The 226,496-nt window shown below is 60.5% G+C and carries 209 protein-coding genes, 3 tRNA genes, 1 pseudogene and 1 riboswitch (2 of these 214 running past the window's edge); of the genes and pseudogenes, 104 read left to right on the top strand and 109 right to left on the bottom strand.

Features of this window, described 5'->3' with window-relative positions; all coding sequences use genetic code 11:
• The 3 genes from AC2CGI_RS03240 to dhbA form a co-directional block, all read left to right on the top strand.
• Positions 1–632: the 3' portion of a 4'-phosphopantetheinyl transferase family protein gene (locus AC2CGI_RS03240; RefSeq protein ID WP_080497830.1), read on the top strand. Its footprint begins 61 nt before the window's first position; only the last 632 of its 693 coding nucleotides appear in the window; its start codon lies beyond the left edge, outside the window; it ends in the stop codon at positions 630–632.
• A 189-nt stretch (positions 633–821) separates the two neighbouring features.
• Positions 822–2,012 carry an isochorismate synthase gene (locus AC2CGI_RS03245; protein WP_015378432.1) on the top strand — a complete coding sequence of 397 codons (1,191 nt, stop codon included), beginning with the start codon at positions 822–824 and terminating at the stop codon, positions 2,010–2,012.
• A 100-nt stretch (positions 2,013–2,112) separates the two neighbouring features.
• Positions 2,113–2,871 (top strand): 2,3-dihydro-2,3-dihydroxybenzoate dehydrogenase, encoded by a 759-nt coding sequence (gene dhbA / locus AC2CGI_RS03250; RefSeq protein WP_031300685.1) that lies wholly within the window; start codon positions 2,113–2,115, stop codon positions 2,869–2,871.
• Between the two features lies 1 nt (position 2,872).
• Here the strand turns inward: dhbA and rarD are convergent, their stop codons facing one another.
• Positions 2,873–3,751: an EamA family transporter RarD gene (gene rarD / locus AC2CGI_RS03255; RefSeq protein WP_076740674.1), complete on the bottom strand. Its 879-nt coding sequence runs from the start codon at positions 3,749–3,751 to the stop codon at positions 2,873–2,875.
• 139 nt (positions 3,752–3,890) lie between these two features.
• Between rarD and alkB the strand changes: the two genes are divergently transcribed.
• A complete protein-coding gene (alkB, locus tag AC2CGI_RS03260; protein ID WP_076740675.1) occupies positions 3,891–4,538 on the top strand; it encodes a DNA oxidative demethylase AlkB in 648 nt (215 codons plus the stop codon).
• On the opposite strand, the gene AC2CGI_RS03265 is transcribed toward alkB, so the two are convergent.
• Positions 4,521–5,456, bottom strand: a complete 936-nt coding sequence (locus AC2CGI_RS03265) for a LysR family transcriptional regulator (protein WP_004940829.1) — start codon at positions 5,454–5,456, stop codon at positions 4,521–4,523. The two genes, alkB and AC2CGI_RS03265, sit on opposite strands and share 18 nt — an antisense overlap.
• A gap of 86 nt (positions 5,457–5,542) precedes the next feature.
• Here AC2CGI_RS03265 and AC2CGI_RS03270 point away from each other — a divergent pair, with 86 nt between their 5' ends.
• Entirely contained in the window at positions 5,543–6,175 is a 633-nt protein-coding gene (locus tag AC2CGI_RS03270) for an alanyl-tRNA editing protein (RefSeq protein ID WP_076740790.1), read from the top strand.
• Positions 6,176–6,184: 9 nt separating this feature from the next.
• Here AC2CGI_RS03270 and AC2CGI_RS03275 read toward each other — a convergent pair whose 3' ends face one another.
• Positions 6,185–6,427 (bottom strand): hypothetical protein, encoded by a 243-nt coding sequence (locus AC2CGI_RS03275; RefSeq protein WP_004940831.1) that lies wholly within the window; start codon positions 6,425–6,427, stop codon positions 6,185–6,187.
• A 241-nt stretch (positions 6,428–6,668) separates the two neighbouring features.
• Here AC2CGI_RS03275 and AC2CGI_RS03280 point away from each other — a divergent pair, with 241 nt between their 5' ends.
• The 6 genes from AC2CGI_RS03280 to AC2CGI_RS03305 are packed head-to-tail and all read left to right on the top strand — an operon-like array spanning position 6,669 to position 13,873.
• Entirely contained in the window at positions 6,669–8,228 is a 1,560-nt protein-coding gene (locus tag AC2CGI_RS03280; RefSeq protein WP_240437455.1) for a TIGR04028 family ABC transporter substrate-binding protein, read from the top strand.
• Between the two features lie 9 nt (positions 8,229–8,237).
• On the top strand, positions 8,238–9,182 hold the full coding sequence (locus AC2CGI_RS03285; RefSeq protein WP_004940833.1) for an ABC transporter permease: 945 nt from the start codon (positions 8,238–8,240) through the stop codon (positions 9,180–9,182).
• Positions 9,179–10,069 carry an ABC transporter permease gene (locus tag AC2CGI_RS03290; RefSeq protein WP_049242395.1) on the top strand — a complete coding sequence of 297 codons (891 nt, stop codon included), beginning with the start codon at positions 9,179–9,181 and terminating at the stop codon, positions 10,067–10,069. Before AC2CGI_RS03285 ends, AC2CGI_RS03290 begins: the two co-directional genes overlap by 4 nt.
• Positions 10,066–11,724, top strand: coding sequence for a dipeptide ABC transporter ATP-binding protein (locus AC2CGI_RS03295; RefSeq protein WP_049242392.1), 1,659 nt, complete (start codon positions 10,066–10,068; stop codon positions 11,722–11,724). Before AC2CGI_RS03290 ends, AC2CGI_RS03295 begins: the two co-directional genes overlap by 4 nt.
• Positions 11,721–12,764 (top strand): putative FMN-dependent luciferase-like monooxygenase, encoded by a 1,044-nt coding sequence (locus AC2CGI_RS03300; protein WP_076740677.1) that lies wholly within the window; start codon positions 11,721–11,723, stop codon positions 12,762–12,764. Before AC2CGI_RS03295 ends, AC2CGI_RS03300 begins: the two co-directional genes overlap by 4 nt.
• Positions 12,761–13,873, top strand: coding sequence for an alkylhydroperoxidase domain protein (locus tag AC2CGI_RS03305; protein WP_076740678.1), 1,113 nt, complete (start codon positions 12,761–12,763; stop codon positions 13,871–13,873). The genes AC2CGI_RS03300 and AC2CGI_RS03305 overlap by 4 nt, the downstream gene beginning before the upstream one ends.
• Before the next feature lie 84 nt (positions 13,874–13,957).
• Here AC2CGI_RS03305 and AC2CGI_RS03310 read toward each other — a convergent pair whose 3' ends face one another.
• Positions 13,958–15,877, bottom strand: coding sequence for a sigma-54-dependent Fis family transcriptional regulator (locus tag AC2CGI_RS03310; protein ID WP_076740679.1), 1,920 nt, complete (start codon positions 15,875–15,877; stop codon positions 13,958–13,960).
• Positions 15,878–16,156: 279 nt separating this feature from the next.
• Here AC2CGI_RS03310 and ssuD point away from each other — a divergent pair, with 279 nt between their 5' ends.
• From ssuD to AC2CGI_RS03350, 8 genes are all read left to right on the top strand, one after another.
• Positions 16,157–17,329, top strand: coding sequence for an FMNH2-dependent alkanesulfonate monooxygenase (gene ssuD / locus AC2CGI_RS03315; RefSeq protein WP_033632632.1), 1,173 nt, complete (start codon positions 16,157–16,159; stop codon positions 17,327–17,329).
• Positions 17,329–18,708 carry an FAD/NAD(P)-binding protein gene (locus AC2CGI_RS03320; RefSeq protein WP_076740680.1) on the top strand — a complete coding sequence of 460 codons (1,380 nt, stop codon included), beginning with the start codon at positions 17,329–17,331 and terminating at the stop codon, positions 18,706–18,708. The genes ssuD and AC2CGI_RS03320 overlap by 1 nt, the downstream gene beginning before the upstream one ends.
• Before the next feature lie 84 nt (positions 18,709–18,792).
• Positions 18,793–20,199 carry an LLM class flavin-dependent oxidoreductase gene (locus tag AC2CGI_RS03325; protein WP_076740681.1) on the top strand — a complete coding sequence of 469 codons (1,407 nt, stop codon included), beginning with the start codon at positions 18,793–18,795 and terminating at the stop codon, positions 20,197–20,199.
• Positions 20,200–20,206: 7 nt separating this feature from the next.
• A complete protein-coding gene (locus tag AC2CGI_RS03330; RefSeq protein WP_021505840.1) occupies positions 20,207–21,226 on the top strand; it encodes a methionine ABC transporter ATP-binding protein in 1,020 nt (339 codons plus the stop codon).
• Positions 21,223–21,927 (top strand): methionine ABC transporter permease, encoded by a 705-nt coding sequence (locus tag AC2CGI_RS03335; RefSeq protein WP_076740682.1) that lies wholly within the window; start codon positions 21,223–21,225, stop codon positions 21,925–21,927. Before AC2CGI_RS03330 ends, AC2CGI_RS03335 begins: the two co-directional genes overlap by 4 nt.
• Before the next feature lie 2 nt (positions 21,928–21,929).
• Positions 21,930–22,805 carry a MetQ/NlpA family ABC transporter substrate-binding protein gene (locus AC2CGI_RS03340; RefSeq protein ID WP_076740683.1) on the top strand — a complete coding sequence of 292 codons (876 nt, stop codon included), beginning with the start codon at positions 21,930–21,932 and terminating at the stop codon, positions 22,803–22,805.
• A gap of 183 nt (positions 22,806–22,988) precedes the next feature.
• Positions 22,989–24,419 (top strand): MFS transporter, encoded by a 1,431-nt coding sequence (locus AC2CGI_RS03345; RefSeq protein ID WP_021505838.1) that lies wholly within the window; start codon positions 22,989–22,991, stop codon positions 24,417–24,419.
• Positions 24,420–24,436: 17 nt separating this feature from the next.
• Positions 24,437–25,654, top strand: a complete 1,218-nt coding sequence (locus tag AC2CGI_RS03350) for an acyl-CoA dehydrogenase family protein (RefSeq protein WP_015378415.1) — start codon at positions 24,437–24,439, stop codon at positions 25,652–25,654.
• 8 nt (positions 25,655–25,662) lie between these two features.
• Here the strand turns inward: AC2CGI_RS03350 and AC2CGI_RS03355 are convergent, their stop codons facing one another.
• On the bottom strand, positions 25,663–26,298 hold the full coding sequence (locus tag AC2CGI_RS03355; protein ID WP_015378414.1) for a flavodoxin family protein: 636 nt from the start codon (positions 26,296–26,298) through the stop codon (positions 25,663–25,665).
• 115 nt (positions 26,299–26,413) lie between these two features.
• On the opposite strand from AC2CGI_RS03355, the gene AC2CGI_RS03360 reads away from it, so the two are divergent.
• The 3 genes from AC2CGI_RS03360 (at position 26,414) to AC2CGI_RS03370 (ending at position 28,391) form a co-directional block, all read left to right on the top strand.
• Positions 26,414–27,310 (top strand): LysR substrate-binding domain-containing protein, encoded by an 897-nt coding sequence (locus AC2CGI_RS03360; RefSeq protein ID WP_484593933.1) that lies wholly within the window; start codon positions 26,414–26,416, stop codon positions 27,308–27,310.
• Positions 27,311–27,379: 69 nt separating this feature from the next.
• Positions 27,380–27,967, top strand: coding sequence for a nitroreductase family protein (locus tag AC2CGI_RS03365; protein WP_015378412.1), 588 nt, complete (start codon positions 27,380–27,382; stop codon positions 27,965–27,967).
• Between the two features lie 130 nt (positions 27,968–28,097).
• Entirely contained in the window at positions 28,098–28,391 is a 294-nt protein-coding gene (locus tag AC2CGI_RS03370; RefSeq protein WP_015378411.1) for a DUF2623 family protein, read from the top strand.
• Positions 28,392–28,404: 13 nt separating this feature from the next.
• Here the strand turns inward: AC2CGI_RS03370 and AC2CGI_RS03375 are convergent, their stop codons facing one another.
• Positions 28,405–28,974: a helix-turn-helix domain-containing protein gene (locus AC2CGI_RS03375; protein WP_015378410.1), complete on the bottom strand. Its 570-nt coding sequence runs from the start codon at positions 28,972–28,974 to the stop codon at positions 28,405–28,407.
• 38 nt (positions 28,975–29,012) lie between these two features.
• On the opposite strand from AC2CGI_RS03375, the gene AC2CGI_RS03380 reads away from it, so the two are divergent.
• Together AC2CGI_RS03380 and AC2CGI_RS03385 are read left to right on the top strand one after the other, a co-directional pair.
• Complete coding sequence (locus AC2CGI_RS03380) at positions 29,013–29,531, top strand: GNAT family N-acetyltransferase (RefSeq protein ID WP_021505836.1); 519 nt, start codon at positions 29,013–29,015, stop codon at positions 29,529–29,531.
• Between the two features lie 17 nt (positions 29,532–29,548).
• The gene (locus AC2CGI_RS03385) at positions 29,549–29,989 is read left to right on the top strand and encodes a DMT family transporter (protein ID WP_015378408.1); all 441 of its coding nucleotides are present in this window, start codon (positions 29,549–29,551) and stop codon (positions 29,987–29,989) included.
• Positions 29,990–30,046: 57 nt separating this feature from the next.
• Here the strand turns inward: AC2CGI_RS03385 and AC2CGI_RS03390 are convergent.
• A tRNA-Asn gene (locus AC2CGI_RS03390) sits at positions 30,047–30,122 on the bottom strand.
• 338 nt (positions 30,123–30,460) lie between these two features.
• On the opposite strand from AC2CGI_RS03390, the gene nac reads away from it, so the two are divergent.
• Positions 30,461–31,384, top strand: a complete 924-nt coding sequence (gene nac / locus AC2CGI_RS03395) for a nitrogen assimilation transcriptional regulator NAC (RefSeq protein ID WP_015378407.1) — start codon at positions 30,461–30,463, stop codon at positions 31,382–31,384.
• 36 nt (positions 31,385–31,420) lie between these two features.
• Here nac and AC2CGI_RS03400 read toward each other — a convergent pair whose 3' ends face one another.
• Positions 31,421–32,884: an AMP nucleosidase gene (locus AC2CGI_RS03400; protein WP_015378406.1), complete on the bottom strand. Its 1,464-nt coding sequence runs from the start codon at positions 32,882–32,884 to the stop codon at positions 31,421–31,423.
• 137 nt (positions 32,885–33,021) lie between these two features.
• Positions 33,022–35,325 (bottom strand): phosphatidylglycerol--membrane-oligosaccharide glycerophosphotransferase, encoded by a 2,304-nt coding sequence (opgB, locus tag AC2CGI_RS03405; protein WP_076740684.1) that lies wholly within the window; start codon positions 35,323–35,325, stop codon positions 33,022–33,024.
• Positions 35,326–35,611: 286 nt separating this feature from the next.
• Between opgB and AC2CGI_RS03410 the strand changes: the two genes are divergently transcribed.
• Complete coding sequence (locus AC2CGI_RS03410; RefSeq protein ID WP_021505833.1) at positions 35,612–36,352, top strand: transporter substrate-binding domain-containing protein; 741 nt, start codon at positions 35,612–35,614, stop codon at positions 36,350–36,352.
• On the opposite strand, the gene AC2CGI_RS03415 is transcribed toward AC2CGI_RS03410, so the two are convergent.
• From AC2CGI_RS03415 to AC2CGI_RS03430, 4 genes are read right to left on the bottom strand one after another with little or no spacing between them, the layout of a single operon-like run.
• Positions 36,353–37,288, bottom strand: a complete 936-nt coding sequence (locus AC2CGI_RS03415; RefSeq protein WP_021505832.1) for an ABC transporter substrate-binding protein — start codon at positions 37,286–37,288, stop codon at positions 36,353–36,355.
• A 35-nt stretch (positions 37,289–37,323) separates the two neighbouring features.
• Positions 37,324–38,091, bottom strand: a complete 768-nt coding sequence (locus tag AC2CGI_RS03420; RefSeq protein ID WP_015378402.1) for an ABC transporter permease — start codon at positions 38,089–38,091, stop codon at positions 37,324–37,326.
• Positions 38,088–38,828, bottom strand: coding sequence for an ABC transporter ATP-binding protein (locus AC2CGI_RS03425; RefSeq protein WP_021505831.1), 741 nt, complete (start codon positions 38,826–38,828; stop codon positions 38,088–38,090). The genes AC2CGI_RS03420 and AC2CGI_RS03425 overlap by 4 nt, the downstream gene beginning before the upstream one ends.
• On the bottom strand, positions 38,825–39,508 hold the full coding sequence (locus AC2CGI_RS03430) for a TenA family protein (RefSeq protein WP_021505830.1): 684 nt from the start codon (positions 39,506–39,508) through the stop codon (positions 38,825–38,827). Before AC2CGI_RS03430 ends, AC2CGI_RS03425 begins: the two co-directional genes overlap by 4 nt.
• Positions 39,509–39,570: 62 nt before the next feature.
• A riboswitch (TPP riboswitch) is annotated at positions 39,571–39,673 on the bottom strand.
• A gap of 150 nt (positions 39,674–39,823) precedes the next feature.
• Here AC2CGI_RS03430 and AC2CGI_RS03435 point away from each other — a divergent pair.
• From AC2CGI_RS03435 to gap, 4 genes are all read left to right on the top strand, one after another.
• A complete protein-coding gene (locus tag AC2CGI_RS03435; protein WP_015378399.1) occupies positions 39,824–40,846 on the top strand; it encodes an LLM class flavin-dependent oxidoreductase in 1,023 nt (340 codons plus the stop codon).
• A gap of 13 nt (positions 40,847–40,859) precedes the next feature.
• Positions 40,860–41,594, top strand: coding sequence for an SDR family NAD(P)-dependent oxidoreductase (locus tag AC2CGI_RS03440; protein WP_004935444.1), 735 nt, complete (start codon positions 40,860–40,862; stop codon positions 41,592–41,594).
• Positions 41,595–41,720: 126 nt separating this feature from the next.
• Positions 41,721–42,695: a GlxA family transcriptional regulator gene (locus tag AC2CGI_RS03445; protein ID WP_004935441.1), complete on the top strand. Its 975-nt coding sequence runs from the start codon at positions 41,721–41,723 to the stop codon at positions 42,693–42,695.
• 78 nt (positions 42,696–42,773) lie between these two features.
• Entirely contained in the window at positions 42,774–43,784 is a 1,011-nt protein-coding gene (gap, locus tag AC2CGI_RS03450; protein ID WP_033632647.1) for a type I glyceraldehyde-3-phosphate dehydrogenase, read from the top strand.
• A gap of 54 nt (positions 43,785–43,838) precedes the next feature.
• Here the strand turns inward: gap and AC2CGI_RS03455 are convergent.
• Together AC2CGI_RS03455 and mtfA are read right to left on the bottom strand one after the other, a co-directional pair.
• Positions 43,839–43,914, bottom strand: a tRNA-Asn gene (locus AC2CGI_RS03455).
• 99 nt (positions 43,915–44,013) lie between these two features.
• Positions 44,014–44,814 (bottom strand): DgsA anti-repressor MtfA, encoded by an 801-nt coding sequence (gene mtfA / locus AC2CGI_RS03460; protein ID WP_004935401.1) that lies wholly within the window; start codon positions 44,812–44,814, stop codon positions 44,014–44,016.
• Positions 44,815–44,906: 92 nt separating this feature from the next.
• Here mtfA and AC2CGI_RS03465 point away from each other — a divergent pair.
• The 4 genes from AC2CGI_RS03465 to AC2CGI_RS03480 all read left to right on the top strand — a co-directional run bounded on the left by AC2CGI_RS03465 (position 44,907) and on the right by AC2CGI_RS03480 (position 48,166).
• Positions 44,907–44,996: transfer RNA gene (locus AC2CGI_RS03465), tRNA-Ser, on the top strand.
• Positions 44,997–45,466: 470 nt separating this feature from the next.
• Complete coding sequence (locus AC2CGI_RS03470) at positions 45,467–46,954, top strand: UbiD family decarboxylase (protein ID WP_076740685.1); 1,488 nt, start codon at positions 45,467–45,469, stop codon at positions 46,952–46,954.
• Positions 46,944–47,414 (top strand): MarR family winged helix-turn-helix transcriptional regulator, encoded by a 471-nt coding sequence (locus AC2CGI_RS03475; protein ID WP_015378395.1) that lies wholly within the window; start codon positions 46,944–46,946, stop codon positions 47,412–47,414. Before AC2CGI_RS03470 ends, AC2CGI_RS03475 begins: the two co-directional genes overlap by 11 nt.
• 119 nt (positions 47,415–47,533) lie before the next feature.
• Positions 47,534–48,166, top strand: coding sequence for an ECs1377 family protein (locus AC2CGI_RS03480; protein WP_015378394.1), 633 nt, complete (start codon positions 47,534–47,536; stop codon positions 48,164–48,166).
• A 57-nt stretch (positions 48,167–48,223) separates the two neighbouring features.
• On the opposite strand, the gene AC2CGI_RS03485 is transcribed toward AC2CGI_RS03480, so the two are convergent.
• Positions 48,224–48,658 (bottom strand): DoxX family protein, encoded by a 435-nt coding sequence (locus AC2CGI_RS03485; protein ID WP_076740686.1) that lies wholly within the window; start codon positions 48,656–48,658, stop codon positions 48,224–48,226.
• A gap of 1,608 nt (positions 48,659–50,266) precedes the next feature.
• Between AC2CGI_RS03485 and AC2CGI_RS03490 the strand changes: the two genes are divergently transcribed.
• The 18 genes from AC2CGI_RS03490 (at position 50,267) to AC2CGI_RS03575 (ending at position 74,062) form a co-directional block, all read left to right on the top strand.
• Positions 50,267–51,232: a type VI secretion system protein TssA gene (locus AC2CGI_RS03490; RefSeq protein WP_004935378.1), complete on the top strand. Its 966-nt coding sequence runs from the start codon at positions 50,267–50,269 to the stop codon at positions 51,230–51,232.
• Between the two features lie 24 nt (positions 51,233–51,256).
• Complete coding sequence (gene tssB, locus AC2CGI_RS03495; RefSeq protein ID WP_004935376.1) at positions 51,257–51,814, top strand: type VI secretion system contractile sheath small subunit; 558 nt, start codon at positions 51,257–51,259, stop codon at positions 51,812–51,814.
• Positions 51,811–53,337, top strand: a complete 1,527-nt coding sequence (gene tssC / locus AC2CGI_RS03500) for a type VI secretion system contractile sheath large subunit (RefSeq protein ID WP_004935371.1) — start codon at positions 51,811–51,813, stop codon at positions 53,335–53,337. The genes tssB (AC2CGI_RS03495) and tssC (AC2CGI_RS03500) overlap by 4 nt, the downstream gene beginning before the upstream one ends.
• Positions 53,338–53,568: 231 nt before the next feature.
• Positions 53,569–54,093, top strand: coding sequence for an Hcp family type VI secretion system effector (locus tag AC2CGI_RS03505; RefSeq protein ID WP_004935369.1), 525 nt, complete (start codon positions 53,569–53,571; stop codon positions 54,091–54,093).
• An 81-nt stretch (positions 54,094–54,174) separates the two neighbouring features.
• Positions 54,175–54,621: a type VI secretion system baseplate subunit TssE gene (locus tag AC2CGI_RS03510; RefSeq protein WP_015378391.1), complete on the top strand. Its 447-nt coding sequence runs from the start codon at positions 54,175–54,177 to the stop codon at positions 54,619–54,621.
• Between the two features lie 11 nt (positions 54,622–54,632).
• A complete protein-coding gene (gene tssF / locus AC2CGI_RS03515) occupies positions 54,633–56,474 on the top strand; it encodes a type VI secretion system baseplate subunit TssF (protein ID WP_015378390.1) in 1,842 nt (613 codons plus the stop codon).
• Positions 56,467–57,495, top strand: coding sequence for a type VI secretion system baseplate subunit TssG (gene tssG / locus AC2CGI_RS03520; protein ID WP_004935359.1), 1,029 nt, complete (start codon positions 56,467–56,469; stop codon positions 57,493–57,495). The genes tssF (AC2CGI_RS03515) and tssG (AC2CGI_RS03520) overlap by 8 nt, the downstream gene beginning before the upstream one ends.
• Positions 57,496–57,511: 16 nt before the next feature.
• Complete coding sequence (gene tssH, locus AC2CGI_RS03525; protein ID WP_076740687.1) at positions 57,512–60,097, top strand: type VI secretion system ATPase TssH; 2,586 nt, start codon at positions 57,512–57,514, stop codon at positions 60,095–60,097.
• Between the two features lie 64 nt (positions 60,098–60,161).
• A complete protein-coding gene (gene vgrG / locus AC2CGI_RS03530) occupies positions 60,162–62,423 on the top strand; it encodes a type VI secretion system tip protein VgrG (protein WP_076740688.1) in 2,262 nt (753 codons plus the stop codon).
• A gap of 12 nt (positions 62,424–62,435) precedes the next feature.
• Positions 62,436–64,661 carry a DUF2169 family type VI secretion system accessory protein gene (locus AC2CGI_RS03535; protein WP_015378388.1) on the top strand — a complete coding sequence of 742 codons (2,226 nt, stop codon included), beginning with the start codon at positions 62,436–62,438 and terminating at the stop codon, positions 64,659–64,661.
• The gene (locus AC2CGI_RS03540; protein WP_226882927.1) at positions 64,651–65,805 is read left to right on the top strand and encodes a pentapeptide repeat-containing protein; all 1,155 of its coding nucleotides are present in this window, start codon (positions 64,651–64,653) and stop codon (positions 65,803–65,805) included. The genes AC2CGI_RS03535 and AC2CGI_RS03540 overlap by 11 nt, the downstream gene beginning before the upstream one ends.
• Positions 65,798–66,412 carry a DUF3540 domain-containing protein gene (locus AC2CGI_RS03545; protein ID WP_021505818.1) on the top strand — a complete coding sequence of 205 codons (615 nt, stop codon included), beginning with the start codon at positions 65,798–65,800 and terminating at the stop codon, positions 66,410–66,412. Before AC2CGI_RS03540 ends, AC2CGI_RS03545 begins: the two co-directional genes overlap by 8 nt.
• Positions 66,413–66,418: 6 nt before the next feature.
• Positions 66,419–66,784 (top strand): PAAR-like domain-containing protein, encoded by a 366-nt coding sequence (locus AC2CGI_RS03550; RefSeq protein ID WP_004935338.1) that lies wholly within the window; start codon positions 66,419–66,421, stop codon positions 66,782–66,784.
• Between the two features lie 9 nt (positions 66,785–66,793).
• Positions 66,794–67,300, top strand: a complete 507-nt coding sequence (locus tag AC2CGI_RS03555; RefSeq protein WP_015378386.1) for a type VI secretion lipoprotein TssJ — start codon at positions 66,794–66,796, stop codon at positions 67,298–67,300.
• Between the two features lies 1 nt (position 67,301).
• A complete protein-coding gene (gene tssK / locus AC2CGI_RS03560) occupies positions 67,302–68,660 on the top strand; it encodes a type VI secretion system baseplate subunit TssK (protein ID WP_044030911.1) in 1,359 nt (452 codons plus the stop codon).
• Positions 68,657–70,168, top strand: a complete 1,512-nt coding sequence (gene icmH, locus AC2CGI_RS03565) for a type IVB secretion system protein IcmH/DotU (RefSeq protein WP_004935328.1) — start codon at positions 68,657–68,659, stop codon at positions 70,166–70,168. The genes tssK (AC2CGI_RS03560) and icmH overlap by 4 nt, the downstream gene beginning before the upstream one ends.
• A 35-nt stretch (positions 70,169–70,203) precedes the next feature.
• Positions 70,204–73,683 carry a type VI secretion system membrane subunit TssM gene (gene tssM / locus AC2CGI_RS03570; protein WP_031300672.1) on the top strand — a complete coding sequence of 1,160 codons (3,480 nt, stop codon included), beginning with the start codon at positions 70,204–70,206 and terminating at the stop codon, positions 73,681–73,683.
• Positions 73,684–73,708: 25 nt separating this feature from the next.
• Entirely contained in the window at positions 73,709–74,062 is a 354-nt protein-coding gene (locus AC2CGI_RS03575; protein WP_033632662.1) for a DUF6277 family protein, read from the top strand.
• A 266-nt stretch (positions 74,063–74,328) separates the two neighbouring features.
• On the opposite strand, the gene AC2CGI_RS03580 is transcribed toward AC2CGI_RS03575, so the two are convergent.
• Positions 74,329–74,556: a hypothetical protein gene (locus AC2CGI_RS03580; protein ID WP_004935320.1), complete on the bottom strand. Its 228-nt coding sequence runs from the start codon at positions 74,554–74,556 to the stop codon at positions 74,329–74,331.
• 245 nt (positions 74,557–74,801) lie between these two features.
• Here AC2CGI_RS03580 and AC2CGI_RS03585 point away from each other — a divergent pair, with 245 nt between their 5' ends.
• The 18 genes from AC2CGI_RS03585 to AC2CGI_RS03670 all read left to right on the top strand — a co-directional run bounded on the left by AC2CGI_RS03585 (position 74,802) and on the right by AC2CGI_RS03670 (position 98,275).
• Complete coding sequence (locus AC2CGI_RS03585; RefSeq protein WP_004935318.1) at positions 74,802–75,092, top strand: hypothetical protein; 291 nt, start codon at positions 74,802–74,804, stop codon at positions 75,090–75,092.
• A gap of 704 nt (positions 75,093–75,796) precedes the next feature.
• A complete protein-coding gene (locus AC2CGI_RS03590) occupies positions 75,797–76,372 on the top strand; it encodes a helix-turn-helix transcriptional regulator (protein ID WP_004935315.1) in 576 nt (191 codons plus the stop codon).
• Positions 76,373–76,480: 108 nt separating this feature from the next.
• Complete coding sequence (locus AC2CGI_RS03595; RefSeq protein ID WP_015378383.1) at positions 76,481–77,350, top strand: hypothetical protein; 870 nt, start codon at positions 76,481–76,483, stop codon at positions 77,348–77,350.
• A 34-nt stretch (positions 77,351–77,384) separates the two neighbouring features.
• Positions 77,385–83,171 carry a non-ribosomal peptide synthetase gene (locus tag AC2CGI_RS03600; protein ID WP_076740689.1) on the top strand — a complete coding sequence of 1,929 codons (5,787 nt, stop codon included), beginning with the start codon at positions 77,385–77,387 and terminating at the stop codon, positions 83,169–83,171.
• Between the two features lies 1 nt (position 83,172).
• Positions 83,173–84,000, top strand: coding sequence for a Cof-type HAD-IIB family hydrolase (locus tag AC2CGI_RS03605; RefSeq protein ID WP_004935307.1), 828 nt, complete (start codon positions 83,173–83,175; stop codon positions 83,998–84,000).
• Positions 84,001–84,131: 131 nt separating this feature from the next.
• Positions 84,132–84,365, top strand: coding sequence for a hypothetical protein (locus AC2CGI_RS03610; RefSeq protein WP_004935304.1), 234 nt, complete (start codon positions 84,132–84,134; stop codon positions 84,363–84,365).
• An 84-nt stretch (positions 84,366–84,449) separates the two neighbouring features.
• Entirely contained in the window at positions 84,450–84,848 is a 399-nt protein-coding gene (locus tag AC2CGI_RS03615) for a hypothetical protein (RefSeq protein ID WP_004935300.1), read from the top strand.
• A gap of 69 nt (positions 84,849–84,917) precedes the next feature.
• A complete protein-coding gene (locus AC2CGI_RS03620; protein WP_076740690.1) occupies positions 84,918–86,426 on the top strand; it encodes a PhoPQ-activated protein PqaA family protein in 1,509 nt (502 codons plus the stop codon).
• 626 nt (positions 86,427–87,052) lie between these two features.
• On the top strand, positions 87,053–87,592 hold the full coding sequence (locus AC2CGI_RS03625) for a fimbrial protein (RefSeq protein WP_004935293.1): 540 nt from the start codon (positions 87,053–87,055) through the stop codon (positions 87,590–87,592).
• Positions 87,593–87,648: 56 nt separating this feature from the next.
• Complete coding sequence (locus AC2CGI_RS03630; protein ID WP_076740691.1) at positions 87,649–88,332, top strand: fimbrial biogenesis chaperone; 684 nt, start codon at positions 87,649–87,651, stop codon at positions 88,330–88,332.
• A gap of 54 nt (positions 88,333–88,386) precedes the next feature.
• Positions 88,387–90,963 (top strand): fimbria/pilus outer membrane usher protein, encoded by a 2,577-nt coding sequence (locus AC2CGI_RS03635; RefSeq protein ID WP_076740692.1) that lies wholly within the window; start codon positions 88,387–88,389, stop codon positions 90,961–90,963.
• Positions 90,964–91,005: 42 nt separating this feature from the next.
• On the top strand, positions 91,006–91,947 hold the full coding sequence (locus tag AC2CGI_RS03640) for a fimbrial protein (RefSeq protein ID WP_004935283.1): 942 nt from the start codon (positions 91,006–91,008) through the stop codon (positions 91,945–91,947).
• Between the two features lie 137 nt (positions 91,948–92,084).
• Complete coding sequence (locus AC2CGI_RS03645; RefSeq protein WP_004935280.1) at positions 92,085–92,444, top strand: hypothetical protein; 360 nt, start codon at positions 92,085–92,087, stop codon at positions 92,442–92,444.
• A 73-nt stretch (positions 92,445–92,517) separates the two neighbouring features.
• Entirely contained in the window at positions 92,518–93,813 is a 1,296-nt protein-coding gene (locus AC2CGI_RS03650) for an HlyD family secretion protein (RefSeq protein ID WP_076740693.1), read from the top strand.
• Entirely contained in the window at positions 93,800–95,935 is a 2,136-nt protein-coding gene (locus tag AC2CGI_RS03655) for a peptidase domain-containing ABC transporter (RefSeq protein WP_076740694.1), read from the top strand. Before AC2CGI_RS03650 ends, AC2CGI_RS03655 begins: the two co-directional genes overlap by 14 nt.
• 115 nt (positions 95,936–96,050) lie before the next feature.
• Complete coding sequence (locus AC2CGI_RS03660) at positions 96,051–96,251, top strand: hypothetical protein (protein WP_015378375.1); 201 nt, start codon at positions 96,051–96,053, stop codon at positions 96,249–96,251.
• A gap of 77 nt (positions 96,252–96,328) precedes the next feature.
• Positions 96,329–96,727: a type II secretion system pilot lipoprotein GspS gene (gspS, locus tag AC2CGI_RS03665; RefSeq protein WP_076740695.1), complete on the top strand. Its 399-nt coding sequence runs from the start codon at positions 96,329–96,331 to the stop codon at positions 96,725–96,727.
• Between the two features lie 114 nt (positions 96,728–96,841).
• On the top strand, positions 96,842–98,275 hold the full coding sequence (locus AC2CGI_RS03670) for an EmmdR/YeeO family multidrug/toxin efflux MATE transporter (protein WP_004935263.1): 1,434 nt from the start codon (positions 96,842–96,844) through the stop codon (positions 98,273–98,275).
• A gap of 30 nt (positions 98,276–98,305) precedes the next feature.
• Here the strand turns inward: AC2CGI_RS03670 and AC2CGI_RS03675 are convergent, their stop codons facing one another.
• From AC2CGI_RS03675 to pqqU, 4 genes are all read right to left on the bottom strand, one after another.
• Entirely contained in the window at positions 98,306–98,485 is a 180-nt protein-coding gene (locus tag AC2CGI_RS03675; protein WP_076740696.1) for a hypothetical protein, read from the bottom strand.
• The gene (locus AC2CGI_RS03680) at positions 98,482–98,667 is read right to left on the bottom strand and encodes a hypothetical protein (RefSeq protein ID WP_033643635.1); all 186 of its coding nucleotides are present in this window, start codon (positions 98,665–98,667) and stop codon (positions 98,482–98,484) included. Before AC2CGI_RS03680 ends, AC2CGI_RS03675 begins: the two co-directional genes overlap by 4 nt.
• Positions 98,668–98,893: 226 nt before the next feature.
• Positions 98,894–101,266 (bottom strand): glucose/quinate/shikimate family membrane-bound PQQ-dependent dehydrogenase, encoded by a 2,373-nt coding sequence (locus AC2CGI_RS03685; RefSeq protein WP_004935255.1) that lies wholly within the window; start codon positions 101,264–101,266, stop codon positions 98,894–98,896.
• 147 nt (positions 101,267–101,413) lie between these two features.
• Positions 101,414–103,552, bottom strand: a complete 2,139-nt coding sequence (gene pqqU, locus AC2CGI_RS03690; protein ID WP_370456263.1) for a TonB-dependent receptor PqqU — start codon at positions 103,550–103,552, stop codon at positions 101,414–101,416.
• Positions 103,553–103,857: 305 nt separating this feature from the next.
• Between pqqU and AC2CGI_RS03695 the strand changes: the two genes are divergently transcribed.
• Positions 103,858–104,847 (top strand): aldo/keto reductase, encoded by a 990-nt coding sequence (locus AC2CGI_RS03695; protein WP_076740698.1) that lies wholly within the window; start codon positions 103,858–103,860, stop codon positions 104,845–104,847.
• On the opposite strand, the gene AC2CGI_RS03700 is transcribed toward AC2CGI_RS03695, so the two are convergent.
• Entirely contained in the window at positions 104,844–105,737 is an 894-nt protein-coding gene (locus AC2CGI_RS03700) for a LysR family transcriptional regulator (protein ID WP_021505801.1), read from the bottom strand. The two genes, AC2CGI_RS03695 and AC2CGI_RS03700, sit on opposite strands and share 4 nt — an antisense overlap.
• A 173-nt stretch (positions 105,738–105,910) precedes the next feature.
• On the opposite strand from AC2CGI_RS03700, the gene AC2CGI_RS03705 reads away from it, so the two are divergent.
• Positions 105,911–106,306 carry a (R)-mandelonitrile lyase gene (locus AC2CGI_RS03705; RefSeq protein WP_015378368.1) on the top strand — a complete coding sequence of 132 codons (396 nt, stop codon included), beginning with the start codon at positions 105,911–105,913 and terminating at the stop codon, positions 106,304–106,306.
• Positions 106,307–106,312: 6 nt separating this feature from the next.
• Here the strand turns inward: AC2CGI_RS03705 and AC2CGI_RS03710 are convergent, their stop codons facing one another.
• The 3 genes from AC2CGI_RS03710 to gabD form a co-directional block, all read right to left on the bottom strand.
• Complete coding sequence (locus AC2CGI_RS03710; RefSeq protein WP_025159860.1) at positions 106,313–106,681, bottom strand: glyoxalase superfamily protein; 369 nt, start codon at positions 106,679–106,681, stop codon at positions 106,313–106,315.
• Between the two features lie 22 nt (positions 106,682–106,703).
• Positions 106,704–107,117, bottom strand: coding sequence for a GyrI-like domain-containing protein (locus tag AC2CGI_RS03715; protein ID WP_021505800.1), 414 nt, complete (start codon positions 107,115–107,117; stop codon positions 106,704–106,706).
• Between the two features lie 90 nt (positions 107,118–107,207).
• Positions 107,208–108,683, bottom strand: coding sequence for an NADP-dependent succinate-semialdehyde dehydrogenase (gene gabD, locus AC2CGI_RS03720; protein WP_015378365.1), 1,476 nt, complete (start codon positions 108,681–108,683; stop codon positions 107,208–107,210).
• A gap of 211 nt (positions 108,684–108,894) precedes the next feature.
• Here gabD and AC2CGI_RS03725 point away from each other — a divergent pair, with 211 nt between their 5' ends.
• On the top strand, positions 108,895–109,110 hold the full coding sequence (locus tag AC2CGI_RS03725) for a glycogen synthase (RefSeq protein WP_004935234.1): 216 nt from the start codon (positions 108,895–108,897) through the stop codon (positions 109,108–109,110).
• A 37-nt stretch (positions 109,111–109,147) separates the two neighbouring features.
• Here AC2CGI_RS03725 and AC2CGI_RS03730 read toward each other — a convergent pair whose 3' ends face one another.
• Complete coding sequence (locus tag AC2CGI_RS03730; protein ID WP_015378363.1) at positions 109,148–110,062, bottom strand: pyridoxamine 5'-phosphate oxidase family protein; 915 nt, start codon at positions 110,060–110,062, stop codon at positions 109,148–109,150.
• 4 nt (positions 110,063–110,066) lie between these two features.
• Positions 110,067–110,684: a glutathione S-transferase family protein gene (locus tag AC2CGI_RS03735; protein ID WP_075685143.1), complete on the bottom strand. Its 618-nt coding sequence runs from the start codon at positions 110,682–110,684 to the stop codon at positions 110,067–110,069.
• 98 nt (positions 110,685–110,782) lie between these two features.
• On the opposite strand from AC2CGI_RS03735, the gene AC2CGI_RS03740 reads away from it, so the two are divergent.
• The 5 genes from AC2CGI_RS03740 (at position 110,783) to AC2CGI_RS03760 (ending at position 115,676) form a co-directional block, all read left to right on the top strand.
• Positions 110,783–111,694 (top strand): LysR family transcriptional regulator, encoded by a 912-nt coding sequence (locus tag AC2CGI_RS03740; RefSeq protein ID WP_044030928.1) that lies wholly within the window; start codon positions 110,783–110,785, stop codon positions 111,692–111,694.
• 147 nt (positions 111,695–111,841) lie between these two features.
• The gene (locus AC2CGI_RS03745; RefSeq protein WP_076740699.1) at positions 111,842–112,639 is read left to right on the top strand and encodes an alpha/beta hydrolase; all 798 of its coding nucleotides are present in this window, start codon (positions 111,842–111,844) and stop codon (positions 112,637–112,639) included.
• 1 nt (position 112,640) lies between these two features.
• Positions 112,641–113,012 carry a RidA family protein gene (locus tag AC2CGI_RS03750; protein WP_033639957.1) on the top strand — a complete coding sequence of 124 codons (372 nt, stop codon included), beginning with the start codon at positions 112,641–112,643 and terminating at the stop codon, positions 113,010–113,012.
• 58 nt (positions 113,013–113,070) lie between these two features.
• Positions 113,071–114,258 carry an amino acid aminotransferase gene (locus AC2CGI_RS03755; protein WP_076740700.1) on the top strand — a complete coding sequence of 396 codons (1,188 nt, stop codon included), beginning with the start codon at positions 113,071–113,073 and terminating at the stop codon, positions 114,256–114,258.
• 20 nt (positions 114,259–114,278) lie between these two features.
• Positions 114,279–115,676 carry an amino acid permease gene (locus tag AC2CGI_RS03760; protein ID WP_004935209.1) on the top strand — a complete coding sequence of 466 codons (1,398 nt, stop codon included), beginning with the start codon at positions 114,279–114,281 and terminating at the stop codon, positions 115,674–115,676.
• A gap of 38 nt (positions 115,677–115,714) precedes the next feature.
• Here AC2CGI_RS03760 and paaY read toward each other — a convergent pair whose 3' ends face one another.
• The 13 genes from paaY to paaA form a co-directional block, all read right to left on the bottom strand.
• A complete protein-coding gene (gene paaY, locus AC2CGI_RS03765; protein WP_004935205.1) occupies positions 115,715–116,311 on the bottom strand; it encodes a phenylacetic acid degradation protein PaaY in 597 nt (198 codons plus the stop codon).
• 12 nt (positions 116,312–116,323) lie between these two features.
• Positions 116,324–117,262, bottom strand: a complete 939-nt coding sequence (gene paaX / locus AC2CGI_RS03770) for a phenylacetic acid degradation operon negative regulatory protein PaaX (protein ID WP_076740701.1) — start codon at positions 117,260–117,262, stop codon at positions 116,324–116,326.
• A 78-nt stretch (positions 117,263–117,340) separates the two neighbouring features.
• The gene (gene paaK / locus AC2CGI_RS03775) at positions 117,341–118,648 is read right to left on the bottom strand and encodes a phenylacetate--CoA ligase PaaK (RefSeq protein WP_076740702.1); all 1,308 of its coding nucleotides are present in this window, start codon (positions 118,646–118,648) and stop codon (positions 117,341–117,343) included.
• Between the two features lie 15 nt (positions 118,649–118,663).
• The gene (gene pcaF, locus AC2CGI_RS03780; RefSeq protein ID WP_021505792.1) at positions 118,664–119,869 is read right to left on the bottom strand and encodes a 3-oxoadipyl-CoA thiolase; all 1,206 of its coding nucleotides are present in this window, start codon (positions 119,867–119,869) and stop codon (positions 118,664–118,666) included.
• Positions 119,866–120,306, bottom strand: coding sequence for a hydroxyphenylacetyl-CoA thioesterase PaaI (gene paaI, locus AC2CGI_RS03785; RefSeq protein WP_015378355.1), 441 nt, complete (start codon positions 120,304–120,306; stop codon positions 119,866–119,868). The genes pcaF (AC2CGI_RS03780) and paaI overlap by 4 nt, the downstream gene beginning before the upstream one ends.
• Entirely contained in the window at positions 120,303–121,835 is a 1,533-nt protein-coding gene (locus AC2CGI_RS03790) for a 3-hydroxyacyl-CoA dehydrogenase (RefSeq protein ID WP_076740703.1), read from the bottom strand. Before AC2CGI_RS03790 ends, paaI begins: the two co-directional genes overlap by 4 nt.
• A gap of 2 nt (positions 121,836–121,837) precedes the next feature.
• Positions 121,838–122,629 carry a 2-(1,2-epoxy-1,2-dihydrophenyl)acetyl-CoA isomerase PaaG gene (gene paaG / locus AC2CGI_RS03795; protein WP_004935188.1) on the bottom strand — a complete coding sequence of 264 codons (792 nt, stop codon included), beginning with the start codon at positions 122,627–122,629 and terminating at the stop codon, positions 121,838–121,840.
• A 3-nt stretch (positions 122,630–122,632) separates the two neighbouring features.
• Positions 122,633–123,406: a 2,3-dehydroadipyl-CoA hydratase PaaF gene (paaF, locus tag AC2CGI_RS03800; RefSeq protein ID WP_015378352.1), complete on the bottom strand. Its 774-nt coding sequence runs from the start codon at positions 123,404–123,406 to the stop codon at positions 122,633–122,635.
• Between the two features lie 8 nt (positions 123,407–123,414).
• Positions 123,415–124,473 carry a 1,2-phenylacetyl-CoA epoxidase subunit PaaE gene (paaE, locus tag AC2CGI_RS03805; protein WP_021505789.1) on the bottom strand — a complete coding sequence of 353 codons (1,059 nt, stop codon included), beginning with the start codon at positions 124,471–124,473 and terminating at the stop codon, positions 123,415–123,417.
• Positions 124,474–124,486: 13 nt separating this feature from the next.
• Positions 124,487–124,984: a 1,2-phenylacetyl-CoA epoxidase subunit PaaD gene (paaD, locus tag AC2CGI_RS03810; RefSeq protein WP_015378350.1), complete on the bottom strand. Its 498-nt coding sequence runs from the start codon at positions 124,982–124,984 to the stop codon at positions 124,487–124,489.
• Between the two features lie 9 nt (positions 124,985–124,993).
• On the bottom strand, positions 124,994–125,752 hold the full coding sequence (gene paaC, locus AC2CGI_RS03815; protein ID WP_015378349.1) for a 1,2-phenylacetyl-CoA epoxidase subunit PaaC: 759 nt from the start codon (positions 125,750–125,752) through the stop codon (positions 124,994–124,996).
• A gap of 8 nt (positions 125,753–125,760) precedes the next feature.
• Positions 125,761–126,048, bottom strand: a complete 288-nt coding sequence (paaB, locus tag AC2CGI_RS03820) for a 1,2-phenylacetyl-CoA epoxidase subunit PaaB (protein WP_004935173.1) — start codon at positions 126,046–126,048, stop codon at positions 125,761–125,763.
• A 21-nt stretch (positions 126,049–126,069) separates the two neighbouring features.
• Positions 126,070–127,008, bottom strand: a complete 939-nt coding sequence (paaA, locus tag AC2CGI_RS03825; RefSeq protein ID WP_015378348.1) for a 1,2-phenylacetyl-CoA epoxidase subunit PaaA — start codon at positions 127,006–127,008, stop codon at positions 126,070–126,072.
• Positions 127,009–127,325: 317 nt separating this feature from the next.
• Between paaA and paaZ the strand changes: the two genes are divergently transcribed.
• The gene (gene paaZ, locus AC2CGI_RS03830; RefSeq protein ID WP_075685129.1) at positions 127,326–129,392 is read left to right on the top strand and encodes a phenylacetic acid degradation bifunctional protein PaaZ; all 2,067 of its coding nucleotides are present in this window, start codon (positions 127,326–127,328) and stop codon (positions 129,390–129,392) included.
• A 43-nt stretch (positions 129,393–129,435) separates the two neighbouring features.
• Here paaZ and kdoO read toward each other — a convergent pair whose 3' ends face one another.
• Both kdoO and AC2CGI_RS03840 read right to left on the bottom strand, forming a co-directional pair.
• On the bottom strand, positions 129,436–130,329 hold the full coding sequence (kdoO, locus tag AC2CGI_RS03835) for a Kdo hydroxylase KdoO (RefSeq protein ID WP_076740704.1): 894 nt from the start codon (positions 130,327–130,329) through the stop codon (positions 129,436–129,438).
• Between the two features lie 479 nt (positions 130,330–130,808).
• On the bottom strand, positions 130,809–132,362 hold the full coding sequence (locus AC2CGI_RS03840; RefSeq protein ID WP_130054804.1) for a sensor domain-containing diguanylate cyclase: 1,554 nt from the start codon (positions 132,360–132,362) through the stop codon (positions 130,809–130,811).
• Between the two features lie 160 nt (positions 132,363–132,522).
• Between AC2CGI_RS03840 and AC2CGI_RS03845 the strand changes: the two genes are divergently transcribed.
• Positions 132,523–132,717 (top strand): hypothetical protein, encoded by a 195-nt coding sequence (locus tag AC2CGI_RS03845; protein WP_015378344.1) that lies wholly within the window; start codon positions 132,523–132,525, stop codon positions 132,715–132,717.
• Between the two features lie 15 nt (positions 132,718–132,732).
• On the opposite strand, the gene yjdN is transcribed toward AC2CGI_RS03845, so the two are convergent.
• Both yjdN and AC2CGI_RS03855 read right to left on the bottom strand, forming a co-directional pair.
• Positions 132,733–133,152 carry a VOC family metalloprotein YjdN gene (gene yjdN / locus AC2CGI_RS03850; RefSeq protein WP_015378343.1) on the bottom strand — a complete coding sequence of 140 codons (420 nt, stop codon included), beginning with the start codon at positions 133,150–133,152 and terminating at the stop codon, positions 132,733–132,735.
• Between the two features lie 176 nt (positions 133,153–133,328).
• A complete protein-coding gene (locus AC2CGI_RS03855; protein ID WP_076740706.1) occupies positions 133,329–134,249 on the bottom strand; it encodes a Kdo(2)-lipid IV(A) acyltransferase in 921 nt (306 codons plus the stop codon).
• Between the two features lie 628 nt (positions 134,250–134,877).
• Between AC2CGI_RS03855 and AC2CGI_RS03860 the strand changes: the two genes are divergently transcribed.
• The 3 genes from AC2CGI_RS03860 to AC2CGI_RS03870 all read left to right on the top strand — a co-directional run bounded on the left by AC2CGI_RS03860 (position 134,878) and on the right by AC2CGI_RS03870 (position 135,826).
• The gene (locus AC2CGI_RS03860; RefSeq protein ID WP_004935148.1) at positions 134,878–135,075 is read left to right on the top strand and encodes a glycine zipper domain-containing protein; all 198 of its coding nucleotides are present in this window, start codon (positions 134,878–134,880) and stop codon (positions 135,073–135,075) included.
• Positions 135,076–135,089: 14 nt separating this feature from the next.
• Positions 135,090–135,338 carry a GlsB/YeaQ/YmgE family stress response membrane protein gene (locus AC2CGI_RS03865; RefSeq protein ID WP_004935146.1) on the top strand — a complete coding sequence of 83 codons (249 nt, stop codon included), beginning with the start codon at positions 135,090–135,092 and terminating at the stop codon, positions 135,336–135,338.
• A gap of 95 nt (positions 135,339–135,433) precedes the next feature.
• Entirely contained in the window at positions 135,434–135,826 is a 393-nt protein-coding gene (locus tag AC2CGI_RS03870; RefSeq protein WP_076740707.1) for a YidB family protein, read from the top strand.
• A gap of 3 nt (positions 135,827–135,829) precedes the next feature.
• Here the strand turns inward: AC2CGI_RS03870 and AC2CGI_RS03875 are convergent, their stop codons facing one another.
• Positions 135,830–136,762: a LysR family transcriptional regulator gene (locus AC2CGI_RS03875; protein ID WP_076740708.1), complete on the bottom strand. Its 933-nt coding sequence runs from the start codon at positions 136,760–136,762 to the stop codon at positions 135,830–135,832.
• A gap of 110 nt (positions 136,763–136,872) precedes the next feature.
• On the opposite strand from AC2CGI_RS03875, the gene AC2CGI_RS03880 reads away from it, so the two are divergent.
• The gene (locus AC2CGI_RS03880; protein ID WP_076740709.1) at positions 136,873–137,925 is read left to right on the top strand and encodes an SDR family oxidoreductase; all 1,053 of its coding nucleotides are present in this window, start codon (positions 136,873–136,875) and stop codon (positions 137,923–137,925) included.
• Positions 137,926–137,969: 44 nt separating this feature from the next.
• On the opposite strand, the gene AC2CGI_RS03885 is transcribed toward AC2CGI_RS03880, so the two are convergent.
• From AC2CGI_RS03885 to AC2CGI_RS03895, 3 genes are all read right to left on the bottom strand, one after another.
• The gene (locus AC2CGI_RS03885) at positions 137,970–138,977 is read right to left on the bottom strand and encodes an NAD(P)H-quinone oxidoreductase (RefSeq protein WP_015378338.1); all 1,008 of its coding nucleotides are present in this window, start codon (positions 138,975–138,977) and stop codon (positions 137,970–137,972) included.
• Between the two features lie 153 nt (positions 138,978–139,130).
• Positions 139,131–139,340, bottom strand: a complete 210-nt coding sequence (locus AC2CGI_RS03890; RefSeq protein WP_004935132.1) for a hypothetical protein — start codon at positions 139,338–139,340, stop codon at positions 139,131–139,133.
• 510 nt (positions 139,341–139,850) lie between these two features.
• The gene (locus tag AC2CGI_RS03895; protein WP_015378337.1) at positions 139,851–140,228 is read right to left on the bottom strand and encodes a hypothetical protein; all 378 of its coding nucleotides are present in this window, start codon (positions 140,226–140,228) and stop codon (positions 139,851–139,853) included.
• A gap of 377 nt (positions 140,229–140,605) precedes the next feature.
• On the opposite strand from AC2CGI_RS03895, the gene cspE reads away from it, so the two are divergent.
• Positions 140,606–140,818, top strand: a complete 213-nt coding sequence (gene cspE, locus AC2CGI_RS03900) for a transcription antiterminator/RNA stability regulator CspE (RefSeq protein ID WP_004935122.1) — start codon at positions 140,606–140,608, stop codon at positions 140,816–140,818.
• 320 nt (positions 140,819–141,138) lie between these two features.
• The gene (gene dsrB / locus AC2CGI_RS03905; RefSeq protein WP_004935117.1) at positions 141,139–141,339 is read left to right on the top strand and encodes a protein DsrB; all 201 of its coding nucleotides are present in this window, start codon (positions 141,139–141,141) and stop codon (positions 141,337–141,339) included.
• A gap of 217 nt (positions 141,340–141,556) precedes the next feature.
• Here the strand turns inward: dsrB and rcsA are convergent, their stop codons facing one another.
• Positions 141,557–142,186 (bottom strand): transcriptional regulator RcsA, encoded by a 630-nt coding sequence (gene rcsA, locus AC2CGI_RS03910; protein WP_004935115.1) that lies wholly within the window; start codon positions 142,184–142,186, stop codon positions 141,557–141,559.
• Between the two features lie 796 nt (positions 142,187–142,982).
• Between rcsA and AC2CGI_RS03915 the strand changes: the two genes are divergently transcribed.
• A complete protein-coding gene (locus tag AC2CGI_RS03915) occupies positions 142,983–143,624 on the top strand; it encodes a GNAT family N-acetyltransferase (RefSeq protein WP_080497831.1) in 642 nt (213 codons plus the stop codon).
• A gap of 13 nt (positions 143,625–143,637) precedes the next feature.
• Here the strand turns inward: AC2CGI_RS03915 and AC2CGI_RS03920 are convergent, their stop codons facing one another.
• Positions 143,638–145,053 carry a pyridoxal phosphate-dependent decarboxylase family protein gene (locus AC2CGI_RS03920; protein WP_015378335.1) on the bottom strand — a complete coding sequence of 472 codons (1,416 nt, stop codon included), beginning with the start codon at positions 145,051–145,053 and terminating at the stop codon, positions 143,638–143,640.
• Between the two features lie 101 nt (positions 145,054–145,154).
• Here AC2CGI_RS03920 and AC2CGI_RS03925 point away from each other — a divergent pair, with 101 nt between their 5' ends.
• Complete coding sequence (locus tag AC2CGI_RS03925) at positions 145,155–146,030, top strand: LysR substrate-binding domain-containing protein (RefSeq protein ID WP_076740711.1); 876 nt, start codon at positions 145,155–145,157, stop codon at positions 146,028–146,030.
• Here AC2CGI_RS03925 and AC2CGI_RS03930 read toward each other — a convergent pair.
• Together AC2CGI_RS03930 and AC2CGI_RS03935 are read right to left on the bottom strand one after the other, a co-directional pair.
• On the bottom strand, positions 146,027–147,412 hold the full coding sequence (locus tag AC2CGI_RS03930; RefSeq protein WP_076740712.1) for a CoA transferase: 1,386 nt from the start codon (positions 147,410–147,412) through the stop codon (positions 146,027–146,029). The two genes, AC2CGI_RS03925 and AC2CGI_RS03930, sit on opposite strands and share 4 nt — an antisense overlap.
• 61 nt (positions 147,413–147,473) lie before the next feature.
• The gene (locus AC2CGI_RS03935; protein WP_021505778.1) at positions 147,474–147,635 is read right to left on the bottom strand and encodes a hypothetical protein; all 162 of its coding nucleotides are present in this window, start codon (positions 147,633–147,635) and stop codon (positions 147,474–147,476) included.
• Positions 147,636–148,070: 435 nt separating this feature from the next.
• On the opposite strand from AC2CGI_RS03935, the gene AC2CGI_RS03940 reads away from it, so the two are divergent.
• Together AC2CGI_RS03940 and mgtA are read left to right on the top strand one after the other, a co-directional pair.
• Entirely contained in the window at positions 148,071–148,769 is a 699-nt protein-coding gene (locus AC2CGI_RS03940) for an MgtC family protein (RefSeq protein ID WP_004935097.1), read from the top strand.
• A 244-nt stretch (positions 148,770–149,013) separates the two neighbouring features.
• Positions 149,014–151,713, top strand: coding sequence for a magnesium-translocating P-type ATPase (mgtA, locus tag AC2CGI_RS03945; RefSeq protein ID WP_015378331.1), 2,700 nt, complete (start codon positions 149,014–149,016; stop codon positions 151,711–151,713).
• A gap of 48 nt (positions 151,714–151,761) precedes the next feature.
• On the opposite strand, the gene AC2CGI_RS03950 is transcribed toward mgtA, so the two are convergent.
• The 4 genes from AC2CGI_RS03950 to AC2CGI_RS03965 form a co-directional block, all read right to left on the bottom strand.
• Complete coding sequence (locus tag AC2CGI_RS03950; protein WP_075684970.1) at positions 151,762–152,535, bottom strand: DUF3307 domain-containing protein; 774 nt, start codon at positions 152,533–152,535, stop codon at positions 151,762–151,764.
• Between the two features lie 2 nt (positions 152,536–152,537).
• Positions 152,538–153,134, bottom strand: coding sequence for a hypothetical protein (locus tag AC2CGI_RS03955; RefSeq protein WP_076740713.1), 597 nt, complete (start codon positions 153,132–153,134; stop codon positions 152,538–152,540).
• A 212-nt stretch (positions 153,135–153,346) separates the two neighbouring features.
• Positions 153,347–153,526 (bottom strand): hypothetical protein, encoded by a 180-nt coding sequence (locus AC2CGI_RS03960; RefSeq protein ID WP_004935085.1) that lies wholly within the window; start codon positions 153,524–153,526, stop codon positions 153,347–153,349.
• Between the two features lie 95 nt (positions 153,527–153,621).
• Positions 153,622–154,731 carry a YbdK family carboxylate-amine ligase gene (locus AC2CGI_RS03965; protein WP_076740714.1) on the bottom strand — a complete coding sequence of 370 codons (1,110 nt, stop codon included), beginning with the start codon at positions 154,729–154,731 and terminating at the stop codon, positions 153,622–153,624.
• A gap of 151 nt (positions 154,732–154,882) precedes the next feature.
• On the opposite strand from AC2CGI_RS03965, the gene AC2CGI_RS03970 reads away from it, so the two are divergent.
• The 3 genes from AC2CGI_RS03970 (at position 154,883) to arsC (ending at position 157,011) form a co-directional block, all read left to right on the top strand.
• The gene (locus tag AC2CGI_RS03970) at positions 154,883–155,209 is read left to right on the top strand and encodes a metalloregulator ArsR/SmtB family transcription factor (RefSeq protein ID WP_004935082.1); all 327 of its coding nucleotides are present in this window, start codon (positions 154,883–154,885) and stop codon (positions 155,207–155,209) included.
• 69 nt (positions 155,210–155,278) lie between these two features.
• On the top strand, positions 155,279–156,568 hold the full coding sequence (locus AC2CGI_RS03975) for an arsenic transporter (protein WP_004935077.1): 1,290 nt from the start codon (positions 155,279–155,281) through the stop codon (positions 156,566–156,568).
• A gap of 14 nt (positions 156,569–156,582) precedes the next feature.
• Positions 156,583–157,011, top strand: a complete 429-nt coding sequence (gene arsC / locus AC2CGI_RS03980; protein WP_076740715.1) for a glutaredoxin-dependent arsenate reductase — start codon at positions 156,583–156,585, stop codon at positions 157,009–157,011.
• A 16-nt stretch (positions 157,012–157,027) separates the two neighbouring features.
• On the opposite strand, the gene benD is transcribed toward arsC, so the two are convergent.
• The 11 genes from benD to AC2CGI_RS04035 all read right to left on the bottom strand — a co-directional run bounded on the left by benD (position 157,028) and on the right by AC2CGI_RS04035 (position 166,587).
• A complete protein-coding gene (gene benD, locus AC2CGI_RS03985; RefSeq protein WP_076740716.1) occupies positions 157,028–157,810 on the bottom strand; it encodes a benzoate diol dehydrogenase BenD in 783 nt (260 codons plus the stop codon).
• Positions 157,811–157,812: 2 nt separating this feature from the next.
• Positions 157,813–158,838 (bottom strand): benzoate 1,2-dioxygenase electron transfer component BenC, encoded by a 1,026-nt coding sequence (benC, locus tag AC2CGI_RS03990; RefSeq protein ID WP_076740717.1) that lies wholly within the window; start codon positions 158,836–158,838, stop codon positions 157,813–157,815.
• Positions 158,839–158,853: 15 nt separating this feature from the next.
• Positions 158,854–159,351, bottom strand: coding sequence for a benzoate 1,2-dioxygenase small subunit (gene benB, locus AC2CGI_RS03995; protein ID WP_033632703.1), 498 nt, complete (start codon positions 159,349–159,351; stop codon positions 158,854–158,856).
• Positions 159,348–160,724, bottom strand: a complete 1,377-nt coding sequence (locus AC2CGI_RS04000; RefSeq protein WP_076740791.1) for a Rieske 2Fe-2S domain-containing protein — start codon at positions 160,722–160,724, stop codon at positions 159,348–159,350. The genes benB and AC2CGI_RS04000 overlap by 4 nt, the downstream gene beginning before the upstream one ends.
• Positions 160,725–160,819: 95 nt before the next feature.
• Positions 160,820–161,749 (bottom strand): catechol 1,2-dioxygenase, encoded by a 930-nt coding sequence (catA, locus tag AC2CGI_RS04005; protein ID WP_021505768.1) that lies wholly within the window; start codon positions 161,747–161,749, stop codon positions 160,820–160,822.
• Positions 161,750–161,832: 83 nt separating this feature from the next.
• On the bottom strand, positions 161,833–162,123 hold the full coding sequence (gene catC / locus AC2CGI_RS04010) for a muconolactone Delta-isomerase (RefSeq protein ID WP_015378320.1): 291 nt from the start codon (positions 162,121–162,123) through the stop codon (positions 161,833–161,835).
• 17 nt (positions 162,124–162,140) lie between these two features.
• The gene (locus tag AC2CGI_RS04015; protein ID WP_015378319.1) at positions 162,141–163,256 is read right to left on the bottom strand and encodes a muconate cycloisomerase family protein; all 1,116 of its coding nucleotides are present in this window, start codon (positions 163,254–163,256) and stop codon (positions 162,141–162,143) included.
• Between the two features lie 3 nt (positions 163,257–163,259).
• The gene (gene pcaD / locus AC2CGI_RS04020; protein WP_130054803.1) at positions 163,260–164,021 is read right to left on the bottom strand and encodes a 3-oxoadipate enol-lactonase; all 762 of its coding nucleotides are present in this window, start codon (positions 164,019–164,021) and stop codon (positions 163,260–163,262) included.
• An 8-nt stretch (positions 164,022–164,029) separates the two neighbouring features.
• Positions 164,030–165,232, bottom strand: a complete 1,203-nt coding sequence (pcaF, locus tag AC2CGI_RS04025; protein ID WP_015378317.1) for a 3-oxoadipyl-CoA thiolase — start codon at positions 165,230–165,232, stop codon at positions 164,030–164,032.
• Positions 165,210–165,890, bottom strand: a complete 681-nt coding sequence (locus AC2CGI_RS04030) for a 3-oxoacid CoA-transferase subunit B (RefSeq protein ID WP_015378316.1) — start codon at positions 165,888–165,890, stop codon at positions 165,210–165,212. The genes pcaF (AC2CGI_RS04025) and AC2CGI_RS04030 overlap by 23 nt, the downstream gene beginning before the upstream one ends.
• A 10-nt stretch (positions 165,891–165,900) precedes the next feature.
• Positions 165,901–166,587, bottom strand: a complete 687-nt coding sequence (locus tag AC2CGI_RS04035; RefSeq protein WP_021505764.1) for a 3-oxoacid CoA-transferase subunit A — start codon at positions 166,585–166,587, stop codon at positions 165,901–165,903.
• A gap of 243 nt (positions 166,588–166,830) precedes the next feature.
• On the opposite strand from AC2CGI_RS04035, the gene AC2CGI_RS04040 reads away from it, so the two are divergent.
• The gene (locus AC2CGI_RS04040; RefSeq protein ID WP_015378314.1) at positions 166,831–167,664 is read left to right on the top strand and encodes an IclR family transcriptional regulator domain-containing protein; all 834 of its coding nucleotides are present in this window, start codon (positions 166,831–166,833) and stop codon (positions 167,662–167,664) included.
• 10 nt (positions 167,665–167,674) lie between these two features.
• Here the strand turns inward: AC2CGI_RS04040 and AC2CGI_RS04045 are convergent, their stop codons facing one another.
• The 4 genes from AC2CGI_RS04045 to AC2CGI_RS04060 all read right to left on the bottom strand — a co-directional run bounded on the left by AC2CGI_RS04045 (position 167,675) and on the right by AC2CGI_RS04060 (position 171,229).
• Entirely contained in the window at positions 167,675–168,637 is a 963-nt protein-coding gene (locus AC2CGI_RS04045) for a Dyp-type peroxidase (RefSeq protein ID WP_021505763.1), read from the bottom strand.
• Positions 168,638–168,671: 34 nt separating this feature from the next.
• On the bottom strand, positions 168,672–169,589 hold the full coding sequence (locus AC2CGI_RS04050; RefSeq protein ID WP_004935069.1) for a bestrophin family protein: 918 nt from the start codon (positions 169,587–169,589) through the stop codon (positions 168,672–168,674).
• Between the two features lie 58 nt (positions 169,590–169,647).
• Positions 169,648–170,490: a formate dehydrogenase accessory sulfurtransferase FdhD gene (gene fdhD / locus AC2CGI_RS04055; RefSeq protein ID WP_021505762.1), complete on the bottom strand. Its 843-nt coding sequence runs from the start codon at positions 170,488–170,490 to the stop codon at positions 169,648–169,650.
• 121 nt (positions 170,491–170,611) lie between these two features.
• Positions 170,612–171,229 carry a TetR/AcrR family transcriptional regulator gene (locus AC2CGI_RS04060; RefSeq protein ID WP_015378310.1) on the bottom strand — a complete coding sequence of 206 codons (618 nt, stop codon included), beginning with the start codon at positions 171,227–171,229 and terminating at the stop codon, positions 170,612–170,614.
• A gap of 100 nt (positions 171,230–171,329) precedes the next feature.
• On the opposite strand from AC2CGI_RS04060, the gene AC2CGI_RS04065 reads away from it, so the two are divergent.
• The 6 genes and pseudogenes from AC2CGI_RS04065 (at position 171,330) to umuC (ending at position 175,628) form a co-directional block, all read left to right on the top strand.
• On the top strand, positions 171,330–172,280 hold the full coding sequence (locus tag AC2CGI_RS04065) for an alpha/beta hydrolase (RefSeq protein WP_019453527.1): 951 nt from the start codon (positions 171,330–171,332) through the stop codon (positions 172,278–172,280).
• A gap of 223 nt (positions 172,281–172,503) precedes the next feature.
• Positions 172,504–172,833 carry a helix-turn-helix domain-containing protein gene (locus AC2CGI_RS04070; RefSeq protein WP_080497832.1) on the top strand — a complete coding sequence of 110 codons (330 nt, stop codon included), beginning with the start codon at positions 172,504–172,506 and terminating at the stop codon, positions 172,831–172,833.
• Positions 172,834–172,908: 75 nt separating this feature from the next.
• Positions 172,909–173,280: a hypothetical protein gene (locus AC2CGI_RS04075; protein ID WP_126181107.1), complete on the top strand. Its 372-nt coding sequence runs from the start codon at positions 172,909–172,911 to the stop codon at positions 173,278–173,280.
• 325 nt (positions 173,281–173,605) lie between these two features.
• A pseudogene (locus AC2CGI_RS04080) lies at positions 173,606–173,686 on the top strand (SOS response-associated peptidase family protein); the annotation flags it as partial.
• Between the two features lie 188 nt (positions 173,687–173,874).
• A complete protein-coding gene (umuD, locus tag AC2CGI_RS04085) occupies positions 173,875–174,309 on the top strand; it encodes a translesion error-prone DNA polymerase V autoproteolytic subunit (RefSeq protein WP_015378308.1) in 435 nt (144 codons plus the stop codon).
• Positions 174,310–174,311: 2 nt separating this feature from the next.
• Positions 174,312–175,628 (top strand): translesion error-prone DNA polymerase V subunit UmuC, encoded by a 1,317-nt coding sequence (gene umuC / locus AC2CGI_RS04090; RefSeq protein ID WP_021505759.1) that lies wholly within the window; start codon positions 174,312–174,314, stop codon positions 175,626–175,628.
• Between the two features lie 27 nt (positions 175,629–175,655).
• Here the strand turns inward: umuC and aceE are convergent, their stop codons facing one another.
• Positions 175,656–178,331, bottom strand: a complete 2,676-nt coding sequence (gene aceE, locus AC2CGI_RS04095) for a pyruvate dehydrogenase (acetyl-transferring), homodimeric type (RefSeq protein WP_021505758.1) — start codon at positions 178,329–178,331, stop codon at positions 175,656–175,658.
• Positions 178,332–178,485: 154 nt separating this feature from the next.
• On the opposite strand from aceE, the gene AC2CGI_RS04100 reads away from it, so the two are divergent.
• Positions 178,486–178,923, top strand: a complete 438-nt coding sequence (locus tag AC2CGI_RS04100; protein ID WP_015378305.1) for a MarR family winged helix-turn-helix transcriptional regulator — start codon at positions 178,486–178,488, stop codon at positions 178,921–178,923.
• Here the strand turns inward: AC2CGI_RS04100 and AC2CGI_RS04105 are convergent, their stop codons facing one another.
• Positions 178,924–180,003: a transketolase-like TK C-terminal-containing protein gene (locus AC2CGI_RS04105; protein ID WP_076740718.1), complete on the bottom strand. Its 1,080-nt coding sequence runs from the start codon at positions 180,001–180,003 to the stop codon at positions 178,924–178,926.
• Between the two features lie 305 nt (positions 180,004–180,308).
• Between AC2CGI_RS04105 and AC2CGI_RS04110 the strand changes: the two genes are divergently transcribed.
• Complete coding sequence (locus AC2CGI_RS04110) at positions 180,309–181,658, top strand: colicin-like pore-forming protein (protein WP_021505755.1); 1,350 nt, start codon at positions 180,309–180,311, stop codon at positions 181,656–181,658.
• Between the two features lie 52 nt (positions 181,659–181,710).
• Here AC2CGI_RS04110 and AC2CGI_RS04115 read toward each other — a convergent pair whose 3' ends face one another.
• From AC2CGI_RS04115 to AC2CGI_RS04130, 4 genes are all read right to left on the bottom strand, one after another.
• The gene (locus AC2CGI_RS04115; RefSeq protein WP_076740719.1) at positions 181,711–182,127 is read right to left on the bottom strand and encodes an RbsD/FucU domain-containing protein; all 417 of its coding nucleotides are present in this window, start codon (positions 182,125–182,127) and stop codon (positions 181,711–181,713) included.
• A gap of 49 nt (positions 182,128–182,176) precedes the next feature.
• Positions 182,177–182,941, bottom strand: a complete 765-nt coding sequence (locus AC2CGI_RS04120; protein WP_021505753.1) for an SDR family NAD(P)-dependent oxidoreductase — start codon at positions 182,939–182,941, stop codon at positions 182,177–182,179.
• A gap of 21 nt (positions 182,942–182,962) precedes the next feature.
• Entirely contained in the window at positions 182,963–184,198 is a 1,236-nt protein-coding gene (locus tag AC2CGI_RS04125; protein WP_021505752.1) for an MFS transporter, read from the bottom strand.
• A 270-nt stretch (positions 184,199–184,468) separates the two neighbouring features.
• Complete coding sequence (locus AC2CGI_RS04130) at positions 184,469–185,506, bottom strand: LacI family DNA-binding transcriptional regulator (protein ID WP_021505750.1); 1,038 nt, start codon at positions 185,504–185,506, stop codon at positions 184,469–184,471.
• Between the two features lie 296 nt (positions 185,507–185,802).
• On the opposite strand from AC2CGI_RS04130, the gene kynA reads away from it, so the two are divergent.
• Positions 185,803–186,645 (top strand): tryptophan 2,3-dioxygenase, encoded by an 843-nt coding sequence (gene kynA, locus AC2CGI_RS04135; protein WP_015378298.1) that lies wholly within the window; start codon positions 185,803–185,805, stop codon positions 186,643–186,645.
• 22 nt (positions 186,646–186,667) lie between these two features.
• Positions 186,668–187,135, top strand: coding sequence for a DNA gyrase inhibitor SbmC (sbmC, locus tag AC2CGI_RS04140; RefSeq protein ID WP_015378297.1), 468 nt, complete (start codon positions 186,668–186,670; stop codon positions 187,133–187,135).
• 188 nt (positions 187,136–187,323) lie between these two features.
• Here the strand turns inward: sbmC and AC2CGI_RS04145 are convergent, their stop codons facing one another.
• From AC2CGI_RS04145 to AC2CGI_RS04300, 32 genes are all read right to left on the bottom strand, one after another.
• Positions 187,324–189,252, bottom strand: a complete 1,929-nt coding sequence (locus tag AC2CGI_RS04145; protein ID WP_015378296.1) for a type VI secretion system Vgr family protein — start codon at positions 189,250–189,252, stop codon at positions 187,324–187,326.
• A 141-nt stretch (positions 189,253–189,393) separates the two neighbouring features.
• Entirely contained in the window at positions 189,394–190,839 is a 1,446-nt protein-coding gene (locus tag AC2CGI_RS04150) for a serine/threonine protein kinase (protein ID WP_076740720.1), read from the bottom strand.
• Positions 190,840–190,888: 49 nt separating this feature from the next.
• Positions 190,889–193,546, bottom strand: a complete 2,658-nt coding sequence (gene tssH / locus AC2CGI_RS04155; RefSeq protein WP_076740721.1) for a type VI secretion system ATPase TssH — start codon at positions 193,544–193,546, stop codon at positions 190,889–190,891.
• A gap of 56 nt (positions 193,547–193,602) precedes the next feature.
• A complete protein-coding gene (gene tssG / locus AC2CGI_RS04160) occupies positions 193,603–194,673 on the bottom strand; it encodes a type VI secretion system baseplate subunit TssG (RefSeq protein ID WP_076740722.1) in 1,071 nt (356 codons plus the stop codon).
• Entirely contained in the window at positions 194,670–196,556 is a 1,887-nt protein-coding gene (gene tssF / locus AC2CGI_RS04165; RefSeq protein ID WP_049188373.1) for a type VI secretion system baseplate subunit TssF, read from the bottom strand. The genes tssG (AC2CGI_RS04160) and tssF (AC2CGI_RS04165) overlap by 4 nt, the downstream gene beginning before the upstream one ends.
• 4 nt (positions 196,557–196,560) lie before the next feature.
• Positions 196,561–197,136 carry a type VI secretion system baseplate subunit TssE gene (locus tag AC2CGI_RS04170; RefSeq protein ID WP_004934985.1) on the bottom strand — a complete coding sequence of 192 codons (576 nt, stop codon included), beginning with the start codon at positions 197,134–197,136 and terminating at the stop codon, positions 196,561–196,563.
• A 2-nt stretch (positions 197,137–197,138) separates the two neighbouring features.
• Complete coding sequence (locus tag AC2CGI_RS04175) at positions 197,139–197,960, bottom strand: type VI secretion system accessory protein TagJ (protein ID WP_275094905.1); 822 nt, start codon at positions 197,958–197,960, stop codon at positions 197,139–197,141.
• Positions 197,961–197,975: 15 nt separating this feature from the next.
• Positions 197,976–198,962 (bottom strand): type VI secretion system-associated protein, encoded by a 987-nt coding sequence (locus tag AC2CGI_RS04180; protein ID WP_076740724.1) that lies wholly within the window; start codon positions 198,960–198,962, stop codon positions 197,976–197,978.
• Positions 198,963–198,990: 28 nt separating this feature from the next.
• Complete coding sequence (locus AC2CGI_RS04185; RefSeq protein WP_004934976.1) at positions 198,991–199,764, bottom strand: PP2C family protein-serine/threonine phosphatase; 774 nt, start codon at positions 199,762–199,764, stop codon at positions 198,991–198,993.
• Entirely contained in the window at positions 199,764–201,491 is a 1,728-nt protein-coding gene (gene tagH / locus AC2CGI_RS04190; protein ID WP_075684517.1) for a type VI secretion system-associated FHA domain protein TagH, read from the bottom strand. The genes AC2CGI_RS04185 and tagH overlap by 1 nt, the downstream gene beginning before the upstream one ends.
• A 628-nt stretch (positions 201,492–202,119) precedes the next feature.
• A complete protein-coding gene (locus tag AC2CGI_RS04195; RefSeq protein WP_235430896.1) occupies positions 202,120–202,782 on the bottom strand; it encodes a DUF4225 domain-containing protein in 663 nt (220 codons plus the stop codon).
• A gap of 62 nt (positions 202,783–202,844) precedes the next feature.
• Positions 202,845–203,219, bottom strand: a complete 375-nt coding sequence (locus tag AC2CGI_RS04200; protein WP_076740726.1) for a T6SS amidase immunity protein Tai4 family protein — start codon at positions 203,217–203,219, stop codon at positions 202,845–202,847.
• On the bottom strand, positions 203,197–203,991 hold the full coding sequence (locus AC2CGI_RS04205) for a lysozyme inhibitor LprI family protein (protein ID WP_033632728.1): 795 nt from the start codon (positions 203,989–203,991) through the stop codon (positions 203,197–203,199). Before AC2CGI_RS04205 ends, AC2CGI_RS04200 begins: the two co-directional genes overlap by 23 nt.
• Before the next feature lie 13 nt (positions 203,992–204,004).
• On the bottom strand, positions 204,005–204,835 hold the full coding sequence (locus AC2CGI_RS04210) for a pesticin C-terminus-like muramidase (protein WP_484593934.1): 831 nt from the start codon (positions 204,833–204,835) through the stop codon (positions 204,005–204,007).
• A gap of 67 nt (positions 204,836–204,902) precedes the next feature.
• The gene (locus tag AC2CGI_RS04215; protein WP_004934962.1) at positions 204,903–205,385 is read right to left on the bottom strand and encodes an Hcp family type VI secretion system effector; all 483 of its coding nucleotides are present in this window, start codon (positions 205,383–205,385) and stop codon (positions 204,903–204,905) included.
• A 304-nt stretch (positions 205,386–205,689) separates the two neighbouring features.
• A complete protein-coding gene (gene tssC, locus AC2CGI_RS04220; protein ID WP_004934958.1) occupies positions 205,690–207,195 on the bottom strand; it encodes a type VI secretion system contractile sheath large subunit in 1,506 nt (501 codons plus the stop codon).
• 3 nt (positions 207,196–207,198) lie between these two features.
• Positions 207,199–207,735 (bottom strand): type VI secretion system contractile sheath small subunit, encoded by a 537-nt coding sequence (tssB, locus tag AC2CGI_RS04225; RefSeq protein ID WP_015378282.1) that lies wholly within the window; start codon positions 207,733–207,735, stop codon positions 207,199–207,201.
• 122 nt (positions 207,736–207,857) lie between these two features.
• Complete coding sequence (tssA, locus tag AC2CGI_RS04230) at positions 207,858–208,889, bottom strand: type VI secretion system protein TssA (RefSeq protein WP_076740727.1); 1,032 nt, start codon at positions 208,887–208,889, stop codon at positions 207,858–207,860.
• 23 nt (positions 208,890–208,912) lie between these two features.
• On the bottom strand, positions 208,913–209,632 hold the full coding sequence (gene tagF / locus AC2CGI_RS04235) for a type VI secretion system-associated protein TagF (protein WP_004934950.1): 720 nt from the start codon (positions 209,630–209,632) through the stop codon (positions 208,913–208,915).
• Positions 209,633–209,650: 18 nt separating this feature from the next.
• A complete protein-coding gene (gene tssM / locus AC2CGI_RS04240; RefSeq protein ID WP_015378280.1) occupies positions 209,651–213,286 on the bottom strand; it encodes a type VI secretion system membrane subunit TssM in 3,636 nt (1,211 codons plus the stop codon).
• A complete protein-coding gene (locus AC2CGI_RS04245) occupies positions 213,286–214,488 on the bottom strand; it encodes a DotU family type VI secretion system protein (protein ID WP_004934945.1) in 1,203 nt (400 codons plus the stop codon). The genes tssM (AC2CGI_RS04240) and AC2CGI_RS04245 overlap by 1 nt, the downstream gene beginning before the upstream one ends.
• Before the next feature lie 21 nt (positions 214,489–214,509).
• Positions 214,510–215,856: a type VI secretion system baseplate subunit TssK gene (gene tssK / locus AC2CGI_RS04250; protein ID WP_031299754.1), complete on the bottom strand. Its 1,347-nt coding sequence runs from the start codon at positions 215,854–215,856 to the stop codon at positions 214,510–214,512.
• 40 nt (positions 215,857–215,896) lie between these two features.
• Complete coding sequence (gene tssJ / locus AC2CGI_RS04255) at positions 215,897–216,427, bottom strand: type VI secretion system lipoprotein TssJ (protein ID WP_015378277.1); 531 nt, start codon at positions 216,425–216,427, stop codon at positions 215,897–215,899.
• Positions 216,428–216,456: 29 nt separating this feature from the next.
• Positions 216,457–216,957: a type VI secretion system accessory protein TagV gene (gene tagV / locus AC2CGI_RS04260; RefSeq protein ID WP_015378276.1), complete on the bottom strand. Its 501-nt coding sequence runs from the start codon at positions 216,955–216,957 to the stop codon at positions 216,457–216,459.
• Between the two features lie 48 nt (positions 216,958–217,005).
• Positions 217,006–217,398, bottom strand: coding sequence for a DUF4150 domain-containing protein (locus tag AC2CGI_RS04265; RefSeq protein ID WP_004934933.1), 393 nt, complete (start codon positions 217,396–217,398; stop codon positions 217,006–217,008).
• A 15-nt stretch (positions 217,399–217,413) separates the two neighbouring features.
• Positions 217,414–218,049 (bottom strand): DUF3540 domain-containing protein, encoded by a 636-nt coding sequence (locus AC2CGI_RS04270; protein WP_015378275.1) that lies wholly within the window; start codon positions 218,047–218,049, stop codon positions 217,414–217,416.
• A 30-nt stretch (positions 218,050–218,079) separates the two neighbouring features.
• Positions 218,080–219,147 (bottom strand): pentapeptide repeat-containing protein, encoded by a 1,068-nt coding sequence (locus AC2CGI_RS04275; RefSeq protein ID WP_076740728.1) that lies wholly within the window; start codon positions 219,145–219,147, stop codon positions 218,080–218,082.
• A complete protein-coding gene (locus AC2CGI_RS04280) occupies positions 219,144–221,696 on the bottom strand; it encodes a DUF2169 family type VI secretion system accessory protein (protein ID WP_076740729.1) in 2,553 nt (850 codons plus the stop codon). The genes AC2CGI_RS04275 and AC2CGI_RS04280 overlap by 4 nt, the downstream gene beginning before the upstream one ends.
• Before the next feature lie 171 nt (positions 221,697–221,867).
• Positions 221,868–222,368, bottom strand: coding sequence for a hypothetical protein (locus AC2CGI_RS04285; protein ID WP_015378272.1), 501 nt, complete (start codon positions 222,366–222,368; stop codon positions 221,868–221,870).
• A gap of 101 nt (positions 222,369–222,469) precedes the next feature.
• Positions 222,470–222,859 carry a DUF3592 domain-containing protein gene (locus AC2CGI_RS04290; protein WP_004934914.1) on the bottom strand — a complete coding sequence of 130 codons (390 nt, stop codon included), beginning with the start codon at positions 222,857–222,859 and terminating at the stop codon, positions 222,470–222,472.
• A 10-nt stretch (positions 222,860–222,869) separates the two neighbouring features.
• A complete protein-coding gene (locus AC2CGI_RS04295) occupies positions 222,870–225,209 on the bottom strand; it encodes a type VI secretion system Vgr family protein (RefSeq protein ID WP_015378271.1) in 2,340 nt (779 codons plus the stop codon).
• A 513-nt stretch (positions 225,210–225,722) separates the two neighbouring features.
• On the bottom strand, positions 225,723–226,496 hold the 3' portion of the coding sequence (locus AC2CGI_RS04300; protein ID WP_015378270.1) for a LysR family transcriptional regulator. Its footprint extends 159 nt past the window's final position; 774 of the gene's 933 nt are visible here — the last part of the coding sequence; its start codon lies off the right edge, out of view; it ends in the stop codon at positions 225,723–225,725.

The following is a 226,496-nucleotide window of genomic DNA, read 5'->3' on the forward strand; positions in this document are numbered from 1 at the left end:
CGCGCTGCCAGTTTGCGCTGGAGGATTACCGCGACGAGAGTTATCCCGAGGCAGGTTTTACGTTGCCGGACCATCTGGCGCGCGCGGTGCCGAAACGCCGCGCGGAGTATTTGGCCGGGCGTGTTCTGGCGCGCCAGCTGCTGGCGCCACTCGGTTTCGCCGATTTCATCCTGGCGCGCGGCGAAGACCGCGCGCCGCAGTGGCCGCCGGGCATTGCCGGGGCGTTGAGCCATAATTCGCATACCGCGCTGTGCGCCGTGCACCGCGAGAGCGGGCTGGGCGGCGTTGGGCTGGACGTGGAGACGTTGCTGTCCGTGGAGCGAGCTGAGGAGCTGTGGGGGGCGATCGTTTCACCGGCGGAGCGCGAGGCGTTGCTGGGCGAACCGCTGCCGTTCAACGCGCTGCTGACGCTGACGTTTTCCGCCAAAGAGAGCCTGTTTAAGGCGCTGTATCCGCAGGTGCGTTGTTACTTCGATTTTCTTGATGCGCGCATGACGGCCGTGGATGTGCAGCGGCAGACGTTCGTATTAGAGCTGCTTAAGACATTGACGCCGCATTGCGCCGCCGGGCGCCGGTTCAGCGGGCATTTTTGGCGTGAAGGTGACGACGTCACGACCTTTATTTTTTGCTAAAATACAATAATAACAATGTGTTATTTCTTTCCGTGCCGTAACGCGGATTTGACGCAGCGGGCGGAAAGATTCATTCATCGGAGATTGACCCACGGTGGGGAACCGGTGTAATTTACCATCCCTTTACAGCTAATGATAACTATTCGCATAAACATTATCATTGGTGAGGCGCAACAAAGGAGTGGTCTTGTGGCGACACTGACGACAGAAAACCAAACCTTCCCCGGGTTTGCGTACGCCGAACAATCGACCTTTTTGTACCGGTCCGAATTCCGTTCCCTCTCCGCCAGCGGCGTGTTCGAGCGCATTGAGACGCCGGCGTTCGGCGGCGAGCAGGAAGACAGCGCGCTGGCGCAGCATATCCGCCAGGCGTTGGCGCGCGCCAAAGCCGCCGGCCAGGCGGCACCGGTGGTGGTGGGCGCCATTCCGTTCGATACGCGCCGGCCTTCCAGCCTGTACGTGCCTGAAAACTGCCAGTTTGTCGCCAACGACAGCTTTACCCGCGCCGCGCGCCCGATGCTGCAACAGCCGCATCGCCTGGTCGCCTGCACCAGCATTCCGGACGAGCCGCGCTTCAAGCACGCGGTGGCGGAAGCGGTCAGCCGCTTCAAACAAGGCAAGCTGGACAAGGCGGTGCTGTCGCGCATCCTCGACATCGAGCTGGAGCAGCCGGTGGCGGGCCACCAAATCCTCAATAACCTGATGGTGCAGAACCCGACCGGATACCACTTCTCCCTGCCGCTGGCCGATGGCGGCGTGCTGCTCGGCGCCAGCCCGGAGCTGCTGATCCGCAAGCAGGGCGGCGAGATCCACACCAATCCGCTGGCGGGGTCGGCGCGCCGTCAGGACGATGCGCGGCAGGATCGCCTCGGCAGCGAGCGCCTGATGCGCTCGACCAAAGACAAATACGAACACAAACTGGTGATCGACGACATTCGTCGGCGCCTGGCGCCGCTGTGCGCCAGCCTGAGCGTGCCGAGCGGCCCGTCGCTGCTCAGCACCGGCACCATGTGGCACCTGTCCACCCGCATTCGCGGCGAGTTGCTGAATCCGGCGCTCAACGTGATGCAGCTGGCCTGCCTGCTGCATCCGACGCCGGCGCTGTGCGGCTTCCCGACCGAGAGCGCCCGCCAGCTGATCGCCGATCTGGAGCCGCACGATCGCGGCCTGTTCAGCGGCATCGTCGGCTGGTGCGACGCCAACGGCGACGGCGAGTGGGCGATCGTCATCCGCAGCGGCCTGCTGCGCGGCAACCGGGTGCGGCTGTTCGCCGGCGCGGGGATCGTCGCCGCCTCGACGCCGCAGTCCGAGTGGATGGAAACCGCCGCCAAACTGGGCACCATGCTCAACGCTTTCGGCCTGAACAGCGGCGCGCTGTAGGGCCACTTTGCGGCGCAGCACGCCGCATCATATGCTTTTCGCAGGAGACAACGATGAACAACAACATGACCCGGCTGTGCGCCCGGATGGCGGTGCGCGCATGAGCATTCAGATGGATTTCACCGGCAAACGCGTGTGGGTGACCGGCGCGGCGCGCGGCATCGGCGAGCAGATCGCCCGGCATTTTTTGACGCAGGGCGCCGAGGTGGTGGGGTTTGACCGCGAGTTCGCCAACCCGGATCTGCCTTACCCTTGCGTGACGCTGGACATCAGCCGGCCGGAGCAGGTGGAGGCGGTGTGCCGCCAACAGCTGGCGGAGAACCCGCGACTGGACGTGTTGGTCAACGCCGCCGGCATTTTGCGCATGGGCAATACCGAAGATCTGAGCGTGGATGACTGGCACCAGTGCATCAACGTCAACGCCTCGGGGGCGTTTTACCTGTTCCGCGCCGTGCTGCCGCACTTCAAGGCGCAGCGCAGCGGGGCGATCGTCAGCATCGGCTCCAACGCCGCGCACGTGCCGCGCGCGCAGATGGCGGCCTACTGCGCCTCCAAGGCGGCGCTGACCAGCCTGAACCACTGCGTGGGGCTGGAGATGGCGCCGTTCGGCGTGCGCTGCAATCTGGTGTCGCCGGGCTCGACCGACACGCCGATGCAGCGCGGCATGTGGCAGACCGACGATGCACAGCAGCGCACCATCGCCGGCTTCCCCGAGCTGTTCAAACTGGGGATCCCGCTGGGTAAAATCGCCCGCCCGGACGAGATCGCCAACGCGGTGTTGTTCCTGGCCTCCGACTTGGCCAGCCACATCACCATGCAGGATATCGTGATCGACGGCGGCGCCACGCTGGCCGCCTGAGTCAGACCCGCTGGCGGCGCAGCAGGTGTTGCGCACCTTCCGCCGCCAGCAGCAGCACCGCCAGCCAGATCGCCAGATAGGTTGGCCACTCGCTTTGGCTGATGCTCTCGCCGAGCAGCAGCGCGACGATCACCAGCAGCACCGGTTCCACATAGCTCAGCAGGCCGAACAGGCTGAACGGCAGCAGGCGGCTGGCGAGGATGTAGCACACCAATGCCACGGCGCTGATGACGCCGAGCAGCGGAATGCGCCAATACAGCTCGGCATTGATCTGCAACGCCGCGGCGCCACCGTCGCCGAAGGCGAACCAGGCCGCAGCCGGCAGCATCAGCGCCAGCTCGCACCACAGCCCGCCGAGATTGTCGGTGCCGAAACGCCGCCGCAAAATAAAGTAGAGCGGATAACCCAGCGCCACCACCAGCGTCGGCCACGACACGCCACCCGCCTGATACAGCTCATTGCCCACCCCCACCATGGCGCATGCCACCGCCAGTTTTTGCAGCAGCGACAGCCGATCGCGGTAAATCAAACGGCCCACCAGCACCATCGTCAGCGGCAGCAGAAAATAACCGAGCGATACGTCGAGCGCCTTGCCGTGCAGCGGCGCCCACAGGAACAGCCACAGCTGCACCCCCAGCAGCGCCGAGGTGAGCAGCAGGCCCAGCAGACGCGGCGGCCGTTGGCCGATCCAGGCCAGCGTGTCGCCCACCTTGCGCCAATCGCCGGACAGCGCCATGAACAGCGTCAGGAACGGCAGCGTCAGCAGCGTGCGCCAGCCGTAGACCTGCTCGCCGTTCAGCGGGGTGAGGGTAGAGGTGAAGTAATACATCGCGCCGAACAAGATGGAGGCGACGACTGAAAGAGTGATGCCCTTAATCACACGCATTCCTGGTGAGTGATTGATTTTATGGCGGCTACTGTAGAGAAATTTGCCGCCAACAACAATGGCGCCGCCGGGCGCTGGACAATCGGCGGCGGCGGGTTACAATGGGTACTGTGTATTCATACAGGTTTTGGCGATGACAATCGATCTTTTTGAAGACGCGCTGCTGCCGCCGTGGCGCGAAGAGATCGCCCCCGGCGCGGTGGTGATGCACGGCTTCGTGCGCGATCACGGGCCGGCACTGCTGGCGGCGGTGCAGGGCGTGGTGGCGCAGGTGCCGTGGCGGCATTTGACCACCCCCGGCGGGCACGTGATGTCGGTGGCGATGAGCTGGTGCGGCAACGGCTGGACCAGCGACAGCCGGGGCTACCGCTATTCGGAACGCGACGCGCGCAGCGGCAAACGCTGGCCGGCCATTCCGCCGATCCTGATGGCGCTGGCGGACGAAGCTGCGCAGCAGGCGGGCTTCGGCCCCTTCGTGCCGGATTCCTGCCTGATGAACCGTTACGATCCGGGCAGCAAGCTGTCGCTGCATCAGGATAAAGACGAACACGACTTCGGCGCGCCGATCGTCTCGGTGTCGCTCGGGCTGCCGGCGGTGTTTCAGTTCGGTGGCCTGCAACGCAGCGACCGGGCGCGGCGCATTCCGCTGGCGCACGGCGATGTGGTGGTGTGGGGCGGCCCATCTCGGCTCTGTTTTCACGGCATCCTGCCGGTCAAGGAAGGCTACCACTCGCTGGTGGGGCCGCACCGCATCAACATCACGCTACGCAAGGCGCTTTAGCTGCGGCTCCTGCGCCAGGCAGGCGACGAGATAGTCGATAAACACCCGCAGTTTGGGCGGCAGATACTGGTTGGGCGCGTAGAGCAACCACAGGCCGCCGTGATAGCTGCTGAGAAAATCCCATTCCGGCAACACCTGCACGATCTCGCCGTCGTCGAGCGCCTGGCGGGCGGTAAAGTACGGCAGGCTGCCGATGCCGATATGGCGTTTCACCGCGTCCAGCCGCACGCCGGTGTGGTTGGCGGCGTAGCGGCCGCGCACGTTGACCGTCACCGTTTTGCCGCTGCGGCGGAATTTCCATTGTGCGTCGCTCGGCGTTTCCCCCAGATAGATGCAGCTGTGCGCCGCCAGATCGTGCGGATGCTGCGGTGTGCCGTGCTGCGCCAGGTAGTGCGGCGTGGCGCACAGCAGATGGTCTATTCTCATCAACTGGCGGCCGATCAACCCGGGCGAGGGGCGATCGGTAATGCGCAGCGCCAGATCGACCCGATCGTCTATCAAATCCATGTAGCGATCTTCCAGCCGCAGCCTCACGTCCACCTTCGGGTAGCGGCGCAGGAACTCCGGCATGTGCGGATGCAGCACGAAGCGGCCCACCGCTTTGGGTACGCTGACGCTGACCAGCCCTTCGGGCTCCGCGGCGCCGCGCCCGCCGATCGCCATGACCGCGTCGGCCGCCGCCAGCAGGGTGCGGCAATGCGCAAACACCTCTTCGCCGCTTTCGCTCAGCCGCAGTTTGCGGGTGGTGCGGTGCAGCAGCTGCAGCGTCAACGCCTGTTCGAGCTTCGCCACGCTGCGGCTGACGGCGGAAGGCGAAGCGCCCAGCTTGCGGGCGGCGGCGGAAAAGCTGCCGCTCTCTACCACCTGAACGAAAACGGCCATTTCGGCCAACAGCGCGTAAGAAAGATTTGTGCTCATGACGCAAAAGTCCATTGTGATGGCGGCGGATTATGCTCCTATTATGACATGAATATAATGGCTCTCCGAACCGAGGAGAAAAAATGATGACCGAGCGACGTTATTACTACAGCGACGATTTACAGGGCCAGGCGCGGGTGTTGAGCTGTGCGCCGGCCGAGGCGGGCGCTTACGCCGTGGAACTGGACGCCACGCTGTTCCACCCGCAGGGCGGCGGCCAACCTTCCGATGTGGGGTCGTTAGGCGACGTTACCGTGCTGCGGGTGCAGCAGCAGGGGGATACCGTGGTGCACTTTACCGCCGCGCCGCTGCCGAACGGGCCGGTGACGATGCAAATCGATGAAGCGCAGCGTCGGCTGCACGCCCGCTGGCACTCCGCTGGGCATCTGATCGGCTGGTTGGGCGAAACCCGGGGCTGGCGGCCGGTCAAGGCGCATCATTGGCCGGGGGAAGGGCGCATCACTTTCGCGCCGGGAGCGGATGCGCAGACGATAGAAGCGGACTTTTTGCAGGCGGAGCTGATGCGTTTGATCGCCGCCGATCTGCCGCGCCGCCAGCAGGCGGTGGACGGCCTGCGCCAGGTCGGCTTCGGCGAGCTGCCCGCCTACGGCTGTGGCGGCACCCATGTCGCCGCGCTGGGCGAGGTGGGCGCGATCGCGATTACCGGCCTAAAGATGAAGAAAGGGCAATTGAACGTGCAATATGAGCTGGGTGAATAAGGGGGCGGTTCAGCGCCCGGCCTGCCGCAGCTGGGTGCAGAATGCGCATTGGCATCCCGCCACCGGCACCGCCGCGCAGCTGCCGATGCTCACCGGCTGGGCGTCCATGGCGTGAAAGCCGTAAAACAGATTTTCGATGTTTTGTTCCGCCACCCGCGCCTGCTCCGGGCGCGGTTCGGGCACTTTCGACTGAAACGCTGCGGCCTTGCCGGCCAGCAGGCTGAGAAACAACAGCGACAGCTGGATTTTCATCGTCGTCTTCCTTTGGCTGAGGTTTTGATACTTTATAACAGATTGCATTCGCCGCCAAGCGACGCGTCTTGTGCGATTTACACCATTGGTTAGCGAAATTAGTTCGTTCAATTCCCCGCCGATTTGGTTTGTTATCTAACCCATAACTTTCAGAAATAATATGGGTGCGGCACTAATGTTTAAGTTTTCTTTCAAGGTATTAACCGGTGGAATAGCGGTGGCGTTAGGAGGGGCGGCGGCGATGAGCCCGGCGTTGGCGGCGGTGCAGGGCGGCACGCTGATCTACCTCGAACAACAGGCGCACACCAATCTTTATCCGCCTTCCGGCGGGTTTTACCCCAACGGCGGTATTCTCAATCAGATCACCGACAAGCTGACTTACCAGAACCCCAAGACGCTGGAGATTGAACCCTGGATCGCCGAGTCCTGGAGCAGCAACGCCGACAAAACCGAATACACTTTCAAGCTGCGCCCCGGCGTGACTTTCTCCGACGGCACGCCACTGGACGCCAACGCGGTGGCGAAGAACTTCGACACCTACGGGCTGGGCAACAAGGAGAAACGCCTGCCGGTTTCCGAGGTGATCAATAACTACCAGCGCAGTGAAGTGGTGGATCCGCTGACGGTTAAATTCCATTTCACGCGATCGTCGCCGGGTTTCCTGCAGGGCACCGCCACTATCGGCTCCGGGTTGGTATCGCTCAGCACGCTGAACCGCAGCTACGACGAACTGGGCGATGCGCGCCATATCATCGGTTCCGGTCCGTTTGTGGTCAGCGGCGAAACGCTGGGGCGTGAGGTCGAGCTTAGCGCCCGTAAGGATTATGACTGGGGGCCGGTCAAATCGCCCCAACAAGGGCGAGCCAATCTGGACGGCATCAAGGTGATCGTCACCGGCGAGGACAGCGTGCGCATCGGTGCGCTGCAGGCCGGGCAGGCGGATTTTATCCGCCAGATCCAGGCCTATGACGAGAAGCAAACGCAGGATCAGGGCTTTATCATTTATGCCGCACCGACGCGCGGCGTCAACGACAGCATCGCTTTCCGGCCGGATAACCCGCTGGTGGCCGATCTGCGCGTGCGTCAAGCGCTGCTGCATGCCACCGACAGCAAGCAGATCGTCGATACGCTGTTCTCCGCCAACTACCCGCAGGCCAAATCGGTGATCGCCTCCTCGGCCGCCGGCTTTGTCGATCTGTCCGACAAGCTGAAATTTGACCCGCAACAGGCCAACCGGCTGTTGGATGAAGCGGGTTGGAAAAAGGGCGGCGACGGGCTGCGGGAAAAGGACGGCAAGAAGCTGGTGCTGACGGTGTATGAATCGTTGCCGCAGCCGCAGAACAAGGCGGTGTTGCAGCTGGTTTCTCAGCAGTGGGGGAAAGTCGGCGCGCGGCTGAACATTCTGGCGGGCGACGCCGGCAGCCGGGTGGCGGATAATCTCGACCCACAGAAAACCCCGGCGACGGTGGTGGAGGTGGGGCGCGCCGATCCGGACGTGATTAAAAGTCAGTTTTACCCAACCAACCGCGACGGGCTGCTGCAGAAGGGCGGCACCAGCAGCAACAGCAACTTTAACGATGACAAGCTGAATGCCCTGCTGCTCGGCATTGCCTCCGAGGTTGATGCGCAACAACGCCTGCAGATCGCCGGCGAGGCGCAAAACTACCTGATTGACCAAGCCTACGTGATCCCGTTTTTTGAGGAGCCGCAGGTGTTCGCTGGTGCGCCTTATTTGAAGGGGGTGAGTTTCGAAGCGGTCGGTCGCCCGAGCTTCTACGGCGCCTGGTTAGAGAAACATTAAGGGGGCGCAATGAAGCGATATCTGGCGGGGCGCATCGGGCAGGCGGCATTGGTGCTGTGGGCGGCCTTTACCCTGTCGTTCATCCTGCTGCAGGTGCTGCCGGGCGATGCGATCCTGATCAAATTCCAGAACCCGGACATGGGGCTGAGTCCGGCGCAGATCGCCGACATGCGCGCGGCCTATGGCGCGGATGTCCCCCTGTGGCGGCAGTATCTGCATACCCTGGGCAGCGTGCTGCATGGCGATCTGGGCTTCTCAATGCAGGCCGGGGTGCCGGTTACCGCGCTGCTGGCGGCTAATCTGCCCGCCACGCTGCAGTTGGCGGTGCTGGGCTTTGCGGTGGCGTTGCTGCTGGCGCTGATTATCGCTTTTGTTTCCAACCTGACCGGCTTCGGCTGGCTGCGTTCGGCGCTGCAGATGCTGCCGTCGCTGTTCGTTTCAGTGCCCACCTTCTGGCTGGGCATTGTGCTGATTCAGCTCTTTTCGTTCCGCCTGAAGCTGATCCCGATCATTAACCCCGGCGAGTGGCAGGGGGTGATTTTGCCGATCGCGACGCTGGCGCTGCCGATCTCCGCGCCGCTGGCGCAAATTCTGATCCGCAGCATCGATGCGGTGCAAACCCAGCCGTTCGTCGCGGTGGCGCGGGCCAAGGGCGCCAGCCGCAGCGGGGTGCTGTGGCGGCATGTGGCGCGCAACGCCATGCTGCCGGCGCTGACCATCGCCGGCATGCTCTTCGGCGAACTGATCGCCGGGGCGCTGATCACCGAAACCGTGTTTGGCCGCAGCGGACTGGGGCAATTGACCCAGCAAGCGGTGGTCAATCAGGACGTGGCGGTGCTGCAGGCGATAGTGCTGATCTCGGCCGCCGCTTTCGTCATCATCAACTTGCTGGTGGATCTGCTGTTCCCGCTGCTGGATCCGCGGCTGAAAACCCAGGCAGGAGCATCCCTATGAGCAGTATCTCCTTTGAAAAAGCCACGGTTCCGGAGCGCGATCTGTCCGGCGCTGAAAGTGAAGGCGCGCTGCCCGCCAGTCGTTCGAGCCGCCGCCGTGTCCCCCTGACGCTTTTGCTGGCCTGGGCGGTCATTGCGCTGGTGGTGCTGTGGGCGTTGGCGCCGCAGCTGTTTACCGCCTACAGCGGCACCGAAGGCATTGCCGGCGCGCAGCGACTGACGCCCGGCGGTGAGCATTGGCTTGGCACCGATCAACTGGGACGCGACCTGTATGCGCGCATGGTGTACGGCGCGTCGCAAACCCTGGCCGGCGCGGTAGTGGCGGTGGCGCTGGGGTTGGTGTTCGGCACCGCGCTCGGCCTGATCGCCGGCGCGTTGGGCGGCGTGGCGGACGACGCGGTGATGCGCGTCGTCGATGTGCTGCTGTCGATCCCCGGCCTGCTGCTGTCGCTGAGCATTATCATCCTGCTTGGTTTCGGTACGGTCAACGCCGCCATCGCCGTGGGCGTCACTTCGGTTGCCAACTTTGCCCGTCTGGCACGGGCGGAAGTGGTGCGAGTGCGGCACAGCGATTACGTTGAAGCGGCTTACGGCAGCGGCGGCAGCTTTTGGGCGGTGCTGTGGCGGCATATCCTGCCGAACTCGCTGACTTCGGTGATCGCCTTCTCGGCGCTGCAGTTCGGCAGTGCGATCCTGGCGATCGCCACCCTGAGCTTCCTCGGTTACGGCACTCCGCCGCCAACCCCGGAATGGGGGCTGCTGATCGCCGAAGGGCGCAACTACATTTCCACCGCCTGGTGGCTGACCACCTTCCCGGGCATGGTGGTGGTGGCGGTGGTGTTGGCGGCTAACCGCATCAGCCGTTCGCTGGGAGGAAAAGCGCGATGAGCATGCAAGCGGCATGGCAACGGGCGGCGCGGCCGCCGGTACTGGCGCTGGACAAGGTTTCCATCGCCTATCAGGGCAACGAAGGCAGGCGAAGGGTGGTGCATGAGGTGTCGTTCACGATTGAGCCGGGGGAAGTGGTGGCGCTGGTTGGCGAATCCGGTTCCGGCAAAACCACCACGGCGCAGGCGATCATCGGCTTGCTGGCCGACAACGGCCACCTTGAACAGGGCGCCATCCGGCTGCACGGCACCGATATCGCCGGCTGGTCATCGCGGCGGCTGGATGCGGTGAGAGGGGCGCAAATCAGCCTGATCCCGCAAGATCCCGCCAGCTCGCTCAACCCGGTAAAAACCATCGGCGAGCAGGTGGCGGAGATCGTCAATATTCACCGCCGGTTGCCGCGCGGGCAGGTACAACAGCGGGTGACGGAACTGCTGACCCGCGTCGGGCTGACGCACCCGGAACTGCGGGCGCGCCAGTTTCCGCATCAACTTTCCGGCGGCATGAAGCAGCGGGTATTGATCGCCATCGCCATTGCGCTGCAGCCGGCGTTGATCATTGCCGACGAACCGAGCAGCGCGCTGGACGTGACGGTGCAAAAACGCATTCTCGATCTGATCGACGAGCTGCGGCGCGAATTCGGCACTGCAGTGCTGCTGGTGACGCACGATTTGGGCGTGGCGGCGGAACGCGCCGATCGGCTGCTGGTGTTCCGCCACGGCCGGGTGCAGGAACAGGGGGCTACCGCCGAGGTACTGCGCGCGCCTGCCAGCGCATACACCCGTAAACTGTTAGCCGATGCGCCTTCATTGAGCGGCGCCGTTGCGCCGCCGCCGAAACGCAGCGGGCAGCCGCCGGCGATCGTGGTTCAGGCGCTGGTTAAGGATTTTCGGCTGTCCGGCGGCCAGGGGTTCCGCGCGCTGGATCGCGTGTCATTCAGCGTGCCGCGCGGTACCACCCATGCGTTGGTGGGAGAGTCCGGGTCGGGCAAAAGCACGCTGGCGCGTTGCCTGCTGGGCTTCGAGCGGCCGGATGCCGGGCAGGTCCTGATCGACGGCGTCAATGTTATCGGTCTCAGGGGCGAAGCGTTGCGTCAGTTTCGGCAGCGCATTCAGCTGGTTTATCAGAATCCGTTCGGCTCGCTCGATCCCAAACAGACTCTTTATCGGGTGATTGAAGAACCGCTGCTGAATTTCGCGCCGATCGGCAAACCGGAGCGAGATCGGCGGGTGCGTGAGCTGTTCGAACGGGTCGCGCTGCCGCCCGATTTGCTGAACCGCAGGCCGCACGAACTGTCCGGCGGCCAGCGTCAGCGGGTGGCGATTGCCCGCGCGCTGGTGCTGCAACCGCAAATATTGGTATTGGATGAGGCCACGTCGGCGCTCGACGTCACGGTGCAGTCGCAGATCCTGCATTTGTTGCAAGAGTTGCAGCAGGAGCGGGACCTGACCTACCTGTTTATTTCTCACGATCTGGCGACGGTGCGGCGGATTTCGCACAGCGTTTCGGTATTGCACCGCGGTGAACGGGTAGACGGCGGCGCCACCGCCGAGTTGTTCGCCATGCCGGGGAGCGATTACACCCGCCAATTGATCGCCGCCATTCCCGGCCGCGCATCGCATGCCGGACAGCCAAAATTCGAGGAGGCGATATGAGCGGAAAAAGACTCGGTTTCTTCACCCGATTGCTGGATCAGGGCAGCGCGCAGGAGCGCTACCGGCTGGCGACCGAACAGATCGTGCACGCCGAACGAGCCGGGTTCGACACCGCCTGGGTGGCGCAGCACCACTTTCATGCCGATGAGGGCGGTCTGCCATCACCGCTGGTGTTTTTGGCGCAGGCGGCGGCACGCACCCGCCGTATCCGGCTGGGCACCGGGGTGATCACGTTGCCGATGGAGTCGGCGCTGCGGGTGGCGGAAGACACTGCGGTACTGGATCTGTTGTCCGACGGCAGACTGGAGGTGGGCGTGGCCGGCGGCGGCACGCCGTCTTCTTTCGCCGCTTTCGGTCTCGACGCCGGGCAGCGCAACACGGCATTCGCCGAGAATTTGCGCACGTTGCTGAGCGCCTGGCGCGGAGAGGCGTTGGGCGGCGAAGACAACCGGCTGTACCCGGCGGCGCCGCAGCTGGCGCAGCGCGTCTGGCAGGCCACGTTCTCGGTGGAAGGGGGCGAACGGGCCGGCCGCGCCGGTGACGGTCTGATGCTGTCGCGCACGCAGCCGCGCCCGGCGGACGCGCCTGACCTGCCGCTGGACGAACTGCAGAATCCGATCATTGACGCTTATCTGGCGGCGCTGCCGCCAGGGGTGGCGCCGCGCATCATGGGGTCGCGCACTGCGTTTGTCAGCGAGAACGGCCAGCAGGCACGCGACTTCGCCACGGCCGGGTTGAGCCGTGGGCTGGAGCGGATGCGCGCCAACGGCCACCGGTTGGCCGATACGTCGCTCGACGGCCTGATCCGCGCTTTCGACGTGCACTTGGGCACGCCAGATCAGGTAATAGCCTCGCTGCAACGGGACAGCGCGCTGGCGCGCGTCACCGATCTGGCGTTTCAGGTGCACTCCATCGACCCGCCGCACGCCCATATTCTGCGTTCTATCGATCTTATCGCCCGCCACGTGGCCCCTGAACTGGGCTGGCGGCGCGGCACGCCCGCCGTTGCTTATGAATATCACGTTGAGGAAAAGCTATGACGACATTACCGCACCAGGTCGATCTGCTGGCCGAACTGGCCGAGATTGCGCCGGATTCCACGCTGGCGCAGGCCAGAGCCACCCGGCAGGCGGCGACCGATGCCGTTCAGTCCAGCTATCTGGCGCTGTTTGCGCCTGCGGACGCCGGCGATTTCCCGCTGGCGCAGCGGCTGCGGTTGGCTCAGCGCATCAGTGAATGGCATGGCGAGCCGCGCTTGGCCGCGCATTACGCTGCTCTGCTGGAACGTCAGGGCGACGCGCCGGAAGACGAGCGGCTGCCGGCGGCGTTGGCGCATGCAGAACGTTTGGCGTTTCAACCGGCCAACGCCAACGCCCAGCACTTGCAGGCGCTGCGGCAGGCCGGCTGGTCGCTGGACGCCATCGTCACATTGTCGCAGTTAATCGCCTTTGTCAGTTTCCAAAGCCGCTTGCTGCGGGGCTACCGGTTGTTGGGCGGCAAGACGGACGACGCTGCGGCGCATCAGCCGGTAACGGCCGGCCGCTGGCGAACGGAGAGCGCGACGCGAGGCGGCCGTCACGCGCCGCCGGCGTTTACCCGGCAAGAACTGGGGTGGGAGCCGTGGATCGCCGCCAAGCCGTTGGCGGAATTCGATGACGCCGGCCGGGCGTTGCTAGAGCGGTTTGGCCACGCCGATTCCGATTACTTCCGCCTGTTGGCGCGCAACCATCCGGTGCTGGAACAACGCACGCTGGCGGACCGGGCGATTTTTTATACCCCCGGCGGGCTGTCGCGGCAGGATCGCGAGTTGGCGGCGACGGTCGCCAGCAAGGTGAACGGCTGCATCTACTGCGCCTCGGTGCATGCGCGCAAGGCGGCGCAGCTGTCGAAGCGCGAAGCCGAGATAGATCGGTTGCTGGCGGTGGCGCCGGGCGGCGCGTTGAGCCAGGGGCAGGATGACGCCTGGCAAGCGCAGATAACCTTTGCCGCCGCGCTATCCGCCACGCCGCCACAGGCTGACGCCGGGCAACTGGCGGCGTTGCGCGCTCAGGGCCTGGATGAGCTGGCGCTGTTGGATTTGGTGCAGGCGACGGCGTTTTTCGCCTGGGCCAACCGGTTGATGTTGACGCTGGGCGAACCTTATCTCTGATCTCTGCCCTCTTTCAGGCGGCGGCATTGTCGGCTGCCGCCCGGGATCCGCCGGACATCTGGCGTCGGCGCTTTTGGCAGGGGATCACAACGGCCAGACCGCCTCGCGCACGGCGATCGCTCTGGGCAGCAGCCCGAGGGCGTAGAAGCGGTCGGCGATGCTTTGCTGCTGGCGGATCACCTGCAAATCCATGGCGCGGATCTCGTGGCTGCGGCGCGACAGCGCGAGTTCCAGCGAGGCGCTCGCCAGCCCCAGTTCGTTGGAAAGGTGACGAGCGGCTTCTCTCGGCTGCGCGGTGATGTAGCGGCCGGTGTGCTGCAATGCTTGCATCAGCGGCTGCAACAGATCGCCCGAGCGCTCGGCGAAGTCGCGGCGCGCCAGGTAGAATTGCTGATTGAGCACCCGCTGGGTGCCGTCGGCGATCACGCGCAGCTCCCCGTTGCGTTGCGCGTCGCTGAGCAGCGGATCCCACATCATCCAGGCGTCCACTGCCTGCAGATCGGTCGCCGACAGCGGATACTTCGGCGGCGCGTAGACGATACGCACGTCGTTCAACGTCAATCCCTGTTCGTCCAGCATCTGCAGCAATAAATAGTGCACGTTGGAGCCTTTGTTGAGCGCGATGCGTTTGCCGCGCAGATCGGCGGCGCTGTGTATCGGGCTGTCTTGCGGCACCACCATCGCCACGCTCTGCGGCGCCGGCGGCTCAAAACCGACGTACACCAGCGCATTGCCCTGTGCCTGGGCGAAGATCGGCGGCACTTCGCCGGTGGTGCCGAAGTCTATCTCATCGCCGTCGAGCGCGTGCAGCAGCTGCGGCCCGGCGGGAAACTCGCTCCACAGCACGCTGATGCGCTGTGTGGCGAAGAGCTGTTCCAGGCTTTGCCGCGCCTTGAGCACCCCGAGGTTGCCGAACTTTTGATAGCCGATGCGCAGTTCGCGTTCGGGCAGCGGCGCTGCGCTGATGGCCGGTGAATGTGAGGGGGCGCCGGCGCTGCGGCGGCGCGGTTTGATCAGACCAAGATGCGCCAAATGGGTGCGCAGGGTATTGCGGCTGACGCCGAGCAACGACGCCGCTTGCAGCTGGTTGCCGCCGCTGCGTTCGAAGGCGTTGCGCACCAGCGCATCCAGCACCCGTTGGTAAAGCTGCGCGCTGTCGCCTTGCAACTGCTGCTGCACAAAGCGATCGATGACGTCATCGCCGCCGCCGCCGCCGTCGTTATCCGTCAGGCGATGGGTGAGCTGCAGTTGCTGCGGGGCGATCGCCCCCTCCTGGCTCAGCAAGACCGCATTATGCAGCGTGTTCTCCAGCTCGCGCACGTTGCCGGGCCAGGGGTAGTCCAACAGCACCTGCTGCGCTTCCGCCGTCAACCGCGGCAGTGGCCGTTCCAGACGGCGGGCGTACAGCGCAAGAAAATGTCTGGCCAGCACCGGAATATCGTCCGGCCGCTGGCGCAAGGGCGGTAAAGTCACCGCCGCCACGTTCAGGCGGTAATAGAGATCTTCACGGAACCGCCGTTGGCGAATCGCGCCGGCCAGATCGACGTGGGTGGCGGCGATGACCCGCACATCGATCTTCAGCGGTTTGCGCGAACCGACGCGGGTGATCTCCCGTTCCTGCAGCACGCGCAGCAGCTTGACCTGCAGCGACAGGTTCAGCTCGCCGATCTCGTCCAGCAGCAGGGTGCCGCCTTCCGCCGCTTCGAACCAGCCCTGATGAGTGCCGACGGCGCCGGTGAAGGCGCCTTTCTCATGGCCGAACAGTTCGGCTTCCGCCAGGCTTTCCGTCAGCGCGCCGCAGTTGACCGCCAGGAAAGGTTGATGGCGGCGCGCGCTGTGGTGGTGCAGATAGCGCGCCACCACTTCTTTGCCGGTGCCGGTTTCACCGACGATCAGCACGGTGGCGTCGGTGGGAGCCAGCCGATCGAGCACGCTTTGCAGAGCGAGCGACGCCGGATCGATCAGCACCGGTTTGTCGGCGGCGAACGGTTGGGGATCGTACATGGGCGTCTCCTGTCTGACGACGATGGGGAAAAAAATCTTATCCCAGCCAATGAGTCGCCGCGAGAGGATAAAAGGCGCACGGTGCTGCATTGGCAACAGCTTACCGCCGCCGCCTGCTGCCAATGCAGCAGCGTTTTGACGTCGATATCTCATCAATATATTGATATGCATTGGTTTTTTTTAATCTGCAATGTGGCACGCATCCTGCTTTTCTTTTTATAACCAAGCAAAGTTTTTCTATCGATAAATAATGAAAATAGTTATATAGGAAAGGCATAAATGACTGAGTCAGTGAAAGATCGCATCAACGTTTTCTGGTTTCTGCCGACCCACGGCGACGGTCGCTATCTGGGCACGGCGCAGGGCGGGCGCCCGGTGGACCTGCCTTATTTGCAGCAGGTGGCGCTGGCCGCCGACAACCTCGGCTATTACGGCGTGCTGATCCCAACCGGTAAAAGCTGCGAAGATTCCTGGCTGGTGGCGGCGGCGCTGGCGCCGATCACCCGCCGGTTGCGCTACCTGGTGGCGGTGCGCCCCGGCCTGCAGCCGCCGAGCCTGGCGGCGCGCATGGCCGCGACGCTGGATCGGCTGTCGGACGGACGCCTGCTGATCAACGTGGTGACCGGCGGCGATCCGGTGGAAAACAAAGGGGATGGCATCTTCCTCAGCCATGCCGAACGCTATGAGGTGACACAGGAATTTCTCACGGTGTATCAACGCCTGTTGCAAGGGGAGAAGGTGGATTTCAGCGGTAAGCATATTCGCGTCGAAGGCGCCGAATTGCTGTTCCCGCCGGTGCAGGAAAACGGCCCGCCGCTCTATTTCGGCGGCTCATCGTCGGAAGCGATCGACATCGCCGCCGGGCAGATCGACACCTACCTGACCTGGGGCGAGCCGCTGGCTCAGGTGGCGGAAAAGCTGGCGGCGGTGCGCCAGCGCGCCGAGCGGCAGGGGCGTAAACTCAGCTATGGCATTCGCCTGCACGTTATTGTGCGCGAAACTGAAGACGAAGCCTGGGCGGCGGCCGAGCGACTGATTGCGCATCTGGATGACGACACCATCGCGGCGGCGCAGCAGATCTTTGCGCGCATGGACTCTACCGGCCAGCGCCGCATGAGCGAACTGCACGGCGGCTCGCGCGAGAGTCTGCGCATCGGCCCCAACCTGTGGGCCGGCGTCGGCCTGGTGCGCGGCGGCGCCGGCACCGCATTGGTGGGCAATCCGCAGCAGGTGGCGGCGCGCATACGCGAGTATCAGGCGCTGGGCATCGACAATTTCATCCTTTCCGGCTATCCGCATCTGGAAGAGGCTCACCGCTTCGCCGAGCTGGTGATGCCGCTGCTGCCGCTGGCGCAGTCGACTCATCAGACGGCTCGCACGATCAATACCGGCCCGTTTGGCGAAACCATCGGCGGCGATCGTCGTCCTGGCCCGGCGCAGCGGGAGGGCTGATGGCGAAGCGTGCCCATATTATCGTTATCGGCGGCGGTTTCACCGGCGCGGCACTGGCGATCCAGCTGGCGCGCGGAGCGGTGGATGTCACGGTGATCGAACCGCGCGCCGCGCCGGGCTATGGCGTGGCGTATTCGACCACCGAGCCGACTCACCGCATCAACGTCCCGGCAGAAAGGATGCAGCTGGCGGATGAACCGACGGGGGATTTTGACCGCTGGTTCCGCGAGAGCGGCGGGCTGGCGGCCGATCCGCAGGCGTTGTGGCGCGACGGTAAAGCCTATCCGCAGCGCGGCGCCTTCGGCCGCTATGTCGAGGAACGTTTTCATCAGGCGGTGCAGTCGGGCCAGGCCCGCTTGCGGCACCTGCGCGATCGGGCGCAGCACCTGCAGCCGCAGGCGCAGGGCGCGTCCGTCATCACCGCCGGCGGCGAACGGCTGTGGGGCGACTATGTGGTGTTGGCGACCAGCCATCCGCCGCCCGCGCTGCTGCGGCAGATCGCCCCGGAACTGGCGCGCGACGCGCGTTTGATCGCCAATCCCTGGGCGGAGGGGGCGCTGGATGAGATTGAGCCCGATGAATCGTTGGCGATCGTCGGCAGTGGGCTGACGATGGCCGATGCGGTAGCGGCGTTGCACCGCCGCGGGCATCGCGGGCCGATTACCGCGCTCTCTCGTCACGGCTTGCTGCCGCGTGCCAATGCCGAAGGGGAGTACCCGACGTGGTCGTTTACCCCGCCATCCGGACTGCGTGACGGGGTGCGGCAGGTGCGCCTTGAGGTGGCGCGCGCCGCTCGGCAACGGGTGCCGTGGCAGGCGGTGTTGGACGCGGTGCGCGCCCAGGGCCAGCGCCTGTGGCAAGCATTGACGCCGACCGAACAGCAGCGCTTTCTGCGGCATCTGCGCGCCTATTGGGACGTGCACCGCTATCGCCTTGCGCCGCAGGTGAGCACGCTGCTGATGGAGCAACAGGCAGCGGGCACGCTGCAGGTATTGGCCGCTCGTCTGCGGCGGGCGGAACCCATGCCGCAGGGCGTGCGCTTGACGATTCTGCCGCGCCAGGGCGCAGAGCGGGCGCTGCAGACGCAGCGGTTGCTGATCGCTACGGGGCCGGCTCATGCCGGCCTGATCGCCGCCAGCCCGTTGCTCAGTTCGCTGGCGGAGCAGGGGGCGCTGCGCGCCGATCCGCTGGGATTGGGGCTGTGGGTCAATGCCGACAGCCAGGCGATCGGCGGCGACGGCCTTGCCAACCCGCGCCTGCTGGTGGCCGGCCCGGCGGCGCGCGGCCGCTTCGGCGAACTGATGGGGCTGCCGCAGGTGGCGGAACACGCCCAAAGCGTCGCGCAATACCTGCTGGCGCGATGTCCGGCTGCAAACTGATCGTCCATTCCCGTTTTTAACACCCTAAGACCCCCCATCCGGCCCGGCTCCGTCCGTGGCCGGCAGATAATTGTGGAGCTCGCTATGTCATCGCAACGTGAAATTCGTCTTAACGCTTTTGATATGAACTGCGTCGGCCATCAGTCGCCGGGGCTGTGGGCGCACCCGCGCGACCGTTCCTGGCAGTATAAGGATCTCGAATATTGGACCGATCTGGCGCGCCTGCTGGAACGCGGCAAGTTCGATGGATTGTTTATCGCCGACGTGCTGGGGATTTACGACGTGCTTAACGGCAGCGGCGACGCGGCGATCCGCCAGGCTACGCAGGTGCCGGTTAACGATCCGCTGGCGCTGGTGACGCCGATGGCGCTGGTTACCGAACATCTCGGCTTCGGGCTGACCGCCTCGCTGTCATTCGAGCACCCTTATCCTTTCGCCCGCAGATTGTCGACGCTTGATCACCTGACCAAGGGGCGCATCGGTTGGAATATCGTCACCTCTTACCTGGAGAGCGGCGCGCGCAATATTGGCCACCGGGCGCAGACCGATCACGATGCGCGCTACGACTACGCCGATGAATACCTGCAGGTGGTTTACAAGCTGCTGGAGGGCAGTTGGGAAGACGGCGCGATTTTGCGCGATCGTCAGCGGCGCATCTTCAGCGATCCGGCGAAAATTCATCCGATCAACCACAAGGGCGAGTTCTTCCAGGTGCCGGGCATTCATCTGAGCGAGCCTTCGCCGCAGCGCACGCCGGTGCTGTATCAGGCCGGCGCTTCCAGCCGCGGCAAGCAGTTTGCTGCGGAACACGCCGAATGCGTGTTTGTCGCTTCTCCTTCGAAAACATTGCTGAAAAAAACCGTAGCCGATATCCGCCGCCGCGCCGCCGAGGTCGGGCGCGATCCGCGCAGCATCCTGATCTTCAACCTGCAGACGGTGATCGTCGGTGAAACGGACCAACAGGCGCAGGAAAAATGGCGGGAATACAAATCCTATACCAGCTACGAAGGCGCGCTGGCGCTGGTGTCCGGCTGGACCGGCATCGATTTCGGCCAGTATCAGCCGGATCAGGTGCTGAAGCATCTGCACACCAATGCCATTCAGTCGGCGGTGGAAACTTTCTCCAGCGCCGATCCCAGCTGTGAATGGACAGTACAGGGCATCGCCGAATGGGTCGGCATCGGCGGTTTCGGCCCGCTGTTGGTGGGCGGCCCGCAAACCGTGGCCGACGAACTGCAGGCGTGGGTGGAGGAAACGGATGTTGACGGTTTCAATCTGGCCTACGCCGTTACCCATGAAAGCTTCACCGACGTGGTGGAACTGCTGATCCCCGAGCTGCAAAAACGCGGAGCGTACAAGCGCGACTACACGGCGGGCACTCTGCGAGAAAAATTGTTCAATCAGGGGCCGCGCCTGGCGGAGCCGCACCCGGCGGTGGGCTACCGCTGGCCGGCCGGCGCGTCCTTGGCCGATGCACTGAGCGTCAAGTGAGGATGCGATGATAGAGATTGAGGAGTTGCACAAGGCTTACCGCGCGCCGGACGGGCGCCGGATTGAGGTGCTGAAGGGCGTTTCGCTGCGGGTGCCGGCCGGATCGATTACCGCCGTGGTCGGCCCCAGCGGGGCGGGCAAATCGACGCTGGCGAAATGCATCAGCCTGCTGGAGCGGCCGAGCAGCGGCAGTATCCGGGTGAACGGCCAGGACTTGTCGCGGCTTGCGGGCGAGGCGCTGCGCAGGGAGCGGCGGGCGATAGGCACGGTGTTCCAGTCTTCCGCGCTGCTGCAGCGCAAAACCGCCTGGCAGAATGTGGCGCTGCCGTTGACCTATCTGGGCGTGGTGCCGCGCGATATCGACAAGCGGGTAAAGAGCCTGCTGGCGGCGGTGGGGCTGGCGGACAAGGCGGCGTTTTACCCGGCGCAGCTGTCCGGCGGCCAGCGCCAAAGGGTCGGCATCGCCCGCGCGCTGGCGCTGAATCCGTCGGTGCTGCTGGCGGATGAGGCCACCTCCGGGCTGGATCCGGACGCCACCGGGGCCATTCTCAGCCTGCTTAAACAGCTGCGCGATCGGTATGGCCTGTCGATCATCCTGATCACCCACGAGATGGATGCGGTGCGCGACGCCGCCGACGCGGTGGCCGAGATCCGCGACGGCGTGATTGTGCAGCAAGGGCCGGTGCGCGAGCTGTTGGCAGCGCCCGATTCCTCTCTGGGCCGCCGGCTGTTCCCGCTGAAGACGCTGGCGTCCGACGCCGCGTTGCGGCTGCAGGTAACCTACTGCGCCCGTCAGCCGGCGGCCACCGACTGGATCAGCCGCATCAGCCGCCAACTCGACCTGCAGATCGATCTGTTGGGCGGCCACGTTGAAGTGGTGGGCGGCAGCCTGGCCGGGCGGTTGGAGATTGCGGTGCGTTTTGGCGGCGGTTCGCGTTCGGTGGCTGAACTGCAGGACGAGCTGCGGCGGTTGGGCATTCTCGCCGAGGTGCTGGAACAGCCGGCGGCGTTGAAGGAGGCGGTATGAAAAATCTGTCTGACAGCGTGATGAGCCAGGACACACCCTGGCGCGAGATCCATCGGTTGATGCTGCCGGCCTACGGCGAAACCTGGCTGATGGTCGGCATCGTGATGCTGTTTGTGGTGGCGATTGGCGGCGCCGTCGGCGTGGTGCTGTTCAACACCTCATCGCGCGGCTTGTTTCCGCGCCCGGCGCTGAATCGCGCGCTGAGCTGGTTGGTGAACATGGGCCGTTCGCTGCCGTTTCTGGTGCTGATGGCGGCGATTATTCCGTTCACCTTCTGGTTGACCGGCACCACCATCGGCATTCCGGCGGCGGTGATCCCGATGATCGTCGCCGGTATTCCGTTCTTCGGCCGGCTGGTGGAGAACGCGCTGCGCGAACTGCCGCCGGAGGTGACGGCGGTGGGGCTGGTGTCCGGCGGTTCGATCTGGCAGATAGTCACCCGCGCGCAGCTCAGCGAGGCGCTGCCGGCGATCGTCGCCGCCATCACGCTGAACGTCATCTCGATGATCGAGTATTCGGCCATCGCCGGCACCATTGGCGCAGGCGGCATCGGCTATCTGGCGGTGGTGTACGGCTACCAGCGTTTCGACAATCACATCATGATCGCCACCATTGTGGTGCTGATCGCCACGATCCAACTGATTCAGTTTATTGGTGGCCGCCTGGTCGCCGCGTTGCGTCATCATCAGGAAACCCTTTAATCATGCCTAATCACGATTTTGAGATAGTGAAGAAGAAACGCTGGCCGTGGCCGGTGGGTATCGCGGCGGTGGCGATTATCGCCGTCGCGGTTTGGCACTTCAGCGCCCGCCAGCAGCAGACGGTGCAGTTCGGCAGCACGCTGAAAGTGCACTTTGAGCCGGCGATGGCCGGAGAGCAGCGGGTGATCGAGTACGTCGGCGAGCATATCGCGCCGGATTACGGCCTCAGGCTGGAGGCGGTTGGCCTGCAGGACCCGGTGCAGGCCGATCGTGCGGTGGCGCAGGGGCAGTACGCCGCCACGATCTACCAGCACCAGTGGTGGCTAAAGCAGGTGGTGGAGGCCAACGGTTTTAAGCTGACCCCGACGCTGCCGGTGTTTCAGTGGGCGTTCGGCATCTATTCCGACCGCTATACGTCGATCGCCGAGTTGCCGGACGGCGCGGAGATCGTGGTGCCCAACGACGGCGCCAATCAGGGGCAGGCGTTGTGGCTGCTGCAGCGCATTGGACTGATCGGGCTGGATCCGGCGATCGAGGCGCGCACCGCCAGGCTGAAAGACATTCGCGAGAACAAACGCCATTTTAACTTCAAGGAGCTGGATTTGCTGACCATGCCGCGCGCGCTGAATTCGGTAGATGCGGCCATTGGCTATGTGTCGCAGTTCGACGCCGGCAAAGTGCCGCGTGAGAAGGGCATCTTGTTCCCACCGGCGCCGAAGACCTTCGCCTCGCAGCTGGTGATTGGCACGCCCTATCTGCAGGACGAAAATATTCGCAAGCTGCAGCGGGCGTTTGCCGATCCCAGGTTGCAGGCGTGGCTGAAAAACACCGACGACCCGCTGGTGAAAGGCGTGCTGGTGCCGGTCTCGGCAGAATAATCCCCGCCCGAAATGGCCGTGATAAAGACCGGATTAACGCGTGTTAATCCGGCGTTTTCGTTACGCTGTAACTGTGTTTAATTTATTGATTTTAATGATATTTATAGAAATGTTTGTTGTTTGTCGGCGTAATTTTTTCACCCTATAAACGAGGTGTCACCTGCCAATTACAACGAGGAAGCTATGAGTACCTTAAATATCGATACCGCGCCGCCGTTATCTGCGCCCATCGGCTCCGCCAGCGATGTGGCGCGTTTGATTAACCAACGCAGCGAGAAAAATACCCATGCGCGCATGATCGTGCTGTTGGCGCTGGGCGGTGTTTTTCTCGATGCCTATGATCTGACCACGCTGTCTTACGGCATCGATGACGTGGTGCGTGAATTCAGCCTCAGCCCGCTGCTGACCGGGGTGGTAACTTCTTCGATCATGGTCGGGACCATTCTCGGCAACCTGGTCGGCGGCTGGTTGACCGACAAGTACGGCCGCTATCAGGTGTTTATGGCCGATATGCTGTTTTTTGTGGTTTCCGCCATCGCCGCCGGGCTGGCGCCCAACGTCTGGGTGCTGATCGGCGCGCGCTTTTTGATGGGTATTGGCGTCGGCATCGATTTGCCGGTGGCGATGGCCTATCTGGCCGAATTCTCCAAATTCTCCGGCAAGGCCAACAAGGCGTCGCGCCTGGCGGCCTGGTGCCCGATGTGGTACGCCGCTTCGTCGATGTGTTTTCTGATCATCTTTGCGCTCTATTTTCTGTTGCCGGCCGAACATGCGAACTGGCTGTGGCGCGCCTCGTTGATTTTCGGCGCGGTGCCGGCGCTGCTGATCATCATGGTGCGCAGCAAGTTTATGAACGAGTCGCCGCTGTGGGCCGCTAACCAGGGCGATTTGAAAGAGGCGGCGCGCATCCTGCGTGAGTCATACGGCATCGCCGCCCATGAGGCGGAACCTGACGCCGCCCAACCGGCGGCGGCGAAGGTCAGCTTCCGCGTGCTGTTCCGCAAGCCGTACCGCGAGCGCACTCTGGTCTCCTGCGTGATGAACGTTTGCATTTCCTTTGAATACACCGCCATCGCCTTCTTTCTGCCGTCGATTCTGGCGCAGTTTCTCGGCGCCGGGGTGTTTGAAACCCTCTCCGCCTCGCTCGGGCTGAACGTGTTGTTCGCCTTTACCGGTGGCCTGCTCGGCATGCGTCTGGCATGGAAGTATCCGTCGCGCCACGTGGCGATCGCCGGATTTGCGCTGCAGTTTATCGCGCTGATTGCCCTGGCGTTGATCGGGCATCCGCAGGCGGCGTTCGGCGTTGGGCTGGCGATCCTGATGTTGGGCCTATGGCTGTTCGCCGAAGGCTTCGGCCCCGGCGCGCAGATGATGATTTACCCGGCGCTCTCTTACCCGACGGCGATCCGCGCCACCGGCGTCGGTTTCGGCCGTTCGCTGTCCGGTATCGGCAGCGCGCTGGCGCTGTTTATTCTGCCGATTTTGCAGGCGCGCTTCGGCACCGACATGTTTTGGATTGTTTCACTGGCGGCGGCGATCCCCATCGTCTTCCTGCTGATCATTCGCTTCGAACCGACGGCGCGCGATATCGACGATCTGGCCGATCGCGCTTAACCACAGAGGACACTGACATGACGCAACACCTGTTATCCACCGGAGCAGACTACGCACAGCTGGCCGCGCGTTTTCGGCCGATCTTCGCCGAAATCGCCGCCGGGGCGGTGGAGCGCGAGCTGTCGCGCACGCTGCCGCATGAACCGATCCGTTGGCTGAAAGAGGCGGGGTTCGGCAGGGTGCGCATCCCGCGTGAAAAGGGCGGCGACGGCGCTTCGTTGCCGCAGCTGTTCGAACTGCTGGCCGAACTGGCGGAGGCGGACTCTAACCTGCCGCAGGCGCTGCGGGCGCATTTCGCCTTCGTGGAAGATCGGCTGAACGCGCCGGACGGCCCGGAGCGCGATCGCTGGTTCGAACGCTTTCTCGACGGCGAGCTGGTCGGCAGCGGTTGGACCGAGATCGGCGGCGTGAAGCTGGGGCAGGTCAATACCCGGGTAACGCCGCAGGCCGACGGCTGGTCGCTCAACGGCGAGAAATTTTACAGCACCGGCAGTCTGTTTGCCGATTGGATCGACGTGTATGCCGAGCGCAGCGACAGCGGCGGCCCGGTGATCGCTTTGGTTAACGTCGCCCAGCCGGGCGTAGAGCGCGACGACGACTGGGACGGATTTGGCCAACGCACTACCGGCAGCGGCACCACGCGTTTTATTGATGCGCAGGTCGAGCAGGCGCACGTCTATGACTTTGCCGAGCGCTTCCGCTACCAAACTGCGTTCTATCAGCATGTGTTGCTGGCGACGCTGGCGGGGATCGGCCGCGCGGTGCTGCGAGACGTCGGCGAGGGCGTGAGGCAACGTAAAAGGATCTATAGCCACGGCAACGCCGGTTGGGTGAAGGACGACGTGCAGATCCAGCAGGTGGTGGGGCAAATCAGCGCCTGGGCCTATGCGGTCGAGGCGACGGTGCTAAAAGCGACTTCCTCGCTGCAGCAGGCTTATGAGGCGCATCGATCCGGCGATGAAGCGCTGCTGCAGGCGCTTAACGTGACGGCGGAGCTGGACGCGGCCAGGGCGCAGGTCATCGCCGGGGAGTGGGTGCAGCGCGCCGCCGGTGAATTGTTCAATGCGCTCGGCGCTTCAGATACCCGTACCGGCAAGGCGTTGGATCGCCACTGGCGCAATGCGCGCACGCTCTCTTCACATAATCCGGTGATCTACAAGGCGCGCAATATCGGTGACTGGGAAATTAACCGCCATACGCCGACCTTTATCTGGCAAATCGGCAGTGGCGGTTGAGGCCGTGGCTATTCCGTCCAAACCTGCGTGCTGCGCGGGCTGTCCATCTGATAATCCGAGTAGGGGCGGGTGAAGAACTCGCGCCCCAACTCGCGGGCGGCCCGCAGCGGGTTGCGCGGATCGCGGGCGATCTCGCCGCGCTGGTTGCCGGCGCCGTGCACCAGTCCGACGAAGGCGGAATGGGTGTAGCGGCTGAACTCCTGGATCTGATGCACGATGCCCAGCGCCGCGCCGGGATAAGTTTCTTCCGACGCCACCGCCAACCCGATGCGTTTGCCGCTCATGCGTTGGTGCACCTGTTCCGCCTGAGGGTAGGCGTTGGAATAGAAGCTGAACGAGCGATCGAAAAAGGCCTTGGTTTGCGCCGACATGCCGTACCAGTAAATCGGCGTGCAAAATACCGCGCCGTCGGCCGGCAGGAAGTGCTCCAGGAACAGCTCGGCGTAGCGATCGGCCGGCGGCGGCGTATGGCGTTCATCGCTCAGGAAACCGCTCAGGTAATCGTCGAGAAAATGCAGGCTGGCGGAAGTGCCGGCTTCGGCGGCGCCCGCCATGATCGCCTGCGCCAGCGTGGCGCTGTTGCCGTCGCGGCGCGGGCTGCCGATCAGCACCACCAGGCGCTTGGATTGATGAGCTGTATTCATGTCATACTCCTTGGTGTGAAGTGAACTCAGCCTTAATCTAGAAGCGAACGTCTGCAGGCGACAAATGACGGTTTTTCTGCCAGGATGAACTCAACTCATCCCAAGAGGCTTCGCCATGTTCGCTACGCTGCCCGTCAACGCGTTACGCACCTTTGAATCCGCCGCTCGCCTGCGCAGCTTCAAGCTGGCGGCGGCCGAGCTGGCGGTGACGCCGACGGCGATTTCGCACCAGATCAAGGCGCTGGAACAGCAGCTGGGTTTTGCGCTGTTCGAGCGGGTGCCGCGCGGCGTGCGGCTGACGGCGAAGGGCGAAACGCTGTTTGCCGGCGTGCACGGCGCGCTGCTTGATGTCGCCGCCACGCTTGAGGGCCTGCGGCCGCAGCCCAGCAGCGGCTCGCTGTGCGTCTCGGTGACGCACTCGTTCGCGGCGCTGTGGCTGGTGCCGCGCCTGGGGCGTTTCTACCAGGCGCATCCGCACTATCTGGTGCGCCTGGAGGCCTGCGCCGAGGTGATCGACCTGCAGCAGGACGCCAGCGTGGATGTGGCGGTGCGCTACAGCCGCGTGCACTATCCCGCGCTGCATCAGGCGGCGCGGCTGGAGGAAAGCTTTGGCGTCTACGCCGCGCCGGGGCTGGCCGCCGCTCCGCCGGAAAATCCGGTGCTGATCACCGTCAAGTGGGGGGATTCGGCGCTGTACGACAGCGGCTGGCATGACTGGTGCCGGGCCGCCGGCGTGGACTGGTGGCAGCGCCATGCGGCGATGCGCAGCTATCACGAGGAGCATTACGCCCTGCAGGCGGCGGTGGCCGGGCAGGGATGGGTGCTCGCCAGCTCGGTGATGGTGTCCGAGATGGTGGACAACGGTCTGCTGGTGGCGTACCGGCCGGAGGTGCGCGTACCGGGCGCCGCATACAGCGTGCTGTGCGCCCCGGGGCGCGAGCGGCATCCGCCGGTCAGGGCGTTTCTGGCCTGGTTGCAGCAGGAATTGCCGCAGGACAATGGCACGAAATAAAAGTTTTACCGTCCTAAGCTGTGGGAATATCAGCGAACTTTTGTTTTTACTTCACTGCGAGAACCTATCATGAGCCAGCCAAGAATCTCCGATTACCCGATTGACGCGCAATTTATCGAGCGCTGGTCGCCGCGCGCGATGACCAACGACGCCATCGACGATCAAACGCTGCTGAGCTTCTTTGAAGCAGCGCGCTGGTCGCCTTCGGCCTACAACATTCAGCCGTGGCGCTTTGCCTACAGCAAGCACGGCTCCGACAGCTGGGAGAACTACCTGGAGTTCCTGATCGACTTCAACCGCGGCTGGGCGCAACACGCCTCGGCGCTGGTGGTGATCGTCTCCAAAACCACCAGCCTGAACGGCGAGCGCCTGGTGGACAACCCGACCCATGCGTTCGACACCGGCGCGGCCTGGGCCAACCTGGCGCATCAGGCGCATCTGAAAGGCTGGCTGACCCACTGCATGAGCGGCATTCACCACGATAAGATCAAAGCGGCGTTGCAACTGCCGGACGACTATGCGGTGCACGCTATGGTGGCGATCGGCAAGCCGGGCGACAAAGCCCGCCTGCCGGATTTCCTGCAGGAGAAAGAAGCGCCGTCGGGCCGTCTGCCGCTCGGCAAGACCGTCAGCGAAGGGCTGAATTTCACGCTGTGATTGCCCGCTTTCTCGCAGGCCCGCTTGGCGGGCCTTTTTTATGCGGCGAGTAAAACTTAGGGAGTATGTTCTCGTTCGCTCATTCGCTGTATATTTTGTTATATAACGATTGTGCGGTGAGGAGGAACCCGTGGGAGATCATTTTGGCAAAGGGTTGTTGGCGGGGTTAAAGGTAGAGAACCTGAAGCCGGAGGCGGAGCTGTCGCGCTTTTGCTCCGACTACAAGCGCGGTTTCGTGCTCGGTTATGCGCACCATTTGGCGCAGCGCTGCGGCGACGAGAACCGGGCGGCGTTCGAGGCTGGGCAGCTCAGCCGCGCCTATGGCCTCGGCCGCGAGCCGATGAGCGAGTTCTTCTCCGGCGGCGACAGCCGGTTGGCGGAGAAGTTTTTCCACGCCGGCTATAACCAGCCGACGCCGGGGTAGCGCCGGTGAGCCGTCAGGCGGCGCTCAGCACCGCCACCATATACACGCATGCCTCATCGCTTTGGTTTTCAAAGCGGCAGTCCGCCGGTGGGCCGAGCTCCAGGCAGTCGCCTTCGGCCATTTCATGGCGCGCGTCGCCCTCAAGAAAGACCAGTTCGCCGGATAAAACCCAGATCAGCTGACGCTTGAAGGCATACACCGAAGCCGGCATCGGGATCGCTGCGCCGGCCGGCAGTTCGATGCGCACCAGATCGAGCGGCAGATCGGTGCGCGGCGACACGTGGCGCCGCACGTAGCCGCTCTCCGGATCGACCCAGACCGGTTGATCTTCCCGGCGCAGCAGCCGGCCTTCCTGCGTTTCCGCGCGGGCGATCAGCTTGGACATGCTGAGGCCGAACGCCCCCGCCAGTCTGCCCAACAGCATCGCCGTCGGGCTGCTCTCGCCGCGTTCGATCTTATGCACCATCGCCCGCGATACGCCCGCCCGTTCGGCCAAATCGGACAGCGACCAGTGGCGCGCCTCGCGTTCAATGCGAATGCGCGCGCCGATCAGCTGATTTAGATTGTCTAATTTAATATTCATATCGTAGTATTATAGTGGACAATTGGCCGGGGTAAACCATGATTATACGAAATGCGACGCTCAACGATAGCGCGGCGATTGCCGCTATCTATAACGACGCGGTGTTGAACAGCACCGCCATCTGGAATGAACAAACCGTGGATGCGGCCAACCGCGCGGCGTGGATCGGCGAGCGGCAGGCGGCGGGCTACCCGGTGCTGGTGGCGGTGAACGGCGCGGACGAGGCGATCGGCTACGCGTCGTTCGGCGACTGGCGCGCCTGGGACGGCTATCGCCATACCGTGGAACATTCGGTGTATGTCCATCAGGCGCATCGTGGCGCAGGGATTGGCAAGTCGTTGCTGCTGGCGCTGATCGCACGGGCGCGGGAAATCGGCAAGCACGTGATGGTGGCCGGCATCGAATCCGGCAATCAGGCCTCGATTAAGCTGCATCTGGCGCTGGGGTTTCGCGACGTGGGGCGCATGGAACAAGTGGGCGCCAAATTCGGCCAATGGCTGGATCTGACCTTCCTGCAGCTGAGGCTCGACGAGCGGGCGACGCCGCCCGCGCGCTGATCCCGGGAGACAGGGCGATGAATATGCTGTTACTGCTGATCGCGGCGGGAATGGGGCTGGTGGTGCAGAATCTGCTGATGGTGCGCATTACCGAAAGCGTTTCGACCATCCTCATTACGCTGGTGATCAACTCCAGCGTCGGTTTGTTGTTGCTGGTGGGGTTGCTGCTGGCCAAAAACGGCCTCGGCGCGGTGGCGGAAGTGACCGGCGCCGCCAGGTGGTGGATGCTGTTGCCGGGGCTGTTGGGATCGCTGTTCGTGTTCGCCGGCATTCTGGGTTACCAGAAGCTGGGGGCGGCGGCCACCATTTCGATCCTGGTCGCCAGCCAGCTGTGCATGGGGCTGTTGGCCGATGCCTATCGCGCCGGTCCGGCGGCGCTGCGCGAGAATCTGCCGGCGCTGGTCGGCGCCTTATTGCTGGTGGCGGGCGCCTATCTGGTGGCGAAACGCAGCTTTTGACGGCGGCTGAAAGGCAAAAAGCCCGCTCGGGTTTCCCTGAGCGGGCTTCTCTAAATTTGGCTCCTCTGACTGGACTCGAACCAGTGACATACGGATTAACAGTCCGCCGTTCTACCGACTGAACTACAGAGGAATCGTTGGAACGGGGCGAATAATAGCGGGGCGGTTGCGGCTTGTAAAGCGTGAAAACGCCCGATGCGTTCGTTTGCTGCAAGATTGCCCAACCTGCTGCTTTTTCTCGCTTTTGTCGCTTATCCCGCGCGCAGCGCCGTCGAATTGCCCGTTGTGTGGCGCATTTGCCTGCCGATGGTGCAACGGTTGCCCTGCGCGGTGGCGCGCGCCGCCCGGCGAACGGCCATTTACCGCCTTGTACCCCGCTTCCACGGCCGTTTACCGACTCTGGCCTGGATCTTGCTGTGATTGCATGACCGGATTTCGGCATTCTCAATTTAGCGGCTCGCTGGAGGCACTATGAATTTCAGACGTCTGAAGTACTTCGTGAAAATCGTCGATATCGGCAGCCTGACCCAGGCAGCGGAGGTGTTGCACATCGCCCAACCGGCGCTCAGCCAGCAGTTGGCGACGCTGGAAGGGGAGCTGAAGCAGCAGCTGCTGATCCGCACCAAGCGCGGGGTGCAGCCGACCGAGGCCGGCAACATTCTGTATGCCCACGCGCAGACCATTCTGCGCCAGTGCGAACAGGCGCAGAGCGCGGTCAACAGCGCCGGGCAGGCGATGAGCGGCCAGGTGTCTCTCGGGCTGGCGTCGGGCAGCACTGCGGCGCAGCTGGCGCTGCCGCTGTTGCAGACCCTGCGCGATCAGCAGCCGGGCATCCTGCTCAGCCTGCATGAAAACGGCGGCGCGGCGTTGGCCGGGCAGGTGGCTAACCAGACGCTGGACATGGCGATGGTCTACGGCGCCAAAATGCCCGCCGGTCTGCACGCCATCGCATTGATGCGGGAAGATCTTTATCTGGTGGCGACGCGCGCGGTGCCGCATCCCGGCAACAGCGTCGAGCTGCTGGACGTGGCGCGGCTGAACCTGTTCCTGCCGCGCGAGGGCGATGCGGTGCGCAACCAGCTGGAGGAGGCGATGGCGCTGCGCAAGCTGGCTGCCAACGTGGTGGGGGAGATCGAATCCTCGGGCGCGCTGAGCGCCGCGATCGCCAGCGGGTTGGGGGCGACCGTGCTGCCGGAATCGGTGGCGCGCGCGATGATCGGCCCGGCCAAGGCCTGGATGGCGCGCATCAATGCGCCGACGATGTCGGTGCCGCTGTCACTGTGCATGTCCAGCCAACAGGGGCTGTCCGCCCCGGCGCTGCTGGTGAAAGACCTGTTGCTGTCGATCGCCGGCGGCCGCAGCCAGGAGAAGCGCGCGCTGGCGCTGGTGCGTTGAGGAAAAAACGGCCCGCCGCAGCGGGCCTGAGCACCGTTAGCGGAACGGCGGTTCGTTGAAGGTGCGCAGCTTGCGCGAGTGCAGGCGATCGCCCTCGGCGCGCAACAAATCGATGGCGCAGATGCCGATCTGCAGGTGCTCGGAGATCGCCCCTTCGTAGAAGCGGTTGGCCTGGCCCGGCAGTTTGATCTCGCCGTGCAGCGGTTTGTCGGAGACGCACAGCAGCGTGCCGTACGGCACCCGGAAGCGATAACCCTGAGCGGCGATGGTGGCGCTCTCCATGTCGACCGCCACCGCGCGGCTGAGGTTGAAGCGGCGCGCCGAAGCGGAGTAGCGCAGCTCCCAGTTGCGATCGTCGGTGGTGACGACGGTGCCGGTGCGCAAACGCTGTTTGACCTCTTCACCGGGCATGCCGCTGACCATCTTGGTGGCGTCATACAGGGCGCGCTGCACCTCGGCGATGCTCGGGATCGGGATATCCGGCGGCAGCACCGCATCCAGCACGTGATCGTCGCGCAGATAGGCGTGGGCCAGCACGTAATCGCCGATCTTCTGGCTTTCGCGCAGGCCGCCGCAGTGGCCGATCATCAGCCAGGCGCTCGGGCGCAGCACCGCCAGGTGATCGCAGATGGTCTTGGCGTTGGATGGGCCGACGCCGATGTTGATCAGCGTGATGCCCTGGCCGGTGCGCGAGATCAGGTGATAGGCCGGCATCTGGTGGTTTTTCCACGCCAGATCGGACACCGCCTGCTCCGGGGCGCTGGTTTCCGGCGTGATGTAGGTGCCGCCGGCGCTGGAGAGCGCGATGTACGGGCTGGCCGGATCGGCGATCTGGGCGCAGGCCCAGCGCACGAACTCGTCCACATAGCGGGTGTAGTTGGTGAACAGCACGAACGGTTGAAAATGTTCCACCGGCGTGCCGGTGTAGTGCCGCAGACGCGCCAGCGAGAAATCCGCGCGCAGCGCATCGAAATGCGACAGCGGGAAATGGTTGTCGGTGGCGTGGTACAGGCCGTCGGCGGTCTCGTCACCGATCTGCGCCAGCTCGGTGGTGGGGAAATGCTGCGCGATGCCGGCGCTCATTGAGCGATCGAGCGCCAGGCTGGAACCGTCGATGACATAAGGGAACGGGATCTCCTGCTGCGACGGCGCCACTTCGATATGGGCGGCGTAATCGTGTTCCAGCATCGCCAGCTGTTCGGCCAGATAGTGGCGGAACAGCTGCGGCCGGGTCACGGTGGTGCTGTAGCTGCCGGGATGGGTAAAGCGGCCGAAGGCGCGGGTTTTGCTCGGGCCGGATTGCTGCCCGTCCCAGCTGACGCGCAGTTCGGGATACACGAACAGCCCGGCGGCGCGCGCTTGTGCATCCGGCAGCGTGCCGTGGCTGATAAAGTCACTGACCGCCTGCCGCAGCGCGTCTACCGCGGCGTCATACAGGGCTTCCAGTTGATCGAGTGCCTGATCGGCGCTGAGGCCGCTGCGAGGTGGGGCATAGCTCATACTTTCTCCTTGGATGTCCCGGCTCTGTGGCGGGGTTGCGGCGTTTTACCGTCACAGGTTAGCCGAAGAAGGGCGTAAAAGCTTGGTCGAAATGACGGGCGCGGCAAAGAAAATACCGCGCCCGTGAAGGCGGGGGATCAGGAGGCGGGAGCGGCCGCTTCGACCTTCAGCGACACCAGGCCGATGCCCAGCTTCTTCGGCGTGAAGCCGCCGCTGGCGCTCTCTTTTGGCTCGGTCGGCGCCGGCGGAGTAATGCTGATCTTCTGCGCGCCGCGCGGGTTGTCGAAGCGCAGGGTGACGGTGCTGTCCTGTTCACCGAGCGACACGAAGCGCTCTTCGTCGCCGACGCGCACCGAAATCGGTTCGCCGACGTTGTTGCCGTAGGCGCGGGCGCGCAGCACCAGATCGAAGCGCTTCGGCAGCGGATCGACGTAATCGATGTCGACCGCCGGCGCCAGATTGGCGTCGGACCAGCGGCCCCATTCCTCGACGGCGGAGACGCCGGTGATGGCTTTCACCTGTTCCGGCATGCCGGGCAGCATGAACTCGATGGTGTCCGCCCGGTATTTCACCGCCGCGTCGTCCACCTGCAGGCGGGCGACGGCGTTTTGATAATCGGCGACGCTGTCCGCCGCCGGGCCGGTGAAGTTCACCTTGCCGTTGAAGCGTTCGCCGCTGGCCTGCGCGATCTGCGGCGGCGAGGCCAGGGTGCCCGAGGCCACGCAGATGTCGGTGCTCAGCGCCAGCTGCGGCGCCCAGACCCGGCCGATCTCGTAGCATTTATCGACCCAGACGAATTTCTCCCCCGCCCCCAGCCCGGCCAGCTGCTTGCGCAGCGGGGTGGAGAGGTAGACGTTGAACATCGGTTCGATGCGGTTGTCGCCCACCCGCAGGATGAACGGCACCTTGTAGGTGACGCCGGAAAAGCTGAAGCTGCGTTGGCGCGTATCCACGCTGTAGTCGCTGATGCGGTTCGGCAGGCCCCACTGATTGATCACCGCTGGTTTCCAGCCGTTGATCTTCTCTTCGATATTCAGGAACACCGTAGACAGCGACGGCGCCGACAGGCTGCTGCGGCCAAGGCCGATGTAGTTGTCGCCGCCCATCACGTCCAGCACCGTGGCGCCGTTGTCCAGCGTGCTGCGCTTCTCGTTGCGCTGTTCCGCCAGCGGCCGGGTGCCGTCGATGATGAAGAACAGGTTGCGGCGCTTCTGTTTGGTCAGGATGTCGTAGGCGGTGTTGTTCATCGCCAGATGATCGGAGGAGACCACGATCACGGTATTGCTGAAATAGGGCGAGCGTTTGATCTTGTCGATCAGCGCGGCGATGTGTTGCTGGCTGCAGGCTACCGCGCTCAGCGAGCGGTTTTCCTTGTTCTGCCAGGCGTAGCTTTTCTTGCTGCAGCCGGCGGAGATAAAGCCGTCCGGGTGATGGGTATCGACGGTCAGGGTGAACAGCGAGAACGGCTGGCGCTGTTTGGACAGCTCGACGAACTTGCCGTACACCACGTCCAGCACGCTGTCGTCGTACCAGCCCCAGTCGTTTTTGTAGCTCGGATCGGCGACCCGATCGCGCAGCTCTTTGAAGCCGTATACATGGTCGAAACCGTGGGATTTCAGGAAGGTGTCTTTACCGGCGAACGCCAGCTCGGCGCCCTGATAGAAATAGTTGCTGTAGCCGGCGGCCTTCAGCACGTCGCCCAGGCAGACGTTCTCCGGGTAGAAGGTGGAGACCGCGCTGGAGGCGTTGCCGTCGAAGGGCGCGAACAGCGGAATGCCGCACTGCGAGGCGACCATGCCGGCGATGGTGTAGCCGGTGCCCGGCAATTGCTGGGTATTGCTGAAATCGATGCTGTCCGTGCGCAGGGCGTTCAGCTCGTCGGCCAGGCCGGGAAACAACTCGGTATCGAAGTAGGTGCGCTCCAGGCTCTCGGCATAGATGTACACCAGGTTCGGCCGTTTGCCCTGTACGGTCTTTTTCGGCGCCTTGTAGTAGGTGGTGAAATCGGCGGTATCGCCGACGATCTGGCTCTTGACCAGCAGCGAGATGTCCTGAAACGCCGGGGTGGTGCCGACCGAAAACAGCGCCAGCAGCACGGCGACGACGCTGTAGGCCACGCTGCTGCCTTTGGCCTTGCGGCGCAGCAGGCTGCGGGCCAGCACGGCGAAAATCACCCCCAGCGCCGCCAGCAGGCCGATAAACGGCAGCACGTATTTGCTGATGCCCGCGCCTTTGAGGCTGCTGGTGACGGTGTAGATCACCGCATCGGTGATGCCGTCGCCGGTGAAGTAGTTGCTGGCGATCAGGATGACGTTCAGCACCAGATAGCTGCCGAGCAGCGTCAGCAGAATGGCGAACCACCAGCGGTTGGCGGCGGCCCGGGTGCGATAAATCAAAATCGACGCCAAAAAGAGAACAAACGAAACGACTGCTAAAACCATCCGCCAAACCTTGTCTGATTGAAATAAAACCGTTGCTGCCCTGGTTTGCGCCGCCGAGCGTGCCGCGGCGCGAAAAGTGAAGGGTATAGCCTATTGCCGGCGGCGGAACAACGCGCGATCTCCCGCTACGGCCGACGAGCGGCGGCTATTGTACATTTTTATGACAATAGTGTGACGTTAATCACACCGACGGCGGCCGCGGCGGCGAAAGCTTGCTGGTCGGAGGTTTCGCTCTACGCTTAATGAGCGCCACGACGGTGCATCCATCAGCCATTCAGGAGGAAGTATGCAGACAATCCCCGCAGCGGTACTCGACGATCTGGCCCCGCAAGGCGTGTTGCGCGCGGCGATCAACTACGGCAATCCGGTGCTGGCGCAGGCCGGGGCTGATGGCAAACCGCAAGGCGCTTCGGTGGAGCTGGCCGCCGCGCTGGCTCGCGAACTGGGCGTGGCGCTGGAGCTGGTGACCTATGACGCGGCCGGCAAGGTGTTCGCCGATCTGGACAGCGGCGCCTGGAACCTGGCGTTTATGGCCATCGAGCCGGTGCGCGCGGCGCAGATCGCCTTCAGCGAACCCTACGTGATCATCGAGGGGACTTATCTGGTGGCGAACGACGCGCCTTACTCTGAGGTGGCGCAGCTCGACCGGCCGGAGGTGCGCATCGCGGTCGGGCAGGGGGCGGCGTACGATCTGTTTTTATCGCGCACGCTGCAGCAGGCGCAATTGGTGCGGGCGGCAACCTCCGCCGAGGCGATCGCGCTGTTTTTCGAACGGGGGCTGGAGGCGGCGGCCGGCGTGCGTCAACCGCTGTTGGCCGCCGCGGCCGCCCATCCCGGCTACCGAGTGCTGGACGGACATTTTACCGCCATCCGCCAGGCGATGGCGGTGCCGCGGCAAAACATGCAGGGCGCCGCCTATGTGAACGCGTTTATCGAACGCTGCAAGGCCAATGGGCTGGTGAAGGCGGCCCTGCAGCGCAGCGGCCAGGGCGAAGTGACGGTGGCGCCGCCGGCCGCCTCGGCGTGATCAGTTCAGCTCCACCGCGTACTGGTCTACCGGGGTGATTTTCTTGATCAGCTTATTGTCGAACAGGAACTGTTCGTAAGCCTGGTAGCGGGCCCGATCCAACTTGGCCGGATCGCGCGCGAACAGCGGCAGGCTGGCTTGCCACGCCTGTTTGTTCAGCTCGGTATTCAGCTCCGGGTGCGCCTTGGCGAACGCCAACCAGGTGTCCTGCGGGTGCGCGTGCAGGTAGTCGCTGCCTTGCTTCAGCGCGACGAGGAATTTGCGGATTTTCGGCTCGTTCACCGCATCGCGGTTGGCGACGATGATCAGCTCGTCGTAGGCCGGCACGCCGTAATCTTCGACGTTGAACACCACCGGTTCTTTACCCTGCAGCTTGAGCTCCAGCGCTTCGATGTTGCGGTAGCCGCCGATCACCGCATCGACCTGGCCCGCCAGCAGGGCGCTGGTCAGCTGGAAGTTGACGTTGATGAGCTTGATATCCTGCGGTTTGAGATGCTCGTGTTCGACCATGGTGGCCAGCGTCGCCTGTTCGATGCCGCTGACCGAGTAACCCACCGTTTTGCCTTTGAGATCCGCCGGCGAGGTGATGTTTTTATCCAGCGCGATCACCGTATTCAGCGGCGTGTTGATCAGCGTGCCGACGCGCATCAGCGGCAGGCCCTGATCGGCGAAGAAATGCAGCTGCGGCTGATAGGTGATGGCGAGGTCGGCCTGTTTGGCGGCCACCAGTCGCGGCGGCAGCGCCGGATCGGACGGCGGCACGATCTTGACGTCCAGCCCTGCGGCCTTGAAGGCGCCGATCTGCTCGGCCACCATAATCGGCGCGTGATCGGGGTTGATGTACCAGTCGAGCACCAGCGTCAGCTTGTCGGCCGCGCCGGCCTGGCCGGTGAGGGCGGCGCCGAGCAGCAGCCCGCAAACGGTTTGTTTGATCATGGTCGTTCCTTTATCCCTGGTTATGGTTGCAATCATCAGTCGTTTTCCGGCGCCCAGGCGATCAGGCGCCGCAGCAGCGCATCCACCGCGGCCCACAGCAGCACGGTCATCAGCACCAAAATAAACAGTGCGGCGAAGCAGACGTCGGTCTGCATGCGCGCATTGGCGTTCAGCATCACATAGCCCAGCCCTTCGGCCGAGCCGACCCATTCGCCGATGATGGCGCCGATGGGCGCGACGGCGGCGGCCATGCGCAGGCCGGAGCCGAAGGCCGGCAGCGCCGCCATTAGCCGCACGTGCCGCAGCTGCGCCCAGCGCGAAGCGCGCATCGTGCGCGCCAGATCGAGGTAGTCGTTGTTGACCCGGCGCAGCCCGTCGAAAAAGGCCGACACCACCGGGAAGAAGATCACCAGCACCGCCATCGCCACCTTGGCGCTCATGCCGAAGCCGAACCACAGCACCAGCAGCGGGGCCAGGGCGAACACCGGTATCGCCTGGCTGGTGAGCACCAGCGGCATCAGCCAGCGCTGCAGGCGCGGCGAGAAAATCATGCACAGCGCCAGCGCCGCGCCGAGCAACACGCCCAGAACCAGCCCGCTGACGATTTCCGAAGCGGTGACCAGCGTGTGCCAGGCGAGATAGCCGCGCCCGTCCCACAGCGCCTGCGCCACTGCGCCCGGCGTGGGCAGCAGAAAGGCCGGAATGCCGCTTTGCGCCGCCAGCCACCACAGCAGCAGCAGGCCGACAAACACCGTCAGCCCGCGCCGCAGGCGGGTGAGTCCACGCTCTTGGGCACTATTCATTGTGCAGCCCTCACCAGCTGCTGCAGCAGCTCGGCCTGGCTTTTCAGCAGGTCGGCGTCATCCGGCGCGCGCGGCGGTAGCCCGCTGATGCGGTGAGTATCGTCGAGGCCCAGCGGCCAGGGCGACAGCACCAGCAGCCGGTGGCTCAGGCGGCAGGCTTCCATCGGATCGTGGGTGATCAACAGCACGGTATTTTGCGCCAGCAGCTCGGCGGCCAGGCTCTGGATCTCGGCGCGGGTAATGGCGTCCAGCGCGGAAAAGGGTTCGTCCATCAGCACGATCGGCTGGCGTTCGTAGAGCGTGCGGGCGATGGCGGCGCGCTGGCGCATGCCGCCGGACAGCGAGGCGGGCAGGCTGCGGCCATGCGCGGCCAGGCCCACGCGCTCCAGCAGGTGCGCCGCCCAAACCCGATCCGGCGTTTCGCCGCGCAGCCGCGAACCGAGGGCGACGTTCTCTTCGATGGTCAGCCACGGGTAAAGCAGATCTTTTTGCCCCATGTAGGCGATGCGCCCGGCGATCGGCAGGCCGTCGCTGCCGGTCACCGAACCAGAGCTGGCCTGCGCCAGGCCGGCGATGATCTTCAGCAGGCTGGTTTTGCCGGCGCCGCTGGCGCCGAGCAGGGCGACGAAGCTGCCGCCGGCGATGTCGAAGCTCAGCCGGTCGAAGACGATGTGCTGACCGAAACGCAGGCTGAGATCCCGCACCTGGATACCGGGCGGGAGAAGCGGAGAGGTCATGAGGCGTTCAGCCCCATCTGCCAAAATGCCGACTCCAGTTGGGTGGCGGTGGTGAAAATCTGCGCCAGCTCGGTGAAGCGATCCTGTGCGCCGCGCTGCCGACCAACGGTTTCCAGCAGTTCGATGGCGGCGCGTACGCCGGCCAGATAGCCCTCGTCGCCGTAGTTGCGGATCCAGGAGGCGTAAGGATTGCCCTCCATCTGGGTGGCGGGATCGTACAGCAGCCGCAGGCCGATTTCGGCATAGCCGGCCACGCAGGGCAGCAGACCGGCCAACAGATCGAGGGCGTCGCCGGCATGGCCGATATCCAGCACGTAGCGGGTGTAGTTCATGGTCTCCGCCGCTTCCGGCTGGGCGGCGATCTGCGCTTCGCTTAGCCCCCATTCGGCGCAGTAGGCCACGTGCAGCGGCAGCTCGGCGACGATGCCGTTGAGCGAGGCGGTGGCGGCGCGCATCTCCGGCAGGGTGCGCAGCTTGCTGACCAGCAGCGCGTAGGCGCGGGCGAAGTGCAGCAGGAACAGATAGTCCTGGGTCAGGTAACGGCGAAAAGCGCGTTCAGGCAAGGTGCCGGCGGCCAGCTGCTGCAGAAACGGGTGATCGACGTAGTCCTGCCAGTGGCTGCCGGCATGGTGGCGCAGCCGGCCGTAAAGACCGCTTTCGAACAGGGTGGTGATGGACATGGGACCTCCTTGAGTCAGTGGAGATCCGGGCACGCTGAGGTATGAACAGGCAACGGGTGATTGCGTTGTTGCCTAACCGTCCCTTCGCTGGCATGACCCAGATCAGGTTCAAAGGGTTCGGCTTGCGCCATCTCAGCCCGTAACAGGACACCCCTCGGAGCTGCCTGTTATACGACATTTGTTTTTTGATTACAATCGCCGGGCGGCGCGGCGGCAATCGGTTCGTTTAGTGCGATCGGGGGCGATTTTGCTGGCGCAAGGCGCGCGGTTTTTGTCACTGTAGGCCGATGATTTTGCCTTTGAGGACGATGCCCGATGAAAAAGATTGGTTTTCTCTCGTTTGGCCACTGGACGCCTTCCGCCCAGTCCGGCACCCGTTCCGCAGCGGATGCGCTGCTGCAGTCCATCGATCTGGCGGTTGCCGCCGAAGATCTGGGCGCGGACGGCGCCTATTTTCGCGTGCACCACTTCGCGCGCCAGCTGGGATCGCCGTTCCCGCTGTTGGCCGCCATCGGCGCCAAAACCCAACGTATCGAGATCGGCACTGGCGTGATCGACATGCGCTATGAAAATCCGCTGTACATGGTGGAGGACGCCGGCGCGGCGGATCTGATCGCCGGCGGGCGGCTGCAGCTCGGCATCAGCCGCGGCTCGCCGGAGCAGGTGATCGACGGCTGGCGCTATTTCGGTTACGCCCCGGCCGAGGGCGAAACCGACGCTGACATGGCCCGCCGCCATACCGAAGTCTTTCTGGAAGCGCTGCGCGGCGAAGGGTTCGCTGAACCCAATCCGCAGCCGATGTTCCCCAATCCGCCCGGGCTGTTGCGGCCGGAGCCGTTTTCCGCCGGGCTGCGCGATCGCATCTGGTGGGGCGCCGGTTCGAACGCCACCGCCGTCTGGGCGGCGAAGCTGGGCATGAACCTGCAAAGCTCGACGCTCAAGAATGACGAGACCGGCGAACCCTTCCATATCCAGCAGGCCAAGCAGATCCGCGCCTATCGCGCCGCCTGGCAAGAGGCCGGCCATGCGCGCGAGCCGCGGGTTTCCGTGAGCCGCAGCATCTTTGCGCTGGTGGATCAGCGGGATCGCAATTACTTCGGTGGCAGCGGCAAAGAGGGCGATCAGCTGGGATATATCGACGCGCAGACCCGGGCGATCTTCGGCCGCAGCTATGCCGCCGAGCCGGACGCGCTGATCGAGCAGCTGGCGCAGGACGAGGCCATCGCCGAAGCGGATACGCTGCTGCTGACCGTGCCTAACCAGCTGGGCGTGGATTATAACGCCCACGTTATCGAATCGATTTTAACCCATGTCGCGCCGGCGCTCGGCTGGCGCTAAACGGAGGAGTGGCATGTCACGCATTTTCATTACCGGTTCGGTCGACGGGCTGGGCCGCGCCGCCGCGCAAACGCTGTTGGAGGAAGGGCATCAGGTGATCCTGCATGCGCGCGCCCCCGGCCGTCTGGAGGCGGTGCGCGATCTGCTGGATCAGGGCGCGCAGGCGGTGATTGGCGATCTGTCCGAGGTGCAGCAGATCCGGCAGGTCGCCGAGCAGGTGAATCGTCTTGGCCGCCCGAATGCGGTGATCCACAACGCCGGCATGTTCACCGGGCCGCAGGTGATGCCGGTGAACGTGATGGCGCCCTATCTGCTGACGGCCCTGATCGAACGCCCCGATCGCATCGTCTACCTGAGCAGCAGCATGCACTTTGACGGCGTGGCGGAACTGAACGGCGTGGACTGGCTTGGCGGCGCAGCCGGCTCCTATTCGGACAGCAAGCTGTTCGTCACCGCGCTGGCCGCCGCCGTGGCGCGCCTGTGGCCCGGCGTCATCAGCAGCGCGGTCGATCCCGGCTGGGTGCCAACCAAAATGGGCGGCGCGGATGCGCCCGACGATCTGGCGCTGGGACACGTGACGCAGGCGTGGCTGGTGAGCAGCGATGAGCCGCAGGCACTGATTTCCGGCGGCTATTGGCATCATCAGCAGCGGTTCGAGCCTCACGCCGCGGTACACGACGAGGCGTTTCAAACGGCGCTGCTGGCGCAATTGGCACGCGCCGGCGGGGTGAACCTGCCGCAGGCTTGATGGCCGTTCCTTCCTGGCCCGTCGGTGATTATCGGCGGGCTTTTTTATACCCGCAGGGTGAACCGACGGGGCTTTTCTTATACAGTGGTCGCCTGGCCTGTTTTGATTGTTATTTATATTATCGCCATGCACTCATTCCTGATTATCGTCCCTGAAGGGGGCATGCTGTTCGAAGCGGCGGGCATCGCCGATATCCTGATGCAGGCCAATCGCCTGAGCCCTGCCGAGACGCCGCTGTATCAGATCGCGGTCGCCACCACGCAATCTCACCGGGTGGTGCACGGCCTGTCCGGGCTGAGCCTGTTGGCCGATCATCGCCTGGCGGATCTCGATCCGGCCCTGCCGCGCGATACCGTGATCGTCGCCGGCAAGGGGGCGACCGAAGAAGAGGGTGCCCTGGTCGCCGATTGGCTGCGCCGCGCGGCGCCGCAGGCGCGCCGTATCGCTTCCGTTTGCGGTGGCGCACTGCTGCTGGCCGAAGCCGGGTTGCTGGACGGGCGGCGGGCGACCACCCACTGGCGGCTGGCGGAAACGCTGCAGGCGCGCTTCCCGCGGGTGCAGGTCGAAAACGGCCCAATCTACGTGCAGGACGGGCCGATCTGGACCTCCGGCGGCGTCAGCTCCGGCTTCGATCTGACGCTGGCGCTGGTGGAGGATGATTACGGCTTCGTGCAGGCGCGCGAAGTGGCGCAGGACTTGGTGATGTTTCTGCGCCGCCCCGGCGGGCAGGCGCAGTTCAGCCGCTACCCGCTCAACCAGGCCAAATCGCCGGGGCCGATCCGTGACCTGCAATCCTGGATCCTGGAAAACCTCGCCGACGATCTCAGCGTCGATCGGTTGGCCGAGCGCGTGGCGATGAGCCCGCGCAACTTTACCCGGGTGTTCACCCGCGAGACGGGCATTTCTCCCGCCAAATTCGTCGAAGAGGGGCGGTTGCATACCGCCAGGCAGCGCCTCGAACAGAGCGCGGAAGGTATCGAGCAGATTGCCCTGGCCACCGGCTTCGGCAACGGCCTTAACCTGCGGCGGGTGTTTGAGCGCAAACTGCAGCTGACCCCGAGCGAATACCGCGAACGCTTTCATGCGCGCAATTTGGCGTAAATTGATTGGTAAACGTCATTTACGCCGCTTCTGGTCGGCGCTAGATTTTAGGCAAAGTCCACAAATGAGGAGTGCATCATGGTGAGAGTAGGCATTAACGGCTTCGGCAGGATCGGGCGCAACGTGCTGCGCGCGGCGCTGGGGCGCAGCGATTTTGAAGTGGTGGCGATCAACGATCTGACCGACAGCAAGACGCTGGCGCACCTGCTGAAATACGACACGCTTTCCGGCACGCTGGCGGCCAGGGTGGAAGCCGGCGACAACCAGCTGCTGCTGGACGGCCGGCCGATTCAGGTGTTTTCGCAGCGCGATCCCGCCGAAATCCCCTGGAGCAGCGTGGGCGTGGACGTGGTGATCGAAGCGACGGGCTTCTTTACCGATAAAGCCAAGGCGGAAGTGCACATCACGCACGGCGGCGCCAAGCGGGTGATTATCTCGGCGCCGGCCAAGAATGACGACATCACGCTGGTGATGGGGGTTAACGATCACCTCTACGATCCGGCGCTGCATAAGGTGGTCAGCAACGGCAGCTGCACCACCAACGGGCTGGCGCCCGCCGCGCAGGTATTGCATCAGGCGTTCGGCATCGAATACGGCTTGATGAATACCACGCATGCCTATACCAACAGCCAGGCGCTGCACGATCAGCCGGAAAAAGATCTGCGCGGCGCGCGGGCAGCGGCGGAATCGATCGTGCCTTATTCCAGCGGCGCGGCCAAGGCGCTCGGCAAGGTGATCCCCGAACTGGACGGCCGCCTGACCGGTTATTCGCTGCGGGTGCCGGTGCCGGTGGTTTCCATCGTCGATCTGACGGTGACGCTGAAACGCCCGGCGACGGTGGAGGAGATCAACGCCGCTTTCCGCGCGGCGGCGGCGTCCGGCCCGCTGAAAGGGATCCTGGGGTACAGCGATGAACCGCTGGTGTCGAGCGACTATCGGGGCGATGCGCGTTCGTCGATCATCGACGGCCTGTCCACGCTGGTGATCGGCGGCAACCTGGTGAAAGTGCTCGCCTGGTATGACAACGAGTGGGGCTTCTCCAACCGCTTGGTCGATCTGGCGCTGCTGATGGAACAACGCGGGCTCTAAACGCCCAACAGCAAAAAGCCCGCTTAAGTTTCCTTAAGCGGGCTTCTCTAAATATGGCTCCTCTGACTGGACTCGAACCAGTGACATACGGATTAACAGTCCGCCGTTCTACCGACTGAACTACAGAGGAATCGTGTGAACGGGGCGCATCATATCCAGCGGCTCCGGGTGTGTCAACGCTAAATTGCCCCAGGCGGTGCGACTGCTCGGTATCTGAGCAATGCGCCCGTCAATCAGCCCATTGCGCGTCGTTTTCCGCCTGGTCTCGCAGCAGGCGCGCCAGCGGATCCTGGCGGTAGAAGCGGCAAAAGTGCTGATACAGCGCCGGGAAGCGTTCGGCCAGCAGTTCGGGAGCGCTGAAGAAATACTCCGACAGCACGGCGAAGCACTCGGCCGCATCGGTGGCGGCGTAGGCATCCATGCTGGCGGCCTCTTCGCCGACCATGTCGATCTCGTCCTGCAGGCTTTCCATCGCGGCGTGCAGATCATGTTCCCAGGCGGCCACCTCGCGCAGCGGGATCGGCGGCACGCCGGTGGCGACGCCGCCGTTGCGCATATCCAGTTTGTGCACCGCTTCGTGGATCACCAGATTGAAACCGGAGAGGTCAAAAGAGTCCTGCACGTCTTGCCAGTTGAGCACGATCGGCCCCTGTTCCCAGCTTTGGCCCGACTGCACCACCGGCCCCGAGTGCACCAGACCGATCTCGTCCTGCCATTCGTCTTCCACCACGAACGGGGTGGGGTAGAGCAGAATTTCGTTGAAGCCGTCGAGGCATTCCGCGCCCAGCTCCAGCACCGGCAAGGCGAACAGCAGGGCGATGCGCGCCTGCATTTGCGAGGTGAGCTGCAGCCCCTGCAGCGGCACGATGCGCTTTTGCTGCAATATTTGCCCGGCGACGGCCACCAGCCGCTGCCGCTCCTGCTCATTCAGCGGCGAGAGCAGCGGGATCGCCAGCGCGTCCTGCCACTGGGCCTCGATGTCTGCCTGGGATTGAGAGGGTTGAGTCGCTTTCCACGGCCATTTAATCATCAGGTTGCTCGTAAACTCATCACTTGAACGTTCAGCGGTATGCTAATGCTGTAAAAATGCCGCAAAAGCGGGCATGATAGCAAGCGTTGTCAGGAGAGATGCCGGAGCGGCTGAACGGACCAGTCTCGAAAACTGGAGTAGGGGCAACTCTACCGGGGGTTCAAATCCCCCTCTCTCCGCCACTTTACCCCGCGTTATTCCCCATTGAATCAAAATCCTTTTCTTTCGCTAATGCTTGTAAACCGTTGGATATGAAACCGGTTTGCGTTGGCCGAGATCCTTTCTCGCATTATAACTCGTGCAATATCAACGAATAGCATTTTGCGATTATGTTCTTCATTTTGTGAGCCACGTTGCGCTTGGATCCGGTATGGCGCCTGCGGCAAGCCCAATGCTATGCATGCCAATCACGCTGAAGGTGTGAAACCGTCACGGCGATAATGCCTGCCGGCAGGGGCGTGCACGGTCTGAGTCCGCTATCCCTTGAAAAGTTTGCCAGACTGAAAACATGCCCAACGCCTCCAGGATAGTGTGTATTTACACGCGATTTTTTGCGCACTAATATGTGTGCACATGCACATAAATGATCAGTCTCCTGCCCGAAACGAGGGCGACAGAAGGGGCTGACCGCCTGGAGACTGGAGGACTTGCCATGAGTTTGCTCGATTGCGCACTGGATTTTCGTCAATTCATTGAGGAATTGCGTCGCCGAAACGATTTGGTCGACGTGCATCAGGAAGTTTCCGCCGACCTGGAGATAGCGGCTGTCTGCCGCCGGGTCTATGAGCAACGGCTTTCGGCTCCGCTATTTCATCACGTGGCGGGCGCGATGCCGGGAGCCCGCATCCTCGGCGCGCCGGCCGGCATGCTCGCTTCTGCGGAACATGCCTATTCTCGCCTCGCCCTCCATTTTGGGCTGCCGCCGGAGAGCGCTCCGCGGGATATCGTGGCGGCGATTCGCCGGGCGGTGAAGGCGGAGCCGTTTGCGCCGGATTATTGTTCGACCGGCCCGGTGAAAGAGAATATTTGGCGTGGCGACGAGGTTGATCTGGAACGCTTCCCGGTACCGCTGTTGCATGAACGGGATGGCGGGCGCTATTTCGGCACTTACGGGTTCCATGTCGTGCAATCCCCGGACGGAAAGTGGCATAGCTGGGGAGTCGGCAGGCTCATGATGTTCGATCGCAATCGTCTCACCGGCCCGGCGATACCCACCCAACACATCGGCATGATCCGTGAAATGTGGCGCCGAGAAGGGAAACCTACGCCGTGGGCGATGGTGCTCGGGGCGCCGCCTGCAGCGGTGGCGGTCGCGGGGATGCCGTTGCCGGCCGGCGTCAGTGAGCCTGACTATGTCGGCGCGCTGCTCGGTAAAAGCGTTACGCTCACCCAAGCGGAAACCAACGATCTCTGGGTGCCGGCCAATGCGGAAATTGTGCTGGAAGGTGAAATCAGCCTGACGGAGACGGCGCTGGAGGGGCCGATGGGGGAGTATCACGGCTATCAACACCAGCAAGGCCATGAACAGCCGGTGTTTCATGTGCGTGCGGTGACGTTTCGCGATGACCCCATTTTGCCGATTTGCGTCGCCGGCACGCCGCCGGAAGAAAATCATACGATCTGGGGCACCATGATCTCTGCTCAGTTGCTGGAAACCCTGCAGAGCGCGGCCTTGCCCGTTGACTTTGTCTGGTGTTCCTATGAGGCGGCGACCTGTTGGGCGGTGGTCTCCGTCGATATCGAAAAACTGGCCGGAATGAATACCACCGCGGCGGATTTTGCCAGCAAGGTGGCGGAGGTGGTCTTCGGCTCGCATGCGGGCTACCTGATCCCCAAACTGATCCTGGTCGGCAATGACATTGATATTGTCGATATCGATCAGGTGGTTTGGGCGTTGGCCACGCGTTCACATCCGGCGCGCGACCATTTTATCTTCCCGGACGTACGCGAGTTCCCGATGGTGCCGTACCTGACGGAAGAAGACAAGGCGCGCGGTAGCGGCGGCAAAGCCATCATCAACTGCCTGTTTCCCGAGCAGTTCAGCGGCGTAACACGTGCGGGGACCGCCTCTTTCAGGCACTCTTATCCGGAACAGGTCAGGGCAAAAGTCGAGGCTAATTGGAAACAGTATGGATTCTGAAAAAAAAGGCACGCAGAGCGGCAGACGGGGAATGGGATTGCCCAATGGTGCGCTTTACAGGATGACGGAGGTGGTGCGTCACCGCGAAAAACGGCTGTCTGCGTTACTCGCTTTGCAAGGACTCAGCCTCCATGAGTGGCGCGCGTTGCGCATTCTCTACAGTTTTCCGGGCGACGTGGCCATGAGCGAGGTGATAGCGCATTCGCAGACCGATCGCACCGCGCTAGGCCGTACGATCACCCAACTGGTTAATCGGGGGTGGGTCGCGCGCTTCCCCGATCCGGAAGATAAGCGCGCGGTATATCTGCGCGTCATGCCGGCGTCTCGTCCCATTTTTGACCAGGCGAGGCAATGGGTGGCGGATTATGACGCACAGCTGATGGCCTGTCTGGATGATGCCGGGCTCAGTGCCCTGGATGACGCACTGCAACGCATGATGCTGTTCATCGAGCCCGCGTAGTCCGTTCCGGCTAAAGCCAGCGCCGTATTTCCCGAGTGACCTCATCGCGGTGTTGTACTGTTGCCCGCGGGTAAGGTAATTTGCTGAGGGCATGATGACTGAGGCAGGGGCCAACGGACATGAATGAAAGGATCGACTACCACATCGAGAAATACCACTTCGCGCCGCTGGATGAAGCCCCGCGGCTCGCGCGCCAGTGGAGCGAGGTGTTGAACGAGTGTCGCCAGACGCAGGCCGGGGCGGAACAGCGTCTGCGCATTGCGCTGCTCAACGTGGACTATGTGACCAGTTTCGAATTGCCGTTTCGCTTATTGCTGGTGCGGGCGCCGCAGCTGATTGCCGGCCTGCGCGATGAGCTGTCGATCAGTCAAAAAAATGTGGTGTTCAACGGCAAGCGCTTTGGCTGCGTTTACAGCCTGAAAAGCGATTTAAGCGACGTGCCTGAGGCCTTCCAATATGGCCTGTCGACCCGTATTCACCGAACTTCGGCGTCGGGCGTGGACGCGCTGCCTTACCGGGAAATCGCCAAAGCGCTCAAGGCGCCGCGTGAGCGGCTTAAGCTGGCGCTGGAGCAGGGGCTGCGCGTCACGGCGCTGGACGGACTGTTCTGGTTCGGCATACAGCGCATCGCCGCCGAAGTGCGTAGGCTAAGAAAAACCGGCATGACGATCGTGACGGCGGAAACGGAGATTTTCGACACCCTGACCGGCACGACGCGCCAGGTTCCGGTATACCGGTTGGCCGATCGTTAAACGCCGCTTCCGCACAGCGGAGGTTTAAACCAAGAACCTCCTTATTAATGCTACCGCTTACCGATAGGCTTCATTCCGCGCGATGGCATACTTCCCGCTGCCCAGCAGCAGGATGGCGAGTCCGCCCATAAAGAACACCAGCTCGTTTTCAATGCCCCAGGCGCCGACGTCGGTGACGGTGAAGACCTTGCCGGTGCCCACCATCAAAAACGCCACCACCAGCGTAAAGGCGTAAACCAGCGCGGCGGGGCGGGTGAACAGCCCCAAAATGATCAGTATCGGCGCCAGGATCTCCCCCACATACACGCCATAGGCGATGAAGGCGGGTAGCCCCTGTTCCTGCAACGCCCCGGCGATCCAGCCGACGCCGTGCTGAATCTTCGCCACGCCGTGAAACAGCATCAGTCCGCCGAAGGTTAGCCTGAGCGCCAATTTGCCGGCGTCCGGGTGGTCAAAAAAGCGAGTGAATACCGCATTGAGTGACTTAACCATGGCTTTTTCTCCTGAATAGGAATGATTTTCAATCAATATATCAATCGGATGAATGCGAAAGCTGTTCTGGATCAGGAAAACGGCGGCTTGGCGTTAAATCGCCGGGCGAGGCCGGCGGTGCGGCCTGATCTTTAGGTGGAATGACCTGTGCGCACGGGCCGAACCGGGGATGAGAAAAGTCATCGGCAGGGTTGGCCCGCCGCGTAGCCCATCTCTTTTCTGTATGTGTTGGCTACCCGATTTGCGTTTTCATTAAGGATTGTCAAAGGACAGGCAACGTAAAGATTCATAAGGTTTTTTTGCAGCAATGAAAAGGTGCGCGTTTTCGCTTTAATAACCCAATAGAGTTACCTTTATTTTTATTTTGAACCGCTAAATCATTAACGCTTTTTTTCGGCCTTTTTATTGGGAATTATCTTGCTTATTTTGCCTTGCGAAAGTTGATCCTGTGGGGCGTACGGCCAGTGGCGGGTTTTATTTTTATAGATTTTCTTATTTTTTGATGACAATTCAATGCCGAAGAGAATGAGGGAGATTGACTGAGGGGGTTGTGAGGGGGGGCAAATTTCCATGAACTATTTTTCCTGGCGTAAAAGTAATCGATTCAGCACTGTTTTAAGTTATTGAATTGTTTGTTTTATGTATATTGATTTGTTATTTTTTTATTAAAAAAATAATATTTTTTCTTGATATTGGGTTTGCCTTTGCTAGTATCAAATTAGTGGTCTTATCAGTTAGGGAAACATTTCTTGTATATGGAACAGATCGCTGGTCTTAACACGGTTCCTGTCGTTGCAGCGCTTACGTGGTTATTTTGCCGTTATAGTAAATGATATCTCTAATGCCACTTTAGTCTGCGAGACTCTTTACCGCAGTGGTGCTTTTGCCGCGGTAAGCCGTATGAGAACACACATGAAGGGGAATTGAATCTTAAATTATTCTGATCATTACCCTGAGTTAACTATAAAAGAATGATGCTTTATCCACCAGGCTGTTTGTGTACCAATAGGTATTCGGTGCACCACGGCGGAATGTTAATCTGTGCTTTAGCTTTAAAATTAATAATCAAAACTCTCGCCAAATTGTTTATTTTCACACCAGGTTTCGCATGTGTAAGTACTGAGTGCTGGAAATGAAAGTCACACTGCCATCGTCTTCTATTGATCATTGCGTGCTACCCGCTTGCAAGAAACGACTGGCTGTCATGGTTTTATGAAAAAATTTCACTATTTACTGTAGTTATCATTTGCTAATTAAATTATTTGTATCCAGTGGTATTACTGGAATTATCCTACCAAGGATGAAACGTTGTTTTTAGGGCAGTTTTTGATTTTTTTCCTATTCTTAGCTTGCATAATTATCGTTTGCAATTTATTGATTTTAAAAGGAAAAAATAAATATGTAAATGTAAAATAGTTTAAACCGATCACTGTGATTCTATTGATAGGTTCAATCTATTATTGTTGTTAATATTAATACATCTAAACAATTTGCGAGCTTGGTGACGACTAACTTACGCTAAAAGGACTCTGGGAAAGACTGGCGAACGTAAAAGCCCGCTTTATTAGGCTTTATGTTTCTAGTGCTGATTGAAAAGGATATCAGGCCATGAATGAAGTCATCTCAACGGAAGTGAATGGCGTCGAATTTGATCCACGATACAGTGAAATTGAATTCACGCTTTCGGAATATGACAGCCAAACCGATCCGCTTAATGCCGTAGACAATGCGCGTGATATCAATTGGCACGCCATTCGCGAGCAGTCTGCCGCGTTGCTGGAACAGTGCTTCGATTTACATGTCGTGCTGTGGTTTATGCGCGCCAATCTTCATATCGACGGTTTTTCGGCCTTCTACCAGGGCATTAAGGATATTGACGCCAAATATGCCGAGGAGGGCGCCACCATTTTCCCTCAGGCGGACATGGAACCCTCATCGGACAGCTTTCATGCGGCCGCATTAGGGTGGCTCGCCACATCGTCCTGTCTGCACGAAATCAAGAACAGCAAGATTTTTCCCGACACGCCGTTAACTACCGACGAGCTGCTGAATATGCGGCTTGACGAGCAGGAAGGCAAAAGCCTGCATTTTTCGGAGGTGGTAAAGGTGCTGGGGCAAGCCGACAGTTATTTTGCCGGCAGAAATCTGCCTTCGCTGAAAGAGCAATTGGCGCTGGAAATCGATGCGCTGGAGCGCGTCGAGAATTACGCCAATCTGCAGGCTGAAGATTATCGTTTGGACTGCCGGCAGGTACGCGACTATTTGAAACAGTTCAGCCGCCAGCTGGCTTCACTGGAACAGCAGGAATTGCCGGCTGAACGGGATGACGCGGAGATTGACTCGCCGGATGCTGACGCGCCTGTCGCCATGCCCGGCAAATATATCCGTTCCCGGCAGGATGTCATCTTGCTGTTGGATCAGGTTTTGGACTATTTCCAAAACTATGAGCCCAGCCATCCGGCCCCCATTCTTATTCGACGTTCACAAAAAATGATCGGTATGGACTTCGCGACGATTGTTGAGGAGCTTTTGCCGGAATCTCTGGCCTCGTTAAATCAATTGTCCGGGAAGTAATTTTTATCACAAAGGAGTTTTCCAATGGCTAAGGACTCAAGCTCTCAGAAATTTATCGGTAAAAATAACGCGCCGCGCGTGCAAATTGAATATGACGTAGAGCTTTACGGTTCACAAAAGAAAGTGGAGTTGCCCTTTGTTACGGGGGTCATGTCCGATCTCTCTGGGCATCGGAAAAAGCCTTTGCTGCCGATCGAAGAGCGGAAATTCCTGACCTTTGATCAGGACAACTTCAACGATCGCATGCGCGCCATCAAGCCTCGTCTGCAATTTTACGTAGAGAACACCCTGAGCGAAGACGATGCGTTGCTGGACGTGGAATTGGAGTTTGAATCGATGGATGACTTCACGCCTGGCGCCATCGCCAAACGGGTTCCGCAGATGCAACGCCTGCTTGAAGCCCGGGAGCATCTCACGGAGCTGATCACCTATATGGATGGTAAATCCAGCGCGGAAGAAGTGGTGAAGAATCTGCTGGAGAAACCCGATTTTCTGCATCGTTTGGTGACGGATGCGCGTAAAACGGTCGCGGATGCGGAACAGGATGTGCAGGATCCCGGCAATAAAGGAGATGAGGAATGAGAGCGAGGCAACGACGCTATTCGGCTAAGCAGCAGGCTACGGCAGTCGCTGAAGTTGAAACGCAGGACACGGAAAATGAGCTTGACGGTTTGCTCAAGCGTTCATTCCGGCCCAGAACGAACGAGGCTTCGGAAGCGGTTCGTCGGGCTATCGGCACGCTGTCCGAATATGCCAACAAAGGCAAGGTCAAGGTCAGCCAGGATGTCGTATTGACCATTGAATCGTTGATTGCCCAGATCGACGAACAGCTTTCGCAACAGATGAACAATATCTTGCACCACAAGGAGTTCCAGAAGCTGGAGTCCGCCTGGCAAGGTCTGAGTTATCTGGTCGATAACACCAACGTCAGCGAAACGCTCAAGATCCGGGTGTTGAACATCAGTCAGGATGAGCTGACGCGCAATTTGCGCCGCTATCGGGGCTCCGCCTGGGATCAAAGCCCGGTGTTCAAACAGATTTACGAACAGGAATATGGTCAGTTCGGCGGCGAGCCGTTCGGTTGCATCATCGGCGATTTTGAATTCGATCACAGCCCGATGAGCGTCACGCTGCTGACCGAGTTGGCGAAAATTTCCGCGGCGTCGCACTGCCCGTTCATTTCCGCCGCGTCGCCGTCGCTGCTGCAGATGAGCAAGTGGAACGAACTGGGCAACCCGCGGGATATCGGCAAGATTTTCACCACGCCGGAATATGCGTCCTGGCGCCGCCTGCGCGAAAGCAACGACTCGCGTTACCTGGTGTTGACGATGCCGCGTTTCCTGTCGCGTTTGCCTTACGGGGCGAAAACCAACCCGATCGAAGAGTTCGCTTTCGAGGAGTCCGTCAGGCCGGATGTGGATGATGATTTTTCCTGGGCCAACTCGGCGTATGCGATGGGCGTCAACATCAACCGCGCGTTCCATGAGTACGGCTGGTGTTCGAAGATTCGCGGCATCGAATCCGGCGGCTCGGTGGAAGAACTGCCCGCCTACGCGTTTCCTTCCGATGAGGGCGGATATGAACTGACGTGCCCGACGGAAGTGGCCATTTCCGATCGGCGCGAGCAAGAGCTTTCCGACGCCGGGTTCTTGCCCCTGGTCTATCGCAAGCATTCCGATTTCGCCGCTTTTATCGGTTCTTGCACCATGCACGCGCCGGCGAAATATGAGGATCCCGACGCGACGGCCAACGCCAAGCTGTCTTCGCGCTTGCCTTATATTTTCGCCACGTGCCGATTCGCGCACTATTTGAAATGCATCGTGCGCGACAAAATCGGTTCTTTCCGTTCCAGAGACGATATGCAGCTGTGGCTGAATGACTGGCTGATGAACTACGTCGATGGCGATCCTTCCGTATCGACCGAGGCGACCAAGGCGCGTCGTCCATTAGCCGCCGCCGAGGTGCGCGTTGAGGATGTGGAAGACGATCCGGGTTATTACCGCGCGCATTTCTATTTGCGCCCGCATTACCAGTTGGAAGGCATGACCGTGTCCTTGCGACTTGTATCAAAACTTCCGTCAGCCAAAAAAGATGGGAGCAGATAAGTTACGGCTGGTCATTGGTTTGGATATTGCCGACGTTAATTATTAAATGGCGTTGGTGGGAATTGATATTTCATTGAAATTTAGTGGCGCTGTTTTTTACGCTATTGCTATTTATTAATGGCTGATGGGTTCTCATTGTCGCTATTTCAATGATCGCGTAGGCAATATAACGACTTATCTGAATAGACTTTTCAATTAACGAAGTAGACCTATCAGTCAAGGAGACAAAAAATGAGCACGAAAGCTTTAGTAGACTATTTTTTGAAAATTGAGGGTGTTGATGGTGAATCACCCGACCAAACCTACCCTGGCTGGATTCAGCTGCAAGCCTGGCAATGGGCGGAAGAAAACGCCGGCCGTTGGGGGTTCGGGAGCGGCGGCGGTTCAGGCAAAGTCGAGATGAAAGACTTTGAGTTTCGCATGGTGAGCAACAAGGCTTCGCCGAAACTGTTCCTGATGTGCGCCACCGGCGAGCATATTCCTCAGGCAAAACTTGTTTGCCGTAAATCAGGCCAGGGTCAGCAAGACTTCATTGCCGTGACCTTCAGCAACTGCCTGGTTTCCTCATTCAAGACCGTGGGTAATATGCCGCTGAATTCCACCATCGGTACTGAAATCGATACCGTGCTGCCAACCGACGTTATCAAGCTGAATTTCGCACGTATCGAAGTTGAGTACAAAGAGCAAAACAATGATGGCTCCATGGGTGCGGTAATTAAGACGGGGTATGACCTCAAGCTTAATGCCCGTATCTGATCATTGATGTCACAACACTAATTGCAGGCTGTCTGCCCGCAGCGATTGCGGGCAGACATAAGCCTTATCGCGAGGTGTTAAATGAAAGCGTCATTGCCCATGCTATTCGATAAGCTCAGCGTGAGACATCAAAGCGCCAGCGCCGATAATTGGAGGCGTGTTTTGGTGCGTGATATCGAATTTTTACTGAATGACGCATCGCGCAGCGCTGATTTGAAACTTCATGATTATGCGCACAGCGAAAGTTCGGTATTGAATTATGGCCTGCCGTCGCTGAGCCAACGCATACCGATTAATACCGATCCGTTAACGCTGGCGAGACATATACAAAGAATCATTACTTCGTTTGAGCCGCGTCTGGATCCGAAAACGATTCGTGTGGTGCCTGTAGTGAATGAACGCCAATCGTATGTGCTGGCGATTTTATTCGATATTTATGGCACCTGCTCATTACCGGGTGACGAAATGCTGGTTAATTTGCGCATCGCTCTTGATTATTCCTGTGGCGCCGTACACGTATTTGATTAATAGGGGTGACTATGTTCAGTGAGCGCTTTCTCCAATTATATAATGATGAGCTGCGTTATTTTCGCGAGGCCGGTCGTCAGTTCGCCTCTTCTCATCCCCAGGTCGCCCAGCATTTAGGCATGCATATCGACGGCGTGCTGGATCCTTTCGTTGAGCGTCTGTTGGAGGGCTCCGCGTTCCTTTGCACCCGCATCCAGGAAAAGCTGAACAATGAGCAGCCGGAATTTGCCCTGCAAATGCTCTCACGCCTGGCGCCGCTGTGGTATACGCCGGTTCCCGCGATCGCCACCGTCGCGATTAAGCCCGATCTCTCTTTTCCCCAGTGGCACAGCCAGGTTGACCTGCCGCGCGGGAGCCGCATGACCCTCAACGATATCTCGCTGAACAACAAACCCGCCACGTTCACCACGGCGCGGCATATTAAAGTGCAGCCCGTTGAGATTTCACTGGCGGAATGCGAGATTTTGCCGCCGCACCATTTGCCTGACGGCGCCGCCAGACACATGCAGGATTGCTCGGCCTACGTCAGGATATGCCTGACGACGCACGGCGTGCTTCCCGTCTCGGAGCTGGATCTCGAGCCGCTGCACCTGACGCTGGCGGAAGATACGGTGCGGGCCAATCAACTGCTGGCCGCGTTGCTTAATCGCACCTTGCGCATCGTGCTATGGGCGAAAAGCGACGACCGGCCAATCGTCAAAGTCTTGCCGCCGGGCAGCTTGCGCCTGGGCGGCGTCAGCGATGAAGAAGCCTTGTTGCCCACCGTGGTGGGGGAATTGCCCGGCAACCGGCTGATGCGTGAATACTTCGCCGCGCCAAGCCGCTTCTTCAGCCTGGAGTTGCATGGCGTGCAGGATTTTCTGCGCCAATGTGAACGCGTTCACGAGTTCGAGATCTTGTTCGCGCTGGAGCAACGCCCACTCACTCTGATCGGTCGCGTCAACGCCAGGGATTTTCATCTTTTCGCGACCCCGGTCATCAACCTGTATCGCCGCCATTGCTCGCCGGTGCTGCTGACGGATGAGCGCACGGAGCACCAGCTGGTGGTCGATCGTTTGAACACCTCGCTGTATGAGATACACAGCGTAAAACAGGTGAAAGGCATGCTGCCCGACGGCAACCCGGTGATTTTCTCTTCGCTGCAGGCCGACGTGCAGTACGACTGCGAGCGGGAGCCGGCCGGTTATACGCTGCACCGTCGTCGGGAGCCGTCGCCCTCCAAGTACAACAATCCGCACCTGCCCAACGAAGATACCTTCATCGCCATCTCGCCGGGCAAAAGTGGCATCGATATCGACGACATCACGTCGCTCAGCGTCGAGGCGCTGGTCTGCGAACGGCATCTGGTGCCGGCGCACCTTCAGCAGCCGCATTTCCAGCTGGAAACGGCGATGCCGATCCACCAGGTGGAGATCGTCCGCTACCCGAGCAACCCGGTCGCGGTACCGAACATCAGCCAGGCGTGGCAGGCGATTCAGATGCTGGCCTCCAATCCTCTGCGCCATGCGCGCCCCGACGTTCAGGATTGTTCGGCGCTGTTGCGCGACTGGCTGTCGTTGTTCTGCCATCAGGATGACTCCAGCCAGCGCAAGCGCATCGCCAGCATCAAAAACGCCTGGGTGGAGCACCACTTCGAACGCAATCAGGGGCCGGGGCCGCTGGCCTGGATCCGCGGGGCCGAGATCGCCGTCAACTTAAGCGCCAACCATCATGCCGACCACGGCGCCTATCTGTTCGGCAAAATATTGCACCACGCGTTGAGCCAATACGGCGACCTGAACCAAACGTTAAGCATGAAGCTGTTGCTGGATGGGGAAACCCACGCCGACTGGGGGGCGCTCTACTATGGCTGATATGTCGTTGATGCGTGAAACGGCGCTCTCGTTGGAACAGGCGCCAACGCCGGGGGCGCAGAGCGAAAGCGCGGGCCAGGCCGAAATCCGCGGGCTGTCCAATCGACAGGATTTTTTCGAGCTGCTGCGGCGTATCGAACGCGCGCAGCCGGATGCGCCGCGGCTCGGCGTCTCCAACGATCGCAGCCGCGAAAGGCTCTGCATTACCCAGCCGGCGGATATGGCGTTCGCTTCGCGTGAAATCGCCTCTATCGTGCAGCGCCCTAAGCAAGTGCTGATCCAGGCGCGGCATTTCGGCATGTTCGCCCCCTACGGCCCACTGCCGATCCATGTGACCGAGCACGCGCGCACCGAAGTCATCGCCAGACGCAACCAGGCGTTCCAGCAGTTCGTCGGCATCGTCAGCCAGCGCTTCGCCGTATTGCACTACCGGGCATGGGCGCAGCTGAAGGCGATGATCGGCCATGAGCATGACGATGACAAAAACCCGTTCTTGCGCCATTTGCGCCAGACGGTGGGCGTCGATACGGCGCTGACGGTGAACCCGCATATCCAGCGCCTGCGCGAGGCGTACCCCGGCACTTATCTGCCCGGTCGCCGCTCGCTGCGGCAGCTCAACAAGATGTTGGCGGCCTATTTCGCCGTTCCCATCACGATTACGCCGCGCTACGCCAAGTGGATCGACGACGGCAAGCAAAGCGGCAGCCAAAAGCTGGGCAAGTTGGGCAGCACGCGCATCGGCAGCCGCTTTTTCGATGCCCAGTACGGCGCGCATATTCAGATCGGCCCGCTGGGGGCCCCGCAGTATCAGCAGTATCAGCGCGGCAGCCGGCGGCTGCAGGCGCTGGTGAGCATCTGTCATGACTTTACGAGCCATCAGTTGATGCTGGATGTCAGCCTGCTGATCGCCACGGAGCCGGGCATGGCGGCGCAGCTGGGCGGCAAGTCGCTGAGTAAAGACAGCTGGCTGAAACCTAAGACAGGGACGTTTAGGCAGCTGGTTTATCAATCAACAACTTAATATAAGGAAATTTAAGGTGTATCAACGAGAACGTCTTTTTTCGCGATTGGGCCACTTTGCCTATCAGTCGTTCGTCGAAGCGACCAAGCTGTGCCGAACCTTCAGGCACGAATATGTGGAGCTGGAACACTGGCTGAAAGTCCTGGTGGACAAGGAGCGCGGCGACCTGCCGCTGATCCTGGCGCACTACGCCATCAACAGTCAGCGCATCAGCGATGCGTTGGATCGCATTCTTCATACCTTGCCTAACCGCACGAATGCGGTGGTGGATCTGTCGACGCAACTGGAAACGGTGGTGGAAAGAGGGCTGCTGATGAGCCAGCTCGCCGAAACGCCGTCCGGCGGGGTGCGCACCATTCATATCCTGGTCGGCATTCTGCAGGATCCCACGTTGCAGCGCAGCCTGTACCGGCTGAGCGACGAGTTCAAAAAACTGCCGATCCCGCAGCTGTTCGACGATTATCCGGCGATTCTGGCGGAGTCCGTCGAGCATGAGGAAGAGGAAGAAGAGGTCTACAGCGCCCACGGCGATGCGCCGGAGACGTCCGAGACGGTCGATATTCTCGATAAATGGTGCGCCGATCTGACCCGCCAGGCGCGCGACGGTGAAATCGATCCGGTGATTGGCCGCGAAGCGGAGCTGCGCCAGGTGATCGACATCTTGCTGCGTCGCCGGCAGAACAACCCGATTTTGGTGGGCGAAGCCGGGGTCGGCAAAACGGCGGTGGCGGAAGCGCTGGCCTGCAAGATAGCCCAGGGGCAGGTGCCGCCGCTGCTGCAGGGCGCCCGGCTGCTGTCTTTGGATCTGGGGCGCATGCAGGCCGGGGCGAGCATGAGGGGCGAATTCGAATCGCGCCTGAAAGCGCTGATCGACGCCATCGCGCATTCGGCGGTGCCGGTGATCCTGTTTTGCGACGAGGCGCATACGCTGGTGGGCGCCGGCGGGCAGGCCGGCACCGGCGACGCCGTCAACCTGTTGAAACCGATGCTGGCCAGGGGGGCGCTGCGCATGGTGGCGGCGACCACCTGGTCGGAATACAAACAGTTTATCGAGCCGGACGCCGCGCTGACGCGCCGTTTCCAGTACGTGTTGGTTTCTGAACCCGACGAAGAGAATGCGGTGAACATGATGCGCGCCATCGCCCCGCATTTTGCGCAGCACCACAGCGTCAAGATCCGCGAGTCGGCGCTGCAGGCGGCGGTGCATTTGTCGCTGCGCCATCTGCCGTCGCGGCAACTGCCGGACAAAGCCATCAGCTTGCTGGACACCGCCTGCGCGCGGGTGGCGCTGAGCCAGCATGCGCTGCCTGAAAAAATCGAGTCGCTCGAGGCCGGGTTGGCGGTGAAGCGCACCGAAATGAACGGCCTGCAGGAGGAAAGCAAATTCGACGATCTGGCGCTCAGCCGCATCACTGAATTGCAGCAGACCCTCAGCGATATGGAAGGCGAACTGGCTGCGCTGCGTCAGCGGCAGGCGCAGGAGCAACAGGCGGTCACCACCTTGCTCGACGCGGAGCGGCAGTCGCCGGAGCGCTTGCCGCAGTTGGCCTCCGAGCTGGGAGCCTTGCAAGACGACGGCCTGCCGTTGGTGTATCCGTGGGTGGATGACCGCGTCGTGGCGGAGGTGTTGTCGGATTGGACCGGCATCCCCACCGGCCGCATGCTGCAAAGCGATCTGGACAATGCGCTCAATCTCAATCAACTGCTGAGCCGCCAGATATTCGGCCAGCAGACGGCGATCGATGAAATCGCGCAGGCGGTGCGCATCTCCCGCGCCGGCATTCAGGCGCACGATCGGCCATTGGGCGTTTTCATGCTGTCCGGCCCGAGTGGCGTCGGCAAAACGGAGACCGCGTTTGCGCTGGCGGAGGCGATGTACGGCGGCGCGCACAACCTGATCGTCTTCAATATGAGCGAGTTTCAGGAATCGCATACCGTTTCCACCCTGAAAGGGGCGCCGCCGGGCTATGTCGGCTACGGCAAGGGCGGCAAGTTGACGGAGGCGGTGCGCCGCAAACCTTATTCCATCGTCTTGCTCGACGAATTCGACAAGGCGCATCCCGATATCCACGAGGCGTTTTATCAAGTCTTCGACAAGGGCGTGATGGAAGACGGTGAGGGCCGCATGATCAGCTTCCGCCAGTGTTTCATTTTAATGACGAGCAATATCGGCGCCGGCGAAATAGAAGCGACGCTGGCGGAAACGCCGGATCTGAAAACCGAAGCGCTGCGGCCGATGCTGCACGACGTGCTGGCGCGCTTCTTCCCGGCGGCGCTGTTGGCGCGCATGAACGTCATTCCCTACGTGCCGCTTTCTACCGAAGCGATAACCCATATCGCCACCAAACAGATTTCGCGTTTACAACAGCGTTTGCACAAAGAAGTGGGCGTGTCGCTGGTGCTGGAAGGCGACATTCCAGGCTGGATAGCCAAACGCATCAGCGCCCATCCTTCGCGCGGCAGAGCGGTCGAGTCGCTGCTGCAGCAGGCGATTTTGCCGCCCATCAGCAATGAAGTGCTGCAGCGCAAACGGACGGGACAGGAACTGCAGAATATCCAACTCATGGTCGAGAACGATAGTTTAAGTGTTTATTTCGACTGATTTTTAATTTGCCGCCGGCCCGTAAACGCGGGGCGGGGTTCGATATCGGATCAGAGAGGTTGTTATGCCTTTAATCGAAATTGATAACCCGGTGTTAGCCGAATTAAATGCGTTTCCACTCAGCTTCACCACCAAAGAAGGGTTGTCGAGCAACTCGCAATATACGCTCGAATTCGAATGTGAACAGGCGGACGTTGATTATGAATCTCTGCTGGGTCAAGGGATCAGCATTCAAATAGAAAGGCCGGATTTCGGCGCGCGGCCGTTTTACGCTTACGTGATCGGCGCCTCCGATTCGGGGCAGCATCAGGATAAGTTCGTTTATAAGCTGGAGCTGAGCACCTGGCTGTGGTTTTTGATGCAAAACCGCAACAGCCGCATTTTCCAGGATTTGAACGTGCTCGACATCATCGAGCAAATCTTCTCGCGCTACGGTTTTGCCGACTACCGTCTGGATATTCAAGGCACTTATCCGACGCGTGAATATTGCGTGCAGTTTTCCGAAACGGATTTCGCGTTTATCAGCCGCCTGCTGGAAGACGAAGGCATCTGGTATTACTTCGATCACGCCGAGGATAAACACACGCTGGTGATCACCGACCGGCAGAATTTCGACGATCTGGATTTCGGTTACGCCGTGTTGCCGTTCATGCCGGACAGCGAAGAAAACCGCGCCATCCGCGAAGGGATCCAGCGCATCCAGCGCTCCCGCAAAGTGCGCCCGAATGAAATCGTGCTGCGCGACTTTGACTTCCAGAACCCGCGCAAGAACCTGCAAACCAAGGTGGAAGAGAGCCGCCTCGGCCTGCAGAACACCCCGCTGGAGTGGTACGACTACGCGGCGGGTTATGTGGATACCGAACGCGGTGAAAGCCTGGCGCGGCTGCGCCTGGAAGAAATGCAAAGCGACGGCCATCTGCTGTTTGGCGAGAGCAACGCCGTCGGGCTGATGGCCGGCAAGGATTTCTCCTTGATTTTGCACCCGGACGCCAACCGCAACCGCCGCTTCAAGCTGACCCGTTGCGACTATGTGTTCGTGCAAGACGGCCCGGACAGCAGCAGCGACGGCCGCAACGTCACCTGCCGTTTCAATGCGTTGAACGACGACGTGCCGTTCCGCCCGCTGCGCGAAACGCCAAAACCGCAGATGCCGGGCATCCAGAGCGCCACCGTGGTCGGCGCGCCCAACTCCGAAGTGCATACCGACAAATTTGCGCGCATCCGCGTGCATTTCCACTGGGATCGCTACAAAACCACCGAGGAAGACAGCTCTTGCTGGATCCGCGTGGTGCAGGCCTGGGCGGGGAAAGGCTGGGGCGTGATCGCCATGCCGCGCGTCGGCCAGGAAGTGCTGGTGACCTATGTCGACGGCGATCTCGATCGTCCGATGGTGACCGGGATTGTGTATAACGGCGACAACCCGCCGCCTTATCAGTTACCTGAATACATCAACTACTCGGGCATGGTGTCGCGTTCGCTGCGCTTCGGCAAGCCGCAGCATGCCAGCCAGTTGACCTTCGATGACAACCGCAACAACGAACGCGTCATGCTGCATGCCGAACGCGATCTGCAAACCACGGTGGAGCGCAACCAGGCCACCGAGGTGGGAATGGACAAGTTCGACATCATCCGCCGCACCTTTACGGACTGGTTCACCAACCACGTCTCTTACAAGGATTACGTCTTCAGCATTACCGGGTTTGACGCCTCGATTAAAGGCGTCAGCGCGTCGATGACCGGCGTCAGCCTCACCGCCACCGGCGTGAGCACCTCGTTCACCGGCGTCAGCACCTCGTTCACCGGCGTGAGCACGTCATTTACCGGCGTGAGCACTTCGTTCACCGGGCTGAGCACCTCGTTCACCGGGCAGAGCACCAGCTGCACCGGCGTATCAAACTCGATGACCGGCGAAAGCAACTCCTTCACCAGCATCAGCAACAGCATGACCGGCGAAAGCAACAGCTACACCACGGTCAGCACCAGCCAGACCGGCAGCAGCACCAGCTTTACCGGCGTCAGCGTCAGCACCACCGGATCGTCGACCAGCACCACCGGCTGCAGCATCAGCACCACCGGATCGTCGACCAGCACCACCGGCTGCAGCATCAGCACCACCGGCAGCAGCGTGAGCACCACCGGCAGCAGCGTCGGCACCACCGGCAGCAGCGTCAGCAGCACCGGCAGCAGCGTCAGCAATACCGGCAGCAGCGTCAGCAATACCGGCAGCAGCACCAGCACGACAGGGGTGTCGATCAGCTATACCGGCGCGTCACTGTCCGAGACCGGCGTCGATTTGAAAAAAGTCGGGATGCAAAGCAAAAACTAACGAGGCGCGGCAATGAGAATCATACGGCCACAGCAATTGGTGGCGATTAAAGGAAGTTACCAGATCGGGACAGACAGCCGGCTCGGCATCAGCGTCGTGGCCGGATGCTACCTGTCCCGGCCTGAACACTTCGTGAACGAAGCCGAAATCTGGGAGGCGTGGAAGCGCGTGCCGCTCAGCCTGCCGATATTGGATGTTGCCGAGCCGAAGCCGTTCGCCGAATACCTGATCGCCGGCCATGCCGGCATCGGTCAGCCGGTGAAAACGCTGAATGTCAGCGCCGACATCGGCGGGCTGAAGCGCCGTTGGCGGGTCGAGGGCGAAGGACGGCGCGGCGCGATGGAGGTGGAACCCTTCCTCAGCGTGCCGCTGGATCACACCTCCACCTGGGGCGGCAAAGACAACAAGGAGAACCCGTTTGGCCGCGGCTGCAATGACGGGCTGCGGCCGCTGCTGATGACGCTGTCCGCCGAGGGGACCGCGCAGGAGCGCTCTCCGCTGGCGGCGCCGGCGCCGGTGCCGCACGAGTTTGCGCTGCGCAAGGCGCACATCGATAAGGTGGCGGGCCAGATCGCCGGCAAAGCCTATCTCGAGACGGTATTCCCCGGGCTGCCGGCCAATATCGATCGGCGTTATTTCCAGATGGCGCCGCCGGCGCAGTGGTTGCCGGAAGCGGCGTGGCCGGATCGGGTGCCCTTCGAGCTGCAGGGCGTCGGCGCGCAAAGCGAGGCGATTCGCGGCGAGCTGCCGGCGGTGCGCGGACGGGCGTTCATCCGCCGTCACGATAGCGACAGCCTCGAGGAAATCGAGCTGCAGCGCAAAACGCTGTGGTTCCTGCCCGACAGCGACATCGCTTTGCTTATCTTCACCGGCAATGCGCCGTTGACGCATCTGCTGGACGAGTCCATCGAGTCCGTCATGCTGGCGTTGGATCGCTGCGATGCGCCGCGCTCGTTCGACTATTTCCAACAGGTATTCCGCAAGCGCAGCGACGATGACGCCTCGCCCTTTGAGTTTCTGTTTGATCCGGATCTGATGCCGGCGGAGATGGGGTTGAACGTCATCCAGGCGGTGTCGGATCACCCCAGCGACTTGCGTTACGATCCGTCGCCCACCTCTCTGGGCGATTCCGCCGTGTTCTATCGACGCATCCGCGAGGCGATCGCCTTGCACCAGCAACAAACGTCGGCGGAGCCGGCTTCCGTGACGCTGCCCGATTTGCCGGATCTTCCCGCCGAAGACGGCAATGACGCGTTTTTCCCCGATAGCGCGACCGTGGAAGGAAAGACCTTCAGCGGTTTGCGCTGCGAGGCGCTGTCGGGCAGGCATTTTCTGCAGTGCCGCTTTGAGCGCTGCGATTTCTCGCAGGCTTCTTTTGAGAACTGCACCTTCGAAAACTGCGTTTTTGATGGGGTCAACCTGACGCAGGCGGCGCTGCGCCAGATCCGCATGATCTCGTGCACGCTGCAAAAGCCGTTGCTGGCGGAAAGCGTGTGGCAAGAGGCGGTCTTCGAACGGGTGACGCTGGCGGAGCCTCAGGGGCAAGGCCTGCGCGCCGACCACGTGAAGCTGGATAACTGCGTTTTCGAGCGGGGCGATTTCACCGCGAGCCGCTTTGAACACGCGGCGATCGGCAACGGCATGTTTAATGGCGCAACGCTGATCCGCGCGCAGTTTCTGCAAGGCGAGCTGGACGCGTGCGTGTTTAACCGCTGCCTCGCCGAAGAGGCGGTTGCGCTGGAGATGACGCTCACCAAAAACTCGTTCCTTGGCGGCAACTGGCGCGGCGTGCGGTTCGAACGCTGCCGTGTCGAGAGCCTGACGGCGGGCATGCAGGCGAACTTTTCCCACGCCGTGTTCAGCGATAGCTGTTTCACCAAAGTGGGATTGAAAGCGGCGCGTATGGAGAGGTGCCAACTGCAGTACAGCGTTTTCACTGAATGCAACTTTGACGAGGCCGATCTGACGGCCTGCGCGATCGCCGGCTGCGATCTGGCCGGCGTGCGGTTTAAAGACAGCCTGTTGACGCACTCACGTTGGCAAAACAGCAGCGCTCAGCAAGGCCTGTTTTATAACGCCGATCTGCGCGATGCGGCATTTGACCAGTGCAATCTGGCGGCGGCGCATCTGGCGATGACCTGGCAGGACGCCGGCACGCGGTTCAGCGGTTGTCTGCTGGAGCGTGCGTGTTGGGTGCCGCGCAGAATCATTCATGGGGACTATGCGCATGAAAACTGAAAGCCGCGTGATTCAACAGGCGCTGCCTGACCGAGAGGCGATCGAACTGGAGGTCGCCCAGGCGGTGGCGCAGACGCCGCCCATGCCGCGGATCTTCAAGAAACGCCGGTTCCACGATCGCGAGCTGAAAGGGTTGACGCTGAGCGACTGCTTTTTCATCGACTGTCATTTCGAACGCGTCACGTTTGAAGGCTGTGATTTGCGGGCGGTGCGCTTTGAGGGCTGCACCCTGCAGCAGGTCAACGTGGTCGGTGGCAGCCTGATGCGCCTGTCGTTCAACGAATGCCGGTTTGACAACCTGACGCTGCAACAGGGGCTGCTGTGCAATTTGGCGTGTAACGACACCGCGCTGCAGGGGTGTTACGTCGGCGATTGTCTGCTGGATGACTGCGGTTTGATCCGGTGCGAGGTCAACGGCGCGGAAATTGAACGCAGCAGCCTGGGGCATCTGGCGGTGCAGTCCAGCACCCTGACCAACCTGATGTTTCACCAGGACGTGATACAGGACGCCAACTGGTACGCCTGCCAACTCACGCAGTGCCTGTGGCAGGCGTCGACCCTGGATCGTCAGGTGATGGGCAGTTGTCAGCTGGAGACGTGCAGCTGGCAGACGATCGCGGGGCAGGCGCGCATCTGGTTCACCTGCCGCCTGTCGGGCTGCACTTTGGCGCAGCTACAGCTGCAGGGCGCCAGTTTTCACCGCAGCGAGCTGGAGGGGTGTTCGTTCGCCGACAGCGATCTGACCTCGGCGATCTTCGCCGAAGCGCAGGTACAGCGCTGCGATTTCGAACGCGCGACGCTGACCCTGGCGCAGGGGCAGAAGGCCCGGTTCAGCGAATGCGCGATGAATGGCGCCAACTGGGGGCGCGCCATCTTGCCGCAAGCGGAATTCAGGGCGTGCGATCTGGCGTTAGCCAATCTTGAGCAGGCCGAACTGCGGGAAGCGAACCTGATCGAACAGCCGTTGACCGCCGCTCAGCAACAGAGTGCTCGCCTGCATGGCGCGCAGCGTCATCGCGCCGAAAACGTGCCGCTTACCGCCGATCCGTTCTTGAGTGCGATCGACGCCTGGTATGCGCATCAACAACCGGGGCCGCGGCAACCGTCGTATCAACGGCCAACAGGAGTAAGCAGATATGTATAAATCCAGAAGAGAGCATCAGAAGGTCTATGCCAACGCCAGGGTGACGCCTTTGCAGTTGGTGCGCAGCGCTCCGCTTCCCGAACAAGGGGGGCGCAAGGTGGTGACGCTGGCGGCCGACGCCAACGGCAGTCTGTATGTCGACGGCATGCGCGCCCATTGTCTGGCGGTCGCCACCAGCTGCCTGGTTCAGCCGCTGGCGGGCGATCGCGTTTGCGTCATCGCCGACGGCGACAAGTTGGTCATTACCGAGATCTTGTCGCGGCAACAGGCGCACGCCGTCATGACGCTGGACAGCCGCTGCGCCAACTTGCGCATCGTGGCGCCGGAGATCGAGCTGCAGGGCGGCAAGCGGCTGACGCTGCGCAGCCCGCACTTCACGCTGCTGACGCGCAGCAGCCGTTGGGTGGCCGAAACGCTGCACCAAATCTCTCAACGCCTGTTTGTGCGCAGCAAGCACGCGAGCCGGCGGGTGGAGGAAACCGACGAGGTGCTGGCGAAGCACATCATTCAGGATGCGCGGCAATCCCTCGTCATCAACAGTGAAATTGGTTCTCTGAAGTCTTCGGCGGTGCTGAAGATCGACGGCGGCCAGATACATATGGGGTAAACCACCATGACTGCAGCCAATAACAACATGGCCGGGATCAGCTTTGCCGGCTGTGACCCGATGATACCGGTGCCGGGCCCGAACACCGCGCCCAACAACACCGGCATACCGAACGTGCCTAACTGTTTCCTTTGCGGCGGCAATGAACAGAACCTCGGCAGCATTCGCGCGGCCACCGTCGATTCGGGCGGGGTGATCGGCGCCGCCTCCGGGACGCATTCGGCCCAGATGCAGCCGGTGCAGGGATCGGGCAAGTATTTCACCGGCGGCATGCCGGTCACGCGGCTAGGCGATTCCAGCACGACGAACAATAACAACATGGTTGCCACTCAGGTCGCGCCCAGCCAGACCAAATGTTTCGTTAATGCATAGGAGTTTAGCATGGTGAAAACGCTCCGGGGGATGGCGACAGGGGGACTGTTGGCGGTGGGGATGCTCGGCGGATGCAGCTGGTTTTCTCATGATGAGGCTGCGGATGCGGGGCGCCGGTTGCGGTTTATCGACGTCGAGGTGACCGCCAACGACAACGTGAACCCGAATGCCGCCGGGGAGGCGCAGCCGGTCAAGGTGTGCGTGATAGAAACCAATCGCTCGGGGTGGATGCCCGAGGGGATTGGCGACGGTGCTCCTTGCCGCGAGACGGCGCCGTCGGAAGGGGCGCTGAGCCGGCACCAGAGCATTTTGCAACCGAGGGAGACGTTGCGTTATCGCTTCGAGGTGCCGGCGGGGCAAGAGCGATGGGTCGTCGTCGGGGCGGAGTTTCAGCAAATCAGCGGCGTGTTGCCGCTCGCCGAGCAAAAGTCCCCTGCGCAGGCTGATTCGCAAATGAAGGTGATGGTGGGGATGACGTCACTCAGCATAGTGACTAACGACAAAATGGATGAATGACATGTTACCTAAACAACGCGTCGCCTGGGTAGAAGGCATGTTGATGGAACCGCAGCATTTCCAGCAGCAGGAACGTTTTTTCGAGCACTTGATTGAAGCGCGCTTGCGCAGCGTCGAAACCTTCACCTGGGGGTTCCTGACGCTGGAGATCGACAACGGGCTATTGGAACAGGGCAAGTTTGCGCTGAAGAAAGCCAAGGGCGTTTTCCCCGACGGCACGGCGTTCAGCATGCCTGAGGATATTCCGCTGCCGCCGCCGCTGGTGCTGGGAGAAGGCTGCCAGGGGAAAGTGGTGTGCCTGTCCGTGCTGATGGACATCGCCGGCAACGCCCAGATCGATCTTATCCAGGATGCGCGAAAAAGCAGCCGTTTTCGCACCATGGACGCCGAGGTGCCGGATCGCAACCACGGCGTCAGCCTGGAGGGAACGCCGCGCGTGTGCACGATGCAACTGGGCAGCCTGGTGACGCGGCTAAGCCTGGAGGACGCGGTCAGCAGCGCGGAAAGCGTGCTGCCGGTCGGTTTCGTGCGCGAGCTGACCAGCGACCGTCGGGTGCTGCTGGATGAGCGCGCCTTGCCGCCGATGCTGGATTTCCGCGCCATCGGCTGGCTGCCCGCTTTCACCACCGAATTGCTTGGGCTGATCAGCCAGCGTCTGGAGTCGGTTTTTCGCCCGGACGTGCATATGACGATCGGCGGGCTTTCCGAGCTGCTGGAACTGCTGTTGCTGCAAACCTTGAGCGAGTTCAATTTGCGCATCAGCCAACTGCTGGCCAGCCCGCAGGTGCATCCTGAAACCCTGTTCGACACGTTGCTGAGCCTGCTGGGGCGGCTCAGCATCATTCCCGGCGGCGAACGCCTCTGGGATCGGGCCGATTTGGTGTATCTGCACGATGAGCCGCACAACTGCTACTTCCAGCTGTTCGCCTCGATTCGCCGCGCGCTGTCGCTGGTGATCGAAGCGCCGGCGGTGGCGTTGCCGTTTACCGATCGCGGCGACAGCATTTATCTGTGCCCGAACGACTCGCAGCTGCGCCTGGAAAAACTGGTGTTCGCCGTCAGCTGCGGTTTGTCCATCGAGCATCTGCGCTCGTATTTCCCCGCACAGGTCAAACTGGGGCCGGTCGAGAAAATCATTCAGCTGATCGATCTGCAATTGCCGGGCGCTCGCTTGTTGCCGATGGCTTCGCCGCCGCGGCACATACCGTATTACCCGAACAGCATCTATTTCGAGGTTGATCATGCCGACCCGATTTATAAGGAAATGATGGCCGGCTCGGCGATGGCGCTCAGCATCGTGGGTGATTTCCCCGACCTGCGTTTTGACGTCTGGGGATTAAGGCAAGGGAGGGTGGGATGAACGAATTCGAGAGAAAAATACGCGAGGCGATGGCGGTAACGCGCAACAACGCGACGCCGCGCCTTCCCGCGTCCGGCTCGGTGGGCAAAACGACGGCGGAGATCGCCGCGCTGTCCTTCGGCGCGCGGGCGCTGGCCGCCAAGCTGCGGCCGGGAAGCGCCGGGGTGGCGACGCCCCCCGAACCCAAGCCTTATGAAGCGGAAAGCGTTGCGCCGGAAAGCAGCGAGCCCGCGCCGGGCGAGCGCCCGGCCGAGGCGGCGCCGACCTCGAGCGGGCTGTTTGGCCGCGCCGCGCTGAGCAAGCCCGGCGTGATGATGGGCCATTGGGACAACCCGCTGATCGCCGCCGCCATCCCGGTCCTGCTGCAGGTGGAGCGGGTGCGCGATCAGAAACAGCTGAATCCGGGCGCGGTGCGCGCGCAGATCGTGCGTGAGATCCAACAATTTCAGCAGACGCTGCTGGCGGATCACATCGCGCCGAGCGATGTGGACAAACTGGCCTATCTGCTGTGCTCCTACGTGGATGAGTGCTGCATGAGCACGCTCGAATCCGGCGAACTGAATCTCAGCCTGCTGGTGGAGTTTTATCGCGACGCCTGGGGCGGGGAAAAGTGCTTCGAGCATCTGCAAGCCTATCTGGCCGCCTCGCCGCGCAACAAGGAGATCCTGGCGTTTTACGATCTGATCCTGTCGCTGGGCTTCGAAGGGCAATATCACGTGATGGAACGCGGCGCGGTGTTGTTGGCCGATGTGCGCAACCGTCTTGACGGCTATCTGTATAGCCAGAACCCGACGCAGACGCTGGCCGATGCCGAGCCGAGCAAAGTGGTGCGCAAGGCGACCCGCATCACGCCGCTGAAGCTGCTGTGCTACGGTCTGGCCATCGCGCTGCTGGCGTATGCCTCGGCCGCCTGGTATCTGCACGATCAGTCCCGCGCGCTGCGCAACGCCATTTTGGCCTGGACACCGCCGCAGCCGCGCAAAATCAACATCATGGAGACGCTGCCGCAGCCGCTGCCGCAAATCCTCAGCGAAGGGTGGCTGGAGGTGCGCGCCGATCCGCGCGGCTGGCTGTTGATCTTCACCTCCGACGGCGCATTCGCCACCGGGCAGTCGAAGCTGTCGGAAGAGTTTAAAAAGAAACGCAACATCGAGCGTTTGGGGGAAGCGCTGGCGCCGTGGCCGGGCGATCTGGAGGTCATCGGGCATACCGACAACAAACCGTATCGCAACACCTCCAACAACTCCAACCTGAAACTGTCCGAGGCGCGCGCGCAGACGGTCGCCGACAAGCTGCGCGAATCCTTGGCCAACAGTAAATACAACCGCACCGTGACCTCGGTCGGCAAGGGCGATCAGGAGCCGCTGGACGACAACGCGACGGAAGAAGGGCGCCGCCGCAACCGCCGCGTGGACATCCTTTGGAAAATCGGCGAGAGGGAGATGGCTTCACCGTCTGCAACGTTAAATCAGGCAGGGGTAGCCGCCGAGGTCCCCGAGGATAACTAAGACATCCGCCGGCGTAGAGATAATAAGGAAATTATATGATACGTAGATCATTCATATTGGTGATTGCCTTGCTGCTGTGTGCGGTGGTGTGGTGGATTGGGCCGTTGATCGCCATCGGCACCTATCGGCCGCTGCTGTCGGTCTGGGTCAGGGGCATCATCATCGCGCTGATCCTGTGCTGGGCGCTGTGGCCGTTCGTGGCGACGTTCTTATCCTGGGTGTTCCGCCACGCGCGAGCGCCGGCCCCGGCCAAACGCAAGACCGCCCAGCGAGATCGCGTGACCTCGCGCTTTTACGACGCTTTGCGCACCTTGCAGTACGTCGGCACGGCGAAGCAGCGCACCCCCTGGCAGCGCTTCAAATACCGCCTGACGCGCCGTTACGTCAGCGAAAAGCCGTGGTTTCTGGTCATCGGGCCGCCGGGCAGCGGCAAAACCTCGCTGATCGGCGAAAGCGGCGAACGCTTCTTGCTGGCCGAGCACTATGGCCTGCAGCAGACGGTGGACGTCGGGCCGACCCAGGATTGCAACTGGTGGCTGGCGGAGAATTCGGTGTATGTCGACACTTCCGGCGAATGGCTGCAGTTGAACGGTCTGGGGGAAGAGGGCGCCAGGGCGCGCGACACCCTGTTCAAACTGATCCGCCGCCATCGCCGCCATCCGGGCATCGACGGCATCATGCTGTGTCTTGATGCGCGTTGGTTGCTGCACGCCTCGCTGACGGAGAGAAAGTCGGTCGCCGACGCGCTGCGCGTGCGCCTGCTGGAGATGGCCTCGTGGTTCCGCAGCGAGCTGCCGGTCTATCTTACCATCAGCCACCTCGATCAACTGGTCGGCGGCGAGACCTTCCTGTCGATGCTGGGCGACGATCTGTTGCAAAAAGGCATGGGGTTCAGCCTGAACCGCGCCGAACAGGGAGAAACCCCCTTCGAACAGTATGAAACCCTCTACCGGGAGATGGTGGCGCGCGTCAGCCATCACGTGCTCGAACTGTTGCACGATGCGCCGGACGGCCAAAACCGCCAGCAGCTGCTGTTCTTCACCGAGTCGCTGGGGTCGCTGGGCAACCCGCTGTATTCCCTGTTAGAGCAGATCTTCCCGCAAACGCCGGTGGGCTACGCCTGCCATCTGCAGCAGGTGTGGCTGGGCAGCACCATCGCCTTGTCGCCGCAGGGGGCGATCTACAACGCGGAAGCGGCGGATATCTATGAAGCTCGCCCGACCGGGCGCATTTATCACCCGGAGCTGGATTACGCCCGGCAAGAACGCGGGGTGATGCAGCAGTCTTCGCACGCCAGGCCGCTCGGCAGCCGCATGAGCTCCCTGGGCCGCTATGTGCTGGTGCTCATTCTGTTGGCGGTCTCGTTTAATCTGCTGGCGATGCGTTACCTGTGGGAGAGCGATTACATCTCCTACATTGCGGCGCGCTTCGATGAGACAAAACGCATCGTGCGGGAAATTCCGGTGACTAACCGCGTCAGCGACGATGTCATTTCCGCCTATGAGCAGCTGGGCTACATGAACGCGCAATTGGGCGGCGAAGTGTCGCCGGTGCCGAATCCCTATTTCGAGCACAAGCTGATCAACAGCGCGGCGCAAAAAACCTACCAACGCCATTTGCTGCAGATCTTCTGGCCGGCGGTGGAAAACTATATCGCGGACGAACTCAAGAATGACGTCTCGGCGTCCAACAAGGACGTCTACGGCACCCTGAAAGTGTACCTGATGATGGGCGAACCTTCGCATCGCTCCGCCGAAGCCTTGGTCGACTGGTTCATGGCGCGCTGGGAAACCTTTATGCCGCAGGGTTACACCGACATGAACAAAGGCATCTTCGCTTACCATCTGCGGGAGATGTTCTCTTTGCCGGACGCGCCGGTCATGAAGATGAACGGCGATCTGCTGCGCCTGGCGCGGGTGAAAGCGATGAACATTCCGATGCAGGTGCGGGTGGTGCGCCGCATCGAAGAGAAACCGCTGCCGGCGGCGATCAACGATATTTCGTTGGCCGACGCCGCCGGACCGAACGTCTCCTTGATGCTGCGCCGCAAGAGCCAGGCGACGGTCACCGATACCGCCGTGCCGGGGTTCTATACCCGCGCCAGCTATCGCGACGTTTTCCTGGCGCAGCTCGATGACGCCGCCAAGGACATGATCGAAGAAGAGTCCTGGGTGCTGCGCGACAGTGGGGAAGGGAAAAACGCGGTGAACTCGCTGGCCTCGGCGCAGAAGCTGGCCGACGAGGCGAGGAAGCTTTACCTCATCGAGTATGCCGACAAATGGGATGCGTTCATGCGCGACGTGCGCGCCCGGCCGGTCAACGGGCTTGAGGATGCGGCGATCCTGGCGCGTCAACTGTCCGATCCTTCTTCTCCACTGGCCAATCTGGTGCGTTTCGCCGCGCGCGAAACCAGCATGACCGGCACCAACCAGGGCGATGCGGCAAGCTGGTTCGATCGCCAGCGCAACCGCATCGAGCAGCAGCGGCGCGACATTCTGGGCGAGATTTCCGGCGAGCGCGCGCGTTTTCGTCTCACGCCGGAGCGCGCGGTGGAAGATCGCTTCGAGCTGCTGCGCCGTCTGGGCTATCAGCTGTTGCAGACCACCAACGCCAGCAACGATCCGCTGAGCCGCAGTTTCGAAGCGCTGTACAGCCAGTTGACCACCTTGTCCACCTCGCTGCGCGGCGGCCAGGTGGTGCCCGCCGGGGGCACGCTGAAGCGCCTGCAGCTGGATGCGGCGCGCCAGCCGGAACCGGTGCGCAGCGTGATGATGGATCTGTTGCAGGTCGGGGACAGCCAGACGATTCAGCAAAGCCAGAAGAACCTGAGCAAAGGCGCTTCGTCGCTGGCCTCCGGCTTGTGCAAGAGCAGCATCAGCGGGCGTTATCCGTTCTCGCGCAACGCCAGAGCGGAGGTCGGCATCGAGGACTTCTCGCGCATGTTTGGCCAAAGCGGCGCGATGCAGCAGTTCTTCGATGAGAACCTGGCCCCTTATGTGGACGTCAACGCGCAGAAATGGAATGCCAAACCGGGTTCAGAGGGGATCGTCAATGCCAGCACGCTGGGCGCGTTTGAAAATGCCCGCCTGATCCGCGATACCTTCTTCACCGCCGGCGACAAGCTGTCTTTCTCCATGTTCATCAGGCCGTTGTCCCTGACGCCGACTATTACGGAAGCGACCCTGGATATCGATGGGCAGGTGATTAACTACAGCCATGGCTTCAGCCAGCCTACCCGTATCGATTGGCCGGGCCCGAAAGGCGGCAGCTATGTTCGACTCACCTTCCGCACCGGCACCGGCCAGATCCAGGTCGCCAGTTTCGACGGGCCCTGGGCCTTGTTCCGGATGTTCGACGCCAGCAATCCCGTGCCGCTCGCCAGCGACAGGCGAGAGCTGACGATGTCGATGTCGTCGGTGGTGGGCGTGCTCAAACTGGAATTGCGCTCGACGATGAAAGATTTCCCACTTTGGTCACGGGCGTTGCGAGGATTCTCGTGCCCGAAAGCGATGTAAACACAACCGTAAAGAGGTGATAAACATGTTAGATCCAGCCAAAATTTTAGAAACCATGAAGGCCGGCGGCAATTTGGGCACCAACTCCCAATCGTCGCTGAGTCAACCGTTTATGCAAGGCGTCAGCAATATTCAAATGTCGGGGCCGGATGCGGCCAAGTCGGTCATGAGTAATGTGACAAAATCTTGCGATGATATGTTCGGCAATATGAAGGGCATTTTTAATGGTCTGCAATCGAATGTGAACGCACACCAAAAAATGCAAACGAGCGAGCAGCCGAAAGATTTTAATGTTTCCATGGACGATCTTCGTCCGGCGATTGCGAAAGGGTTCCCGCACGAAATGGCGGACTTCTTTTCCAAAGTGCCGAAACTGTAATCAAAAACTCGATGGATAAAATACCGGGAGGTGGAAATGCCTCCTGGTATTCACAAGGAGTGTTGCGATGATCTATGACTGGATGCTCAAAAACGCCAATAAACGCATGGGTTTTTTTATCATGGTGATACCCAGCCTGTTTTTTTGGATATTGGTTTTTCTGACCTTATCTATTTTTTGATTCTTTGAAGTAAAAAAAAAGCACCCGCGAAGGTGCTTAAAATGAAGCGAATTAAAAAATAGGAAGGGATGATTATGAGTTGTTATTACAGTTTAGAGATGATCTGCAATCCGCTGGAAATCAGCGCATCGACAGCCAGACCAATACCTTTACCGATGGTGCCGACAACGGTTTTGGCATCCGGGTTAACACCGGCAATCGCGGAAATGGTATCAATACCTGTACCTACCGCACTGCCAATCAGTGTGCCTACGTCACCAAAAAAACCAGCACCGTTAACTTGTTCAATTTCTACTGCGGATAGTTCTTTCATGATTGAAACTCCTTTTTCAGTTAGCCCTTTACTTCAGGCCATTTCATTATTGCAAATCAGGTCATTTTTTCAATAAAACTCGCGCTGTTTTTTTATACTATTGTGTTTTTTGTTAGATTGATTTTGCATCGTTAGATTATATATTGCCGAAGTCTGGATTGTTATATCTCACTCGCCTTGAACGGCGGCGGTTTTATGAGGTTATTATTTTAAATCGGAATGATATATACCAGAAGGGAGACCTTATGAAGGTATTGACGACGCCGGAAAGACCTTTCCGGTATGATGAGCTTGCGGATAAAATTATCCGCGAGGCCAGGAGCCGCTTGGGGTGCGCCGTTTTGCGGTTTTTAGACTGCATGATCCTGGGTTATGGCCCGCCGGTGATAGTCTTTGATATCTATAATAATCACGGTAAGTTGCAAACGTTCAAAGTCATTCTTCCTCTTGGGAGCGACAAGCAGCTAAAAAAAGATCACCTCGGATTGGTTTCCTGCCTGGAGGCCAAAAAGCTGATGAGGATCAAAAAAATATAATTCATCCCGCTCGTCAACGATGCCGCGTTATCTCTCTGCGCTGCGCATCACTCCTGAAAAATCGTTAATCCTACCTGGCGTTTCTTGCGCGGGCGGCCGATGGGTTCGCCTTCTTCTTTTTTGTTGCCGTCTACATGAAAGGGCGGGAATCACTTACTGCCATAAAGTGTAGCTTTTTTTTATGCAATTTTTTTACAATAAAATGAATATGGTTATACTCTGTTTAATAGGGTCTGCGATGACCCCACCGCCACGGACGAAAAAAGCATTATCCTGCCTTTATCATAAGTAAATTCCTAATGCATAAACGGATTCTCTTAACAATCAATGTCGCGCAATGTTATGTTCTATATTATGTGTTTTTTCGATATTTATCTGGATATATTGCGCTCTTGGAGTAAAATTAACGTATCAGAGAAAAATCTTAGCACCGTGATGCTGATGGCAATGATGCCTTATAAATATATCTTACGATAACAATTTCCCTTGCGAAGCGCGGCAGCTTACCGCGTCTTGCTTTTGTATGCTCTCCAGGGCAGATGATTTATATAACCCTATATAAAATGCACTTTTGCGAGGCAAGGTCTTTTTTGCTTCGCCTATAACGCTTTTTTATTAAAAAGCACGTTAAAACAAAAAATAATCACAGCAATGATATTGCAGTAAGGAGAGTGAGCAAGCGTAGTCAAAAGGGAGGTTTGTTAATGGAGCGCGTCAATATCGCTATTGTGGATAAAAATCAATTCTTCAAGCTGGGGTTGAGTCTTGCCTTGCAAGAAGGTTTTCTCACGAATGGCATTAAGGCCAAGATCACGGGAGAAGAACGTGCCAACATCATATTCAGGGCGCCGGACAAGCGGGTGTCCATAAATTTTTGCCATACCCAGCTTTTGCAGGGCAACTTTTCTTCTATTCCGCTCTATTTTTCAATATTGGAGCATAAAAAGACATTCCCTAAAATTCATTGCAATTTGGAGGCCGGAAGTATTACGCGCAAAGACAGCGTGGCGGCGATCGTGGACAAGGTCATGTTCTGCTATCGCAAGAAAAATAGTTTGGTTTCAAGCTATTGCCCGCGTTGTCGTACCCAGCTGACCTTTAGCGAGGGGAAAGTGTGCCGTTTGATCCATTTGGGCTATTCACAAAACCAAACGGCGATGTTGCTCGGCATCAGCCCGAAAACGGTGAGTATTCATAAACGTTCGGCCATGAGAAAACTGAACATCGATAATAATATTGAATTTTTGCGCTGGCTAAAAATGCACAGCGACTCTTGTTAATCAGGGAAAGGAAGCGAACGGTCCGGCGCCGTATTATCAACGGCGCTGAGCGGTCATCTTTTATTGATTTCCGCCTAGCATGGAATCGGTTTTATAGGGAGATAAAACATGGCTGTCTTTGTGAGGGAAGCGGTTTCTCATAATCATTTCAAATTATTGCAGGAGCTTTATGGCAGAGATTTGGGCGGGGAGCGTTTCCTGCACTGGAAGCATTTGCTCGATCCGCATTGTGGGGCGCCGATGGAAAAAACGGGCATATTTTACAAGGATCAAGAACGTTATCTCGGGATGTTTGTATCCAGTTTTTATCCTTTTAAAATCAATAAATTGTCTTTTAATGTCAATATGCTTGGCGATCTTGGGATCCACCGTCAGGTCAAATCTTCCACCGTCTTGAAAGATTTTTTCCTGCAGGCTAAGCGTTCGGATGTGGCGGCGGATATCTGCTTTTCCGATGACAGGAAGATCAGGGTTTATGAAAAGATTTTCAGAAAGTATTTAACCACCAATACGCAAATCTATCCCTTCGTCGAATTAACCTTAAAGCCTGATAAGTTTATGGCCTTTCGTTTTACCGAGGGTGGCCAAGCGCGGCAGGCCAGTTTTATCAATAATCTGGGGCGAGAAAAAGATCATCGCGCATTTGAATATATTGAAAAACATCCTCTGTATCATAAAATTCATTATATCAATAAAGGCAATCTCTACGCTGTGATTGGCTGTTCCAGTGAGTGTGCCGAACTTTTGGATATTTCCAATCCTTCCAGGGAGTGTTTTTCCTGGGCCATCGGCGTTTGTCGGCACCTGCATAGCCGTTGCAAAGTGATGATCCCTATTGGTTTTTACAAGTCGATTTGCGCTCAGGCGGCGGAGGTCATTGCAGAAAAGCGCATCAACATGCTGATCGGTTATTACTCAGAAAAGATAAGCGAGCTGATGCCGAAAGAGGTTTGGGTATGCCGCATGGATCGCCGTTAAGCAGGGCACGTGTATTCTAAATGGAGTGTTTGTCATGGAAGAGATTCCTGTATCACCCTATTCAAAAGTTTTTATCGATGAATATGACCGCCATCCAGAAGGCTGTAATTACAACGTATTGGTGCTGCAGCGTATTGAGGGCGCGCTGGATCCCATCAGATTACAAGCTGCGCTGAATGCGCTGGTGCAAGATCATGTCCTGCTGAACAGCCATATTCATGAACAGAATGGTGAGCTGTATTGGCGTCGCAATGACGCAATCCATCCTTTGCAGCATTACACGGACCGCACGCTGCTGACCCAAGTGATTCGCCAGCCCTTCGACATTTACCGCGGGCCGCTTTATCGTTGGGCGCTTTTCGCCGAGGGGGCGGGGCGCTATACCCTGGCGCTGGTGGGCCATCATCTGGTGATCGACGGCGCGTCTTCCGACGAGTTTTTCTCATTGGTGAGACAGTACTATGGTCAACAGCGGTTATCGACACGCCTCGAGGCGGCCGAGATTGCCGCCATCAACCGGCAGCTGCAGCGCGAGGTGGAACAACTGGCCGCCGACGGAGCGCTGGCGCACTGGCAGGCCGAAGCGGCAAATTTGGGCGCGATAGACGTGCCCTTTGAGAAAAGCGGCGCCGTGCGAAGCGATGAGGCGGCCGAGCTGCGTTTCCAGGTGCCCAAAGCGCAATGGAAAGCGCTGAAGCAGGGCGCGGGAATACGGCGAATGAATGACTTTCTGGCGTTGCTGGTGCTGTGGGGCATCTTGATGGCGCGCAGCGGCAATCAGGAAACGGTCTATATCAGCTATCCGGTGGCGATAAAAAAGGGGCAAAGATTTGCGCTTGGCGGGCATGTAAACACCAGCGTGATGCCCCTCTCGCTGCGCGACGGCGAAGGCTTCGCCGCCGTTTATCAACGCGCGCTGGCGTTTATTACCGCCGCGGCGCCGCACTCGCGCCAACGGTTTAACCAACTGCCCACGCAACAGGTGGTGCAGGCGCTGGGGATCCGCGTGCTGCCGATTTCCTTTGCCCAGACCAACCTGCGCGATGCGGCCTTGGCGCTGGCCGATTGCGCCACTTCGCCGCTGTTTGAAGCCAACCACGATATGGCCAGCGCGTCGCTTTCCCTGGAATATGAGGATCGGGCCGACAGCGATGCCTTGCAGTTCCGGCTGCGTTTTCGTCAGGACATGTTTGACGAAGAAGATATGCGCGACTGCGCGGAACATTTCATGCGCTTGATGCAAGCGGCGATGCGCGCGCCTGACGCGCCTTTACGCCACCTCGCCTTTTATCCCGCCGCCGACATGCCGCCAGATGACGACGCGGCCCCCGCGTTGCCGAGAGAAACCCTCAGCGCCCGGTTTGAGGCGATCGCCCTGCGTTATCCGGATAAGATTGCGCTGGAGTTTGAGGGGCTGTATGTCAGCTACCGTGAGCTGAACGGCATGGCGAATAGCCTGGCGCGCGAAATTACGCTCCGCTACCAAGCGCTGACCGGGGGCGCTCCCCAGGCGGACACGCTGATTGCGCTGTACAGCGAGAAAAGCCTGGAAATGGTGGTGGCGCTGCTGGCGGTGCTGAAAACCGGTGCGGCCTATGTGCCGCTCTCCTGCAATTATCCTCAGGCGCGCATTCGGCATATTCTCGAAGAAACGCGCGCGCCGGTGCTCATCGCCGGGGAAAGCCTGCAGTCGGCCGCCGAGGCGCTGGCGGCGATGATACCGCACGCCGTGTCTGTCCTCGCGCTGGGCGATCTGAACCGCCTGCCGCACGAGCGGCAGAATCTGCCGGCCGTCACCGGCGCCGACCGGCTCGGCGCGGTGATCTATACCTCGGGATCGACGGGGACCCCGAAAGGCGTGATGCTCGAGCAACACGCGATGTGCGGGTTGGCGACCGCGTCCGGCATCGCTGTCACGCCCGATGACGCGTTGCTCTTCCTCTCGAGCCCGGCGTTCGATGCGGCGACGTTCGAGGTGTGGGGCGCATTGCTCAACGGCGCCAAATTGGTCGTCGTGCGCGACACGGAGGATATCGCCGGCGATGTGCCGCAGCTGGAAGCCCTGCTGCGTCGGCAGCAGGTATCGATTCTGTGGGCGACGCGCAGCCTGTTCGATCATCTTTACCTCAGTCACCCCGACCTGTTCGCCGGGCTGCGCTGTCTGCTGGTGGGCGGGGAGGCGCTGACCGCCACGCTGATGCAGCGCCTGGTGCGGCAAGCCAACCGCCCGCAGCAGGTCATCAATGGCTATGGCCCGACGGAATGCACCACGTTCACCACGATGTACGCCATCGCGGCGGACGAAACCCGCAGCAGCATCCCGATTGGGCGAGCCATTCCGGGGCGCGAACTTCATGTGCTGGATCGCTGGCTGCAGCCGTTGCCGCCAGGGCTGGCCGGCGAGCTGTATATCGGCGGAGACGCGCTGGCGCGCGGCTATCTCAACCAGCCGCAGCAGACGCAAGAGCGTTTCATTACGCTGAACGGGCGACGCTTGTATAAAAGCGGCGATCGGGTGCGAGCGTTGCGCGACGGCAATCTGGAGTATCTCGGCAGAAACGATTGCCAGGTAAAAATCCGCGGTTTCAGAATTGAACTCAGCGAAATAGAAAATACGATCAATGCGCTGGAGGGCGTCGAGAAATGCGTCGTGGTGGATGTCGTCCATCGCGATAGCAAGCGCCTTGCCGCTTATGTGCTGATGGCGCGGGGCGAGCCGCTGGATCCTGCCGATTTGCGCGCCCGGCTGGAGCGGATCCTGCCGGATTACATGGTGCCGTCCAGCTATGTCGCGCTCGACGAGATACCGCTGACGGTGAACGGCAAGCTGGATCGCACGGCGCTGCCCGCGCCGCAATTCGCGCAAGGCGAGCGATATGCCGCGCCGCAGAACGCGCTGGAGGCGTTGATTTGCGCCCTGTGGGCGGAGATCCTCGGCGTTGAACGGGTTGGGGTGGATGACGACTTCTTTCGTCTGGGCGGCGATTCGATCCAAAGCATCGTGTTCACCAGCGAATTGAGCAAGTCGGGCTATCACAGCAACTCGCGTGCGGTGTTCGAAACCCGGAATGCGCGGGCGCTGGCCAAGCGCATTTTGCAGCAACGGGAGGCGATTGCGCCGCTCAATGAACAGGGCGAGCTGCAGGGCGAATTCGAATTGCTGCCGATTCAGCGCTGGTACAACGAGCAGCCGCCGCAACATCGCGCCTTCTTCAACCAGACTTTTTTGGTGCGGGTGCCGCCGATGTCCGCCGAGCGCGTGGCCGATCTGGTGAACGGGCTGGCGTCGCGCCATGACATGCTGCGCGCGCGGTTTAGCGCCGACGATGCCGGCGCGCTGGTCGCGCAGCGCTATCTGTCGGTGGCCGACGGCGGCCCTTCATGGGGATACTATGACCTGGCGCTTTGTCGCCAAAGCCGCGCCGAACTTCTGCATCAATGGCAATCGGGGTTTGATCCGGTAGAAGGGCCGCTGTGCCGCTTCGTCTACATTTTCGACAGCAGCGCGCCCGGTTACGCGCTGATGTTCTGCGCATTCCATCATCTGATCATCGACGTGGTGTCCTGGCGCATCATCGTCAGAGACATGCGACGGTTGCATCAGGGGGAATCGCTGTCGGCGAAAGGCACCAGCTACCGGCAGTGGGGCGAGACGTTAAGGCACTACGCGGCGAGCCGGCATGACCAATGCGCTTACTGGTTGGCGATGATCGCCGGGCAACCCGATTACGCCACGCTCAGCGAGGGGGCGCAGAATCCGGCGTTTTGCCGCTTCGAGTGCGACGCGGCGTTGACGACGCTGTTGATGGACACCTGTCATCAGGCCTACCGCACCTCGATCCGCGATGTGTTGCTGGCGGCGCTGGCGCCGGTGCTGCAGGCCTGGCATGGCCGTGCGGACAGTTACCTGACGCTCGAACACCATGGCCGCGATATCAATGACGATAAGATCCAGCTCGACGACACCGTCGGCTGGTTCACCGCCTTACTGCCTTTGCGCATCACCGCCCATCAGAGCCCAAAACACACGCTGCGCGCCATCAAGGACGCATTAAGAAAGATGCCGGATCACGGCATCGGCTATTCGGCGCTGAAATACGGTTCAGCGTCGGACGACGAAGCGATAGCCTGTCTGCGGCGCCACCGCTTGCCGGCCATTTCATTCAACTATCTCGGGGTCTTTAACGAACAGACTGACGACGCCTTGTGGGCCTTGATCGACCAAACGGCGGATCTGGAAAACGGCGCGCTGCCGGCGAGTGACAATGTGCTGGATCTGGTGCTCTACGTGCACGGCGACCGGCTGAGCATCGTGATGTCGGGCTTATTGCCGCAGGCGACGCTGGCCCGGATCGGTTCGCACTATCGGGAGAGCCTGTCGGCGCTGGTCGCACACTGTTGCCACGAGGCGAGCCAGGGCGTTCGCCTCGCCAGCCCGGGGGACTTCCCCCATGCCAACGTCAGCCTCGCCGAGTTGGACCGCTGGCAGCAACGTCATCGCATCGCCGCCGTTTTCGAGGCTACGGTCACGCAGCGGGAATTGATGTATTTCAACCGGCTTAACCGCGAGTATCAGATCGATCAGGCCGTTTATGAGGTGGCCGGCCCGCTGCAGCCGGAGGTGTTGAACCAGGCCTGGTCGCTGGCGCTGCAGCGATTTGAAATGCTGCGCGCCGGGTTCGGCGATCAAACCCGCCGTGGGCGGCCTAACGTCTTCATCTGCGAGACGCTGCAGGCGCCGATCGCGATCGAGGATTGGACCGACGCGCCGCCGTCCTTGCTGGAAGAAAGGATGGAAGCGCTGTTGGCTCGGGAACGAGAAACCTCGTTTGAGCTGGATGCGCCGCCGTTGATCCGCTGGCGCCTGATCAAGTTGAACGCCGATGAGCACTATCTGGTGCAGACCTTTAACCATATCTTGTTCGACGGTTGGTCCCTCGGCGTTCTGTTCGAACACTGGTTCAACGACTACCTCACCTTGCTGGAAGGGGGCGCGCCGGCGCTGGAAATTAACCGATTTGAGCCGTTCGCCGCTTATGTGCGCGCGCACGGCGACGATCCCGAAGCGCAGGCGTTCTGGGCGGACTATTTGCGCGGGGCGCCGGTCAACCAACGTTTGCCGTTGAGCGCTGCGCCGGATGCCGCGCCGCATGGGCGACGCATGCGGCAATATGGCGCGGAATTCAGCGCGGAACAGGTGGCAAGCCTCACCGCGTTTTGCCGGCGCCAGGGGATCACGGTCAATCAACTGACGCAGCTGGCCTGGATGCTGGCGCTGGCCGAAGCGCTGGCCTGTGACGATATCGCGATCGGCACGACCATGAGCGAGCGCCCGGCGGACATTGAGCAGGTGCAGACGCTGTTTGGCCTGTGTGTCGCCAGCCCGGTGCTGCGCCTGCAGGCGATTCGCCGCCGGCCCATTTATGCATTGCTGGCCGATATCGCGGATTCCCAGACGCTGAGGCAGAAGTACGCCTTTTCCGAACTGAACCGCTACGACGAACAATGGGTGCCCACCTCGCCGTTCGGCAGCCTGTTTGTGTTTGAAAACATGCCGCAACCGCAGAAGGATCCGCGCTTGCCGTTTACGTTCCAGGTGACGGATATCGTCAGCGGCAGCAACCACCAGACGGTGCTGTGCTTGTTCCCCGAAGCGGAACGGCTCGCCATTTCACTGTTTTATGATTCTCACGAGATAGCTCAGGAGACCATCGTTGCGGTAGGACGCCGTTTTCAGGCCATTGCGCTCGCGATCGCCCACCTTCCGCCCGACAGCGAAATCCGCGCCGAAGACGGGATTATCCAGGCGGAGGAGGCGTGATATGTGGCTTGCTATCGACGGCAAAATAAAATACCGGGCGATCGTGAGCGATCTTGACGGAACCTTGCTGGATCCTGCCGGAAATCTGTCTGATCTGACGGTGGAAACGCTCAATATCTTGCATGCCCGCGGGCTGGAAATCGTCATCGCGACAGGCCGTTGCGATGCGGATGCGCGCGGGATTGTGGATGGCTTGGGGTTCTCGCCGGCGATCGTCTCCTGCAATGGCGCGATGGTCAATATCGAGGGGCGGCCGGTGGCGGATAAAAGCTATTTCCTGCCTCGCGACAGCCAAATGATGTTGATGGATTACCTCTTCGCCTGTCCGCTCCACGTGACGTTGTTCACCCAGGAAGGATGGATGATGGCCGAAGAGAATCCGCATTTTGCCGACTATATCAAAACCTCGGGCGTCGCTTGCCGCTATGTCGAGCCGGAGGCGATGAAACGGCAACCGATCCTGAAAGTGCTGCTGCAGGGGGAAGCGGCGCTGATCGAGCGGTTTTACGACGAGGTCAGTCAGGCTTTCGGAAAAACGCTGTCCATCTGTAAGTCCTCTGCGGAAACGATAGACATCATGGATAAGCATATTTCCAAGGCCAGGAGCGTGGCCGACTATCTGAGCGCCAAACAGATAGCGATGCGCGATTGCCTCTCTTTCGGCGATGCGATGAACGATTTGGACATGCTGCGCTGGGCCGGAACGGGGGTGGTGATGGGCAATGCCATGGGCGAATTGAAGCGCGCGCTACCGTTTAACCCGATTGCGTTGCCCAACAGCCGCAATGGCGTTGCCGATTATCTCTGCCGTGAGTTCGGCCTGTTCTGACATTGTCACCGCCGCGCGGGTGAACGCATTGGCAACAGGGTCTTTCGTGGGCAGATAACAAGGAGGTGAACAAACAGTGAGGGTTTCATTTTTTCATTACTAAACATGTCGATAAATACAAAGGAGACAGTATGAAAGAACTGACTGAAGCAGAAGTTATGGCGGTTTCCGGCGCAGGCATCGCTTCCGATGCCGGCAAAATCCTGGGCAATGGCATTGGCGCCATCGTAGATGCCGGTACCGGTCTATTCGGGATCCACGCGGATGCGGCGGGCGCCGGCGCCAAACTCGGTGAGGGCATTGGCGCCGTCATCGATGCCGGTATTAGCGCCTTCTCGCAGCTGTTTGGCCGTAAATCGTCATAAGCCCGGCCCTTAATGAAAAGTGCCCGCAAGGGCACTTTTACCTCGCACATGTCGGGAGCCGGAAGAACGGCAAAGGGAGAGTTCATGGCGAATAAAATCATCTTGATCATGGCCATCAATCTGTTCGTGGCGGTGGCGTTGGCGGTGTTTAACTTTATCTATATCCAAAAGAAGGTGGATATACGCGCCCCTAATGACGCCACGCCCTTTCAGGTGACCGAGAAAGCGCAGGGCAGGATCGTCTCCATGCAGCAGACCTCGGTATTTCTGAACAACAATCCGGTGGTGGCGTTTACGTTGGAAATCAACGCCAGGCGCAAACAGTTTACGATCGCTGACCATCGGGAGGTCGTGCTGTATATCGCCATGAGCCGTTATGAGGAAAACGGCGTTTACAGCCTATTGCTGGGCGAGAACGACAGGGACGTGGCGTTCGAAAAGGACAGCTTTGGCTATCCGATACGCTTTCATCAGGTGCTCTAGGCGCGCGGAAGGTTTCCTGCCGCCAGGCGGCGTACAAGGGATTTGCCACGGACAAAGGGGGGAGGAAAAATGCTAAAACGCATCGGATACATCGCGCTGATTTGCCTGGCCTTAATCGGCGGCCGGCAGGCCATGGCGGCAGAGGAAGATCGCTGCTTTGCGGACGAACATCCCGCCTTGCACACCGTTATTCCTTGTTATAACAATCAGTTGGCGATATTGCCTCTGTCATATTCGTTAAAGGGCGTGGATAACGGCCATGACGTGTCGATACGCCATTATCGGTTGATGTCGCAATCCTGGTCGCCGCAAGACGCCATCCGGCCGACGCAATGGTGGCACGATGTGGATATTTATATCCCCAACGGTGCGCTTGCCCGTAAAGCGTTGGTGCTGATGAGCGATGACTGCGCTTGCGCCGCCGCAGGGGCGAGCGGGCCAGGCAAGCAAAATGCGGCGTTTTCTGTCGCTACGCCGGCGGCCTTGGCGGCGGAAAGTCACACCATCGTGATTGTCGTCAACCGGCTGCCTTATCCGTACCTGGAATATCAAAATGAGGGGCGGCGTCGTGCGGGGGAGGACAGCCAGGCCCGAGGCTGGCGATTGTTCCTGGACGATGCGGATGAATACTTGATGATGCCGCTGGCGATCCCCATGACGGCGGCCTTGTCGCAAACCATGACGCTGGCGCAGCGCGAATTGAGCCGATGGGGGATAGATAAATTCATCGTGGCGGGCGCGGCGAGCGGCGCAACCGCGGCGTGGCTGGCGTCATTGTCGGATGAGCGCATCGATGCCGTCGTCGCCATGTTCCCGGATGGGGTCGCGGCGCGGCAGGTCTTGAAGCATACCTATCGTACGTATGGCGGCCGTTGGCCGTTGGCGTTTCATCCTTATTACCAACTCGGTATCGATCGGCGCATAGAGACGCCGGCGTTCGACAAACTGATGCAAATAGCGGATCCCACCGCTTATCCGCCGCCGACGGCGGGAGCGCGGCCAGCTGTACCGAAATATGTCATCATCGCCAGCGGCGACGAACGTTATCCGCCGGACAGCACGCGATTCTATTTCAGCGCCTCAGCGGGAGAGGCTTCGCTGCGCGCGATTGCCGACGGGGATCGCGTGGCAAGCCGGCCGGCCGCCGAACGCGCCATACTGGCGATGATCAAGCGCCGCCAGCGCGATATCGCGTTGCCGACGATCGAGGTGCAAGGCAGCGCCGCGGATGCTGCGGTGCGCACGCTGCGTTTTTCCGAACCGCCGGCCACCGTGCGGCGCTGGAGCGCGCACAACCGCACGGCCCGAGATTTTCGTTATTCGTGCGGCGTACGCTTTACCCCGGAGCCGTTGGCCGCAGCGGAGGCCGATCGCGGCGAGTTTCGTCTGGCCGTCCCGGCGCAAGGCTGGGAGGCCACCTTTATCGAGGCGGTGTTCAACGATGGGTTTATCGCGACCACGCCGGTCTTTATCACGCCGGACGATAACTATCCGTCCGCCGTTCCTGCGGGCGATGGCCTGGCGTGTGAAACCCTACCCGGCAGAGGGCTGGGTGAAGATTATCGCCATGACGATTAATTAGCGGCGCCGAAAAACAATAAGGCGGCAATGCGTTATTCTGCGCGACAGAGCGCATTGCCGCCTTATTTTCGAAATAGTGAACGGCGCCAGACAGAATATTTCTGCGTAACGCCATTTTCTCGTTGTCATATGATCGCGCCGGTTTCACGAACGGCGAATTCCTTATTCTCCCTCCTTTATCGCCATGCTTTTTCTATTCTGCTGCCCCTCTCGCTGCCGCCGCGTTGTGATGTCTTTCGTAATATAAATGTCATTTATTTCAGTGCGAGTTTTTTCGCCCGGTTTTCATTTTACGGCGATGTCACCTGATTTTTCGCCTGAGGGGGAAATGAGGAGGATCTGGCGAAAGCGCCTTCGAATAGCGCGAGAATAAATTCTCTTGCTGCCAGATGAATGAATCAAGAAACGCCGATTTGGCGGTTTTTTCAAAATAAAATTAAGAATGATGCTAATTCTATTTGGGGTAATTATCTTTTCTCATCTTTACATTGATTTTATGTATTGCTAAAGGGGGAAAGCTAAGCATAATTAACTGTGAAAGGAGCGGGGCTCCTATTCTCCCTGTCCGGGATCTCCGTGGCGGGGATATTTTGAAGTCTGTCTAATCAAAAGGAGAAGTACCCATGATGGAAAAAAAAGTGATTATGTTGGCATTTGTCGCGGCAGCGTGTTCAAGCGCTTTACCTGCTCTGGCAGCAGATGGTCAGGTTAATTTTACCGGGAATATTGTCGATGCTGCGTGCAAGGTCACGAATGACTTGAGTAATCCATTAAATGTTGTTTTGGGTGATGTGGCCCGAACGGCATTTGCGGGTGGCAAGGGATCAACGTCCAGCGCGACAAAATTCACGCTGGAAGTCACCGATTGTCCGGATACGGTAAAAAGCGCCACCGTTAAGTTTGACGGCGCGGCCGATAACGGCGACAGCAACGTATTGCAGCTGACTCAGGAAACGGATGTCGCTACCGGTGTCGGTATCCAACTGTCTGATATTTCTAACAGTGTTCTGCCGCTTTACACGGCGTCGACGGCTTATCCGTTGGCTTCCGGCAGCGGCGTGAAAAATAACCTCGATTTTACCGCCCGCTATATTTCCACGCAGGCAGATGTGACCGCCGGTAAAGCCAATAGCGTCGCCACCTTTACGCTGAATTATAACTGATAATATTTTCTTGCCCGCTGGTTCACAGCGGGCTGTATTGCCTCGGAGATAATATTATGCGTTTTAATCGCTACGGCGCCTTAGCGGCTTTCATTATTTTATTGTTTGCGTCTACGGTTCACGCCGGCGTGGTGATTGGCGGGACGCGGGTGATATTCAACGGCGAAAAAAAAGAAGCGTCAATCAGCGTGGAGAATCCGGATAAAGAACCGTATTTGGTTCAGTCCTGGCTGGAGAATCAACAAAGCGGGGTGGATAAAATCGCGTTTATCGTTACGCCGCCTTTATTTCGGCTGGACGGCAACCAGGAAAATATGCTGCGCATCGTGAAAGTGGGCGATGACTTACCGAAAGATAAAGAAAGCTTGTATTGGATGAATATTAAATCCATTCCTTCAACAACACAGACGGGTAAATCGAATACGCTGCAAATAGCGGTCAAGACCCGCATTAAATTGATTTATCGGCCGGCGCCGCTGCTCCGTCAGGTACCCGAAGAGGTGACGCAGCAGCTGAAATGGCAGCGTGTCGGTTCAGAATTAAAACTCACCAACCCAACGCCTTATTATATGAACTTCCATTATGTCCGTATCGGGGGGCGGGAAATGAAAGAGGTGGCGTATATCGCGCCGATGAGCAGCGAAATGTTTGCATTGCCCGTGGCGGGCGCAACGTCGGTAAGCTGGAAATTAATTAATGATTATGGCGGCACAGGTAAAGAACATCAGTCAGGTATTTAATCTGTAAGGGAAGGCAGAAAAAGGGATAAAACATTTCAATAATGGAGCTAATGAATGATAACTCAAAAGCGTATATTAGCGAAGCGGGATGCTTGGCTGAAACGCATAGCCTTATTCACGGTAACAACGGCGGTATGCGGCAATATGGCTAAACCCGCCTTCTCTCGTGACTATTTTAATCCGGCGTTGCTGGAAACCGGGCGCTCAGGCCAGCAGCACGTCGATCTGTCGATTTTTGAAAATGGCCAGCAGGTTCCCGGCACGTATCGGGTCGATATTTGGGTGAACGACATGCTGCTGGAAACGCGCGAGGTGTCGTTCGTTCTGCGGGCCGGCAGCGACGAGAAGGCCGATCTGCAGCCTTGTCTGACGCGGGAAGATCTGAAACGGCTTGGGGTGAAAGTTGAGCTGTTTCCCGGTTTGGCCGGCGCCGATCGCTGCGCGAATTTGGCCGCGATCCCACAGGCCTCGGCGCAATTTCAATTTAACCGCCAACGCCTGATGCTGAGTATCCCCCAGGCGGCGTTGGAAAATAAGGTGCGCGGATACGTTCCGCCGGAACAATGGGATGAAGGCCTGCCGGCGATGCTGCTGAACTACGGCTTCACCGGCAGCAACAGCAAGGGGCGCGATCGATTCACCCAGAGCGCAAGCAGTTATTACCTCAACCTGCGGCCGGGCTTCAACCTGGGCGCCTGGCGAGTGCGCAACTACACCACCTGGAGCTACAACAGCGCCGGCGGCGGGCGAGCGTCGGAGGATCGTTGGGACTCCGTCTATACCTACGCCCAGCGCAATATCATCCGCCTGAAAAGCTTGCTGACGCTCGGCGAAAGCAGCAGCCCGTCCGATGTGTTTGACAGCGTGTCGTTTCGCGGCGCGCAGCTGGCTTCCGATGACGACATGTTGCCGGAAAGCCTGCGTGGTTATGCGCCGGTGGTGCGCGGCATCGCGCGCAGCAATGCGCAAGTGGTCATTCGCCAAAACGGCTATGTCATCTACCAGAGTTACGTTGCGCCGGGCGCGTTTGAAATTTCGGACATGTACCCGACCGGCGGCAGCGGCGATTTGGAGGTGACTATCAAGGAGGCGGACGGCAGCGAACAGCACCTGACCGTTCCCTTCGCCAGCCTGCCGGTGCTGCAACGCGAAGGGCGGCTGAAATATGCGCTGACCTCGGGGCAATACCGCACTTACGATCACAGCGTGGATAAAAAGATCTTCTCGCAGGCCAGCCTGATTTATGGCTTGCCCGCCGGTTTCACCCTGTATGGCGGCGGCCAATTCGCCGGGCCGTATCAATCGCTGGCATTGGGTCTGGGCAAGAACCTGGGCGAGTTCGGCGCCCTGTCGGCCGACGTCACCCAGGCGTGGGCAAAGCAGGAGCATCAGCCGAAAAGCGATGGTCAGTCGTGGCGTGTGCGCTACAGCAAAAATATCGTCGAGACGGGGACGAACTTCGCCATCGCCGGCTACCGCTATTCGACCAGCGGCTACTATGGGCTGCAGGAAGTGCTGGACACCTATCGCAGCGGCAACCGTTACGCCCCGATAGACCGCCGCAAAAATCGCGGCGAAATCACGCTGAACCAGAATTTATGGGAAGGGGCGGGGTCGCTTTCACTCAGCGCGGTCTCCGAAGACTATTGGGGCTCCGAGCGCAATATGCAGTCGCTGAGCGCGGGTTACAACAATAGTTGGAATGGCATCAGCTACGGTTTTAACTACAGCTACAGCCGGAATTCACAGGCTATTTACGGCGATTCGAACCGCGGGCGCATTTACGATCGCGATCAGATCTTCGCTTTCAACATCAGCGTGCCATTAGAGAAATGGCTGAGCAACACCTACGCCACCTACAACCTCAACACCAGCAAAAAAGGCAATACCAGCCATACGGCGGGCCTCAACGGCACGGCGCTGGCCGGCGGCAACCTCAGTTGGAGCGTACAGGAAGGGTATGGCAGCCAGGGCCAGGGCAACAGCGGCAACGCCAACGCCGACTGGCGCGCGACGTACGGCGAACTCACGGCGGGCTACGCCTACGATCGCAGTCAACAGCGCGTCAACTACGGGGTGAAGGGCGGGGTGATCGCCCATGAAGACGGCGTGACCTTCGGTCAACCGTTCGGCGAAACCGTCGCCCTGGTGCAGGCAGCCGGCGCGAGCGATGTGGCGGTCGGCAATCAGGTCGGGGTGAAAACCGACTGGCGCGGCTACGCGATCGTTCCTTACGCCACGCCTTATCGCAACAATTCGATTCGCCTCGATGTCGACAGCTTGCCGGATGATGTCGATCTCGAGTTGACGAACCAGTCGGTCACGCCGACTCGCGGCGCGGTGAGCCGGGCGAATTTCAAAGCCAACGTCGGCAGACGGATTTTGATGCAGGTGACGGACTCGCAGGGGGCCCCCCTGCCGCTGGGCGCCAGCCTGCGTCTTGCCGAGGGGGCGACTCAGCCGTTCCTGGTCGGCGGCGACGGCGTGGTCTATCTGACCGGCATGGCGGAAAAGGGCCTGCTCATCGCGCAGTGGGGCAGGAATGGCGAGAACCAATGCCGCATCCGTTATCAGTTGCCGGCGGAGCCGCCGTCAGCGGGTCTCCAAACCCTAAACGGCGTTTGCCAATAGATCTCGCTCTATCTCCATCATGACTTTTAAGTGAGAGTGAAAATGAACGTTTTTCTCAGGATATTCGGTTACGGCGCCCTGGTGTGGCTGGCGACGCTCACGACGGCGGTTTATGCCGGCACCTGTACCACCAACGCGAAAACCGCCCGCATGGGGTTGTTGACGCTGGCCGTGGATCCGCGCATTGAAGTCGGCGAGCAGTTGGCTGTTCGAACCGAGAACAGTATGAACGGCACGACGTTTTCTTTTCTTTGTTCCGGTTCGGTCGCCTATCGCTCCATGTCGCCGCTGACGCCGAGCGCGCTGCCCGGCGTATTTGAAACCGGCATAGAGGGCGTGGGGGTGACGATTTCAGACTTATGGCAGAGCAATAAGAACGTGCCCGTCAACACGGCGATTTCGCCCAACTTGCTGACGCCGTGGATCAATCGAAACGATGTTCGGCTGACGTTTATTAAAACCGGTCCGATCAAAACCGGCGGCGATATGGGCGGGAAAATTATCGCCAGATATTATCTGGATTCGACCTCCATTTTGGATCTCAGTATTTCCGGCATGAAGGTCATTCAGAAAAGTTGCCTGGTTGATTTGAACTATAAAAATCAAACGGTGAATCTGGGCAGCCCTAAACGCAGCGAGTTTAACGGCGTCGGCAGCACGGCGGCGTCTTCCGAACGCAATTTTTCCGTGGTTCTGCAATGTCAGGAGGACAATATTCCGGTTCAGGTCACGTTCGAGGCGGCCGGAAATTCGCCAGGCGTGGGAATGATTGATATCGCCGACGGTGCCGATGCGGCGAAGGGCGTCGCCGTGGAAGTGTTGGATGAGAACCGTAATCCATTAACGTTTTCCAGACCGATCAATTACCACACCGCGGCTGAAAAAGAGATCAGGATCCCCTTGATGGCGCGCTATAAGCAAACGGGAGCCATTAGCCCCGGGCAGGCCGACGCGGTGATGACATTCACCATTACGCAGAATTAAAGAGACCCCCATTAAAAATATAATGTCGTCTGTTCGCGCGACATTATTGGTGGCATCAGGCGCTGCAGGCCGATGCCAATGCAATGACAACACGCATGTATGGCCGTGTTTGTCCGTTTAAATATGGAGATTAACCAATGAAAGAACTGTCTGTTATCGAAATGAATGAAGTGTCAGGCGCTTATTCCTGGGATATGAGCAATGGACTGTCGGGGCTGATTGGCAGCGCCGTTTCCAATGCCGCGGAAGCCGTTTCATCCATCGCTCTGGGCGCCTCCGTGGGCAGCATGGCGGGCGCCGTCATCGGCGGTAAGCACGGCGGCGACGGCGGCGGCCTGCTGGGCGTCGGCTCGATTGGCCAGGGCGTCGGTATGGTCGCCGGCGGCATTCTGGGCGGCGTAGCCAGCGGCGTGGCCGCAGCCGTTATTGGCTGGGACACCACGCTGGAATACTCCAAAAAAGGCCTCGATGGGCTGATTAACGGCACCATCAGCTAAATCCATATGCGGTCCAAAGCCGCAGCGCTCTCGCTGCGGCTGTCTCCCGGTCAGGCAAGCGCAGGTTCTTCCTATGAGTGATAATAAGAGCAGGAATATTTTCCGCCAGGAGGCGGTCAATTATCAACGTCAAAGATGGACCGGCAGGGCGCTGTTAATTTCCGGCGCGTCGAGCCATGTGATTGCCGCCACCTGTTTCACTTTTATTCTGATCCTGGCGGGCGCACTCTATTTTTGCGAGTACACGCGCCGGGTCGATGTTGAAGGCGAGGTGATCAGCATCCCGCATTCCACCAATGTGTTTTCCTCCCAATACGGCTACGTGAGCCAGGCATTTCATAAAGCCGGTGACGTCGTGGAAAAGGACGAGCCGCTGTATGCGATTGATGTCTCGAGAAGCACCACGTCCGGCAATATCAGCCATATCGCGGCCAGCGAAATAAGCAAACAGATTAGCAATCTGGATTCGATAATCAGCAAGCTGAATAAAAATAAAACCGCCATGCTGGATAATTTGCGCAAACAGATCAATAGCTATGAAAACGCCTATAAAGAAACCGAGAAACTGAACCTCAGCGCCAAAGAGGGGATGGATAAAATGCGGGATAGCCTGAAAAATTACGAACACTATTTGACGAAAGGCCTGATCACCAAAGATCAGTTAAATTATCAGCGTTCGCTTTTTCAACAACAGCAAAGCTCGTATCAGGCGCTCTACAGCCAAAAGATCCAGCAAAATATTCAGCTGTCGCAGTTGCGCAGCGATTTGCTGATTCGCGCCGCCGATTACGACAATCAGATATCGCAAAGCGAATCGCAACGCAGTGATTTACAACGCCAGCTGGCGGAGTCCAATGCCGGCGGCCAGGTCATTATCAAAGCGCCGCTCAAGGGGAAAATCGAGTCGCTGAGCGTGACCGCCGGGCAGGTGGTCGAGAGCGGCAGCAGTCTGGCGCAAATCAAGCCGATTGATAACATCAAATATTATCTGGTTTTATGGCTGCCGAATAACAGTTTGCCCTACGTGAAAATCGGCGATGGCATCAACATTCGCTATGAAGCCTTCCCGTCGGATAAATTCGGTCAGTTTCCGGGAAAAATAGAGTCCATCTCGTCGGTCCCCGCCTCCCCGCAGGAAATGTCGGAATACAGCAGCGGAAATAAAAGGGAAAGGAACGCCTACTACAAAGTGCTGGCGTCCATCAGCGACACGCAATTCAGCGATAAAGGCAAATATCTCGAAATCAGCAGCGGGCTGCAGGCCAGGGTCATCGTCTTCCTGGATAAGAAACCGCTTTATCAGTGGGCGATCGCGCCTTTGTATGACATAAAAAACAGCGTTGTGGGGCGAGTCGATGAAGGACAATAATCTCTTTGAACGGATCAACGAGAAGTTAACCTTCTCACTGCGCAAGCGGGTGCCGAGCATCTTGCAGTCGGAGTCATCGGAATGCGGCCTGGCGTGTCTCGCCATGATCGCCTCCTATTACGGGTTTAATGTGGATATGCTGAGCCTGCGGCAGCGATTCGGCATTTCCACCCAGGGTGCGACCCTGGGGACGATCTCTCAAATCGCGTCGCAAATCCAGCTGAAAACGCGCGCCTTGTCCTTGGACATCGACGAAATCAATCAGCTGAAAACGCCCTGCATACTGCACTGGAATATGAATCACTTCGTGGTGTTGGTTAAGGTGCAGCGCGCCGGTTTTGTCATTCACGATCCGGCCTTCGGGCGCCGAGTGATCGGGCTGCAGGAGATGTCGAATCATTTTACCGGCATCGCGTTGGAGCTGTGGCCCGACAGGGCCTTTCAAAAAGAGACCCTCAAGATCCGTTTGCGCCTGCTGGATTTGATGAAAAACATCGAGGGCCTGCCGGGGACGCTGCTCAAGATCTTTGCGTTATCGATAGTCATCGAGTCGGTCAACCTGCTGCTGCCGGTGGGAACCCAACTGGTGACCGACCATGTCATTCAGGCGCATGACTACAGCCTGCTGACGGTCATCTGTTTGGGGCTGATCTTCTTCACCTTGTTCCGCGCGGTGGTCAGCATCGCCAGGGCCTGGATCTCCATCGTGCTCGGGACGCTGACCGATATTCAGTGGAAGACGACGCTGTTTGAACACCTGATGAAGCTGCCGCTGGATTTTTTCGAAAAACGGCACCTGGGGGACATTCAATCGCGCTTTTCCTCGCTGGATGCGATCAGAACCACCTTTACCAATAATATCGTCAGCGGGATCATCGACGGCATCATGACGGTCGGGCTGTTCGCGATGATGATGGTCTATGGTGGCTGGCTGGTCTGGGTCGTGGCGGGCTTCACTCTGATCTACATCCTCATCAGGATGATGACTTACAGAACCTACCGTCAATTCTCGGAGGAGCAGATCGTCAAGGCGGCCAAGGCCAACTCGCATTTCATGGAGACGCTGTACGGCATTTCTACCGTCAAGGCGCTGGGCATCAAGGAAACGCGCTCCAGCTATTGGCTCAATCTGAACGTCGACGCCGCCAATACCAATATCAAAATCACCCGATTCAATATGATGTTCGGCGGGATCAATACCTTTATCACGACGCTCGATCAGGTGGCGATCCTGTGGCTTGGCGCCATGATGGTCATCGACAATTCCATGACGCTCGGCATGTTCATGGCGTTCAATGCCTATCGCGGCCAGTTCTCTCAGCGGGCCTCGAGCCTGATCGACCTGGCGATCGGCTTGCGCATGCTGTCGCTGCACAATGAGAGGATATCCGACATCGTCTTTACCGATGCGGAGACGGAGTCCGCGCCGCGACAGGTTTTCCCCTCGGGCACGGGGATTGCCATTGAGGTAAAAAATCTTACGTATCAATATGACGCGCTGTCGCGGCCGATCTTCAAAGACCTGAACATGCGCATTGCGGCCGGCGAAAGCGTGGCCGTCGTGGGCGCCTCCGGCGCGGGCAAGACCACCTTGCTGAAGGTGATGTGCGGTTTGCTCAGCCCCACTTCCGGCCAGGTTTTGGCCGACGCGATGGATATCCATAAAGTCGGGGTGAATAACTACCGTAACGCGATCGCCTGCGTGCTGCAGGACGACCGGCTGTTCTCCGGATCCATTGCGGAAAACATCAGCGGGTTTGAGGTCAATGCCAATAAAGAGCTGATCATGGCCTGCGCGATACACAGCAATATCCACGATGAAATCATGCAGATGCCGATGGGCTACGAAACCCTGATCGGCGAGTTGGGCAACGGCATCTCCGGCGGGCAAAAGCAACGTTTGTTTATCGCGCGCGCCCTCTATCGCCGCCCGAGCGTGCTGTTTATGGATGAAGCGACCAGCCATCTGGACGTTGAGAATGAGTCGGCGATCAACCGGGCGATATCTTCGCTGAATATTACGCGCGTGATCGTCGCCCACAGAAAGTCGACCATCGACTCGGCCGACAGGGTGGTGGTGCTGGGGGCCGGGAGCGGTGCGCCGGCAGGCGGCGGTGAATAAAGGGCGCTTGCCGGCGCTGGGGCGAAGCCGGCAACGCAGGCTGTCCCCGCGACCCAAATCGCGGTAAAATGCAGCAGTTGACCCTATCGCATTCCATCAGGCCGTCGAACCCGCTATGAAAACGCGCAAACCGCGCCGCCCGCCCGGGCGGTGGATCTATTACATCCTGCATGAAGACATGCTGTGGCCTTGCCCGGTTAAATGGGAGTGGGAGAGCGGCTATAACGCCTGGTTGCCGTTTTACTATTCCCCCACGTTGGAATTCGTCGCCGGCAACCCCGCCCGCGCCACCAAGGTCAGCAGCGGCCGGCGCTAAGCGTGCTGCCCGCCTTGCCGCCCGGCATCCGCTCACCTAAGATCATTGCATCACCCACAGGTTTTCCCGAAGCCCCCATGTCTACTCTGTTTCGCACGTCTCTTTGCGGCGCGGTGGCATTGCTGCTGCTCGTCGGTTGTCAGCAGACGGCGCATAAACCGGCGCCGCCGCTGCAGGCGCAATTGGATCACATCGCTTTGATGTTGGCCGGTGGGCATTTCCTGCGCGTGGACTGTGGGCGCAGCGACGTGCCGGACGACGTGAAATTGCAACGCACCGCGATGCGTGCAGCGCAGCACCGCGGCTGGGATACGCAGGCGGCAGGGTATCGGCAGTTGCCGGCGCTCACCCAGGCGCGTTACCTGACTCTGCAACAGGACAATCAGCTGCTGACGGACAAATGCGCCACGCTCAGCCGCAGCACCGCGCGCTTTATCGCGGCGGCGCAGGCCGATCAGGAAGACTACATGGAGTAGCGCTACGGTGTGCCTGTCGGGCGCTCGCCACGGGCGCCCAAAAATTCTTTGCAGGATAACGATTTATCGCTCATCATTTGAAATGATGTTTCACTTTTATCCATCGAGCCCACCTTGAACCTGTATGCCGCACTGCGTCAGCGCGTGGAAAATACGCCCTGGTACGCCAAACGGAAAAGCTACCGCGTGCTGTTCTGGCGCGAAATCACGCCGCTGGCGGTGCCGATTTTTCTGGAGAACGCCTGCGTTCTGTTGATGGGGGTGCTGAGCACCTTTCTGGTGAGTTGGCTCGGCAAAGAGGCGATGGCCGGGGTGGGGCTGGCGGACAGCTTCAACATGGTGATCATCGCCTTTTTTGCCGCGGTGGATCTCGGCACCACCGTGGTGGTGGCTTTCAGCCTCGGCAAGCGCGATCGCCGGCGGGCGCGGGCGGCGGCGCGTCAGTCGCTGGTGCTGATGACCGGCGTGGCGCTGCTGTTGGCGGCGGGCATTCACCTGGCGGGCGAACCGATCATTGATGTGATCGCCGGCGCGGCCTCGCCGGAGGTGAAAGCGCTGGCGCTCTCTTACCTGCAAACCACGGTGTGGAGCTACCCGGCGGCGGCGATTGCGCTGATCGGCAGCGGCGCTCTGCGCGGCGCAGGCAACACCAAGATCCCGCTGCTTATCAATGGCGGCATGAATATCCTCAATATCATCATCAGCAGCATCCTGATTTACGGCATGCTGGGCTGGCATGGCCTGGGCTTCGTCGGCGCCGGGCTGGGGCTGACGATTTCCCGCTATATCGGCGCCATCGCCATCCTCTATGTGCTGGCGATCGGTTTTAATCCGGCGCTGCACATCACGCTGAAAAGCTATTTCACGCCGCTGAAGATGAGCATCCTGTGGGAAGTGCTGGGGATCGGCATTCCCGCCAGCGTCGAGTCGGTGCTGTTCAACGGCGGCAAACTGTTGACGCAGATGTTCGTCGCCGGCATGGGCACCAACGTGATCGCCGGTAACTTTATCGCCTTCTCCATCGCTTCATTGATCAATTTGCCGGGCAACGCGCTGGGCTCGGCTTCGACCATCATCGTCGGCCGGCGGCTCGGCAAAGGCGAGATCGGTCAGGCGGAACGGCAGCTGCGCCATATTTTCTGGCTGTCTACCCTCGGGTTGACCGCTATCGCCTGGGGTACGGCGCCGTTGGCCGGGGTATTCGCCGCGTTTTATACCTCGCAGGATGACGTGAAAACGGTGGTGAAAACCCTGATTTGGCTCAACGCCGCCTTTATGCCGATCTGGGCCGCTTCCTGGGTGTTGCCCGCCGGGCTGAAAGGCGCGCGCGACGCCCGCTTCGCCATGTGGGTGACGATGCTTGGCATGTGGGGCTGCCGCGTGGTGGCGGGCTACGCGCTGGGTATCGAACTGGGCATGGGCGTGGTGGGTGTCTGGTTGGGGATGTTCCTTGATTGGGCGGTGCGCGGCGCCTTGTTCTACTGGCGCATGGTCAGCGGGCGCTGGCTGTGGAAATATCCGCGGGCCAAACGCCGGGAGGCCGGGTAACGTCGGCCGCGGGGCACCGGCGAGATGGCCTCAGTATAAAAGCGTCATCGCGCTGAAGAACAGCAGCGTCAACGCGATGATGATGACGTTTTGCGTGGCTTTGCGCATCAGCTTGCTGGCGCCCAGGCGGCTGTCGATGACGTAGAGCAGCGGCACCATCAGCAGCACATAGGCGAACATCAACATGGCGGTAAAGGGCTGCAGATTCATTCATGTTCCTCCTGTGCGTCATCATGGCCGATCAGGTGTATCAGCACGGCTTGCGTCTGGCGGTGCTGGCCGATAAAGGGCGACGTGGCTGGCGACGCCGGCGCGAACGTCAGGCCGGCGCGTCGCGTTTTCACCGCCGCTTGCAGGATCTTCTTTCGATGCTTCCGAGTATGGTCGACCATGCGCCTCCGAATAGGGCCGCCCGAAGGCGGCCGATCGTTGTATTGCCCATTAAGCTGGAGAGGATCGCAGCCGCTGCCGGGGCCGCAGAGGTATAATATTGCGAATGATAACCATTATCAATAATGCGAGTGAAAAAATTAAGGGTATTGCGAGGGGACAGCCGGCGGGGCGGGAAAAGAAAAAGCACGCCTTGCGGCGTGCTTTGCGGGGTACTAACGGCGGTGGTTACTTCTGATCGGGCAGAGCGTAAGCGACCACGTAGTCGCCCAGCTTGGTGCCGAAGGAACCGTGGCCGCCGGCGTAGATCAGCACGTACTGCTTGCCGTTGACCTCATAGGTCATCGGCGTCGCCTGGCCGCCAGCCGGCAAGCGCGCTTCCCACAGTTTTTCACCGTTGGTCACGCTGAAGGCGCGCAGGTAGTTGTCTGCGGTGGCGCCGATGAAGAACACGTTACCGGCGGTGGTCACCGGGCCGCCCAGCATTGGCATGCCCATTTTGAACGGCAGCGGCAGCGGTGAGCTGTCGCGCACGGTGCCGATGCGTTTTTTCCACACGATGTCGTTGGTTTTCAGATCCACGGCGGAAATGTAACCCCAGGCCGGCTGTTTGCACGGCAGACCGAACGGCGACAGGAACGGATTCAGGGTGACGCCGAACGGCACGCCATACTGCGGCTGTACGCCGGACTCGGTGCCGCTGCCGCCTTTGTCGCCTTCCGGCGGCTCAATCGGGTTGCCTGGGCCGCGCGGGATCAGTTTGGAGACGAACGGCAGCGCGATCGGGTTGGCGATGGCGATTTCGCGATCGGTATCGACGGCCAGGCCGCCCCACTCGAACATGCCCAGGTTGCCCGGGAACACCAGCGTGCCCTGCTCGGAAGGCGGAGTGAAGGTGCCTTCATAACGCAGGCTGTGGAACATCACGCGGCAGACCAGCTGATCATAGATGGTCGCGCCCCACATGTCGGCGCCGGTCAGTTTCTTCTCAGGACGGAAGGTCAACTCGGAGAACGGCTGGGTCGGCGACAGGCGATCGCCTTTGGCCGGGCCCTGCGGTACCGGTTTCTCCGGCGCCGGCACTACCAGCTCGCCGTTGGTGCGGTTCAGCACGAAGATGTTGCCGGTTTTGGTCGGCACATAGATGACCGGCACTTTTTTACCGCTCTTGTCGGTAATGTCTGCCAGGGTCGGCTGCGCCGGCACGTCCATATCCCACAGGTCATGGTGGACCGTCTGATAGAACCAGGCCAGTTTGCCGGTGGAGGCGTTCAGCGCCAGCAGGCCGCTGGCGTAGCGTTCCATTTCCGGGGTGCGATCGCCGCCCCAGATGTCCGGAGTGGAAACGCCCATCGGCAGGTAAACGATATCCAGCTTGGCGTCATAGGCGGCAGGCGCCCAGGAGTTCGGCGAGTTCGGCACGAAGTGGTGCTCGTCCGCCGGGATGGCGTTCGGATCCTTCGCGCCCGGATCGAAGGCCCACAGCAGCTTGCCGCTGTTGATGTCGAAGCCGCGGATCACGCCGGAAGGCTCGCGGTTGGAGTAGTTGTCGGTCACGGCGCCGGCGATGACGATCACTTTATCGGTGATCACCGGCGGCGAGGTCGGCTCGTAGTGGCCCGGCGTCGCATACGGCATATTGCTCTGCAGGTTCAGCTCACCGTTGTTGGCGAAGTCCGGGCAGGGTTTGCCGGTTTCGGCGTCCAGTGCGAACAGACGGCCGTCGTTGACCGGCAGAATGATGCGGCGTGCGCACATCGCCGGTGCGGCATCGCCTGTGGCGCCTGCGGCTGCGGCGGTTTCGTGGTAAGACACGCCGCGGCAGGTGATGTGCTGGAAGGTTGGGTTGTACTTCAGCTGCGGATCAAACTTCCATTTTTCTTTACCGGTGGCGGCATCCAGCGCAAACAGCTTCTGGTGCGGCGTACACATGTAAAGGGTATCGCGGATTTTGATCGGCGTGACTTCGTTGGTGATCTCACCCGGATCGTTGGCGGTCTTCAGATCGCCGGTCTGGAAACGCCAGGCTTCTTGCAGCTGGCCAACGTTTTTGTCGTTGATCTGGCTCAGCGGCGAGTAACGGGTGCCTTCCTGGGTGCGGCCATAGGCCGGCCAGTCGGCGCCGGTGGCGTCTTTCGGCTGTACCTGCGCGGCGTCGAGCGTGCCGTTGATCTCTTGCGGATCGTTGAACACGGCATAGGCCAACGCGATGACGGTGATCGCCAGCGCCGCGCTCAGCGCGCCGTAGGCGAATTTGCCGTTGGCCACCAGCTTGCGGTAGATAAACGGCAGCACCAGCCACAGGCCGAAGAAGAAGGTGACGTCCAGGCGCGGTGTCAGCGCCCAGAAGTCCGGGCCCACTTCCCACAGGGCCCAAATAGTGGTGCCCAACAGAAATACCGCGTACAGCAGCAGCGCGGTGGCGCGGCGGCGGAACAGCAGCCAGGAGGTCGCCAGCAGCACCAGCCCGGCGATGATGTAATACAGCGAACCGCCCAACTTGGCCAGCCAGATGCCGCCGCCGAGCAGATAAAGCCCGCTCAGCGCGGCAAACAGCGCCGTTATGACGATAAGCGGCGATAGTGACGCTTTATTTTGCATAGCAATACCCTTACCAAAAATGAAAGTCCCCGATTTAGAGATTAAGCCAAATCGGAAAAAACACGCGGTTTCTCCCTATTATTTCAGCGAGAAGCCGCTAGGGTGACGTAAAACCCATCCCGTTTTTTAACCTTAAGGTGCTTTGCCTTATTCAAAGCGATAAGACAAGGTGGCGCCGCCACCCCAGTTGCGCCCCGGCGCCGGCTCGAAGTAGCGGCCGTTGCCTTCGTTGACGATCACCGAACCGACGTATCGGCGATCGAAAACATTGTCCACCCGGCTGAACACGTCCAGCGCCCAGCGGTTCCAGGTAAAGCGATAACCGGCGTTTACGCCGGCCACGGTGTAAGAGGGTGCCTGCGCGCTGTTGGCGTCATTGGCCTGAATGTCGCTCATGTAGCGTAGCTCCGCGCCGGCGTGCCAGCCTTCCGGCGGGGCATAGGCCAGCGAGGCGTAGCCCATGTTGCGGGCGATGCCCGGCAGGCGATTGCCGGCGGGGGTACAGCCGGATTTACCGCACATTTCGCTGCGGTAGGTGGCGTCCAGCAGCGTCCAGGCCATATGCAGGCGCCAGTCCAGCGCGAACTCTTGATCCAGCGCCAGTTCCAGGCCGCGCCGCCGGGTTTTACCGGCGTTGGCGTAGCTGGTGCGCCCACCGCTGCTTTCCGCCACCACCAGCTCGTTGTCGGTATCGGTCTGGAACAGGGCGGCGCTCACCAGGCCGTTGCCGAGGCGCAGTTTGCTGCCCAGTTCGACGGTGTCGCTGGTGGACGGCTGCAGGCCAATATTGAGGCCCGTCTGGCCGTCGGGGCGGTAGGAGAGTTCGTTGATGGTCGGGGTTTCAAAGCCGCGGCCGGCGGAGAGATAAACGTTCCACGCCGGGTTGATTTTATAGTTGAGCGAGCCCATCGGCAGCCACTGGTGGTAACGTTTGCTGCCGCTGTCGTCGCCGTTGCGCGGCGTGATGTAATAGTCGGTCGAGTCGAAGCTGACCGTGCTGTAGCGCAGGCCGGCGTCCAGCGTCCAGTGCGGCGTCAGTTGCCAGGAGGTTTGCAGGTAAGGATCCAGGTTCCAGATGCGGTTCTTCTCGTTGCGCCGCTGGTCGCCTTTCTCGCCGTAGTCCACTGTGCCGTCTCGCAGAATAAAGTTTTCGAACCCCTGCCGGCGTTCGGTCATGGTTTCATAATCCAGACCGCCGATCAGTGTTACCGGTAACGAGGCGAGAGTATCCTCATGCTTCCAGCGAGTGTCAATGCCCTGATATTTTCTTTCCAGCACGATCACCCCGCCGGCGTGGGTAGGGTTGAGCTGCGGCCCGCGTGGAATGGATTGGTACTGCGTGGTGTGGCGCTCGCCGTGGTAGGCGGTCAGCGTCAGTTCGTCGCGCTCGCTGATCTGGCGCTGATAGCGCAGGCCGGCCTGGGTCTGATCGAGCGATTTGCGGGTGTTGAATTGATCCGCGCGCGGCGCCTGGCGCGGGTTTTCCTTCCATTCCGCTTCGGTCAGGCCGCCCGGATCGCCGGCGTCAATGGAGACGCTGTTGAACATCAGCGTCAGGGTGCTGACGTCGTCCAGCCGCACGCCGAGCTTGCCGTTGCCGAGGTTTTTCCGCGCGGCGCTGTGATCGCGATAGCCCTGAGTGGTGAAGCGGGTGCCCGAGATGGCGTAGTTGACGTCGCCGGCCTGGGTGCCGTCGCCGGTGGCGCCGGTCGCTTTCACCCCGTAGCGCCAGGTGTTGTCGCTGCCGAAATAGCTGCCGGCCTCCAGCGTTGGCGGCTGGGCGCCGGTCTGGGTGTCAACGTTGATCACCCCGCCCGAAGCGTTGCCGTACAGCGCGGAATAGGGGCCGCGCAGCACCTCGATGCGCTCGACGGAGTTGATGTCGATGTTGGAGGTTTGCCCCTGGCCGTCGGGCATGGTGGCGGGAATGCCGTCGACGTACATGCGCACCCCGCGCACGCCGAACATCGAGCGGCTGCCGAACCCGCGTATCGACAACTGCAGATCCTGCGCATAGTTTTGCCGGTTTTGAAGCTGCAGGCCCGGCACGCTGCCGAGGTTTTCCGACAGGTTAATCTGCGGGGCGGCGTTGCGCAGGTCTTGCCCGTCGATCACGCTGACGGACACCGGCGATCCCAGCTCGGTCAATCCGATGGGTTGCGCCATCACCACCAGGGTGTCGCTTTTCTCTTCATTATTTTCTGCCGCCAGCGCCTGGCTGGCAAACATGGGTTGTAGCAATAGCATTGCAGCCGGGGTAAGCACGGCGCTTTTCTTATTGGTCATGGAATAAATCTGCCACTGGTATTGAAAGGGAATCGCAGGTCGATTCAGAGTTAGCCATCTGTCGCTCCATCTACATGACGCTAAACGAAAAGGGTAAGGCATCCTGACATCAGTATAGAGTATCTCGGGCAGGAACGTTCCCGCAAAAACGCTGGTCCCAGCAACGGTTAACGGATTCATGAGCCTGGTTCATAAGCTCAAGCGTATTTTGCCCCATAGTCATGGCGGCAGCCGCCTTTTACAGTCACCACACCGGAGCGGCGCCGCGTCAGGCGGAGCCGGTATCATTCAGTGGGAGAGTGAAGATGCAAACACGCAAGTTAGGGCGAGAAGGGCTGGAAGTATCGGCGTTGGGTCTGGGCTGTATGGGGCTGAGTTTTGGCTACGGCCCGGCCACCGACAAACGGCAGGCGATCGATCTGATCCGCGCCGCGGTTGACGAGGGCGTGACGTTCTTCGATACCGCCGAGATTTATGGTCCGTTCACCAACGAGGAATTGTTGGGCGAAGCGCTGGCGCCGGTGCGCGATCGGGTCGTCATCGCCACCAAGTTCGGTTTCGATCTGCCGCAGCCGGCGGGGCAACAGGTGTTGAACAGCCGTCCGGAGCATATTCGCCGGGCGGTGGAAGGTTCGTTGAAGCGCCTGCGGGTAGAGACGATCGATTTGCTGTATCAACATCGCGTCGATCCCGAAGTGCCTATCGAGGAGGTGGCCGGTACGGTGCAGCAACTGATTCGCGAAGGGAAAGTGAAGTACTTCGGCTTGTCGGAAGCCGGAGCGCAAACCATCCGGCGATCCCATGCGGTGCAGCCGATTACGGCGCTGCAAAGCGAATATTCGCTATGGTGGCGCGAGCCGGAGCGTGAAATCTTGCCGACGCTGGCGGAACTGGGCATCGGTCTGGTGCCGTTCAGCCCGCTCGGCAAGGGCTTTCTCACCGGCGCCATCACCGAAGACACCGCCTTTGACAGCGGCGATTTTCGCAACCTGGTGCCGCGCTTCAGCGCCGAAGCGCGCCGGGCCAATCAGGCGCTGGTGAGCGTGCTGGGGCAGATAGCTCAGCGCAAGGGCGTGACGTCGGCGCAGATCGCCTTGGCCTGGCTGTTGGCGCAACAGCCGTGGATCGTGCCAATTCCGGGAACCACCAAGCGTCATCGGCTGCAAGAGAACCTCGCGGCGGCGTCGGTGGTGTTGGCGGCGGACGAACTGGGCGAGATTGAGCGCGCGCTCTCCGCTATCGACGTGATCGGCGATCGTTACCCGGCGCATCTGCAGAAAAACGTCGGGCGTTAAGCCCCGCGCCGCAACGCCTCAATCAGCAGCGCAAAGGCGGTGGTGTGTTGCCTGCGGCTTGGATAATAGAGGTAATAACCGGGAAACGGCGGGCACCAGTCGTCCAGCGTCATCTGCAACCGCCCGTCGGCCAACGGCTCGGCGACGCTGTCTTCCGGCACAAAGGCGATACCGAGGCCGAGCTGCGCAGCGTCGATCCGCTGGCGCAGGCTGTTGAAGGTCAGTTGCCCCTCCACACGTACTTTGATCTCCCGGCCATCGCGGGCAAATTCCCAGGCGTACAGCCCGCCGAGGGTGGGCAAACGCATGTTGATGCAACGGTGGTTTTGCAATGCCTGCGGCGTGGCGGGGAGGCCGTGACGGGCGAAATAGGCGGGTGAGGCGACGGCCACCATGCGCATGTCCGGCCCGATGCGCACCGCGATCATGTCCTTCGCCACCTGTTCCCCCAGCCGGATGCCGGCGTCGAAACGCCCGGCGACGATGTCGGCCAGACTATTGTCGACGGTGATTTCCACGTTGATGTCCGGGTAATCGATGAGGAAAGTGCGCAGCACCGGCCACAGCACCGCATCCACCGCATGTTCGCCGGCGGTAATGCGGATGTTGCCGGCCGGGCGATCGCGCATTTCACCCAGCGCGTTCAGCGCGTTTTCTATCTCCGCAAAGCGCGGACCGATGCTGTTGAGCAGCCGCTCACCGGCCTCTGTAGGGGCGACACTGCGGGTGGTGCGCGTGAGCAAGCGCAGCGCCAGGCGCTCTTCCAGCCCGCGTATAGCGTGGCTGAGCGCCGATTGGGAAACGCCAAGCTGCGCCGCCGCTTTGGTGAAGCTGCGTTCTCTGGCCACCATCAGGAAAGCGATCAGGTCGTTAACGTTTTCTTTCAACATATCGGCACCGAAGAGCAAGGTTAGGGCGCGGCCGCGCGTAGATTTATGAATTTAGCTCATAGCTCCTTGCGCATTTTACCCGCTAGTCGGCGGAAAAGCATGGCGCTATCTTGGCATCACTCACTTATGACTATCAGCGCCGGTTGTGAGAGCCGGCGCGGAGGATAAAACAGATGAAAATACAACGCAGCGGTTCGATCCCATCACAGCGCGGTTCGGCGGATTATTTTACCGGGCAGGTGCGCATCGACGCGCCGTTCGCTGGCGAAGCGCCGGCCAGAGTGGGCGGCGCAACCGTCACCTTTGAGCCCGGCGCCCGCACGGCCTGGCATACGCATCCGCTCGGCCAGACGCTGATCGTCACTCAGGGGCGCGGTTGGATCCAGATGTGGGGCGAGGCCACGCAGGAAATGCACCCCGGCGATATCGTCTGGATCCCGGCTGGCGTCAAACACTGGCACGGTGCGACGCCGGACTCCGCCATGACTCATATCGCCATCGCCGAAGCGCTGGACGGCACTCCGGTGACCTGGCTGGAGCCGGTCAGCGAGGCGGAGTACCGGCAATAACGGCGCTCAGGATCTGCGGTTCTGTTCGCAGAACCGCAGGCGGTTGCCGAACGGATCGGTGAGGTTCAGTTCCTTGCCCCAATCGACAATCTCCAGGCCCGGCCGTGCATAGCGGTAGTTTTTGGCCGTGAGCTCCCGGTGCAGCGCATCGATGTCCTGCATCGGAATGAAAATGGCGGCGCCGGGCGTGCTGTCGCCGTAGTGTTCGCTCAGGTGCAGCGTCAGCCCGGCGCGGGCAATCTGCATGTACAGCGGCAGGTCTTCGCTGAAACGGTGCTCCCATTCCAGCGTGAAACCGAGAAAATCCAGGTAAAACTCTTTGGCCTTGTCGACCGAAAAGATACGCAGGATCGGAATGGCGGGCGAGAAGGCGATCATCGTTGACCTCATTGTCGCGTTAGCGGCAGCCGATGTGGATATCGACCGCGTCGGGGCCGGTATAGGCTTCGAAGTCGGTCAGGAAGCGGCGTTCGATCTCAGGGTGTTGTTCGAAGTAGGCCCAGATGCGCTGCCAGCTTGCGATGACCGCCGCCGGCATCGCGCCACGGGCGGAGAAGACCAGATAGCGGCCGGGTTGGATGTGTAAACCGCTCTGTGCCTCACTGCCGGCGGTGACGTCAAACGGCCCGCTGGCGTCGGAAGCGTAATTGGAATAGACCCCGTATACCGGCAGGGCGGGTGAGGTAGCGAAAAAATCTGACCACAGCGCGGGAATCTTTGCCGTTTCGGCTTGGGTTTCGTTCTGGTTGGTGGTTCTGACTGTTTGGCCGGCGACGTAAAAGCCGGGCAGATGTACCGAGATGGGCCGCATAGAGACAATCCCTTTTAACCGCACAAAGATGCCTAACCTAAAGATAGCAAACGCCAGACAGAACCCCCGCAGGTGCGGGGGCCGAACGCATCAGGCATCCACGCCGCCAAGGCATAGGTATTTGATTTCGAGATAGTCCTCGATGCCGTACTTCGATCCTTCGCGGCCCAAACCGGAGTGTTTCATGCCGCCGAACGGCGCCACCTCGGTGGAAATCAACCCTTCGTTGATGCCGACAATGCCGTACTCCAGCGCTTCGGCCACGCGCATCACTCGGCCGATATCGCGGCTGTAGAAGTAAGCGGCCAGGCCGAACGGCGTGTCGTTGGCCAGTTCGACGGCGTCGGCCTCCTGGCTGAAGCGGATCAGGGGCGCCACCGGGCCGAACGTCTCCTCGCGGAAGATTTTCGCCGTGCGCGGCACATCGGTCAGGATAGTCGGGGTGAAGAAATTGCCGCCCAGCGCGTCAGGCTTGCCGCCCAGCAGCACCGAGGCGCCGTGCTCGACGGCGTCGGCGATATGCTCGCGCACTTTTTCCACCGCGTCCGGGTTAATCAACGGGCCGATGGTGACGCCGTCATCCAGGCCGTTGCCGACTTTCAGCTTGGCGACGGCGGCTTTCAGTTTGGCGGCGAAAGCATCGTATACGCCGTCCTGCACCAGAAAACGGTTGGTGCAGACGCAGGTCTGGCCGGCGTTGCGGTATTTCGAGGCGACCGCGCCGGCCACGGCGGCGTCCAGATCGGCGTCGTCAAACACGATAAACGGCGCGTTGCCGCCCAGCTCCATGCTGGTTTTCTTGATGGTGGGCGCACACTGGGCCAGCAGCTGCGCACCGACTTCGGTGCTGCCGGTGAAGGAGAGTTTGCGCACGTCCGGGTTGGCGGTGAGTTCGCCGCCGATGCCTTTACTGGGGCCTGTTATCACGTTGCATACCCCGGCGGGCAGCCCGGCGCGCTCCGCCAGCACGGCGATCGCCAGCGCCGAGAACGGGGTCTGGCTGGCGGGGCGGATCACCCCGGTGCAGCCTGCGGCCCAGCCGGGGCCGGCTTTGCGGGTGATCATCGCCGCCGGGAAGTTCCACGGGGTGATGGCGGCGAACACGCCGATCGGCTCTTTTTGCACGATGATGCGGCGACCGGCCTGGGGCTGTGGAATGGTGTCGCCATACACCCGCTTGCCTTCCTCGGCGAACCATTCGATAAAGGAGGCGGCATAGGCGATTTCACCGCGGCTTTCGGCCAGCGGTTTGCCCTGTTCCGCCGTCATGATGCGCGCCAGATCTTCCTGATTTTCCATCATCAATTCAAACAGCCGGCGCAGCTTGCCGGCGCGCTCTTTGGCGGTTAACGCGCGCCAGGCGGGCAGCGCTTTTTTGGCGGCGGCGATGGCGCGTGCGGTTTCTTCGGCGCCGAAGGCCGGTACGTGGCCGATCCGTTCGCCGTTGGCGGGATTATGAATGGCGATCGAACGGCCTTCCTGGGCCGGCAACCATTGCCCGTCGATGTAGTTGGCCTCGCGGAACAGCGTGGGATCCTTGAGGGTAGCGCAGATACTGGTGCTCATGAGTCTCTTCCTTTGCTGAGTTCAACAGAGTGGTCTATCCCATACGGCTACCCTTTACCCTAGCAAATTTTGCCGCCGCCGTTTGCCCACGCGGCAACAAGATGGTGGTTTTCTTTATGCGCACCTTCTGTACAAAAAATATCCTTCGCCGGGCCGATACTGAAAGAGCAGGCATATGACCCTTTTCGATGTAATTAAAAGGAGTGTGCGAATGATGAAATCAGTGGACAGACATCTCGCGGCCTACGGCAGCGAAATGGATTTTTTGGCGTCGAGCATCGCCCTGATGGAATGGCAAGGGCGGCAGATTGACGCCGGGCAGGTGGCCGGCAATATGTCGGAGCAGCAAAGCCGCCTGTTCTTTGCGCGGTTGAATTATTTTCGTCAGCTTTATCAGGCCGCATCGGCGGCCGAACACAGCCTGTAATTTCCGATCCAGCCCCGCCGCAGCGGGGCTTTTCATTTCAGCGCTGCCACACCCCGGTCGCCAGCGTCGCCGGCGAATACTCCAGATTACGCCCCCGCCACGGCAACGCCGCCGTAAAACGCCAGGCGCGGCGAACGTCAAACCGCCAATAGCGTTCTGCGCCTTCAACGCCGGGATGCCCCTCTGCTTGCCAGAGGATCTGCGTTTCCCCCTGCAGATGCAGCACGTCACCGCGTTCAAAATCGATGAACAGCAGCGCCGCCCGCGGTTCGGCCAGCAGATTGCCCAACGTGTTCATGTAGCGGTTACCGCGAAAGTCCGGCATCCACAACGTGTCACCTTCCAGGTGGATAAAGCCGGGGCGGCCGCCGCGATGGGAAATATCGACGCCGCCCTGCGCCAGTGCCAGGTGCGCGCAGCTGGCAACGAAGCTGGTATCCGCGGTGCGGATCAGCGCCTGCGCCGCCGCATCCAGCGAGGCTAAATGCTCAACCGGCTGTGGCCGGCTGTCCACCGGGTAGAGTTCGCGGCGCTGAATGTACTGCGGGCAGTTACCGAAGCTTTGCTGAACGACGATCTCCACCCGGTTTTTGTCGGTGCGGCCGACGGTGCCGTTGGCGCGGTTGCGCCGCCGGTTGCTGAAATCCAGCCCGAGCGCGCCGACCGGTTTGCCGGGCAGCAACAGCGCCTGGGCGGGATCGTCGCTGCGACGCGGTGCGCTGATACGCAGGTGCGTGTCGTCCGGCGTGCGTAAAAATCCGGGCGGGCCGGTGAACAGGGTGGCGATGGGCCAGCCTTGTTCATCCAGCGTGGCGACGAACAGGTAGGGCAGCGCGGCGAAAAACGCGCGGTGCTGATCCGGCATCGCAGGGTAGATGCCACCGCCTACGCCGCCAAACCCGGCCAGCGTCTGCGCGCGCAGCTCATCGGGATGGAACAGTTGCGGGATCATGGCGTCAGCTCCCCGCCGGTTCCGGCAGGGCCGGCATGGCAAAGAAGCCGGGCAGTGCAGCGATGCGCGCCGCCCAGCGACGTATCGCAGGGTAAGGCGACAGCGAAATGCCGCCTTCGGCCGCGACCGCCACGTAGCTGTGGCAGGCCAGATCGGCGATGGTCGGGTGTTCGCTGGCCAGGTAGTCGCGCTCGCTCAGGTGCTGTTCCATCTGCGGCAGAAAACGATCGCTGATTGCTCGCGCCGCCTGATAGTCCTCCGGCACGGCGAATTGGGCGATCAGTCGGCAAGAGGCCGGGCCGTAGCGGACTTCACCGGCGGCTTTGGAAAGCCAGGCCTGCACTCGCGCCGCCGCGGCCGGCTGTTCCGGCAGCCAGTGGCTGTCCGGCGCATAGCGTTTCACCAGATAGACCAGAATGGCGTTGCTGTCGGCCAGCGTCAGATCGCCATCCTGCAAGACCGGGATCTGGCCGAACGGGTTGAGCCGGCGGAAGGCTGCGCTCTGCCGCACCTCCGCCGAGGCTTCGACCCATGCATAGGGCAGCGCCAGCATGCGCAGCAGCAACGCCACGCGATGAACGTGGCCGGAAAGCGGGGTGCCGTAGAGTGTGATGGTGGACATGGCGTTTCTCCTCAGTGCTTTTTGTCAGCATACTCTTGCGTTGAACGAGCGAAATCCGGCAATGTGGAAATTGATAATTTCACTTTTCGGAAGAATCTATGGATCGGCTAGACGAGTTGGCCATCTTCGTGGCGGTGGTGCAGCAGGGCAGCTTGGCGGCGGCCGGGCGCAAACTGCGGCGTTCGGCGCCGGCGGTCACCCGGGCGATCGCCGCATTGGAACAGCGTTTCGGCACCCGATTGGTGGAGCGCACGACCCGGCGGCTGGCGCCTACCGAAGCGGGCGCGCGGCTGTTGGAGCGCGCGCAACAGCTGCTGCAGGATTATCAGGCGGTGGTGCAGGATACCGCAGAAGCGCAGCTGAGCGGCTTGCTGCGCGTTACTTCGCCGGTGCAGTTCGGCCGCCGCTACGTGGCGCCGGTGGTGATGGCGTTTCTCGATGATTACCCGCAGATGCAGATCGAAATGGTGTTGAACGATCGCAATCTCGATCTGATTGACGAAGGGTTGGATATCGCGGTGCGCATCGGTCATCTGCAGGACTCTTCCCGCGTGGCGCGGCGGCTGGGGCAGGTCAGCCGGGTGACGGTCGCCAGCCCGGATTACCTGGCGCGCTGCGGTGAACCGCGATCGCCGGCGCAGCTGGCGGAGCATGCCACCATCGTCGGCACCCAGCGGCCGTCGCTGCGCGAATGGCGCTTCGGCCCGCAGGAAAACGGCGAGCGCGTGCGATTGGCTCCCCGGCTGTTGCTCAACGACGTGGAAGCGCAACTGCTGGCGGTGCGCGCCGGCAAGGGCGTCGCCCGGTTGCTCTCGTATCAGGTGGCGGACGATTTGGCCGCCGGTACGCTGGTGCGGCTGTTGACGGATCATGAGCCGTTGCCGATGCCGGTACAGCTGGTGGCGCAGCAGGCGCAGCACATGCCGCTGAAGGTGCGCGCCTTTTGGGATTATGCATTTGAACGGCTCAGCGCCTTGCCGCAAATTCAGCCGGACGGGCGGGGGAAATAAGCGCAAAAAGTTTCATGGGTTAAACTTTTTCATTATTCATCAGGTTTTATTTTACCGGGCGCGCATTGCTGATGCGCCCGTCTTGACAATAATGTTGCCGGTGCTAATAGTTAATTTACATTTTAAATAATAAACGAAGTTTAATATATGAAACCACTTGCGGGGAGTTATGATAACGGCGCCACGGTGGACAATGAAGCGGCTATTTTGACTTCATTTCAAACTCGCAGCGCGGCTGTTTATAAACAGACGCGTCATGAAAATAATATTGCTTATGGCAACGGCGAGCGCGAAACATTTGATTGGCTCTATTCTGCCAAGCGGCATCAGGGGACGTTAATTTTTATTCACGGCGGTTATTGGCAATTCTGCGATAAGTCGGATTTCGCCTTTATCGCCGCCGGGCCGCTGGCGTTGGGTTTTGACGTGGTGTTGGTGGAATATGCGCTCGCGCCCGCGGTGGATCTCGACGAAATATGCCGACAGATCGGGATGGCGCTGGATGCCATTCAGCGCCGCCTGCCGCCGCACTATGCCCATCCGGTTTATCTGTGCGGCCATTCCGCCGGCGGGCAGCTGGCGGCGCTCTGGCAGCAGCATGCGTTGGTGGATGCCGTCTTTCCCATCAGCGGCCTGTTCGAGCTGGCGCCGCTGCAACAAAGCTATGTCAATCGGGCGCTGCAGCTGAGCGCGCGGCAAATTGAAACGCTCAGCCCGGCGCGCCGCCTGCCGACGCGCGGCAAGCCGCTTACGCTGTATTACGGCGCATTGGAACTGCCGGAACTGAGAGGTCAGTCGCAACACTATCATGCGGCGCTGCGCCAACGCGGGTTGCCGGCCGATCTGGTCGCGGTGCCCGGCGCCAATCATTTTACCATTCTGGATGCGTTGTTCGCCGCCGACGGCGCGCTGCTTCACCAACTTAACCACCACGGGAACCACTGACATGCGCGAGATCGTAGAGACCGGGCTGCCGGAGATCGGCCAGCCTTTTTCCTGGGCCACCCGGGGCGGCGGCATGCTGTTTACCGCTCACGGCCCGGTGCGGGCGGACGGCAGCATCGACACCGGCGCGCCGGAGCGACAGATTACGCTGACCTTCGATAATCTGGCGCAGACGCTGAAGGCGGCGGGCAGCCACAGCGATAAGGTGCTGCAGGTGATCGTGTATCTCACCGACGTCAACGACGTTAAATTACTCGATGATATTTACCGGAAATACTTTAATTATCCTTATCCCAATCGCTCCACGGTCATTGTCGAAAAATTGGTGGTGCCGGGAATGAAAATAGAAATTACCGTCAGCGCCATCGCCTGATTTAATTTCTTCTTAAGTCAGTCTTCATATTAATTCAATAACGAGTTAAGGATGCGTCATGTTTAAACAGATTGCACCTTCCGCCGCCGATCCTATTATGTCGCTGATGGAAGCCTATTTGCAGGATCCCAATCCGAAAAAAGTGAATTTAGGCATTGGGCTGTATTACGATCGGCAGGGGAATATTCCGCTGATGCAGGCGGTTGAGGCCGCCGAGCAGCGGCTGCTGGCGCTGCGTCGCCCGCACGGTTATCCGCCGATCGAAGGTTCGCCGCAGTTCGCTCGCCAGGTGCAGTCGCTGCTGTTCGGTGAGCAACAGGCGGCCGAGATCGCCACGGTGCAGACCGTCGGCGGTTCCGGCGCGTTGAAGCTGGCGGCGGATTTTCTGCGCCACTTTCTGACGCGCGGTGAAATTTGGGTGTCCGATCCCACCTGGGCCAATCACTGGGCGATTTTCGAAGGGGCGGGGCTGCGGGTGAAAACCTATCCCTACTTTGACGAAGCGGCGGGCGGCCTGCGTTTCGCCGCCATGCTCGATGCGCTGGACAGCCTGCCGCCGGGCAGCGTGGTCTTGCTGCACCCTTGTTGCCATAACCCGACCGGCACCGATCTGACGCCGGAGCAATGGCGCGCCACGCTCGCCGTGCTGCAGCGGCGTAACCTGCTGCCGCTGTTCGACATCGCCTATCAGGGCTTCGGCGACGGGCTGGAGGAGGACTGCTTTGCATTGCGCCAAGCGCTGAAAACCGATCTGCCGTTTTTGGTCTGCAATTCGTTTTCCAAAAACGTCGCGCTGTACGGCCAGCGTCTGGGCGCGCTGTCGGTGCGCTGCGCCGACGCGGAAAATGCCGCCAACGTCAAAGGGGCGTTAAAAACGCTGATCCGCCGCAGCTACTCCTGCCCGCCGACGCACGGCAGCCAGATCGTGGAAACCCTGCTCGGCGACGCCGAACTCGGCGAGCTTTGGCGCAATGAGCTGGCGGAAATGCGCTCGCGCATCAAGCAAATGCGTGAACAGCTGGCCGCCGGGCTGGCGCAGGGCGGCTCTTCGCTGGATCACCGGCGCATTCTCGAGCAGCGCGGCATGTTCAGCTATACCGGCCTGAACGAAGCGCAGCTGCAGACCCTGCGGCAGCGCTACGCCATCTATCTGGTCTCGCCCGGCCGCATGTGTCTGCCGGGGCTTAACCCCGGCAACATCGACTATGTGACCGCCGCGATCCTCGACGTCACTCGCACCCCCTAACTCCGCTCGGGAACCCAGCCATGCCACAGATGAATGATTTTGAGCATATCGCCCGCCGTCAGGGTGGGTTGAACAAGCATCTTACCGCCGGGCAGATGTCGATGCTGGCGATTGGCGGCGCCATCGGCACCGGGCTGTTTCTCGGCAGCGCCTACGCCATTCAGATGGCGGGGCCGTCGGTATTGCTGAGCTACCTGATCGGCGGCGTCATTGCGCTGCTGCTGATGGGCAGCCTGGCGGAAATGACCTCCGAACACCCGACGCCCGGCTCGTTCGGCGACTACGCTGAATTCTATCTCGGCCCGCTGTTCGGTTTTCTGGTGCGTTATTCTTACTGGTCTTGCGTGGTACTGGCGGTGGGCACCGAAGTCACCGCCATCGGCATGTACATGCAGTTCTGGTTCCCGGCGACGCCGACCTGGCCGTGGGTGCTGCTGTTCTCGGCGGCGGTGATCGTCGTTAACGTGATCGGCGTGAAGTCGTTCGGCCAGGTGGAATACGCGCTGTCCACCGTCAAAGTAACGGCGATCGTGGCGTTTATTCTGATCGGCATCGGCATTCTGGCGTTCTCGGGCAACCCGGCCTATGGCCTGCGCAACCTGACCGCCGGCGGCTTTATGCCGTTTGGCGTCAAGGGCATGTGGTTTGCGGTGATCGTGTCCATCTTCAGCTACCTGAGCATTGAGATGATCGCGGTGGCCGCCGGCGAGGCGAAAAATCCGGTGATTGCGGTGAAGGCGGCGTTCAAGGGCACCATCGTGCGGCTGTTCATCTTCTACATGCTGTCGATTGCCCTAATGTTGGCCATCGTGCCCTGGCGGCAGTCCGGCACCGGCGAAAGCCCGTTCCTGATGGCGATGAACGTGATCCATTTGCCCGCCGCCGCCGGTATTTTCAACTTTATCGTGCTGGTGGCGGCGCTGTCGGCGATGAACAGCCAGCTGTACATCACCACCCGCATGATGTTCTCGCTGTCGCGCGCCGGGCAAGCGCCGGCGGCGCTGGGGCGCGTCAGCCGGCGCGGCATTCCGGTCAATGCGCTGGCGATGTCGTGCATCGGCATCGTGGTGTCCATCGTCCTGAGCCTGGTGGCGCCGGAAACGTCGTTCGCCGCCATGATGTCCATTTCGGTGTATGGCGCCTGTTTTACCTGGCTGATGATCTTCGTCACCCATCTGTTCTTCCGCCGCCGGCACCGGCAGACCCATCTGAAGTTCCGCATGTGGGGATTCCCCTATACCACCTTACTGGGTGGCGGGCTGATGGCGGCGCTGATGATCTCGACCGCGTTTACCGAATTTTTCCGCATGACGCTGTGGTTCGGTATTCCGTTCACCCTGCTGCTGGTGGTGGCTTATCACTTCCAGAGCCGCCGCGCGGCTGCGCCGTCGCCGCTCAAGGCGCCGGAAGTGGAGTAATGCGGAGGAGGGGCTGAGGCGCACCTCAGCCCTGGGGATTAAAGCTGGCTTTTCGGGATCAGGTGATCGCCGAAGCTCAGGCGCTGGCGGCCCGGTTCGATTTCGGTCAGCGGCGCCACTTCGTGCAGCGAGGATTTGCAGCGCTGCACCAGATCCTGATACTCGCGGGTGCCGGCAATCTTCCAGGCCAGCTCCTGTTCGGTCAGATCGCGCAGCACGCGCGCCGGGCTGCCTACCACCAGCTTGTTGGCTTCGATCGTCGCCGCGGCTTTGACGAACGCCATCGCGCCGACGATGGTGTTCTCGCCGATCTCCGCGCCGTCCATCACCACCGCGTTCATGCCCACCATCGCGTTGCGGCGAATGCGGCAGCCGTGCAGGATGGCGCCGTGGCCGATATGGCCGTCTTCTTCCACCACCGTGTCCTGCTGCGGGAAGCCGTGCATTACGCAGTTGTCCTGAATGTTGGCGCCGTCGCAGATCACCAGGCGGCCAAAATCGCCGCGCAGGCTGGCGTTCGGGCCGATATACACGTGTTTGCCGACGATCACGTCACCGATCAGCACCGCCGTCGGGTGCACGTAACTGCTGGGGTCAACGACCGGCGTCAGGCCGTCAATCTGATACACAGGCATAGCGTGAGTTCCTTAATATGTAGGGTCGCGCGGCAGGCCGCCGAAGCGCCGATAGTAACCGGCGGCCGGCGCGGGCAGGGCGCCGATGGTGGTCTCCGCCAGCGAGCTGACGTACTCCGTCGCGGCGCGATCGACCTGCTGGTAGAGATTGATGCACAGGTTGCGGGCGATTTGGCCCTCCCACTGCGCGGGCAGCAGCGCGTCCGGCAGCAGCGGATCTTTCAACACCACGCGACGGAAGAAGTGAATCAATAATAGCTTAATCTGGAAACAGCGCAGCGGCGTCAGCGCCGCCGGGTCGACTTCGCGCAGCAGCGCCATCAGCGGCCGGAAAGAGACGATAAACTCATGATAACCGGCCGCCACCTCGCTCAATGACCAGCAGTCGGCCACCAGTTTCTGCAGCGTTTGCTCGGAGCGGTTGTAGGGGTAATCGGCGCGGAAGTAGATCACCTGCTCGCTGGCGTTCAATTCGCCGAGCAGCGCCGTCACGTCGGTTTGCGCATGGGTGGGGGCGGCCATCAGGTTGTTGGCGATCTGCCCGAACCCGAGCCAGCCCAGCTCTTTTTTCAGCCGCGCGCGCGCGTTTTTTTCGGCGCATTCCAGCAGCAGCAGCTCCCATTTGCCGTCCCAGGCGGGCTGCTCGCGCAGATAAATTTTCGATTCGGCGTGGCGGAACTGGCGCATCCCCTGCTCGGTCACGCGGTAGAAGCTGCGGCGGCCGATTTTCTCCACCGCCAGCCACCCCTCTTTCTGCAGGCGGAACACCGAGGTGCGCACGAAACGATCGCCGAAGCCGAAGGCCTCCAGCAGCGCGCTCAGGCTGCCGAGCCACACTTCGCCGCCGCGGTGGCTGAGCGCGTCGCCGTACAGCGAAATGATCAGCGAGGTGCCGCTGATCGGCTGCGCGTCGACGGCGTGGCGAATGAACTCATCCAGTTTATGTTCCATATTTTTCCATGGGTTAGCCTTCGATGAGCCACAACATTAACATAATTTGGGGCGGCGTCATCCGTGACGCCGTGCGCCTCAGCGCGGCCGCAGATCGACCACGCGCTGCGCCTTGCCTTCCGAGCGAGGAATATCGCCGCAGTTGGCGATGCTGACGTCGGTGCTGACGCCCACGATCGATTTGATGTGGTGGCGCAGCTGGTGGCAGATGTCGCAACGCTGCTGGTGGCTGAGGCTGAGCGCCGATTCTTTCAGCTCGACGCGCACCGCCAGCGTGTCCAGGTGCCCGCTGCGGCTGACCTGCAGCTGATAGTGCGGCGACAGCTGCTCGAACTGCATGATCTGCTCTTCCACCTGCGACGGGAAGACGTTGACGCCGCGGATGATCAGCATGTCGTCGGAGCGGCCGGTGATCTTGCCCATGCGGCGCATCTGGCGCGCGTCGCCCGGCAGCAGCCGGGTGAGATCGCGAGTGCGGTAGCGGATCACCGGCAGCGCCTCTTTGGTCAGGGTGGTAAACACCAGTTCGCCGTGCTCGCCGTCCGGCAGGGCGACGCCGGTCTCCGGGCAGATGATCTCCGGCAGGAAGTGGTCTTCCCAGATGGTGGGGCCGCCGCCGCTTTCCAGACACTCCATCGCCACGCCCGGCCCCATCACTTCCGACAGGCCATAGATATCCAGCGCCTTGATGCCCATGCGGGATTCGATTTCGTGGCGCAGGGCTTCGGTCCAGGGTTCGGCGCCGAACACGCCGAGCCGCAGCGAACAGCCGCGCGCGTCGCCGCCCATCTTGCGCTCCAGTTCGTCGATCAGCGTCAGGCAATAGGACGGCGTCACCATGATGATGTCGGGTTTGAAGTCGAGGATCAGCTGCGCCTGGCGTTCCGTCTGCCCGCCGGACATCGGGATCACCGTCGCGCCGAGCCGCTCCGCGCCGTAGTGCGCCCCCAGGCCGCCGGTGAACAGGCCGTAGCCGTAGGCGACGTGCACCTTGTCTTTGGCGGTGGCGCCGCCGGCGCGCAGGCAGCGGGCGACGATATCGGCCCAGTTATCGATGTCGCGCTGGGTGTAGCCCACCACCGTCGGGCGGCCGGTGGTGCCCGAGGAGGCGTGGATGCGCACCACCTGCTCCATCGGCACCGCGAAGGTGTCGAACGGGTAGTTGTCGCGCAGATCCTGCTTGGTGGTGTAGGGGAAGCGCGCCAGATCGCTCAGCTGCTTAAGATCGTCGGGGTGTACGCCCGCCTGATCGAACTTGCGCTTGTACATCGGCACATTGTCGTAGGCGTGGTGCAGCGTCCACTTCAAACGCGCCAACTGCAACACTTCAATCTCATCGCGCGAGGCGAATTCGATCGTTTCGAGGGGCTGTGGATTTATTGTCATGGTTAGCCTCAGGGGTCAGACACGCTCAATGATCATGGCGATGCCTTGGCCGACGCCGATGCACATGGTGCAAAGCGCGTAGCGGCCGGCTCGCCGTTCCAGTTCAAACAGGGCGGCCAGCGCCAGGCGCGCGCCGCTCATGCCCAGCGGATGCCCCAGAGCGATCGCGCCGCCGTTGGGGTTAACCTGCGGGGCATCGTCCGGCAGGCCAAGCTGGCGCATCACCGCCAACGCCTGGGCGGCGAACGCTTCGTTCAGTTCGATGACGTCCATCTGCGCCAGGCTCAGCCCGGCGATCTCCAGCACCTTGCGGGTGGCCGGCAGCGGGCCGATGCCCATCAGCCGCGGCTCCACGCCGCAGGTGGCGGTGGCAACGATGCGCGCGCGCGGCGTCAGCCCCTGGCGCACCGCCATTGCTTCGGAGGCGACGATCAGCGCCGCCGCGCCGTCGTTCAGGCCCGAGGCGTTGCCGGCGGTGACGCTGCCGGGCTGACGGAATGGGGTTTTCAGCGCCTGCAGCTGCTCGAAGGTGGTGTCGGCGCGCGGGTGTTCATCCTGGCTGAACAGGGTGACCACGCCTTTTTTACCGGTGAGGCTGACCGGGGCTATCTCCTGCGCCAGGTGGCCCAGCGCCTGCGCCCGGGCGGCGCGCTGCTGGCTGCGCAGCGCAAAGGCGTCCTGATCGGCGCGGCTGATATTGAACTGCGCCGCGACGTTTTCGGCGGTCTCCGGCATCGAATCGGTGCCGAACTCGGCCTGCATGCGCGGGTTGACGAAGCGCCAGCCGAGGGTGGTGTCGTACAGCTGCGCCTGGCGGCTGAAGGCGCTGTCGGCCTTGCCCATCACCAGCGGCGCGCGGGTCATCGACTCCGCGCCGCCGGCCAGCAGCAGCCCGGCGTCGCCGGCTTTGATGCTGCGCGCCGCCATTGCCAACGCATCCAGGCCCGAACCGCACAGGCGGTTCACCGTGGTGCCGGAAACGCCGACCGGCAATCCGGCCAGCAGCAGCGCCATGCGCGCCAGATTGCGGTTGTCTTCCCCGGCCTGGTTGGCGCAGCCGAGGATCACGTCGTCCAGCTGTGCCCAATCCACCTGCGGATGGCGCTCCAGCAGCACGCGCAGCGGCAGGGCGGCGAGGTCGTCAGCGCGCACCTGCGCCAGCGCGCCGCCGTAGCGGCCGATCGGGGTGCGCACGCCGTCGCAGATAAATGCCTGATTCATGCCTGATCTCCTAAAATGCTGTGGCCAAGGCGGTGCGCGCGGCCGCGAAACCAGGCGACGGTTTTGCCCTGTTGATTGACGATTTCGACGTCATACAGCCCGGTGGCTTTGCCCTGATGGCGCATCTGCGCGCTGGCGGTGAGGCGATCGCCGGCCAGCGCCGGGCGGACGAAGTCGATGCTGCAGCCGGAGGCTACCGCCGCCAACCCCTGGCTGTTGCAGGCGTAGGCGAAGGCGGTGTCCGCCAGGCTGAACAGTTGGCCGCCGTGGCAGGTTTGGTGGCCGTTGAGCATCTGCGGGCCGACGGTCATGCTGACCTGCGCGTACCCGGCGTCGACGGCGTCGATGTGCATCCCCATCGCCTGAGCGCAGGTATCTTGCTGGAACATCTGTTCGGCGCAGCGCTGAGCCAGCGCGCGCGGCGTATTGGCGTTCATCGTTCGGCTCCTGGGAAAGCGGCGGGGGAAGCGTAGCGGCGCAGCAGCGGCATCGGGCGATAGCGCGCTTCGCCGTAATAGCGTTGCAGGTTTTCCAGCGTCGCCAGAATATGGCGCCAGCCGAGCGTGGCGCCCCAGGCCAGCGGGCCGCGCGGATAGTTGACGCCGCGCAGCATCGCCAGATCGGTATCTTCGGCGCCGGCGACGCCTTTGTTCACCACGTCGAGCGCTTCGTTGGCCAGCATGGCCAGGGTGCGCATCGTCAGCAGGCCGGGGTAATCCGGCAACGGGATGACGCGTTTGCCGAGGGACTGCAGCAGACGGATCGCTTTGGCATTGTGTTGCGCGCCGTTTTGCGCCGCGCAGCTGATGGCGATGGCGGAGGCATGCGCATAGTCGGCACAGAGATCGAACAGCACCACAGGCGTTCCACGTTCGTCGGCCAGTTGGCCGGCGGTTTTACCATTGGTTAACATCAGTGTAACGTCGTCGATCGTGAGGTACGGGCTGGTCTGGCCAGGTTGTTTGATCGCCCCCGCATTTTCGATCAACAGTTCCGCTAAAGCGGCCAGAGAAGACCAGTCGCCGTGCAGCGTGACGCGTTGCGGCGGCGCGGCCTGCGCCGGCGGCGCAAAGGCGATCATCTCTGCGGCGGGGCGTTGTGCGTCGTAGCGGTAGAAGCCGCGGCCGGATTTGCGGCCGAGATGTCCGGCGGCCACCAATTCCTGCTGCACCAGTGAGGGGGTGAAGCGCGGATCCTGGTAGAAGGCCTGATACACCGAGTCGGTCACGGCGTAATTGACGTCCTGGCCGATCAGATCGGTCAACTGCAGCGGGCCCATGGCGAAACCGCCGGCGTCGCGCATTACCGCATCCAGGGTGGCGGCGTCGGCCACCCGTTCTTCCAGCGCGCGCAGGGTTTCGGCGTAGAACGGCCGCGCCACGCGGTTGACGATGAATCCCGGCGTCGAACGGCACACGACGCTCTGCTTACCCCAGCGCTGCGCCAGGGCCTGCAGCGCCGCGAGGGTCTCGGCCCCGGTCTCCAGACCGCTGACGATCTCCACCAGCTTCATCAGCGGCGCCGGATTGAAGAAGTGCAGCCCGGCCATGCGCGCCGGGTGTTGCAAGGCGCCGGCGATGGCGGTGATCGACAGCGAGGAGGTATTGCTGGCGAACAGCGCCGTGGGCGAGCAGACCGCTTCCAGATCGCGGAACAGGCTCTGCTTAATCGCCAGATTTTCCGCCACCGCTTCAATTACCAGCGCGCTGTTGGCCAGTTGCTCGAGCGAATCGGCGCGTTCGAGGCGTGCCAGCAGCGCCTCGGTGGCGTTGGCGTCGGCCTTGCCGCCGTCGACCCGCTGGCGCAGGCGGCGAGTGAGTTCATCGATCGCGCGCTGGGCGGCGGCGGGCGCGATATCGAACAGCCGCACCGGGTGACCGGCGGCGGCGGCCACCTGCGCAATGCCGATGCCCATGGTGCCGGCGCCGATCACCGCCACCTGGCCGTTAAGAAGGGACGCGTTCATGGCTATTTCCCGCTGAAGTTTGGCGTGCGTTTGGCGAAGAACGCGCTGACGCCTTCGCGGTAGTCGTCGCTGCGGCCGCCCAATCGCTGCAGATCGCGCTCCAGATCGAGTTGTTGATCGAGGCTGTTGGTGGCCGAACTGTAGATGGCTTTCTTGATTAGCCCCAGACCGTAAGTCGGCTGGGTGGCCAGATGGCGCGCCAGCGTTTGCGTGCGGTCGGCCAATTCATCCGCCGGCACCACCTGCCAGATCATGCCCCACTCCAGCGCCTGTTGGGCGCTGATTTTGTCGCCCAGCATGGCCATGCCCATCGCGCGGGCGTGGCCGGCCAGCCGCGGCAGGAACCAGCTGCCGCCGGAATCCGGCACCAGCCCCAAACGGCAGAACGACTGAATAAAGCTGGCGTTGTCGGCGGCGATGACGATATCGCACGCCAGGGCCAGCGCGGCACCGGCGCCGGCCGCCACACCGTTGACCGCGCATACCACCGGTTTCGGCAGGGCGGTCAGGCGGCGGATCAGGGGGTTGTAGAAACGTTCGACCGACAGGCCGAGATCCGGCGCCTGTTGATCGGCGCTGACGTTGCGATCGTTGAGATCCTGCCCGGCGCAGAAACCGCGCCCGGCGCCGGCGATCAGCAGGCAGCGCACGCTGTCGTCGCGCTCGGCCTGCGTCAGCGCTTCGCTCAGCTGGCGATGCATCTCGTCATTAAAGCTGTTGAGCCGATCCGGCCGGTTGAGGGTCAGCGTCAACACGCCGGCGTCGAGATGGCTGAGAATCAATGCGTTATCCATAAATCAGCGCCCCTGATAGTTTGGCGTACGTTTTTCGAAAAAGGCGGCGATGCCTTCGCGGCGATCGTCGGTGGCGGCCAGGGTGACAAATTGCTGACGCTCCATCGCCAGCCCCTGGCTAAGGCCGATTTCCTCGGCCTGTTTCAGCGCCTGTTTGGCGGCGCGCAGCGCCAGCGGCGCCTGACGGCTGATGCGATCGGCAATCTGCTGCGTGCGCTCCAGCGTCAGGGCATCGACGCACACTTCGCTGATAAGGCCAGAGTGCAGCGCGGTGCGGGCGTCGATGGCTTCGCCGGTCAGCACCATCTGGCTGGCGCGCGACTTGCCGACGCAGCGGATCAGGCGCTGGGTGCCGCCGGCCCCTGGCATCAGGCCGAGGGTGATCTCCGGCAGGCCGAAGCGGGCGCTTTCGCCGCCGATAACGATGTCGCAGGCCAGCGCCAACTCGCAGCCGGCGCCCAGGGCATAGCCGTTCACCGCCGCCAGCAGCGGCTTGCTGAACTGCGCCAGCCGCTGCCACAGCTGCGGACGGCTGTCCGCCAGCGCGGCCGGCAGATCCTGTTGTTGCAGTTCGCGCAGATCGGCCCCGGCGGCGAAGAAGCGCGCCGCGCCGGCGATCACCACGGCGCCCACGCCGCTGTCGGCGTCAGCCTGCTCCAGCCGGGTAACCAGCTGTTCCAGGCACGGCGTGCTCAGGGCGTTGCGCGCCTCCGGGCGATGCAGCGTCAGCGTGACCACGCGGTGTTGCTGCTGATGCAAAATAAAGGGGGTATCCATCGCGGCTCCTAGACGTCGAAGTCCAACACCACGCCGTCTCCTTTCGGCCACGACTGGCAGCTCAATACGTAGCCCGCCGCCAGCTGATCCGGCTCAAGGCTGTAGTTGACGCCCATCTCCACCTGGCCGGCCTTCAGCCGGCATTTGCAGGTGGCGCACACGCCGCCTTTGCAGGCGTAGGGCAGATCGGCGCCCTGGCGCAGCGCGGCATCGAGAATGCTGTCGTCCTGTTCGCCGACCTCGATATCCAATCGGCGGCCGTCGAGCAGGATCGCCACCCGGGTGGCATTGCGATCAACGCTGTGGCGCGGGCGGGCGACCAGGCCGCTGGTGTTGAAACGTTCGCTGTGGATGTGGTTGGCCGGAACGCCGGCCTGTTCCAGCACGGTCTGCGCGTCGTCCATCATCGATTCCGGCCCGCAGATGAAGGCGTGGTCATAGTCGCGGAAATCCAGCAGCGCGCCGCCGATCGCCGCCAGGCGTTCACGGTCGATGCGGCCGCTGAGCAGCGGGCTGTCGAGGCTCTCCTGGCTGAACAGGTACAGCGGCTGAAAACGCTGCGGATAGCGGTTTTTCAGATCCGATAGCGCCTCTTTGAACATCATTGAACGGCTGTTGCGGTTGCCGTAGATCAGGGTGAAGCTGCTGCCCGGCTCAAGCTGCAGCGTCGCCTTGATGATCGACAGCATCGGCGTGATGCCGGAGCCGGCGGCGATCGCCAGATAGTTGCCGCGGCGCTCCGCCTGCGGCTGATAGCCGAAGCGCCCCTGCGGCACCATCACTTCCAGCGCATCGCCGACTTTCAGCATGCGGTTGACGAAGCCGGAGAAACGGCCCTGATCAATCGCTTTTACGCCGATCTGCAGCAGGCCTTCCTGCGGCGAACTGCAGATGGAATAGCAACGCCGCAGCTCTTCGCCGTTGACTAGCGCCTTGAGCGTCAGGTGCTGGCCGGGGGTGTAGCGGTATTGGTTTTGCAGCTCTTCGGGCACCCGCAGGGTGATGGCTACGGCGTCCGGCGTTTCGCGCTCGATGGCGGCGACGTTCAGGCGATGAAAGACCGTCATGGTGTCAGCGCTCCTATATGCATTTGAAATAATCGAACGGTTCCCGGCAGTCGCAGCAGCGGTACAGCGCTTTACAGGCGGTGGAGCCGAACTCGCTGATCTTCTCGCTGTGGGTGCTGCCGCAGCGCGGGCAGGCTACCGGGCCGTGGGCATGCGGCCGATCGCAGGTGTGGCCCTGCGGCGGCGCTACGCCGTATTGCCGCAGCCGTTCGCGGGCGTCGGCGTTCATCCAATCGGTGGTCCAGGCCGGGCTGAGGCGAATGTCCACCTGCACCGGGCTGAAGCCGGCGGCCGTCAGCCGCTGCTCGATGGCGTTGAGCAGAAATTCGGTGGCCGGGCAGCCGGAGTAGGTGGGGGTGAAGGTCACGCGCCAGCCGTTGCCGTCGCGCGCCACGTCGCGCACCATGCCCAAATCGGTGATCGACAGCACCGGCAGCTCGGGATCGCTGATCTGTTGCAGACAGTGCCAAATCTGCGGGATTTCAGCGGGTTGCAAACGAGTGACGTTCATCGCGGCCTCCTACCATTGGCCGTTTGGATAGGCGCGTTGCAGGAACTGCATCTCCGCCAGCAGCGGGCCGAGGTGTTCACTGTGTCGGCCTTGTTTGCCGCCGTGACGGAACGCCTGCTCGGCGGGCAGCGTCAATGTCGCCTGGCGCAGTGTCTCTTCCACCTGCGCTTGCCAGGGAGCCTGCAGCTCGCGCGGATCGACGGCAATGCCCTGTTCCGCCAGCTCAAGCTCCAGCGCGTCGGCGTGGAACAGCTCGGCGGTGAAGCGCCACAGGTTATCCAGCGACTGCTGGATCTTGCGGTGGCTGATGTCGTTGCCGTCGCCGAGGCGGATCATCCAGCCGCGGCTGAAGCGCAGGTGGTAATCGGCCTCCTTCAACGACTTGGCAGCGATGGCGGCGATCTGCGCATCGCCGCTGCGGCTCAACGCCTGGTGCAGCTGCACGTGGTAGACGTCGAGCAGGAACTGGCGCACCAACGTGTCGTTGAAACCGCCGTTCGGCTGCTCCGCCAGCAGCAGGTTATGAAACTGGCGTTCGTCGCGCCCAAAGGCCAGGCTGTCTTCGCTGCAGGGCGGCCCAGCCAGTTCGGCGGCGTAGCCCAGGAAGTTGCGCGCCTGGCCGAGCAGATCGAGCCCGATGTTGGCCAACGCCAGATCGATCTCCAGCTCGGGCGCGTGGCCGCACCAGGCGCACAGGCGCTGGGCGAGGATCAGAGGCGTGTCGCCCTGGCGAAGCAAATAGCTGATGCGCGGATCGTTAACCGTCATGGTCGCCTCTACATGTTCTTGATGCCGTCGGGAATGGTGTAAAACGTCGGATGACGGTAGATCTTGTCTTCAGAAGGATCGAAGAAGGCGCCGCGATCTTCCGGCTGCGAGGCGATCAGATGGCGGGATTGCACCACCCAAATCGAGCAGCCTTCATTACGGCGCGTGTAGGCGTCGCGGGCGTTTTCCAGCGCCATTTGGTCGTCGGCGGCGTGCAGGCTGCCAACGTGGCGATGCGCTAGCCCTTGTTTGCTGCGGATAAACACTTCATACAGCGGCCATTCAACGTGGCTCATGATCTCGGTTCCTTATGTTGGCTATGCGGCGGAAGCAGCGTTTTTCGCGGCGTGGGCCATGGCGCCGTCACGCACCCAGGCGCCGTCTTCCCAGGCGCGGCGTTTGGCCTGCAGGCGTTCGTGGTTGCATTGGCCACGCCCTTTGATCACCTCATGCAGCTCGCTCCAGTCGATCTCGCCGAAGCGATAGTGGCCGGCAGCGGCATCCCAGTGCAGATCCGGATCCGGCGCCGTCATGCCCAGCGCTTCCAGCTGCGGTACGGTGTTGTCGACGAACTTCTGCCGCAGCTCATCGTTGCTGTGACGTTTGATTTTCCACGCCATGCTCTGGGCGCTGTGGGGGGAGTCGGCGTCGCTCGGGCCGAACATCATCAGCACCGGCCACCAGAAGCGATCGATGGCGTCCTGCAGCATGGCGCGCTGCGTGTCGCTGCCGTTGGCCATCGCCATTACCGCCTCGTAGCCCTGGCGCTGGTGGAAGCTCTCCTCTTTGCAGATCTTCACCATCGCCCGCGCATAGGGGCCGTAGGACGCGCGGCACAGCGCCACCTGGTTGACGATGGCGGCGCCGTCGACCAGCCAGCCGATCACGCCGATATCCGCCCAGTTGAGCGTGGGGTAATTGAAGATAGAGGAGTATTTCATCTTGCCGTCGAGCATCTTTTGGTAGATGTCCTGGCGCGAACAGCCGAGGGTCTCGGCGGCGCTGTAGAGGTACAGACCGTGGCCGGCCTCATCCTGCACTTTGGCCAGCAGCACCGCCTTGCGGCGCAGCGTGGGGGCACGCGTCAGCCAGTTGGCTTCCGGCAGCATGCCGATGACTTCCGAGTGGGCGTGTTGGCCGATCTGCCGAATCAGGTTCTGACGATAGGCGTCCGGCATCCAGTCTTTAGCCTCAATGGCGATATCCGCCGCGATCTTGTCGTCGAAATGCTGCTGATACTGTGCGTCAGTTGTCATGCTTGCCTCTTGGTGATTCGTATTTTTCACATTAAATATAAAAATGTGAATCACTTTAACTAACCATAAGGCTACAAACTGATAACAAAAAGATCAAACGAGATTTATGTGGTTTTGCGAGCGCACTCACAGGTGTTTTTGTTAATAATTTGATTTTATTTGATAAAAATAAGCAGTGACTCCGTATTAATGCCAGGGGAAACGGCTTGAAAGCGCTTCTTGTTCTCTTTTTGTTAAAATTGAGTTTGGCGTCGACTGGCATTTATGTGATACGTAATTAAGCTGTATGGTGAAAATTTATGAATTCCGGAGGGCACATGCAGCAGTTACACAGTTATCTTTCTGGCGCCTGGGTGTACGGGCAGGGAGAGGCGCGCGAGATCCGTCACGCCGTAACCGGCGAGGCGCTGTTCCAGGTCTGCTCCGACGGCCTGCCGTTAGCGGCCAGCCTGAGCTATGCCCGCAGCCACGGCGGCCCGGCGCTGGCGCACATGACATTCCAGCAGCGCGCCCAGATGCTGAAAGCGGTGGCGAAACACCTGCTGGCGCATAAAGAGGCGCTGTATCAGATTTCCTATCAAACCGGGGCGACGCGCAGCGACGGCTGGGTCGATATCGAAGGCGGCATCGCCACGCTGTTCGCCTATGCCGGCATGGCCGGCCGCGATCTGCCGGACGATACGCTGTGGCCGGAAGATGAGCTGATCCCGCTGTCGAAGCAGGCGCAGTTCGCCGCCCGCCACGTATTGACCTCGCGCCCCGGCGTGGCGCTGCATATCAACGCCTTCAACTTCCCTTGCTGGGGCATGCTGGAAAAACTGGCGCCGACCTGGCTGGCGGGCATGCCGGCCATCATCAAGCCGGCCACCGCCACCGCGCAGCTGACGCAGGCGATGGTCAGGCTGATCGTCGACAGCGGGCTGGTGCCGGAAGGCGCGCTGCAGTTGGTATGCGGCGGCGTCGGCGACATGTTTGCGCACCTGGATTATCAGGATGCGGTAACGTTCACCGGTTCGGCGCAGACCGGCCAGCGGCTGCGGGCGCATCCGCGCCTGTTGGAAAAATCGATCGCGTTCACCATGGAGGCGGATTCGCTCAACTGCTGCGTGCTGGCGGAAGACGTGACGCCGGAGATGCCGGAATTTGCGCTGTTTATCAAAGAGGTGTGCCGTGAAATGACCGCCAAGGCGGGGCAGAAGTGCACCGCGATCCGCCGCATCATCGTGCCGGCGGCGCAGGTGGCGGCGGTGCGTCAGGCCTTGTTGCAGCGTCTGGCGGGGGTGACGGTGGGCGACCCGCAGCTGGAGCAGGTGCGCATGGGGGCGCTGGTCAGCCACGAGCAGCGTGATGATGTGCAAAGCAAGGTGGAGTTCCTGCTGCGCAACGGCTGCGAACCGCTGTGCGGCGCGTCGTTGGATAAGCTGGAAGTGATGGGCGACGGCGCGCGCGGTGGGGCGTTTTATCCGCCGACCCTGCTGTATTGCGCCGATCCGTTCACCCATCAGGCGGTGCACGGCACTGAGGCCTTCGGCCCGGTGGCGACGCTGATGCCGTATGCGGATACCGAGCAGGCGATCGCGTTGGCGTTGCTGGGGCAGGGCAGCCTGGCGGGATCGCTGGTGACCGCCGATCCGGCAGTGGCCAAGCGCTTTATCCGCGCGGCGGCCTGCGCTCACGGACGTATGCTGATTTTGGATGAGCAGGCGGCGGCGGAATCCACCGGCCACGGTTCGCCGTTGCCGATGCTGGTGCACGGCGGCCCGGGGCGCGCCGGCGGCGGTGAAGAGCTGGGTGGACTGCGCGCGGTGAAGCACTATATGCAGCGCACGGCGATCCAGGGCAGCCCGGCGATGCTGGCGGCCATCGGCGGCGAATGGGTGCGCGGCGCGCCGGTCGCCGAACATCCGGTGCACCCGTTCCGGAAATATTTCGAGCAGCTGCAGCTGGGCGACAGCCTGTTGACCGCGCGCCGCACCGTGACCGAGGCGGATATCGTCAACTTCGCCTGCCTGAGCGGCGACCACTTTTACGCGCACATGGACAAGATCGGCGCCGCCGATTCGCTGTTCGGCGAGCGGGTGGCGCACGGTTACTTTGTGGTGTCCGCTGCGGCCGGGCTGTTTGTCGACGCCGCCGTCGGGCCGGTGATCGCCAACTATGGCATGGAGAATCTGCGTTTTATTGAACCAGTGAAGATCGGCGACACCATTCAGGTGCGGTTAACCTGCAAGAAGAAGATCCGCAAGCCGCAGAAAACCGCCGAAGATCGGCCGCATGGCGTGGTGGTGTGGGATGTGCAGGTGCTGAATCAGGAACAGCAACCGGTGGCGCTCTACAGCATTCTGACGCTGGTGGCGCGCCAGCAAGGGGACTTCGAGGCATAATGCGCGTTTCGCCGCCGCCGGCATCCCGGCGGCGGCGAGCCATTCAGATCAGCGGCTGCCCGCGCAGCTGTTCCAGCACTTTCAGCGGCGAACGCTGCGGATCCTGCATCTTGTTCACCGGCAACAGGAAGGTCTGTTCCAGCATAAACTGGCCGCCCATTGCGGCGTGCGGCGTTTGATCCGAGAAGCAAATCCAGCTGCTGCCCGGTGGGAATTCCAGCGCCAGCTGCGGACCCCGTTGCTGATAATCGCCGTCGGCCTTCATGGCGTCGTGCAACTGCAGCATCAGGTGGTCATAATGGCTGCGGCGGGTCTTGGTGATGCGCACCTGATGCTGCAGCCAGCTGCTGAGGGCGGAGTAGCGTGCGAGGCGCGGCATAAAGCGTGCCGCCAGCTCAGGGAACGGCTCGCCGACGCGCCATTGGCGATGCTCGCCGTGCGGGTTGAGGTTGGTGAAAATGCGCAGAATGCGTTCGCCGTAGTTCGGGCGCGACGGGAAAGCGTCAACGTGCAGGCGGCTGTCGTCTTTGCGCCAGGAACTGGTCGCCCGCCAGGCGGAAACCGGGTGCAAACGCAGGCTGCCGGTCGGGTGGTGCAGCGCCTCCTGATACTCGGGCAACAGCCCGGCGATCAGCTGGCGGCAAGATTGATAATAGCGCTCCAGCAGTTGCTGAACCTGTTGCCGGCGTTCCGCAACGGCGACGCCGCTCAGTTTGCCGGACAGCGGCTGATAGCTGATGTTTTTGCGCTTCGGATCGACCAACGTCGGATCCAGCAGCGGCATTTCCTGTTCAGACAGGGGGAAGGCCAGTTCGGGCAGAAACAGTACCTTGCCCTGTTCCAGTTCGCTGACCGCGCTGGATGCTTCCGCTGTCGCCCATTGTCGCAACGGCAGCGTCAGGACGGCCTGTTCACGCATAATATCGCCAGTAGGCATGAGATCTCCTCGCAAATCTATATCGCTTTATTCCCGTCTTTCAGGTTGCCGCGTGATTGGCTGCACTGGCTTGCGCAGTGGCTGGCTGGAGCGGCGTCAACAGGCCGCTCAATTGCAACGTGAAATTTGTGGGTTCTATTATGGATGTATCAGCAGGGCGCAGTGCGCCGAAGCGTGCGATGGCTTCCTGATATAGAGAATAGTCCTGATAAGGATATCACCGGCAATACCAATGAAAAGTAAACGAGGGCTAAACGGGACTGCGCGTAGGCACGAATAATCAAAAATGGCACGAATTGTCTGTGGAAGGGCGATTTTTTATCTTGTTGAATTTTAATGGAAATAAATATTATGCTTATTATTGGCGTTATTTTATTCAGAGCGCAGGGTAAACCGGGAAAATAATGTTGCGGAGAGGAATTATTTCATTTTGGTTGGTAATAAATCGGGCCGCCAAAATTTGGTGGCCCGATTAATGATTAAGCGCCGTAAATGCAGTTTTTGCCTTTTTTCTTGGCCTGATACAACGCACTGTCCGCCTCATTGATAAAGCTGATCGGCGTATCGTTATACATATGCGGCACTTTGGCGCAGATACCGATGCTGATGGTGACGATGCCGTGCGGGTTGCCCTGATGCGGAATTTTCAGATCGCGCACCGCGTTGATGACGCGTTCGGCGAAAATCAGTGCGCCCTGGACGTCGGTATCCGGCAGGATAATTCCCATCTCTTCGCCGCCGTAACGCGCCAGAACGTCGTTGCTGCGGCACGCCAACCCTTTGAGCGTTTGGCCGATCTGCTGCAGGCATTGGTCACCGGCGACGTGGCCATAGCTGTCGTTGTACTGTTTGAAATAGTCGATATCCAGCATCAGCAGCGCCACGCTGCGGTAGTTGCGCGAAGCCCGTGCCAGCTCGTTCTTCAGCGCGATATCAAACTGGCGGCGGTTGGCCAGCCCGGTCAGGCCGTCCAGCAGCGCCAACTCTTCGAGCATCTGGTTGATGCTGGTCAGCTGATCGCGGGTGCGCATCAGCTCGGCTTCGGTTTGCATGCTGTGCTTGATTTGCCGCAGCAGCACCATGCCCATCGCCAACAGGATCATCAGCAGCGAGAGGCCGCCGACGGCGAACAGGCCGGCGTCGGTGCGCCAGTCCGCCAACGCGTCGCGTTTCGACAGCCCGGCGGCGATCACCAGCGGAAAGCGGTTGACCCGCGAATAGCCGTAGATGCGCTCCACTTTGTCGTACAGCGAGGTGATGGTGGCGTTACCGAATTCCGAATGCGGCAAAATTTCGCTGAACAGCACACCCTTGGCGATGTTTTTACCGATCGACGCCGCCGAGTAAGGGCGGCGGTAAAGGATGGTGCCGTCCGCCAGCAGCAGGTTCAGTGAGGCGTCGGTGTTGAGGGCGAAGCTATCGTAAAACTGGCGGAAATAATCGATGTACAGCGTCGCCAGCACCACGCCGCCAAAGCTGCCGTCCGGGTTGTTGAAACGCCGCGAAACGGGAATGATCAGATCGCCGGTGGTGCGGCTGCGGATCACCTTGCCGATGTACAGGCCGCCGTCGTCGCGGTTTTGATGGTATATGAAGTACTCGCGATCGGCGTTGTTGGCGTTCTTGATGAACTTGCCCGAGGAGGTCGCCAGCCAGCGGCCGCGCGCATCGTAGAGAAACAGCCCATGCAGCTGCGGCAGGTTGCCGACCTGGGTTTGCATCACCCGCTGCAGCCGGGTCAATTGCGATAGCCCCAGTCCGTCGTTCTGGAGACGTTCGGTCAGATCGAGCAGATTGCCGTCCACCTGCATGAAAGTATCGTCGGCATGCTGCGCCAGCGAGCGGGCGAGGTTGGCGGATTCATGCTCGGCGCTGCGCAGATCGCGCTGGTGTGCGTTCCAGATTTGCCAGCTGTTAAAGAGGATCAGCGTGGCGGCAACGATGATGACAAACACGCCGGCCTGAAATAATAATGGGGAGCTTTTAACGCTGCGCGCCGGCACGGCATCCTGTATGGGTTGCTGCTGAGTCATGTCACCCTTGTTGTTTGATTACTATTCAGTTTGAGTTAAGAGCAATCTTATATTTTATGCATAAATGCGCCAGACCTCTAGCCTTTAACGAGGCGATAAGGCGAAAGGTCGATCGCTGCCCGCATCAGCGGCGGTGTGAACACCTCGGAGTGAAAGAGCCATGTCTGATTACATCATTATCGCTTTACTGACGCTGGCGGTGTATTACCCCCTTACGCTGGGAACGCTGGCGGTGATGATGTACTTCGCCTGGCGCCGCCGCCGGTCGCCCTATTGGCGGTTGGGATTGGTGCTGTTGGCGCTGCTGTTCGTGCTGTTCGCCAAGGCGGCGTATGACTGGCACCGCTATGGCTAGCGGCGCCATGCGGGGTTATTCGACGTTGATCATCCAGTTGACGCCGAATTTGTCGGTCAGCATGCCAAAACCTTTGGCCCAGAAGGTGGCTTGGTAAGGCATCGTCACCTGGCCGCCCTGTGCCAGATTGTCGAACAGTTTGCGTCCTTGTTCCGCATCGCTGGGGTTCAGCGACAGCGAGAAACCTTTGTGAGAAGCACCGCCGCTGTCATCCTGCGGACAGCCGTCGGAGGCCATCAGCACGCCTTCGCCGATCAGCAGGCGCGCATGCATGATCGCTTCCGGATTGACGTCCTGCGGTCCGCCTTGCCGGGCTTCTTCGGGCATGTCTTTAAAGCGCATGACCATTTCAACTTTGGCATTCAACTGCTGTACGTAGAAGTTAATCGCTTGCTCACAGTTACCGCTGAAAAACAGATAGGGTTGTACCAGCATGACATTGACCTCGATTATGGCCCGACAGGCAACGACCGGCTCTCGGGCGGACGAAATGATTGCTGGCGGCAATAATTGCCGTCGGTGACTTACTAGTGTAGTTCCCCTGGCGCAGAATGCTTGTGCAAGGTGAGCACGCCTTCGCCGGCGGTGTGACGGGCAAAGGCGCGTGGGGGTCAATACAGCGACGGTTCGCCGGGTGGGCGGGTTTTAAAGCGGCGGTGCAGCCACATGTATTGGTCGGGGGCCAGCAGCACTTGTTCTTCCACCACGCGGTTCATCTTGGCCGCCGCGCGCGTTTCATCATCCAGCGGGAAGTCCGTCAACGGCGGCTGCACGATCAGCTCATAGCCCTGAGCATTTGGCAGGCGGCGCGGCACGAAAGGCACGATCGACGGCCGCCCCATGCGCGCCAGGATAAAGGTGCCGGTGGTCGTGGCGGCATTTTCCACGGCGAAGAACGGTGTGAATACGCTACTTTGCGGCCCATAATCGTGATCCGGCGCGTACCACAGGATTTCGCCCTGTTTCAGGTTGCGGATCATGCCTTTGATATCTTTACGATCGATCATGAATTTATTCGAGCGCAGCCGGCCGCGGGTCTGTACCCATTCCATCAGCTTGTTGTTGTGCGGGCGATGCACACCGATGCCGGGGTTTTGCATGCCGAAAATGCGTGCGCCCAGTTCCAGCGTCAGGAAATGCAGACCGATCAGCAGAACGCCTTTGCCGTCCTGACGCGCCAGCCGCATGTTTTCCATGCCGCTCACCTTGAACCAGCGGGCGATGCGCCAGTCGGGCCAGAACCAGGCCATGCCGACTTCGAACAGGCCCATGCCGACGGACTCAAAATTTTTGACGATCAGCGCCTCGCGCTCGGCGGCGGGCATTGCGGGGAAACAGAGTTCTAAATTGCGGCGCGCTATTTTTACCCGGCGTTTCATTAGGCGCATGGCTATTCTGCCAAGGCCGTGTCCGAGCCGATAAATGAGCGGGTAGGGCAGTAATACCAAGAGATAGAGTATTCCCAGTCCTATCCACAACAACCAATAACGAGGGCGCAAGAATTCGCGCTCAAAGCGTTGGTTATAAAGCATTTTTCCTGTCATTCCTTTTCTTTGCCAATGGGACCTTAACCCAAATTGTCATGAGGAAGATGATAGAATATTTTGTGCTAAACAGAATTTTCCATTAATGCTTTTTTTACGCTTTATTTAAACGCAGGCGAAAAACGAAGCGAAATAGGATTTTTACCGAGGGAGGAGGGGATGTTTTCCGCTATTTCAATCGGCTGGCGAAATTGAAAAATAAAGACACAATTAAGCGCATCGCAAAAGTGACAACGGCTATGTAACCTTAATGAAACAGTAACGCTACGGAACCGTCCCAAGCGGCGGCCAGTGCGTACAGTAGCGCGAGGATCAGGACAAAAGGTGCATTGAACATCGGCGTTTCCTCCCGGAGGATATGTTTAAAGTTTAGCCTTGCAAGATGACAGCGGGATGAAATCAGATCGTTTTTTGTATGGTGAAATTCAGACGGACGGAAATAGGTAAACCGCTGATTTTTTACTATAGTCATAGTGTGAAGTTGTGCGTTTGCCGCCGGAAGCCTCCGCATTGAGCGGCAGCGGGCAGATTGCCCAGAGCAAGATCGCGGAGCGGACGGCGCCTGGCGCGAAACATGTGACGAAATTCTCAGAGGGTTGGTCTGTAAGGATTTGACATGTCATATGAAAATGACGATCTAAACGGTGTTGAGCAACCGAGCGACTACGTGAAAACCACCGCCTGCGAAGTGAGCAGCGGTGTAAAAGCAGCGCTCGAGCAATCATGTGCCTGCCTCAAGGATAACCCTTGGGCGGGGATAGGCGCCGGCGCCGTCGTGGGCCTGGTAATAGGATTTCTGTTAGGCAAAAGGTAATAGGGAGAGTAAAGATGGGCATCATTTCCTGGATCATTTTTGGTTTAATCGCCGGTATCCTGGCCAAGTGGATTATGCCGGGCAAAGACGGCGGCGGCTTTATTGTGACCGTTATATTGGGGATCGTGGGCGCCGTCGTCGGCGGCTATATCAGCACCTTCTTCGGTATGGGCCGCGTTGACGGTTTTAACCTGGGCAGCTTTGTGGTGGCGGTCATCGGTGCCCTGGTGGTGCTTTTTGTCTACAGGAAGATCAAAGGCTAAGCAGCCGTTGCTCAACAGGGTCGCCGCGGCGGCCCTTTTTCGTGAAATCAATCCGGCGGTGCGGCGCGGGCCGTACCCGCTGAAAGGGGAATATCATGGGTCTGCTCGATAGCGTATTGGGTAACATTCTGGGCGGCGGCGCCAACGGTGGTAAAGGTATCGACTACATCGCCATTATGCAGTGGGTCGAGCAACAAGGCGGCCTGCAGGCCATTTTGGACAAGTTCCGTCAGGGGCAGTTCGGCGATATCGTCGGTTCCTGGCTCGGCAATGGCGAAAATCAGCCGATTACCGGCGACCATGTGCAGCAGGCGTTGGGTAGCGACGCCATCAACCAACTGGCTGAAAAGCTGGGCATCGATCCTGCACAGGCGTCCAGCACCATTGCACAGTTCTTGCCAACGGTCGCGGATGCCGCCTCACCAAACGGTGAAGTGCAGCAAGACAGCAACGAGCTGGGCGATATGGTCGGTAAACTGTTCAAATAATGATTAGGCTCCCGGCGTCTGGCCGGGAGCATTCACTCCGCTAATTCCCTCGATCGCCGTCAACGCCTGCTGCAGATGCGCCACCCAGGCGCGCACTTTCTCCGGAATAAAACGTAAAGCGGGATAGACCGCGTGCAGCGCCATGGGCGGGTAGCGGTATTCCGGCAAAACGGGCACCAGCGCCCCCGTCGCCAGCTGCTGGGCGATTAAAGGCCGTTGGGCGCCGCCGATACCGGCTCCAGCCTCAATGGCGGCCAGCAGCGATAGCGTATTGTTGGCGCGGAACGTGGGCCGCAGAGCGACCATCTCGGGGCCGTGCGGCCCGAACAGAGTGAGCGTATCGCCGTCGTTCAAACCGCTGTAACGAATGTGCGCATGTTTAGCCAGCTCCGCCGGCGAACGTGGAGCGCCATACTTGGCCAGGTAGGCCGGTGACGCCACCAGCAGGCGTTGCAGCTCGCCCAAACGTTTAGCCACCATGCCGGGCGCATGCAGTTCACCGAAACGCAGCGCCATGTCGATGCCTTCGCCGATCACGTCGGCGCGACGATCGTCCAGCAGCAGCTCGATGGCGAGGTTCGGATGACGTTGCTGGAAAGCGATGGCCAGCGGCGTGACGTGCAACTGCCCGAACCCGGTCGGGGCATGAATGCGCAGATTGCCCTGTAACTGGTGGTGCTGGCCGTGCAGCGCTTCTTCCGCTTCATCGACCGCCGCCAGAATCGGTTTGAGGCGCTGATAATAACTGCTGCCGGCATCGGTCAGGGTGACCGCCCGGGTGCTGCGAAACAGCAGTTGTGCCCCCAGTTGCTGCTCCAGACCGGCGATTTGCTGACTGACCGCCGGCTGCGTCAAACGCAGATCGCGAGCGGCGGCCGAGAGGCTGCCCAGCTCCGTCACCCGCATAAAGGTTTTCATTGCGTTCAGCTTATCCATGTCGATCTTGCCTATAGATTTTTCTTATAAGTGTTAGTGGAAGGTCTCTTCTACCGCAAGTATTACTAATCAATGACACTCAGGGTATCGACAACCTGAGGAGTGGCAAGATGGATACAAAGCGACAGGCATTGGTGATCGGCGCCAATGGCGTGATTGGGCGCCGATTGATTGAGGAGCTGACCGGTCAGGGCTGGCAAGTGGTGGGCGTCTCGCGCCGGGGGGGACAATCGGCGCCGGGGGTGCGCCACCTTCAGGTTGATCTGCTGGATGCGGCGGCGACGCGCGACGCGCTGCGGCCGCTGAGCGCGATTAGTCACGTTTTCTATGCCGCCTATCAGGATGCGCCGGACTGGGCGGGGCTGGTGGCGCCGAACCTGCAGATGTTGCAACACGTTGTCGAAGGGCTGGAGCCGATCGCGCCGGCGTTGGAGCACATCAGTTTGATGCAGGGTTATAAGGTGTATGGCGCGCATTTGGGGCCGTTTAAAACGCCGGCGCGCGAAAGCGATGCCGGGCATATGCCGCCGGAGTTTAACGTGGCGCAGCAGCAGTATCTGGCGCAGCGGCAGGCCGGCAAACGCTGGCGTTGGAGCGCCATCCGTCCAAGCGTGGTGGGGGGCTTCTCCCTCGGCAACCCGATGAATCTGGCGTTAAGCATCGCGGTTTACGCGTCGATCAGCAAAGCGCTCGGGCTGCCGTTGCGCTTCCCGGGTAAACCGGGCGCTTACCACAGCCTGCTGGAAATGACCGACGCCGGGCTGTTGGCGCGCGCCACGCTGTGGGCGGCGACCGAACCTGCGGCGGCCAATCAGGCGTTTAATATCAACAACGGCGATCTGTTTCGCTGGAGCGAGATGTGGCCGAAAATCGCCGCTTACTTTGGGCTGGAATGCGCGCCGCCGCTGCCGATGTCGCTGGAGATCATGATGACGGACAAAGCGTCGCTGTGGCGGGAGCTGGCGCAGCGGCACCAATTGGCCGAACCGGACTATCGCGCGGTGGCCGGCTGGCGTTTCGCCGATTTCGTCTTTTCCTGGGACTATGACATGTTCGCGGATGGCAGCAAGGCGCGGCGCTTCGGTTTCCACCAGTTTGTCGAAACCGAAGTCATGTTTTTCTCACTGTTCGATGAGTTCCGCCGCCACGGCATCATTCCCTGAACGTGGCATTGGTTTCCCCGCAGCACCGGCCGCGGGGAATGGGCTCAGAACGTCAGCATGATCTTGCCGATGTGCTCGCTGGACTCCATCAGCGTATGCGCGGCGGCGGCTTGCTCAAGCGGGAAGGTTTTAAAAATTTGCGGTTTCAGCACGCCACGCTCCAGCAGCGGCCAAACCTTTTCGCGCAGATCGGCGGCAATCTGCGCTTTGTCCGCCACGCTGCGCGAGCGTAGCGTCGACCCGGTATGGGTCAGACGTTTCAACAGCAGCGGCATCAGATTGAGCTCTTTCACCACGCCGTTTTGCGTGCCGATTTGCACGATGCGGCCTTCCATCGCTGCGGCCTGATAGTTTTTGGCGACATAATCGCCGGCGATCAGGTCGACGATGACGTCGGCGCCTTTACCGTTGGTGGCGTCTTTGGTGCGTGCGACAAAGTCTTCGCTGCGGTAATTAATCGCCACGTCGGCGCCCAGCGCCAGGCTGGCCTGACGTTTCTCTTCGGAGCCGACGGTGGTGATCACCTGGGCGCAGAAGGCCTTCGCCAGCATGGTGGCGACCGTGCCGATACCGGAGGTGCCGCCATGGATCAACACGGTTTCGCCGGCTTTGAGATGACCGCGCTGGAACACGTTGACCCAGACGGTAAAGAAGGTTTCCGGCAGCGCGGCGGCCTCGGTCAGGCTCAGCCCCGCCGGCACCGGCAACGCATTGCTTTCATGCACGGTGCAGTATTCCGCATAGCCACCGCCGGCGATAAGGGCGCAAACCCGATCGCCGAGCGCGAAGTGGGTCACGCCTTCACCGATGGCCACCACTTCGCCGGCAATTTCCAGGCCGGGGATATCCGAGGCGCCTGGCGGCGGCGCATAGTTCCCCTGGCGCTGCAGCACGTCGGGGCGGTTAACGCCGGCGGCGGCGATTTTCACCAGCAGTTCGCCCGCTTGCGGAGCGGGCACCGGGCGTTCGGTAACGACCAGAACGTCGGGAGCGCCCGGTTCGCTGATTTCAATCGCTTTCATCGTGCCGGGCAGCGCTGCATTTGTTGACATGGTTACTCTCCTCATCGTGGCGGACGTGGTTATCAGGCGAAACGTCCGCAATAAAGTCTGCTGTTAGCTTAGCGAAATCGAATGAGGCGCGCGTGGTTGAATAGAGCGGTTTTGCGAGGAAGAGGCGAAGCCGCCGCGATGGGCGGCAGGGCATTAATCGTTAGGCGGGATGCGGAACCCTTTTAACGAGACGATGAAGTGTTCTTTTCCTTTGGAGATTTTGGCGCCTTTATCGCACCACAGGCTGGCAAGCTGGAAGAAGTCGTCGCTGCCGATATCGTAAGCCAGTTCGATTTTCTTGGCGGTGCCGGCGCGGATGAGTTTTTCTGCTTCCTGATGGTTTGCAGCTTTAATTATGGTCATGGGCGAAATCCTTGGTGTTAAGCCAGAGCGGATAAACGCGAATCATCATATGGCCATAATGTGACAATTTTGTGATGAAAGCATGACGGCCCGCGAAGGCGCGGCGCGCGATGTGCCGGGCCTTCGCGGTGAAAGCGCGTTGTCGGTTACCGATCGTGCGGGCGGACGAGTGTGCTTTTTTTCTGAGATTTTAAATGCTTGTAGAGGGCGAAGCCCGCAATGCCGGCCAAGACGGCCAGGAGGGCAAGGGATCCTGTGGCCATGAACGTTACCTCCGAATAAGAATGGCAAGGAGGCGTATTTGTGACATTCATCACTTTGTGGGGCAATGAGAGCAATCTGTAATCGGAAGACGCTTTGAGGGATAGGCAAAAAAAAAGCGCCTATAGGGAGGCGCATAAAGATTTGCAACACAGCTTGTTGTGTTCAACACCAGGAGGAGTGGTGAACTGAGGCATATTCTATGCAGCGGCAAAGGAGGCTGATATAGGCATTACTCCGAAAGCGCCACTACCACTCATACCCCAACTGAATGTTGTAATCGGGATCCTTATTGGTGGAATAGGGATCAGACTGGCGGCGGCGATCGGTTTTCTTCACCGGGCCTTCATACGCGGGATAAGGTTTGGCGCGCGGTTTGCTGCAGCCAGGATGATCGCACTCAATATCGACGCGAAAACCGCTTTTATCTCTCGCCTCTGTCCAGGCAATCGGCGGTTTTCCCGTTTTGGGGGCCGGCCCTGAGGGGGCAGGCGGCTTGGGCGCGGGAATCATGCTGGGGTCGGGGGCTTGATAATTGAGCTCCAGTGCACTCTGCGGAGCGCTGTAAGCGGCAAAGGCCAGCAGGGCGGCGGCACTGACAGCCGGTAATGTAAGCCATCTCGGCATGGTGAATCTCCCTGAATGATTTCGTCAGGCAACTATAAAACAGCAGAACGAGAATTACTATCATTTGCCTTGGGCGTTACGGGCGAGCCAGGCGGCGGCCCTATCGGCAGACAGGGTCAAATCCTGTGCGTTTAGCCGAGATTAGCGTCCCATCGCGGCGAAAAAGGTTGCTATTGCCGCTCGCTCATGAGTTAATGATGTCGGCCTGTGGTACAGACCTATTTATGCACGACATTTTGAGTAAAGTAGTTCAAATTTAAAGCGTTATCCCGGATAGCCCTTCTCTGACGAATTTCCTTTCCAGTGCCTCCATAAGTAACTGATGACCGGCTACCTCGCCCATGGCGGCTTACATTTATTATTGAAGGAAATTAGACATGTCTAACATGATCAAAGGTCAAGTGAAGTGGTTCAACGAAGCTAAAGGTTTTGGTTTCATCACCCCAGCAGACGGCAGCAAAGACGTATTCGTACACTTCTCTGCTATCCAGGATCAAGGCTTCAAGACCCTGGCTGAAGGCCAGAACGTACAGTTCTCTATCGAGAACGGTGCGAAAGGTCCATCTGCGGCTAACGTTACCGCTATCTAATTGGCGTTTCCCGCTGATTGAAAAGAACCCGCTGCGGCGGGTTTTTTTATGCCTGCAATTTGGCAGCGCGCAAAAAAAAGCCCGCAAGTCTGCGGGCAAAAGTTCCTTGTTACTTCTTCATTTGCGAGCGCTTCTCTGGGGGGGAAACGCCTGAAGACAGGCTACGCGAGGCCGGCTTAAGATTCTGCGGCCAAACCGTTAAGAAAGTGAAAATCCAGGCGGCTGCTACGCTGATAGCAGAGGCCGGCAGGGCTGGAGCGGTGTCCATCGCCTCCGGTTTTGTAATACACTGACGGCAATCGTAAATAAGGGAGAAGGGTATGCAAGTTAACGATCGAGTGACGGTAAAAACAGACGGCGGCCCGCGGCGTGAAGGCGTCATTCTGGCCGTAGAGGTGTTCAACGAAGGCACCATGTACCTGGTTTCTCTTGACGACTACCCGGCGGGCGTATGGTTTTTTAATGAGATCGACAGCCGTGACGGCACGTTTGTGGAGCCCTGTCGCGAGCACGGGCAGTAACTTAGGCTAATCTCATTAATTTGCTAATGAAATTGTCCATTTTGAGATTATTTCATTGCGGTAAGATTTTTTTTATCGACGGCAAAAAAATACCCGTTGCGCTAGCGGGGGATAACGCAACAGGTATTTTTTTGTGGTTCCAGCGGCTGCTATCCAGATGACATTATCATCGGGTATTTAACGGCTGGTAAAACAGAGCGGGGGCGTTCTCTGTGGTTCAGCGGCTATTGACGAATATTCCACTGGTCAATGTATCGGTCAAACGAACAACGTGATAAATGATCTGCTTGTTGTGCGTTTTTATTTTCCGCTTGATGTTTCCCTTGTGGGAAGAGACCGTTTTGGCCTTTATTTGCATCTGGTCTGATATCTGGATGGTGCCTTGACCGGACATCCACATGCGTAACATGTTTGATTCAGTCTGGCTCAGCGTTACCGGCGTTTGATCCAGAGAGGATTTCTCCGTACGGAGGGACGTTCTCTCGAGATAGTGGCTAAGTAGCTGATTCATAGTCTCTGGCTTGATGGATTTTGACGATATGATGACGTTCTTGCGAACATATAAATAATCGTCGAAATGTACGTTGGTAATGGCCATGAAGATGAAGAATAACGTATCCGGGTGCAGTGAAATCACCCGTTTTATTCGCTCGGTGGCGTTTGCTTCGTGGATGAAGCAGTCCTCGTTAATAAACACCAGGCTCGGATTCAACTTGCTGCATTTTTCATGCAGGCTGTCAATGTCCTCGATGGCATTAATATGGCGCTTCTTCACGCCATGCGAAGTCAGATAGTCGGTTAACCCCAATCTGGTATAGCTGCATGAATCCATGATAATCGTTGGCATATCGCACCCCCACTTAAATCCGTTTTACTGCGGTAATATGAAAAAAGCCTAAAAAGCCGAAAGGCAAAATGGAGCAATAATTCAGTGTAGCGAGTGTTCTATCAATAAACACGGCGTCACTCAATGATATTTTCATACTAAACTTATTAATTGCATGAATCTATAAGTTTGGCTTAAGTCAGAGCGATCTGCTGCTCGTCCAGCTTCGGCATGTTGAGCCTGATCTGCGCTTGGCGCCCGCGCCTGCCGGCATTGCTTGCCGCGAATCTGTTCATCATGTCACGAAACAAAATTTTAGTTTGCTAGGAAAAGTCTTAAAAAAAATTCATGTGTCGTTTTTTTGAAGTCTTTCAGCGCATTTTTTGAGTGATTAAAAAATACCCTCTCTGAGGTTGTTTTATTTTTTTGTTTAAAAATCATTAATTTGTGTTGATTTCATGCTTTCCATGCTAATGATTAGCACTTCTTTTTTTATCATAACGGCAAACGAAAGTTAACATTATGGCCGGAATGTGTAGCTTATTTGTTGCTATAAATCACCGTTTTACAATGAGTTATCTGGATATTTATTTTAAATGAAATAATTTTCGTGAATGTTTAACGGTGATTGAGTGATTTCTCTAAACTATCATCCTGCTGCCCGATCCGCAGGGGAGGAATGGCAGGTCGGAGTTGTCTCTGGCCCGCGTTGGTTTTAACTTGCCTCTCCACCTTTCAAAAACAGGATGTCGCGGTGAGACGGAATCAGTATGGGCAGCCGATAGGCGAAGCCCTCCCTCATTGGCAGCCGGCAGGCATGCCCGGGCACTCGCCACTGCAAGGGCGGTTTTGCCGCCTCGAACCGCTTAACCTCGAGCGCTGGGGGGAGGCGCTTTATCAGGCTTATCAATCCGCCGAGGACGATCGCGACTGGACTTATCTGTTTTGGGAGCGGCCGCAGTCGCGCGCAGATTTCCAGCGTTATCTTCAGGCTCAGGCGTCCAGCGCTGACAGAAACACGATGGTAGTGATCGATCAGTCAAACGGGCGTGCGGTGGGAAGCTGCGCTTTTTTGCGCATCGATCCTGCCAACGGCGTGGCCGAACTGGGCACCATCAACTGGTCGCCGCTGATGAAGCGCAGCGCGCTGGGCAGCGAGGCGATTTTCCTGATGCTGCGGCATCTGTTCGACGATCTTGGCTACCGGCGCTGCGAATGGAAATGCGATAGCCTCAATCTTCCTTCACGCCAGGCCGCCGAGCGCTTGGGTTTCCGCTATGAAGGCACCTTCCGCCAGGCCGTCGTCGTCAAAGGACGCACGCGCGACACCGACTGGCTGTCGATCGTCGACGGGGAATGGCCGGCGCGGCGCACGGCGTTTGCCGCCTGGCTGTCGCCGGATAATATCGGCGATGACGGGCGGCAAGAACGGCGTTTGCAGGCCTTCCAACTCGAGTAATACGCCGCGCGCGTTAGGCCGTTTCCGCCAGGCAATGGCGCAACGAGTCCAACGCCAGCCTGATGTCCTGTTCCTCCGTCATCCAGTTGACCAGTGCGGCGCGGATCCCCGGCTGACCGTTATAACGCGTAGGGGTGCAGCACACCACGCCGTGCCGGCTCAGGCGTTCGAGAAAACGATCGCGCGCCGCCTCGCTGTCGCCCTGTGGATGGCTGAGTGCGAAGCAGACCACGTTCAAATTCACCGGCGCCAGCAGCTGGAAACCGTCATCGGCTGCCAGCGCCGCCCCCAGCGCCTGCGCCAATCGGACGTTGCGCTCGACGATATCCCGTATGCCGCTGCGGCCATAGGCTTTCAGCGTCAGCCAGAGCGGCAGGGCGCGGAAGCGGCGCGAATTCTCCGGCGTCAGATGCAGATAGTTGTCTGGCCGCAATGTCGGTGCTTCCAGATAGGCCGAATGGTTCTGAAATACCTGCATTTGCAGATCCAAATGGCGGGTAAATTGGATCGCGCTGTCATAAGGCACGTTCAGCCATTTGTGTGCGTCGACAGTGATGGAATCGGCATGCTGCCAACCCTCAAGCCTTGGAGCGTATAGCGGTGAGCAGGCCGCCACGCCGCCAAATGCCGCATCGACATGCAGCCAAAACGGATAACGCTCCCGCAGCGTCAGCAGACGCGGCAGGTCGTCGAACGCGACGGTGTTGACCGTACCGGCGCTGGCCAGCACCAACGTTGGCTGGCCGGCGCCGGCGGCGAGCTGCCGTTCCAGTGCTTCCATATCCATGGCTTCCGAGTCCGGCAGGCTGGCGACGGTCGTCAGCGCCTCGCGGCCGATACCGAGCATGCTGAGCGCCTTCACGCTGCTGGAATGTGGATTGGCCGACAATACCCGGATGGAACCCAGCGCCGCCAGGCCCTGTTGGGCGATATCCACGCCATGCTGTTGTCCCAGCCACTGCCGGCCAATGGCCAGCCCGGTGAAATTGGCCATGGTCGCGCCGCTGACCAGGCTGCCGCTGAACGTTTCCGGCAGGCCCAGCAGGGATTTCAACTGTGTCACAGCCGCCAGCTCGATCGTGGCTGCGATGGTATCATGGCTGAGCAGGCTATTTTGGTCTGTCACGCTAACCAGCCAGTCCGCCGCTACCGCTGCCGGGGTTCCGCCGCCGGTGACGAAGCCGAAATAACGCGGGCCAGCGCTGGCGGAAATGCCGGCCTGATAGCGTTGCCAAAAGTTATCCAGCGCCGCCAGGGCGCCTTCGCCGTTTTCCGCCAGCCGATCGTCTCCCGGATGCAACTGCTGTTGATCGCGCGGTGGGCAGACCGAGCGTTGCTGCAGCCCGGTCAGAAAATCTTCCGCCAACTGGCGAGTGTGGTCGAGGATCTGCGGAAACTGTGCGAGGTCTTGTTGTAAACGTGGGTGCATGGCGGCTCCGAAAGCGTCAGGGATGATGGGGTAAACATAGAACATTTGCCTGCCGGTCAAAATCGATGAAAAATAACCTTTTTGGATAGCCTGGTTAACCAATGATGAATGAACGCATTCCCCTGCATGTCTTGCCGACCTTTGCGATCGCCGCCAGGTTGGAAAATTTGCGCGCCACGGCGCAGCAGGTGCATTTGACGCACGGTGCGGTCAGCCAGCAAATTCAGTTGCTGGAGCAGGCGGTCGGCTATCCGCTGTTTGAACGGTGCGGGCGCGGTGTGCGCCTGAATGCGGCCGGGAAAGAGATGCTGGCGGCGGTAGAGCCGGCGCTGCAGGCGCTGCAGCAGGGCGTCGCCCGCGCCCGGCGTGCGGCGACAAGCCAGACGCTGCGCATCAGCGTGTTGCCGTCTTTTGCCCACTATTGGCTGTTGCCGCGTCTGCCGGCATTCCATGAAGCCTGCGCCGATATTGCGCTGGATATCGATGCGTCGCTGACGCTGCAGGATCTGTCGCAGCGTGGGTTTGATGCGGCGATCCGCATCGGCAGCGGCCAGTGGGCGGGGCTGCAGGCGCAGCGCATCGCGTCGGGTGACGTGCTGCCGGTCGCTTCGCCGGATATGGCGCGAGAATGGGGGGCTGCGTTCGAGAACGGTGGCGATATTCCGTTGCTCGAGCACGACGTCAGTCCCTGGCGCGACTGGTTCAACGCGCAGGGGCGGCCGTTATGCGGGCGGCAACAGGCGTTGTTCAACGATGCCGGATTGTTGATTCGTGCGGCGGAGCAAGGGTTTGGCATCGCGTTGGCGAAAAAGCTGCTGGTGCAGGATGCCCTCGACGCCGGGAGACTGATGGCGTTGGCCGCGCCCTGTCGCCTGAGCGATGACGACGTTTATCTGGTGTGGCCGCAGACCGCCGGGTTGACGCCGGCGGTCACCCGCTTGCTGCAGTGGCTGCAGCAACAGTTGGCGGCGATTTAGCGGCGTAGCCATTCCGGTTGCGAGGTGCCGAGCGTGGTCGCCGGCAGCGCCCATTGCAGCGTCGTACCCTGCAGGCTTAACGGGGCGCGCAGGCGTTGCGCGGCCCCCCAGTAAGTCAATTCCGTTTCCGGGTTCTCGTCGGCGGGGCCGGCCGGCGCCAGCGGTTCCGGCCGATAATCTGCCGAACAGGGATGCGCCAGCAGCAGCTGCGCCGTGCGCGCCAGCGACAGCCGCGCGTGGTAGCCGGTGCCGCGGCTCAGGCGCTGCGCCATACCGGTCAGCACCGCCGCCGCCATCAAATAGCCGGTGGCGTGATCCAGAGCCTGTACCGGCAACGGCACCGGCAAACTGGCGCTGCGCCAAACCATGCCCGCCTCCGCCAACCCGCAGCTCATCTGTACCAGGCTGTCGAAACCACGCCGGGTGCGCCACGGCCCGCTCCAACCATAGGCATTCAGGCAGACGTCTATCAGGCCCGGCGCCAGCGCGCGCCTTTCCTCCGCGCCATAACCCAACTTCTCCAGCGCACCGGCACGGTAGCCGTGCACGATCACGTCGGTGTTTCTCAGCAGATGTTCAAACGTATGGCGATCGTGCGCATTGGTCAGGTTGAGGCGCGCGCTGCGCTTGCCCAGCATGACTTCGTGTTCAACGCCGGGCTCATCCCAACCGTAGGGATCGATGCGCAGCACGTCGGCACCCAAACCGGCAAGAAAACGCGTGGCGATCGGCCCGGCGAGAATGCGCGTCAGATCCAGCACCCGTACGCCGTGCAGCGGCCGGGCGACGGGAAGCGCCCAGCCCGGCGGTGGCGCTTCCGGCTGCAGCGAGACGTGGATCAGCGGTTCGAGCGCTACGCTTTTGCCCTGAATATGTTGTCGCCACGCGGCCGCCGAGCGCATTTGGGCCGCACAGCCGCCGGCTTCGATCACCGCTTCCTCCAGCTCGCTTTTTTTCCAGCCCAGCACGCGTTCCGCCAGCGTGCCTTTATCCGATGCCGAACCCAGCACCTGCTCCACCGCTCGCCGATGGTGCGGCGCATTGGTATGCAGGCGTATCCAGCCATCCGTCGTCGCATAGTCGCCGGCCAGCGCGTCCCAGGCCGCAGGCAGCGTCCACCCCAGCGGACGCAGCGTCCAGCCGAACCAGAGCGAGGCCAGGCGTTGATCGACCCAGACCTGCGGCGCGTCGGCTGCCTCGCGGCGAAGCAACTCGGCGCAGGCCAAACCGGCGGCGCTCCAGGCGGCGGTAGCCAATTCGGTTACGGGAAAAGCCGAAGGCAATGCGCCGGTGCCGCTTACGGTTAGCCGGTCGGCGGGGGCGGGGCGCTGCCCCAGGCTTTGCCAAATTTCGTCGAGCAGAGTGTGGATCAGAGGCGTCATCGGCCACTCCTTGCGGGTCGTCGGAAATATAGCCTAGCGTAGCCCACCGCCGGCGACCTTGCTAAGGCGCAACGTCGAACGTGCGGCTATCGGCCAGTTTGGCGCGCAGGCTGCGGGCCGCTACGCCGGCGAATGGCTGCGCGCTGAAGTTGGCGGTCAGCGCTTTGTCCCACAGGGCCTGATGCAGCGGCCGGAAGGCGGCGTCGGCGCCCAATGTCGCCATCTTCTATTTGTGACATCGAAATATCATTGCGGGTATTCCAGTTTATTTTTCGTTTAATAAATTAGCCTTTACTTCATTACCCGACGTCACTATACTCAGCCAAAATTTCGGTGGAGAAACCCAATTGGACAGTTGTAGTTGTAATAAAATAAATAAGGCAAGCTGACCAATTCTCTTCTGATTTGTTGCTTGCCGTTATCGGCGGGCAGCACCCCTCTCCAGTTATTTCTGAGCTGTGCATACCCGAATAAGAAAACGTTTCCTGATGCCAGGTGGCTTCAGGCGAATTGAGTTGGACGTTATTATGGTATTCTGCAGCCACAGCCTTTTCCCTCCAGGCATGACACGCTGATTCGCTGATTTATTTTCAGCGCGTTTTCGCGTGTGCTAAACAGCACATGATTTTATCTCCTGTGATTAATTAAGGGGAAAGTCATGGCTATGACTCCTTTCGTTTTAAATTTATTGCTGGCGATGTGCCTGGGCGCGGTGATTGGCGCCGAGCGCCAGTGGCGCCAACGCATGGCCGGCCTGCGCACCAATGCGCTGGTGGCGACCGGTGCGGCGGTCTTCATTCTCAGCTCCATGTCCACCGATCCGGCCAGCGCCGGCCGGGTGGCCGCGCAGATCGTCTCGGGTATCGGCTTCCTCGGCGCCGGCGTAATCATGCGTGAAGGGCTGAACATTCGCGGCCTCAACACCGCCGCCACGCTGTGGTGTTCGGCGGGGATCGGCGTCCTGTGCGGCCTGGGCCAGCATTGGGATGCGGTGGTCGCCACGCTGGTGATCCTGTGCGCCAATATCCTGCTGCGCGAGGCCGCGCAGCGCATCAACCTGCAGCCGCACCAGCAGGCGACCGATCTGGAACTGTGCTATCGCATTCAGGTGACCTGCGGCGAGCAGGATGAAATTCTGGTGCGCACCCTGATTCTGCAGGCGCTGAACGGCGTCGCCTTGCGGCTGCAATCCTTGCGCAGCGCCGATATTGCCAGCCCGGGGCAATTGGAAGTGTGCGCGGAAATTACCGCTACGCCGGCCGCGCAAAAAGAAATTGAGGGCATTGTTTGCCGCGTCAGTCTGGAAAAAAGCGTGAGTGCCGTGCGTTGGCGCGTCGCGTCCGAATTACCGGTCTGAGTAATAATATAAATATTGATTAACTTTATTATATGTTCGGTTTTATTCATGAGTGCCTTGAATAACGCGGAACATTAAGGAGGCGTTATGGACGATGACCCCGGAAGGGAAATGATTCTTGCGTGGCTGACAGGGTAATCACGCTATTCAGTCACGCTAATTAAAAAATTCCACTCTGCGCAGAGTCACCTGTTTATCGGGCGGGATCTCCCTGTGCGCAGAACGAAAATAAGAGAATAGCGTTATGACTCAGATTAATGAAAGAATGCGTCGCCGTGATAAAGACGCGGTGACCTACGCCATTGCGCAAGAGGCGACCAACAGCATCGCCCAAACGCTGGCGAACCTGAAGTGCAACCGCAACGGCTTGACCCAGGACGATGCCGATGAGCGGCTGGAGCAGTTCGGCGCCAACCAGGTCGCCCACGACAAGGCGCCGCATGCCTTGATTCAGTTGATCAAGGCCTTTAACAACCCGTTTATCTTCGTGCTGATGGTGCTGGCTGCGATCAGTTTCTTTACCGATTATTGGCTGCCGCTCCAGAGCGGTGAAGAAACTGAACTCACCGGCGTCATCATCATTCTGACCATGGTCACGTTGAGCGGGCTGCTGCGGTTTTGGCAGGAATACCGCACCAACAAAGCGGCGGAAGCGTTGAAGTCGATGGTGCGCACCACCGCTACGGTGCTGCGCCGCAGCAGCTACAGCGCGCATCCGCTGACGCTGGAAGTGCCGATCCGCGAACTGGTGCCGGGGGATATCATCCAGCTCTCCGCCGGTGACATGGTGCCGGCCGACGTGCGTCTTATCGCCTCGCGCGATCTGTTCATCAGCCAGGCGATTTTGACCGGCGAGGCGATCCCGATCGAGAAATACGATGCGATGGGCAACGTGGCGCAGAAGTCGAGCGAAGGGGAAGTGTCCAGCGAGAACGCGCTGCTTGAGCTGTCCAACATCTGCCTGATGGGCACCAACGTCGCCAGCGGTACCGCTACGGCGGTGGTGGTGGCGACCGGCGGGCGCACCTACTTCGGCTCGTTGGCCAAGTCGATCGTCGGTTCGCGGGCGCAAACCGCGTTCGATCGCGGGGTGAACAGCGTCAGCTGGCTGCTGATTCGCTTCATGCTGGTGATGGTGCCGGTGGTGTTGCTGATCAACGGCTTCACCAAGGGCGACTGGAGCGAGGCGGCGCTGTTCGCACTGGCGGTGGCGGTCGGCCTGACGCCGGAAATGCTGCCGATGATCGTCAGCTCCAACCTGGCGAAAGGGGCGATCGCCATGTCGCGCCGCAAGGTGGTGGTGAAGCGCCTGAACGCCATTCAGAACTTCGGCGCCATGGACGTGCTCTGCACCGACAAGACCGGCACCCTGACCCAGGATCGCATCATTCTCGAGCACCACATCGACGTCACTGGCGCCAGGGATAACGAGGTGTTGCACCTGGCCTGGCTGAACAGCTTCCATCAGAGCGGCATGAAGAACCTGATGGACCAGGCGGTGATCCGTTTCGGGCGCGGCAAACCGGGGATCGAAGCCCTGGGCCGTTTCAGCAAGGTGGATGAGCTGCCGTTCGATTTCGTGCGCCGCCGTTTGTCGATCGTGGTGGCGGACGAAAATGGCAAGCAGCAGCTGATCTGTAAGGGCGCGGTAGAGGAGATGCTCGAGATCGCCACCCACGTGCGCGAAGGCGACAAAACGCTGGAACTGGACGACGCGCGCCGTGCGGCGCTGCAGGCGCTGGCCCGCGAGTATAACGAAGACGGTTTCCGCGTGCTGGTGCTGGCGACGCGCGAGCTGGATGCGCAGCGCCCGGCCGAACCGCTGAGCGTGGCCGACGAGCGCGACATGGTGGTGCAAGGGCTGCTGACTTTCCTCGATCCGCCGAAGGAGAGCGCGCAGCAGGCGATCGCCGCACTGCAGGAAAACGGCGTGACGGTGAAGGTGCTGACCGGCGACAACCCGGTGATCACCTGCAAGATTTGCCGCGATGTCGGGCTGGAGCCGGGCGAGCCGCTCTCCGGGCTGCAGATTGAACAGATGGATGACGAAGAGTTGGCGCGCGAAGTGGAACAACGCACGGTCTTCACCAAGCTGACGCCGCTGCAAAAATCGCGGGTGCTGAAAATGTTGCAGAGCAACGGCCATACCGTCGGCTTCCTCGGCGACGGCATCAACGATGCGCCGGCGCTGCGCGATGCCGACGTCGGCATTTCGGTCGACACCGGCACCGACATCGCCAAGGAATCGGCGGACATCATCCTGTTGGAAAAGAATCTGATGGTGCTGGAAGAGGGGGTGATCAAAGGGCGCGAGACCTTCGGCAATATCATCAAGTACCTGAACATGACCGCCAGCTCCAACTTTGGCAACGTGTTTTCGGTGCTGGTGGCCAGCGCCTTCATCCCGTTCCTGCCGATGCTGGCGATCCACCTGTTGATTCAAAATCTGATGTACGACATTTCCCAGCTGTCGCTGCCGTGGGACAAGATGGACAAAGAGTTCCTGCGCAAGCCGCGCAAGTGGGATTCCAAAAACATCGGGCGCTTTATGCTGTGGATTGGGCCGACCTCGTCGATCTTCGATATTACGACCTATGCGCTGATGTGGTACGTGTTCGCCGCCAACAGCGTAGAACACCAGGCGCTGTTCCAGTCCGGCTGGTTCATTGAGGGGCTGCTGTCGCAAACGCTGGTGGTGCATATGCTGCGCACCCAGAAGATCCCGTTCATTCAGAGCACCGCGGCGCTGCCGGTGTTGCTGACCACCGGGTTGGTGATGGCGCTCGGCATCTACATTCCGTTCTCGCCGCTCGGCGCCCTGGTTGGCCTGCAGCCGCTGCCGTGGGAATACTTCCCGTGGTTGGCCGCAACGCTGGTCAGCTACTGCGTGGTCGCGCAGTTGATGAAGCGTTTCTATATCCGCCGCTTTGGCGAGTGGCTGTAAGCCGCCTCGGCGTTCACTTCGGGGGCGAAATTCGTCGCCCCCGCACCGCTACAGCAGTTTGTTGACCAGCAGGCCGAGCATGATGGTCAGCGTGAAGGAAAACAGCGTGCCGAGCAGCACATACTCGGTACGCATCTTATCGTCACTTTGGCGCAGATCGCCGAAACGGAAGATAGATTTGGCCGCCAGTAAAAAACCGATCGCCGGAATTTGCCCCAGCAGCACAAAGGTCAGGATCAGCGTTCTTTCCAGATAGCCAATCTGTTTGCCCGCGCGCAGCAGCGAATCGTTGTCGGCCTTGGCCGAAGGCGGCATTTGCGGCGTCCAGCGCGCCAGCAGTTGCCCAATCAGCAGGCTCATCGGCAGATAAATCAGGCTGTAGGCCACCAGCACCAGGCCGGTTTGCCAACTCCCCAGTTGCCGTCCCAACGCCGCGAGCAGTTCACCGGCATTCGGCGTCAGCCCCAGCCACAGCAAGGCGATCACCGCCAGATGCAATCCCTGATCGAGCAGAAAGCTGCGGGCCGGGCTCAGGCGGTTCATCGCAGTGACTTTCAGCAAATCGATCAGGTAGTGGCTGACGGCGATGGCCAGCAGGCTGGCCAGCACCTGCAGTGAAGACAGTCCGCCGTGCAGCAGGCCGAAACCGGCCACCGCCCAAGCGGCCAGCACCCCGTGCAGCAACGCGTGCAACAGCAGAAAACGCGAACGCGCGCGATGTTGGATTTTATCTTCCACCCAACTCAGCGGCTGCAGCGGAAAATCCGCCAGCAGATGGACGATCAACAGCCAGGCCAGCAAAGGCGCATAGGTCAGATCCATGGTCAGACGATCCTGTTAATGGCGTGAATAAATCGCATGATTTCCTCGTAGGCCGCGCGTTTCAGCGCGGCGGAGACCGTGGAGGCGGCTTTTTGCAGCTGGTCCGCCACGGCGGCGCCGCTGTCGGCGAACATTCTCGCCTGAACGATGCGCGCTTCGGCCTGTGACAGGCGGCCAATTACATGATCTAACATCGGCAGCAGATCGCTGACAATGGCGTTTGTCCGATCGTTGTCGGTTTTCAGAGCCAGCCGGCAATTTTTTGCCATGGCGTCCAGCGCGCTGCCGGAGTTGATAAAGGCGCTGCCGTAACCGGCGGCGTCGGGCCGTTGGCTACCCAGCCCGACGGCGATGCGCGCATCCCAGTGCGCGGCGCCCATCGCCCGCAGCGCGAGGCGTATGTACACCGCCAGCAACAGCCCCTCCTCCGGGGCGGCCTGCGCCTGGAAGGCATCGCCGCGAAAGATTTCCACCTGATGCAGCCGCCGGTCACGCCGCAGCCGATCGAGCAGGTTATGCAGCCCATTGAGGTAGTTGACGGTGTCTGAGCGGCGGGAATCGACCAGATCGCCGCTGATTACGCTGATTGGCGTCGGCATGGCGTGTTCCATTATTTGCGGAGGGATGACTATAAATTCGCACCTGGATACGAATATGTCAATAATTCGCCTCTAGGGGCGAATCTGTGGGGTTTTCGCCTGTGAGGGCGAAACGGGCAGGATGAGGAACGTGGGATGAACGGCCGGGAATGCGCGGGCCTGCCAGGCTCGCCACCGGCGGCGTAGAGGGAAAATGGCCGGCAATCGGCTGTTCAGAAGCTTTTAACCAGCACGTCACGCGGCATTTCGCTGCCGTGTTTCAGCAGATGCTCAAACGATCGCTCGCTGCTTTTCAGCTGCTGCAAAAATTCCTGCGGCGACAGATCGTGTTTTTTGCCGCTCATGTAAGCCAGCGCCAGTTCTTTTGCCTGATAGCGGGAGAAGTTGTACATGGTGTCCTCGATACGGTGAATGTCAGTGCTCACGATTGTAGCGAAAGAGCACATAATGAACAGCGGCTTTGGCGTATGGAATCGATAGCCGAAACTTAACTTGCAGGCTGCAACAGCTCATCGCACAGGCGCTTGATCACCTGAGCTTGCGGCAGGCCGTTGTGCAACATCTGGCGGATATGCTCCGAATCGCTGATGCCCTGGCGGACATGGCGCTCGACGGCCTGCAGCAGGGCACGATCCTCCCGTCGCTCGGCAAAACCGCTCAGCGCTTCGAGAGTGTGCAGGATGTGGGCAGTCAGGCTGCTGCGGCGCAGCGTCGCGGGATCGACGTATTCGGCGGCAAAGCCGCTGCGATAGGCGTTGATCTTGTTGTAATTGGTGAAGGCATCGTATTCCGGCGCGATCGGTGAGCGGTGCTGCAACAGAAAATCGGCCAGCAGGCGGCAGTAACCGACCAGCAGCACGGCGTGGGTGAGGCGCAGCGGCGTATCGCAGATGCGGATCTCTACCGTGCCCAGCTCCGGTTTTGGCCGCGCATCCCAGTAAATATCCTTGACGCTTTCAATCACGCCTGCGGCATTCAACCGTTCGTAGTAGGCGTTGAATTCATGCCAGCTGTAGATGTGTTCCAGGCATCCGTAGTTGGGGAAGGAGTTCTGGGCGCTGAAGCGGGAACTGGCAAAGCGCGTGTCGACCCCCTGATACAGCGGCGACGAGGCGCTGAGCGCGATCAACTGCGGAAAGTAGGGCGTCAGCGCATGGCACAGGTACATCGCTTCGTCCCCGTCGTTGACGCCGAGGTGAATGTGTTGGCCGAACACGCAGGCCAGCTTGGAGAGATAGCCAAAACGGCTGGCCAGCTGCCTGTAGCGCGCGTTGTCGCTGATGACCTGCTTGCGCCAGTCGTTGCTCAGGTGGCGGCCACCGCCGCAGACGTCACAGCCCAGGCGCTGCGCGCTGCGCCGGACGGTATGGGTCAGGGCGCGCAGCTCGGTGTGCAGCTCATCGAGATCGCGGTGCACCGAGCTGTTCAGCTCCACCATCGATTTGGTGAGCTCATGCTTGACGCGCCGGCGGTCGCCGACCGCGCTGACCACCCGATCGGCTCGATCCGTAAGATCGTAGTGCTCGGCATCGACCAGCTGTAACTCTATTTCGGTGCCGATGGAGAGCCTTTCCGAACGTTTGAATGTGAGCGGCATGGTACCTCCTTCCTGCAAGAACGGCATAAAGATAAGTATATGTCTCGGTGAGGGGGGCAACGTTTTGCATTTTATATTTGTTTTTTCGCATGTGAAGCTGGTATCTTCACGAGCGAGTTGTGGTGAAGAGAAAGGTTAACGGGAGTGTGACATGCCGTCATTGACGCCGCTGAAGCTGTTTAAAAACCTGTCTGACGAGACGCGTCTGACCTTGGTGCTGCTGTTGCGCCACGCCGGTGAACTGTGCGTGTGCGAGCTGTCGGGTGCACTGGCGCTGCCGCAACCCAAGATTTCAAGGCATCTGGCGATGCTGCGTGAAAGCGGGCTGCTGCTCGATCGGCGCGAGGGTAAATGGATACATTATCGCCTGTCGCCGCATATGCCGGCCTGGGCGGCGGCGATTATTGAGCAGGCTTATCAGTGCCGGCCAGAACAGATGACGGAGTTAGCGCAACGCGTGGCGAAAGGTTGCCCGTAACGGTAAAAAATTTACGCAAACACATATGAAAAATCGAATGTGTAAACTTAAAGGGGCGGAAGGACAGCGATGATAGTGGCAGGGGCGATCTTTATTCTGACGTTGATCTTGGTCATCTGGCAACCGAAGGGGCTGGGTATTGGCTGGAGTGCGTCGATCGGGGCGGGATTGGCATTATTGAGCGGCGTGGTGCACGTCGGCGACATCCCCGTGGTATGGCAGATAGTCTGGAATGCGACTGCGACCTTTATCGCCGTCATCATCATCAGCCTGTTGCTGGATGAAAGCGGCTTTTTTGCCTGGGCCGCCTTGCACGTCGCGCGCTGGGGCAACGGCAAGGGCCGCTGGCTGTTTACCTATATGCTCCTGTTGGGCGCGGCGGTGGCGGCGCTGTTCGCCAATGACGGCGCCGCGTTAATCCTCACGCCGATCGTGATCGCCATGCTGTCGGCGCTCGGTTTTCGTCCTGCGGCGGTGCTGGCTTTCGTCATGGCGGCGGGCTTTATCGCCGATACCGCCAGCCTGCCGCTGGTGGTGTCCAACCTGGTGAATATCGTTTCGGCGGATTTCTTCCACTTGGGCTTTACGGAGTATGCGGCGGTGATGGTGCCGGTCAACCTCGTCGCCGTGGCGGCGACGCTGGTGATGTTGCATTTGTTCTTCCGCAAGGATATTCCGCCGGGCTACGCGTTGACGCGTTTACCGGTACCGCGGGAAGCGATCCGCGATCGCGCGACGTTTCGAGCCGGTTGGGCGGTATTGGCGCTGTTGCTGATCGGCTTTTTCGCCCTGGAACCGCTCGGCGTGCCGGTGAGTTTGGTCGCCGCCTGTGGCGCGCTGGTGCTGCTGGCGGTAGCGAAACGCGGGCGGGCGATCGATACCGGCAAAGTGCTGCGCGGGGCGCCCTGGCAGATCGTGATTTTCTCGCTGGGTATGTATCTGGTGGTCTATGGGCTGCGCAATGCCGGCTTGACCGATCTGCTGTCCGGCGTGCTGGATGCGCTGGCGCGGCAGGGGCTGTGGGCGGCGACGCTCGGCACCGGCTTCCTGAGCGCGTTTCTCTCTTCCGTCATGAATAACATGCCGACGGTGCTGGTGGGGGCGTTGTCTATCGACGGCAGCAGCGCGGAAGGCGTCATCAGGCAGGCGATGATTTACGCTAACGTCATCGGCAGCGATCTCGGCCCCAAAATCACCCCGATCGGCAGCCTGGCCACGTTGCTGTGGCTGCATGTGTTGGCAAGGAAAAACATCGTCATTACCTGGGGCTATTATTTCCGCGTGGGACTGGTGATGACGCTGCCAATTCTGTTCGTCACCCTGGCCGCGCTGGTGCTGCGGCTGTCCGTTTTGCCATAACCGGAGCAACTGACATGAGCGACATCAAAATTTATCACAACCCCGCCTGCGGCACGTCGCGCAATACGTTGGCGCTGATCCGCAACAGCGGCGCTGAGCCGGAGGTGATTCTGTATCTGGAAACGCCCCCCAGCCGCGAACAGTTGATTGCGTTGCTGGCCGACATGAACATGACGCCGCGCGCGTTGTTGCGTAAAAACGTCGAGCCTTATACCGAGCTGCGGCTGGATGAAGCCGGCTGGAGCGACGATCAACTGATCGACTTCATGGTGCAACAGCCGATCCTGATCAATCGCCCCATCGTGGTGACGCCGCTTGGCACGCGCCTGTGCCGTCCGTCGGAGGCGGTGTTGGAGATTCTGCCGGCTCCGCAGCGCGGCGCCTTCAGCAAAGAGGACGGGGAGCCGGTGATTGATGCGCAGGGCCGGCGGATCGTACGCTGATCCCCCGGCGCCTGTTTTACCCCAAATCGCCGCCGGCGACCGGCAGCACCGTTCCGTTAATGTAACTGGCTTCGGCGCTGGCGAGGAACAGAATAGCGGCGGCTTGTTCATCGACGCTGCCGTAGCGGTGCATCAGACTGCTGTCGAGAGTCTGCTCAACCACCTGTCGATACCAACTTTCTTCCTGCTGCGTCGGGGATTCGCGATTGCGCGGCGTCAGCCGCGGCGGCGCTTCGGTGCCGCCCGGCGCCGTGGCGTTGATGCGAATGCCGGCGCCGGCGTATTCAAAGGCCAGTGATTGGGTCAGGGCGTTGACGCCGCCTTTGGCTGCGGAATAGGGAACGCGATTGACGCCGCGCGTGGCGACCGAAGAAACGTTGACGATCACTCCGCTCCCTTGCGCCAGCATATGCGGCAACACGGCGCGGCAACCCCATAGCGTCGGGAACAGCGAACGCCGAATCTCCGCCTCAATCTGTTGCGGCGCATAGTCGGCAAATGGTCGCGCCCAGATGGTGCCGCCCACATTGTTCACCATAATATCCACGCGCCCAAAGTGCTGTTGCACCTGATCCAGCGCCTCGCGTGCTTCTTCCCAGTGCTCCAAATCGGCCTGCAGGGCGATGATATCGGTGCCGCGCTCGCGTAAAACGGCTACGACCTCCTCCAGATAGGGGGAGCGATCGATCAGCGCCAAACTCGCCCCTTCCCGAGCCGCGCGTTCGGCCACCGCTTTGCCGATGCCTTGAGCGGCACCGGTTATCGCCATTACCTGGCCGCTGAAACGTGATTTATCCATGGTCAACTCCTCCCATCGGCCTGGCTGGGGGCGAACTTCTCATAATGGAAGCTATGCGGGATAAAGGCGCGTCGCTGAAAATCGCCAAGCACCGCTTCCACCATCGGCGGCGGCCCGCACAGATACACATCCAGGTCACCGTTATTAAGCAGGCTTTCGTCGAGATGCTGGGTGACATACCCTTTATGCGTCGAAAACGACGTTTCACTGGCCACGCAGGTCAGATAGCTGAAATTCGCCAGACGCTGGCGATACGCCTCCAGCTGTTCCAGCTTGACCAGATCGTGGTCATGGGTGACGCCGTAGATTAGATGCACCGGCTGTTCGCTGCCGCCGAGCGCCAGATATTCCAGCATGGAAAGGAACGGCGCCAGCCCGGTGCCGCCGGCCAAAAATAACATCGGCCGCACCGGCGCACGCAGATAGAAACTGCCCTGTGGGCCGCGCAGACGGATCGCGTCGCCGGGGCTCGCCCGTTCTGTCAGATAACGGCTCATCATGCCGCCGGGCACGTTGCGCAGCAGAAAAGAGAGCTGCCGGCTGCCGGGCGGCGAACTGAACGAATAGGCGCGGCTGGCCGCACTGCCGGGAACGTCGATATTCACATATTGTCCCGGCAGGAACGCGATGCCCCGCTCATCATCCAGCGTCAGGCAGAACTCGATGGCGCTGTCCGACAGGGCGGTGGCGGAGGTGACGGTGGCGGTAAACATTTCGCTGGCGGTTTTACACATCGTCGAGGGCATCGGCACCTCAATGACGCAGTCCGAGAGCGGCACCATCTGACAGGTCAATACCCGCCGCTGTGCGGCTTCCTGCTCTGACAGCGCCTCTTCCAAGTAGTCATCGCCCAACTGATACTCTCCTTGCTCACAGTGGCATTTACAGGTGCCGCATACGCCGTCCGAGCAGTCCATCGGCAGGTTGATCTTTTGTCGGTAGGCGGCGTCGAGTACTCTTTCATTCGGATTGCATTGAATAAAGCGGCTGACACCGTCTTCAAAATTAAGGGCAACGGTAAAAGACATACCTCACCTCCTGTATTAAAGATGGTAAATATCAATAACATGATTGATATAGTCATTATCCAGACGAATTTTTTTGCGCTTAATTTGCAGCGCATCCCCGGTAAGATCTATCCACAAACGGGTTGAGCCGAAATAGGTGTCCGTGTGGTTGTAGCGGTGATAGAAGGTGGCCCAGTGGTAGTTCACCTCGGCCTGTTCCGCGCCGGAGGATAACAGCTCCACGTTGCTGATAAGATGCACCGTACGCGGCTCCGGCATGCTGCTGGCGGCTGAGCGTTCGGTTTTTATGCGGTAAACGCGATCTTCCAGGCCTTCGCGATTGGCGTAATAAATCAGCGAAATCTCGCTGTGGGGATCCGTCGTCTGGCGATCGTCGTCAGCCCAGGCCGGCATCCAATATTCGACCTGCGGATGGTAGCAGGCCAGCCAGTCATCCCACTGCCGGTCATCCAGCAGGCGAGCTTCGCGGTACAGAAATTGTTCCACCCGCTGTTGCAGGTTACATGTACTCATTGCGCCACCTCGTCGTTTCGTTGCTGGCGCTCCAGCTGGCGCAGCAGAATGTTTTGCCAATGATGATGCTGACTGAGATACAGGGCTTCATCTTCCGGGCGGGGGCCGGTCATGTCAGGCACGATCCCCAGCGCTTTGGCGTTGTCGTCAGCCTGGCCCTCCAGCCAGCGGGTAGCGCCGCGGCTCAGATCGCTCCAGGGCATGTTGCCGGCGTTGAACCCCAGCTGGCAGGCGCGGAATTCCTCCAGGTCGTCCGGCGTACCCATGCCGCTGACGTTGAAGAAATCCTCATACTGACGAATGCGCAAGGCTCGCTCGTCGGCGTTTTCGCCCTTCGGCGCAAAGCAGAATACGGTCACTTCGGTTTTATTGACGGCAATCGGGCGCACTACGCGCAACTGGCTGGAAAGCTGGTCCATGATGTACAGATTGGGGTAAAGGCACAGGTTGCGGGTTTGGTTCACCATCAGGTCGGCACGGTGTGCGCCGAACGCATCGTTCAAACGGGTGAAGTGCCGATAAATGGGGCGCGACTCCGGGTTCAGCACCCGGGTCCACAACAGCAGATGACCATTCTTGAAGCCGTAGGCTCCGCCGTCGTTTTTTGACGACCAGCAGTTGGCGTCCATGGTTTGGGTGCCGCTGGCGGCATCCCTATGCGCCATGGTGGAGACATAGTTCCAGTGCACCACGCTGACGTGGTAACCGTCCGCACCGTTCTCCATCTGCAGTTTCCAGTTGCCGTCGAAGGTGTAGGAGGATGAGCCGCGCAGAACTTCCAGCCCGCTCTCAGCCTGATCGATGATGAGATCGAGGATCTGCCGCGTTTCGCCCAAATAGTCCTCCAGCGGTTGCACCTCATCACTCAGGCTGCCGAACAGAAATCCGCGATAAGACTCAAAACGCGGCAGCTGCTTCACATCATGTGAGCCGTCCTGCTTGAAACAGGGAGGATAAGCGCCGGTTTTCTCGTCCTTGGCTTTCAGCAGGTGGCCGGCGTTATTGAAGGTCCAGCCGTGGAAGGGACAGGTGAAGGTACTTTTATTGCCGGCCTTGCGGCTGGCCAACATTGCGCCCCGATGCGAGCAGCTATTGATCATGGCATGCAGCTGCATGTCTTTGTCGCGCGTGATCATCACCGGCTGACGCCCAACGGTGAGCGTGTAATAATCGCCTGAGTCTGCGATTTGGCTTTCATGCGCCAGATAAATCCAATTGCCTTCGAAAATGGCTTTCATTTCCAGTTCAAATAACGCTTCGTCGGTAAAAATGCCGCGATTGCACTGATATATGCCATTTTCTTTATCAATAATTAAAGCGTGATTTATTTTTTCTTTCAGCTTAGATATTGTCGGATTCAATAATGAATGCATGTTCATGGCCTCATAGAAAATGGATAGACGGGGCAGTGGGCAATCAATAACCGATTGCCCGTTATTAGCGTCGCTATTCTTTTGTGTGAAAAATATTAATCTTGCAGCGCGCGAGGGCGATTTATTCTGTTCTGCTCGATGCGGTCCGCCGCGGCATAAAGCGTAAAATCAAACTGCACTTCGGTATGCGGGCCGGGCAGATCGCGTTTGGCCGCCAGCGCCGGATCGGTGATTTTCACCGGGTTGGCGATCAGCTCATCGCGGGTAGCGAAAGCGAAGTCATCCCACAGATAACGGTCGCCATTGAGATTGATTTGCGTCGTCAGGTGTTTATGCGCCGGTGCGGAGACGAAGAAATGAATATGCGCCGGACGGTTGCCGTGGCGCCCCAGTCGATTGAGCAAAGCCTGGGTGGGCCCGTCGGGTGGACAGCCGTAGCCCGACGGCACGATGCTGCGCGCCGCGTAGCGGCCATCGGCGTCGGTGGTTATCCGCCGGCGCAGGTTGAAGCCGCTCTGCGATTTATCGAAGAAAGAGTAGTTGCCCAACGTGTTGGCGTGCCAAATATCAACCACCGCCCCCGCCAGCGGCTTGCCGTCGGCGCCTTTGACCTGGCCGTGCAGCCACATCACCTCGCCGTCGTCGTCGCCGTCATCCATCCGCGCGAAGCCGGCGCTCACTGGCGCATTGGCCACATACAGCGGCCCCTCGATGGTGCGTGGCGTACCGCCGCTCAGCCCCTGTTGGCGCTCGCGCTCGTCGTCGCGCAGATCGAGGTAGTGTTCCAGCCCCAAGCCGGCGGCCAGGAGCGCCGCCTCTTGACGTTCGCCCAAGACGTGCAGATAGTTGATCGCCTGCCAGAATTCTTCAGGGGAAATATCATAGCGATCGATGAGCTGACAAATATCGCCCAGCAGATGATGCATGATTTTTTTGAAACGCGGATCTCCGTTATCATTAGTAAAACCGCTGCTGATTTCCAGCAATTTGATAATGTCTTGACGTTGATTGAAGGATATAGACATTGCGAATTCCTCATTGCTTATAATGTAGGTTATACAGAGAACAGGAATTAACAGCTAACCTTGCGGGTTATTATCCCGGTATTTTATTTGTCATCGTCGCGGATCGATGACGGGTGTCGGCATAACGCCGTTACGCGAATTTTCATATAAGGGTAAAGCGGCAGGGCGAATAACAGCTCGTGCAGCTCGGCATTGCTTTCCACATCGAAAATGCTGACATTGGCGTAGCTACCGGCTACGCGCCAAAGATGTCGCCATTTTCCGCTCGCCTGCAGGGTTTGCGAATATGCTTTTTCGCGCGTTTTTATTTCGTCGGCGAGCGCTTTAGGCATATCGAGCGGTAATTTCACGACCATTTCAACTTTGAATAGCATGGCGTAGTCCCTCGTAGTTATTTGCGTCGATAAAAGCGCAGTTTGTCTTCATCGATATCGACCCCCAGGCCCGGGCCTGACGGCAGACTGACGTGACCGTTGGCGAAACGCAGCGGCGTGGTGACCACGTCGTCTTTCAGCAACAGCGGGCCGAACATCTCGCTGCCCCAGTCCAGCTTCAGCGTCGACCAGGCGTGCAGCGAGGCGACGGTGCCCAGCGTGCCTTCCAGCATGGTGCCGCCATAGACGCCGACGCCGGCGGCCTGTGCGACCTGCGCCAGTTTCAGCGCCTGCGCCGGGCCGCCGGCCTTGGCTATCTTCAGCGCGTAGGCGCCGGTAAAGCCGCCCGCAGCCAATGCATAACCGTCGTGAGCGTCGGCCACCGCTTCGTCGGCCAGGATCGGCAGAGTGAAGCGCTGACTGAGCCGGATTAACGCCGTGCGATCCCATTGCGGCACCGGCTGTTCGACCAGATCGATGCCGATCTGCTGCAGCGCCGCCATTCCGCGTACGGCGGTGGCGGCATCCCAGGCCTGGTTAACATCGACGCGAATGCTGATCTCCGGCCCCAGCGCTTGCTTGATAGCCTGGGTGTGGCGCAGATCTTCCTCCAGCGGCCGGGCGCCGATCTTCAACTTGAAGGCGCGATGACGGTCTTCCGCCAACAGGCGTTGCCCTTCGATGATGTCTTGCTGCGTATCGCCGCTGGCCAACGTCCACAGCACCGGCAGGGTGTTGCTGAGCGCGCCGCCGAGCAGGGTGCTGACCGGCAGGCCGAGGCGTTTGCCCTGGGCATCGAGAAAGGCGGTTTCCAGCGCCGACTTGGCAAAGGTATTGCCCTGGACCTGGCCATTCATCAACGCAACCAACGGCGCCAGACCGCTGAAGCTTTTGCCGCTCAGCAGCGGCGCGAGGTAGCCGTCGATCGCCGACTTGATCCCCTCCGGGCTTTGCGGGCCGTAGCTCAGCCCGCCGATGGTGGTGGCTTCCCCCCAGCCGATCAGGCCGTCGGCGCAGGTCATGCGCACCAGCGTCAGCGTTTGGCAGCCCATCGTGGCCATCGACAATTTGTGTGGCCGAATAGTGGGAATATCCACCAGCCAGCTGTCGATGCGTTCAATGCGAAGTTCCATGCTTCATTCCTTTTCAGTAAGAAACTCGACAACGCAGCGGTTGAAGAGATCCGGACAGGCGATGTTGGAAATATGCGATGTCGGCAACCGCCGCAGATCGGCGAGTGGCGCATTGGCGACTAAAAACTCGGCGTCCGCCACCGTCGTGACCGGATCTTGCTCACCTGCAATCACCCGCATCGGCCGCGTCATCAAGGCAATCTCGGCGCGCAGGTCGGCCCGCGCCAGTGCCTCGCAGCAGGCGGCGTATCCCTGTGGATTACCGGCCGCCAGCGCTGCCACCAGCGCCGCCACCTGCTCGGGGTGGCGCTGCGCGAATGCCGCGCAGAACCAGCGCGCGGGGGAGGTGGCGGCGATCGGCGCCAACCCGTGTTCCCGTACCTGCTGCGCGCGTTGTCGCCAGCCTTCAGCGTCGCCAATGCGGGCGGCGGTATTGGCGACCACTAGCCGGCCGATGCGCTCGGGGTGATAACGACTGAGCCAGAGCCCGGTCAATCCGCCCATCGAAATGCCGCAAAAATGGGCGTTCGGCGCATCCAAATGGTCGAGCAAGGTGATGACGTCTTCAGCCAACTGCTGCAGTTGCAGTGGCGCTTTCGCCAACGGGGTGGCTCCGTGGCCGCGCTGGTTGTAACGCAATAGGCGAAAGCGTTCGGTCAGCGCCGCCAACTGCGGTTGCCACATCTCGAAAGTGGTGCCCAGCGAGTTGGACAGCACCAGCAGCGGTGCGTCGGCCGGGCCGTCGAGACGATATTCAATATCCATGATTGACCTCATACCCGTTCGATAATCAGCGCAATGCCCTGACCGACGCCGATGCACATGGTGCACAGCCCGTAGCGCCCGCGCGTTTTCCTCAATTGCCAGGCGGCGTTCATCACCAGCCGGCCACCGGAGGCGCCCAAAGGATGGCCGAGCGCAATCGCGCCGCCGTTCGGGTTCACCTGCGGCGCATCGTCGCGCAGTCCCAGCTCGCGGGTCACCGCCAGCGCTTGCGCGGCGAAGGCTTCGTTCAGTTCGATCACGTCCATCTGTTCGAGGGTCAGGCCGGCAATATGCAACACTTTGCGCACCGCCGCCGCCGGTGCAAAGCCCATGATCGCCGGTTCGATGCCGGTGACGGCGCTGGCAACGATGCGTGCCATTGGCCGCAGGCCATGGCGAGCCACGCTGCGCTCGCCGGCCAGCAGCAGCGCGCAGGCGCCGTCGTTCAGGCCGGATGCGTTGCCGGCCGTAATGCTGCCCTGCGGGGCGACCACCGGCCTGAGTTTTTCCAGTGCGGCTAGGGTGGTGGCGCGCGGATGTTCGTCCTGGTTGAAGGTCAGCGGCTCGCCTTTCTTCTGCGGGATAAGCACTTCGATCAGTTGGTCGCTGTAAAAGCCGCTTTCCTGCGCGGCGGCGGTGCGTTGCTGGCTGCGCAGGGCGAAGGCGTCCTGATCGCGACGGCTGATACCGAATTGCGATGCCACGTTTTCGGCGGTCTGCGGCATCGTGTCCACGCCGTACAGCGCCTGCATCTGTGGGTTGATAAAACGCCAGCCCATGGTGGTGTCTTCAATCTTCATCGTGCGGCTGAAGGCGCTTTCCGCCTTGCCCATCACATAAGGCGCCCGCGACATGCTTTCCACGCCGCCGGCGATCATCAGCTCGCTCTCGCCGGTTCTGATGGCGCGCGCCGCAGCTGCTACCGCATCCAGGCTGGATCCGCACAGGCGATTGATGGTGCAGCCGGGCACCTGCACCGGCAGGCCGGCGAGCAGCAGCGCCATGCGCGCGACATTGCGGTTGTCTTCCCCCGCCTGATTGGCGCAGCCGAACAACACGTCGTCCACCTGGCTCCAGTCGAGCGTCGGATGGCGTGCCTGCAGCGCTTTCAACGGCAGAGCGGCCAAGTCGTCGGCGCGTATGCCGGCCAGGCTCCCATTGAGGCGACCGAAGGGCGTGCGGACGGCGTCACACAGATAAGCTGGATTCATGGCGCGGTTCCCCGTGTTGAAGGGTGAAAGTCAGTGCGACCGGGGTGACGTCCTGCAGTTGTTGCGGGGTCAGGCCGGCAAATATTTCACGCACCACCAGTCCCTGGGGAGTGACGTCCATCACCGCCAGATCGCTGTAGATGCGGTCGATGCAGCCGATGCCGGTTAACGGATAGCTGCATTGGCGGACGATTTTGCATTCACCCGTTTTGGTCAGGTGTTCGGTCATCACAAACACCTGGCGTGCGCCGATCGCCAGATCCATCGCGCCGCCGACCGCCGGAATCGCCCCCGGTGCGCCAGTGCTCCAGTTCGCCAGATCGCCGCGTTCGGAGACCTGATAGGCGCCCAGCACGCAAATATCCAGGTGGCCGCCGCGCATCATGGCGAAAGAGTCGCCGTGGTGGAAAAAGCAGCCGCCTTTCAGCAGCGTAACCGGTTGTTTGCCGGCATTGATCAATTCCGGGTCCTCTTCGCCCGGCGTTGGCGCCGGGCCCATGCCGAGAATGCCGTTTTCGCTGTGCAGGAAGATCTCTTTATCGGCCGGCAGATAGTTAGCGATCTGGGTTGGAATGCCGATACCGAGATTGACGTAGGCGCCTTCAGGAATATCGCGCGCGATGCGCTCAGCCAGCTGTTGATGGGTCAGTTTGCTCATGATGCGTTCCTTAAGCCGAAAGCTGGGCTGCACGGGGAGAAGAGGGCACCAGACGCTGCACGAAGATGCCGGGCGTGATGATGTTTTCCGGATCCAGTTCGCCCAACGGCACCATATGGTTGACTTCGACGATGGTGCAGTTGGCGGCCATCGCCATAATCGGCCCGAAGTTGCGCCCGGTTTTGTCATAGCGGAGGTTGCCCCAACGGTCGGCTTGTTCAGCCTTGATCAGCGCGAAGTCGGCCTTCAGCGGCAGTTCGAAAACGTATCGGCGGCCGTCGATCTCGCGGGTTTCCTTTCCTTCCGCCAATTGGGTGCCATAGCCGGTCGGGGTATAAAAACCGCCGATCCCGGCGCCGGCGGCCTGGATGCGCGCCGCCAGATTGCCTTGCGGAACCAGCTCCAGTTCCAACTCGCCGCGGCGGTAGAGGTCGTCAAACACCCAAGAATCTGCCTGCCGTGGGAAAGAACACACCACTTTGCGCACACAGCCGGCTTTCAGCAGAGCCGCCAGGCCAAAATCGCCGTTACCGGCATTGTTGCTGATCAGCGTAAGCGCGCGTGGCCGGCGACGGATCAGCGCATCCAGCAGTGCGTAGGGCTGCCCGGCCGGACCGAATCCTCCGACCATAAGGGTGGCGCCATCCGGAATATCTGCGACGGCGGCGTCTGCGGACGCCATGCTTTTATCGATCATCAGTTCTCCTCAAGGCTCGGTTAGGACGTTGCGCCAACAACCAGCGGGTTTGAAATTAACCTAGAGGATGAAAAAAGCATCAGCAAGTGCGAATATCAGAACATTGTGCGATTATCGGTGCATTGGGGTTTTAGGTCTGCATTTTGTGATGCAGGCGGCTAAATTGGCATCGGATGTGATACGCAGGGCTTTGCTGCCGTATTGAGCGTGTAAATTGAGAGCAGATACTAATGGGAGGCCTGAATGAGTGAAGTTCCTGAATTTGGCACCGAAGAACTGCGTCGGCTGCAGGAGATCGGTGATTTAAGCAACGACCAGTACAAGGGCGATCCTAATTTTATGGCCTCGCTGGCCAGAGGGCTGGAGGTGTTACAGGCCTTCAAGCCACAGTATTCGCAGATGTCGGTGTCAGAGATCAGTCAACAAACCGGCATTCCGCGCGCAGCGGTGCGCCGTTGTTTGTATACCCTACGAGCGCTGGGATTCGTGCATTGTCCCGATGGGCGCCACTATCGCTTGCTGCCGCGTGTGCTAACTATCGGTCACGCTTATCTTTCCTCTTCCGAGCTGGCGAAGGCGGCGCAAAACTCGCTGGACTATCTCAGCAAATTGCTTAATGAATCCTGCTCGGTGGCGACGCTGGATGGCGATAACATTTTGTATATCGCCCGGGCCTCGGTTAAACGCATCATGACTATCGATCTGGGGCGCGGCAGCCGTCTGCCGGCCTATGCGACATCGATGGGGCTGGTGTTGCTTAGCGCGCTGGACGAGGGAGAGCTGGAGGATTATCTGTCGCGGGTCACTTTCGAACCGCTGACCGAGTTTACCGTCACCAGTGCGGAGCAGCTGCAGGAACAGTTAGCCAGAGTTCGCAGACAGGGGTATGCCATCAACGATCAACAGTTAGAGATCGGCCTGCGTTCCATTGCGGTGCCGATGCATTCACGCAAAGGCGGGGTTGTGGCGGCAATGAACGTTGGCGTCAATGCGTCGCAGATCTCGGCGGCGGAGCTGCGCGAACGAGTGCTGCCGCAGCTGCAGCGCACGGCGATGGAGCTGGCGCTGCTGCTGTAGGGAGAACGGATTAATGCAGTTCGGCGCCGCTGCGATCGGCCAGCGCTTCCAGCAGCGGGGCGGAAGGCACGAAGAACAGGGTGCCGGTCACCGCGTGGCTAAAATCGAGCAGCCGATCGTAGTTGCCGGCCGGGCGGCCGATAAACATGTTTTCCAGCATCTGCTCGATCGGCTGCGGGGAGCGCGCATAGCCGATAAAGTAGGTGCCGAACTCGCGCAGGCCGGGGCGGCCGAACGGCATGTTATCGCGCAGAATTTTCACCTCGTTGCCTTGCTCGTCGGTGATGGTGGTCAGCGAACTGTGCGACGACGACGGTTTGACCGCTTCATCCAGCTCGATGTTGGACTGCTTATGGCGGCCGATGATCTTCTCCTGCGTTTCCACGCTGAGCGAATTCCAACCCTGCATGTCGTGCAGGTATTTCTGCACCAGCACATAGCTGCCGCCGCTGAACGCCGCGTCTTCGTCGCCGATCACCGTGTAATCGAAGGCTTCATGCCCTTCCGGGTTCTCCGTGCCGTCGACGAAGCCGATCATGGCGCGCTGATCGAAGTAACGGAAGCCGTGCACCTCCTCGATCACCGCCACGGCGTCGCCGAGCTTGCCGATCAGCTGAGAGGCCAGTTCAAAACACAGATCCATTTCATCAGCGCGAATATGCAGCAGAATGTCGCCGGGCGTGGCGACGGCGACGCGTTCCCCGCTGCCGATCGGGCTGAATGGATGCAGCTGGCGAGGGCGCGGCGCGCCGAACAGCGTATCCCAGGCCTCGGAGCCGAAGCCGCAGACGCAGGTGAGGTTGCCCGCCGGCGCGCGTTTGCCGACCGAACGCACCACGGCGGCGATGTCGCCGCACCAGGCGCGCACCGCCGCCAGATGGGCGGGAACGGGCGACAGGGTGGCGACGATAAAGATGGCATGGCGCGTCACCGGCGTGAATACGGCTTGCGGCAGGGGGGTATTTGCATTCATTGCATTCGGCTCCAGTGTGTTCGGGTGAAATAGCTCAGATCAAATTAAAGTGCTCGTCGGGTTTCATCGGCGGTGGCAGCGGGCTTTGGTCATTCATTTCCAGCAGGTTGCGCTCAATGGTGTTGCAAATGGCGTTTAACGGCAGATGGTTGGCCGACACGCCGAACGGATCCTCCAGCTCTTCGGCCAGTGAGTCCCAGGATAAGAAGGTATAGGAAATGAACACCGAAACAAACGGTGTCATGTAATGCAGATCGGTCACCAGGGCAAAAGGCAACAGGCTGCAGAACAGGTAAACGGTGCGCTGCAGGATCAGGGTATAGGCGAACGGCACCGGGGTGCTGGCGAGCCGTTCGCAGCCGCCGAGGGCGTGGGACAGCTCGCTCAGCTTGTTGTCGAGCAGCTCGAAAGTGATGTCGCTCAATAGCCCCCGTCGGCGCAGCTTGCCGATCTCCTGGCCCAGCATCAGCAGGATGCGGTTGGTCGGCATCGGGCTGGCGATCACTTCGGCCAGCTCTTTGCTGCTGAGATTGTGGTACAGATCGGCGGTGGGATCGGTGGCGCGCAGCTGATGCTTCAGGCTCCAGCTGAAGGCGATCAGCAGCTTGGCGACCTTTTGCTGCACCGCCGGTTCGTCCGGCAGCAGGCTTTTGATCTGGCGCAGCAGGGATCGCTCGGTAATCAGCAGCGAGCCCCACAGGTTGCGCGCCTCGACAAAGCGGCTGTAGCCGGCATTATTGCGAAAGCCGAGAAAAATCGCGATGGCGATGCCCAGCAGGCTGAACGGCGCGATAGTCAAATGCACGCCGAGCTGTTCGTACCATTGGTAGCTGATCACCGCCACTATCGACATCAGCACGTTCAGCGACAGGCGAAAGGTAATTTTTGACAGCACGGATCCGTGCCAGGCGAACAGGCGAAAAAACCAGTTCTGGTGCGGGCGGATTATCATAACGTGGGCGCTTCCTGGTATCCTGCTATTGAGAATAGTCGATTCTTATCCGGCGGCGTTAGGCCGCCGTTGTCGATTGCCAGAGCCGCTGCGGGTGCGTATAGACGGTGGCGCGCCCCGGCTTGCTGAAGCCCACCAGCGTAAGGTTGCTGCGCTCGGCCACCTCCACCGCCAGGCGGGTGGCGGCGGAAACGGCGAACAGGATCTCGACGCCGCACATGGCGGATTTTTGCACCATTTCATAGCTGGCGCGGCTCGACACCAGCGCCGCCCCTTGCAACCACGCCTGTTGGCTGCGATAACCCAGCAGTTTGTCGAGCGCCACATGGCGGCCGACGTCTTCACATCCGCCGCTGAGCGCGCCGTCCGGCTGGATCCAGGCCGCCGCGTGGGTGCAGCCGGTCAGTTTCCCCACCGTTTGCACTTCCTGCAGCTGCGCCAACGCCCGATCGAGCAGCGCCAAATCGAAACGCTGCGTGAAAGGCAGCGGCGCGATGGGCTGAGCGACCTCCTGCAGTTGCTCGACCCCGCAGACGCCGCAGCCGGTGCGGCCGGCCAGGCTGCGGCGCTTCTCTTTCAGTTGCATAAAGCGGCGGCTCGAGAGTTCCACATGCACTTCAATGCCATTGCAGGCCGGTTGCTGGCGGATGTCGTAGATATCGTCGGGGGAGGCGATGATGCCTTCGGACAGCGAAAAACCGATGGCGAAGGCCGCCAGGTCTTTCGGCGTCGCCATCATCACCACGTGGGAAATGCCGTTGTATACCAGGGCAACCGGCACTTCTTCCGCCAGCCAGTCTTGTTGCGCCTGAGCCAGATCGTTGCGCTGCCAGACTGCGTGGCGCGACAGGCAGGCCGAGTCGGCATCGCCGGGTTCGTCGAGAATCAAATGCTTGTTCATGATGGTTTCGCGGCGCCGGCGGATACAGCGCCGGCGTCAGATAGAGTCTGATGAGTGATAGCCGATTTTATCATAGATGGCGTGCTTGAACAGGGCGAAACGGGGCGTCTTTGCCACCGCCTTACGGCGCGGCGCGCCACTGCCCGAGATAGCTCGTGACCGCCCGCGTCGCCTCGCGGCAAATGGCCGGCGAAACGGTGCCTTCCCGCGCATAGCCGTATTTCATGCAGGCGAACGCCAATTCTATGGCGATCAAGACGACGTCGGGATCTGACGGCAGCGCATCAAGTTCGGGCAGCTCGCGCACTTTGGCGCGGAACATCTCGCCGATCGTCAGGTTCTTGGCGGCGTGCGCCTCTTGCTCCGGTTCGGTGAACGCGCCGCGTAGCAGCAAGACGCTCGCCGCCGGATGCGCGTTGTAGTAGCGGGCGGTGGCCGCCACGGCGGCATCCACCCAATCGTGCAGGGTGTCGGCGCTCTCGAGCTCCGCTTCACGCAGCGCCTGCGCCAGTTGCGCCATATGGCTCTGAGCCAGGTGTGAAAACAACGCGTATTTGTCCGGGAAGAACGGGTAGATCGCGGCGCGCGGCACATCGGCCGCTTCCGCCAGAGCGGGAATGGAGGTTTTTTCCGGCCCGAGGGTGGCGAGCATCTGTTCGGCGGCGCTCAGCACTTTGGCCATGCGCGCCGCCGCGCGTTCCTGAATCGGCACGCGCACATTTTTTTTTGCTTGCGGCATCGCTTTTTCCGACATAAGTTGCATTTTAATGATCCGACATTTGTTGGATTATACTGAAATTGAACCCGTCAACCAAGCGCCATAACGCCAGAGGTTTCGTATGGAGAATTACGCCAATCAATCTCACTGGCAGGAGATTCAACGATTCCTACCGGAAAATTTTCGGCTGCGGCCGGGGGAAGAACCGACCGAGGTGTGGTGGCCCTGGCGGCAGCACCGTATTCATCTGGACTGCTATCGCCGCCCGGAGGCGCCGGTGAAAGTGATCCTGTTCCATGGGGTGGGCACCAACGGCCGACAGATGTCGACCATCCTGGGAGCGCCGCTGGCGCGCCGGGGGATAGAGACGATCGCCGTCGACATGCCGGGGTACGGAATGACGCAGATGGGCGGCCAACGGCGGCGCGTGCGTTACGACGACTGGGTGCAGATCGGCAGCGATCTGATCGACGCGGAACGGGCGAAGGATGCGCGGCCGATTGTGCTGTACGGCCTGAGCGCCGGCGGGATGGAGACTTACCACGTGGCGGCGTTGAACCGGCAGGTGAAAGGCATTGTCGGCATGACGTTTCTCGATCAGCGTGAACAGCAGGTGCGCGACGAGACGGCATTGAATCTGTTGATGAGTCGCCTGGGCATTCCGTTGGCGCGACTGACGGCCGCCACGCCGCTGGCGGGTATGGCGATGCCGATGGCGCTGGCGAGCAAGATGCATGCGCTGGTCAATGACAAGGCGGCGCTCAAGGCGTGCCTGGCGGACAACACCTCGGCGGGAGCCTGGGTGACGATGCGGTTTTTGGCCTCGTACGCGGAGTATGCACCCGCCATTGAACCGGAAGCGTTCGACGTTTGCCCGGTTCTGTTGACGCAACCGGCGCAGGATCGCTGGACGCCGTTGCACCTGAGTGAACTGTTTCTGCGGCGCATTCGGCGGGTGCCGGTGACCACCGTGATGCTCGAGAACGCCGGGCATTATCCCCTCGAGCAGCCGGGCCTCGATCAGATGGTTGAAGCGGTGCATCGTTTTTGCCTGGCCGCGGCGGAGCGGTGAGGCGACGGCGCATGTTCTGAAGACGCCACTGCAGCTCAGCATGTTATCCACAGTTTTAGTGGATAACGTGTGTGCAAGGCAGAGTGAAACCGTTAGCAGGCGTAAAAAAAAATCGCTCAGAAAATTATTATATTACGCGTCAAACTGTGTTCTGACGGGGGATAGGGGGGTTCACGCGTTCGCGTTTTGTTTATGCTTTACTGTATAAATATACAGTTTGGTTATGAATATGCTGAGCACTTCAAGGTTGTATGCTTTTTCACCAGGTGAGCCCCTGACGTTACCGCTGTTTGCCGATCGTGTGGCCTGCGGTTTTCCTTCACCGGTGCAGGACTATGTCGAGAGCCGGCTGGATATCGGCAAGCTGCTGGTGCGCCATCCTAATGCCACTTATTTCGTGCGCGCCAGCGGTGAGATGGAGCGAGCAGGATGGATCAGGCACTACCGACAGATTAAGAAACTGAGCATCCGAGAAACAGCAGACGCGACAGGCTGCAGTACTTCCCAAGTTTGTCGCATTCAGGCCTTCTATAAAGAAGTTGAGACTGATTAAAAAGCAGCCTTAATGTACAATAATTTTCTATATCCAAACTGACCCCATGAACAATCAATGAGTTAGAGGTGAAAGATGATTTCATACAAAAAAACCATACCTGCTCTTGTCATATTCGCTTTATCTAATGCTGTGGCATATGCGAATGATTTCGACAAATCAAATGAAGCGATGGCAATTTCAGCAATAGGTTTTTCTGGCTCAAATGCTCGTGTTGCACATGATGTTTGTGGGGCAACCAATGAGAAAATTGATAAATATAAAAAACAAATAAAAGACTCATTAACTAGAACATTAAAGTATGAACAGTCAGGATTCGATACGCATTGGGATAATGGTTGGAAAAATGCTGATTTTTTGGTTAAGTCATTAAGTAATGATGAAGCCTATAAAAAAGAATATTGCCAAGAGGTTTTAGATGGAATTAATAATCCTGAAATGAATTAAGGATTATTCCTTATTCGGGGTTCTACGCCGGAACCCCAGATTTTTCCGTCCGCTGAAATTATCCCCGGTTGAGCCGCTTTATACCGTCAGCTCGCAGTGGACCATCAGGGGAAATGTGGCGGTACAGCGTTTGTCGGGTTATCCCAAGCTCCTGGCATAACGTACTGACTTTCGTCTCTGGCCGTCCCATTGATGCCATTGCCAGTCGCAATTTTATTGGCGTCATTTTGTAAGGCCGTCCGCCGTTCCTCCCGCGGGCTCTTGCTGAGGCAAGGCCTGCCGCTGTTCTTTGCGGCGCTGTACGCAGCAGAGACCGACGGCCGCGCGTCCGGTATCGCCCGCCGTCGGCGCCGTTCGCAATGACAATCCCTCACTCATCCTGCCCATCGATACGCCAACGGTCTGAGTGCCGAATTATCCACAGTTTTGGTGGGTATCATGTGTGCAAACACACGTGAAGAACGCCAAAATCTGCAGGAAAAATCACTCAGAAAATTATTATATTACGCGGCAAAGCGCGATCCGCAGGGGAATTTGGGGTTGCGCGCGTTCGCGTTTTGTTTATGCTTTACTGTATAAATATACAGTTTGGTTATGATTATGCTGAGCAATTCAAGGTTGTATGCTTTTTCACCAGGTGAGTCTCTGACGTTACCGCTGTTTGCCGATCGCGTGGCCTGCGGCTTTCCTTCCCCGGCGCAGGACTATGTCGAGAGCCGGCTGGATATCGGCAAGCTGCTGGTGCGGCATCCCAACGCCACCTACTTCGTGCGCGCCAGCGGCGAGTCGATGATCGACGGCAATATTCAGGACGGCGATCTGCTGATTGTCGACAGTGCCCTGACGCCGGAACACGGCAATATTGTGATCGCCGCCGTGGACGGTGAATTCACCGTCAAAAAACTGCAGCGCTACCCCGACGTGCGGCTGTTGCCGATGAACCCCGCCTATGCGCCAATCGTGTTCAACGACGAGGCGCAGCTGGAGATCTTCGGCGTGGTGACCTTTATCGTCTACGCGGCGCTGTAACCATGTTTGCCCTGGTAGACGTCAACAGCTTCTACGCCTCCTGCGAAACCATCTTTCGGCCCGATCTGCGGGGGCGGCCGGTGATCGTGCTGTCCAACAACGACGGCTGTGTGATCGCCCGCAGCGCCGAGGCGAAAGCGTTGGGCGTGCCGATGGGCGCGCCTTATTTCAAAATCAAAGAGGAGATGCGCCGCCGCAACGTCGCGGTGTTTTCCTCCAACTACGCGCTGTACGCCGATATGTCCCGCCGGGTGATGGACACGCTGGAGGAGATGGCGCCGGCGGTGGAGATTTATTCGCTGGACGAAGCCTTTCTGCGGCTGGACGGCGTGGCGCGCTGCGAGGCGCTGGAACCGTTCGGCCGGCGGGTGCGCGATCGCATCCGGCGCGAGCTGCATTTGACGGTCGGGGTCGGCATTGCGCCGAGCAAGACACTGGCCAAACTGGCCAACTTCGCGGCCAAGAAATGGCGCGGCACCGGCGGCGTGGTGGATTTATCCGATCCGGTGCGCCAGCGCAAGCTGCTGGCGTTGATCCCGGTGGAAGAGGTGTGGGGCGTGGGGCGCCGCCTGACACGCCAGCTGCAGGCGATGGGGATCCATACCGCGCTGCAGCTGGCGGATTGCGATACCCGGCTGGCGCGTAAAACCTTCAGCGTAGTGCTGGAGCGCACGATACGTGAACTGCGCGGCGAATCGTGCCTGCGGTGGGAAGATGAGGCGGCGGCGAAAGAGCAGATCATCTGTTCCCGCTCGTTCGGCCAGCGCTTGACGCATTACCCGCACATGCGCGAGGCGATCTGCAGCTACGCCGAACGCGCCGCCGAAAAGCTGCGGCAGGAAAAGCGCTATTGCCGCAACGTGTCGGTGTTTATCAAAACCAGCCCGCATGCGGCGGGCGAAGGCTATTACAGCAATATGGGCACCGCCCGGCTGCAAACCCCGAGCAACGACAGCCGCGACATCATCGCCATGGCGGTGCGCGCGCTGGAGAGCATCTGGCAGGAGGGGCGGCGTTATCTGAAGGGCGGCGTGATGTTGGGGGATTTCAGCGCCGCCGCCATGGCGCAGATCGACCTGTTCGACGACTGCCCGCCGCGCCGCAACAGCGAGCGGCTGATGGCGACCCTCGATCGCCTGAATCAGGAAGGGCGCGGGCGCGTATGGTTCGCCGGGCAGGGGATCGTCAAACCGTGGCAAATGAAGCGCGAAATGCTGTCGCCGGCTTACACCACCCGGCTGGCGGATATCCCGCTGGTGCGGCTGGGGGAGCGGGAGCCGCGCGCCGCCGAGCCGAAGGAGGAAAAACGCCGCGGGTGACAGCCGGCGGCGTGGGTAGGCTATGCGTTACTTCACCGCTGCCGGGTCCGGCTTATCGGGGGTGATGCCATACAGCACCATGGCGCGGTTGACCTCGCTGCGGGCGATACGGCCTTCGTCAGCCAGCAGTTTCAACGCGGCGATCGCGATGAAATGGCGGTTGACCTCGAAGAACTCACGTAGCGCCTCGCGGGTGTCCGAGCGGCCAAAGCCGTCGGTGCCCAAGGTGATAAAGGCGCGGTCCGGCAAGAACGGTTTGATCTGATCGCCGACGATCTTCATATAGTCCGTCGCCACCACCACCGGGCCAGGATGCGCCGCCAGCAGACTCTGTATATAAGGGACTTTCGGCGGGTCTTCCGGGTGCAGCAGGTTCCAGCGTTCGGCCGCCATGCCGTTACGGCGCAGTTCGCTCAGGCTGGTGGCACTCCAGATATCGCTGGCGACGCCAAAGTCCTCGGCCAACAGCGCCGCCGCCGCCAGCGCCTCGCGCATGATGGCGCCGCTGGCGATCAGCTGAGCGCGCGGGCTCTCTTGGTTTGCCGTTTCGTTCTGTTTGAGCAAATAGGCGCCCTGGATAATCCCGTCCTCCACGCCCGCCGGCATCGGCGGCTGCGGGTATCCTTCGTTGAGCAAGGTGATGTAGTAGTAAATATCCTCTTGTTCAACGAACATCCTGCGCATGCCGCTCTGAACGATCACTGCGAGTTCATAGGCATAGGTCGGATCGTAGGAGACGCAGCTGGGAATGACGGAAGACAGCACGTGGCTGTGGCCGTCGTCATGCTGCAAGCCTTCGCCCATCAGAGTGGTTCTGCCGGAGGTGGCGCCGAGCAGGAAGCCCTTGGTGCGCGCGTCTGCCGCTGCCCAGGCGAGATCGCCCACCCGCTGCAGCCCGAACATGGAGTAAAAGATATAGAACGGGATTGTCGCGACATCGTGGTTGCTGTAGGCGGTGCCGGCGGCGATCCAGGTCGATATCGCGCCGGATTCGTTGATGCCTTCCTGCAAAATCTGGCCGTCTTTGGCCTCTTTGTAGTAGCTGAGCTGCCCGGCGTCTTGCGGGGTATACAGCTGGCCGAGCCAGGAATGGATGCCAATCTGGCGGAACAGGCCTTCCATGCCGAACGTGCGCGATTCGTCCGGCACGATGGGCACAATCAGTTTGCCGATGTTGGCGTCTTTGAGCAGCGTGCCGAGGATATTGACGAAAGCCATGGTGGTCGACATGTTGCGTTCGCCGCTGCCCTTCAGCAGGCCGTCGAAGCGCGATAGTTCCGGTATCGCCAGCGGAGCGGATTGGCCGAAGCGGGCAGGGATGTAGCCGCCCAGCGCAGTGCGCGTCGCGGTGATGTACTTCGCCGCCGCGCTGTCGGGTTCAGGCTTCAGGTAAGGGATCTCTGCCAGTTGGGCGTCGGAGATTGTCAGCCCTAAACGGTCGCGGAAGGCTTTCACCGCATCCTGGCTCATTTTTTTCAGCTGGTGGTTGATGTTCTGCCCTTCACCGGCTTCCCCCATGCCAAACCCTTTGACGGTTTTGGCCAGCACCACCGTCGGTCTGCCCGTGGTATGCACCGCCTGATGGTAGGCGGCGTACACCTTTTGCGGATCGTGGCCGCCACGGTGCAGCGCCCAGATCTCATCGTCGCTCAGGTCGGCGACCAGCTCGAGCAATTCCGGGTACTTGCCGAAGAAATGCTCCCGCACATAGGCGCCGCTTTGCGATTTGAAGGTCTGGTAATCGCCGTCGACGCACTCCATCATCCGCTGCATCAGCAGTCCGGAGCGGTCTTTTTGCAGCAGTTTGTCCCAGCCGCTGCCCCAGATCACCTTGATTACCTGCCAGCCGGCGGCTTTGAAGGTGCCCTCCAGTTCCTGAATGATCTTGCCGTTGCCGCGCACGGGGCCATCCAGCCGCTGCAGGTTACAGTTCACGACGAAGATCAGGTTATCGAGTTTTTCTCGCCCGCCCAGCGCAATCGCCGCCAGCGATTCCGGTTGATCCATCTCGCCGTCGCCGAGGAACGCCCACACCTTTCTTCCCTGGTGAGGTTTCAGCTCGCGGTATTCCAGATAACGCATGTAGCGCGCCTGGTAGGCGGCGGTCAGCGGCCCCAGCCCCATCGAAACGGTGGGATATTGCCAGAAATCCGGCATCAGCCGCGGGTGCGGGTAGGAGGAGAGGCCACGGCGCGCGGATTCGCGACGAAAGTTGTCGAGCAGCTCCTCGTCGATGCGGCCTTCGAGATAGGCACGGCCATAAATACCGGGGGCGGAGTGGCCCTGGATATACACCATGTCGCCGGCGAAATCATCGGTGCGCCCACGGAAGAAGTGCGTGAATCCCACATCGTAAAGCACTGCGGCCGACTGGTAGGTGGCGATATGCCCGCCAACGTTGGAATGTTTGCCGGCGCGCAGCACCATCGCCATGGCGTTCCAGCGAATAAACGCATTGATGCGCGCTTCAGCGGCCAGATCGCCGGGATACGTCGGCTGCTTATAAGCCGGAATGGTGTTCACGTAGGGCGTGGTGACCAGGCTGAAGAAATCGCCGTGTTTTCGCTGATCGGCTTCGGCCATTTTCTCCAGTAAAAAATGCGCGCGCTCACGGCCGTCGATATCGGTGACGCCTTCAAATGCCTCAAGCCATTCAGCCGTCTCTTGCGGGTCAAGATCTGCTTTAACCACGGGTTGGTTCATAAAAGCTCCAAATGTACTTACCTGATAAGGCGCTGAGCGATACAGGGATTTATTGAATTGCAAGTGCAAGAGTTGCAAATGCAATAATGGCGAAAGCCACTCTATCCCTTTACAATTGCAATTGCAACTCACCGCTTTTGACGAGAAAAATGACATGACAGATAAACAACCTGACCTGTGGTTCTCCTTTGTGCGCGCGCATCGGGCGATGATCAGAAAGATAGAGGCGAAGTTGTCGGAAGCGGGGCTGCCGGTTTACGCCTGGTATGACGTGTTATGGGGATTGGAAAGCGGGGAAAACGGCACACGCCGCATGCATGAGCTGGCGGACGTGTTGGTGATTGAGCGTTACAACCTGACCCGCCTGATGGATCGCCTGGAAAAAGAGCGGCTGGTCACGCGTTTTCGATCGGATGACGATCGCCGGGCCTCCTTCGCGACTATCACCGAGGAAGGCAAGGCCCTGCGGAAAAAGATGTGGGAGATCTACCGCACGGTGGTCAACACCCATTTTCTCAACCAGTTCAGCGAAGAAGAGATCGCACGCTTCTCCGACGCGTTGGACAACGCGATGCAGCTGGCCAGAGAGTGATCAGGCATCGGGTGTGATGTGCAGAACGCGCAGCGCATCGGCGATCAGCGCCGAAGGGATTTTCTGCTCGTCGGCCAGCAGTTTGAGGGCGCAGAGCGCAATCCATTCCGCCTGCGGGTAGTGGATTTCGCCGCGCACCCGTGAATCTGAGCCCACCGCGGCAAAGCGTGCGGGAATGAATCGCTTGAGCTGATTGGCAATCAGGTGCGAATAGTCGGTGACGGCGACGACGGGGGCATTCCCGGCACCCAGGCACGTTTTCAGATGGCATTTGCCGCCGCTGTCCTGGCGCTGCATGTCGGCGAGTTCGGCGTCCTGCGCTAACCGCGTGTAGCTGGGGCAGCTCCAGATTTCAGACGCAATCCCCCAGTTTTTCAACACCTCGGCCGCCTGCTGAACGCGGGCGAGCGCACGGCCGGCGCCGCACAGACGAACCTGCAACGGCGAGTCCGCCGCGGTGGCGACGCGATACATTCCCCTGAACGCCTGTTCTGCGATAAACGGCTCCCCTGAAGAGAGGGGGCCATTGTCTGCGTTGGTCGCGAGATACACCATCTTTCTCGTTCCCTCCAGATAGAGCGCGCGCAGGGCGTGATGGAGTATCGCGCCGGTTTCTCTGGCATTGGCCGGATCGAAAGGCAACCAGCCCGGCATGGCCGTGAGCTGAAGCGGGAACCAGGCCTGAACGCCTTTCGGCAAATCGGCACTGCCGGTATCTGCATCGCTGATGAAAATCCCCTTGCGATTGGTTTCCGGCTCAAGCCCGCGGAGCATGTCCACCGAGGGGGTGTTGACGAAGTAAAACAGCGGCTTCTCATAACGCTCTGATTGATGGCCAAACCAGAGCGGCCAGGCGGTGGCGTAGCGGGAAATCGGCGGCTCGGCGCGCCTTCTGCCGTCGATAAGCCAGATGTCGCCGCTGGCGTTGAGTTCGCCCAGGGTTTGCGCCGTCCAGGCGCTGGCAGAAGGGCGCGAAGCGCCGGCTTTTTGGTTGGCGGAGGTCATCTTGCGGATACAGGCTTTGGCCAGGGTTTGGGTTCTGGCCGAGGCGGCGGGCAGTGTTATACGTTGAGGCGACATGCGGAGCGTTCTCTTTAAGTTGCAAGTGCGATGATTGTAATTGCAATTCATGGTGTGTGCCAATGACTTCTGAACAGGTCGCAGCCATCCAGATGTGTCCCGCGGCGATATATTCAGGTTCTGCAGACGCGATCCTATTTGTTTCACCGACCAGACAGCCGCCATCCGTTGTCCTTATTTCTGCAGTTTTTTATAAATGACGGGCAGCTAAAAACGGTTTGCCGATAGGGATAATGCGCGTGTCAATCCGCGTTAAACGAGAATATCGGCATCTTAAAAATAAAACGAAATAAGGATGAAAGCATATGCCTGGATTTAATTATGGCGGTAAAGGAGATGGGACTAACTGGAGTTCTGAACGCGGTACGGGCCCTGAGCCGGGGGGCGGCGATAAAGGCCATTCCGGCGATCGCGATCGCGGCGGCGCCGGCGTTGGCAACAGCCCGGAACAGCAACAGATAGCGGCGATCCAAAACGATCCGGCGCTGCGCATGAAGCTGGAGGCGGTGATTAAGGCGGCGCGCAGAATTAACCCGGATGCGAAATTGCATATTGAAAGCGTCAGCCCATCCGGCACGCTGAGCCTTTCCGCCACCGGTTTGACGGCCGAGCAGGCGAAGCACATTGGCCTGGGGGGGCTGGTGATGGGGGTCAACGCCAAGGGGGTGACAGTGGCGATCGGGGATATCGAAACCGGCCATGCGCGCAAGCCCTCAACTCCTGGCAAAGGCGGCAACAATGGCCTGAATGCCGGGCAGATCGGCGCCTCTTCGTTAGGCAGTTTCGTGACAGACTCGCATCGCGATCGGCCCGTCAGCGGCTGGCATGGCAACGGCAAAACCGGCGAATTCTCGACGACCCGCACGACCGGGAGTTACTACGGTTTTCATCATTTGAAGGTGGAAAAGCAAGACGGAGTGGCGACCTACAACCTCTACTATAAGGCCAATAAGAACCGGCCCGCGTTTATCGCCGTGGTGAGAGGGGATAACCTGAATGCCATGGAGGTGAAATATGCCAACGGCAAACCGGTAAAATCGCCCGGCTCGGTAAAAACGATCGTTAAGGAATTCGTCGAATATCAAAATGCGGAATTAAAAGCCATCAAGGATGGCGTCAGCCTGGCCGCAGGTATCAATAAAGATATCGCGGAAAAGATCGGCGCGAAATACGCCAAACTCGCCAAGGATTTGGAGGCGGGAATACAAGGAAAATATATCCGCAACGTGCAAGATGCGGAGAAAACCTACGAGCAATTGACGAAAGGCCTGAACAAAAAGCTTAAGGCGCAGGACAAAGCGGCGATTGTCACCTGGCTGAAAATGATCGATGCGGAACAGTATGCCCGCAATGCGCGGGTATTAGGCAAGGTCTTCACCGGGGTGGATTGGGCGATCAAAGGCGCGGATCTGGTAAACGCCGCGATTGAAGGTTTCTCAACCGGCAACTGGAAAGCGTTCCGCAACCAGCTCGAAGCGCTCGGGTTGTCGATCGGCGCAGGGTATACGCTTTCCGCTATCGCCGCGTTTTTCGCGCCGACGCTGGTGTCGTCGACGGTGGGCATTTTCGCCTTCGCTTACCTGTTTGGCTGGGCCACCAGCTATATCGATGCGGAACGTGCGGGGGAGCTGGAGAAGTGGGTCGCTGACCTGTAACGGCATGAGGGGGCTGGCCCCCTCATTTTACCCCTCACACCCTCTACCTCTTTCACACCACCGGCGCCACCGTCAGCAGCAGATTGGCAAAACGGCGCTGTTCGCCGGAGGCGATCACCAGCAGCGTTTGATCCGATTTGACCGCGGCGTAAAACGCCTCGCGCGGCAGGTGTTCGACCGGGCAATGTGCCGGCAGCAACTGCCGGTATTCGGCTTCGATAGTGTTGGTGAAGTCCGGCGGGCAGGCCATCAGCGCCGCGCTTTCCACGTTGATGCAGGCCAGCAGTTTTTCCAGGATCGGCGGGGCGGCGAGCGTGCCGGGCGCCAGGTTCAGATAGACCACGGTGGCGTCTTTCGGCGCATGCGTCATGCAGGCGTAGTTGCCGTCGGCGATCAACACCTGGGTTTTATGCCCGCATTGCGCCAGTGCGGCGAGCAGCGGCGGGTGAGTGATGGCGGATTTGATCATAAAGCGATTCCTGAATGGGCGGGCGGCAAGCGCGCCGCCCGCAGCTGAATTACATGCGGTAGATGCCGCCGTTGATGTCGAGAGTCGCGCCGGAGATAAAGCCGTCGTATTCCGCCGCCAGGAAGGCGATGGCGCGCGCCACGTCGTCCGGTGTGCCTGCGCGGCCCAGCGGGATGGCGCGAACGGTTTCCTCCGCCGATGCCTGGGTGGTGTGGCGATTGTGGAAACGGGTGCCGAGGATCAGGCCGGGCGCCACCGCATTCACCCGGATGCCGTGCTCGCCGAGCTCCGCCGCCAGCGAGCGCGTCCAGGTGAGTACCGCGCCCTTGGTGGCGGAATAGACCAGCGAGCCGGCGTGCCCGCCGGCGCGGCCCGCCTGTGAGGCCAGGTTAACGATGCTGGCGCCGTCCGGCGCCGCTTTCAGGTGTGGGAGCGCGCTCTGGGTGACGTTCAGCATGGTGGTCATGTTCACGTCGATCACGGTTTGCCAGAAGGCGCGGTCGATCTCGCCCAGCCATTTGCGCCCGACGATGCCGCCGACGTTATTGATCAGGATATCGATGCCGCCGAGCAACTCGGCGCCGGCCGAGACGCAGCGCAGCGTTTCGTCGGTATCGATGAGATCGGCGTAGCCGTAGGCGGCCTTTTGCCCCAATGAATGGGCCAGCGCCACCAGCGCTTTGGGGCCGCTTTCGTCGCTGTGATAGTGAAAATAGATGTCGCAACCGGCCTTGATCAGCCGCTCCGCGGTGGCGCGGCCGATGCCCTGTTCCGCCCCGGTGATAAAGACCTTTTTGCCCGCAAGATCGCCCATGATTGACTCCTTATTGGTTCGTTAAGAATTGATGACGCCTTCACGCTGTTTGGCGCAGTAGAAAATGCAGATCAACCCGGTGGCCAGCAGGCACGAAGCCAGGAAAAACAGCCCCGGTGCGCTGCTGCCGGTCAGATCGTTCAGCACGCCCACCGCATAGGGGGCGACGAAACCGCCGATATTGCCGATGCAGCTCACCACCGCCAGCCCGGCTGCTGCGGCCGCGCCGGTGGATATGTTGGCGGGCATGGATAGGAACGGCGGCACGGCGGTATAGATGCCGATGGCGGCGATGCACAGGAATGACAGCGCGACGAACGGGTCGTATTTAAAAAATGTCACCGCGCCCATCAGGCCGATGGCGGCGATCACCATGCTGAGGCCGGCGAACACGCCGAGTTTTTTGGTTTTGCTGGCCCACAGACTCCACGGATAGACCAGCAGCGCGGCCAGGCCGTAGGGAATGAGCGCCAGCAGGCTGACGCGGAAGATATCGCCGCCGGAAATGGCGCTGATGATCGACGGCAGCCAGGTGCCGAAGCCGTAAATGCCGCACACCATGCCGAAGTTGAGCAGCGCGTAGAGCAGGTATTTCTTGTTTTTAATGCCCTTGAGGAAGTCGCCCAGCGTGATTTTAGAGCCGGATTTGGAGCGGCCGGCGTTGCTCATCAGCCAGGCTTTTTCCTCCACGTTCAGATAGCCGACATCCTTGGGCGAGTTCTTGATCAGGAATGGGATCAACAGGCCGATGACGATCGGCGGCAGCCCTTCGAGGATGAACAGCAGCTGCCAGGGGGCGAACCCGAACCAGTCATGCTGAATATTGAGAATAAAGCCGGAAATCGGCGAGCCGACCGCGTTGGACAGCGGCTGGACGATGATGAACATGCCGAGAATTTTAGTGCGGTACTTTTCCGGGAAGAACACCGTGAAGTAATACACCACCGAGGGAAAGAAACCGGCTTCGCACACGCCCAGCATAAAACGGCAAATATACAGCTCCATCGGCGTGCGCACAAAACCGAGCAGGGTCGCGAAGATGCCCCAGGAAATTAATATTCTGGCGAACCAGATGCGCGGGCCGAATTTAATGGTGCCGGCGTTGCTGGGTATTTCAAACAGGAAATAGCCGATAAAGAAAATCCCGGAAGCGAAGCCGAAAGCCGAGGCGGTCAATCCCAGGTTATCTTCCAGCGCTTTGGCGGCGTAGGCCATATTGTTGCGGTCGAGAAAGGCCAGGAAATACAACAATATCATGAGGGGCACAATATGCAGCGTCAATTTCCTGATGGCGCTGCGTTCAATATCCTTTGGCATTATTTTTTTCATCATGGTTTTTCCCATGTGGTTAATCGGAATAATAGCGGCCCGGCCCAAAGCAATGAGCGGAGAGCTGAATAACGACGTTGCGTGCATAAAAGCGTCGCGCCGTTTATTTATTGCGACGATTCTATTTCTCTGATTTTGGCTGCGCCGAGCCGAACGATGCCCGGCTGCACATCGTTTGGTAAAGCCGTTTTTACTCTATTAACCGGCGGTTTTGACCGAGCGCCGGCTGATGACCGTCGGCGGGAAGAGAAACTCGCCGGGCGGTTGCGAATCATTGTTGATGCGGCCGATCAGGCGTTCGACCATCAGCTGCGCCATCTCCGCCAGCGGCGGCCGCACGGACGTCAGCCCCGGTTCGGCCAGGCCGGCCAGCGCGATATTGTCGATGCCGATCACCGAGATGTCTGCGGGCACCTGGACGCCGGCGGCGCGCAGGCCCACCATCAGCCCGATGCCTAACGCATCGTTAATCGCCACGATGCCGTCCGGGCGCGGCGCCAACGCGAGAACGCGCGGCGCCAGCGTCAGCCCCAATTCGAACATTTCCGTGTCGCCGTAGGCGCTGGTGGCCTTGCCTTCGATCACCCGTTGGCGTTCACTCAGGCTGTGTCCCAGGGCGCTCAGAAAACCGTCGATCTTGTGGCTGCGCCCCACGGTCAGCGTCGCTTCGGTGGCGAACACGATGTGTCGGCAGCCGCGTTCGAGCAGGTGCTGTGCGGCCAGGCGCCCGGCGGCGATATTGTCCATCGACACGCTGTCGAACAGCCGGCTATCGGTGGCCATCTGCTCGGCAAACGGGCTGTCGTAGCTGACAATCTTCATGCCTCGCTCGGCGGCCCGAACAAAATGGGTCTGGCGAATGTCGCTCGCCGCCACGATGATGCCGCGCACGCCATGCAGGAACATATCGTCGATAAACGCGGCCTCCTCCTGCTCCTGGCGGTAGGCGTTGCCGAGCAAGACCCGGTAACGGTGAGCCCGCGCCGCGCCGTCGACCGCATGCGCCAGCGCCGAAAAGCTCGGGTTAACGATCGACGGCAGCAGCAGGCCGATGATTTTCGCCTGCGGCGTGGGTGACGTCGCCGATTGAGCCGGCCGGTAGCCCAGGGTCGCCATCGCCCGTTCGATGCGCTCACGGGTCTGCGCGCTCATCTGGTGACTGCGATTATTCAGCAGGTTCGACACGCTGCTGATGGACACGCCGGCCAACCGCGCCACATCACGAATATTTGCCATTTGCCGATACCTTGCTGCCTGCCGTTAGCCTGCAATCTATAAGGGAAGCCGGCCGCAGGCAAGCTGCAACCGGGGCGCCGCGTGCATGGGATCGCGCATTTGTGAGAGTCGTCAGGCGGCAGCCGTGTTGTTTACTAAACAACAGCGGGGGTGGGGGCACTGTGTTAACGCAGATGAGTGAGATCTGCGAAGCATCTCTCGTTTATCGCCCTTCGGGGCGGCGGGTTCTGTACTATTGTTTTCTCTTTGCGGCACGTTCCAGGCCGATGGGGCGCTGGGCGCAACGGAGATCACAGATGAACAAACGGGAATTAGAAAGCGCGATTGTCACCGATTTTTCCAAACGCATGAGCTATGGCGACTACCTGTGCCTGGACCAACTGCTGGACTGCCAGCACCCGCTCTCCAACCCGCCGCATCATGACGAAATGCTGTTCGTGATACAGCACCAAACCTCCGAACTGTGGATGAAACTGATGCTGCACGAGCTGCAGGCGGCGCTGCGGCTGGTGCAGCAAGACAAACTCAGCCACTGTTTTAAAATCCTCGCGCGCGTCAAACAGATCCAGCGGCTGCTGTTCGAGCAGTGGGCGGTGCTGGAAACGCTGACGCCGTCGGAATACGTCGAGTTTCGCGACGTGCTGGGCAGTTCGTCGGGCTTCCAGTCGCACCAGTACCGGTCGATCGAATTCCTGCTCGGCAACAAGAACGCCGCCATGCTGGCGGTGTTCAGCAACGACGCGGAAAAGCACGCCGCGCTGAAGGCGATCCTCGAAGCGCCGAGCCTGTACGACGAATACTTGCTGTACCTGGCGCGCCACGGCTTGCCGATCCCGCAGGAGTGTCTCGAGCGCGACTGGACGCAGCCCTACCAGCGCAACCCGGATCTGCTGCCGGCGTTTAAAGTGATCTACGACAACCCGCAAACCTACTGGGAAGCCTATGAAATGGCGGAGAAGCTGGTGGATATCGAAGAGAGTTTCCATCTGTGGCGTTTCCGCCATATGAAAACGGTGGAGCGGATCATCGGCTTTAAGTCGGGCACCGGCGGCTCCAGCGGCGTCAGTTTCCTGAAAAAGGCGTTGGATCTGACCTTTTTCCCCGAGTTGCTGGACGTACGTACCGAAATCGGCGCCTGAGACATTGTGAGGGGGAAGGGCGATGAGCGTGAGGATTATCGATAAGGCGGCGGAGAAGGTGGTGGGAGTGAGAGTCGTGGGGCCGTATCCGCAGACCATCCCGCAGGGCTCGCAGCAACTGTTGGCATGGCGGCAGCGCCACGACGTGCCGTTCGGCAAATGGCTGGTGTTGTATTGGGACGATCCGGCGGAAGTGGCGCCGGAAAAGCTGCGCGCCGACGTGGTGATGAGCGTGGCGGACGATTTCGCGCTGCCGGCGGGCAGCGAGGGCGTCACCGTGCAGACGCTGCCCGCCGGGCAGTATGCGGTCTACCACGTGCGCATCAGCGATGGCGATTTCGAGCGGGTGTGGGGCGAGTTCTATCAGAAGCTGCTGCCGGCCAGCGGCTACCAGCCGGTTGAGGGGGTGAGCTATGAACACTATCTCAACGACTGCGAAGCCGACGGCTATTTCGACCTCGAGATTTACCAGACGGTGAAGAAGTGGTGAAGGGGAAATGATAAAGAAGGCTGAATCGATGGGCGGTACAGATTCAGCCCGTTGTGTTGGCTTAACGTCAGTGATTTTGCCGCCAGCCTATTCATCTCCTTGCCAAAAGGGGTTACAGCGGACGGCGTTTTTGCCGGTACTGCCGCCCGGGGGGCGGCGTTAACCGGCTTTCCCGGCGTACCAATTACCTACTCTTTAGGGAACAACTGATCGACGGCGCTCTGGATTGCCGCCTGATGGCCGCCACCCGGTGCGGCGGTGCGTGCGGCGCCGCCAGGCTGGTTGAGATCCAGCTGGCCGCCGGTGTTGATCGCGCCATCCTCTTTCACCGTGATATTGAAACTGGTGCCGGTGATGTTGATTTGGCCGTCCGCCAGCAGTTCGATCACGCTTTCGCCGCACTCGAGCCGCAGCGATTCGCCGGAGCCGAGGGTAAAGGCATTGACCACGGCGTCGCTGCGCGTTTTGCCGGTCAGCGCGGAGGATTCGCCTTTGACGCCGGTCGCCTGATTGAGCACCACCCGTTTGATCTGGTTACCGCCCACCAGATGCGTGTGGTCGTTAGCGATGGTGTGGCTTTCATCGTTTTTCACCTGGGTGTCCATGTTGCGCTCCGCCTGGATCCACACCTGCTCGGCGCCGGCCTTGTCTTCAAAACGCAGGGCGTTGGCGTTGTCGGCGGTGCCGTCCTTGGTGCGGCTCATAAAGCCCATCTGGGTGGCGGCGGCCGGCAGCGCCCACGGCGGCATGCTGGCTTCGTTATAGACGCGCCCGGTGACGATCGGCCGATCCGGATCGCCGTTGATAAAGTCCACCACCACTTCGTCGTTGACGCGCGGGATCTGCACACCGCCGTAGCCCTGGCCGGCCCAGGCGCTGGAGACGCGCACCCAGCAGGAGCTACCGTCGTCTTTCGGCCCGAAGCGATCCCAGTGGAACTTCACCTTGATGCGGCCGTATTTATCGGTCCAGATCGATTCGCCGGCCGGGCCGACCACCCGGGCGGTCTGCGGCCCGTGGGTTTTCGGCCAGCTGGCCTGCTGCGGCGGGTGCCAGGGCACGTCCGCCGGCAGCACGGTGAAGTCGATACGGTGTTCGCTACTCTGATCGTCGCCGCTGGCGTAGCGGTTCTCTTTCAGGTGATAGTTGGCCTGCAGCGTCAGGTACTCGCGGTTGTCGTCGGCATGCGGGGCGTTATACAGCGTGAAGGTACTGCCGGGGGCAATGCCCATGGCGGTGGCGGTGCCTCGGATCTGCTGATGTTCGGCCTGCCAGGCTTCCTGGCGCACGCGGGCGTAGAACTCGCCCTGCTGATGTTCGGTATAGCGGCCTGGCCAGTCGTAAACGTCGATCTGCCCCGGCGTGGGGGAGACCGGGTTCTGCCGCGCCTGGAACAGCCAGGCGTTCGGTTTGCGAAAATCATAGTCGTCCAGGCTGTAGATGCCCGGCGTGACGCGATCGGACAATGTCCACTGGCTGATGCCTTCCTCGCTGGTGCTGCCGCCGGACGGCGTCAGATGGTAGGGGATCATCTCGTAGCCGGGATAAGGCTGGTGGTGGTGGGGCGCATCCCCGAGCACCAGCGTGTGCTTGCCCATCTCGTGTTTGAAATAGTAATAGATGCCCTCCAGCTCCATCAGGCGGCTGATGAAGTTGAAGCTGCTTTCGTTGTACTGCACGCAGTAGCCCCACAGGCGATAGTCGCCGGTCAGCTGATCTTCCAGCTGCACGTTGTGCTCCGCCAGCAGGGTCTTGACGATCTGCGGCACCGTCTGTTCCTGGAAGATGCGGAAGTTGCGGTCTTTGGTCATCGGCCACAGATCCGGCTGCACGTGCAGGTTATACACCGCGTAGCGCGTGCCGCCGATCTCTTCGCTGCTGACGGCGATGGCGGTGATCTTGCCGTTCAGGTAGCGCGGGGCGCTGAGAAAGCCCTGGGTAGGGATCTCCAGCGTCAGCGGTTGGCCGAGCAGCGCTTTGCGATCGAGCCGCGCGTCGGTGCTCAGCAATTCAATAGAGAAGTCGAAAGGAGTGGAAAGCGCTTCGATGCCGTCCAGCGAGCGGAACAGCAGTTGCTCCTGACCCAGCGGCGTGTGCGCAATAATGCGATCCAACATGAGAACATCCTCTGTGATTGACGTCATGCCCTGCATACTCCGGCGTTGCAGCGGCCTTGCCGCGCGGCCAATGAGGGGGCAGTTGCTCGTCAGTCTCATGAAATAGGGAAAACCCCGCCGTGGCGGAGTTTCAGAACGGGATTAACCGGCGGTGGCCGGGTTGACCAGCCAGGTGCCGGCGGTGTCGATGCTGAGCTGTTGGCGGCGCAGCCGATCGTTGTGGCGGATCTCCAACTGATAACGGCCTGGCGCCAGGTTCAGGCTGGCGAAGCCGTTTTCGCCCGGCGTCACCTGCTGCGGCTTGCCGTCGAGGCTGACCTGCTCACCCGGTTGCAGTTTGAAGTACACCAACGCCACCGGTTGCGCCGGCGGCGCCGCTTTTTCAGGTTCCGCCGCCGCAGGCTGCGCGGTTTGCGGCGCGCTCGCCTGCTCCGTCAGGGTTTTCTGCGCCGGTGACGCTACGGTGTTTTGGGCGACGGCCTGGGCGTCGTCCTTGCCGCCGCTCAGCCAGGCTATCGCGCCGATCACCAGCAGCGCGGCGACCCCGGCGCCGGCCATCATCGGGCGTGAGAATTGGGTACCGCGCGCGGTAACGGTGCCGGCGGCGGCCGCAGCGGCGGCCGGGTTGGCGGCGACCAGCAAGTTCTCCGGCGCGGCGGCCGGGGTGCTGATGATTTCGTTTTCATCGGCGATTGGCAGGTGCAACAGCTCGGCCATTTCGTCGATGGTCTGCGGGCGGTCTTCCGGCTTCAGCGCCAGCGCGCGATCGACGGTGCGCAGCAGCTCCGGCGAGTAGCCGGCGGGGCGGCGCTCGGTCAGCGGCTGGTAGCTGTCTTCGATGCTGCGCACTACGCTGACCGGTGGCGGCGAACCGACGATCAGCGTGTGCAGCACGGCGCCCAGCGCGTAGATATCGGTCCACGGCCCCTGTTCGCCGTCGCTGTTCTCGGTGTACTGCTCGATCGGCGCGAAGCCCGGTTTGAGCATGATCTCCGTTTCGTCCGACAGGTTGCCGATCTCTTTGCGCGCTGACCCGAAGTCCAGCAGCACCGGCAGCTGGCTCTCCTGGATCTGGATGTTATCCAGCGAAATGTCGCGGTGCAGATAACCTTCCTGATGGATGGTGTTGATGGCGCTGAACAGCGGCGGCAGCAGCCGACGGATCCACGCCTCGTCGATTTTCTCCGGCTGCTGCGCCTGCAGGTTTTTCAGTGTGGTGCCGCTGTAAAACTGGGTGCCCATATAGGCGGTGCCGTTCTCTTCCCAGAAGCGCAACACGTGCAGCAGGCCGGGGTGCGAGAAGCGCGCCAGCAGACGCGCCTCCTGAATAAAGCTGTTCAGCCCGGCCTGGAAAGTTTTGCCGAAGCGCTCGCCGCGCAGCCCGATACTGAGATCGTCGTTGCGTTTCGCCAGCGAGGTTGGCATGTACTCCTTGATGGCGATGGTGCGTTCCAGTTGGTGATCGTAGGCGCGGTAGACGATGCCGAAGCCGCCTTCGCCGATCGCTTCCTGGATCTCGAATTCGTTGAATCGATAGCCGCTCGGCAGGCTGTTCGAATTCGGTTTGGTTATCCCGGTTCCCGACATAGTGATGACTCTCTGTGTTCAAAGGGCCGCCGTCTCGGCGGCCGCGGCGTTATGCCTGAAATTGACAAATGAATTCGTGGTTCTGCAGCGCGATATGCAGCTGGCGATAGCGCTGGTCGTTGGCGCTGCCGGTCAGCAGGGTGTGGCTGATCTGCGGCAGCAGGGTGTTGGTCAGGATGGCGTCGACCATGCGGCCGCCGGACTCCACCTCGGTGCAGCGGCTGACGATCTGCTCGATGACCGCGTCGTCGAAGGTGCAGACGATGTCGTGATTCTCCGCCAGGCGGCGCTGAATGCGGCCCAACTGCAGGCGCACGATGTTGCCCAGCGTGGCGTCGGTCAGCGGGTAATACGGCACCACCAGCAGGCGGCCGAGCAAGGCGGCCGGGAACACCGACAGCAGCGGCTGGCGCAGCGCGCCGCTCAGCGCCTCCGGCTCCGGCAGCAGCTCCGGATCGCTGCACAGCCCGGCGATCAGATCGGTGCCGACGTTGGAGGTTAGAATGATGATGGTGTTGCGGAAATCGATATGGCGGCCTTCGCCGTCCTCCATCCAGCCCTTGTCGAACACCTGGAAGAAGATTTCATGTACGTCCGGGTGCGCTTTCTCGATCTCGTCCAACAGCACCACGCTGTAAGGACGGCGGCGCACCGCCTCGGTCAGCACGCCGCCTTCGCCGTAGCCGACATAGCCGGGCGGCGCGCCTTTCAGCGTCGAAACGGTGTGCGACTCCTGGAATTCGCTCATGTTGATGGTGATGACGTTCTGCTCGCCGCCGTACAGGGTTTCCGCCAGCGCCAGCGCGGTTTCGGTTTTGCCGACGCCGGAGGGCCCGGCCAGCAGGAACACCCCGACCGGCTTGTTCGGATCGTCCAGCCGCGCCCGTGAGGTGCGCACCCGGCGGGCGATCAGATCCAGCGCATGGCGTTGGCCGATCACGCGCTGGTTCAGGGTGTCGGAGAGTTGCAGCACCGCTTCAATCTCGTTTTTCACCATGCGGCCCAGCGGGATGCCGGTCCAGTCGGCCACCACCGCCGCCACGATGTTGGCGTCGACGGCGGCGAAGATCAGCGGCGCTTCGCCCTGCAGCGCGCTCAGTTGCTGCTGCAGCTCGCCCAGTTGGGCGCGCAGCGTGTCGGCGTCAGGGCTCGCCTCCGTTTCTTCGCCGGCAGGCTCCTCCGCTTCCTGCCGGTGCAGCTGGGCGCGCAGCGTGATGATCTCTTGGATCAGCGTCAGCTCTTGCTGCCAGCGCTCGGTCAGCTGTTCGAGCTCCAGGCGCAGCTCGGTCAGCTGAGCTTCAATCTCCTGCGGGCGCAGGGGATCGCCGATGCCGACCTTGGCCTCGCGGCGGGCGATATCCAATTCGATCTGCAGCGCATCGATGCGATGGCGGCAGTCTTCAACCTGGGCGGGCTCGGCGTGTTGGCTGACCGCCACGCGCGCGCAGGCGGTATCCAGCAGCGCCACCGCCTTGTCCGGCAACTGGCGGGCCGGAATATAGCGATGGGACAGCCGCACCGCGGCGTCCACCGCTTCATCCAGCAGCAGCACGCGGTGGTGTTGCTCCAGCGGGCTGACGGTGCTGCGCAGCATCAGCAGCGCCTTGTCTTCGCTCGGCTCGTGCACCTGCACCACCTGGAAACGGCGGGTGAGCGCCGGGTCTTTCTCGATGTATTTCTTGTATTCCGACCAGGTGGTGGCGCCAATGGTGCGCAGTTGGCCGCGCGCCAGCGCCGGCTTCAGCAGGTTGGCGGCGTCGCCGGTGCCCTGGGCGCCGCCGGCGCCGATCAGGGTGTGAATTTCGTCGATAAACAGGATGATTGGCGTCGGGCTGGACTGCACTTCGTCGATCACCGCCTGCAGCCGTTTTTCAAACTCGCCCTTAACGCCGGCGCCGGCCTGCAGCATGCCGATGTCCAGCAGGCACAGTTTCACGTCGCGCAGCTGTGGTGGCACATCGCCGGCCACGATACGCAGCGCCAGGCCTTCCACCACCGCGGTTTTCCCGACGCCGGCCTCACCGGTCAGCAGCGGGTTGTTCTGGCGGCGGCGCATCAGGATATCGATGATTTGCCGGATCTCTTCATCGCGGCCGGCCACCGGGTCGATCTCGCCGCCGCGCGCTCTGGCGGTCAGATCCTGGGCATACTGCGCCAGCACGCTTTCACCGCTGCGCGCCGCGCCGGATGCGTTCTCGGCGCGGCTTTCCGCCGGCGCATCCTGGGCGTTTTCCGCCGAGTGAGCGGTAATGGCGGCGAACTGCTCCATCAACAGATCGGCGTTGATGCGCTCGAACTGCGGGGAAATGGCCTTCAGCAGATGGCGCAGGCTGTAGGTTTTCAGAATGCCGAGCAGCAGGTGGCCGCCGCGGATGCGCGCCGCGCCGAATTTCAATGAGCCATAGACCCAGGCGCGTTCTACCGCGCTGTCGATGTGCTCGGACAGATCGGAGATGGCGCTGGCGCCGCGGGGCAGGCGATCGAGCGCCTCGACGATGTCGCGCGCCAGCTGCGCCTCGTCCAACGCGAAGTGGCGGACGATCTGCTGCAGATCGCCGTCCGGCGATTGCATCAGCTGATGCAGCCAGTGCGCCAGTTCGACGTAGGGGTTACCGCGCAGCTTGCAAAACGCCGTCGCACTTTCCAGAGAGGTGAATAACAGGCTATCCAGTTTGCCAAATAATACCGAGCGGCTGATTTCAGACATGGTTTTCCTCAGGTCTCAGGGTGGCCTGGCGCCGCAGGGCGCCGGCCGAAATAGGGTCAGAACGGGTTTTCCAGCGGTTCAGGGCTGAAGATCAGATCGTCGAGATCGCGCTGTCGCCGATGGTCGGCCAGCCAACTGCTCAGGCCTAATCGCTGCGCGCCGCCGAGCTGGATGCCGTGCGCCTGTTCCTTCGCCAGGATCAGGCGCACTTCCCAGACGAACTCGATGCCCAGGTATTGGCGCACCCAGTCGCGCAGTTGCCGGCACAGCTCGGCGCCCGGCAGGAAGCGGTCATAGTCCTGCTGCGGCATCGGCCCCAGCTCGATGCGGAACTTGTGCTGGATATCGCGCACCGCGATGCCGAGAAAGGCCGACTCGCCGAGCCGCGGCGCACCGCGCCCGGCCTTGAGCCGCGCCTGTTCGCGCGGTTCCACCCGCAGCCAGTGCGGCACGTTTTCGACGATGCGCACCGGCACCTTGAAATACTGCTGCAAAATCTTGCTCAGGCCTTCCGGATCGCGGCTGTGGCGAATCAGATGACCGGCCATAAAATGCTTGGCGTGGGCGTTGATGCTGTCGCGTTCCTGCTGCGCCGGCTGGCCGATGCCGATCAGGCTCGACAGGTACTCGTCGAAGCGCCGGTTGTCCTGGCGATCCAGCGATACCGTCGGCTGCGCGTCGGCCCAGGCGCGGTAAAACAGCAGCGTCAACCGGTGATGGAACAGATTGGTGAACGCCAGCAGGGTGGTGTCCTGATGGTGATACACCCGTTCGCGCACGTATTCGGTCAGGTGCAGCGGCAGCGGCCCGTTGGGGCCGAACAGGCCGAAGCTGAAGATCGAAACGTCGTGCAGCGGGCTGTTGGCGCGCGGCGCCACCTGCGCCAGCGTGGAGGGCGCGAACGACAGCGACGGCTCCTGGCCCAGGCGCAGCATCTCGTGGCGCGGCAGCGGCGCTCGCCCCAGCAGATAGGGCTGGCCGCCCTGGGCGTCGATGCGTCGCAGCAGTTGAAACAGATCGTGCTTGTAAGGCGCACTGCGCAGCCGCGGCCAGAAGTCGTCCGGCAGCCGATACAGCGCATTGATCTGCGGCGGCGCCAGTTCGGTGGCGATCATCTCCGCGCTCATATCAGCGTCCTTTTGCCCATGCGCGCCTGCCAGTGGGCGATTTCGCCGCGCTGCTGGCTGGAGAGCGTCATCTCGGTGAAGGTGTTCATCGCCACCAGGCGCGAGAACAGGCGCTCCAGCACGCTGCCGAGCAGGTAAGGGCTGTTGCCGGAGAACGCCTGCTCATCGACCGTCAGATCGATGGCGATACCGCGCGCGAACACGATCGGGCCCGGCTCCGGCACACGCCGATAGACCGGCCGCAGGTTGCAGTGGCGCACGCCCTGGATCTGTTTGGCGATCGCCGGCTCGCTCAGGTTGCCGTACAGCCCCAGCAGCTGGCGCAGGCTGGCGGCGCCCTGTTCCGGATCGCCGTCCATCATGCTGAGGTAGTTCAGCTGCAACTGGCTGATCAGCCGCCAGGTGATCATCCCTTCGGCCAGCGCCGGGCGTGGCGGGGTGGGGCCTTTGCGCAGCGAGACCTGCTTGATCGGGATCGAATCGGGCATCACGAAGTTGCCCTGATCCTGTTGCAACAGCATCAACGGCAGATCGCGGCTGGTGCACAGCACGTCGGCGGTGAGGTATTTCAGATCGCTGTGCCACGGCGATTGCCGTTCGTCCACCAGCGACACGAACACTTCCGAACCGGCGTAGCCGGTGCGGGTGCCGTAGCGGCGGGCGTGCTCCGACAGCGTGCGCTGTTCGCGCCGCAGCGAAAAGTAGGCGCCATAGTTGCCGTCGTCCGCGCTCAGGGTGCTGTAAAACGGCCGAAACTCTTGCTCGTAGCGTTTTTCGCTGGCGCTGCCGCCGAGCCGCTGCACCGAAAACACTTCGTAATCCAGCGGCCGGATATTGTCGACCACCAGATGGTATTCGTGGTTCTTTTCGTTGATCGCGATGCGTTCGGCCACTTTCGGAAACAGGTTGATCACCGGCGTGCAGTGCAGCGCCAGGTGGGCGGCGTCGACCACCCGTTCCAGCGCGGCATCATGCCGATCCAGCAGTACCACGATTTCGAACTGGCGCAGCCCCTTTTTCCCTTCGCGCACGCTCTGCAGCAGCGGACGCAGGCCGTTGACGCTGAAGAACTGGAAGCGCGCCGGGAAGGCGAAATACTCCTGCAGCAGCCGGTAGCCTTCGAAGTTGCGCAGATCGTTGGGCAGCAGCGCCTGATCGGCGGCGAAGCCCTCCTGTCGCAGCCCGTCCAACGCCAGCGCCCGCCGCTGCGGCTGAGCCTCCACCGTTTGGCAGACAAGCCCGACGCTGTGCTGCATCAGCAACTCCAGCAGCTGCTGCGCCTGCATGTCCGGCCCGGCCAGGTAAAACATCAATTGATCCAGCTGCAGGTTGTTGAGCGTCACGCTTTCGTAGCACTCAAGACGAATGCGCAGCGCGCTGACGCAGCCGCTGTGCTGCAGCCCCAGCGAGGCCAGCGGGATATCGGCCGGAATGCCGCCCAGCTCGACGCCGGCGATGCGCACCGGCTGCAGCGTGACGTCATGCGCCGTGGTGTAACTGCAGGTGATGCCGCTTTTCTTCAGCGTCTGGCTGTCCATCATGGTGCCGCGCGGCACCACGAAGCCGTTGCTGATGTCGCCTTTGCTGCTGTCCGGCTGCAGCTCGGCGATCGCCATCGACGGCGTCGGCGACAGGTAGTTGGGGTAGATGATCTCCAGCAAGCGCTGAGAAAAGCGCGGGAACTCGGCGTCCATTTTCAACTGCACGCGCGAGGTGAGAAAGGCAAAGCCTTCCATCAGGCGCTCGATATAAGGGTCCGCCACGTCGATGCCGCGCATGCCGAGGCGGCCCGCAACCTTCGGGTACTGTTCGGCGAACTCGGCGCCCATCTCACGCAGATAGGCCAGCTCGCGGTTGTAATAATCTAACAGTTTACTGTCCATCGCCTTACCCTATGTCTTTCAGATCGAAGTGGCCGTTTTCCAGATCCACGTCGGTACGGAACAGAAACTCCAGCGGATAGGGCACGCACCACAGGCGGCCCTTGATTTCGATCGACAGCACGTTGTGCAGCTCCAGCGAGCCGGTATCCGAGATGCAGCGCACCTGCAGCCCCTCGGGCAAAATGCGCGGCTCGAAATGGAGAATGGATTCGGTCAGCGCGCGCTGAATGTCGAGCCATTCGATGTCCGACATGCGCTTGCCCGCCAGCGAGGCGATGCCGTAATTCAGGGTGGAGCGCCGCACCTGCGGAAAATCGCCGAGATCCAGATTGGATTCGCTGTTGACGCAGTTGAACAGCCACTGCAGATCGCGCAATACCCGGCGGCGCAGCTCGCTGTGCGACACCAGGTTGCGCACCTGCGCCTCCTGCTTTTTCTGCGGTTCGTCGTCGGTCAGCATATCGAGCAGCACCGGCTGCATTTTGTCGCGCGAGGTCAGGCGTTCGCTGTCCTGACGATAGCGATAGCCCTGGTGGCGCAGATCGCCGCCGTCGTAGTGGGGTGGGCGCTTATCGTTCATGGTCAGGCGCTCGCGTCGAAGCTCAACTGCCGCAGGCTGTGCAGTGGGAATTCATCGCTTTCGCTGAGCCAGGTTTTCAGGCCCAGCCCCGCATAGTGGGTGCCGTCGCCCAGCGGTTGCCATTCGGTGCGCTTGCCGAGCAGCAGCGCGTCGTCGCTGCCTTCTGCCAGCGGGTAACGGGCGGGCAGTTGGCATACCTGTTCGCGGCCATCGGTCAGGCGCACCAGCGCATGGCTCCACACCAGGTCGATGGCGCTCTGCGGCGCCTGGAACTGGATCGCGGCGATGTCGGCAAACGGCAGCCAGTAGTAAACGCCGTTCAGCGCCAGTTCGCATACCGGCCCGAGGCGGCCGTCACCGTCGGTCAGCCAGTCGAAACGCAGCTGCCGTTCTTGTTCGCCTTCGGCCAGCGTTAACCGCCCGGCGCCGGCCGGAGCGGCCTCCAGCGCTTCATCACGCAGCGCCTGGGCCTGTTCGGCCGCCCCTTGCGCATCCTGATGCAGCGCCTGCACCATCAGTTTCAGCCAAGGCTGATCCTGCCGCAGCAGCGCCGGCGCGGCCGTGCCGGCAAACACCGCCTGGCGTTGCAGCTCGGCGTTGACTGACTGCATCAGCAGCAGCGTGGTCGGTTGTGCGATCGGTTTCAGCGCCTGCCAGGATTTCAGCTGCGCGTTGGCGCGCGTCCAGTTGCCGCTCAGACACAGCAGTTGCACCAGCGCGGCGCGCAGGTCGGCATCCGCCGGTTTCGCCTTGATATCGTTTTCGACGGCGGTGATGGCCGCGCCGATCGACTGGCCTTGCAGCATGCTTGCTAATGATTTCACAGGCTTTCCTTATAATCAGTGAGTGGCGCCGCTAACCGACAGGTAGCTGCCGCTGGCGGGATCAACCCGGTCTGCGGCCAGCTTTTCCACCAGTTTGAAAGTCAGCGGGGCGGGGGCGCTCAGCAGCGGCTGCCAGGCGGTTTGCGCCTGCTGCACGCGCTGTTTGATCTTGTTCTCGTCGGCGGCGTCGACGCGCGGCATTTCAACGATCGCTTCACCGTTGAACGCCCAGGCGTGCAGCTTCGGTTCGAAGTTCAGCAGCAGGAAGCTGCCCGGCGCCTGCGGGTTGCCGCCCAAAATGAGCCGTTGGGCGTTGGCGCTGACGACGGTCAGCGCGCGATCGCCGCCGTTAACCTGCGCCAGCGGGTAACCTTGCAGGAACCACAGCGTCGGCGAGAGGGTTTGGCCGCCCTGTTGCAGCGTGACCGCGCCGTTGCCCTGCAGCCAGCCGTCCTCGCCGCAGCGCAGCGCGGCGCCGGCGGGAATGAACAGCGAGCCGCCGTTGGCCTCGTCACGCCAGAAGGTGCGGAAGTGGCAGCCCTGCGGCAGGCTGAAACGCTGAGCCGGCGCGCTGTCCGCCTGCGGAGAAGTCACGGCCACCGCCGCAGGGATCGCCGGTTGCGGCGGGGTTTCCGGCGGCTCGGAGGCCTCTTGTTTGACCACCGGTTTCCAGCCGCGCGCTTTGGCGGCTTCGCCGCTGGCCAGTTTCTCTCCGCGCTTGTCGGTCAGCGTCCAGGGCAGGTGGCCGGCTTTCGGGCACTGCTTTTCCAACAGATTGCCGACGCGCGGCAGAAAGTCGTTCAGCACCGTCGGATCCTGGCTTTGCGCCGAGACGATACGCAGCGGGATGCTTTTGCCGCACCAGCTTGCCGGATTGCTGTTTTTGACGTCATCGATAAACACTTCCAGCTTCTGGCTGGGGGAGTAAACCAGGCGATAGTTCATCGCCTGCGCGGTCGGCACCGCCATCAGGGCGACGAGCCCCGGCATCCAATATTTCATAGTGAACCTTGCTGTGAATGTGCGCTGCTCAGTCGCGGCTCAGAAACCGCTCCGCATCCGCCAGCGAATGCAGCAGGGTGGTTTCCTGCGGTGAGCCAATCCAGACGGCGATAGCGCTGTAGTTATCGCTGTTATTGTTTTTCTTCCATGCCTGCTGCATCAGGGCGATCCACTCGCTGGGGGAGTTGACCATGTGCAGCGACTGTTCCAGTTCGGCCTGGCTGAAGCTGTGCCAGAAGCCGTCGGTGCACAGCAGGAAAACGTCGCCGTCTTCCAGCTGCAGCACGTCACTGTAGGTGGCGTCGCGCTCTTCGTTGAGCCCCAGCGCGAAATACAGCAGGTTGCTGTTGATGCCGTTGGTCTGATAACCGGCGTCCTGCATCTGTTGGATCAGGCTGTGGTCGGTGGTGACGGCATGCAGGTAGCCGCGGCGGAACAGGTACAGGCGGCTGTCGCCGGCGTGCGCCCAGTAGGCCAGCTGGTAATCGCGATCGATAAACAGACTGACCAGCGTGGTGCCCATCTTGCTGTATTCGTCCGACTGCCGCTGCTGCTGGTGGATGGCGGCGTTGGCGCTGGTGATGTGCTGACGAATGCTCTGGGCGTTCAGGTGCTTTTCGCCGTCGAAGTTTTGCAAAATGGTGTCGCGCGCCAGTTTGGCGGCGATATCGCCGCCCGGAAAACCGGCGATGCCGTCGCACACCACGAAGCAGGCGGCGCGGTTGCCGAGCACTTCGCCGGTCTGATCCTGGTTGGAGGCGCGGCCGCCCTGGTTGGAGGTAGAGGCTATGGTGATATTCATTACGCGTCCGGTTTGGTCTGTGAGTCTTTGTATTGATTCACTTCAACGTCATAGGCGTGCAGGAAGGCTTCGCCGAACAGGGTGTGGAAATCGTCCTCGATTTCGCCGGAGGTTTGCTGATAGTTCTTCACAAAGTAGTCCCACAGCGCGGCCTTGCGGTTGGCGGGCAGCGACAGACGCGGCGCCACGCCTTCCTTGCGCGCTTCTTCTTCGAGACGTTCCGGGTTAAACGACTGCAGCATGGCGGCGATGATGGCGCGAATGCCGGCGATCATCCCCAGCTGGTGCGCCTGCAGGTCGATCAGCGCATCGCGCACCGCCTGTTCCGGCGGCATAAAGCCCGGCATCTGGCTGCCGAACATCTGCATCAGCACCGTTTTGCCCGAAGGCAGCAGCTTGAACGGGTTGTTGGCCTCGTCGAGGATCATGGTCATCTCCGCCTTCACGCCGCGCTTGAGGATCGAGCGGGATGAGAGCAGGGCGACGGTGCCTTGCGAGAACAGGCTCAGCAGGCGACCGGCCAGGCGGATCTGTTGTTCGTCGAAATGTGGCTGCGGCTGCAGATCGTCAAGACCGACGCCTTGCAGCAGCGCCGTCAGCAGCGGCCCCTCCAAGGTGTCGCCATTCGGCGCGGCGGCGTGCTGCCGCTGAGCGGACTGGTAGGCAACCGGATCGATGCCCAGGCGGTTGCCCTGGCGCGGACGCGGCGGCTGCGCAGGCGGTTCCTGCTGGCTGAACTGCGGCGCGGGTTGGGGTTGCGGCTCGGGTCTCTGCACGGGCGGCGGCGTCGGCTGAGGGCGCGGCGCTACCGGCTGGGCGGCGATCGGCGCCGGTGGTGGGGACGGCGGCTGTACCGCTTCCTCCGGCTGAGCCAGCGGCACGGCGCCGCCCATCAGCAGCCCCAGCGGATCGTTGCTGTTCAGCGTCTCTGGCGAAGCGGGCGCGGATGAGCCGCCGAACAGCGCCAGCGGATCCAGCTCTTGTTCCGGTTGCTGCGCATTCTGGACGGGGGGAGCCGGGCGCGGCGGCGCAGCCTGCTCCGCCAGCAGCGCGCTGGGGGTGGTATCGGCCAGGATATGCTCACGCTCAAAAGTGGAGTCAGTGTTGAATAAGGCGGCCGGATCGGTTTGCTGTTGCTGCAATTGGCGCAGATCGACATCGCCCGCCAGCTGCGCCAGCGGATCGGCCGGGTTCAGCTCGCGAGCGGGGGTATCCAGCAGCGGATGATTGTCCGGATTGGCGATCGGCGGCGGTGTGACGGCGGCCGGCGCGTTCGGCGTAAATTCTTCCACCAGGCTGTCCCAGATTTCGTTGGGGATCGGCGCAGCGGATTTTTCTTTGGCGGCGGCTGCAGGGGCCGCAGCAGCGGCAACGGCCTTGGCCACCGGTTGAGCCTGCGGCGCGGCGTGCTGCTGCAGCGCGCTGACTTCAATCTGGTAATCGTCGATGCCGAGCACGTCGCCATCCTGCAGTTCAACCTGGCGGCCTCGTTCCAGCGGAATATCGTTCAGCAGCACGCGGGTGACGTTGCCGCGGTTGGTGATGCGGCATTCGCCGTCAGCGGAAATATGCACGATCGCCTGCAGGCGGGAAATGGCGCGCTCTTCGTCCGGCAGCACCAGGTTGTTGTCCACGCTGCGGCCGATGGTGCCGCCCGGCGGCAGAAAATCGCAACTGCTCTGCGGCGGAACCTGGCCGCTTTTATTTTTTACAATGGAAAATCGCATAAGGCATTCCTGCTGATTAGATCTTATGGCCAGACAGTGGAACTCGATAACTGGATGAGTTTGACTTAATTTCTTTCCTAAGAGAGATCTTTGAATGTGAGTGACTAATTTTTTGGGTTAACGCATTATATGGTCGAAAACTTCAATATAATAACGTGAGGCTGTATATGTCAGGTGATGTCATTGCTATTGTTCGCATTATTCTTAGTCTTTCTTTTGTAATAGAGATTAGTTGGTAATTGAGACAGGTAAGTAAGGGCGAATATAATACTGGCGTACCACACCTCATCATAGTCTTGAAATTTTATATTGAGCATTGGATCCAGTATCTCAGAACCATAGTTAAACACTAAACCCTGGATGATGCTTGCAAATAAATTTACTGTGGTAGCTATCACAAAAAGGGAATAGGATTTTCTATTGTTGGTTTTTTGTTTTAGGTGATAAAGCCCGACAAATACTAAGACTGACAGGAAAAAGTATAAAAACACAAATGAGTAAGAGTAGGTGGAAAGTGTGACGTCATCGATCACTGTTTTGTTTCCTCATCGATTAATTTGTAAATTCCATAGCCAGTTATGGCATTGGAAAAAACCTCTGCGCCTAATGGAACCGTGCCAAGCTTTTTTCATCCAATAATATAATCGCTATTTATGTGTTTAAACAACCGCCAAGAGTCAGGTCTTAATGACTTGCTAAATATACCGTACCCGGATAGTGAGATGTCAACGGAACTATAAACGATGTCAGCTTCATTTTTATTATAGCCTAGATAGTTAGCCGCGTAGTGGTATGCCTCTCTTATACTGCCAATCTTATCTTTTCTGAAAAGTAAATAATAGCCACTTTCGTAAACATTATTTGCTCCTTGAGCCATTAACGGTACGCCAACGCCCCCGCAGGCCATGCCTGCAGAAAGTGCACAGGTTCCGATTCCGGCAAATATCTGAGAGCCGCCGCTGACAAAACCAACTTGTTTCATCACCAGGTTTGAAAATCTTTCTCTTTTTTCTTTTTTTATTGCGACAAAGAGCTTGGCTTTACCTGTATTAATGTTGAATTCTTGTTGTTTGAGGTTGTTGATTTCCTCTTCAATTATACTGATTGCTCCAGAGTAGGATGTGCAGTGTATACTGATATCCCTTTGTGCAAACTGAATAAGTTGGTCTATTTCCAGTGAGAAATTAGCTCTTGATTCGTTGGTGTATAGATACTGTCGTGAAAACGTTCTTGATAGTTTTTTGAGTTCATCGACAGATCTATCCAGATCTGCTTTTGTTTTGTATTGCATCAGGATTCCTTTCCTATTTTTCTAAACTAACATTTATTATATGTAAGGATGCGTATTTATTATCAGCTGTCGTCTTTCCCTTGGTACTTCTTGATGATGGCTTGCAGCTCTTGGCTGTGTACAAGATCGATGCACTTGGTCATCGTCATCGGCTTCCCAGACATGCTGTCATAGGGCTTTGCCAGAAATTCTTTTGCCAGCGCCCTGACGGCGGTGTGTGCCTCCAGAGAGTAATCGCCGAACTCCATGTAACCCCGAGCAGCGGCGGCGGCATCGTTTTTGACTTCTTTTGCTGAGTACCCCTCGGCGATACAAACGCTAAGCGCGTAGTTTTTGAGGTACTCGGCAGGGGAATACTTTCCGTTGGCGGAAGCTTCAGTATTCAATACCGCCAACGTGAGTAGGAATACAGTTTTAATCGTATGATGTGAGTTCATCGATTCGTTTTTGCATGGTATCGGCCAGGCAGTCTTTGTCATCACGGCATTTATCCCTTTGCAGTAACCAAGATTTTTGCGTGCTGTTTAAAGTGGCTACCAGTTTTTTATCTCCTGCATCGGCCGCCTGCTTTTTTGCCAACAGCCAAGCTTGAGAAACGCTTTTGTCATAGGCGGATAAATTGAAGTCTGAGCAGATAGTTTTTTCAACAACGCTTGTAGATTTAGCACAGTCGAAAGACGCTGCAGGTTTAGGATCTTTCGGTAACCGTTCTAATTGCAGTAGCGAACCATCGTACCAATTAACCAGCATTTTTTGTGGATTGAGAGCGGCAAAGCTGGAGCCTGCACCATTATCGGCTGGGCCGAATGATCCGGAGTGACAAGCGATCTTGAAAAGAGAGACTTCTGCTTGGCCGTTTTCTTTCAATGCATAGTTTTTAGCCGAGATGCTTTTATCTCCGCCCATCGACTTGCCGATGAATTGATTTAGCGTGCTTCTCTCAATAGTTAAGGTTGGCGCTGTGCAGACGTCTTTTTCCGGCAGATTGTTTTCTATTGATTGAGCGGAAATATTGATCACTCTTCCTAGTAATCGAGGATCGTTAAATTGATAGCTAAGCGTGCGGGTAGTCTCATTGTCTATGTTGACCTGAGTCACTTGCCATAAGCCATCAATAGTTGATGATGTTGGGGCATTAACGTTTTTTTCTGCTGCACATGCAGTAAGTGAGAAAAATACGCTACTAATTAAAAATGCAGATAATTTCATTGTGGCGAATTCCTTAGCGATAGTTTCCATTTAAATAGAGCTCGACTTCGTAATTTCTTCTGTTTATCAGCCCTTTCATCACTTTTCCACCTGAGGTAATGGCACGTTTTATTTCTGTCATTGCATCAGATATTTTGCTCTGATTAATGAATGCTGCGACGTTGTTGAGTCGACCACCTGGATTATAAGCAAAGGAGACTAACGCATCAAACTCTTGTTGTGTGAGTGGAACAAGAATTTTATTCCTAACAGCTCTTTCATAGGCAGGTACTATAAATTTAAGTAGTTCCGTTTCCTGTGTGTCGGTTAAAACCACTAAATTGTGATTTTCTTTCGCGAAGTCTTTAGCTTGCTGATGATGTAACCCGGCGGCTGCACTGATTTTATCTGCAGTTGCGTTGTCTAATCCAATCGCGATCATGGTATTTTTTATTGATTCTATAGAGCGAGCTTTCATATCATAACCCGGCCCCAGAGTGACCCCGCTTGCACCGCCAGGCCAATGTAGGTGGTTACTTACTCCGCGCCATGCTTCAATGTTAAAGATAAACCTTAAACCGCTTTGTGAAATGCCCATAGCTCCGGGACCTTGACGACCTGCACTACCACCGATAGGAGGTTGTGGTGCTTGAGTTTCGACGTGTGAACCCAGGGCTAAGAATGTTTTTCGACCAGCGATGCCGTCAACATGCAGACCTTTTTTACGTTGCACTTTTTTTACTGCTAATTCAGTCTTTAGACCGAATATGCCATCAGAGTTAAGAATAGCCCCCTGTTTATTAAGCAATTCTTGCAATGATTTTACGTGATTTCCTCTGTCACCTTTTCTAATCGCTTTCATCATGATTTCCTTATCTAAAAAACATCGCTTGCCAAACCAACCTCCCCATAATGGGGAGGTTGTATAACAATTAAGCTTCGCGGTTTTCCTTGATGTTCCAACCTGCGCTGCTTTCGGCGCCTTTGCCGCCTTTGTCGCTCTGCTCCCAGTACTGCTGTTTCACTTTCGCCGCCTGGAAGGAGTAGGTGACGCCCACGGTGTCTTCGCCGCCTGCACCGGTGTACTGCACGGCGGTGACCAGCACGTCTTCCAGAGTGATTTTTGCGTATTCAACCTGGGTGCCGCCCGCCTTGCAAACCGACAGCTCAATCTTGGTCAGGTGTTTGCCGCTTGAGCAGTGTTTCAGCAAGGCCGGGGTTGACTTGTCGATCAGCGCGTTGACGTGCAGATCGTTGAAGCACACTTTACCGGCGCCACCGCCGCCGCCAACGCCCATATTGCCTGGTTGAGAGGCGCCCCAGGAGAAAGAAGTAATGTCGGTCCAGCCTTTGTGATTCGAATCTTTGGATTCGCCGCTGGCACCTTCAACTTTCAGGAACATATCAATAGCCATAGTTTCTTCACTCTTTATTAAGGGTTAACAGTAGTATTAACGTTACGTTGAAAAACTCAGGTAATAGCAGCAGGAATTGCAAGTGTGGTAATGCATTACCAATTTATATCCTTGTGCCATGCACCTTCTTAAATACCGAAAACTATCGGTACGGGTTACCGAGCCACTATTAAGTGCTAATGGCTCAATGCTTAATTATTTCGCGTTATCTTGGTTCCACATGCGATCCGGGTTTTCTGCGATAGGCTGACGATGAGGTTGATACATCAGCCAGGCCGCACTACCGCGGCCTGACTTCAGTCCATCAGGACGCGTCGTTTTGTTTCAGCGAAGGCAGCTTCGACACCAGGCGCAGGGAGACGGTCAGGCCTTCCAGCTGGTAGTGCGGGCGCAGGAAGAACTTGGCGCTGTAGTAGCCCGGGTTGTCTTCGATCTCTTCCACCTGCACTTCCGCCGCGGCCAGCGGTTTGCGCGACTTGGTTTCCTGCGAGGAGTTGGCCGGATCGCCGTCCACGTAGTTCATGATCCAGTCGTTCAGCCAGCGCTCCATGTCGTCGCGCTCGCGGAAGGAGCCAATTTTGTCGCGCACGATGCACTTCAGGTAATGCGCGAAGCGGCAGCAGGCGAACAGGTACGGCAGGCGCGCGGAAAGCTGGGCGTTGGCAGAGGCGTCGGCATCGTAATATTCCGCCGGCTTCTGCAGCGACTGCGCGCCGATAAAGGCGGCGAAGTCGGAGTTTTTGCGGTGCACCAGCGGCATAAAGCCATTTTTGGCCAGCTCGGCTTCGCGACGATCGCTGATGGCGATCTCGGTCGGGCACTTCATGTCCACGCCGCCGTCGTCGCTCGGGAAGGTATGGCACGGCAGGTTCTCCACCGCGCCGCCGGATTCCACCCCGCGAATGGCGGTGCACCAGCCGAACTCTTTGAACGAACGGTTGATGTTGGCGGCCATGGCGTAGGCGGCGTTGGTCCAGGTGTAGTTGCCGTGGGTCGCGCCGTCGGTATCTTCTTCGAAGTCAAACTCGTCCACCGGATTGGTGCGGATGCCATACGGCAGGCGCGCCAGGAAGCGCGGCATCACCAGGCCCAGGTAGCGCGCGTCTTCCGATTCGCGCAGGCTGCGCCAGGCGGCGTATTCGGTGTTCTGGAAAATCTTGGTCAGATCGCGCGGGTTGGAGAGCTCCTGCCAGGACTCCATCTGCATCACGCTTGGCGCGGTGCCGGCGATGAACGGGCAGTGCGAGGCGGCGCCGATCTTGGCCATTTCGCCCAGCAGCTCCACGTCCTGCGGGCTGTGATCGAAGTAGTAGTCGCCCACCAGGCAGCCGAACGGCTCGCCGCCGAACTGGCCATACTCTTCTTCGTAGATTTTCTTGAAGATCGGGCTCTGATCCCAGCCCACGCCTTTATAACGCTTCAGCGTGCGGCCCAACTCCTGCTTGGAAATGCTCATGAAACGGATCTTCAGCATCTCGTCGGTTTCAGAGTTGTTGACCAGGTAGTGCAGGCCGTGCCACGCGCCTTCCAGCTTCTGGAAATCGTCGTGGTGAATGATCTGGTTGATCTGCTGCGACAGCTTTTCGTCGATTTCCGCGATCAGCGCCTGGATGGTGCGGTAGGCGTCGGAAGAAACGGTGACGGTATTTTCCAGCGCCTGCTGCGCCAGCGTTTTCACCGCGTTCTCGACCGCTTCTTTGGCCTGATCGGTCTTCGGCCGGAACTCTTTGTTCAACAGCGCGCTGAACTCATCGCTGGAAAAAGTCTCGGTGGTTTGCAACGCATTCTGTTGCTGAGGCGAGTTGCTCATCGATTAATCCTCACGCTCGTTGTTGTCATCGTTAACCGCCGGCTTCGGCGCGTCGGTCAGGGATTTCAGCAGCGCCGGGTTTTGCAGGATCTTGGAGATCAGCTCCTCGGCGCCGTTCTTGCCGTCCATGTAGGACAGCAGGTTGGAAAGCTGGGTGCGGGCGTCCAGCAGATTGTCCAGCGCGTCGACCTTGCGGGCGATAGCGGCGGGGGAGAAGTCTTCCATGCTTTCGAAGGTCAGATCGATGTTCAGCTTGCCTTCGCCGGTCAGGGTATTGTCAACCTGGTAAGCGACGCGCGGCTTCAGCGATTTCATGCGCTCGTCGAAGTTGTCGACGTCGATTTCCATGAACTTGCGCTCTTCCACGCTGGCTTGCGGATCGACCGCTTTCCCCACCAGATCCGCCATCACGCCCATCACGAACGGCAGCTGGATTTTGCGCTCTGCGCCATAAATTTCGACATCGTATTCAATCTGTACGCGCGGCGCGCGGTTGCGGGCGATGAATTTCTGCCCGCTGCGGGATTTCGAGTTTGACATGATTTACTCCATCTAATGGCGATTGGGAACGCGCCTCGTCCGGCTGGGAGAGTCAGGTTCTGATTCGGGTCTGCGCAGGGGCAGACGGTATCGGGTGTCGTCAAGAGAACAAAAGTCGGCGGCTAGCTGTTCTCCTCGTGGTCGGGGCGACCGAGAATGGTCTCCAGTTGGTTAAGCCCATCGGGCGCCAAATCGCGGACGATTTGCATAAAGTCCAGCGCAATCAGCCGCTGGACCCGATCGATCATCAGCGGCGCCGGGTGGCTTGGCTCATGAAGACGAAAATAGTTTTTCACCTTGTCCAGCATCAGCTGGGCGTCGTCGCGCGACTGGATCTGCGCGCTGCGCCAGTTGAGTGGGGCAGAGGCGCTCTGCACGGCGGCCGGTGGTTGCTCAGCGGCGGTTTCCTGTGTGGCGTCCGCTTCGGTGGCGGCCGGGGGCTCGCTCTGGCCGGCGAGCGCCACCAACGAAAAGACCTTGGTCAGCGCGCTCATTTCCGGCAGCGCGCTTTCACCCAGATGGCGGGTCACTTCGCTGCGGATGGCGGCCAGGGTGTTGGCGATGTGCATCACCAGCGCGCCTTCGGGGCGATCCTGCTGCGCCAGTTCATCCTGCAGCCGTGCGCGGCCGCCGGGAAAGTTGGGGCACTCTTGCTTGCTGCCGTCGAGCAGGGCGCCGGCATCGCGCAACGAGATTTCACCGGCGGCGCTTTTCAGCAGCGACGCGGCGCGCACGCTGGCGGCCAGCGCGGCCTTGTCGCCAAGGTCGGCCAGCGCGTTGATGCGAAACAGCGGGTCGGCCTCGCCGTCGAACTCCAGCGGCGGCTGCAGGGCATCCCAGTAGCGGAGTATCGCCTGGTGGATCAGCGTCAGCCCGTCGGCATAGCCCGGCAATCCGCGCAGCTGGGTCCAGGCGCGGGTGAGATACAGCATGACGCGCAGGTCTTTGGTGCGCGCCAGCAGCGAGCTTGCGAGACGCTCGACCTGCACCCAATCCGGCGCTTCTTCCGGAATGATGGTGCTGCCGAATTGCTGTTCGGCTTTGCCGGTGGCGGCGCGTGCCATGGCCAGAAAGTCGGCGTCGTATTCCAGGTTGTCGCCGCAGGGCGTGTCCGCGTCAACCGGGGCCAGCAGGGTATCGGTGTCGATAGCCATAAAATTTCCTTCAACGAGCGATGTTAATCAAACATTTGCGGGTACTGGCCGCCGCGGCCGGGGCGCGCCCAGCCGTTGGGCTCGAACAGCAGTGAAAACAGCTGCACGGTGAGGTTGCCGCTGTGCACGTGGGTGTAGAGCGGGTGTCCGTCGGCCTGATTGGTCCACCAAAAGCTGGTGTACTGCGCCGGATCGAAACAGTCGGCGGCCTGTTGCCAGCCGAGGCCCGGTACGTCCGGATGCTGGAACCCGATAATCGACAATATCTCGGAGTCCGCTTCCGCCGGCGGGCTGGGCAGCGCCGGGATCGCCTGCAGCGTGCGGTCGATCTGTTCGGCGGAGAAGCCGTTGCGCACGCCGTTCAGCAGGGTATGGCCGAGCTGTTGGTACCAGCTCGCCGCCATGTTCAGCTGTTGCGGGCGCCAATCCTGTTGGCTGAACAGGCGCAGCGCGCAGATGGGGTAACGCCGCCCGACGCGGTCGCGCGCCGGCAACAGGCAGCCCATCTGCACGTACTGGCTGCCGAGCGTGGCGGGGATCACGAAGTTCCACACCGGCGCGTTGCTGAACGGGTGATCGTTTGGCCCCTGCGCATCGCGCTGCAAATTCACCAGCCCGTTATGGAACCAGTGGGCCCAGTTGTTGATCACCGGGTCAGGCAAACGGCGTTGCAGGAAGTCACCGGCGGAAGGAAGTTTGCCGTACCAGCCGATGCTCGTCGGGGCGCTTGAATCAGTGCTCATGGTCATGTCCTTTCGGGGCTACGGGCACGAGAAGGCCGGCAGTTGGAACGGATTGCGAATGCTGTTGGGCGTGAACTCCAGCGTGACGCGGTGGCCGTCGAGATTGAACGTCGCCTGACGGCCGAGGCCGCCGGTGCCCGAAGACTGCGCCATATCCACCAGGCGGTTCAGCGCCCACGGCCCGCTGGTCACCAGGCTGGCGGTGGTGCCGTTGGCCAGCGCCAGCTGCAGATGCACCTGGTTGGTATTGCGGGTGCCCGGCCAGCTGACCACCAGCGGCACCTGCGGACCGTGGCTGTATTTGAACAGTTGCCCGTCGATATCCAGCGTCAGGTTGAGGATGTCGTTATCCATCCGCACCGGCCGCACGGTCACGCGGTACGAGGGCGTCGCGGTACCGTTGGCGAAGAAGGCGTCGCGGATGCGCTGCGCCTGCTGGAACGAACGCAAGATGCCTTCGCCGCCGGGCAGCGTCTTGCCGTCCACGCCGGGGGTAAAGCGCCAGTTGGCGCGGGTAGTGTCGACCTTGCCCTGCAGGTTGTCGCGGAAGAAGCTGTCCATCAGCCCGCTGTTCGGCGCGAACATGCGCGCCAAATCGTCCGGCGTCACTTCCTGGCGCGCCCGGGCCACCAGCGGATAACGCCCGGCGATCGCCTGGCGGCAGAAGCTGCCGACCTCGAAGCTGATGCGCTTTTTCACGTTCTCCATCTCTTTGCGCTGGGTGTCGCTGCTGGCGCCGATCGCCAGCGACAGCAGCATCTGTTTGAACGGCACCGGCAAGCGGCCGGACTCGGCCTGCAGGCGCGGGATGATGTCGCTCGGCGGCGCCGACATGCCGCTGTTGGCCGCGCCTTGCACCGCCGTCAGGTAGCTGTACAGCTCATCGACCTGTTTCAGCACGCTGTCGAAAGGGATCGCCTTATTGCCTTCGCCCTGGCTTTGCGCCAGCTCCAGCAGCGGCGCGAAGTGCGCCATCACCAGCTGTTCCGGCTGGGCCGACACGTCGCCGTCGGCGTTGGCCGGCCGGTTGGTGAACAGCGCCTCCAGCGTGCGGTTGGCGTTTTGATTCAGCCTGTCTTCGGTTTTGGCCAGCAGCGAGCGGGAATCGGCGTCGCTTTTCTCGTCGCGCAGGGTGACGTTTTTGCTGACGTTGACCAGCAGGTTGCGCATCGGCGACGGGTTGCCTGACAGCAGGCGCGCGCTGCTGATGCGTTGGGTCAGGTTGCCGATGTTGGCCAGTTGGATATCCCCCAGCAGCTCATCCCAGGCGCTGATGAAATCCTGCATGTACAGCTGGCGGATGGTCTTGGTCAAATCGGCGCTCTTCTGCTCCGGCGTCTGGCTGTTCAACACCCAGACGTCTTCCTTGCGCAGGGTATCGGTCACCGGATCGATGTTGTCGTTGAACGCTTTCCAGTACCCTTGCGAGGTGAACAGGCCCGGCACGCCGTCGGTGACCGGTTTGCCGCTTTTGCGGCTGAACGCCAGCTCGGTCTGCGGGCCGGCCAAATCGACCAGGCTGACCGGCTTGATGTCGGTCTGTTTCAGCAGCAAGCGCTTGAGGCGGCCATAGACGCGCTGCGACAGCGGCGCCCGATTGATGGCGGCCTGCGCCTGCGCCACCAGCTGTTCATCTTTGGCGTAGGGCGAGGCCTGGATCTGCGCATCCAGCAGTTGGCTCAGGTGCCATTCGATCTGTTGCAGCTGTTTTTGGGTGCTGCCCTGCGGCAGGTTGCGCTGCAGGTTGAGCATCACCCAGGCGCGCAGGAATTTGCCGTCGTACTGCTTCGGCAGATACAGCATCTGGTAGGCCTTCAAAGCTTCATAGCTGAAGTCCGCGTCGCCGTGGTTATCGTTGCGCAGCGTGGTGGCGATCTGTTGCGCCACCTGCGGCAGCAGCAGCTCTTTCAGCGCTTTTTGATACAGGGCATTGCCGGCGTCACCGACCTGATCGCCGCGGAACAGCCCCATGCGGTAAGTGAACGGCGGATCGTCCAGCGAAAAGTTCTGGCTGTCCGGCAGGTGCAGCAGGCTGTTGAGGAACGGCAGCAGCGAGAACATGTCGCCGTTGCCCACCTGCGTCAGGTTTTGCCCCTGGCGCTCGACGCCGGGCACCTTGGCGGCCACTTCCGCCAGGTAGGCCTTGTTGTTGCCGTAGCTGGTGAACCAGAGCATCGCCAGCACCGCCAGGACCACCGCCAGCGCGATGTAACCCGCCCAGTGCAGGGCGCGGTTGCGGTATTCCCACCAGCGGTTGCTGCCCGCCAGCCCAGACTCCTGGAAGATCACCGATTCCAGCGTCTCTTTCAGGAAGAAGCTCTGGCCCTTGGCCGCCGGGATCGGCGTTTCCTGGCCCACGCTGTCCCAGGCCGCGTTGGCCTGCGCCCCTGAGTTGGCCGTCGGCAGCTGCAGGTAGCGGTTCAGTTCGCCCATCACCCGGTCGAACGGCAGCCCCTCTTGGGTGCCGCTGGTGAAATAGATGCCGCGCGGGGTAAAGCGGGTTTCAAAACTGGAGGTGGCGAACACCTGTTCCAGATAGTGGCCGAGCAGCGGGCGCAGCGCGGCGAATTCCTGCGGGAACAGATAGCTTTCGGCGCGTTGGCGCGCGTCGTGCTCCATCAGCAGCGTATCCGGCAGCGCCGCATCCAGCCGTTGTTGCAGCAGGGCATATTGCTGTTCGAAGGCGGCGTTCAGGTTGAAGTCCGGCTGCCGCGAGCGTTCGTAAGGGAAGGTGAATCCCCAGATCTGGTCGCGCTGCGCTTTGTCGAAGCTGCCGAAATAGGCCATAAAGCCGTTGAGCAGGTCGGTTTTGGTCACCAGCACATAGACCGGGAAGTGAATGCCCAGCTGTTCGTGCAGTTCGATCAGGCGTTTGCGCAGCGCGCTGGCCTGGGCGGCGCGCGCTTCGGCGCTGTCGCTCAGCAGATCGGCGACGCTGATGGTGACCATCACGCCGTTGATTGGCTGGCGGGTGCGATATTTTTTCAGCAGCGCGACGAAGCTTTGCCATTCGCCGGCGTCTTCTTCGCGCTGGCTTTCCTGGGTGGTGTAGCGGCCGGCGGTGTCGAGCAACACGGCGTCGTTGGTAAACCACCAGTCGCAGTTGCGGGTGCCGCCCACGCCGCGCAGCGCGGATTTGCCGAAGCGATCCGCCAGCGGGAAGTGCAGGCCGGAATTGACCAGCGCGGTGGTCTTGCCGGCGCCGGGCGCGCCGATGATCACATACCACGGCAGTTGGTACAGGTATTGGCGGCTAAAGCGGGTCATCCAGCGGTGTTTGCCGTCGCCCTGGCCCGGGGCGAAGCGCGCCTTTTTCAGCAGCTGCGCCGCTTCGTCGAAGCGCTGCGCCAGCTGATCGTCTTGTTTAACCTCGGGCTTGCCGTCTTCCGCCGGCACCGTTTCGGCGGCGCGCAGGTTGCTCAGCAGGCGGCTGTTGAACCAGGCGCTGTAGAGGCGCGGGATCAGGCGGCACAGGAACCAGATCAGGTAGATGACGCCAATGGCGATCTGGCGGTTGAGTTCCGGCTCCAGCGGGCGATAGTCGCCGATGGCCACCAGCGGGCCGATCATCCAGATGATGAACGCCAGCGCGGTAATGCCGACAAAGCCCCACAGCAGGCGGCTGGTGATGATGGAGAATAACGTACTGAGCATTACTTTCCGGTTCCTTGCGGCAAGCCGTTGATTTCCGCCTGGGTGTTTTCCGGGGCGACCAACAGCGTAATTTCTACCCGGCGGTTCAACGCGCGGTTCACTTTGTTATCGTTCGGCGCGACGGGGTTGCTCTCGCCGCGGCCCTCGGCCTTGACCCGCTGCGGGTTGGCGAGGTGTTTTTGCAAGCGGGCGCTGACCGCTTCGGCGCGCGCCAGCGACAGCTCCCAGTTGGAGGCGAAACGGGCGCTGCGGATCGGCAGGTTGTCGCTGTAGCCGGTGACCAGGATCTTGCCGCTGACGCCGTTCATGGCGGCGGCGATGCGGTCGATGACCGGGATATAGTTGGCGCGCACCGTGGTGGCGGCGGAGTCGAACAGCCCGTCGCCTTTTAGGATCACCACGCTTTGCTGCGCTTCGTCGCGCACCACCACCAGCCCTTCGGCGATCTCTTTGCGCAGGAAGCTTTTCAGGCTCAGCGTCGGCGGCGCGGCCGGCGCCGGGTTACCGATCGCCACCTGCGGCAGATTGGTTTGGTAAATCGCCGCCAGCACCGGGCTGGTGTTGTCGCCCAGCCGCCAGTTGAGGGCGATGAACAGCAGCGAAGCCAGGAAGCCGGTCAGCGCCACGCAGGCCCACAGCGGCACCAGCGGGCGCCACAGTTTTTGCTGTACCGGCAGATCCAACGCATGAGGCGACAGGGGAGGGGCGTAGCCGCCGCGCACCGTCCGGATCAGCTGCAGCAAGCGCTGTTTCATGGTTTCCAGCTGAGAACGGCCGTTTTCCATCACCCGATAGCGGCCTTCAAAGCCCAGCAGCAGGCAATAATTGATCAGTTCCAGCAGGTTGATGTGCTCACGCGGACTCTGCGACAGCTTGGCCAGCAGCTGGAAAAACTTTTCGCCGCCCCAGGTTTCGTTATGGAAGGTCACCAGCAGCCCGCTGCCGGACCACACGCTGTTGCTGCCCCACGGGGTCAGCGCCGCCGCTTCATCCAGCGCGGTGCACAGGCAATAACGCGCGCCGATGATCACTTCGTACGGCAGATTGGCGCGTTGGCCGCGGATCTCGAAGCGGCGCATTTCGTCGATCAGCTGTTGGCGCAGCTGCGCCGGGTTGGCGTGCGTGGCCGACTGGCGGATCTGCGAAATGGCGTTCAGCAGCGGGTTGGCGGCGTCCACCAGCGGATTGGCCGCCGGCGCCATGCTATTTTCCTGAGTCATAGGTTACCGGTCCGTATGGCTGCGAATCGCCCAAAATTCCATGTCCAGCCCCGGGAACTCGCCGGCCAGATGCAGGGCGAAGGCGCTGGATTTTTCCATCTGTTTCCACAGGTCGCCGCCTTTTTCCAGCTCGAAATAGGTATAGCCGGCGTGATAAGGGATCTGGCGCGGCGCGACGGGCATGGTGCGCAGACCGATGCCCGGCAGCTGCAGCTGCACCAGATCGCGGATGCGCGTGACCGGGGCGATCTTCATTTGCGCCGGGAAGTGGGTCAGCAACACCTCGGCGGCCACGTCGGCGCGCACTGCCAAGACGAAACCGAAGTCGCGCATCATTTTGGTGTCCTGCACGGTGGCGACGTTCAACCCGTGGGATCGTTCGACCAGCGTCAGCTGAATGGCGTTGTCTTCCAGCACCACTGACAATCCTTGACGCAGCAACAGCATCAGCTTACCGAAGCACAGCGCCAGGTTGTCGTGGTCGTACACCGGCAGGCGGCCTTCCGGGGTGCGCTGCGCCGAGAAGCTGGCGAGTTCGGTGGCGAACTGCAGCCAATCGGCGAACAGGCGCTCCGGGTGCAGATGGTCGAGGTGGTAGGCATGGCTCACCTGACCGAGATGGCGGTTGATCAGCTGCAGCAGCATGAAATCGACCATTTCGGAACTGCCGCCGCGGCCCGGCTGCAGCAGGCGTTGACTCATCTGCTGGCTGCGCTGTTGCAGCAGGCCCTGCAGATCGTTGATGAAGGTCTTCAGTACCGGGTTGCTCTGACAGTTCAGCATCGGCGGGATTTGCGCCGTATCGAGACGCAGGCTGTTGTCGCCGCGCTTTTCCAGCACGCGGGTGACGCCGAGCGCCGTCCATTCGGCGTTCAGCTCGCTCTCCAGCATCAGCCGCAGGCGCAGGCGGCCGAACTGCAGCGCCGCGCTGCCCACCGAGACGGCGTTGAGATCGTCGACTTCGTTCTCGTAGGCCAGATAGCGCGCCAGCGCTTCCGGGCTTTCCTGAAAGATCACGTCTTCACGCCCTGCGCGGTAAGTCGGCAGGGCCAGCACCACGTTTTCACCGGTCTTGTTTTCGGCGATGCTCAGCGGCGCGGGCGCCTGCTGGGCACCGGCAAAGCGAAACGGCGTGCCGTCCGGCATGATGCCGCTGGCGGCGTTGAGCGCAATCTTGCCCTGGCGCAGCAGCGTTTGGTCCAGATCCAGGGTCAGGAACCCCCAGAAACAGCCGCTGTGGGCCTGGCCCCAGTTGCGCATATAGCCTTCGAGATAGTTTTCCGCCTGCTGGAAATGGTGAGGGCGTAAAAACATCCCCTCAGTCCAGACAACCTTATGAGCATCTTTCATCATCACACCTATAGTTACTTCGCTTCAGCGCAGCGGTAGATCAGTCGACCTTTTTTACGGGGCGCAGGCCATTCACGCCCGCGACGATATGCGCTTCCAGCTCATCCGGCGAGAATTGCCATACCTTGTAGAAATTGGTTTCGGTGGGCTCCGGCAGCGGCAGCGAAATGCGCCAGGCCTTGCCGTCCAGGTTTTGATACTCGGCGATCACGCCGATGTAACGTGCGTCCAATGCGCTTTGCCCGCCGAGCGTCTTGCCGGTCTGGCCCGGCGTCAGGAAGAACTGATCGCTGTCCAGCAGGCTATTGCCGAGCACGCTTTTGGCGTCGTTTTGCAGACTGAAGAAGTCGGCATCCATGAATTCCGCATCCGAACGCAGCAGCAGCACGCGAATTTTTATCGGCGCCGGTTGCGCGCCGGCGGCGGCGTTGACCTGGCGATCGGCATCGAACACCAGGCTGTAGCGCGACGGCACGCTTTTGGCGGAAGACATGCAACCGCCGAGCGCCAACGCGCCCAGCAGCAGAAACAGCATCCCGCACCAGCGGGAAGCGATAGGGGTCGTCATCATGGGAATCTCGTCGCCCGCAGGCGTACTGACTACTGGAGGATCCAGGTGGCTGAGCCGGCGTTTTTACACGCCTTGCTGTCGCCGCCGACTTTGACGCAGTCCTGTTTGGCGGCGCGCGCGCGGCGCGGCAGATCTTTGCGCAGCGTTGATTTGTAGCGCGCTTCCGGCACGCCGGCGTTGGCCTGGATATAACCCACCAGGTCGCCGCCGCGAATGGCGGAGATCGCCAGCCAGTTGTTCTCCACTTCGCCCAGCGCGTAGAACGCGGCGGCGTTGTCCAGGCTGCCGACGGCGGTGCCGGTATAATCGGGGCTGCTCATGATGCTGGCGGCGTACAGGCTGCGGTATTCCTCACCGATCGGCTTGAACTGTTTCGGCGCGCTCACCGCGGCGCGGTGCTTTAGCGTGACGCCATTGACTTCACTGCTGACGATGGCGTCGTTATTGAGCGCCGGCGGCGGTGGCGGCGGGGTGGAGCAACCGGCAAGCATCAGGGCGGTCAGCAGCGTCAGGGTAATCCGTGTTTTCACAATGTCCTCTTTTTCTTGATTGAATGGCTGTGTAATAAGGCGCCGTCATCAGGGCGCAAGCAGCAACACTTTTAATTGGCTCGGCACGATGCGCATGCCGAGCGCGTTGGTGGAATTCTGCAGGCTGAGGCTGGTCAACCGGGTGGCCGGGGTGCCTTTGAGCAGCACGGTAAAGGCGCCGGTCAGGTGGCGGGACGGCCCCATCACCGTGCCGGAAGCGACGCCGGTGGCCACGCCGGGGTTGTCGCCGTTGGTCAGGGGCGTCACCGTCGCCATGTTGTGTGCCGGGGTGCCGACGAACAGAATGTTGAACGCATTCGGGATGGCGGTCGGCGCCAGGGCGATATCCGGGTAAGGCACGGGCACCGGCGCCGGGCTTGGCGTCAGACAGACGTCGGGAAACGCCAGGTCCACGCCGATCATTTGGCTGTTGGCAAACATAAAGGCCTCCGCAGGTTATCCGACGTGGATTTGTTCCGAATCCAGCTTGGTGATGTCTTTCGAGGTAATCAGCGTGTTGCGCGCATGAATGCGGGCGTAATCTTCCGCCTGGTAATCCAGCTGCCCGGCGCGCACGTGCTCGGTCTGGCGCACTTTGCGGAACAGCGAATGGCTGATCTGGCTGACCGAATGCCACAGCGACTCGCAGCGTTTGCCGACCAGGCGGCTGAGGCTGACGAAGGCCGACAGCTCTTCGCCGCTGTATTTCATCTTGTCGACGTGGCAGTCGCCGCTGTTCGCTTGCAACGTCATGGCGTCGCCGCTCAGGTTCAGCGCCTGCGCGCCGTGCAGCGACAGAGAGCCGTTCGGCGTTTCAATGTGCAGATCGCCTGCGACGCAGAGCCGCGCCGCGCTTTGCGGCTCTGCGCGCTCAAGGACGGCGATCGCCCACAGCTGATGGCCGCAGCCGGCGACCAGCACGTTATCGCCGAGGGCCGGCGTCAGCAGGCAGCTCGCCGCCCGGCGGCAATGCCAGCCGCGGCCTTCGCACTCCACCACCAGGCTGCCGTCCGGCAACAGGTTGACGACCTGGCCGGCGGCCTGCTGGGGCGGTGCGATGTTGACGGCGCGAGTTGTGTTGGCAACGCTCATGGTGATCCCCTCGTGAAGTGGTCAATGCATTCAGATTCGGCTCTGGCGCTGTGCGCTCCAGGTTTCGGCGGCGTACAGTTCTTCGTCGCGCTCGAGGATCCCGCTGCGATCGCCCCAGCGCGTTTGCTGCTGGTGGGCGCGGTGCATGCGGGTGCGCATAAAACGCGCGCGCCGGAAATCGGCGGCGCCGATGTCGGCGTAACAGAAGTCGGCGTAGGTCAGGTCGCTGTCGCTGAAATCACAGCGCGCCGCGCGGCTGCGCTGGAACACGCATTGATACAGGCGCGCCTGGCTAAAGTTGGCGGCGTCCAGCGTCGCTTCGCTGAAGATCGCCTGATCGAACTGCCCGCTGCGGCACTGCGCGTGGGTCAGATTGGCCTCCAGCCACAGTGACTGCTGCGCTTGCACGCCCGTCAGATTGGCGCGCAGCAGCGAAGCGCCCTTGAAGTTGCTTTGACGCAACGTCGCCTGGCTGAAATCGACGTCGTCCAGTTGGTTATCGGTAAACTGGCAGGCGATGAGACGCTGCCCGGCGTAACTTTTGCCGCGGTGATCACATTCGAAAAACGTGACGCGGTCGAAATCAACCCCTTCAAACCTTGTTTCACAGAGATTTAATCGAAAGAACGTGACAAGTGACAGCCTCGTATGGCTTAAATCTGCGCCGTCGAGCGGGCTTTCGTAAAAGGTGGTGCGATCGTGCTGAGTGGCGGAAAAATTCGCGCCGGCCAATTGGCATGACATCCAGTGGCTTTGGTTGAGCGACAGCCGGCTAAAGTCGCTCTGTTCAAGCCGGCAGTCGTTGAACATCGTCAGTTCGATATGGCTCTCGCTGAAGCGGCCGCCCGCCATGGCGCACTGATTGAAGGCCGTTTGCTTCAGGTTCGCCCGCGCAAATTGAGCGTGTTCGAGCCGACAATCGCTGAAGACGCTGTCGCGCAGATCGCAATCGGAGAAGTTCACGCCGTTCAGGTTCAGTTCGTTGAACATGCCGCCGGCCAAATCCATACCGGCGAATGACAGGCCGTGCAAATCCTCACCGGCAATCAGCTCGCCGCGTTTCACGCGCTGGCGTATCTGCTCAGGTTTTGACGTCATACTTCCTTCCCGTTGTGGCGAGGCAAGGTTTTCACCCTGGCGGTATAGGCACCGTCGAGCCGGGTCGCCTGATCCACTTGCGACTGCGACAAATCGGCCCGGAACAGATTGGTGCCCTGCAGGTCGGCGCCTGACAGCACGCATTTTTGCAGGATCGCCGCGATGAAATTGGCGTCGCGCAGGTTGGCCTGGGACAGATCGCAGCGAATGAACAGGCTGCCGCTGCCGTTGGCCTGACGGAAATCGGCCTCGTTCAGCCGGGCTTCCGACAGGTCGCAGTTGTCGAGGCGCGCACGGCTGAAATTAGCCCGCTGCAACGGCATCTGGCGCAAATTGCACTGGTTCAGCGTCGCGTCGCCGAAATCCGCCTGCGGCAACAGCGTCTTTGCCGCGAAGGCGCAGGCGGTGAGGCGTGCGGCGCGGAAGCTGAGGCTTTGCGTCTCGGTATCAACCCAGGCGCAGCTCTCTAGCCGCGCCCGATCGAAGTTCACCGCCAGCAGCCGGCATTTGACGAAGCTGACTTTGTCGAGCCGGGCGTGGCTGAATGTAAGCTGCTCCAGTTGCAGCTCCATCAGCGTAATGTTGGCCAGCGTGGCGCGGTTGAAGTCACACTGCCCGAGCAGGGTTTCGTATCCCAGCAAGTCGCGTAACGACGCCATCGTGAAATCGCAGCGTTGAAACAACGTTTGCTGAATGTTGGTTTCGTGCAACTGCGCGCCGCCGAAATCCGTCGCTTCACATTTCGCCAGGGCTAAGGAGGCGTGGCTCAAATCGGCCTGCTGTAAGACGGCGCCGCTGAGATCGGCGCGCGCCAACATCGCCTCGCGAAGATCGCAACCCACCAATTGGGTTTGGCGCAGATTGGCGTTTTCCAGCAAAGCGCCGCGCAAGTTAGCCTGGCAGAGATCCATGCCGGACAGATCGGCGCCGGTGAGATCCAGGCCGCTGAGATCCTTATCGCGCAGCATGGCGGCGGCGACGCGTTGGCGAATGATTTGCGCCAGATCGCCACGCAGGCGCAGTGCAGGGCTTTGCGCCTGTGCCGACATTAAATACATTTGGTGCAGCGCGCGTTCGCTTTCCCCACGCTGTTTATCGCTAAATGCGTCAGGATGCCGGCGTGCCTCCTGGAACAGCAGATCGCGTTGCTGCTGGTAGCTTTCCGCACCGGATGGCGGCACGTGATCCCCACCGGGATTGAGCGGATCGATACCCTCGGCTTGCGTCAGCTTGAGCATGTCCTGATACTGCGCCTCGGCCTGGCTTTCCAGACGCTCGACGAATTCGGCGAGCTGGTCCAGCTTCGGCGGCGCCTCTTGCGACGGGTGCGGGAAAAGTTCATCAATGTCTTGCCCCTCGCGCAGCAGACGCTGGCGATGCTCTTCGCGTTGCTGGTGCTCGTAGGCGGCGATATTTTCCGCCATCGGGCTTTGCTGCGTCGGCGTTTCCGTATCCAGCCAGGCGCCGATGCACGCCTCCGGCAACAACTCTTGCTCACGAAAAGCGTGCAGAGCACCCCGTTCTTTATCCAGCCGCTGGGCCAATACCTGCCGATAATGCGCGGTGGAGCGGGGCTCGCCTTCGGTTTCCAGGGCCGGCATCAGCTGCATCACGTCGGCGGCATCGTCTTCATTGATGCGTGCGCTGCCCTGATAAATCAGCAGCATCTGTTCCCGATGGGGGAAGAACCAGACGGTGGTGTGGCGCATCGCGATCTCTTCGAAATGCGTTTCGCCGCCGCGCAGCCGGTTGATGAAGCAGCGCGCGCGCCACGGCGGCAAATGCCCTTGCTGCACCGGTTCTGAAGGGTGCATGTTCCAAATCCGATAGGCGGCCCGGGGCGGCAAGCTGTCGCGTTGAGGAAACTGCTGATCGCTTTCCGCCATGTTGAACAGGCGCCAGTCGATATCGTTGGCGAAGCCGGGAAAGCCGTTTTTCAACCAGTCGGCGTCGTAGTTTTTGCCGATGCGGGAGAAGCGGCGCGGCCAGGTGATATCCAACGCGTCAAAGCTTGCCGGTTGCGCGCTTTGCCGAGAAGACGCAAGGCGCCCCTGCAGGGGTTCAACATTGGGTAGACGATGGATGCGGCCTTGCGGAAATGTTTCTGGGGTGGCGCCGATGCCGTGCGGATTATCGGCGAACTGTGCGCCGCCGTAAGCCCGGCGCCAGTCCAGACGCATTTCTGAAAAAGGGAGGGGAGTAGAGGGACGATCGTTGATCCAATGGCGATCGCCGAAAACCACCAGCGTTTTTTCCAGCGAATCAAGCTGGATCTTCACGGCGCAAGCGGTTTTGTCTTGTTGATGATGGGTGTAGGCATTGCCGGTGGCGAGAAACTCCGCGCAGGCTTTTGGGATAGCCAAATCGAGCACGCCGCCGCTCAACGTGAGTTCGTCGGCGGCCAACTGCCACAACTCCGGTTCGGGACGCAGGCGCGGGGCTGCCCCCATGTCGGCCAAGGCCAAAACGGAAACGCCCAGATGGTTTTGCCCTTGCCAAGAGAAGGGACGATGAAGCGCGCTGAGGCGCAGAGGTTTTACGACTTTCATTGTGTGTGTAAAGCTTCCTGTGGATATCAGCCGGCAGCCAGGCTGCTTGCTCAAAAACAATCCGTTTTTCGGTTTAATAGATATCAGGCTATGTCACAACAGATGAAGAAAACGATGCGGCGTTCAGAGCCGATCGCCAATGCGGGGAGCGCCCCGCTTCGAAATGGATGATCAAGAGGACAGTGCGTTGTCCTTTCCGCTTATTCCACGAGCCAGCAGCACGGCGGCCACGGACAACGCCGCGGCGATCGCCTTGGCGATCAATTGGCCGGCGCTCTCCAGGTGATAGGGCGCAAAGAAGCCGATGTCATTGGTGCCCAGGATCAGCAGCGCGGCGAGCGCCGCAAAACAGGGCAGCTCTATCGCCAGCGCCAGTCTGCCGGTGGGCGCCGCACCCAGGTAACTCATCAAAAAGCCGGGAAAAATCAGCAATCCGATCAGTTCTGCGGGGGCATTTACCGCAGACATCACCTGCTGGTTGTATTTCAGGAGCGCCAGCATCAGCGCGACAAAGATCAGCAGCCGCACAGGCAACGTGGCCGCTCGGTTGGCCGACAAAAAGGTTTTGCCGATCGCAGCGAGCAATACGCAGCCAACCAGGATGCCAAAGAAGGTAAACAGGACTTGTCCCCAGAGGCTGTCCTGCGTCGAAAAGGCAATGAACGTGCCCATCGTGACACTTCCTTATGCAAGGTGATTTCGCGAACTGATGAACGGTAAGCCGTTTACGGAACGTTGAAATCGGATCGCGTGATTGAAGGGATGCTTTTCGCTCAAAGCCGGGAAAGCTCTTCGATCACCGCTTTTTTGGGATTCTTCGGATCGTACTTTATCGCGATGAAATGGCCCGGCTGATAACGCGGCAGATCCACGACGCTGATCGGGCCTTTCGCCACGGCCGTATGGTTTTTCCCGTCTTGGGCGATGTACTTGACTTCGACTTCGCAGACCGGCCGATTCCCGTCCCACAGGTTGGTCTGGCGAATGCTGACGATTTGCCCTGAGGCGGAAATACCGTTCTCCATCACGCTGAGGGAAGAACCGATATGTTTGAAATAACCCCAGATATCGACCGTGATGAATTTGAAAAAGCCCACCAGGCTGAGAATGGGAGCCAATAAAATCAAACCGATAACGGTGAAAACATTTTTGGCCTTCGACATGGGAGTCCCTTTACAAGAAGATCGCCAGCGCCTTGGTGCTCAATCGTAAGGCACCGTTGGTCACCAGCGCGCCAAGCTGCGTGAACGTCATGGGATCATTACTGAGCTTGAAATTGGTTTTGCTGATCGACAGCGGGTTGTGCGAGATATCCAGCATCGTGTGTTTCAGGCTGGCTCCTGTCAACGCAAGATTTGAACCGTAAAAGGCGAAGTTGGCCCCGGTCGCCACCCATTTCAAGCCGTGGCAGTTATCTTTCCAGCTCGGTGTCTGCACCGATACGCCGTCCGCGCTGGTGATATTGATCGTTTTCGCCTTGATGGTCAGCGTGCCGGTGATCGTGGTGCTCTGATCGTTTTTGTAGGTCTCGGTGACATCCCCGGTTACGGTGGCGGTTTGGCCGCCGCCTTTAATCGTCAATTCCTGCCCGCCGGCGGTGATGGTGGTGTGCTGCCCGCCGGAGGTGATGTTGACCGTCTGCCCTTGCTTGATGGTGCTGGTTTGTTGCCCCTCGGTAATGTCGAGGGTCTGGTTGCCTTTCACCGTGACATGCTGGGTTTGCGTAATGTTTTGCGTCTGCGCGCCGTCGAGCTTGAAGGACTGATTGCCGGTGATGTCGATTTTATCGCCACCGTCGATAATCGTCAGGTCGCGGCCGCCTTTGATGTTCACCGTCTGGTGAGCGTTCAGGTTGGCGGTTTCCAGCCCATTGACCGTTGTGGTGCGTTTCGCTTTGTACAGGAACGTGGCGTCGCCGGTGACGGTGTCGTCCTGCTGGCGACCGATGGTGGTGGTGCGACTGCCGTCAATATTGACGTTCTTGTCGTTCTCCACCGTCATGTTCATGTTGCGTTCGGCGTGCATGTCGAAAGATTCGTTGCCGGGCGAGTCTTCCAGGAACAGGAAGCTGGCGTTGTCGACGCCGCCGCCTTTGCTGCGGCTCATAAAGCCCATTTTGGTGGCGTCGCCGGGCAGATCCCACGGTGGCATGCTGTCTTCGTTGTAAACGCGGCCGGTGATGATGGGGCGATCCGGATCGCCGTTGATAAAGTCGACCACCACTTCCTCACCGACGCGCGGGATCTGGATCCCGCCGTATTTCCAGCCGGCCCAGGCGCTGGAGACGCGCACCCAGCAGGAGCTGGTTTCGTTGCCGCTGCCGTGGCGATCCCAACGGAATTTGAGTTTCACCCGGCCATATTTATCGGTCCAGATGCTTTCGCCTTCCGGGCCCACCACTTCGGCAGTTTGCGGGCCATGGGTTTTCGGCCAGGGCGTGGTGCGCGCCGGGCGCCAATTGATATCCGCCGGAACGACCTGAAATTCGGTTCGCTGTTCGCCGACATCGTTATCGTTGCTGGTGTAGCTGTTCTCCTGCATGAAGTAATGTGCGCTGACCACCAGGTAGGTGCGGTTGTCTTCCATACGCGGCGCCTGGGTCAGTTGAAAACGATAGCCGGGCGCAATGCCCTGCGAATTGCCTTCGCCGCTCATCTGCTCATGCTGCGCTTCGAACTCCTGTTGGCGAACCTTGACGTAAAACTGGCCATGGGCGTGATCGGTATAACGGCCGGGCCAGTCGAACACCTCTGCTTTGTCCTGCGCGAATGAGGCGGGATTTTGCCGGGCCTCCAGCAACCGCGCGCGCGGCTTGCGAAAATCGTAGTCATCCAGGCTATACAGGCTGGGCGTGATGGCGTCAGAAACGCTCCAGCTGTTGATGCTGTCTTTGTTTTCCACCAGGCCGCCTTCCGCGAGCTGATAGGGAATGCTGGCGTAGCCGGCGAGTTCCTGATGGGCCGCCGGCGCGTCAGCCAGCACCAGCGTATGGCCGTCTTGCTGGTGCGTGAAATAATAATAGATGCCTTCGTGTTCCATCAGGCGGCTGATGAAATCGAAATCGCTCTCCTGGTACTGCACGCAGTACCCCCAGATGCGGTAGTCGTAACTCAGGCGGTTATCGATCTTCACCTGATACTGCCCCAGCACCTGAGTCAGGATGTCGGGAACGGTCTGTTCCTGGTAGATGCGAAAATCGCGGTTTTGCGTCAGATACCACAGCGTGGGGCGCAGCACGGCGCGGTAGATATAGTAACGGTTGCCGCCGGCTTCTCGTCCGGAGAGGGTCATGCGCGTGATATTGCCGTTGAGATAACGCGGCGCCAACGGATTGCCCCGCAGTTCCAGCGTGATTTTTTGTCCCAGCAGCGCTTTCAGATCGAGCCGATTGTCGGGGCTGAGCAGCTCGACGTCGAATTCGAACAGGCCGGCCAGTTTTTCCTCACCGGAAAGGCTTCTGAACAACAGCTGATTGGCGGGCAAAGGCGTGTGCGCAATGATAAGGCGATCCATACTATATCCCCGGTTTAGGCATAGCTACCGCACGAGATTTGACGCGCGATCCCGATGGCGTATCTGTCACGAATTGAGACAGGGGCTGACGAAAGATTTAACAAAGTTTACACAAAGGCACGATTTGTGCAGTCTACAATAGAGCTCTGCATTTGCAAAATAGCCTTGTGGATCAATGCTCAATTCGTTAACTCGCTCACGATCTGGTTTTTTATTATCTAAAACATATAGATACGCGCAGATCTTTTTTTATCCCAAATTATTGGTCAAATGGTAATACCAAATAATAAATCTGTAACACTTAAGTCAACGTGTTTATAAAACAACTCTTTTTTTCCGTGAAAAAAGTCACTGAGTATTTTTTATCCTTACCATTCGTTAGTTAAAGATGATCAAATATATAAATTTACCGAATGTTAATTCGGATGATTCCTATTTGGCCGGCGTGAAAAGCCCGCGGTGCGGGCCTCCGACGGTGAGTCTGAATGGTTGATAAAGCAGCAATTGATGCGGTTAGCGCGGAAGGGGATCGAGGGAAAGTCGGCTTATCAGGTCACAGAGCCAGATTAAGGCCGGGTCGCGTTGCGCCTGTCGGCCGGCGATCAGCTCAATGGGGAAAGGCGCGATGGCCAACTCCTTAGGCAGCGGGAGAATGCGTACGCGTTGCGGATCGGAAAAACGCCGGGCCACGCTGGCGGCCAGGGTGGCGATCAGATCGCTGTCGGCGACCACCGCCGGCAGGGCGACGATGTGCGAAAAGGTCACGGCAACGCGCCGTTGACCGCCAATTTCCGCCAGACGCCGGTCGACCAACCCTCTGGCAGAGCCGTCGTCTGCCGGTGCGTACAGCCCATGCGGCAGGCTGAGGTAGCGCGCCAGATCCCAGCGGCCATCCGCCAGCTGTGGGTGTGAACGGCTGGCGATACACACCAGATGTTCTTCAAACAACGTGCGCACATAGTGGCTTTCCGCACCGGAAAGGTGCCCTCCCAGCGCGATATCCACCTCGCCGCGATCCAGTTGCCGGTAAATATTGTGGCGATCCAGGCGCGAAACGCGAATATCGATGCCGGGTGCCGCCTGACGCAAACGGCTGATGATGGCGGGCAGCAGCAAGATATCCGCATAGTCGCCGGCCGCCAGCGTAAAACGCCGCTGCCCGGCGGTGGCCGGATCGAAACGGGCCGGCGGGGCCAACGCCAAATGGATTTGCTCAAGCACCCGCTGTATCTGTGGCATAAGTTGGTGGGCGCGCGGCGTGGGCGCCATGCCGCCGCCGCTGCGGAC

It is taken from the genome of Serratia sp. LSHTC3 (assembly GCF_057197125.1).

Excerpts from the sequence above, each read along its gene's own strand:
- sbmC (WP_015378297.1), top strand. The coding sequence starts at position 186,668 with ATGAGCGTGAGGATTATCGATAAGGCGGCGGAGAAGGTGGTGGGAGTG.
- vgrG (WP_076740688.1), top strand. The coding sequence starts at position 60,162 with ATGCCTTTAATCGAAATTGATAACCCGGTGTTAGCCGAATTAAATGCG.
- AC2CGI_RS03930 (WP_076740712.1), bottom strand. The coding sequence starts at position 147,412 with ATGACGCCTCTGATCCACACTCTGCTCGACGAAATTTGGCAAAGCCTG.
- AC2CGI_RS04115 (WP_076740719.1), bottom strand. The coding sequence starts at position 182,127 with ATGATCAAATCCGCCATCACTCACCCGCCGCTGCTCGCCGCACTGGCG.
- AC2CGI_RS04290 (WP_004934914.1), bottom strand. The coding sequence starts at position 222,859 with ATGTCGAAGGCCAAAAATGTTTTCACCGTTATCGGTTTGATTTTATTG.
- AC2CGI_RS03630 (WP_076740691.1), top strand. The coding sequence starts at position 87,649 with ATGCGTTTTAATCGCTACGGCGCCTTAGCGGCTTTCATTATTTTATTG.
- AC2CGI_RS03485 (WP_076740686.1), bottom strand. The coding sequence starts at position 48,658 with ATGGTTAAGTCACTCAATGCGGTATTCACTCGCTTTTTTGACCACCCG.
- AC2CGI_RS03345 (WP_021505838.1), top strand. The coding sequence starts at position 22,989 with ATGAGTACCTTAAATATCGATACCGCGCCGCCGTTATCTGCGCCCATC.
- AC2CGI_RS03685 (WP_004935255.1), bottom strand. The coding sequence starts at position 101,266 with ATGCAAAATAAAGCGTCACTATCGCCGCTTATCGTCATAACGGCGCTG.
- umuD (WP_015378308.1), top strand. The coding sequence starts at position 173,875 with ATGATTATGCTGAGCAATTCAAGGTTGTATGCTTTTTCACCAGGTGAG.
- AC2CGI_RS03680 (WP_033643635.1), bottom strand. The coding sequence starts at position 98,667 with ATGGTCGACCATACTCGGAAGCATCGAAAGAAGATCCTGCAAGCGGCG.
- AC2CGI_RS04105 (WP_076740718.1), bottom strand. The coding sequence starts at position 180,003 with ATGTCGCCTCAACGTATAACACTGCCCGCCGCCTCGGCCAGAACCCAA.
- tssM (WP_031300672.1), top strand. The coding sequence starts at position 70,204 with ATGATACGTAGATCATTCATATTGGTGATTGCCTTGCTGCTGTGTGCG.
- AC2CGI_RS03490 (WP_004935378.1), top strand. The coding sequence starts at position 50,267 with ATGAATGAAGTCATCTCAACGGAAGTGAATGGCGTCGAATTTGATCCA.
- AC2CGI_RS03505 (WP_004935369.1), top strand. The coding sequence starts at position 53,569 with ATGAGCACGAAAGCTTTAGTAGACTATTTTTTGAAAATTGAGGGTGTT.
- AC2CGI_RS03325 (WP_076740681.1), top strand. The coding sequence starts at position 18,793 with ATGTCATCGCAACGTGAAATTCGTCTTAACGCTTTTGATATGAACTGC.
- AC2CGI_RS03295 (WP_049242392.1), top strand. The coding sequence starts at position 10,066 with ATGAGCATGCAAGCGGCATGGCAACGGGCGGCGCGGCCGCCGGTACTG.
- AC2CGI_RS03590 (WP_004935315.1), top strand. The coding sequence starts at position 75,797 with ATGGAGCGCGTCAATATCGCTATTGTGGATAAAAATCAATTCTTCAAG.
- AC2CGI_RS03675 (WP_076740696.1), bottom strand. The coding sequence starts at position 98,485 with ATGAATCTGCAGCCCTTTACCGCCATGTTGATGTTCGCCTATGTGCTG.
- AC2CGI_RS03635 (WP_076740692.1), top strand. The coding sequence starts at position 88,387 with ATGATAACTCAAAAGCGTATATTAGCGAAGCGGGATGCTTGGCTGAAA.
- ssuD (WP_033632632.1), top strand. The coding sequence starts at position 16,157 with ATGACTGAGTCAGTGAAAGATCGCATCAACGTTTTCTGGTTTCTGCCG.
- AC2CGI_RS04180 (WP_076740724.1), bottom strand. The coding sequence starts at position 198,962 with ATGAAATATTGGATGCCGGGGCTCGTCGCCCTGATGGCGGTGCCGACC.
- AC2CGI_RS04295 (WP_015378271.1), bottom strand. The coding sequence starts at position 225,209 with ATGGATCGCCTTATCATTGCGCACACGCCTTTGCCCGCCAATCAGCTG.
- AC2CGI_RS04110 (WP_021505755.1), top strand. The coding sequence starts at position 180,309 with ATGCCTGGATTTAATTATGGCGGTAAAGGAGATGGGACTAACTGGAGT.
- AC2CGI_RS04200 (WP_076740726.1), bottom strand. The coding sequence starts at position 203,219 with ATGAACTCACATCATACGATTAAAACTGTATTCCTACTCACGTTGGCG.
- AC2CGI_RS04040 (WP_015378314.1), top strand. The coding sequence starts at position 166,831 with ATGAGTGAAGTTCCTGAATTTGGCACCGAAGAACTGCGTCGGCTGCAG.
- tssK (WP_044030911.1), top strand. The coding sequence starts at position 67,302 with ATGTTACCTAAACAACGCGTCGCCTGGGTAGAAGGCATGTTGATGGAA.
- pcaF (WP_021505792.1), bottom strand. The coding sequence starts at position 119,869 with ATGAATCAGGCATTTATCTGCGACGGCGTGCGCACCCCGATCGGCCGC.
- AC2CGI_RS04045 (WP_021505763.1), bottom strand. The coding sequence starts at position 168,637 with ATGAATGCAAATACCCCCCTGCCGCAAGCCGTATTCACGCCGGTGACG.
- AC2CGI_RS03880 (WP_076740709.1), top strand. The coding sequence starts at position 136,873 with ATGGATACAAAGCGACAGGCATTGGTGATCGGCGCCAATGGCGTGATT.
- AC2CGI_RS04030 (WP_015378316.1), bottom strand. The coding sequence starts at position 165,890 with ATGAGCAAACTGACCCATCAACAGCTGGCTGAGCGCATCGCGCGCGAT.
- AC2CGI_RS03420 (WP_015378402.1), bottom strand. The coding sequence starts at position 38,091 with ATGAATAGTGCCCAAGAGCGTGGACTCACCCGCCTGCGGCGCGGGCTG.
- AC2CGI_RS03620 (WP_076740690.1), top strand. The coding sequence starts at position 84,918 with ATGCTAAAACGCATCGGATACATCGCGCTGATTTGCCTGGCCTTAATC.
- mtfA (WP_004935401.1), bottom strand. The coding sequence starts at position 44,814 with ATGATTAAATGGCCGTGGAAAGCGACTCAACCCTCTCAATCCCAGGCA.
- AC2CGI_RS03480 (WP_015378394.1), top strand. The coding sequence starts at position 47,534 with ATGAATGAAAGGATCGACTACCACATCGAGAAATACCACTTCGCGCCG.
- AC2CGI_RS03860 (WP_004935148.1), top strand. The coding sequence starts at position 134,878 with ATGTCATATGAAAATGACGATCTAAACGGTGTTGAGCAACCGAGCGAC.
- tssK (WP_031299754.1), bottom strand. The coding sequence starts at position 215,856 with ATGAAAGATGCTCATAAGGTTGTCTGGACTGAGGGGATGTTTTTACGC.
- AC2CGI_RS03330 (WP_021505840.1), top strand. The coding sequence starts at position 20,207 with ATGATAGAGATTGAGGAGTTGCACAAGGCTTACCGCGCGCCGGACGGG.
- gspS (WP_076740695.1), top strand. The coding sequence starts at position 96,329 with ATGTCTACTCTGTTTCGCACGTCTCTTTGCGGCGCGGTGGCATTGCTG.
- AC2CGI_RS03350 (WP_015378415.1), top strand. The coding sequence starts at position 24,437 with ATGACGCAACACCTGTTATCCACCGGAGCAGACTACGCACAGCTGGCC.
- AC2CGI_RS03430 (WP_021505830.1), bottom strand. The coding sequence starts at position 39,508 with ATGTCCATCACCACCCTGTTCGAAAGCGGTCTTTACGGCCGGCTGCGC.
- AC2CGI_RS03875 (WP_076740708.1), bottom strand. The coding sequence starts at position 136,762 with ATGGATAAGCTGAACGCAATGAAAACCTTTATGCGGGTGACGGAGCTG.
- AC2CGI_RS04185 (WP_004934976.1), bottom strand. The coding sequence starts at position 199,764 with ATGAATATCACCATAGCCTCTACCTCCAACCAGGGCGGCCGCGCCTCC.
- AC2CGI_RS04170 (WP_004934985.1), bottom strand. The coding sequence starts at position 197,136 with ATGAACGATAAGCGCCCACCCCACTACGACGGCGGCGATCTGCGCCAC.
- AC2CGI_RS03950 (WP_075684970.1), bottom strand. The coding sequence starts at position 152,535 with ATGGATCTGACCTATGCGCCTTTGCTGGCCTGGCTGTTGATCGTCCAT.
- AC2CGI_RS03425 (WP_021505831.1), bottom strand. The coding sequence starts at position 38,828 with ATGACCTCTCCGCTTCTCCCGCCCGGTATCCAGGTGCGGGATCTCAGC.
- AC2CGI_RS03440 (WP_004935444.1), top strand. The coding sequence starts at position 40,860 with ATGTCACGCATTTTCATTACCGGTTCGGTCGACGGGCTGGGCCGCGCC.
- AC2CGI_RS03660 (WP_015378375.1), top strand. The coding sequence starts at position 96,051 with ATGAAAACGCGCAAACCGCGCCGCCCGCCCGGGCGGTGGATCTATTAC.
- AC2CGI_RS03920 (WP_015378335.1), bottom strand. The coding sequence starts at position 145,053 with ATGCACCCACGTTTACAACAAGACCTCGCACAGTTTCCGCAGATCCTC.
- AC2CGI_RS03915 (WP_080497831.1), top strand. The coding sequence starts at position 142,983 with ATGCCCGGGCACTCGCCACTGCAAGGGCGGTTTTGCCGCCTCGAACCG.
- AC2CGI_RS03705 (WP_015378368.1), top strand. The coding sequence starts at position 105,911 with ATGAAAATACAACGCAGCGGTTCGATCCCATCACAGCGCGGTTCGGCG.
- AC2CGI_RS04000 (WP_076740791.1), bottom strand. The coding sequence starts at position 160,724 with ATGCATTCATTATTGAATCCGACAATATCTAAGCTGAAAGAAAAAATA.
- tssM (WP_015378280.1), bottom strand. The coding sequence starts at position 213,286 with ATGCTCAGTACGTTATTCTCCATCATCACCAGCCGCCTGCTGTGGGGC.
- dhbA (WP_031300685.1), top strand. The coding sequence starts at position 2,113 with ATGAGCATTCAGATGGATTTCACCGGCAAACGCGTGTGGGTGACCGGC.
- paaE (WP_021505789.1), bottom strand. The coding sequence starts at position 124,473 with ATGACGGTCTTTCATCGCCTGAACGTCGCCGCCATCGAGCGCGAAACG.
- AC2CGI_RS04195 (WP_235430896.1), bottom strand. The coding sequence starts at position 202,782 with ATGCAATACAAAACAAAAGCAGATCTGGATAGATCTGTCGATGAACTC.
- AC2CGI_RS03870 (WP_076740707.1), top strand. The coding sequence starts at position 135,434 with ATGGGTCTGCTCGATAGCGTATTGGGTAACATTCTGGGCGGCGGCGCC.
- AC2CGI_RS03745 (WP_076740699.1), top strand. The coding sequence starts at position 111,842 with ATGAAACCACTTGCGGGGAGTTATGATAACGGCGCCACGGTGGACAAT.
- AC2CGI_RS03755 (WP_076740700.1), top strand. The coding sequence starts at position 113,071 with ATGTTTAAACAGATTGCACCTTCCGCCGCCGATCCTATTATGTCGCTG.
- AC2CGI_RS03305 (WP_076740678.1), top strand. The coding sequence starts at position 12,761 with ATGACGACATTACCGCACCAGGTCGATCTGCTGGCCGAACTGGCCGAG.
- AC2CGI_RS03595 (WP_015378383.1), top strand. The coding sequence starts at position 76,481 with ATGGCTGTCTTTGTGAGGGAAGCGGTTTCTCATAATCATTTCAAATTA.
- AC2CGI_RS03435 (WP_015378399.1), top strand. The coding sequence starts at position 39,824 with ATGAAAAAGATTGGTTTTCTCTCGTTTGGCCACTGGACGCCTTCCGCC.
- AC2CGI_RS04215 (WP_004934962.1), bottom strand. The coding sequence starts at position 205,385 with ATGGCTATTGATATGTTCCTGAAAGTTGAAGGTGCCAGCGGCGAATCC.
- AC2CGI_RS03270 (WP_076740790.1), top strand. The coding sequence starts at position 5,543 with ATGACCGAGCGACGTTATTACTACAGCGACGATTTACAGGGCCAGGCG.
- tssC (WP_004935371.1), top strand. The coding sequence starts at position 51,811 with ATGAGAGCGAGGCAACGACGCTATTCGGCTAAGCAGCAGGCTACGGCA.
- AC2CGI_RS03275 (WP_004940831.1), bottom strand. The coding sequence starts at position 6,427 with ATGAAAATCCAGCTGTCGCTGTTGTTTCTCAGCCTGCTGGCCGGCAAG.
- gap (WP_033632647.1), top strand. The coding sequence starts at position 42,774 with ATGGTGAGAGTAGGCATTAACGGCTTCGGCAGGATCGGGCGCAACGTG.
- AC2CGI_RS03410 (WP_021505833.1), top strand. The coding sequence starts at position 35,612 with ATGCAGACAATCCCCGCAGCGGTACTCGACGATCTGGCCCCGCAAGGC.
- benC (WP_076740717.1), bottom strand. The coding sequence starts at position 158,838 with ATGTCTTTTACCGTTGCCCTTAATTTTGAAGACGGTGTCAGCCGCTTT.
- AC2CGI_RS04150 (WP_076740720.1), bottom strand. The coding sequence starts at position 190,839 with ATGTCGGGAACCGGGATAACCAAACCGAATTCGAACAGCCTGCCGAGC.
- AC2CGI_RS03840 (WP_130054804.1), bottom strand. The coding sequence starts at position 132,362 with ATGACTCAGCAGCAACCCATACAGGATGCCGTGCCGGCGCGCAGCGTT.
- AC2CGI_RS03625 (WP_004935293.1), top strand. The coding sequence starts at position 87,053 with ATGATGGAAAAAAAAGTGATTATGTTGGCATTTGTCGCGGCAGCGTGT.
- AC2CGI_RS03975 (WP_004935077.1), top strand. The coding sequence starts at position 155,279 with ATGATAGTGGCAGGGGCGATCTTTATTCTGACGTTGATCTTGGTCATC.
- AC2CGI_RS03290 (WP_049242395.1), top strand. The coding sequence starts at position 9,179 with ATGAGCAGTATCTCCTTTGAAAAAGCCACGGTTCCGGAGCGCGATCTG.
- nac (WP_015378407.1), top strand. The coding sequence starts at position 30,461 with ATGAATTTCAGACGTCTGAAGTACTTCGTGAAAATCGTCGATATCGGC.
- paaA (WP_015378348.1), bottom strand. The coding sequence starts at position 127,008 with ATGACAACTGACGCACAGTATCAGCAGCATTTCGACGACAAGATCGCG.
- benD (WP_076740716.1), bottom strand. The coding sequence starts at position 157,810 with ATGGATAAATCACGTTTCAGCGGCCAGGTAATGGCGATAACCGGTGCC.
- AC2CGI_RS03645 (WP_004935280.1), top strand. The coding sequence starts at position 92,085 with ATGAAAGAACTGTCTGTTATCGAAATGAATGAAGTGTCAGGCGCTTAT.
- arsC (WP_076740715.1), top strand. The coding sequence starts at position 156,583 with ATGAGCGACATCAAAATTTATCACAACCCCGCCTGCGGCACGTCGCGC.
- pcaD (WP_130054803.1), bottom strand. The coding sequence starts at position 164,021 with ATGGATATTGAATATCGTCTCGACGGCCCGGCCGACGCACCGCTGCTG.
- AC2CGI_RS03965 (WP_076740714.1), bottom strand. The coding sequence starts at position 154,731 with ATGCCGCTCACATTCAAACGTTCGGAAAGGCTCTCCATCGGCACCGAA.
- cspE (WP_004935122.1), top strand. The coding sequence starts at position 140,606 with ATGTCTAACATGATCAAAGGTCAAGTGAAGTGGTTCAACGAAGCTAAA.
- AC2CGI_RS03300 (WP_076740677.1), top strand. The coding sequence starts at position 11,721 with ATGAGCGGAAAAAGACTCGGTTTCTTCACCCGATTGCTGGATCAGGGC.
- paaB (WP_004935173.1), bottom strand. The coding sequence starts at position 126,048 with ATGAGCCACGTTGAATGGCCGCTGTATGAAGTGTTTATCCGCAGCAAA.
- AC2CGI_RS03640 (WP_004935283.1), top strand. The coding sequence starts at position 91,006 with ATGAACGTTTTTCTCAGGATATTCGGTTACGGCGCCCTGGTGTGGCTG.
- mgtA (WP_015378331.1), top strand. The coding sequence starts at position 149,014 with ATGACTCAGATTAATGAAAGAATGCGTCGCCGTGATAAAGACGCGGTG.
- AC2CGI_RS04035 (WP_021505764.1), bottom strand. The coding sequence starts at position 166,587 with ATGATCGATAAAAGCATGGCGTCCGCAGACGCCGCCGTCGCAGATATT.
- AC2CGI_RS03725 (WP_004935234.1), top strand. The coding sequence starts at position 108,895 with ATGATGAAATCAGTGGACAGACATCTCGCGGCCTACGGCAGCGAAATG.
- AC2CGI_RS03895 (WP_015378337.1), bottom strand. The coding sequence starts at position 140,228 with ATGCCGAGATGGCTTACATTACCGGCTGTCAGTGCCGCCGCCCTGCTG.
- AC2CGI_RS03695 (WP_076740698.1), top strand. The coding sequence starts at position 103,858 with ATGCAAACACGCAAGTTAGGGCGAGAAGGGCTGGAAGTATCGGCGTTG.
- AC2CGI_RS03550 (WP_004935338.1), top strand. The coding sequence starts at position 66,419 with ATGACTGCAGCCAATAACAACATGGCCGGGATCAGCTTTGCCGGCTGT.
- paaI (WP_015378355.1), bottom strand. The coding sequence starts at position 120,306 with ATGAACGCCAATACGCCGCGCGCGCTGGCTCAGCGCTGCGCCGAACAG.
- AC2CGI_RS03400 (WP_015378406.1), bottom strand. The coding sequence starts at position 32,884 with ATGAGCTATGCCCCACCTCGCAGCGGCCTCAGCGCCGATCAGGCACTC.
- paaZ (WP_075685129.1), top strand. The coding sequence starts at position 127,326 with ATGCAGCAGTTACACAGTTATCTTTCTGGCGCCTGGGTGTACGGGCAG.
- gabD (WP_015378365.1), bottom strand. The coding sequence starts at position 108,683 with ATGAGCACCAGTATCTGCGCTACCCTCAAGGATCCCACGCTGTTCCGC.
- AC2CGI_RS03605 (WP_004935307.1), top strand. The coding sequence starts at position 83,173 with ATGTGGCTTGCTATCGACGGCAAAATAAAATACCGGGCGATCGTGAGC.
- AC2CGI_RS03545 (WP_021505818.1), top strand. The coding sequence starts at position 65,798 with ATGTATAAATCCAGAAGAGAGCATCAGAAGGTCTATGCCAACGCCAGG.
- AC2CGI_RS03375 (WP_015378410.1), bottom strand. The coding sequence starts at position 28,974 with ATGAATATTAAATTAGACAATCTAAATCAGCTGATCGGCGCGCGCATT.
- aceE (WP_021505758.1), bottom strand. The coding sequence starts at position 178,331 with ATGAACCAACCCGTGGTTAAAGCAGATCTTGACCCGCAAGAGACGGCT.
- tssG (WP_004935359.1), top strand. The coding sequence starts at position 56,467 with ATGGCTGATATGTCGTTGATGCGTGAAACGGCGCTCTCGTTGGAACAG.
- AC2CGI_RS03335 (WP_076740682.1), top strand. The coding sequence starts at position 21,223 with ATGAAAAATCTGTCTGACAGCGTGATGAGCCAGGACACACCCTGGCGC.
- AC2CGI_RS03790 (WP_076740703.1), bottom strand. The coding sequence starts at position 121,835 with ATGAACGCGTCCCTTCTTAACGGCCAGGTGGCGGTGATCGGCGCCGGC.
- AC2CGI_RS04075 (WP_126181107.1), top strand. The coding sequence starts at position 172,909 with ATGATTTCATACAAAAAAACCATACCTGCTCTTGTCATATTCGCTTTA.
- paaX (WP_076740701.1), bottom strand. The coding sequence starts at position 117,262 with ATGGAACATAAACTGGATGAGTTCATTCGCCACGCCGTCGACGCGCAG.
- rcsA (WP_004935115.1), bottom strand. The coding sequence starts at position 142,186 with ATGCCAACGATTATCATGGATTCATGCAGCTATACCAGATTGGGGTTA.
- catC (WP_015378320.1), bottom strand. The coding sequence starts at position 162,123 with ATGCTATTCAAAGTTGAAATGGTCGTGAAATTACCGCTCGATATGCCT.
- AC2CGI_RS03845 (WP_015378344.1), top strand. The coding sequence starts at position 132,523 with ATGTCTGATTACATCATTATCGCTTTACTGACGCTGGCGGTGTATTAC.
- AC2CGI_RS03535 (WP_015378388.1), top strand. The coding sequence starts at position 62,436 with ATGAGAATCATACGGCCACAGCAATTGGTGGCGATTAAAGGAAGTTAC.
- AC2CGI_RS03555 (WP_015378386.1), top strand. The coding sequence starts at position 66,794 with ATGGTGAAAACGCTCCGGGGGATGGCGACAGGGGGACTGTTGGCGGTG.
- AC2CGI_RS03890 (WP_004935132.1), bottom strand. The coding sequence starts at position 139,340 with ATGACCATAATTAAAGCTGCAAACCATCAGGAAGCAGAAAAACTCATC.
- AC2CGI_RS03750 (WP_033639957.1), top strand. The coding sequence starts at position 112,641 with ATGCGCGAGATCGTAGAGACCGGGCTGCCGGAGATCGGCCAGCCTTTT.
- AC2CGI_RS03320 (WP_076740680.1), top strand. The coding sequence starts at position 17,329 with ATGGCGAAGCGTGCCCATATTATCGTTATCGGCGGCGGTTTCACCGGC.
- AC2CGI_RS04245 (WP_004934945.1), bottom strand. The coding sequence starts at position 214,488 with ATGGCGCCGGCGGCCAATCCGCTGGTGGACGCCGCCAACCCGCTGCTG.
- AC2CGI_RS04285 (WP_015378272.1), bottom strand. The coding sequence starts at position 222,368 with ATGGGCACGTTCATTGCCTTTTCGACGCAGGACAGCCTCTGGGGACAA.
- AC2CGI_RS04125 (WP_021505752.1), bottom strand. The coding sequence starts at position 184,198 with ATGATATTGTTGTATTTCCTGGCCTTTCTCGACCGCAACAATATGGCC.
- AC2CGI_RS03445 (WP_004935441.1), top strand. The coding sequence starts at position 41,721 with ATGCACTCATTCCTGATTATCGTCCCTGAAGGGGGCATGCTGTTCGAA.
- tssF (WP_049188373.1), bottom strand. The coding sequence starts at position 196,556 with ATGGACAGTAAACTGTTAGATTATTACAACCGCGAGCTGGCCTATCTG.
- AC2CGI_RS03285 (WP_004940833.1), top strand. The coding sequence starts at position 8,238 with ATGAAGCGATATCTGGCGGGGCGCATCGGGCAGGCGGCATTGGTGCTG.
- AC2CGI_RS03600 (WP_076740689.1), top strand. The coding sequence starts at position 77,385 with ATGGAAGAGATTCCTGTATCACCCTATTCAAAAGTTTTTATCGATGAA.
- AC2CGI_RS04050 (WP_004935069.1), bottom strand. The coding sequence starts at position 169,589 with ATGATAATCCGCCCGCACCAGAACTGGTTTTTTCGCCTGTTCGCCTGG.
- AC2CGI_RS03935 (WP_021505778.1), bottom strand. The coding sequence starts at position 147,635 with ATGGCGACATTGGGCGCCGACGCCGCCTTCCGGCCGCTGCATCAGGCC.
- AC2CGI_RS03970 (WP_004935082.1), top strand. The coding sequence starts at position 154,883 with ATGCCGTCATTGACGCCGCTGAAGCTGTTTAAAAACCTGTCTGACGAG.
- AC2CGI_RS03735 (WP_075685143.1), bottom strand. The coding sequence starts at position 110,684 with ATGTCCACCATCACACTCTACGGCACCCCGCTTTCCGGCCACGTTCAT.
- tssH (WP_076740721.1), bottom strand. The coding sequence starts at position 193,546 with ATGTCTGAAATCAGCCGCTCGGTATTATTTGGCAAACTGGATAGCCTG.
- AC2CGI_RS03955 (WP_076740713.1), bottom strand. The coding sequence starts at position 153,134 with ATGCCGACGCCAATCAGCGTAATCAGCGGCGATCTGGTCGATTCCCGC.
- AC2CGI_RS04210 (WP_484593934.1), bottom strand. The coding sequence starts at position 204,835 with ATGATGAAAGCGATTAGAAAAGGTGACAGAGGAAATCACGTAAAATCA.
- AC2CGI_RS03615 (WP_004935300.1), top strand. The coding sequence starts at position 84,450 with ATGGCGAATAAAATCATCTTGATCATGGCCATCAATCTGTTCGTGGCG.
- AC2CGI_RS03360 (WP_484593933.1), top strand. The coding sequence starts at position 26,414 with ATGTTCGCTACGCTGCCCGTCAACGCGTTACGCACCTTTGAATCCGCC.
- AC2CGI_RS03925 (WP_076740711.1), top strand. The coding sequence starts at position 145,155 with ATGATGAATGAACGCATTCCCCTGCATGTCTTGCCGACCTTTGCGATC.
- AC2CGI_RS03510 (WP_015378391.1), top strand. The coding sequence starts at position 54,175 with ATGAAAGCGTCATTGCCCATGCTATTCGATAAGCTCAGCGTGAGACAT.
- pcaF (WP_015378317.1), bottom strand. The coding sequence starts at position 165,232 with ATGAATCCAGCTTATCTGTGTGACGCCGTCCGCACGCCCTTCGGTCGC.
- AC2CGI_RS04275 (WP_076740728.1), bottom strand. The coding sequence starts at position 219,147 with ATGACGTCAAAACCTGAGCAGATACGCCAGCGCGTGAAACGCGGCGAG.
- AC2CGI_RS03940 (WP_004935097.1), top strand. The coding sequence starts at position 148,071 with ATGGCTATGACTCCTTTCGTTTTAAATTTATTGCTGGCGATGTGCCTG.
- fdhD (WP_021505762.1), bottom strand. The coding sequence starts at position 170,490 with ATGAACAAGCATTTGATTCTCGACGAACCCGGCGATGCCGACTCGGCC.
- AC2CGI_RS04280 (WP_076740729.1), bottom strand. The coding sequence starts at position 221,696 with ATGAAAGTCGTAAAACCTCTGCGCCTCAGCGCGCTTCATCGTCCCTTC.
- AC2CGI_RS03740 (WP_044030928.1), top strand. The coding sequence starts at position 110,783 with ATGGATCGGCTAGACGAGTTGGCCATCTTCGTGGCGGTGGTGCAGCAG.
- AC2CGI_RS03415 (WP_021505832.1), bottom strand. The coding sequence starts at position 37,288 with ATGATCAAACAAACCGTTTGCGGGCTGCTGCTCGGCGCCGCCCTCACC.
- yjdN (WP_015378343.1), bottom strand. The coding sequence starts at position 133,152 with ATGCTGGTACAACCCTATCTGTTTTTCAGCGGTAACTGTGAGCAAGCG.
- umuC (WP_021505759.1), top strand. The coding sequence starts at position 174,312 with ATGTTTGCCCTGGTAGACGTCAACAGCTTCTACGCCTCCTGCGAAACC.
- AC2CGI_RS03310 (WP_076740679.1), bottom strand. The coding sequence starts at position 15,877 with ATGTACGATCCCCAACCGTTCGCCGCCGACAAACCGGTGCTGATCGAT.
- AC2CGI_RS03580 (WP_004935320.1), bottom strand. The coding sequence starts at position 74,556 with ATGAAAGAACTATCCGCAGTAGAAATTGAACAAGTTAACGGTGCTGGT.
- opgB (WP_076740684.1), bottom strand. The coding sequence starts at position 35,325 with ATGGTTTTAGCAGTCGTTTCGTTTGTTCTCTTTTTGGCGTCGATTTTG.
- AC2CGI_RS04065 (WP_019453527.1), top strand. The coding sequence starts at position 171,330 with ATGGAGAATTACGCCAATCAATCTCACTGGCAGGAGATTCAACGATTC.
- tssF (WP_015378390.1), top strand. The coding sequence starts at position 54,633 with ATGTTCAGTGAGCGCTTTCTCCAATTATATAATGATGAGCTGCGTTAT.
- pqqU (WP_370456263.1), bottom strand. The coding sequence starts at position 103,552 with ATGACCAATAAGAAAAGCGCCGTGCTTACCCCGGCTGCAATGCTATTG.
- AC2CGI_RS03540 (WP_226882927.1), top strand. The coding sequence starts at position 64,651 with ATGAAAACTGAAAGCCGCGTGATTCAACAGGCGCTGCCTGACCGAGAG.
- tssB (WP_015378282.1), bottom strand. The coding sequence starts at position 207,735 with ATGTCAAACTCGAAATCCCGCAGCGGGCAGAAATTCATCGCCCGCAAC.
- AC2CGI_RS04270 (WP_015378275.1), bottom strand. The coding sequence starts at position 218,049 with ATGAGCGTTGCCAACACAACTCGCGCCGTCAACATCGCACCGCCCCAG.
- catA (WP_021505768.1), bottom strand. The coding sequence starts at position 161,749 with ATGTCTATATCCTTCAATCAACGTCAAGACATTATCAAATTGCTGGAA.
- kynA (WP_015378298.1), top strand. The coding sequence starts at position 185,803 with ATGAACAAACGGGAATTAGAAAGCGCGATTGTCACCGATTTTTCCAAA.
- AC2CGI_RS03760 (WP_004935209.1), top strand. The coding sequence starts at position 114,279 with ATGCCACAGATGAATGATTTTGAGCATATCGCCCGCCGTCAGGGTGGG.
- paaG (WP_004935188.1), bottom strand. The coding sequence starts at position 122,629 with ATGGATAACGCATTGATTCTCAGCCATCTCGACGCCGGCGTGTTGACG.
- AC2CGI_RS03855 (WP_076740706.1), bottom strand. The coding sequence starts at position 134,249 with ATGCTTTATAACCAACGCTTTGAGCGCGAATTCTTGCGCCCTCGTTAT.
- AC2CGI_RS03960 (WP_004935085.1), bottom strand. The coding sequence starts at position 153,526 with ATGTACAACTTCTCCCGCTATCAGGCAAAAGAACTGGCGCTGGCTTAC.
- kdoO (WP_076740704.1), bottom strand. The coding sequence starts at position 130,329 with ATGCCTACTGGCGATATTATGCGTGAACAGGCCGTCCTGACGCTGCCG.
- AC2CGI_RS04145 (WP_015378296.1), bottom strand. The coding sequence starts at position 189,252 with ATGTTGGATCGCATTATTGCGCACACGCCGCTGGGTCAGGAGCAACTG.
- paaC (WP_015378349.1), bottom strand. The coding sequence starts at position 125,752 with ATGACGGTTAACGATCCGCGCATCAGCTATTTGCTTCGCCAGGGCGAC.
- AC2CGI_RS04130 (WP_021505750.1), bottom strand. The coding sequence starts at position 185,506 with ATGGCAAATATTCGTGATGTGGCGCGGTTGGCCGGCGTGTCCATCAGC.
- AC2CGI_RS04205 (WP_033632728.1), bottom strand. The coding sequence starts at position 203,991 with ATGAAATTATCTGCATTTTTAATTAGTAGCGTATTTTTCTCACTTACT.
- AC2CGI_RS04015 (WP_015378319.1), bottom strand. The coding sequence starts at position 163,256 with ATGGAACTTCGCATTGAACGCATCGACAGCTGGCTGGTGGATATTCCC.
- AC2CGI_RS03715 (WP_021505800.1), bottom strand. The coding sequence starts at position 107,117 with ATGCGGCCCATCTCGGTACATCTGCCCGGCTTTTACGTCGCCGGCCAA.
- AC2CGI_RS04120 (WP_021505753.1), bottom strand. The coding sequence starts at position 182,941 with ATGGGCGATCTTGCGGGCAAAAAGGTCTTTATCACCGGGGCGGAACAG.
- tssB (WP_004935376.1), top strand. The coding sequence starts at position 51,257 with ATGGCTAAGGACTCAAGCTCTCAGAAATTTATCGGTAAAAATAACGCG.
- AC2CGI_RS03475 (WP_015378395.1), top strand. The coding sequence starts at position 46,944 with ATGGATTCTGAAAAAAAAGGCACGCAGAGCGGCAGACGGGGAATGGGA.
- AC2CGI_RS03585 (WP_004935318.1), top strand. The coding sequence starts at position 74,802 with ATGAAGGTATTGACGACGCCGGAAAGACCTTTCCGGTATGATGAGCTT.
- benB (WP_033632703.1), bottom strand. The coding sequence starts at position 159,351 with ATGAGTACATGTAACCTGCAACAGCGGGTGGAACAATTTCTGTACCGC.
- paaD (WP_015378350.1), bottom strand. The coding sequence starts at position 124,984 with ATGAACGTCACTCGTTTGCAACCCGCTGAAATCCCGCAGATTTGGCAC.
- AC2CGI_RS03610 (WP_004935304.1), top strand. The coding sequence starts at position 84,132 with ATGAAAGAACTGACTGAAGCAGAAGTTATGGCGGTTTCCGGCGCAGGC.
- paaY (WP_004935205.1), bottom strand. The coding sequence starts at position 116,311 with ATGCCTGTGTATCAGATTGACGGCCTGACGCCGGTCGTTGACCCCAGC.
- AC2CGI_RS04100 (WP_015378305.1), top strand. The coding sequence starts at position 178,486 with ATGACAGATAAACAACCTGACCTGTGGTTCTCCTTTGTGCGCGCGCAT.
- AC2CGI_RS03340 (WP_076740683.1), top strand. The coding sequence starts at position 21,930 with ATGCCTAATCACGATTTTGAGATAGTGAAGAAGAAACGCTGGCCGTGG.
- dsrB (WP_004935117.1), top strand. The coding sequence starts at position 141,139 with ATGCAAGTTAACGATCGAGTGACGGTAAAAACAGACGGCGGCCCGCGG.
- AC2CGI_RS03265 (WP_004940829.1), bottom strand. The coding sequence starts at position 5,456 with ATGAGCACAAATCTTTCTTACGCGCTGTTGGCCGAAATGGCCGTTTTC.
- AC2CGI_RS03365 (WP_015378412.1), top strand. The coding sequence starts at position 27,380 with ATGAGCCAGCCAAGAATCTCCGATTACCCGATTGACGCGCAATTTATC.
- tssG (WP_076740722.1), bottom strand. The coding sequence starts at position 194,673 with ATGAGCGCGGAGATGATCGCCACCGAACTGGCGCCGCCGCAGATCAAT.
- AC2CGI_RS03650 (WP_076740693.1), top strand. The coding sequence starts at position 92,518 with ATGAGTGATAATAAGAGCAGGAATATTTTCCGCCAGGAGGCGGTCAAT.
- paaK (WP_076740702.1), bottom strand. The coding sequence starts at position 118,648 with ATGACAATAAATCCACAGCCCCTCGAAACGATCGAATTCGCCTCGCGC.
- AC2CGI_RS03355 (WP_015378414.1), bottom strand. The coding sequence starts at position 26,298 with ATGAATACAGCTCATCAATCCAAGCGCCTGGTGGTGCTGATCGGCAGC.
- AC2CGI_RS03865 (WP_004935146.1), top strand. The coding sequence starts at position 135,090 with ATGGGCATCATTTCCTGGATCATTTTTGGTTTAATCGCCGGTATCCTG.
- tagF (WP_004934950.1), bottom strand. The coding sequence starts at position 209,632 with ATGAGCACTGATTCAAGCGCCCCGACGAGCATCGGCTGGTACGGCAAA.
- AC2CGI_RS03470 (WP_076740685.1), top strand. The coding sequence starts at position 45,467 with ATGAGTTTGCTCGATTGCGCACTGGATTTTCGTCAATTCATTGAGGAA.
- AC2CGI_RS03575 (WP_033632662.1), top strand. The coding sequence starts at position 73,709 with ATGTTAGATCCAGCCAAAATTTTAGAAACCATGAAGGCCGGCGGCAAT.
- AC2CGI_RS03885 (WP_015378338.1), bottom strand. The coding sequence starts at position 138,977 with ATGTCAACAAATGCAGCGCTGCCCGGCACGATGAAAGCGATTGAAATC.
- tagH (WP_075684517.1), bottom strand. The coding sequence starts at position 201,491 with ATGCGATTTTCCATTGTAAAAAATAAAAGCGGCCAGGTTCCGCCGCAG.
- tssJ (WP_015378277.1), bottom strand. The coding sequence starts at position 216,427 with ATGATGACGACCCCTATCGCTTCCCGCTGGTGCGGGATGCTGTTTCTG.
- AC2CGI_RS03380 (WP_021505836.1), top strand. The coding sequence starts at position 29,013 with ATGATTATACGAAATGCGACGCTCAACGATAGCGCGGCGATTGCCGCT.
- AC2CGI_RS03280 (WP_240437455.1), top strand. The coding sequence starts at position 6,669 with ATGAGCCCGGCGTTGGCGGCGGTGCAGGGCGGCACGCTGATCTACCTC.
- alkB (WP_076740675.1), top strand. The coding sequence starts at position 3,891 with ATGACAATCGATCTTTTTGAAGACGCGCTGCTGCCGCCGTGGCGCGAA.
- icmH (WP_004935328.1), top strand. The coding sequence starts at position 68,657 with ATGAACGAATTCGAGAGAAAAATACGCGAGGCGATGGCGGTAACGCGC.
- AC2CGI_RS04265 (WP_004934933.1), bottom strand. The coding sequence starts at position 217,398 with ATGTTTGCCAACAGCCAAATGATCGGCGTGGACCTGGCGTTTCCCGAC.
- AC2CGI_RS03385 (WP_015378408.1), top strand. The coding sequence starts at position 29,549 with ATGAATATGCTGTTACTGCTGATCGCGGCGGGAATGGGGCTGGTGGTG.
- AC2CGI_RS04060 (WP_015378310.1), bottom strand. The coding sequence starts at position 171,229 with ATGCCGCAAGCAAAAAAAAATGTGCGCGTGCCGATTCAGGAACGCGCG.
- AC2CGI_RS03700 (WP_021505801.1), bottom strand. The coding sequence starts at position 105,737 with ATGTTGAAAGAAAACGTTAACGACCTGATCGCTTTCCTGATGGTGGCC.
- AC2CGI_RS03730 (WP_015378363.1), bottom strand. The coding sequence starts at position 110,062 with ATGATCCCGCAACTGTTCCATCCCGATGAGCTGCGCGCGCAGACGCTG.
- paaF (WP_015378352.1), bottom strand. The coding sequence starts at position 123,406 with ATGGATACCCCCTTTATTTTGCATCAGCAGCAACACCGCGTGGTCACG.
- tssA (WP_076740727.1), bottom strand. The coding sequence starts at position 208,889 with ATGGCTATCGACACCGATACCCTGCTGGCCCCGGTTGACGCGGACACG.
- tssC (WP_004934958.1), bottom strand. The coding sequence starts at position 207,195 with ATGAGCAACTCGCCTCAGCAACAGAATGCGTTGCAAACCACCGAGACT.
- AC2CGI_RS04070 (WP_080497832.1), top strand. The coding sequence starts at position 172,504 with ATGAATATGCTGAGCACTTCAAGGTTGTATGCTTTTTCACCAGGTGAG.
- AC2CGI_RS03655 (WP_076740694.1), top strand. The coding sequence starts at position 93,800 with ATGAAGGACAATAATCTCTTTGAACGGATCAACGAGAAGTTAACCTTC.